At 43.6% G+C, this 200557-nt stretch carries 177 protein-coding genes, 2 pseudogenes and 1 riboswitch (1 of these 180 running past the window's edge); of the genes and pseudogenes, 38 read left to right on the top strand and 141 right to left on the bottom strand.

Annotated features, from left to right (window positions below; translation table 11 throughout):
* Positions 1-559: 559 nt before the first annotated feature.
* The 7 genes from HQN88_RS19675 to HQN88_RS19645 all read right to left on the bottom strand — a co-directional run bounded on the left by HQN88_RS19675 (position 560) and on the right by HQN88_RS19645 (position 5375).
* The gene (locus HQN88_RS19675) at positions 560-892 is read right to left on the bottom strand and encodes a hypothetical protein (protein WP_173115656.1); all 333 of its coding nucleotides are present in this window, start codon (positions 890-892) and stop codon (positions 560-562) included.
* A 238-nt stretch (positions 893-1130) separates the two neighbouring features.
* Complete coding sequence (locus HQN88_RS19670) at positions 1131-1760, bottom strand: hypothetical protein (protein WP_246320332.1); 630 nt, start codon at positions 1758-1760, stop codon at positions 1131-1133.
* A 160-nt stretch (positions 1761-1920) separates the two neighbouring features.
* Positions 1921-2349, bottom strand: a complete 429-nt coding sequence (locus tag HQN88_RS19665; protein WP_173115654.1) for a GNAT family N-acetyltransferase — start codon at positions 2347-2349, stop codon at positions 1921-1923.
* A 156-nt stretch (positions 2350-2505) separates the two neighbouring features.
* On the bottom strand, positions 2506-2829 hold the full coding sequence (locus HQN88_RS19660) for a hypothetical protein (protein ID WP_173115652.1): 324 nt from the start codon (positions 2827-2829) through the stop codon (positions 2506-2508).
* A gap of 145 nt (positions 2830-2974) precedes the next feature.
* On the bottom strand, positions 2975-3433 hold the full coding sequence (locus HQN88_RS19655) for a DUF6985 domain-containing protein (protein ID WP_420794189.1): 459 nt from the start codon (positions 3431-3433) through the stop codon (positions 2975-2977).
* Positions 3434-3786: 353 nt separating this feature from the next.
* Entirely contained in the window at positions 3787-3948 is a 162-nt protein-coding gene (locus HQN88_RS19650) for a hypothetical protein (RefSeq protein ID WP_173115648.1), read from the bottom strand.
* Positions 3949-4628: 680 nt separating this feature from the next.
* The gene (locus HQN88_RS19645) at positions 4629-5375 is read right to left on the bottom strand and encodes an AAC(3) family N-acetyltransferase (protein WP_173115646.1); all 747 of its coding nucleotides are present in this window, start codon (positions 5373-5375) and stop codon (positions 4629-4631) included.
* A 565-nt stretch (positions 5376-5940) separates the two neighbouring features.
* Between HQN88_RS19645 and HQN88_RS19640 the strand changes: the two genes are divergently transcribed.
* Positions 5941-6384: a GNAT family N-acetyltransferase gene (locus HQN88_RS19640; protein WP_173115644.1), complete on the top strand. Its 444-nt coding sequence runs from the start codon at positions 5941-5943 to the stop codon at positions 6382-6384.
* Positions 6385-6555: 171 nt separating this feature from the next.
* Here the strand turns inward: HQN88_RS19640 and HQN88_RS19635 are convergent, their stop codons facing one another.
* The 5 genes and pseudogenes from HQN88_RS19635 to HQN88_RS19615 form a co-directional block, all read right to left on the bottom strand.
* Entirely contained in the window at positions 6556-6894 is a 339-nt protein-coding gene (locus HQN88_RS19635; RefSeq protein ID WP_173115642.1) for a hypothetical protein, read from the bottom strand.
* Between the two features lie 546 nt (positions 6895-7440).
* On the bottom strand, positions 7441-7743 hold the full coding sequence (locus HQN88_RS19630) for a Dabb family protein (protein WP_173115640.1): 303 nt from the start codon (positions 7741-7743) through the stop codon (positions 7441-7443).
* Between the two features lie 141 nt (positions 7744-7884).
* Positions 7885-8370: a GyrI-like domain-containing protein gene (locus HQN88_RS19625; protein ID WP_173115638.1), complete on the bottom strand. Its 486-nt coding sequence runs from the start codon at positions 8368-8370 to the stop codon at positions 7885-7887.
* A 184-nt stretch (positions 8371-8554) separates the two neighbouring features.
* Positions 8555-8886 (bottom strand): annotated as a pseudogene (locus HQN88_RS19620) (low molecular weight protein tyrosine phosphatase family protein).
* 161 nt (positions 8887-9047) lie between these two features.
* Positions 9048-9410 carry a hypothetical protein gene (locus tag HQN88_RS19615; protein ID WP_173115636.1) on the bottom strand — a complete coding sequence of 121 codons (363 nt, stop codon included), beginning with the start codon at positions 9408-9410 and terminating at the stop codon, positions 9048-9050.
* A 368-nt stretch (positions 9411-9778) separates the two neighbouring features.
* Here HQN88_RS19615 and HQN88_RS19610 point away from each other — a divergent pair, with 368 nt between their 5' ends.
* The gene (locus tag HQN88_RS19610) at positions 9779-11146 is read left to right on the top strand and encodes a hypothetical protein (RefSeq protein WP_173115634.1); all 1368 of its coding nucleotides are present in this window, start codon (positions 9779-9781) and stop codon (positions 11144-11146) included.
* Positions 11147-11203: 57 nt separating this feature from the next.
* Here HQN88_RS19610 and HQN88_RS19605 read toward each other — a convergent pair whose 3' ends face one another.
* From HQN88_RS19605 to HQN88_RS19530, 16 genes are all read right to left on the bottom strand, one after another.
* Positions 11204-11569 carry a hypothetical protein gene (locus HQN88_RS19605; protein WP_173115632.1) on the bottom strand — a complete coding sequence of 122 codons (366 nt, stop codon included), beginning with the start codon at positions 11567-11569 and terminating at the stop codon, positions 11204-11206.
* Between the two features lie 433 nt (positions 11570-12002).
* The gene (locus tag HQN88_RS19600; RefSeq protein WP_173115630.1) at positions 12003-12269 is read right to left on the bottom strand and encodes a hypothetical protein; all 267 of its coding nucleotides are present in this window, start codon (positions 12267-12269) and stop codon (positions 12003-12005) included.
* Between the two features lie 82 nt (positions 12270-12351).
* On the bottom strand, positions 12352-13278 hold the full coding sequence (locus tag HQN88_RS19595; protein ID WP_173115628.1) for a phosphotransferase family protein: 927 nt from the start codon (positions 13276-13278) through the stop codon (positions 12352-12354).
* 205 nt (positions 13279-13483) lie between these two features.
* The gene (locus HQN88_RS19590; RefSeq protein ID WP_173115626.1) at positions 13484-14482 is read right to left on the bottom strand and encodes a phosphotransferase; all 999 of its coding nucleotides are present in this window, start codon (positions 14480-14482) and stop codon (positions 13484-13486) included.
* A gap of 32 nt (positions 14483-14514) precedes the next feature.
* Positions 14515-16767 (bottom strand): helix-turn-helix transcriptional regulator, encoded by a 2253-nt coding sequence (locus tag HQN88_RS19585; RefSeq protein WP_173115624.1) that lies wholly within the window; start codon positions 16765-16767, stop codon positions 14515-14517.
* A gap of 189 nt (positions 16768-16956) precedes the next feature.
* Positions 16957-21663 (bottom strand): Ig-like domain-containing protein, encoded by a 4707-nt coding sequence (locus tag HQN88_RS19580; protein ID WP_173115622.1) that lies wholly within the window; start codon positions 21661-21663, stop codon positions 16957-16959.
* Positions 21664-21784: 121 nt separating this feature from the next.
* Entirely contained in the window at positions 21785-23320 is a 1536-nt protein-coding gene (locus HQN88_RS19575; protein WP_173115620.1) for a type 2 periplasmic-binding domain-containing protein, read from the bottom strand.
* 53 nt (positions 23321-23373) lie between these two features.
* A complete protein-coding gene (locus tag HQN88_RS19570) occupies positions 23374-24234 on the bottom strand; it encodes a carbohydrate ABC transporter permease (RefSeq protein WP_173115618.1) in 861 nt (286 codons plus the stop codon).
* A 13-nt stretch (positions 24235-24247) separates the two neighbouring features.
* Positions 24248-25183, bottom strand: a complete 936-nt coding sequence (locus tag HQN88_RS19565; RefSeq protein ID WP_173115616.1) for an ABC transporter permease — start codon at positions 25181-25183, stop codon at positions 24248-24250.
* 344 nt (positions 25184-25527) lie between these two features.
* Positions 25528-27831: a glycoside hydrolase family 2 TIM barrel-domain containing protein gene (locus tag HQN88_RS19560; protein WP_173115614.1), complete on the bottom strand. Its 2304-nt coding sequence runs from the start codon at positions 27829-27831 to the stop codon at positions 25528-25530.
* A 26-nt stretch (positions 27832-27857) separates the two neighbouring features.
* On the bottom strand, positions 27858-28706 hold the full coding sequence (locus HQN88_RS19555; RefSeq protein ID WP_173115612.1) for a carbohydrate ABC transporter permease: 849 nt from the start codon (positions 28704-28706) through the stop codon (positions 27858-27860).
* A 1-nt stretch (position 28707) separates the two neighbouring features.
* Positions 28708-29613: a carbohydrate ABC transporter permease gene (locus tag HQN88_RS19550; RefSeq protein ID WP_173115610.1), complete on the bottom strand. Its 906-nt coding sequence runs from the start codon at positions 29611-29613 to the stop codon at positions 28708-28710.
* Between the two features lie 239 nt (positions 29614-29852).
* Positions 29853-31205, bottom strand: coding sequence for an ABC transporter substrate-binding protein (locus HQN88_RS19545; RefSeq protein ID WP_173115608.1), 1353 nt, complete (start codon positions 31203-31205; stop codon positions 29853-29855).
* Positions 31206-31395: 190 nt separating this feature from the next.
* Entirely contained in the window at positions 31396-32955 is a 1560-nt protein-coding gene (locus HQN88_RS19540; RefSeq protein ID WP_173115606.1) for a response regulator transcription factor, read from the bottom strand.
* Positions 32948-34702 carry a cache domain-containing sensor histidine kinase gene (locus tag HQN88_RS19535; RefSeq protein ID WP_173115604.1) on the bottom strand — a complete coding sequence of 585 codons (1755 nt, stop codon included), beginning with the start codon at positions 34700-34702 and terminating at the stop codon, positions 32948-32950. The genes HQN88_RS19540 and HQN88_RS19535 overlap by 8 nt, the downstream gene beginning before the upstream one ends.
* Positions 34703-34924: 222 nt before the next feature.
* A complete protein-coding gene (locus tag HQN88_RS19530; protein ID WP_246320331.1) occupies positions 34925-35824 on the bottom strand; it encodes an AraC family transcriptional regulator in 900 nt (299 codons plus the stop codon).
* Between the two features lie 139 nt (positions 35825-35963).
* Between HQN88_RS19530 and HQN88_RS19525 the strand changes: the two genes are divergently transcribed.
* A complete protein-coding gene (locus HQN88_RS19525; protein WP_173115602.1) occupies positions 35964-37541 on the top strand; it encodes a HEAT repeat domain-containing protein in 1578 nt (525 codons plus the stop codon).
* Between the two features lie 221 nt (positions 37542-37762).
* Positions 37763-38533 (top strand): ABC transporter ATP-binding protein, encoded by a 771-nt coding sequence (locus HQN88_RS19520; RefSeq protein ID WP_420794188.1) that lies wholly within the window; start codon positions 37763-37765, stop codon positions 38531-38533.
* A gap of 35 nt (positions 38534-38568) precedes the next feature.
* Here HQN88_RS19520 and HQN88_RS19515 read toward each other — a convergent pair whose 3' ends face one another.
* Positions 38569-39474, bottom strand: coding sequence for a LysR family transcriptional regulator (locus tag HQN88_RS19515; protein WP_173115598.1), 906 nt, complete (start codon positions 39472-39474; stop codon positions 38569-38571).
* Positions 39475-39594: 120 nt separating this feature from the next.
* On the opposite strand from HQN88_RS19515, the gene HQN88_RS19510 reads away from it, so the two are divergent.
* The 3 genes from HQN88_RS19510 to HQN88_RS19500 are packed head-to-tail and all read left to right on the top strand — an operon-like array spanning position 39595 to position 42475.
* The gene (locus HQN88_RS19510; RefSeq protein WP_173115596.1) at positions 39595-40641 is read left to right on the top strand and encodes an aliphatic sulfonate ABC transporter substrate-binding protein; all 1047 of its coding nucleotides are present in this window, start codon (positions 39595-39597) and stop codon (positions 40639-40641) included.
* Between the two features lie 26 nt (positions 40642-40667).
* Positions 40668-41660, top strand: a complete 993-nt coding sequence (locus HQN88_RS19505; RefSeq protein ID WP_173115594.1) for an Ldh family oxidoreductase — start codon at positions 40668-40670, stop codon at positions 41658-41660.
* Between the two features lie 29 nt (positions 41661-41689).
* Complete coding sequence (locus tag HQN88_RS19500) at positions 41690-42475, top strand: ABC transporter permease (protein WP_173115592.1); 786 nt, start codon at positions 41690-41692, stop codon at positions 42473-42475.
* A gap of 136 nt (positions 42476-42611) precedes the next feature.
* On the opposite strand, the pseudogene HQN88_RS19495 reads toward HQN88_RS19500, so the two are convergent.
* The 6 genes and pseudogenes from HQN88_RS19495 to HQN88_RS19470 form a co-directional block, all read right to left on the bottom strand.
* Positions 42612-43159, bottom strand: a pseudogene (locus tag HQN88_RS19495) (ABC transporter ATP-binding protein).
* 72 nt (positions 43160-43231) lie between these two features.
* The gene (gene sigK / locus HQN88_RS19490) at positions 43232-43759 is read right to left on the bottom strand and encodes an RNA polymerase sporulation sigma factor SigK (RefSeq protein WP_173115590.1); all 528 of its coding nucleotides are present in this window, start codon (positions 43757-43759) and stop codon (positions 43232-43234) included.
* A 149-nt stretch (positions 43760-43908) separates the two neighbouring features.
* On the bottom strand, positions 43909-44373 hold the full coding sequence (locus HQN88_RS19485; protein ID WP_173115588.1) for a hypothetical protein: 465 nt from the start codon (positions 44371-44373) through the stop codon (positions 43909-43911).
* Positions 44363-44686, bottom strand: a complete 324-nt coding sequence (locus HQN88_RS19480; RefSeq protein WP_173115586.1) for a hypothetical protein — start codon at positions 44684-44686, stop codon at positions 44363-44365. The genes HQN88_RS19485 and HQN88_RS19480 overlap by 11 nt, the downstream gene beginning before the upstream one ends.
* A gap of 92 nt (positions 44687-44778) precedes the next feature.
* On the bottom strand, positions 44779-45078 hold the full coding sequence (locus HQN88_RS19475) for a hypothetical protein (protein WP_173115584.1): 300 nt from the start codon (positions 45076-45078) through the stop codon (positions 44779-44781).
* Between the two features lie 122 nt (positions 45079-45200).
* A complete protein-coding gene (locus HQN88_RS19470) occupies positions 45201-45548 on the bottom strand; it encodes a histidine phosphatase family protein (RefSeq protein ID WP_274319718.1) in 348 nt (115 codons plus the stop codon).
* A gap of 95 nt (positions 45549-45643) precedes the next feature.
* On the opposite strand from HQN88_RS19470, the gene HQN88_RS19465 reads away from it, so the two are divergent.
* Positions 45644-45862 (top strand): hypothetical protein, encoded by a 219-nt coding sequence (locus tag HQN88_RS19465; RefSeq protein WP_173115580.1) that lies wholly within the window; start codon positions 45644-45646, stop codon positions 45860-45862.
* A gap of 406 nt (positions 45863-46268) precedes the next feature.
* Here the strand turns inward: HQN88_RS19465 and HQN88_RS38445 are convergent, their stop codons facing one another.
* The 5 genes from HQN88_RS38445 to HQN88_RS19445 all read right to left on the bottom strand — a co-directional run bounded on the left by HQN88_RS38445 (position 46269) and on the right by HQN88_RS19445 (position 49781).
* Positions 46269-46739: a DMT family transporter gene (locus HQN88_RS38445; RefSeq protein WP_337995205.1), complete on the bottom strand. Its 471-nt coding sequence runs from the start codon at positions 46737-46739 to the stop codon at positions 46269-46271.
* Positions 46740-46791: 52 nt separating this feature from the next.
* The gene (locus HQN88_RS38440) at positions 46792-47133 is read right to left on the bottom strand and encodes a DMT family transporter (protein ID WP_337995204.1); all 342 of its coding nucleotides are present in this window, start codon (positions 47131-47133) and stop codon (positions 46792-46794) included.
* Between the two features lie 153 nt (positions 47134-47286).
* Positions 47287-47829, bottom strand: coding sequence for a GNAT family N-acetyltransferase (locus HQN88_RS19455; protein ID WP_173115577.1), 543 nt, complete (start codon positions 47827-47829; stop codon positions 47287-47289).
* 249 nt (positions 47830-48078) lie between these two features.
* Entirely contained in the window at positions 48079-48429 is a 351-nt protein-coding gene (locus tag HQN88_RS19450; protein WP_173115575.1) for a hypothetical protein, read from the bottom strand.
* A 443-nt stretch (positions 48430-48872) separates the two neighbouring features.
* Positions 48873-49781: an AraC family transcriptional regulator gene (locus tag HQN88_RS19445; RefSeq protein WP_173115573.1), complete on the bottom strand. Its 909-nt coding sequence runs from the start codon at positions 49779-49781 to the stop codon at positions 48873-48875.
* A gap of 138 nt (positions 49782-49919) precedes the next feature.
* On the opposite strand from HQN88_RS19445, the gene HQN88_RS19440 reads away from it, so the two are divergent.
* Both HQN88_RS19440 and HQN88_RS19435 read left to right on the top strand, forming a co-directional pair.
* Entirely contained in the window at positions 49920-51416 is a 1497-nt protein-coding gene (locus HQN88_RS19440) for an MGH1-like glycoside hydrolase domain-containing protein (protein WP_173115571.1), read from the top strand.
* Positions 51417-51743: 327 nt separating this feature from the next.
* Complete coding sequence (locus HQN88_RS19435; protein ID WP_173115569.1) at positions 51744-53195, top strand: IS1182 family transposase; 1452 nt, start codon at positions 51744-51746, stop codon at positions 53193-53195.
* A gap of 369 nt (positions 53196-53564) precedes the next feature.
* Here the strand turns inward: HQN88_RS19435 and HQN88_RS38130 are convergent, their stop codons facing one another.
* Complete coding sequence (locus HQN88_RS38130; protein WP_274319710.1) at positions 53565-53690, bottom strand: hypothetical protein; 126 nt, start codon at positions 53688-53690, stop codon at positions 53565-53567.
* A 180-nt stretch (positions 53691-53870) separates the two neighbouring features.
* Between HQN88_RS38130 and HQN88_RS19430 the strand changes: the two genes are divergently transcribed.
* Positions 53871-54173 carry a hypothetical protein gene (locus HQN88_RS19430; RefSeq protein WP_173115567.1) on the top strand — a complete coding sequence of 101 codons (303 nt, stop codon included), beginning with the start codon at positions 53871-53873 and terminating at the stop codon, positions 54171-54173.
* Between the two features lie 496 nt (positions 54174-54669).
* Complete coding sequence (locus HQN88_RS19425; RefSeq protein ID WP_173115566.1) at positions 54670-54993, top strand: hypothetical protein; 324 nt, start codon at positions 54670-54672, stop codon at positions 54991-54993.
* Positions 54994-55012: 19 nt separating this feature from the next.
* On the opposite strand, the gene HQN88_RS19420 is transcribed toward HQN88_RS19425, so the two are convergent.
* The 8 genes from HQN88_RS19420 to sigK (HQN88_RS19385) all read right to left on the bottom strand — a co-directional run bounded on the left by HQN88_RS19420 (position 55013) and on the right by sigK (HQN88_RS19385) (position 67920).
* Positions 55013-55426, bottom strand: a complete 414-nt coding sequence (locus tag HQN88_RS19420) for a hypothetical protein (RefSeq protein ID WP_173115564.1) — start codon at positions 55424-55426, stop codon at positions 55013-55015.
* Between the two features lie 672 nt (positions 55427-56098).
* Positions 56099-56386 carry a hypothetical protein gene (locus HQN88_RS19415; protein ID WP_173115563.1) on the bottom strand — a complete coding sequence of 96 codons (288 nt, stop codon included), beginning with the start codon at positions 56384-56386 and terminating at the stop codon, positions 56099-56101.
* A gap of 636 nt (positions 56387-57022) precedes the next feature.
* Entirely contained in the window at positions 57023-57619 is a 597-nt protein-coding gene (locus tag HQN88_RS19410) for a hypothetical protein (RefSeq protein ID WP_173115561.1), read from the bottom strand.
* Positions 57620-58223: 604 nt separating this feature from the next.
* Complete coding sequence (locus HQN88_RS19405; RefSeq protein ID WP_173115559.1) at positions 58224-58898, bottom strand: ABC transporter ATP-binding protein; 675 nt, start codon at positions 58896-58898, stop codon at positions 58224-58226.
* A 95-nt stretch (positions 58899-58993) separates the two neighbouring features.
* The gene (sigK, locus tag HQN88_RS19400; RefSeq protein WP_337995203.1) at positions 58994-59560 is read right to left on the bottom strand and encodes an RNA polymerase sporulation sigma factor SigK; all 567 of its coding nucleotides are present in this window, start codon (positions 59558-59560) and stop codon (positions 58994-58996) included.
* A 205-nt stretch (positions 59561-59765) separates the two neighbouring features.
* Positions 59766-66026 (bottom strand): metallophosphoesterase, encoded by a 6261-nt coding sequence (locus HQN88_RS19395; RefSeq protein ID WP_173115557.1) that lies wholly within the window; start codon positions 66024-66026, stop codon positions 59766-59768.
* A 457-nt stretch (positions 66027-66483) separates the two neighbouring features.
* Positions 66484-67161 (bottom strand): ABC transporter ATP-binding protein, encoded by a 678-nt coding sequence (locus HQN88_RS19390; RefSeq protein ID WP_173115555.1) that lies wholly within the window; start codon positions 67159-67161, stop codon positions 66484-66486.
* Between the two features lie 57 nt (positions 67162-67218).
* On the bottom strand, positions 67219-67920 hold the full coding sequence (gene sigK / locus HQN88_RS19385) for an RNA polymerase sporulation sigma factor SigK (RefSeq protein WP_173115553.1): 702 nt from the start codon (positions 67918-67920) through the stop codon (positions 67219-67221).
* A 198-nt stretch (positions 67921-68118) separates the two neighbouring features.
* Here sigK (HQN88_RS19385) and HQN88_RS19380 point away from each other — a divergent pair, with 198 nt between their 5' ends.
* Positions 68119-70140, top strand: coding sequence for an outer membrane protein assembly factor BamB family protein (locus tag HQN88_RS19380; RefSeq protein WP_173115551.1), 2022 nt, complete (start codon positions 68119-68121; stop codon positions 70138-70140).
* A gap of 162 nt (positions 70141-70302) precedes the next feature.
* Here HQN88_RS19380 and HQN88_RS19375 read toward each other — a convergent pair whose 3' ends face one another.
* The 3 genes from HQN88_RS19375 to HQN88_RS38435 are packed head-to-tail and all read right to left on the bottom strand — an operon-like array spanning position 70303 to position 76827.
* A complete protein-coding gene (locus HQN88_RS19375; protein WP_173115549.1) occupies positions 70303-75249 on the bottom strand; it encodes an Ig-like domain-containing protein in 4947 nt (1648 codons plus the stop codon).
* Positions 75250-75289: 40 nt separating this feature from the next.
* A complete protein-coding gene (locus HQN88_RS19370) occupies positions 75290-75814 on the bottom strand; it encodes a phage tail protein (RefSeq protein ID WP_216855761.1) in 525 nt (174 codons plus the stop codon).
* Positions 75815-75825: 11 nt separating this feature from the next.
* Positions 75826-76827 (bottom strand): phage tail protein, encoded by a 1002-nt coding sequence (locus HQN88_RS38435; protein WP_216855760.1) that lies wholly within the window; start codon positions 76825-76827, stop codon positions 75826-75828.
* A 209-nt stretch (positions 76828-77036) separates the two neighbouring features.
* Here HQN88_RS38435 and HQN88_RS19360 point away from each other — a divergent pair, with 209 nt between their 5' ends.
* The 3 genes from HQN88_RS19360 (at position 77037) to HQN88_RS19350 (ending at position 80922) form a co-directional block, all read left to right on the top strand.
* Positions 77037-78671 (top strand): PhoX family protein, encoded by a 1635-nt coding sequence (locus HQN88_RS19360; RefSeq protein ID WP_173115547.1) that lies wholly within the window; start codon positions 77037-77039, stop codon positions 78669-78671.
* A 132-nt stretch (positions 78672-78803) separates the two neighbouring features.
* Positions 78804-78902: riboswitch (purine riboswitch) on the top strand.
* Positions 78903-78963: 61 nt separating this feature from the next.
* A complete protein-coding gene (locus tag HQN88_RS19355; protein ID WP_173115545.1) occupies positions 78964-80388 on the top strand; it encodes an NAD(P)/FAD-dependent oxidoreductase in 1425 nt (474 codons plus the stop codon).
* 186 nt (positions 80389-80574) lie between these two features.
* Positions 80575-80922: a LytTR family transcriptional regulator DNA-binding domain-containing protein gene (locus tag HQN88_RS19350; protein ID WP_173115543.1), complete on the top strand. Its 348-nt coding sequence runs from the start codon at positions 80575-80577 to the stop codon at positions 80920-80922.
* 72 nt (positions 80923-80994) lie between these two features.
* Here the strand turns inward: HQN88_RS19350 and HQN88_RS19345 are convergent, their stop codons facing one another.
* The 6 genes from HQN88_RS19345 to HQN88_RS19320 form a co-directional block, all read right to left on the bottom strand.
* Positions 80995-81393 carry a hypothetical protein gene (locus tag HQN88_RS19345; RefSeq protein ID WP_173115541.1) on the bottom strand — a complete coding sequence of 133 codons (399 nt, stop codon included), beginning with the start codon at positions 81391-81393 and terminating at the stop codon, positions 80995-80997.
* Between the two features lie 109 nt (positions 81394-81502).
* The gene (locus tag HQN88_RS19340; protein WP_246320330.1) at positions 81503-82768 is read right to left on the bottom strand and encodes an MFS transporter; all 1266 of its coding nucleotides are present in this window, start codon (positions 82766-82768) and stop codon (positions 81503-81505) included.
* Complete coding sequence (locus HQN88_RS19335) at positions 82765-83214, bottom strand: MarR family winged helix-turn-helix transcriptional regulator (RefSeq protein WP_173115539.1); 450 nt, start codon at positions 83212-83214, stop codon at positions 82765-82767. The genes HQN88_RS19340 and HQN88_RS19335 overlap by 4 nt, the downstream gene beginning before the upstream one ends.
* Positions 83215-83731: 517 nt before the next feature.
* Positions 83732-84874: a lactonase family protein gene (locus HQN88_RS19330; RefSeq protein ID WP_173115537.1), complete on the bottom strand. Its 1143-nt coding sequence runs from the start codon at positions 84872-84874 to the stop codon at positions 83732-83734.
* 25 nt (positions 84875-84899) lie between these two features.
* Complete coding sequence (locus HQN88_RS19325) at positions 84900-85535, bottom strand: DUF2238 domain-containing protein (protein ID WP_246320329.1); 636 nt, start codon at positions 85533-85535, stop codon at positions 84900-84902.
* 100 nt (positions 85536-85635) lie between these two features.
* Positions 85636-86481 (bottom strand): helix-turn-helix transcriptional regulator, encoded by an 846-nt coding sequence (locus tag HQN88_RS19320; protein ID WP_173115535.1) that lies wholly within the window; start codon positions 86479-86481, stop codon positions 85636-85638.
* A 133-nt stretch (positions 86482-86614) separates the two neighbouring features.
* On the opposite strand from HQN88_RS19320, the gene HQN88_RS19315 reads away from it, so the two are divergent.
* A complete protein-coding gene (locus tag HQN88_RS19315) occupies positions 86615-87610 on the top strand; it encodes a Gfo/Idh/MocA family protein (RefSeq protein ID WP_173115533.1) in 996 nt (331 codons plus the stop codon).
* Between the two features lie 30 nt (positions 87611-87640).
* Positions 87641-88579 carry an aldo/keto reductase gene (locus HQN88_RS19310; RefSeq protein WP_173115531.1) on the top strand — a complete coding sequence of 313 codons (939 nt, stop codon included), beginning with the start codon at positions 87641-87643 and terminating at the stop codon, positions 88577-88579.
* 113 nt (positions 88580-88692) lie between these two features.
* Here HQN88_RS19310 and HQN88_RS19305 read toward each other — a convergent pair whose 3' ends face one another.
* Genes HQN88_RS19305 through HQN88_RS19290 form a run of 4 tightly spaced genes read right to left on the bottom strand, consistent with a single transcriptional unit; the run spans position 88693 to position 92960 of the window.
* On the bottom strand, positions 88693-89610 hold the full coding sequence (locus HQN88_RS19305) for an aldo/keto reductase (RefSeq protein WP_173115529.1): 918 nt from the start codon (positions 89608-89610) through the stop codon (positions 88693-88695).
* A 30-nt stretch (positions 89611-89640) separates the two neighbouring features.
* Positions 89641-90237: a helix-turn-helix transcriptional regulator gene (locus HQN88_RS19300; protein WP_173115527.1), complete on the bottom strand. Its 597-nt coding sequence runs from the start codon at positions 90235-90237 to the stop codon at positions 89641-89643.
* Between the two features lie 28 nt (positions 90238-90265).
* Entirely contained in the window at positions 90266-91201 is a 936-nt protein-coding gene (locus tag HQN88_RS19295; protein ID WP_173115524.1) for a response regulator, read from the bottom strand.
* Complete coding sequence (locus tag HQN88_RS19290) at positions 91173-92960, bottom strand: sensor histidine kinase (RefSeq protein WP_173115523.1); 1788 nt, start codon at positions 92958-92960, stop codon at positions 91173-91175. Before HQN88_RS19290 ends, HQN88_RS19295 begins: the two co-directional genes overlap by 29 nt.
* A 206-nt stretch (positions 92961-93166) precedes the next feature.
* On the opposite strand from HQN88_RS19290, the gene HQN88_RS19285 reads away from it, so the two are divergent.
* The 5 genes from HQN88_RS19285 to HQN88_RS19265 all read left to right on the top strand — a co-directional run bounded on the left by HQN88_RS19285 (position 93167) and on the right by HQN88_RS19265 (position 98237).
* On the top strand, positions 93167-94594 hold the full coding sequence (locus HQN88_RS19285; RefSeq protein WP_216855758.1) for an ABC transporter substrate-binding protein: 1428 nt from the start codon (positions 93167-93169) through the stop codon (positions 94592-94594).
* 78 nt (positions 94595-94672) lie between these two features.
* Positions 94673-95614, top strand: coding sequence for a carbohydrate ABC transporter permease (locus tag HQN88_RS19280; RefSeq protein ID WP_173115521.1), 942 nt, complete (start codon positions 94673-94675; stop codon positions 95612-95614).
* 14 nt (positions 95615-95628) lie between these two features.
* Positions 95629-96471 (top strand): carbohydrate ABC transporter permease, encoded by an 843-nt coding sequence (locus HQN88_RS19275; RefSeq protein WP_173115519.1) that lies wholly within the window; start codon positions 95629-95631, stop codon positions 96469-96471.
* Between the two features lie 58 nt (positions 96472-96529).
* Positions 96530-97459, top strand: coding sequence for a dihydrodipicolinate synthase family protein (locus HQN88_RS19270; RefSeq protein ID WP_173115517.1), 930 nt, complete (start codon positions 96530-96532; stop codon positions 97457-97459).
* A 163-nt stretch (positions 97460-97622) separates the two neighbouring features.
* The gene (locus tag HQN88_RS19265) at positions 97623-98237 is read left to right on the top strand and encodes a c-type cytochrome (RefSeq protein ID WP_173115515.1); all 615 of its coding nucleotides are present in this window, start codon (positions 97623-97625) and stop codon (positions 98235-98237) included.
* A 321-nt stretch (positions 98238-98558) separates the two neighbouring features.
* On the opposite strand, the gene HQN88_RS19260 is transcribed toward HQN88_RS19265, so the two are convergent.
* The 3 genes from HQN88_RS19260 to HQN88_RS19250 all read right to left on the bottom strand — a co-directional run bounded on the left by HQN88_RS19260 (position 98559) and on the right by HQN88_RS19250 (position 101719).
* Positions 98559-99320, bottom strand: a complete 762-nt coding sequence (locus HQN88_RS19260; RefSeq protein ID WP_173115513.1) for an anti-sigma factor — start codon at positions 99318-99320, stop codon at positions 98559-98561.
* A gap of 3 nt (positions 99321-99323) precedes the next feature.
* On the bottom strand, positions 99324-99890 hold the full coding sequence (locus HQN88_RS19255; RefSeq protein WP_173115511.1) for a sigma-70 family RNA polymerase sigma factor: 567 nt from the start codon (positions 99888-99890) through the stop codon (positions 99324-99326).
* Positions 99891-100039: 149 nt separating this feature from the next.
* Positions 100040-101719, bottom strand: a complete 1680-nt coding sequence (locus HQN88_RS19250; protein ID WP_173115509.1) for a hypothetical protein — start codon at positions 101717-101719, stop codon at positions 100040-100042.
* Positions 101720-101970: 251 nt separating this feature from the next.
* Here HQN88_RS19250 and HQN88_RS19245 point away from each other — a divergent pair, with 251 nt between their 5' ends.
* On the top strand, positions 101971-102726 hold the full coding sequence (locus HQN88_RS19245; RefSeq protein ID WP_173115507.1) for a DeoR/GlpR family DNA-binding transcription regulator: 756 nt from the start codon (positions 101971-101973) through the stop codon (positions 102724-102726).
* A gap of 62 nt (positions 102727-102788) precedes the next feature.
* Here the strand turns inward: HQN88_RS19245 and HQN88_RS19240 are convergent, their stop codons facing one another.
* The 8 genes from HQN88_RS19240 to HQN88_RS19205 all read right to left on the bottom strand — a co-directional run bounded on the left by HQN88_RS19240 (position 102789) and on the right by HQN88_RS19205 (position 113100).
* Positions 102789-104048, bottom strand: coding sequence for an MFS transporter (locus HQN88_RS19240; protein ID WP_173115505.1), 1260 nt, complete (start codon positions 104046-104048; stop codon positions 102789-102791).
* A gap of 171 nt (positions 104049-104219) precedes the next feature.
* Positions 104220-105851, bottom strand: coding sequence for a beta-N-acetylhexosaminidase (gene nagZ, locus HQN88_RS19235; RefSeq protein WP_173115504.1), 1632 nt, complete (start codon positions 105849-105851; stop codon positions 104220-104222).
* Between the two features lie 27 nt (positions 105852-105878).
* Positions 105879-106697 carry a carbohydrate ABC transporter permease gene (locus HQN88_RS19230; protein WP_173115502.1) on the bottom strand — a complete coding sequence of 273 codons (819 nt, stop codon included), beginning with the start codon at positions 106695-106697 and terminating at the stop codon, positions 105879-105881.
* Positions 106691-107575: a carbohydrate ABC transporter permease gene (locus HQN88_RS19225; protein WP_173115500.1), complete on the bottom strand. Its 885-nt coding sequence runs from the start codon at positions 107573-107575 to the stop codon at positions 106691-106693. Before HQN88_RS19225 ends, HQN88_RS19230 begins: the two co-directional genes overlap by 7 nt.
* A 14-nt stretch (positions 107576-107589) precedes the next feature.
* Entirely contained in the window at positions 107590-108936 is a 1347-nt protein-coding gene (locus tag HQN88_RS19220) for an extracellular solute-binding protein (RefSeq protein ID WP_246320328.1), read from the bottom strand.
* A 278-nt stretch (positions 108937-109214) separates the two neighbouring features.
* Positions 109215-110813 (bottom strand): response regulator, encoded by a 1599-nt coding sequence (locus HQN88_RS19215; protein ID WP_173115498.1) that lies wholly within the window; start codon positions 110811-110813, stop codon positions 109215-109217.
* On the bottom strand, positions 110810-112624 hold the full coding sequence (locus tag HQN88_RS19210) for a cache domain-containing sensor histidine kinase (protein ID WP_173115496.1): 1815 nt from the start codon (positions 112622-112624) through the stop codon (positions 110810-110812). Before HQN88_RS19210 ends, HQN88_RS19215 begins: the two co-directional genes overlap by 4 nt.
* Positions 112625-112656: 32 nt before the next feature.
* Positions 112657-113100 carry an OsmC family protein gene (locus HQN88_RS19205; RefSeq protein WP_173115494.1) on the bottom strand — a complete coding sequence of 148 codons (444 nt, stop codon included), beginning with the start codon at positions 113098-113100 and terminating at the stop codon, positions 112657-112659.
* Positions 113101-113773: 673 nt separating this feature from the next.
* Between HQN88_RS19205 and HQN88_RS19200 the strand changes: the two genes are divergently transcribed.
* Positions 113774-114454: a PDDEXK family nuclease gene (locus tag HQN88_RS19200; RefSeq protein ID WP_173115492.1), complete on the top strand. Its 681-nt coding sequence runs from the start codon at positions 113774-113776 to the stop codon at positions 114452-114454.
* A 495-nt stretch (positions 114455-114949) separates the two neighbouring features.
* Here the strand turns inward: HQN88_RS19200 and HQN88_RS19195 are convergent, their stop codons facing one another.
* Entirely contained in the window at positions 114950-116716 is a 1767-nt protein-coding gene (locus HQN88_RS19195; protein ID WP_173115490.1) for a methyl-accepting chemotaxis protein, read from the bottom strand.
* A 206-nt stretch (positions 116717-116922) separates the two neighbouring features.
* Here HQN88_RS19195 and HQN88_RS19190 point away from each other — a divergent pair, with 206 nt between their 5' ends.
* A complete protein-coding gene (locus tag HQN88_RS19190; RefSeq protein WP_173115488.1) occupies positions 116923-117867 on the top strand; it encodes a diacylglycerol/lipid kinase family protein in 945 nt (314 codons plus the stop codon).
* Here HQN88_RS19190 and HQN88_RS19185 read toward each other — a convergent pair.
* From HQN88_RS19185 to pdhA, 6 genes are all read right to left on the bottom strand, one after another.
* A complete protein-coding gene (locus HQN88_RS19185) occupies positions 117864-120038 on the bottom strand; it encodes an AMP-binding protein (protein ID WP_246320327.1) in 2175 nt (724 codons plus the stop codon). The two genes, HQN88_RS19190 and HQN88_RS19185, sit on opposite strands and share 4 nt — an antisense overlap.
* 108 nt (positions 120039-120146) lie before the next feature.
* The gene (locus tag HQN88_RS19180; RefSeq protein ID WP_173115486.1) at positions 120147-120881 is read right to left on the bottom strand and encodes a glycerophosphodiester phosphodiesterase; all 735 of its coding nucleotides are present in this window, start codon (positions 120879-120881) and stop codon (positions 120147-120149) included.
* A gap of 194 nt (positions 120882-121075) precedes the next feature.
* Positions 121076-122491 (bottom strand): dihydrolipoyl dehydrogenase, encoded by a 1416-nt coding sequence (lpdA, locus tag HQN88_RS19175; protein ID WP_173115485.1) that lies wholly within the window; start codon positions 122489-122491, stop codon positions 121076-121078.
* A gap of 4 nt (positions 122492-122495) precedes the next feature.
* Positions 122496-123827, bottom strand: coding sequence for a dihydrolipoamide acetyltransferase family protein (locus HQN88_RS19170; RefSeq protein WP_173115483.1), 1332 nt, complete (start codon positions 123825-123827; stop codon positions 122496-122498).
* 34 nt (positions 123828-123861) lie between these two features.
* Entirely contained in the window at positions 123862-124842 is a 981-nt protein-coding gene (locus tag HQN88_RS19165; protein WP_057311951.1) for an alpha-ketoacid dehydrogenase subunit beta, read from the bottom strand.
* Between the two features lie 47 nt (positions 124843-124889).
* The gene (gene pdhA, locus HQN88_RS19160) at positions 124890-125972 is read right to left on the bottom strand and encodes a pyruvate dehydrogenase (acetyl-transferring) E1 component subunit alpha (RefSeq protein WP_173115481.1); all 1083 of its coding nucleotides are present in this window, start codon (positions 125970-125972) and stop codon (positions 124890-124892) included.
* 218 nt (positions 125973-126190) lie between these two features.
* Between pdhA and HQN88_RS19155 the strand changes: the two genes are divergently transcribed.
* Positions 126191-126922, top strand: a complete 732-nt coding sequence (locus HQN88_RS19155; RefSeq protein WP_173115479.1) for an alpha/beta hydrolase — start codon at positions 126191-126193, stop codon at positions 126920-126922.
* Here the strand turns inward: HQN88_RS19155 and HQN88_RS19150 are convergent.
* The 12 genes from HQN88_RS19150 to HQN88_RS19095 form a co-directional block, all read right to left on the bottom strand.
* A complete protein-coding gene (locus HQN88_RS19150; protein ID WP_246320326.1) occupies positions 126914-127735 on the bottom strand; it encodes a lipoate--protein ligase family protein in 822 nt (273 codons plus the stop codon). The genes HQN88_RS19155 and HQN88_RS19150 overlap by 9 nt on opposite strands.
* 74 nt (positions 127736-127809) lie before the next feature.
* A complete protein-coding gene (locus HQN88_RS19145; protein ID WP_173115477.1) occupies positions 127810-129630 on the bottom strand; it encodes a peptidoglycan D,D-transpeptidase FtsI family protein in 1821 nt (606 codons plus the stop codon).
* Between the two features lie 139 nt (positions 129631-129769).
* Complete coding sequence (locus HQN88_RS19140; protein WP_173115475.1) at positions 129770-131947, bottom strand: methyl-accepting chemotaxis protein; 2178 nt, start codon at positions 131945-131947, stop codon at positions 129770-129772.
* A gap of 180 nt (positions 131948-132127) precedes the next feature.
* Positions 132128-133411, bottom strand: coding sequence for a peptidase U32 family protein (locus HQN88_RS19135; RefSeq protein ID WP_173115473.1), 1284 nt, complete (start codon positions 133409-133411; stop codon positions 132128-132130).
* A 25-nt stretch (positions 133412-133436) separates the two neighbouring features.
* Entirely contained in the window at positions 133437-134363 is a 927-nt protein-coding gene (locus HQN88_RS19130; RefSeq protein WP_274319675.1) for a peptidase U32 family protein, read from the bottom strand.
* A gap of 23 nt (positions 134364-134386) precedes the next feature.
* Entirely contained in the window at positions 134387-135490 is a 1104-nt protein-coding gene (mltG, locus tag HQN88_RS19125) for an endolytic transglycosylase MltG (RefSeq protein WP_274319673.1), read from the bottom strand.
* A gap of 120 nt (positions 135491-135610) precedes the next feature.
* Entirely contained in the window at positions 135611-135910 is a 300-nt protein-coding gene (locus tag HQN88_RS19120; protein WP_173115471.1) for a DUF1292 domain-containing protein, read from the bottom strand.
* Positions 135907-136221: a DUF1292 domain-containing protein gene (locus HQN88_RS19115; RefSeq protein ID WP_082927584.1), complete on the bottom strand. Its 315-nt coding sequence runs from the start codon at positions 136219-136221 to the stop codon at positions 135907-135909. The genes HQN88_RS19120 and HQN88_RS19115 overlap by 4 nt, the downstream gene beginning before the upstream one ends.
* On the bottom strand, positions 136222-136638 hold the full coding sequence (gene ruvX, locus HQN88_RS19110) for a Holliday junction resolvase RuvX (protein WP_056610483.1): 417 nt from the start codon (positions 136636-136638) through the stop codon (positions 136222-136224).
* Between the two features lie 17 nt (positions 136639-136655).
* Positions 136656-136916 (bottom strand): IreB family regulatory phosphoprotein, encoded by a 261-nt coding sequence (locus tag HQN88_RS19105; protein ID WP_028555746.1) that lies wholly within the window; start codon positions 136914-136916, stop codon positions 136656-136658.
* A gap of 110 nt (positions 136917-137026) precedes the next feature.
* Complete coding sequence (gene alaS / locus HQN88_RS19100) at positions 137027-139654, bottom strand: alanine--tRNA ligase (RefSeq protein ID WP_173115469.1); 2628 nt, start codon at positions 139652-139654, stop codon at positions 137027-137029.
* Between the two features lie 94 nt (positions 139655-139748).
* Positions 139749-139916 carry a hypothetical protein gene (locus HQN88_RS19095; RefSeq protein ID WP_173115467.1) on the bottom strand — a complete coding sequence of 56 codons (168 nt, stop codon included), beginning with the start codon at positions 139914-139916 and terminating at the stop codon, positions 139749-139751.
* Positions 139917-140069: 153 nt separating this feature from the next.
* Between HQN88_RS19095 and HQN88_RS19090 the strand changes: the two genes are divergently transcribed.
* Complete coding sequence (locus HQN88_RS19090) at positions 140070-140291, top strand: DUF3951 domain-containing protein (RefSeq protein WP_173115465.1); 222 nt, start codon at positions 140070-140072, stop codon at positions 140289-140291.
* 388 nt (positions 140292-140679) lie between these two features.
* On the opposite strand, the gene HQN88_RS19085 is transcribed toward HQN88_RS19090, so the two are convergent.
* The 5 genes from HQN88_RS19085 to cymR all read right to left on the bottom strand — a co-directional run bounded on the left by HQN88_RS19085 (position 140680) and on the right by cymR (position 144241).
* Positions 140680-141750: an AI-2E family transporter gene (locus HQN88_RS19085; RefSeq protein WP_173115463.1), complete on the bottom strand. Its 1071-nt coding sequence runs from the start codon at positions 141748-141750 to the stop codon at positions 140680-140682.
* A 153-nt stretch (positions 141751-141903) separates the two neighbouring features.
* Entirely contained in the window at positions 141904-142107 is a 204-nt protein-coding gene (locus HQN88_RS37730) for a hypothetical protein (protein WP_028555750.1), read from the bottom strand.
* Positions 142108-142114: 7 nt separating this feature from the next.
* Positions 142115-142636, bottom strand: a complete 522-nt coding sequence (locus tag HQN88_RS19080) for a PRC-barrel domain-containing protein (RefSeq protein WP_173115461.1) — start codon at positions 142634-142636, stop codon at positions 142115-142117.
* Positions 142637-142664: 28 nt separating this feature from the next.
* A complete protein-coding gene (locus tag HQN88_RS19075; protein WP_173115459.1) occupies positions 142665-143813 on the bottom strand; it encodes a cysteine desulfurase family protein in 1149 nt (382 codons plus the stop codon).
* Positions 143814-143821: 8 nt separating this feature from the next.
* Positions 143822-144241, bottom strand: coding sequence for a cysteine metabolism transcriptional regulator CymR (cymR, locus tag HQN88_RS19070; RefSeq protein ID WP_057311968.1), 420 nt, complete (start codon positions 144239-144241; stop codon positions 143822-143824).
* Between the two features lie 418 nt (positions 144242-144659).
* On the opposite strand from cymR, the gene mnmA reads away from it, so the two are divergent.
* From mnmA to HQN88_RS19055, 3 genes are all read left to right on the top strand, one after another.
* Positions 144660-145748 carry a tRNA 2-thiouridine(34) synthase MnmA gene (gene mnmA / locus HQN88_RS19065; protein ID WP_173115457.1) on the top strand — a complete coding sequence of 363 codons (1089 nt, stop codon included), beginning with the start codon at positions 144660-144662 and terminating at the stop codon, positions 145746-145748.
* 60 nt (positions 145749-145808) lie between these two features.
* On the top strand, positions 145809-146498 hold the full coding sequence (locus tag HQN88_RS19060; protein WP_173115455.1) for an AlkZ-related protein: 690 nt from the start codon (positions 145809-145811) through the stop codon (positions 146496-146498).
* An 827-nt stretch (positions 146499-147325) separates the two neighbouring features.
* The gene (locus tag HQN88_RS19055; protein WP_173115453.1) at positions 147326-147685 is read left to right on the top strand and encodes a DUF3889 domain-containing protein; all 360 of its coding nucleotides are present in this window, start codon (positions 147326-147328) and stop codon (positions 147683-147685) included.
* On the opposite strand, the gene HQN88_RS19050 is transcribed toward HQN88_RS19055, so the two are convergent.
* From HQN88_RS19050 to HQN88_RS19020, 7 genes are all read right to left on the bottom strand, one after another.
* Positions 147680-148999 (bottom strand): replication-associated recombination protein A, encoded by a 1320-nt coding sequence (locus tag HQN88_RS19050; protein ID WP_173115451.1) that lies wholly within the window; start codon positions 148997-148999, stop codon positions 147680-147682. The two genes, HQN88_RS19055 and HQN88_RS19050, sit on opposite strands and share 6 nt — an antisense overlap.
* A gap of 127 nt (positions 149000-149126) precedes the next feature.
* A complete protein-coding gene (locus HQN88_RS19045) occupies positions 149127-150656 on the bottom strand; it encodes an MFS transporter (RefSeq protein ID WP_173115449.1) in 1530 nt (509 codons plus the stop codon).
* A gap of 14 nt (positions 150657-150670) precedes the next feature.
* Complete coding sequence (locus tag HQN88_RS19040; protein WP_173115447.1) at positions 150671-151198, bottom strand: PadR family transcriptional regulator; 528 nt, start codon at positions 151196-151198, stop codon at positions 150671-150673.
* A 149-nt stretch (positions 151199-151347) separates the two neighbouring features.
* Entirely contained in the window at positions 151348-152106 is a 759-nt protein-coding gene (locus tag HQN88_RS19035; RefSeq protein WP_173115445.1) for a tRNA threonylcarbamoyladenosine dehydratase, read from the bottom strand.
* Positions 152107-152130: 24 nt separating this feature from the next.
* Positions 152131-153912: an aspartate--tRNA ligase gene (gene aspS, locus HQN88_RS19030; RefSeq protein ID WP_173115443.1), complete on the bottom strand. Its 1782-nt coding sequence runs from the start codon at positions 153910-153912 to the stop codon at positions 152131-152133.
* A gap of 43 nt (positions 153913-153955) precedes the next feature.
* Positions 153956-155221: a histidine--tRNA ligase gene (gene hisS, locus HQN88_RS19025; protein ID WP_173115441.1), complete on the bottom strand. Its 1266-nt coding sequence runs from the start codon at positions 155219-155221 to the stop codon at positions 153956-153958.
* Positions 155222-155654: 433 nt separating this feature from the next.
* Entirely contained in the window at positions 155655-155963 is a 309-nt protein-coding gene (locus tag HQN88_RS19020; RefSeq protein WP_173115439.1) for a winged helix-turn-helix transcriptional regulator, read from the bottom strand.
* Between the two features lie 157 nt (positions 155964-156120).
* Between HQN88_RS19020 and HQN88_RS19015 the strand changes: the two genes are divergently transcribed.
* Both HQN88_RS19015 and HQN88_RS19010 read left to right on the top strand, forming a co-directional pair.
* Positions 156121-156513 (top strand): DoxX family protein, encoded by a 393-nt coding sequence (locus HQN88_RS19015; protein ID WP_173115437.1) that lies wholly within the window; start codon positions 156121-156123, stop codon positions 156511-156513.
* A gap of 300 nt (positions 156514-156813) precedes the next feature.
* Positions 156814-157131: a hypothetical protein gene (locus tag HQN88_RS19010; RefSeq protein ID WP_173115435.1), complete on the top strand. Its 318-nt coding sequence runs from the start codon at positions 156814-156816 to the stop codon at positions 157129-157131.
* Between the two features lie 98 nt (positions 157132-157229).
* Here HQN88_RS19010 and HQN88_RS19005 read toward each other — a convergent pair whose 3' ends face one another.
* The 10 genes from HQN88_RS19005 to HQN88_RS18960 form a co-directional block, all read right to left on the bottom strand.
* The gene (locus HQN88_RS19005) at positions 157230-159194 is read right to left on the bottom strand and encodes an FAD-dependent oxidoreductase (protein WP_274319655.1); all 1965 of its coding nucleotides are present in this window, start codon (positions 159192-159194) and stop codon (positions 157230-157232) included.
* Positions 159195-159329: 135 nt separating this feature from the next.
* Complete coding sequence (locus tag HQN88_RS19000) at positions 159330-159503, bottom strand: hypothetical protein (RefSeq protein WP_173115433.1); 174 nt, start codon at positions 159501-159503, stop codon at positions 159330-159332.
* An 84-nt stretch (positions 159504-159587) separates the two neighbouring features.
* Entirely contained in the window at positions 159588-160028 is a 441-nt protein-coding gene (gene dtd, locus HQN88_RS18995) for a D-aminoacyl-tRNA deacylase (protein WP_173115431.1), read from the bottom strand.
* A gap of 22 nt (positions 160029-160050) precedes the next feature.
* Entirely contained in the window at positions 160051-162237 is a 2187-nt protein-coding gene (locus HQN88_RS18990) for a RelA/SpoT family protein (RefSeq protein WP_173115428.1), read from the bottom strand.
* A gap of 184 nt (positions 162238-162421) precedes the next feature.
* Positions 162422-162934 (bottom strand): adenine phosphoribosyltransferase, encoded by a 513-nt coding sequence (locus tag HQN88_RS18985; protein ID WP_171632098.1) that lies wholly within the window; start codon positions 162932-162934, stop codon positions 162422-162424.
* A 26-nt stretch (positions 162935-162960) separates the two neighbouring features.
* Positions 162961-165378 carry a single-stranded-DNA-specific exonuclease RecJ gene (recJ, locus tag HQN88_RS18980; protein WP_173115425.1) on the bottom strand — a complete coding sequence of 806 codons (2418 nt, stop codon included), beginning with the start codon at positions 165376-165378 and terminating at the stop codon, positions 162961-162963.
* A 66-nt stretch (positions 165379-165444) separates the two neighbouring features.
* On the bottom strand, positions 165445-166395 hold the full coding sequence (locus HQN88_RS18975; protein ID WP_173115422.1) for a cation diffusion facilitator family transporter: 951 nt from the start codon (positions 166393-166395) through the stop codon (positions 165445-165447).
* A 65-nt stretch (positions 166396-166460) separates the two neighbouring features.
* Complete coding sequence (secF, locus tag HQN88_RS18970; protein ID WP_173115419.1) at positions 166461-167387, bottom strand: protein translocase subunit SecF; 927 nt, start codon at positions 167385-167387, stop codon at positions 166461-166463.
* Positions 167377-168609 carry a protein translocase subunit SecD gene (gene secD, locus HQN88_RS18965; RefSeq protein ID WP_173115670.1) on the bottom strand — a complete coding sequence of 411 codons (1233 nt, stop codon included), beginning with the start codon at positions 168607-168609 and terminating at the stop codon, positions 167377-167379. The genes secF and secD overlap by 11 nt, the downstream gene beginning before the upstream one ends.
* Before the next feature lie 101 nt (positions 168610-168710).
* On the bottom strand, positions 168711-168995 hold the full coding sequence (locus HQN88_RS18960; protein WP_246320325.1) for a post-transcriptional regulator: 285 nt from the start codon (positions 168993-168995) through the stop codon (positions 168711-168713).
* Between the two features lie 203 nt (positions 168996-169198).
* Here HQN88_RS18960 and spoVB point away from each other — a divergent pair, with 203 nt between their 5' ends.
* Positions 169199-170764, top strand: a complete 1566-nt coding sequence (gene spoVB, locus HQN88_RS18955) for a stage V sporulation protein B (protein WP_173115416.1) — start codon at positions 169199-169201, stop codon at positions 170762-170764.
* Between the two features lie 14 nt (positions 170765-170778).
* Here the strand turns inward: spoVB and HQN88_RS18950 are convergent, their stop codons facing one another.
* Together HQN88_RS18950 and HQN88_RS18945 are read right to left on the bottom strand one after the other, a co-directional pair.
* Positions 170779-171465 (bottom strand): DUF421 domain-containing protein, encoded by a 687-nt coding sequence (locus tag HQN88_RS18950; protein ID WP_173115413.1) that lies wholly within the window; start codon positions 171463-171465, stop codon positions 170779-170781.
* Positions 171466-171569: 104 nt separating this feature from the next.
* On the bottom strand, positions 171570-172898 hold the full coding sequence (locus tag HQN88_RS18945; protein ID WP_173115410.1) for an ArsB/NhaD family transporter: 1329 nt from the start codon (positions 172896-172898) through the stop codon (positions 171570-171572).
* A 181-nt stretch (positions 172899-173079) separates the two neighbouring features.
* Here HQN88_RS18945 and HQN88_RS18940 point away from each other — a divergent pair, with 181 nt between their 5' ends.
* Both HQN88_RS18940 and HQN88_RS18935 read left to right on the top strand, forming a co-directional pair.
* On the top strand, positions 173080-173460 hold the full coding sequence (locus HQN88_RS18940; protein WP_235549783.1) for a TIGR04086 family membrane protein: 381 nt from the start codon (positions 173080-173082) through the stop codon (positions 173458-173460).
* 96 nt (positions 173461-173556) lie between these two features.
* Positions 173557-174396, top strand: coding sequence for a phosphatase PAP2 family protein (locus HQN88_RS18935; RefSeq protein WP_173115407.1), 840 nt, complete (start codon positions 173557-173559; stop codon positions 174394-174396).
* Between the two features lie 61 nt (positions 174397-174457).
* Here the strand turns inward: HQN88_RS18935 and yajC are convergent, their stop codons facing one another.
* From yajC to HQN88_RS18895, 8 genes are all read right to left on the bottom strand, one after another.
* On the bottom strand, positions 174458-174766 hold the full coding sequence (yajC, locus tag HQN88_RS18930) for a preprotein translocase subunit YajC (RefSeq protein ID WP_173115404.1): 309 nt from the start codon (positions 174764-174766) through the stop codon (positions 174458-174460).
* 15 nt (positions 174767-174781) lie between these two features.
* Positions 174782-175921: a tRNA guanosine(34) transglycosylase Tgt gene (tgt, locus tag HQN88_RS18925; protein WP_173115401.1), complete on the bottom strand. Its 1140-nt coding sequence runs from the start codon at positions 175919-175921 to the stop codon at positions 174782-174784.
* A gap of 49 nt (positions 175922-175970) precedes the next feature.
* A complete protein-coding gene (queA, locus tag HQN88_RS18920; RefSeq protein ID WP_173115398.1) occupies positions 175971-177050 on the bottom strand; it encodes a tRNA preQ1(34) S-adenosylmethionine ribosyltransferase-isomerase QueA in 1080 nt (359 codons plus the stop codon).
* A 9-nt stretch (positions 177051-177059) separates the two neighbouring features.
* Positions 177060-179270: a SpoIID/LytB domain-containing protein gene (locus HQN88_RS18915; RefSeq protein ID WP_173115395.1), complete on the bottom strand. Its 2211-nt coding sequence runs from the start codon at positions 179268-179270 to the stop codon at positions 177060-177062.
* Between the two features lie 167 nt (positions 179271-179437).
* Positions 179438-180445 carry a Holliday junction branch migration DNA helicase RuvB gene (gene ruvB, locus HQN88_RS18910; RefSeq protein ID WP_057311645.1) on the bottom strand — a complete coding sequence of 336 codons (1008 nt, stop codon included), beginning with the start codon at positions 180443-180445 and terminating at the stop codon, positions 179438-179440.
* 32 nt (positions 180446-180477) lie between these two features.
* On the bottom strand, positions 180478-181107 hold the full coding sequence (gene ruvA, locus HQN88_RS18905; RefSeq protein WP_056610398.1) for a Holliday junction branch migration protein RuvA: 630 nt from the start codon (positions 181105-181107) through the stop codon (positions 180478-180480).
* On the bottom strand, positions 181104-181604 hold the full coding sequence (ruvC, locus tag HQN88_RS18900; protein ID WP_057311643.1) for a crossover junction endodeoxyribonuclease RuvC: 501 nt from the start codon (positions 181602-181604) through the stop codon (positions 181104-181106). Before ruvC ends, ruvA begins: the two co-directional genes overlap by 4 nt.
* Before the next feature lie 133 nt (positions 181605-181737).
* Positions 181738-182400, bottom strand: a complete 663-nt coding sequence (locus HQN88_RS18895) for a BofC C-terminal domain-containing protein (RefSeq protein WP_274319645.1) — start codon at positions 182398-182400, stop codon at positions 181738-181740.
* 561 nt (positions 182401-182961) lie between these two features.
* On the opposite strand from HQN88_RS18895, the gene sigW reads away from it, so the two are divergent.
* Positions 182962-183573: an RNA polymerase sigma factor SigW gene (sigW, locus tag HQN88_RS18890; protein WP_056610392.1), complete on the top strand. Its 612-nt coding sequence runs from the start codon at positions 182962-182964 to the stop codon at positions 183571-183573.
* 69 nt (positions 183574-183642) lie between these two features.
* Here the strand turns inward: sigW and HQN88_RS18885 are convergent, their stop codons facing one another.
* The 5 genes from HQN88_RS18885 to HQN88_RS18865 all read right to left on the bottom strand — a co-directional run bounded on the left by HQN88_RS18885 (position 183643) and on the right by HQN88_RS18865 (position 188892).
* Positions 183643-184914, bottom strand: coding sequence for a LysM peptidoglycan-binding domain-containing protein (locus HQN88_RS18885; RefSeq protein WP_173115392.1), 1272 nt, complete (start codon positions 184912-184914; stop codon positions 183643-183645).
* Positions 184915-185114: 200 nt separating this feature from the next.
* On the bottom strand, positions 185115-185981 hold the full coding sequence (gene pheA / locus HQN88_RS18880; RefSeq protein WP_173115390.1) for a prephenate dehydratase: 867 nt from the start codon (positions 185979-185981) through the stop codon (positions 185115-185117).
* Positions 185978-186955 carry a homoserine kinase gene (gene thrB / locus HQN88_RS18875; RefSeq protein WP_173115387.1) on the bottom strand — a complete coding sequence of 326 codons (978 nt, stop codon included), beginning with the start codon at positions 186953-186955 and terminating at the stop codon, positions 185978-185980. The genes pheA and thrB overlap by 4 nt, the downstream gene beginning before the upstream one ends.
* A 168-nt stretch (positions 186956-187123) precedes the next feature.
* Positions 187124-188410, bottom strand: a complete 1287-nt coding sequence (locus HQN88_RS18870) for a homoserine dehydrogenase (RefSeq protein WP_056610385.1) — start codon at positions 188408-188410, stop codon at positions 187124-187126.
* A gap of 29 nt (positions 188411-188439) precedes the next feature.
* Positions 188440-188892: an ACT domain-containing protein gene (locus HQN88_RS18865; protein ID WP_056610603.1), complete on the bottom strand. Its 453-nt coding sequence runs from the start codon at positions 188890-188892 to the stop codon at positions 188440-188442.
* A 197-nt stretch (positions 188893-189089) separates the two neighbouring features.
* Between HQN88_RS18865 and HQN88_RS18860 the strand changes: the two genes are divergently transcribed.
* Positions 189090-189599 carry an NUDIX domain-containing protein gene (locus HQN88_RS18860; protein WP_173115384.1) on the top strand — a complete coding sequence of 170 codons (510 nt, stop codon included), beginning with the start codon at positions 189090-189092 and terminating at the stop codon, positions 189597-189599.
* A 66-nt stretch (positions 189600-189665) separates the two neighbouring features.
* Here the strand turns inward: HQN88_RS18860 and HQN88_RS18855 are convergent, their stop codons facing one another.
* The 12 genes from HQN88_RS18855 to minD all read right to left on the bottom strand — a co-directional run.
* Positions 189666-190649, bottom strand: a complete 984-nt coding sequence (locus tag HQN88_RS18855) for a C40 family peptidase (protein ID WP_173115381.1) — start codon at positions 190647-190649, stop codon at positions 189666-189668.
* Positions 190650-190899: 250 nt separating this feature from the next.
* Positions 190900-191976, bottom strand: a complete 1077-nt coding sequence (locus HQN88_RS18850) for an anthranilate phosphoribosyltransferase (RefSeq protein WP_246320324.1) — start codon at positions 191974-191976, stop codon at positions 190900-190902.
* 164 nt (positions 191977-192140) lie between these two features.
* Positions 192141-193445: a GTPase ObgE gene (obgE, locus tag HQN88_RS18845; RefSeq protein WP_173115378.1), complete on the bottom strand. Its 1305-nt coding sequence runs from the start codon at positions 193443-193445 to the stop codon at positions 192141-192143.
* A 15-nt stretch (positions 193446-193460) separates the two neighbouring features.
* Positions 193461-194267 carry a Spo0B domain-containing protein gene (locus tag HQN88_RS18840; RefSeq protein WP_173115375.1) on the bottom strand — a complete coding sequence of 269 codons (807 nt, stop codon included), beginning with the start codon at positions 194265-194267 and terminating at the stop codon, positions 193461-193463.
* 138 nt (positions 194268-194405) lie between these two features.
* A complete protein-coding gene (gene rpmA / locus HQN88_RS18835) occupies positions 194406-194720 on the bottom strand; it encodes a 50S ribosomal protein L27 (RefSeq protein WP_036742986.1) in 315 nt (104 codons plus the stop codon).
* 4 nt (positions 194721-194724) lie between these two features.
* The gene (locus HQN88_RS18830) at positions 194725-195078 is read right to left on the bottom strand and encodes a ribosomal-processing cysteine protease Prp (RefSeq protein ID WP_173115372.1); all 354 of its coding nucleotides are present in this window, start codon (positions 195076-195078) and stop codon (positions 194725-194727) included.
* Positions 195079-195089: 11 nt separating this feature from the next.
* Positions 195090-195401 carry a 50S ribosomal protein L21 gene (gene rplU, locus HQN88_RS18825; RefSeq protein WP_028555793.1) on the bottom strand — a complete coding sequence of 104 codons (312 nt, stop codon included), beginning with the start codon at positions 195399-195401 and terminating at the stop codon, positions 195090-195092.
* Positions 195402-195558: 157 nt separating this feature from the next.
* Entirely contained in the window at positions 195559-196722 is a 1164-nt protein-coding gene (locus HQN88_RS18820; RefSeq protein ID WP_173115369.1) for an Rne/Rng family ribonuclease, read from the bottom strand.
* Between the two features lie 23 nt (positions 196723-196745).
* On the bottom strand, positions 196746-197621 hold the full coding sequence (locus HQN88_RS18815; RefSeq protein WP_246320323.1) for a M50 family metallopeptidase: 876 nt from the start codon (positions 197619-197621) through the stop codon (positions 196746-196748).
* Positions 197614-198489, bottom strand: a complete 876-nt coding sequence (locus tag HQN88_RS18810) for a M23 family metallopeptidase (RefSeq protein WP_173115366.1) — start codon at positions 198487-198489, stop codon at positions 197614-197616. Before HQN88_RS18810 ends, HQN88_RS18815 begins: the two co-directional genes overlap by 8 nt.
* A gap of 144 nt (positions 198490-198633) precedes the next feature.
* Positions 198634-199782 carry an FtsW/RodA/SpoVE family cell cycle protein gene (locus tag HQN88_RS18805; protein WP_173115363.1) on the bottom strand — a complete coding sequence of 383 codons (1149 nt, stop codon included), beginning with the start codon at positions 199780-199782 and terminating at the stop codon, positions 198634-198636.
* Positions 199783-199789: 7 nt separating this feature from the next.
* Positions 199790-200557 carry the 3' portion of a septum site-determining protein MinD gene (gene minD, locus HQN88_RS18800; protein ID WP_056610363.1) on the bottom strand. 27 nt of this gene lie beyond the right edge of the window, so 768 of the gene's 795 nt are visible here — the last part of the coding sequence; its start codon lies off the right edge, out of view — the gene reads right to left on this strand; its stop codon occupies positions 199790-199792.

Genomic DNA, 200557 nt, shown 5'->3' with positions numbered 1-200557 from the left:
TTTTAACGACACAACCAAATATATCTTGCTTTCTTTCAATCAACATTGAAATCTAAAGGATGAAATCCTGCGAATAGACGAGCTTGCGTGAGGAAATTAAATCATACCGAGGGAGTTGAATGAACCGTTATTATCTCAAACCGTATACCCAACACAGTTTCCCGTATAATCGATCAAATTCTTTCAGTAACTCACTTGAATTTTTTGAATACTCTGATGATAAAATCTTGTGCAAGCATAAAGTAAGATACCAACCAACTCTTTAGTAACTAGTTCGTCGGTGTATATCATATTTTTATAAGCATCAATATTATTGTGTAACGCTTCGATTACCTCTCTATCAATAAGTGCGTTTCCATCACGTCCGTTATCCTCGCAGTTGGAGGATCAATTCCTGACAGATATTTTTAATTTTATCCTCTAATTCTTTCCTTTCCAATATAATCACCCTCCTTTTCGCAGCCGATCGTATACCGGCTGCCTTTCGTTTTGTTATTGAGCTATCGTTATCCGATAGTTTAATAATCTAATGGCCCGATGCGTGAATATGGCCTCGAAATCATTGAATTTCAGTTATATATACTTTATATACTTCTAAAATTTTCTCGGTTGTATCTTGAATTCTTCTATTAAATGATTCTTTATATTCTTCTTTAATATCTTCTGGATCAAAACCATAATATTTATAAGAATCGATAAGTTCTGTTTTAAGTTTTTCCGTTTTATTATCTAATAGTAAGTAGAGGACATATGCAACTAAGACCTCATGTTCATTAACAGGTGCACCATTTCTTATTAAAGATACGGGATCAAATTCATTGATAACACTTCTAACTTTATAAAATAGATCAATATTCGTTTCTTTTATTGATTCAAATTCGAATTTACTCATGTATATGTTCATCCAAGCACCCTTTCGATTGAACTAATATTAATCTTTATTTTCTCTGCATTTGAGGATTTCATCTAACGTCATATTTGCGAATTTCGCAAACACCTCAATACTTTACATATTCGTGAATCGATTTAACTATTCTGTCCTTTAGGTGAGCGAAAGGCTTCCAATCGTGCCGCAGCCGCTCGTTACTGCGTATTGAACAAACGTTCGCCGTTAGCGTAATCAGTAGGTATTATTCAATTTTTACTGCCCGACCATTAATTACATCTACTTTAAAGCGTTCACCAGATAAAGGGAAATTCTTCGTTGTGTGTAAAATGTATGTGTCTGCTTCCGTAATAGGCTCCAACTTAACCCAATAGTTAACTTTCTCAACCCCTATCCCATGGATCTCATATACTGGCAGTGATAAACGGATGCGATTTTCTTCTGAAGTAGAAACGTTTTTTAGATACAGACGGGCATAGCTGTTTCTTTGAAAAATATTAATAACTTCTATTCTGTAGTTATAATGACCGTCTGTTGTCATTTGTATTGAATCTGCCATAACTCTCTCTGTTAACCAGCCACTCGTATTTACACTCTTATACAATGGAGGAGTTAACAAAAGCATACTAACAATTAAAGCAAACACCCCTAAAACTCCACCGTTTTGTGGGGACCACCTTCTAACAAGTAAAATGACTGAAATAACAATCAGTAACGTGGAAGGTATTCCAAGACCAATCATAATTACTGTAGTAATTAGATCAATTCCGCGTTGAAAGTTAGCTGTTGATCCCAGAATGAGCCAAATAACCCCAGATAAATTAACTAAAGCGGCCAATATCCACAATATTTTTATCCATTTAAGCAGATACATTCACCCTTTTGTTAGACTCTTAATTTTTGCTTCACACACGGGTTATTTTTCGCCTCGATTTTCTCTAACTGAAACATAACATACCAATATTAACGATATGCGCCACCAAGTTATCCAGCCCGTTAGCGGGGCGAAGGGCTGCTACTAGGCAGCCCTTCAATTAGAAATATTTTTTAAATCCTTTACTAACCGATCCGTCATATCCTTCTCGTTCGAAGAACTGATGAGCTCTTTCACGGCTTGAATTGCTTAAGAGCATAATCCGATGGCAATTTATTGATTTACAATAGTCCTCAACATATTTTAAAAGTTGTTGCCCAATACTCTTACTTCGATGATTCTCATGAACAATTATGTTCTCGACAATTCCATACGGTCTTGTTCCATGCAATGCTTGGATACATATATTTAGCGTCACTGTCCCTAAAATTTCACCGCCTTCATCGAAAACAAGCAGAAAGTTATTAGGGTCACTTTTGATTGTATCAATTTGTTCTTCGAGAACGTTCATTTTCTTACTATTTGGCACTAACATACGATAGAGCTCGCATAGTTGGTTTTTATCAGATCGTTCAGCTTCACGAATCAAATCAATATCAACTCCTATATATCCCTTGTCCTTACATTTTATTCCACGTTACAATTGAGCATTCCTGCTCGTTACTTAATGAAGAAAGAGAAGCAGCCGCGATGCAGTCTCCTCCATAATATGTTCCTCATTACTTCAATAAGTATAATTTCATTTTTACAATGTTCTTCCCCCGAATGAACGATGGGGATTCCTTTCAATAATCTCATAGAATGTACGTTTGTTTATTTCAAATCCACAACATGTACAAACTTCATGCATAGATTTAATTTTCATCATTTTACTTCCACAATTCACACAAAAGAATTTTCCTGTTTCACTGTTTTCAACTTTTGGTATCCGTACTTTAACATCTTTACAATTATCTATTGCTTCATTAAAAACTTTTTCCATATGCTTTGAAAAATAACTATCTCCAGCATTGCAATATAACTCTCCTTCATTAATTCTCAGTTCTTCTTTGCAATAAGGGCAATACATTTCTTAAACCTCCCTCACATTATTTTATTAATTATTTCTCGCCAGTACCTCGGAGTCTAGTTGTTAATATCGGCAGTCTGTAGTCCCTAGAGCCGATCGCTAGCCCGGCTGCCTTCTTTTGTGGTTATTGAACTAACGTTCTCCGTTAGCGTAATAAACTGTACAGGACTATATCCTGAAAACCTACTTCAGACAAATTTTCATTTTTAAATTTCACTGCTACTCCAAGTGAAGTTTCCCACCTTGAGTCAAATAATAGACCAACAATCCTTTTATTTCTTGGAAACATTCGAATTACTACATGAGTTAACGATACTAAATCTCCAAATTGAGACTTATCAGAAATTAAGGGAGCAAGAGCGTCGTCAGTCCCCTTTCCAAATCGCTCTCTGTAGTCCATACACACGCTTTGATAATAAGAATAAAGTCCATCTTCAGCCTCAGTTATAAATCTTTGCTTTTCTTTTAAAAAATTCGAATAGGCTTCTATTTGATCATTTGTGAAATCTCCTTCTTCTGACCCAGAAATACTTAAAATTACATTTTTTCTAATTCCAAAAATGCTTATTTCAAATGTTCCTAACCAAGTCAAATCGAATTCTATTTTTCCAAATACTTCATGCAGCTCACTATTTCAGATTAGGATCGTTAAAATTTGACTAAATCAAAGGAAATCGACTTCTAACGGAAATAAACATGCTAGAATTTATGTTGAATTTTTTGGGAAGCCTCAATTTTCTATTTGATATTGAAGGCTTTTTCGTATTCGTTTTGTGGCGTAGATATAAATGCAAGAACGGACATTTTGTCACCATCTTTTCACTTTACAGTAACTCATTTATTCAAGGTTGCTACCAAACTATCCTGCCCGTTACTTCAACAGAAAAAGGCAGCCGATTGTGTGCGGCCGCCTTCATATCGTGATTGAACTATAGTTCTTACGAATTAAATATGAGTTTATTTCCTTTTAAAATAAGCAAAAATCAAGATCCAAAGAATGCATCCAAGTATAATTTGAACTCCACTTTCTTGAATATGAATGCCATTCCCACTCATCAATATTCCCGTAAAAAAAACCAACATAAGACATACAAGTAGCTCAAGTAATTTGGCTGTCATAATTATGCGTTCCTCCTTTTCTATTGGAAAAGATAATGACTAAATAAATAATTATTCCATATTTCTATCACAGAGACCTATCCAATACTTTTACGGACAACAGCAGCCGATCGTGTGATGGCTGCCGTTGTGAACAATATCCCTCAATTATCTAAATCCTTTTGGTTATCAAGGATACCTGAGTTTCGATATTTTCTGTGTATTTTTATTTTCTGTTTCCTTTTTATATGATTATACAAAATCACTAAAACAACAATTAAAGAAATAGCAGCCCAATAATACCTATATTCAATAATAAAGACTACTGCTAGCGCTATTTGCCACACGAAAGCTCACCTTTGCCTTATTCTATTCTCTTCTCTAGGCGCTGTAAAAACATGCATCTCCTCTTATTTCTCTACGCAACTATTACTTCCTTTTTTTTGTAACTTTAACTGACCATTCAACATTCGAAGAGTTGCCACGCGGCATCCTTTTGAATGTTGAACTATCGTTCCTACGTTAGCTCAATAGTCTTATGTTTTAATTAGAGTCGCTGCTTAATTCGATTGATGAATGAATGATGGTTTTTTGTTTGAGGGTTTAATGTACGATCTTATCTTGGATTAGCTCCTTTACAAACGCTATTGCAGATGCACGATTGACTGTAGCAAGTAAATTTAGATATATTGCAAAGAATATTAATAGTCGGTCAGATAGTTCGGGTCCTGCTTCAGATGTTTGGCAACCATAGCCCGTAGTTGCTTCGCGCTCATTAATCTGGTCGTTGCGTTGCCGAATTTCCCGAGGGTCATGACGCCGGTACTAAGTGCTTCAGGTTCGAGTTTCGTGAATGTGTTGGATCCGACCCGTGCGCAGTGGCGAAACTGTGGCGTGTAGTGGCGGTCACCTTTGGGCCCGATCGTGTATAAGTCAGTTTTCTCGGCAGAAATCGTTCCGACTGCCCCATCCCATTCCTCGACCCCATGAATGAAAGTGTTACGACTAAAATTAACGCCGATCAGCAGGATCTGGGCACCCCGCTGCCAAAGTTTGTGATAGGTACCGCCCACTCCGCATGGGGTTTGCAGATGTTCCTCGCCCGCGATAAAGGACTCTGCATCTTTACCAAAGGCTGCCACTGAGTGGGTCGGGTGCAGAGAACGCACGACTCCTGGATGCTTGCGAAAAAGCTCGGTCAGCGCCCCGATGCATGTTGGCGTATACAGGTTGTCGCATACCGGATTGTCAGTCCCGACATTGCGCCACGTATGCGCTCCCAGCACAATCAACCCGTCCTTCATGTAGTCACTCAGCGCATCAAGCACAGTCTCCGCACCACCCTCGACCGCTCCGATTGCCTTGTACGAAATATGGATTTTCAACGTCCCGAGCGGGTCAACGCCGATATTTTGAAGATGCTCGATCAAATCTGTCTTCGTAAACATAATGTACCTCCGTTTATTCTTATAGGAGGATTTTATCACAAATAACGCCATCTACAGCCAATGTTTACGAATCTTCCGTAAACGAAAAGTATGACGTTTAACAAACGGCAAGAACTGTTGCTATTTATGGATGATACAATTGTAATAGCCATTTATTGCAACTGCTTTGTCTGTCATTTTTTGATTTGAATATATACTGCAAGCATTGGTAATTCAAAACGTCCAGGCATGGAAATTTCCTAGTATGCAGCCTCTGCTATTTGATCAGTCTTCGACCGGAGCAACCTTTAATTAGACTTCGTCCGAAATGTTATAAAGTTCTTGTCATTTCATTTTGACAAGAACTTTATAACATAAAACAAATAAGCTCAGTGAATGCTGCTTTCAATGTTACTATGTTCTTGTCACCCGACAGCAGCTTCATCCTGATTTCTTATTGAACTAACGTTCACCGTTAGCGTAACAAATAATTATAAAACAGTTTTAGAATATTGAATTTAAATTCATTTCAATGTATATTTATTCATATCTATTTTTTGGGAATCATTGAAAGAGAGGAATCCTCATGTCGATAGTAATTCGTGCTGTTGAACCAAGAGATTTAAACCAATTGACTGAATTAATGTATCAATATATTGTAGATTTTTATAAAAGACCAAAACCTACAATTGAAAAAGTACATAATTTGATTGAAACTCTTTTAGAAAAGAACAAAGGTATTCAATTCATTGCTGAAAATGAAGGCGAACTTCTCGGATTTGCAACATTGTATTTTAGTTTCAGTACAACAAAAGCTGATAAAATCACTGTAATGAACGATTTATTTGTTGTTGAAAAAGCAAGAGGTACAGGAGTATCCGAGCAACTCTTTAAGTTCTGTGAAACATTTACAAAAGAGAACGGATATGCTCATATGACCTGGGTAACTGCAACTGATAATAACCGCGCTCAACGATTTTATGAAAAAATGGGTGGCTCACTTGGTAACTGGTTGAATTATTCAAAATAATATTTGTTCGACTTGACCTCTTCTATGATGAGGTCATTATTTTTATGCACTCTTTATTTAAAACTTTTTCCCATCCTATTTCCACTCTTCTTCCTGCCATTTAGTTCAATTAAAAAGGAGCAGCTGCCGGACTTGGCATCTACTCCCTAACTGTTCAACAATCGTGTCCCGTTAGCTCAACACAATCTTTTTTACAAATTGAATATCAAATTCCATATCTATTTTCGGAAATTTTTTCTGTAACATTTCTAATGTTCTAAGGTAATTTTCAGTTCGGAATTTAAAGGCAAGATCATCATAGACCTCTCTCAACCAACCAATTTCAAACTCCGAGCATGAATTAAGAATCTCAATCATTTCTTGTTCATTGTAACCAAATGAATCAACGATCTTTGCCCAATAGTCACTTATCCTAGGATCATTCTCGTGAAGCAGTGTTCTTTCAAATATCAATCTTTTCACTTCAAGATATTCTTTAATATTACCCCACCTCATGCCCCTTGTAGCCACTTAACTAACGTTCTCTCGTTAGTTGAATGACTCAATTCACTGCATTGCAGCAACCATCCAAAAAACGCCAAAAATGACTCCCCATAAACTAAGAAACGAACTAATCAGAAAAGGTAGCCATCGAACTTTCCTAAATTTAAGGTACATCATAACCAAAAATGGATATAAAGCAAATATCTTTATTACCAAGAAGATTAACGAAAGAATTATTTCATTTTTGAGAAACAATGATAAAATACCCGTAAGGATTAATCCAGTTACTCCAACTGAAAAGCCAAAGAACTCTTCAATAAAATTTGATATGTTGGGGTTAACATCAAGCATTAGAGCAGCTATCATTGGGGGAAACAAAATAATTACATACTGTGTTATCAAATGATAAAAGAAATTCCTTCCCAACAATTTCACCCTCTCACTTTTCGTTCCTAAATTGCGATTCGTAACAACAGTTTGCTGTCTAGAAGAGCAATAATAGTTGTTTATTGGAAGTATCCTGCCTTTTAAGCGCAACGAGGCTGCCGATCTATACCGGCAGCCTCGTTGCGCTTAAACCAATGGGTAATCAACAACAATAACATTTTCCAGTATACCATCCAGCGATTTAACAAATTCCTGATGAACCGGATGCGGACCATATGAACGCAACGACGCAAGGTCTTCAAACGTTACCCGTAATCCGAGAGTATAGCCCTTAATATTTTCCGTTTCTTCAGTTACGTTGATGCCTGCACTTATATCAAATATCCCGGGGATACGATCCCGAAACGTTAACAATTGATCCAGCAATTCCTGTTGCTTGATTGGCGTGACATTAGTATTGAACTTGAATACAACGAGATGTTCGTACATCGCTAAATTGCTCCTTTTTTAAGCTTAATGTTGTGGTGCTATAGTTCTGCGTTAGCGGATTAACTAAAGATATTGAGATGTATACCAGAACGTAGAAGATCCACAAACGGTGGTTTGCAAGGGGCACTCCTCTTTCATCGACTATTTCTCTTCGATTGGCGTATAAATCTCTAGCTCACTTTCAGGTGAAGTAGGATTAAATCTTTCGTCCATCAACTCCACTACCCAACCTTTAGTATGTTTGTAGCCATTCTCATCAATCCAACAATTAAGAGACCTATAAGCATCACCTATTTTCCAAATCTCACCTTTATGCGTATAGACAGCATAAGTGCACACAGGAGTGGTCTGGCTTACCATTCCTTGTGGAATAGAACCAATCTCTGTGACTTGAGCGGTTGTAAAGTAGGTTCCAAGATTGTCGGGTGCATAATTACTTGGTTCATATAGAGCCAATTTCTCACCAGTTCGATTTTGGATTTCCTCCAAACGACTTATTAAAGAGTCAAATGATTGCGGAATTACCGTTGGATACTCTGAATACTTCGCTTCATGCCTTGTTCCAACTGCTAAGAATCCTCTTTTGACCACTCTACAAGTTTTATCTTTAACGCCTTGTTCGCTCATTTCGTTTCTCCTTTTGGTTTTTGAATCGTATAAGAAGACATAAAATAACATTTCAACTCATACCCATATTTTCCCTGCAAAAGCACATTTGATTTTAATAAAATTATTTGATTAAACTACCCGTTAATTGAATGAAAACAGGGAGCAGCTGCCTTGGCAATCTTCTCCCTGTTTTTGAGACTTACTACTCTGGGACTTCTATATATTCTGATACTCTAGCTTTAAGTATTTCAATTAGTTCTTCATCCAAATAACCATAATCGTCGGGTATATCTAGGTTCCAGATCGGCTTTTCAATAAGTGTAGATCCAAATTTATGTTTGAGTCGGCTCAAATGCTTTTTTTTTCCATTACAAATATGAGATCTGCCCAACCAATGTGTCCACTTGTTACCTTAATCCTAGCACCATCTTCTGTCCCAGCAGACCTCACATCATAACCATTGTATTTATGAAATATTTTTTCGGCTGTTGGGCTTCTCCATTTGTTTCTGCTACATATAAACAAAATTTTTATGTTTATCATCCTCTTATTAAATTCACTGATTTTTACCACTCTATGGATAATAATACACTAAAAGTGTCATCTACGTTTGTGTTCATCTGCCCATAAGTTGAGAAAACGGCAGTCATTATGTCGGCTGCCGTTTCTTCATTTTATTGAGCAATAGTTACCCGTTAGTTCAGAACTTTATTTTTTATCCAAATATTTTTGTAAAGGTCGGCAATCATAAGATTAACTATACCAACTTCTTTAATGTTATCTTCATTTGGTTCGTTCCTCAAAAAGAATGTAAAAGAAAAACAATCTCCTTCCTTATAATTCAAACCACATTGACCAGTTAGCTGAGTGTTGTATGTTTTCCCATTATATTCGGCTGTCAAAATTGTAGTTGAAGATGTAGTGAAGGAATGAATGTTGATCGTCTCATGTTGAATGGCAGAAATTAGCGTTGCACCAGATAAAGAATATTGTCCACTGGATCTAAATCCGATATCAAATCCTCCATTGGGTGTCACTTTGAGCCATGATACGTACATCCTATGCTCTCCATCATTATAGATCTCTTTTCCAATGTTACTTTCTAAATTTGACAAATCGACTTCAAGTGAATATCTTCCATTTATCTGACACACTACTTGCGGTAAGGAAATGCTTAAAATTTAGAACTTACGGCTGTTATAAGAAAATAAAGTGTTAGACTCAAGCTCTTGATGTTACGGGATTTATAAATTGAATTATCGTCTGAATAATATTAAGTATTAGACTTACCCTGAAAATAAAACAGCGGCGGGCTAGGACTAGGAAAATAAAGTCTTAGGTGCTTTATCATATATTACTAGTATTTTCTTCCAATACTTAGCATGATACAATCTAGTGAACAGTTCTATCAGGAAGGGGCGTATTAATGCAAACACACCAACAACCGGGCAAGGCTGCTCAGCAGACAACGACGACCGGCACCGCCGAATCGTTGAATATGGTTGAAAATGAAACGGCACAAGGCTTGTCCGGTGCAGCTCTTCAGCGTGCAACGAAGCTCCCGCAGGCTATGAGCCCGGCGCAGATGATGTATCTGCAGCGTACGATCGGCAACCGCTCGGTTGGCGAGCTGTTCAAGCAGCAGTCAGCGGCTAACCCCGCTGCGAGAGCCGTGGAAAAACCTGCGGAGCTGACAGCAGCCGCTGGGACGATTCAAGCCGCTTCGCCATCCCAAAGCGATATTCAGCGTAAGGTGTATATCAAGCGGGCGCTAATTGGCGGCTACAGGAACAAGACCAAAACCGGCCGCGGCAACGAAGGCGCAGGCGAGCGGAACGTAGATAATATGATCGCGGACGGGAAATCACGCTATTTCAACAGTAAGGATGAAATGTCTCAGTACGCGGCGAAGACGACAGAGAAAATCGGGTATGTCGAGAAGACGAATACGTGGATTCGCATTCCGGATGAGCTGACGGTAATCGGGGAAATCCATACGGAAACTACGTTGGAAGATGTTGTGAAAGCTGTGGGGACGGATAAGTTCATGCACGAAGCCTACACCGAACGTCCTGCTGAAGCTGCCGATAATCCTGAGCTGGAAGCGGCTATAACGAAGCGAGAGGTTGAGCGCAATGCCAAGTTCGGTGGCATCGGCACGGGTCCGGGGGCTAAATCTCACTATGCGGAAAGTTTTTATCCGAAAGTCATTCGAGGCTTGCAAGGGATTAATGTGATTTATGATTATCGGGTCATGGCGTCGGAGGCAGAGAAGAGATTATTCGGCATGGCGATTCGATTTGCGGCGGGTGCAGATGAAGAATCCGTACTCTATCAGACCTATGCGGCTCAGGAAGATCTGTGGCAGCGAACCGCTGCCAGCCTTGAAGGCGATGACCAATCGGCGGAGCCTTTAACGGAGGCCATGAAAGCTGCAAAGAGCAAGGATCTGTTTACTACGTTCGTTCGTGAAGTAACGGCTTACGCCACTACGAAGCTTCAAGAGGAGCAGGCACAGGCATCGGCTGCGGATAAGAAGGCTTTTGCCGACAATTGGCATGTGGCCAAGTCGGATTATGGTGCAGCGGATACCGAGATTATGAAAGCGGAGAAGGCCCGTGATTTCTCGATGTTCCAGCATATTAAGAAAGCGAAGAGCGAGGGGTATCTGTTGTACGGACTTGGCGATTTGCATCTTAAGCGACTTAAGGAGCTACTCACTGCCGAGGGCATCAAGTCGGTGAACATGAACAAGTTCATGGATGAACAGAAGACGACTCATCCGCAAACGTGAGGTGGTCTTCAAGGCTGCATCGAAATAAAATGGCTCCAATCCTGTAGAATCACATTATTATCCTTCAACTAATTGAAAAAATCTAATGTCCCCTCCTTCTGTTTCAGCTATTATTATGTCATTTCGCTCTTTGACACGAAAGACCTTTGTTCCAACTGCCAGTTTATTTGCTGTTCCGTTTTTAAAAGCTTTCCCATTATTACTTTGGTGGGTAATTTCAGTTTCTTGTATGTCTTTGGTTAATTCTAACTCGTCTACCCAAGGATTTCCTGCTTTATAGATGATATCTTTATACATAAAAATATTAGCATTCGGTTCCATTTTTAAAACTTCTTTTGCGGTTGGATTTCCAATTGTATTAGAGGACGTGCACCCTGTTGTTATGAAACACATTAACAATAAAATCATCATAACATTTCTCAAGCATTTCCCTCCTCCGTAAATATCCCATAAATTAGGACGCGAAATTATATACGAATGTTGCGCTAATCTGCCCTTTAGTTGACCAAAGGCTGCCTATCATGCTGGCAGCCTCATCCTTGTTCTATATGTAACTAACGTTTTGCAATAACCTAATAATATGACGATAAAATCAGTATTCCTCTTGCTCATCCCCAAGGAGCCGAGCATTTAATTTAGTGTTCATCGCTGTAATGATGAAAAGGAGCCAATATAAGACCCCTTGAATAACGGAGATATACTGTTTCTCCATTATAATTCCAGAATGCCATTCCTTCACTACTTTTTATGGATAGTACATTACCATTAGGAAGTGTTACTCCGTCCCTTTAAAGGAATCAATGAAGAGCAGCTTCAATGCAGCTCCTGCGCTATAGTTATCCGCTAGTACTCCGAACTAGTCTTCCTTTCTGAAGTACTCTATCGCTAGTACAATCAATCCTAGAATAAACAAAATAATACCCATAATAAAAGGAAAGCCCAGAAATAGACTATCTACGACTACTTCCTTGCCAAAATCATTTACTCCGAAAATGGCAAACCACAACTTTGAACCTTGCCAAGTATCGATGCTTGGTACGTAAGATGCAGCTGCAATGAAAATTGCTAATGAAATCATAGCGCCGGTTAACACGAGTACCCCACCAATTATTGTCCTTTTCATAAAAGGATCTCTACCTCCATCCTTTCATATCCTAGAATAATTCAGTTCATCATCTCATAAAATACCACTTTCATTTTTCCGTTCAGCTCTCGAGGTTAAGAAGAAAATGCCGTGTGCCTTGATAGGCGTCTTTCCATCCCATCTTTGCATAGAATCGTAGTCCGTCGAGTCCCTTGAAATAATAAGCGCCAATTAGCCGAGTTTCGAAGTTTGGTATCGTGATGCCACTTTTGGCTTGGAAATCTTGGTACGCCTTAATGACACCGCTCCACGGCATATGCCGATCGAGAATCGCAAGGTCCACGAGGGGGTCGCCGTACATACAGTTGCCGTCAATGATGCCAGTAATACACTCGCCATCCGACAAGATATTCCACTGATGAAAGTCCCCATGGATAAATCCTCTGTGCGGTTCGTTATACGATATGCAGCTCATCAAGCGGTTATAGATTTCTTCATAAACGTCTCGCTCTAAATAAGAAGTTCGATAAAGGTCGTGCCAGTTCTCCCAGAATGTCCCGGTCTGATCCTCCACGTTGCAGGAAATGACGAAGTCTTTCCAGGATGCGTAAGTTCCATTGCCATCAGGTCCGATCCACCCATATCCGTTCGTTGATTCGACGTCCACGACAGCCAGTTTGGTCAAGATGCTGATAAGCTCAGGTAAGTGAGCGGCCTGTTGCTCTACTGTGTAATCAGCTAGATTGCGACCGCCCATCCGTTCAGTGATAATATATGCCAACGGACCGGTTTTCCCTAGTGCCAAACATTTCGGAAAAGTAATGCCTTGACCCGACAGCAAGTCAGAGACAAAGCTTTCCGTCTGATAAGCGCCTTCCAAATCGCTGAATTTTACGACATAACCTTTGGCTTCATGGACAAAGGAAAAGACACTGCTCAAGTTCCCCCCGGTCAATGGCTTAATTTCGGCCGCACCAGGTCCAAAATGCTTTCGCAACACTGCCTCAATTTCACTCACGGCCAAACTTGGTTTTTCATACGCGGTCATGGTCCCAGCCCCTGTTCACATTGAATCTCTATATTCATAAGCAACGCATTCCATACAAGAGTTATATTCTACAATTACATTCAATAATTTCAATATTCTGCCCACGGTACCGTTCAATTTCGCAGCAGCCTAAAGTAAGGGTAAACATCGCTATTGTGTGCTATTTCATAATCCATCTGGACTTTCTTCTACGAAAGAAATTAAATCAAATCATGAAATTTTCAATCAGTTTCATTATTGAAGTACGATGTTTGTTCAGCCAGTCATTCCTTGATTGAAATTGACTTAGAATGTAATTAAAGTTCTGCTCGATATTTGTACCAGAATAATGCTGTCCGATGTAAATATGGAGTACAGCAATATGGTAAATTTGAGTCAAAAGTTGCAGTTGATTCATTTCTTGATATGTACATTTTCGAAACTGAGAGTAGCCTTTAATAAATGCTTCCGTCATCTCCCATGATCCGTTTGATAATTGTATGACGTGGTTAAGGGAAATAGTAAATTCCATGAACCTAGTATCAAGTGAGGTAAAATCAAAATCCAAAACGCCATGGATTTTATTCTCTTTTGAGAGTAAGTTGTAGATTAAAACATCATGATGAACTAGTTGCTTAGGCAATTCCATCAAATCAAGTTTATTTTGTTCCACGAAAGAGACGGTTTCTTTATAAAAATTAAGCGCTGTTTGAGAAATTTCAAATGGTGGGGCCTTAATAAAAGATGTCACAGCATTATAATCGGCTAATGGATGCAAACAGTAAAATTCTGTGAAGGGAACTCCTCGAAATTGACAATCTAAGGTACATTGGCTTAATGCTAAACTTACTTCACCAACAGTAGAGCCAAACTCTGCAGCTTGCTGAACACTGGATATCTCTGGAACAATCCCTTCAACAAACGTAACGATCGCACCTAATGTTCCATTGGATAAGTGTACATACAGTCCGCCAATATTCGTATTTAAAAATTGGGGCACGACAAAAGAAAGATTCTGTTTACTCAAACACGATGTTATGTGTCCCTCAAACTCAATACTCTCTACATTTTTGGTATGACGATTGTAATTTCGAATGACATATTTTTGGCCGTTCGTTATTAAAATTTTAGTTAGGTTAGTCAGACCGAATGGTACCGACTCGATAACGTAAGCTGAATCCTCAAAGTAATTACGAACTATCTCCTCGATTGTTTCTTGCATCATAATCCCCCGATCATACATAGCATGCAATTTTATTACAAATCAACTTTCACTTTACGATACTCCCCTGGTGGAACTCCGGTATGCTTTTTAAACTTGCGAATAAACGCATTTACACTGTAATAACCTACCATGGAGGCAATATCGAGCACTTTCAAATCGGTCGTTGCTAATAACTCCTGTGCTTTTCGCATACGAACGTTGTTGATGTAATCACTGAAGTTAACGCCTTTCTTACTTTTAAAATAGGTGGATAAATACGTCCCTGTAATCCCCAGCTTATCCGCTACTAATTCCAGGGTAATATCATCCCCAAGATGTGTATTAATATAGTCGGTTGCATAATCAATGATCGGATCCGCTTCCTCCACTTTCCTGCGAATTACCGCTAATTCCATCTGGAGAAACCACTCCAAATAGATTTCCAATTGCTCCAAAGTAAAGCATTCCCGTACGTTCTCGTAAGGAGCTGTTCGAGGCAAGGAACGTTCAGCGAAAATCGAAATCCCCGAGGCTTTGTTCACTTTGCGGATTACTTCTGTTGCATAATCATGCAGCTGCCGCAGCGTCGCCCCTTTTCGAACAAGATAGTGAAGGCGTCGTTTTACAATTTGAATTAATTCAATTGCGTTGCCCTTTTCAAGGTTAGCATAGAACACCCGCTCCTCTTCATGATCCGAATAAACAGGATCCTTTGGCCCAGCCTCCGTAACAATTTGCGTGTCGTCTCCCATTCGCCGTCCTTTCAATAGTAGCAGTATCTGATTATACGCATCGGAAAATTTGGAGGAGTCCTCGTACCTGTCACTAACCGAGATCGATACAAGACAGTACTCCCGGTCCAGATCGAAGACCTGCTTCCAACGCTGTAAAAACACCTCGATACGTGACCGTTGATCATCCTCCATGAATATCAGAGACAAGATAATGTCGTTTTCAATCTGAAACGTAACCGACTCCTCGAAAGCCTCCGTCAAATCGGCATTGACAAACTCCTTGAATAAATTAGCCGCTTTGTCCTGGGCAATATCCATATCTGTTTTCAGCCGTGATTTAAATAAGAGTTGAAAACCAATTAATATAAAGGGATTATCAATGTTTGGAGGGATATTAGCCTCCTTCGCATAGCCCCGAATATTTTTAAACTTATTCGTGTACGCGTAATATTTAAGCAGTGAATTTTGACGGTCCAGATCTTGATGAATGACAAGATTCGTTCGGATCAGATCATTAATTTTCTCACTAATGACATTGAACTCTTTAATTTGACTTTGTGGTGGGTTGGAGACATTGAGCTGACGAATGGATTCTAAGATTTTACGAATTGGATTATTCAGCCGCATACTGAAAAAGATAGAAGCAGCAATGCTTAACAATAGTGAAACAATGAGAATGGTAGCTAGAATGAGGTTCAATTTTGAAATTTGCGAGTCGATCGAAGCTGTAGGAATCACATTGACATAGGTAAACCCGCTTAGCGTCCCTTTTTGATAAAAGAGATACGATGCCCCCACTTTCATGTGCCCTTGCTGTTCATCCATCGGTGGAAAGGTCATTGTACCGGCATGATCTGAAGCATACAACATGTTTTTCTTTTCATTTAAAATAAACAGCTTATTCTCCGGTGAAGCGGACTTGTAAAATTCCGCAGCCATTTTTTCATTATCTAACAGCGCGATGATCGCAATACTTTTATTATCGCTGCTGAATAAGAGAGGCATAAGGCTGCCACTGTACTTTTGAATATCCATCGTTTTCAGTGCAAAATTCGAGGATGGATACATGGTAATCCCATTGTTGCCGCTTATTTCTCCTTGCCAAAAATCGTAGGTATAGGTGTCATTGGCATAAAATTTATCGAACATATCATGTAAGGAAGCGGATCCATCTTTATCAAACGCCAGATCGAGGCGATTTAACACAAAAATCATGTTGTACAAATACAGCGATGGATTCGTTAAATACCCTTGCAGTTCATTGCGAAGTTGTGTTACCGCCACATAATCGATCCCGCGCACTTTGTTCCAATTCACGATGCTGGCGTTAACTTTTAAATACTGGGTAAACGTAAAATTCTTAATTGTTCGGATTTGATCTTCATAATGTTTGACGGTCGTGTCGGTTAGCACACTGTTATTCTCTATTAATTTCTCTTCCAGATTGGTCCGAAAAAAGGCATACGAAACAAAGTTAAAGGAAACCGGCAATAGCGTGATGACGATAAAACTGATCAGTAGTTTAAAAAATAGTGAACCCGCCTTCTTTGGAAACGGTCGTATATTGGCCATACCTAGCGCCCCCCTCTAGTTGCCAAAATTATATCATGTATACCTATCAGTGTAGAACAAGCGGAGCCTAGAAGGAAATGTGCTGTTCTATTCATAGTTAGCCCATCTTCACATGATAAGTCGGTAAAAAGCCATGTTTCTCGCTAACACCTCGAGAAACATGGCTATTCCACACATGGATGCTACTGTTTAATTGACAGTTTGCTTATAGACATTCACATCTTTGATACTCGTGTAGACACCTTGATTCGTACCATGTCCAAGTATCCGTATATACTTTGCGCTGGCATTTGAGAATGTATAGCTTTCATATGCTGCCGTTGTTCCGCTGCTTGTGCCCGAATAAACATTCGTCCAAACCGTGCCGTTAGTCGATACTTCAATATCAAAGGTCGCTTGACGTTGATGGCCCAAATACCAAGCAATATCCACTTGATTCACATTCTTGACACTACCTAGATTCAGCCCAAGCCAAGGATACCCTTGCGGATTGTCGGATGTCACGAGTGTAGAATCCGATTTGCCCGACCAGATGCTCCCCATGTTGTCATCGATGCCATTGGCTGCGCCAAAATCTGTACTTACAACATTGCTGTTTCCTCCAACAACCGTAAGCAAGGAAGAATCCTCCACCGTGAGCGTATACGTGTTGGTGACCATACCGTTTGCAGATGTCACTTGAATTGTTGCTGTTCCTGTCGCGTTGCCACTCCAAGTCGTTTGCACCGTCGCATTCTTATCATGCTTGATAGCGGAAACCGTTGCCTGCGGCAATTTCGAAGACTTCGGCACGGTATAGTTAAATACGCCGGAAGTAAACCCTTGAATGAACTTACCGTTTAGAACAATCGCATCCAATGTCGCATCGTTGCCTGTTTGGCCTCCCCCTGATCCTTGCACACCTTGCACGGTATCTGTTGATAGATTCAGAGACACGGAGGCTCCTTCTGCTTCAAAGGTCCATGTATCCCCTTGCTGCGTCAATGTGACGCTCTTCGGGATCATCTCTGAATCGGACCAGGAGAATGCGGCAGCATTGGTCCAATGCGATTGTGTAGTATTTACCAAACGAAATGCCTGTCTGTCCATGTTGCTTTCTTCTGTTACATAAGGCACATAGTCCACGCTGGAAGTGATATTGGTTCCAGTCAGTTCCTTATATCTTAAATTCGCCGTCCCACCGGTGGTCAGATAGCTGCCATCTCCAAGCGATTGAATGTTTTGGCTTTCCGGGAAAAACCGGAGCTCCAGATTTTTCGGTTCATTGACTTCGATGTCATCCACGACCACGAGAATATCCGGCTTCAAGTAGATGAGATGACGTTTATACTTCTGAAGACCAAGCGTGCTGTCATAAGCTTGCGACGCTTCACCAAGCATGTAATCGTAAACAGCAGTGGATACGGTTTTTACAATGGTAGGTTCTGATTTTACACTTTGTAAAGGAAGGTTATTGAGGAATTCTTTCCCTTCTCCTAGCTGACCCGTTCCATTGATTAACAGTGTATTATGATTAGACGTCCATTTATCCGCATACCCATCGTCTCTTATTAACCATTCCCCATTGCCAAAAATCATAAAATGATTGGCATCCGGATGTGCATGATCCACGCCCCAGTTATCGAACGTTTCGGACTTGTTCATATGGAGTCCTTTATGGCCGATCGACGGACCGCTTTTGAAAGCGACAACCGATTCGTCTCCGGACCAGTCAGATCTCGCAGAGACGATGCCTAGATCATCAAAGAGATGCAAGGTAGGCAGGCTGCTTGTCGAACCTTCCGCTACCGCCGGATCATACCACAACAGATTGCCATATTTCACATTCGTAGATTCAATATTCGCACGATCGATCTCGCCTGCAAGTCCTTGTGCAAGTTCATCCCCATATTTACCTGCTAGGAGTCTTAACGACATATCAGGCCCATACCAGTTCACATTGGCATCATCCCCAAAATTAAGATGATTGACGTCGGATTTCCAACTGTTCTTAGGCAACTGCATATAAGCTGCATAAGTTGAAGCCTGCTCAAGCCACTGATTGTCTGTGTAAATATCGATGCCTAGGAATTTCTGAGCAAGCTCGCCATATTTCAATAAGTATTCAAGCCCGTATTGCCAATACGGATAACCCTCTTGGCTAGCTCCATCCTCCGACAAGGCTTGCAGTACTTTATCAAATTTACCTATCGTGTACGTCAGCCAAGGAAGCGTATTTTCGCCAGTTTCGTAGAGGGCAATGCCTGCCGCTGAAAGTCCACCTAGACTCACCCACATATGGTTCTGTAAGTAGCTTTCCGTCCAGTAGATGTTATATTTCTGACCTTCAAAAGGCTGACCACTCGCCTTCAGATACATTTCGTTTCCACGCGTTTCCAACTTTTGCTTAATGGCATTGCGCGTTGTCAAATCCAGGTCGTTATACAGCCAATCATAGACGATAGCAAGACTTAATAATTGATGTCCCGCAGCAAGATCGGTATTCTGAAGAGCACCTCTTCCCCACGTTGGGTAATTGACGGAAGCAAGCGCATGGGATTTCGCAGCATTAAAATATTTGATATCTCCGTCGATTAGATAGGCCAAGGCTAGATAGATCGTATGATCCGCCGTGTCTCTTTGCCACGATTCACCCTCATAGGAATCCACATAGTAGGCTGTAGGCGTGGTTACCACATAAGCATCGGCTTTCGCTTTAATTTCCTGCCAGATATCCGCATGGGTTCCCCCTGGCAGAATCGCCGTTTTCAGTTGATTCACTTTCGTTCCATCAAGGAAAAGACTTGGGTGCACGTTAGCGTATGGCGCTAATGCGGTCGACAAGGGCTGTATGCTGATCGTCACTGTCGCATACGTGGAGCTGCCGTTGCCGTCGGTTACCCCGATGTAAAAGCGATCGGTCGTCTGGTTCCCCGGATTCGCTTTATACGTCCAGGTACCATCGCTATGAACACGAACCGTACCGTGATCCGGCTCTCCCAGCTTTGTATACGAGAGCGAATGGTTGCTCGCATCAGTGGCAATCACCTGTCCGCCAACCGAACCGCCAAACGTTGTTGTTGCAGTGTAATCCGGTACGGTAATGTCGGTATTTCCTCCGACCTGTACAACACTTACGGCTTGGAAGCCACCGTCTTGGGAAGTCGCGGTTACACCTGCAATGCCTTGACGTATGGCCGTCACGGTACCATTGCTTACGCTAACAACACTCCCATCCGATGTTGTCCATGTCACACCCTGGTTGGTTGCACTTACCGGAGCAATCGACGCGTTCAGCACGCTGCTCTCGCCAACCTGCAAAGTCAACTCATCCGGGGTGACGCTAACACCCTCGGCATACACCCATGGAATGACACTTTCCCCGTCATACCAGGTAGTGCCCGTGCCTGTATCCGGCATGTTTTCAATCCTCATCTTCACGGCGCCTGCCGGCGCTTGAACAATCTTCTCAACAAGCTTCCAATCTTGGCTTCCTTTGATCCCACCTACAAACATCATTGAACCAATAGGCGCATTCGAGCTGTTATAAAATCCGATCCTGACCCGTGCTCCTTCGACGGACTGCACTTGGTTCGTCTTGATCCACGCTGAGAATTTATAATGATTTCCAGCAGTAATGGAAGTAATCTCTCTAGCGACACTAATTCTACCGCCACTGGAAGCGTCAATCTTGAGAGATTTTCCACCGTCCTTGACTGTCGAGCTATCCAAGCTGGCTACAGGGCCAGATGTGTAATTCGTCAGCGACCAGCCTTCGGGAAGCACATTCCCAGACGAAACCATTTCAAAGCTTCCGTTTCGAAGCAGGCTGTTACCATTAATTATCGTTGATGCAGTTAGATTGCCATCTAAGGTTGTAACTGTTATCGTTGCTGTTCCTTGCCCAACGACTTCAACGCGGCCGCTGTTATCTACTGTCGCAACGGCAGGATTGGAAGATGTCCATGCCACCCGCTGGTCGTAAGCATTTGACGGCGATACGACAGCCGACAGTCTCATCGTATCTGTAACGGCAGCGGTGACTCGATTCGTATTCACAGTGATGTGACCCACACTGACACCTGTATCCCCGACGGATACATAACATTGCGCGCTAAATTCCCCCTCGCTTGTAGCTTTAATTATGGCTGTTCCATAACCGATTGCTGTTACTGTCCCCCCGCTGTTCACTGTGGCGACACTCTCATTGGAAGAGTTCCACGTTATTTGTTGATTTGTCGCATTCACTGGTGTGAGTGAAGCATGCAAAGCTGTAGTTTGCCCAATCGAAAGATGGGCCGACGTTAGGTCCAACGTAATTCCCTGCACGGGGTAGACGGGCACCACTCTGACATCGTCGTACCAAGTTACACCTGTACCTACATCTGGCATCAGTTCAATTGCCAGTTTGACAGTTCCGACAGGTGCCTGCACCGTTTTATTCACAAGCTGCCAATTGTTGCTGCCTGTGAGACCGAATGTATACACTTGTGAGCCCGTAAGCACATTCACTGCATCATAAAAACCAATTCTTATTCGTGCTCCCTCTTGAGAAACTACATTTTCAGTTTTAATCCAAGAAGAAACATTGTAAGATTGCCCTGCTGTGATCGAGGAAATATTTTGAGCTACACTCTTTCTCCCACCCGCCGATGCATCGATCTTGATCGCATGGGTTCCCTCATGATAAACAGCCGTATTCACCGTGACAACAGGCCCTGCGGAATATTCCTTAATGGTCCAATCGGCTGGATTTCCATTCGTCAATTGCGTTTCAAAACCCGCGTTCAACACCATGTTACTAGCTTCCGCCTGTACGCTAGGATTAGCCGGAAGAAAGAGCCCAACTAGCATAGCAACTAATAAACAATGTACTGAAAGTCGAACTAACCCATGCTTTCCTCGTTTAACTCCCACGAATTCATCTCTCCTCACTTAGATAAAAGAGTAAACCCGCACCCGCTTTAAGCGAGAACCCTGCTGGTTCGCAAAGATGCAGATGCGGGAAATGATACCCAACCCACTTTGCAGGATGGAGTTATTTCTGAACTCGGTCAAACGCAGCTTGATAGACATCAATCGTCTTTTGAAGTCCCTGCTTTTTGAGCTCTTCCACATATTGATCCCATTCATCCAAGCTTCGTTGACCTACGATAAACTTGGAAATGCTTTCGGAATAGGCATCTGTTACCGCTTTTCCGGTGATGGATAATGTATCGAGCTCCGGTTGTGTGTTCTTCGGCAGAGGGCTGTACACATCCATATACTTGTCAGCCTCATCGTAAGCGGACTGCAAACTTGGGGAAATAATCGATTTGTACGCATCAAAATCAAACCAGGTATACGTGCCCAGCGTCGTTAAACCAAATTTATTGGCTAACTCGGTTGAATTGGCGAACAAGCCCGGCTTATATTGCTTTTTCCCGTTGTCCACGGTAAAAGTTTCGCCTTCTTTGCCCCAACTTGCCATCGTTTTACCTTCTTCACTGTAGAAGAAATCCATCATCTTCATAATTTCTTTGATTTTCTTCGACTTAGCCGATACCATCAATCCACCATCGACAGATTGCGTGTTAAGCAGCAACGGCTTCGCACCAGCAAAGCCCGAAGCAGGCGGCATGAAGGCTAGTGTAGAATCTGGATTTTCCTTCCGCATTGGCGTGTTGAAGAAATCAATACGCACGATATAATCATTGGTCACAAAGCCCTTATTCGTCGAAATCATATCTTGCCAACGCTTCGTATCTACGGTCAGGAAATCCTTTGGAATCAGGCCATCCACGTAAAACTTATGCAGATACTCCACCATCTTCTTATAGTTAGGCTCAATAGGACCAAACTTCACTTTATTCGTTTTCTTGTCCAGATAATAACCGCCGTTCGTATCAAAAGAAGGCGCCATATTACTAAGAATATTTAAGCCATTCCGGAAAACAAAAGGCGTGGAATCGGGATAAATTTGCTTGAGTTGCTTTATTGTTTGATAAAATTCATCAAAAGTAGCCGGCGTCTTCAGATTATTTTTCCGGAAAATATCTTGACGGTACAACCAGCTCATCCCATTGGCCTTTCCGTAACCTTCATTAGGAAAAACGTACATTTTCCCGTCTGACGCCAAGGAAGCTTTCACATAAGTCGGATATTTTTCCATCCATTTTTTAAAATTAGGCATGATATCCGTGTAGTCAAGAATATTGGCAAATACCCCTTGAATGCCATAGGTGTTGGCCATCGGCGTATAGCCGAACGTCAGATCCGGCACAGATCCGGAAGCAACATTGAGCGTCGTCGTATCTTGCAAATTTCCAGAGGGAAGCTGAACATTCCAAGTTGCTCCGGTCTTCTCCTCAATGTATTTCCAGATCGGCCAATCTTTGTTGTACGGCCAACTTGCATTCGTTTCAAGCAGTGCAGTGAACGTATTCTTCGTCACAGCTGGACTTGCGGCTGCTGTACTTCCCGGACTCCCGCTGCTGTTCGGAGACGGACTCTGTGTGGCTGTTTTTGTTGTACAACCTGCAAGAACGGTAAGGACCACGGCCATATGAAGTGCTACTAACCCAACTTTTCTCATTCACAACTTCCCCTTTTTTCATAATTGATCTGTAACTAGCGTTTTGATGATGCTTATCCTTTAATAGACCCCACCAAAACCCCTTTATCGAAATACTTCTGCAAAAAGGGATACAGTAACAAAATCGGCAGCGTTGCTACCATAAGAACCGCGTATTTCAGCGACTCCGTGACTATGGCATCGCCCTGAGCGCTGGTTGCTTCAGTTGCCATCTGTCCAGCAAGCATAATATTGCGTAATACAACAGATAGCGGAAATAAATTAACGTCCCTGAGGTATAACAGCGGAGTAAAGAAATCGTTCCACAAGCCTACAGCTGTGAATAATCCTATCGCCGTAAAAACAGCTTTTGACATTGGGAATACGATACGTATGGCGATCGCAATGTCGTTTAGGCCGTCCATTTTACCCGACTCTTCTATTTCCTTCGGTATACCTCGGAAGAATGAGGTCATCACTAACAGATTCCATGAGTTCACCGCATTCGGGAGCACCATCGCCCAGATGGTATCCATGAGACCATACGATTTGACGACAAGAAATGTCGGAATCATGCCCCCACTAAAGAATAGCGTAATGACAACCATGAGTGTAAAGCCTTTTGCAAACATCATCTCTTTTTTGGTGATGGCATAAGCCCCGAAGGCTGTTATGGTTAAGGAGATGAGTGTTCCCAGTACCGTGTATGCAAACGTATTGAGAAATCCCTTCATAATGCGAGGGTCCTTCAAAACCAGCTCATACATAGCCAAATTTAACCCTTTAGGGTACCAAGTAACGCTTCCTTTCATCACATACGTACTATCACTTAAGGAAACCGCCAACATGTAAAGAAAGGGATAGAGGGTTACCACAACCACCCCAAGCATGAGCATGAGATTAAAAATGGAAAATACCGTGATTCTTTGCTTCATAACGATGTCCCTTCTACCATAGGCTAGTTTGCGTAATTTTGCGACTCATGTAATTCGTACCTATGAGAAAAACTAAACTGATGATGGAAGCAAACAATCCAACCGCAGAAGCATAGCTGTATTGCCCTCCGATAAGCCCCATTTTATACACGTTGGTACTTAGAATGTCCGCTGTTCTCACGTTGATTGGGTTCGTAAGCAGGAACACTTTCTCAAAACCGACTTGCGTAATATTACCCACGCTCAGGATAAGTAAAGTGACAATGGCAGGCGCAATGCCCGGTAAAGTGACGTGCCACATTTTCCTCCATCGGGAAGCCCCGTCCATCTCTGCCGCTTCGTATAACGTTGGGTCAATCTCCGATAGGGCGGCAAGATAAATAATGGACCCCCAGCCAAAGCTTTGCCATACGCCGGATGTTACATAAATAGTACGAAACAATCCAGGCTCCATCATAAAATTGATCGGTTGAAAGCCTAGCGATTGGATGATATCGTTGATCAAACCACCCGAAGGCGAGAGAAACGTAACAATCATTCCTACGACAACGACATTGGATATAAAATGCGGTAAATAGCTGACGGTTTGGACAAACCGTTTGAACAGTGCATTCTTCACTTCATTGAGCAGCAATGCAAGTAGAATTGGCGGCGCAAAACCAAACAGCAAAGCATAGAATCCTAGTAAGAAGGTATTCTTAATTAACTTTAAAGAGCCGGGGTCCTGAAGAAACATCACGTAATATTTCAGTCCCACCCACTCACTTGACCAAATCCCTTTCACTAAGTTGTAGTTTTTGAAGCTTATGACGATTCCAAGCATGGGGGCGTATTGAAACAAAATATAATACACCAAACAAGGCAAAAACATCAGAAGCACATATTTCCCTTTGTTGATTCGTTTGAAAAAGCTCAGCCCACGGCCGCCATCTTTGAGTTCGTTGACCATCCTGATTTCCCCTCCTTTCTTGTCTCCGACGTGAACCCCTGATATCACGTTTTGATCATAGCAAGCTCTCACAGCGCTGAATATGACTCGTTTTTCTTAAAGTTAACCTTGCTCAAGCCCATCGTTAGATCTGCTAATCAGTTGAAGATCTGCACATCTCTTTCGCTACAAATAACGCAAAAAACCGTCCTAGATCAGGACGGTTTCATAGAAGGGGATAACGGAAGCCAGCCAAACAAATAAGTAAGAATGAGTTGCTCCCCAATGACTACCGCTGAATTAACTCTTCGGGACATAAATAAAGAGGCAGCATGAGCCTGCCTCTTTTAACATATAAAGCACTGTTACACAACATCGATAACAAGATCTGCCGCAAACATTCCTTCAGAGAACGCCGATAATACAACACGCCCCTTTTCTCCCGTTAATCGAATGATCGTACTGACACAGCCTCGGTACATATGTATCCAATGATTGTCATAAGTCTCACTTGAACATAAATCACCATTATCTACGCCAACGATTTCGGCCGGCCCGGTAATCTTGAAAGTGACTTTTGAACTTTCACGAAACACAGGATTTCCTTCCTTATCTTTGGCTCGAACGGTGAATAGTTGCTGATAACCTTCCTTGGCTTCCAATCTCAAATCATCCGTTTCAAAGGCAAGTTTTACAGTTGGCCCTGCTGTTGTTAGTGTATATTGACACGTTTCTTCCCCATCATGAAATCCCCTTACAGTAATTGTCCCAGGTAAATAAGGAAGATACCCTGTTATCATTCTATTTGGATACGCAGATGGTTTTTCCACATAAAATTGTTTCCCATTTAATTCTAAGGTCACTTCATCACAATTCGAAGCAATCATATATGGAATAACCGTTTTGTTAAACTGAGGGAAATTCCAATGGCTCGCATATCGCGGGGTATCCCAATGTTGTTTCGCTCCCTCATCCTGCAACGAATAATCCATGACGGCCAAATAGACCATCGGTTTCTCAGACCAATAACTTTCATAAAGATAAGAGAGCGGCTTACGTTCATTGTTTGTCGAAAATAAAGAGCCCGCCCATCCTTTGGCTGGATACCCCATCGATTCACCTAGATAATCAATGCCTGTCCACAGCATGCCGCCTATGACATAATCGTGGTTCTCGACGTCCATCCAAGGGACTTCATCACTAAAATTTTGCATTTGATCCGGATGACCTCTGAAAAATTGGTACGTCTCTGATCCCAAAATTAATTTATCCGGCATGGCCGCATGAATGGCAGGGTACCATTGCTCTTGATAATTGCAGCTAAGCACATCTACATGCTCGGCAATCCTTCGGATACGCTCAATACGATCTTCTAGGTTATAAATTTCGGTATCACTTACTTCATCGACAAATTGTTGAATATCCTTCACTTGAGAGAGATCGACATTACTTTCATATTTAAAATGCGGATTCATGGCATAGGATACGGGTCTAGTATCATCGAGAGTTAACAGATGTTCTTTCAACATTTTCAAAATTGCGATCATGGACGCTTGCCCTTGATTCTCCACCTCGTTCCCTACTCCCCATATAAAGATGGATGGATGGTTTCGATCCCTTTTTACCATACAGGTTAGGTCATTTTTCCATTCTGTCTCAAAATATCTTCGGTAGGAACCTCCGGTCCATTTATCGAATGGCTCTTCATAAACGAGCAGTCCTAGTTCATCACACAGATCCAAAATTTCCGATGCAGGCATGTGGTGAGCTGTACGAATGGCATTGCATCCCATCGCTTTGAATTTGACAAACCGCTCTCTCCAAATTTCTGGAGGTACAGCAATCCCGAGACAGCTTGCATCTTGGTGGATGCATAATCCCTTGATCTTAGTCAAATTGCCATTAATGAACATCCCTTTGTCGGCAATCAGTTCGATTTCGCGGACGCCTATTCGCAATTCATAAGTATCTAAGAGGCTATCCCCTTCAAATAGCGATAAATCCAACTGATACAAATGCGGCTGATCAGGGCTCCACAGCTTTACATTTGGTATTTCGACTTTAATTAGGCCATTGTCCGACTCACCTACAATGCGCGAACTTTCATCAGAAATAACCGCTTTTACTAAGGATGTGACTCCTGTCGCAATGGTCACAATGCCTACATCCCCATGAATTTCCGTCTTTACTTGGATTTCTTCCGGTTTAAGGTGATTCTCATTTAATTCAAGCACCTTAACGGTTCTGTAAATACCCGCCCCCGAATACCATCGATCTGCGGGAAACGACGTGTTATCCACTTTAACCAGAATCACATTATCTCCTTCATGGATATGGTCCGTAATATCCAGCGTAAACCTCGAATAGCCATATTTTTGTCCACCGGCTTCATTCCCGTTGACCCATACCGTACTGTTTTCATATACGCCGTCAAACTGCAGCTGGTAAACATAACCTTCCCTCAACTCTTTCAAAGCAATATGTCGTCTATACCAACCAATCCCCCAACGGTCCCTAAATCCTTGCGCTTCTCCCTGTACCATTGTTCGATTGATCGGAGCATGAATGGCCCAGTCATGAGGTAAATGAATTGGCTTAAAGTTGTGATCATTAGGCTCTTGTAATGTAAATTCCCAACCCGTCATTAAGTTTGTTTCCACGCGTGTCATGTTCTATTCTTCCTTTCATTATCAAATCAACCTTTTAGTCCTGTCGTGCTTATACCGTCCACAATATATCGTTGAAAAATAAAGAACACGATGACAGGGGGAAGCAACGATAAACTAGCCATCGCGAACATCGCTGACCAATCCGTCTGCGAACTTGGATCTGCAAACATCCGCAGCGCTACACTTACGGTGTACATCTTTGGTTTTCCTAAATAGATCATTGCCTCATAGAACTTATCCCAGGTCCAGTAAAATTCAAAGATCGCCGATGTCACAAGCGCAGGCACAATTAAGGGAACAATGATTTTGAGATATATGCCAAATCGATTGCAGCCATCCATTTTCGCCGACTCATCCAGTTCATACGGAATGGTTCTGATAAATTGCATGATCAGAAAAATAAAGAACGCGCTTCCGAAAAAGGAAGGTACAACGAGCGGAAGAATCGTGTTGATCCAATGTATTTTATAAAAAATGATATACTGAGGTATTAGAACAATTTGCGACGGCAGCAGCATCGTTACCATCACAGTTGCAAACCAGAACCCTTTCAAGCGGAATTTGATTCTGGCAAAGCCATAGGCAATTAGTGAACAAGATAACAAAGCGCCTAGAGTAGACAGTAAGACAATAACGAGCGTATTAGTGAAAAAGGTGGCGAATGAAATCCCCGCAAATCCCTTCCATCCGCGTGCATAGTTCGTGAAGTTCCAGACTTGCGGCATCAGGGAATGCGATTCTGCAAAAACTCTCGCACTTTCCTTAAAAGAGCTCGCTATCATCCATATAACGGGATACAACGAGAGTACAGCAATGAGCACGCACAAGATCTGGAAGCTTATCTTTGGCAGTAACGATTTCCAAGTTGATGTCATTTCATTCACCCTTTGATTCATAATGAACCCACGAATTTGACGTTTTAAACACGATGGCTGTCAAGATTGCCACAATCACCAGCAGAATACAAGACAAGGCTGCAGCGTAACCCATTTCAAATAATTCAAAACCTCTCCGGTATACATACAGTTGGTAGAACAACGTTTTATCCAATGGGCCTCCGCCCGTGATAATCAAGCCTTGTGTAAACGTCATAAAACCGCCAATGATTTGCATGACTAAATTAAAGAAAAGAACAGGACTGAGTAATGGCAAGGTGATACGGATAAATCTTTGCCAGCCATTTGCACCATCCACAACTGCAGCCTCATAGTACGAAGCCGGAATGTTTTTTAAGCCAGCGAGAAAAATAACCATGGGGGAACCAAATTGCCACATGCTGAGCAGTATAATGGAACCTAATGCGGTACTCGGGTCCCCCACCCAAGAAATATCAGGGCTCTTACCGGTTAGATAACCGATCAATGAGTTAACGGCACCTTCTCGAGAGAACAGCAAACGCCACATGACGGCAACAGCAACACTCCCACCGATAATAGAAGGAATATAGAACACGGTGCGATAAACCCCAATTAGGCGATGCTTTGTGTTAAGCAGCATGGCTATCCCGAGTGCTATGAGCAGACGAGCGGGAATGGCAATAAGGACATAAATAAAAGTAACTTTTAAGGACTGAATAAATTTAGGGTCATTCGTTAAAATGGCAACATAATTGTCTAAGCCCAACCACTTGGGTGAGGATAATAAGTCATATTTCGTAAACGAAAAGTAAATCAAACATAGCAAAGGAACTAGGGTAAAAGCTAAAAATCCGATAATCCACGGCAGAATAAATAGATAGCCTGCCGCGTTCTCAAAATCCGAGCGCACAGCTGTTTTTCTCACTTCTCGTCACCTCTTCTGCTACTAACTTGTCGACTAGCAATGGCTATTCCGGGCCCTAGGAATATCAATCGTCCTGATATCATCGTACCTCTGCAAGGCTTTGGGAACAATGAAATAACTCGATGACCTCTATGCAAAAAGTCGAGATATTCGGTTCTGCTCAGTACCTCAAGGAACGCTTGGCGGAACACAAAAAGAAGGGTATGATTCATCATCACACCCTCCGCACAACCCATTTATTATTTTTTATTCTTATCCAAAATTTTAAGGGATTCACTCTTCAACGTCGCATAGGCTTGCTCGGGCGTTGTTTTGTTATACAGGATTTGCTGTTCCAAATCCAGCATGAGCTTCTCAATCTCCGTTGAGCCAGCAGGAGGTTGGGGATCCATCGGAGAGCTTGCTTTGGCAACCTGATCGATGTAGGCAGCAGCTACTTTTTGCGCTGGTGTAAAACCATCTTTAATACCTTCCCTTACTTTTCCGGCTACCGGCATACCTCGCTCCGCATTAAGCACTTTATTCGCATCTACATTGTTAACGAAGTAACTGATGAATTTTGCCGCTTCTTCTTTATTGGTAGAATTGCTCGGAATTGAAAAATGATTGCCTGGGCGCAAATCCATTGCTTTTATTGCGTTAGGTCCTGGAAGAGGAATCAGTTGTAACTCCTTGCCAGCCGCCTTGGATATGCTCTCAAACTGATTGGTATAGATGACATTGATCGCTGATTTCTTCTTTGCGATATTGGATTCTTCAGGCGATTTGATCGAAAGGAATACATCAATCGGCGGAATTAAGCCGTCTTTGCTCCAATTCTTTTTCATCGTGTAAAAGTCTACATAGGTCTTCTCATCAAAACCAATCCCCGTTTTATCAGCGTATTGAACCTGTCCCATCTGCCTAGCATAATAGGGGAACATGAAGTTTTCACCAAGAAGATCGTCAGCGCCGTATGAACCTGTAACCGCCTTCAACTTGACCAAGTCCTTCCCGAGATCTTCCCATGTCGCATAGCCATTCACCGGAATCGTTAAGCCTGCTTTCTGATAAGCCTCAGGATCTACTACCATGGCCTTGGCATTTACACCAAGCGGTATGCCATACAACTTACCTCCGAGTTTACCGCTAGATAATGCACTCTCGCTGATATCACTGATATCGATAAGCTTCTTCGCCACCAGATCATCTAGGGGTGCAATTAAATTTTTGTCCATAAACTGCTGGGTATCAGCGGAGCCTACATAGTATTGCAGCACGTCGGGCATATTGTTGGTCGCAGCTTGTAGGGTAACTTTCTGCCAATAACCATCAAATCCCTGGAATTCAGGTTGAAAAGACACATTCGAATGGTCCTTCTTATACATATCAATTACTTTATTGGTTGCATCGTGTCTTGGCTGCGATCCCCACCATAACACTCGCAATGTGCTGTCTTTCGCACTTGCGGTTTGGCTTGGCGTGTTCGATGTTGCTGCTGTTGATGCTGCAGTACCTGCTGTACTTGCATCCTTCGTTCCGCTGGAGCAACCTGCAAGAGCCATCGTTACAGCTAAACTTGCCACTATCGGTGTAATCGCTTTATATTTCATCTCAATTAAACCCTCCTGTCATATACATTCCTGTGGGAAACTATGTGATCGATAACCAATGGCTATTTTCGGGCCCTGAGAATACCACTCGTCTTGCTATCATCGTACCTCTGTGAAGCTAAGGGAACAATGCAATAACTCGATGACCTCTATGCAAAAAATCGACTTTTCACACATTAAGCTACATGCGTCATCCTTCATCGAAATTCCTTTTAAATTCGGAAGGCGTGTATCCCGTATATTTTTTAAACACTTTACTAAAATATTGCGTATCTTCTCGAAAGCCGGTTAATTTGGATATTTCATATATTTTCAAGTCACCTGCTTGCTCAATTAAACGGATCGCCTGCTCCATTCTGCGTTCGAGGACGTATTGCGAAAATTTAACCCCGGTTTCTTTGGAAAAAAGTCTGCCCAAATAATCTACGTTCATATAGAGAAGTTCTTTCCCAATCCACGTTAGAGATAGCTCCGGATTGCTGAGATGTTCATCAATTATGCGAAGGACAGACGAGATCATCTGGTTCTGATTCGTAGACGACTCCTGATAATTGGATATAGCCACTTCTTCTGATACCGAATGAAGAAACTCAAACGACGCATGCAACGTATCTAATTCTTGAAATCTGACGACTTGAAACATTTTATCTGCGGAAGGAGCCATCTGTCCCTGGCGAATAACGATCATGTATAATTCCATACAGTGTGATTTAACCTCATTGATCTCCATGCGATGTTTCTCAAAAATGTCGAAGAGCGACTGAAGTCGCTGCGTGACATCCTTCACATCCCCCGCCTTTACAGACGAAGCAATAGCTTCAAAGGATGCATTGAAATCCACCTGCCAACCGACCTTTGTCGTAACCTGGACATCATCACGCGTAAGCATGCATCCTTCTGTAAAATAGAAACGATACCGAAGTACGTCATGTACCTCTTTGTACATACTGCGAATGTCCTTAAAGCCTCCGGCTCCGCTTACGCCCATAAAAAGTTCTAATCGGTAGTAGGACTTATAGATATCCCTGACTTCATTTAAAATCGTTGTCAGCTTCTCAAACGCCATATTTTGTATTAAAAGCAGTACACTGTCCTCAACAACCGTACTTAGATAAAGCTTCTCAGTGGTGAACAAATCTTCGGCAATATTTTTCAACGCGAACTTCTCCAGATAGCCACGACTCTCGCCTAATTGGACAAGAACGAGCTGAAACGACTGCGCATGGATATGAAACATGGCCATGAATTCTTCGAAATCCTGCTGGTTATAGGTGCCTGTTAGTGCAATATCTCTAAGAAACTGTTCCTTGACATGAGGCAGCACCCGATAAAAATTATTGTTCAGCTTTGTGAAGAACTCGCGTTCCTTGCTCACATTAGCAATTTCTATTTTGATTTCGTTCAAAACATCCATAATCTGCAGCTCATTACACGGTTTAAGCAGGTAATGCTTGATGCCGTAACGCATAGCTTCGCTCATATAATCGTACTCGTCATAACCAGAAAGCACGACAAACACTGTATCGCTTCTCTTTTCCTTAATCTTTCCAATGAGTTCAAGACCATTCATGACAGGCATTTTGATGTCAGTGATCACGATATCCGGCATCTCCTTATCCACCCAATCTAAGGCTTCGAACCCATTCTTGGCAGCTCCAATCAAATGTAAGCCATGTTCTTTCCAATTAATCAGAGCAGCAATACTGTCTCTGGATAACTTCTCGTCGTCGACCAATAAAACCTTATACAACTGACTCACTCTCCTTCGGAAGTTTAATCGTAACCTGAGTACCCTTCCCCGCTTTACTATTGAAATATAGTCCAGCCGATTCCCCGAACATAAGCCGCAAGCGCTCATGGATATTTTTAAGCCCAATTCCGGTTCCCTTAGATGGAATTTCGAATTTTTTCAATTGTTCCAGCGCTGTCTCGTCCATACCCGGTCCGTTATCCGTAACGGATATCTCGATCCATTCATCCCTTTCAACGGTAGCAACAGTGATCGTGCAATCTCCCAACATATTTTCCAAGCCGTGCTTAATCGCATTCTCGACAATTGGTTGTACGGACATTTTCGGAATTCGGTACCCGTTGAATCTTTCATCGATATCGAGAACAAAGTGCAGTTCACTCTCAAATCTCACCTTTTGAATACTCATATAATCTTGAAGCAGTCCGATCTCCTCACCAATGGAAATGTCTTGTACATTATTGCTGATAGCGTTCCGTAGCAGTCTGCTCAGAGCTTCTACCATACTGGATATAGCTGCTTGCCCGCTTACCCTTGCCATCCAATTAATTGAGGTCAGTGTGTTGTACAAGAAATGAGGATTAATTTGCGCTTGTAATGCCCTATATTCCGTATCCTTCAACATCAGTTGCCGAGTATAATTCTCTTCGATCAGCGCGTCGATTCTCTGAATCATAATGAAAAACCTTTTCTGCAAATAGCCGACTTCATCGGATCGGTCGAATTCCCGAGAATTGGTAACAATCAATCCAAAATCACCTTTCTCGGCGTACCTCATCTGCTGCGTCAAGAGTTCAATTGGTTTCGTGATCCCTCTTGCAAATCGGTAACTAATCGCAATGACAGTTATAAATAAGAGTATTACGACCACAAGAAGAGCAAAGCGCAAATCATTTTTCTTCTTAAATATATCGTTATAGGATAAGACACTGTAATAGGTCCATCCCGTTTCACGAGAAGTCGTATAGGCGATGAAAGAGCTCATCCCATCTATCTTTTGTATGGTAAAGCCTTGTTTGGACTCGCGAATATCGGCTGGAGGCTCAAAACCCTGATCATGCGTATAAATGGGCTGATTGTCTTTCCAGATGTAAAGCAATCCACTTTCTTTGGTGACAGTTTGATGTTGCTGCACAACAGAGTCCAAATTCACCTGAAATAATAGTGTACCTAGCGGCTCCAATAAATCTGCTCCTGTCGAACGTATCTCTCTAGCAGCTAGTAAGTACGGATGCGTGGCATCGGGTTCAACCCACACGTTGCCTCCCTTGGCATGCCTCGCTTTAATGAAAACTTCTTCTTTCTTACTTTCATCTGGCATCTGTGCACTCTGACCAACCAACAAACTATACCCGGAATCATTCATAAATTGGATGGATGAAATATGCTTTTCAGTCAACATATAGACAAATATTTTATTCTTGAATTCTGTTAATGCCAGCGCCCTGTCATATTCATTGGTCATTTCCTTTACTTTGGAAAGTTGTTCTTGAATCCGCGTATCAGCAGCGATTGTCAGTGACAGCTTTTCAATATTGCTAATTTCATTCTCGATATCACCAATCGAATTATTAATGGTTTGAGCAGATTGCCCATATAGCATTTCATCATAAGCATGAAAAATGAATTGCAGACAAGCAATGACGACAACGCAAAATATTATAATCAACAACATCATGACGCCCATCAGCTTATGTTTGATCTTCATATCCTTGAAGGATATACGGCGAAATCGGTCGTTAAACAAGGTGTCAACTCCTTCAAGGAATAGTAGAAAGAGGCACTGACCGCTTCGTCAGTGCCTCTTTCTAGATTATCCTATTCTGAGTGCCATGCCCATAAAAAAATTCGTGTTAAATTATATACTTTTCAGACTTCTTTAAATTCAAAATACAACTCAAACAAACACATGATTTCAATGAACTAACCGACCATCCCGAAACGGCCGACAACAACTTCCTTCTCTCGTTCATCCAAAATCTCTAATGGCAAGGTCTTCTATATGTTTCTCTTCTCGGTACTCTCGTGGTGATCGACCATATATCTTACGGAATAGCTTCGAAAAGTAATGGATAGATGAAAAACCATGTTTCTCCGCAATTTCAGTGATGTTCAGATTTGTATAGAGGAGATCCTCTTTCGCACGGTTAATCCTAAATTGAATGACATATTGTGTAGGTGGTACTCCGGTTACTTGTTTAAATAAGTCAAAAAAATAACCACGACTTATGCCTAATTCTCTGTAATACGTTTCTAGTGACTGCAGCTTGCCTAGTATAAGATCCTGATCCAAGCTATCAAGTAACTTGGACATGCGAAGATTAGGGATATGCTCTTCTTTCAAAGCAAAGGTTAGAAAAAACTCGATAAACTGTTGGAAATTGCTCTGAATTCTTAAATTACGGATATATGTCTTCTCGTTGGTATAGCAGTTATCTGTATAAAATTTTTCAAAAAAATCCATCCATATTTGCAGCTTTTCTACTTTCACATGCTCGGGTAAAGAATATGGAAATTGGGGACCGATCAGGGAAGGATTCAGTGTATTAACATCAAAACAAATTCTGCCCGGATCCGTGAAATCGACTCGGCGGGCAATATATGACCAATCGAAATAACAGCAAATGTGAACCATTGGTTCTTGACCGTCGGCAACCCAATGATGGAGCTGCCCAGCAGGAATGAACACGAGAGAACCTGCTACCGTTTCATAAGTGCGGCCACCTATTTGAATGACACCTCTACCTTCGCTTATCAAGTATAGTGAGGACGTATAACAAATTCGATTGTTGCTAGTCTGAGACTTTGAGAAAGGATACCTGGTTGCATAATACACATAAGGATGAAACTCGGCGAAATCCAGCACCATTAACAACACCTCCTAACAACCACATTTAAAATATTTGATATGACGATTGTACAAATATTTGACGATTATGCAAATACAAAATATTTCAAATATTGTAGTATTTCTAAGTGAAGATGATACTTTCTAGGGAGGTTTTAGAATGATAGAAACCAATTATTTGTTGACTGACGAGCAAATGTTGCACTTTATTACAAAAGGTTATCTTGTTCTACGAAACGAATTACCTAATCAGCTTCATCAAAGCATCATGAATCAGATTAATCATGTTATGCACAATGAGGGAAATCCAGGAAACAACATCCTGCCACGCGTCCCAGACATTCAACAACTGTTCGATACACCGACCGTCAAGGGAGCCTTAAGCAGTGTACTAGGTCCCGATTATTACATGCATCCTCATCGCCACTGTCATTACAATCAACCTGGAAATGAAACTCCTGGGGGCGGACAATGGCACAAAGACGGCTATTGGTCTTCTATGCGCAGCCACCGTCCGTGGTGGGCAATGATTTTCTACTACACTCACGATATTACAGAAGATTTAGGCCCTACTGCAATCATGCCAGGAACGCAATATTACGAAAAATTTATCGACGCACAAGGCGAAACTTTGTTACCCACAGGGAAAGCAGGCACTATGGTGCTCGTGCATTTTGACTTATGGCATAGAGCATCGCTTAATGTAACACAATTAGATCGATATATGCTTAAATTTCAATTCCTTAGATTGCGTGCACCTGAGTTTCCAACCTGGAATCATCAAAACAAGGAGATGATTATACCGGAAGGAACACCTGCTATCCACTTAAATTTATGGCAGGACGTTTGGGATTGGCTTCGGGGAGAACGAATAATAAAACAAGATAACAAGAGTTCCACCGAGAACCGATTGTTATCATTACAGCAAAACCTTAAGTCCGAAGACCCTACCATTCGTGGAAAATCCGCTGACGAATTGGGCCTGTTAGGAGTAGCAGCTTCTTCTTGCGCTTCTTCGCTAGGTGTTCTTTTAAATGATCCGGTCGAAACAACAGCTTTAAATGCAACCTATGCGCTTGGACACCTTGGAACACAAGGTATTAACACCCTAATCAGTCATCTCGCTAAGGGCTCAACCCTTATTGCGGAACGAGCAGCATATGGATTGCAAGCAGCAGGTGTTGAGGCAATTCCAGAGCTGCTCGGCGTTATGAAGCATGAAGATGAAAAACGTAGGGCATTAGCAGCATTCGTACTTGGGATGATTGGATCTTCCGCAGGTGAGGTTATCTCCGCGCTGATCTTAAGTTTACAAGATGAAAGCGAATGGGTTCGCCGAAATGCGGTCGAAGCACTAGGTATGATTAAAAATGCTGATGAATCCATTGTTTCAGCATTAGCAAAAGTTCTGAAGGAATCCTTAGAAAGTGAAAATGACTTCTCCTCAGATTCGAGTAATCAAGCATCAAGAACGTCTTATGTGGGTTCTCAGCGTTACATTACGAATAAGATTGGGTATACCGCTGCACTGTCACTGCTTCGTACCGGTCATGTTGGCGATGTAAGCGAAGCTGTCCATTCCTTGGAAGAAGCTCTTTATAGCAAAGACCGTTACGTCAGAGCTTATGCAGCGGAAGCGCTCACCCATCTACGAACAGCGGAAGCCGTAGATATCTTGATTCGTTATTACCGTTCTTCTCGCTGGTGTCCAGATACGAGCAAAGTTAGTACTTTCTAGACAGCCATAAGAAAGCAGAATAAACACAAGAGCAAGAATAGCATTTAGCTACTCTTGCTCTTGTGTTACCTATCTATCCCATTCATTTTTCATAAGAGCTTATGAATCCCAGTGTATTCCTCGGGCGCAAATGGAAGATTTCCCTTGACTTTCCCCAACACTTAAATTAACATTTCAACTCATATAACTCCAATTCTTTAAGCTCCTACATACGAGGTGAAATCAGCATGGCGAACGTAAAATTTAGGCATGTGAACAAAACGTTTGTTTCGAAGGAAAGCACTGTCCACGCACTGCGCAATGTGAATCTGGAATTACAACAGGATGAGTTTGTAGCCATCATTGGCCCAAGCGGCTGTGGAAAAAGCACATTGTTAAAGATTGCCGCAGGGCTAGACGTCAACTATGAAGGCTCAGTCCTTTTAGACGATCAACCAGTGACAAAGCCAAGTATTGAAAAAGGCGTCATCTTTCAAGAACACCGGTTGTTCCCTTGGTTAACCGTTGAGAAAAATATAGCTGCCAATCAATCTCTCAAAGATCCAGCAGTCCGGCAACAAGTGAAAAAAGTGATTGAATTAGTCAAGTTAACCGGCTTCGAGAAGGCTTTTCCCAAACAGCTTTCAGGCGGAATGTCCCAACGGGTGGCAATCGCGCGCGCACTTATGCATCAGCCCACACTTCTTCTACTTGATGAACCCTTTGGAGCTCTAGATGCCTTTACCCGAAATCATATGCAGAAAGCTCTGCTAGACATTTGGCGTGAGAACCGGATGACGATGCTGCTCGTCACTCACGATATTGATGAAGCCATCTTTTTGGCCGATCGCATTGTCGTCATGGAAGCTAAACCTGGCACAATTAAGGAAATTATTCCTATTGAGTTACATCATCCGCGTTCTCATGTTTCCACGACGTTCCTGGAATATCGCAGACGTGTTATGCAAGCACTAGGCGGACATGAAGAAATGGAACCCGCTTACTCCATTTAAAATACGAAAGATTCGCCATTGAGGCGGATCTTTTTTTATTTTTCGAGTGTATGAATTTCATTTAATAAATATTTCAAAAATACTTGATGCGTTCTTGGGAAATTCTGTTTCTTCGAGCGTGCACAGCCAAAAGTTACGATGTTGCTCTCGTTACTCACCAGAGGAATAGCTACAATTTCACCACTCGTTATCAATGGATCCTTTTTAATACTAAATTCAATGAAAATGCCTATGGCTGCCCCCTCGGCAATCGTCCGCTTCAGCACTTCTTGATTGTTCGATGTAAAAATAATGTTGACTGGACCATATTTCTCTTTAAATTGCGCCATGTAACGGTTTGAAAAGCTCCCGTTTATGCTAACAAACGGTTGTGCAATTAAATCTTTGCGGGTAACGCTGGTTTTGGTAGCGAGCCATGAATGCTTACTTACACAAATGACTACCCGCGATTCGAACATCTTCGTTAACCACAGTTCCTCGGTAACTTTAGGCTCATGATTCAAATAAATCAAACCCATGTCCGTTTTGTTTTGCTTTATGTCCTCGATAATATCTATGGAATCTTTCTCAATGATTTCTAATCGAACGTAAGGGTAGTAATTTTTGAAGGAAACAATGGACTTTGGTAACACCGCCATAAAATTCGGGCTCACAGATAATCGAACTTCGCCTTCGATGTGGTCATTTTGCATAAGGACGGCGTCCCTGACATCTTGAATCTTCAAGAGCGCCTCATTTGCTTTATCAATAATGATTCTCCCACGGTCAGTTGGAAGCGTCCCTATACGCGTGCGTTCAAATAGCTCAAATCCAATCTCTTTCTCCAATCTCGCCAAGGCTTTACTGATCCCTGCCTGGGAAACATGCATGATTTCAGCTGTTGTGGATATCGAACCTGTCCTTGCAATATTCACAATGTATTCTAATTGCTCAATATTCATATCCAAACCCCTTTTAGCAATAACCTGAAGTTATATCAGTATAACACATAGTTAATATACTTGTTTACTCGGATATAGTAAACTAAAACCACTTCAAGGTATAAGAGAGGGAGATTACTCATGAAATTTTCAAAAATTGCTGTCCCCGCTTTGGCGCTAAGTTTGTTACTTGTTATGTCCGCATGCGGTAGTAAGACAAGCCCTGCTGCATCGAGCAGCACTGTACCAAGCCCAAGTTCAAGCGCACCTGCTTCCCAAAAAGAAGTTGTCGTGAATATTGGTGTTCAGCACGCAGTGGCCCCGCTGGTCCTAGCCCAACAAAAGAAATGGTTTGAAGAAGAGTTTGCTAAGCATAATGCAAAAGTGAACTGGCTCGAGGTACAAGGCGGACCGCCCCAATTTGATGCCATCCTTACGAATCGCCTTGATTTGGCTGTAACGGGCAATACGCCTGTTATTACTGCGCAAATCGCAGATATTCCTTTCAAAGAAATCGCCGTTGGCAGCACAGGTTCCAAAAACAATGCCTTGCTCGTCCAAAAAGGCAGTGCAATTAAAAGTGTTGAACAATTAAAAGGTAAAAAAATCGCCGTTGCCAAAGCAACCAGCGGCTATGATATGTTGTTCCGATTGATCGATAAGGCGGGCTTGAAACCAGGAGATATTCAAACCATTCAACTTACTGCCGACGATGCGAAAGCAGCATTTATCGGTGGTTCCGTTGATGCTTGGGCCATTGGCGAGCCTTACCTGTCTACTTCTGTCGTCAATGACGGTGCGATTGTGCTAGCTGATGGTTCAAATATTAACTATATTAGCCCAGCCTTCCACGTGGCTCGTACTAAATTCGCTGAAGAACATCCTGAGCTGGTTACAGCCTACTTAAAAGTACTAGAGAAAACCTTGCAGTGGCAAAATCAGAACTTTGATGAAGCTGTGAAAATTTACTCTGAAGGGACTAAACTCAATGCAGACGTTGTGAAATCCGTCATTAAAAATGTCAGCTTCGCGACGCTGCCGGTTTCTGATGAGTTCGTAAAAGGCCAGCAAGATCTCGCCCAATTCCTCCTGAATGAAAAAGCAATTAACAAATTAGTCGATCCATCCAAAGTCGTTGACAACACTTACATGAAACAAGCATTAGAAGATATTAAAAACAATAAATAATTCACAAGGCAGGGTGATCCTACATCATGAATACAGTAACTCTTCCCATTCAGGAGCTGAGAGAGCTTGGCAGACAAGTCCTCCTTAAACATGGAGCAACGAAGCGTGAAGCAGAAATCGTAACCGAAGACTATTTGGAAGCTCACCTCAGAGGCCGCTCCTCTCATGGCATTACCTTCTTTAGAAATGCTGTCGAGTCCTTCGAGGACAAGGGAACCTATCAGGTTGGTCCTTTTGACGGATCTTACATGCATATCATAGGTAATCGAGACATTGGGCATATTGTTGCCCGTGAAGCCATTGATTTGGCTATTCCCTTTCTCACTGACCGTAAAATGATTACGATCGGCCTAACGGATATTACCCGTTTTAATTGTTCAGGTACGATTGCCAGGTATGGCGCCGAGCAGGGTGCAATCACACTTGTATTCGCTTATGGCGGTACAAGCGTTATGACTCCTCCGGGAGGAACAGTAGCTGCCGTGAACAACACCCCAATTGGTATTGCTTTTCCACATACGGAGCCATTGTTTGTTCTGGATATGGCCACTTCCGAGCGTGCATGGGGTCATGTAACTTTAGCCAAATATAATGAGGAAACCATCCCTGATACTTGGGGTGTTGATCAACAAGGATATCCAACAACCAACCCTGCTGACGTTAAATATTTGTCTCCTTTTGGCGGCTATAAAGGCTTTGGACTTGCTTTGGCATTTGAAATGCTAAGCGGAGCACTTGTTAATGTGCCGATTGGCTCCAAAGGTCCTGGAAAAGGAAGAGGCGCATTGATCCAATTAATCGATCCTACCGCCTTCGGTCATACCGTAGAGTCTTTCAAAGAACAAATCACGGGATTTTTGAGCGAAATTAACAACATTCCGACACTCGATCCAGACAAGTCCATTACTTATCCTGGCCAAGCCTCCGAACAGCGCTACCGTGAAAGTCTGGCATCTGGTGTTATTACCGTCCATGAATCTGTTATTGCGTATATGCACAAACAACTGCGAGATGAATAACATCAGACTACCACTAAAGAGGACTTTCTATGAAAACTCGCGAGAATTATAAGAAATATGTGTATGGCCTCATTTTGCCTGTCATCATTATAGCGGTTTGGCAATTGGTCGGATCGCTGCATTGGGTCGCACCCCAATTGCTTCCCACACCAATCAACATTTTCAAAGCCTTCATCAGCTTAATTAGCGATGGTATTTTATTCGATAACCTTTCTGTCAGTATATATCGCGCTGTTATCGGTTTTGCGATTGGTGGCGGTCTCGGCCTGCTATCAGGCTTGCTTGTAGGCTTTTTTCGAAAAACGGAATACACCTTGGACCCTACTCTCCAAATGATTAGAACTGTTCCTCACTTGGCTATTATGCCTTTATTCATTCTTTGGTTCGGATTCGGCGAGTTTTCTAAGGTATTGTTAATTGCAAAAGGTGCCTTTTTCCCTCTCTATCTGAACACCTTTCTAGGTATCCGAGGGATTGATTCTAAGCTGTTCGAAGTTTCTCGTGTGCTCGAGTTCAGTCGATTCAAGCAGATTACTAAGCTGATATTGCCTTCGGCGATGCCCAACATTCTACTTGGTGTTCGACTATCGATTGGCATGGCTTGGTTGAGCCTTATTGTCGCTGAATTGATGGGAGCTAATTCCGGCGTAGGCTACATGATCTCGGATGCGAGACAATTTGCCCAAACAGATGTTGTATTCGTCGGAATTGTCATATTTGCTCTAGTGGGCAAGTTTACAGATTCCTTTGTCCGCAAACTCGAAGATCGGCTTCTTCGCTGGAGAGATAATTATAACGGTGTAGATAGTAAATAGGACAAAGAGTTTCAGCCCATGAAGGTCAGCTAGTTATTACTAGTTGACCTCTTTTATTTTTTCGGGGTTTCTTCTACTCATCTTATACACGGATTAAAGCCTTACGATTTTTATCGTAAGGCCGATAGTATACATGTTAATGCACCAACCGCCCATCCCGAAAGCGCACTACCCGTTTTGCCTGCTCTGCAACCTGCCGATCATGCGTAATCACAATAATTGTCCGTCCCTGCTCATTTAGCCGCCTGAAAGTTCCGAAGGAAAGTGTTTCCTCCGGTCGAGTAGATCCACTGCTTCCAACGCCTGTAATACTAATAGCTCTCGCTGTTTCCGCGTCAGCCCGCGATAGATCAACGGTAACTCCACATTCTCATACGCATTTAATCTTGGCAGCAAGTTGAAGCTCTGAAAAACAAACCCAATCTTCCGATTCCGAATCTCAGCTAATTGTGAATCCTTCAGCGAGTGAATCTGCTTCCCATCCAGAACATACTGGCCTTCATCCGACACATCCAAACAACCGATGATGTTCATCAACGTGGACTTCCCAGATCCCGACGGCCCTATTATAGCAACATACTCACCGTGCGCGATATCTAACGAAATGTCGTCCAACGCCCGTATGGTTTCCCCACCCATATGGTAAAATTTACTCACATGCTCAATCTGAATTAAGGCTTTCATTGTCTTCGCCTCCATTATTTGATGCCAAATAAATGAAGAATACGATTCACCGACGTGTCGCCCTCACCTTGCCTACCTTACCTTCGCCTTATAAAATTCATGATATAGCTTCATTAACGCCCGCTTCTCAATACGTGACACATAGGAACAAGAAATCCCCAACTCTTTCGCGATCTCTCGCTGCGTCCTCTCTTCGCCGCCAAGCTCTAACCCAAACCGTCCAACCACAACTTCCTTCTCCCGGTCGTCCAAAATTTCCAGATTCCTGTAAATTATCGAATTCTCAATCTTTAACTGAACCGCATCCACCACATCGTCCGCCTCGCTGCCAAGTATGTCGATGAGTGTAATTTCATTCCCTTCTTTATCCGTTCCAATGGGATCATGTAGGGACACATCTTTCCGCGTTTTCTTCAAGGAGCGCAGATGCATCAAGATCTCGTTCTCGATACAACGTGCTGCAAAAGTCGCCAGCTTCGTGCCCTTATTCGGCGAGAATGACTCGATAGCTTTAATTAATCCAATCGTCCCGATGGTGATCAAGTCTTCCAAATCTTGTCCGGTGTTATCGAATTTCTTGAGGTTGTGAACACGAAGCAACGTAAAGCTTCATTACTGTAGAAGCCAGTCTGGTCCAGTTGTCATTCAAACAAGAACTTTTTCCCATTCCCGACAAAAAAACATCGTCAAAAATTCTTGACGATGTTTTTAATAATTTTAGTCGACTCAGTTACATAATACCGGAGATTCTATGGTTGTGTTATTGTGAGATCCGTACCGCCAAATTCAACATTTACATTTCCTGATTTGATTGTTGATCCGGTCCAGTTAAGCAGTGCATAATTATTTGCTTTCAGGCCATCAATGATTCGATTATCAGTTCCGCCACCTTTTCCACTTAAAAAGTACATTTTCTGCAGAACTGTACTATTAAAAGTTTCCTTCAGCGTGCTGGTAGCGTCTGTCAAATCGGCAGAAGTCCGGTTCGTTATATGATGGTTATCATAATGAGTATTCACTATGTCATTATAGCTGTTAGTAACAATCGCATACTTAGTATTAAGGGTGCTAGCGATTGAGTCCGGCATGAGACTATAATAGAAACCATGATGCGCAACCTGATAAACGCTTATATTCCCTACGATTTCTTGTATTTTCTTCCCAACTTCGTAAGAATAATTTTGATTACTACTTTCACCTACATCAGCGCCCAAGTATGTTCTGAAATTTTGTTCCCGTACTTGTTGTGCACTTTAACAGAAAAGTGGCTGCGTGCAAGTTTTCATCCAATGTTCCTGACAATTGTTCAATGATAGACTCGTGATTCCAGTCGTTTCCATTAAACCATGTCATTGTAAATATACCAAATGGAATCGTATCATATACGCCAACGGATACAACTTGTGCATTTTTAGTAAACTTTTCTATTTTTGCCTTGAATTTGTTAGCGGATAACCCTCTAAGCTCCGATAAAGACCCAACATCATTTTCAAAAGCTTCATAAGGCTTTATTTTACCGATCGACATGCTTTTAGCTTTCGCTGCAACTATGATCGTATCGGCTCTAGTGCCAATGCTAGATTCACCGGAATAAGTTGAAGACGAATCTGCTACGTCCTTTATATAGAGTATCGTGTTGGCATCCCCAAAACTAGCGATTGCAGCTTCGGCACCACCTGCATGATCCCATGCATATGGGAGAAGGCGATAAAAGACAATTTTGTCGATCCAAGTACGGAGCTTAAGTATGGCGCTACATAAGTTGTGTAATCTCCACTCGTTCCCGTGTCAACCAACCCATGGCTTGTCCTAGTACCACTAATCGTTTTTATCAAGGTCGCATTTCCTTTTTCACCAAGGTTGATAAAATAAACGCCAGCTTCAGCAGGAGCAGCTGCAAATGATGTTACATGTAACATCAGCAAACTCATACAAAATAGTACAACCACTGCAATTTACATTCGCAATTTGTTTCCATACTAATACTCTCCTCTATATTAGATTAGCTCGAAAAATTTAGCCGGATGTTTGCTTTCCCGTATTAATTCTCTGACAAGTGTCTGATACAGTCATACAACACATACTCCGACTTCTCGCCGTTATTAATGATCGTGGTGACGGACGTATTGCGCAATTCGTAACCAGTTGACTCGTCCTTCATTAACTCCTTAAAGGTTTGCCCAAGAAAATAACCATGAGTAACGACAAGCACCTTCTGCCCAGCATACCACGAAGCTATATCGCGAACAAAGTCGATTCCGCGCGCATGGATGGACTCATGGGTTTCTTGGTTCATATCGAGCTCATTCCAGTTCTCCCCCCAACGTGCAACCCGTTCCGCTTCAATCGTGTCGGCGATTTTTCCTCTATCCATTTCACGCAGCCGCACATCGAAAAAGTCAACCGGTTTGAAAGGTCAAGCGGACGAAATTGCGCGGATCGAGCTTGCGATTGAAAAAAGGCAGTTAGAGACAGTAAAAAAAAATGATTGATAAAGGCTATTCTCTACATGATATTTCTGAGTTTACGGGCTTTTCTGTAAGTAAACTTTCAAATAGAGATGTAATTATTTTCAAAACGAATATGCCTGAAAGTGAAATGAGTAAGTTACCCATTTTCCCAATTCAACATGAGTTCTACAAACAATTTAAGCAAAAAGGTTATCAGTTAGAAATCTGTTTAATTATTAAAAATGATCCTTAAAGGGTAATTCTGATATTGAACAAAATGCTCGAGGAAATATTAGGCGTATCGGTTCAAATTTTCGATGCTAGGGTTTAAAGATATGTATCCGGATGAATAAAAGACCGAAGTGGCCACAGGAGAATTCCGCAAAAATACTTCAAGATCAGTTTCCCTTTAATTGATACTTTGATTTGTTCATAGTCAACGGGACTCACACCGCACAAAAATAAATAGGAATGCAAAAGACCGAAAGAAAGCACTCAACTTTAGTCCGGTCTTTACTTCTTTTCGCCTAATAAAACCTTCCATTAGTCCATTAAGTTTAGGTTTTCTTCTAATGAGAGGTTTAAATCTGTTTGTATTGAACTAGCGTTACCCGTTAGAGCTCAATAAGCAAATTCTAGTTCTCCTGTTTGCTCAGGTTTTATTTATTTATTATATCTTTTTTATAAGGAGACCTGCTAACTAGAAAAATACCAACGCACACTAATACTGCTCCTACAGCTATTTCTTTATGCAACGGTTCGGCCAAAAATAGATATCCAAATAAAACGCCAAAAACCGGAGCAAGAAAATGGAATGCACTAGTTTTAGTAGAGTCGCCTTTAGATAGTAAGTAAAACCACAAGGCAAACCGAGCAATTGAACCAAACAATGACAAATATGTTAAAGATAAAACGGAAATAAAATTATAAGTAAACCTAATGTCTTCCATTAAAAGGTTTGCCATCGTTAACAATATACCGCCAAATAACATTCGATATGCAGTTAAAACCCAAACGCTACATGAAAGGTTAAATTTTTTAATAAGCAAAGTCGCGATTGCCCAACATAGTCCACCTATTAAACCAATAATTGTTCCACTACTCCACTGTAAAAGACCTAAAATTATCATTCCTATACAACCTGAGATTACTCCTAACCGTTGAACAGGTTTATATCTTATCCTAATAAATATTGTGCTGAGGATCACAACAAATAAGGGGATTCATAAAAGTTAGAATCGAAGATTCACCAGCAGTGTTCGTTCGAAGGCTAACGAAAATGCATCCCATAACCCCAACAGTTTGAAAGAATCCGATTACAATAATCTTTATCCAATCTACTAAGAGATGAGGGTGAGTGTATTTTCTAACAAAAATAGCCATTAAAACCCCAGCCATAAAGAATCTAAGCCCTGCTAAAAGAAGAGGTGAGATGTATGACACACCTATTTTCCCCACCACAAATGATGAACCCATTAAAGCTGTGGTAACAATTAGCAAAGATGCGAAATAAAAACGATTCACCGATTAACCTCCGAACTCATAGTACAAATATGCTTTATCATACCATATTATGGTTGAATTCCACTTCATTATTTCGTAAAACTGCCTGTTTGTTGAATAAACAAAAAGGAGCCGCGCTAAAGCAGCCCCACACTAATGTCTTCCATTATTTTACTAGATATCCCCGGACGGATTGATAAGAGCCAGAACCTGATGATCCTCCCACACCCCGTTGATCTTCACGTTGCTCCGGGAGATGCCTTCTTTGTGAAAGCCGGCATTCTCAAGCACACGGATAGATCCGGGATTCCGGGTGGAGGCTTCCCCGACGATCCGGTGAAACTTCTTCTCCTCAAAGGCATATCGTACCACCTGCTTTACTGCCTCCGTCATATATCCCTTGCCGTTATAAGCCTGGTCTAGGCTGTATCCGATCATGCAGCTTTGAAGCGGTCCCCGCACCACAAAGGACAGCCCTATGTTACCAATAATCCGGTCGTCCTCCTTGTGGCATACCACGAAGGCATATCTCCGATCCTCCAACATGTCGGCCTTGCTCTTAATAATCGTTTGGAGCTGATGCTCCTCGGTATAATACTCCTCCGGGTTGCTTGGCGAAAACTTTTCAAAGAACTCCCTATTTCGTTTGTACATTGCTGACAATTCTTCGGCGTCCGCCTCCTCAGGGAACCGGACGTACACTTGTTGCTCCGACATCTGCACCATCCCCGCAAACTAAGATATTGGATAATTATACCACAGGCTGAAATATTCAGATATTGATTTTATGAGTTACTTACCCAGATCATTTTGTATCAAAATGCATAAACAATCTCCGATTATCCGCGGTCGCAGTAATTCTGTCCGTTACTTAAGAAAAGGCTACCAATCCACCCGGGCTGGCTGCCTCTTCATGTTGCTATTGAACTCTCGTTCACCGTTAACCTAATGAATATGTCGATAAAATCAGTACTCCTCTTGCTCATCCCCAAGGAGTTGAGCATTTAATTTAGTTGGTATTGACTTTAACTTTTCGATATATTGAGGTTCATCGCTGTAATGATGAAAAGGAGCCAATATAAGCCCCCTTGAATAACGGAGATATACTGTTTCTCCGTTATAATCCCAGGATGCCATTCCTTCACCACTTTTCATTGATAGTACATTTCCATTAGGAAGTGTTACTGAAATGTCCTCTATCTGAAACTTTAAATCATCATCATTGGAAATATAGTTTTTCCATTCTTCTAAAAGTATTGGATTTTCTTTCGCTTCGAACGTATACTTAGCCCTCGTAATATTTAATTCATCCCCCACAGAATTACCCACTTTTTTCACATTGAGTTATTCAACTAGTACTTTACAACTTCCTTTTTTTTATAAATGAGGATAACTGCCCGATCGTATAGTTCAGCAACAGGTTCGATTTCTTCTTAACTAAGTAGCTATTAACGCCATATCCTCATTCATTAACCCCCTAAAAAAAACCAAAAAACCTAAAGAACATACTCTTTTGGTATATCTAAAGATGCAGCGTGTGTCGCATGGTCTACAAGGGGCTTTGTTTGTTTTGTCAGTTACAACCCTTTGTAGCATCAAATTCACGATAACAACCCATATCCATACTATTGCTAATATAGCAAGGAGGTAAAACAATAAAATATGTACGCCGCCGTGCTGCTCGCGAAATATTCTTTTGTTTCGCCGACGAAGTGCAGTCAGCCAATTCAACGAAATTCCCTCCCCCCTAATTGTAAGGATCAGTTGTAAGCCACCATCCCGTTTTTTTTTCTCCATACTCTTGGCGTAAAGCCTGTGTACTTCTTAAATGTCTTGATAAAATAGCTGACATTATCAAAGCCGATCTGGAGGGCAATATCTAGAACTGATAAATCGGTGTACTTCAACAGGTTGGAGGCCATCCGTATCCGATGGCGGTTGACGTACGTCACAGGGGATTCCCCCGATATCTGCTTGAAAAATTTATAAAAATGATCCACGCTGATCCCCGCAACCCCTGCAAGGTCTTCTATAGTAATGTGGCTGTTATATCGTTCCTGTATATACGCAATGGTTTTTTGAAACCGGTCCAGCTTTTCATTGAGCAAACATTTCTGCCCGTTATGGGTAAGAAATGCTTTGTTTGCAATGATTTCAGCCATAATGGAGAATAAACTGGATTTAATTTTCCATTCGTATCCGAAGGGCTGTTGCTGGAGCGATTCGACGATGCGAACTATTTCGGATATCACCTTCGATTGCCAACCGGGTACATTCGGAATATATGAGGGGAATTTATACTGTCCGCAAAGGAACGGATCGAGATATTTGCTTTGGCAGGCGTCGGGCTCATGACTGCACAACATGTCGAGTTTGAAAATGATTCCGAACATGCGGCAATGCTCCCCGTTCTCGCAATAACCGCTATGGATCTCTTTTCTGTTGATGATGACGGCATCTCCCGCGCAGACGCGAATGAGATTGGTATCGATCTCCATTACGATACTTCCCTCTATGACATAATTGAATTCAAATTCATCATGGTAATGGCAGTACACAAGCCGGTCCGAATCATGCATCACATTTCGGGAGTCGTTGTAGGAGATCCGCACCGGAAAATCAGGCTTTTCCGACGGTCCTTCATAAACCAGTGCTTTAGTTTTTTTCATTTTAGCCCTCTTTTAACAGAATGGTAGGATTATCGTATATTATAACGTGAGATTTAATCCATTATCAACATTATACTTACATTGCAGTTATGTTAAGATGCAGAAATATTGGATTTATTAATAGAGAGGTTGAAGATAATGAGCTATTTGGATATGTATGTGGATAACCAGTTCGTAAAGGAAAATGTCTTTTTGAAGATGGCAGCGGAAAAGAAGGATCTACCGATTTTTGAGAATGTGAAGGAGGTTTTGCCTGGACCCTTTTGGGAAGGCCATGATGTTGCCATTTCCTGCTATTGGAAGGCTTGGGAGCTGGCTTTTAAAAACCTAAAAAAACCGATGCCCGAAAATGGGTTCGTGACGAATTACATTGACACCGCCTTTAACAACTGCCTGTTTATGTGGGATTCCAGTTTTATCTTGCTCTTTGCGAGATACGGAAAGCATGCATTTGATTTTCAAAAGACCTTAGACAACCTGTATGCCAAGCAGCACAGGGACGGTTTTATCTGCCGGGAGATCAACGAGGTCGACGGCAAGGACAGGTTTCACCGATTTGACGTGGTCAGCACAGGACCGAATATCCTGCCTTTTACGGAGTGGGAATATTATTTGAATTACGGGGAAAAGGAGCGCTTGGAAAAGGTGTTTCCTGTATTGGCCGCTTATCACTTGTGGTTGAAGGAATTCAGAACCTGGAGTGACGGAAGCTATTGGTCCTCAGGTTGGGGCTGCGGCATGGACAACACCCCCAGGTTGGAAAAGAAATACCACGAATCCTTTTCCCACGGGCACATGGTCTGGGTAGATGCCTGCATCCAGCAGATTCTAAGCGCGAAACTGCTCGTTAAGATGAGCGACGTCATCGGCAGAAGACCGGAGATGCAGGAGTTCGAGGAAGAAATTGCCTTACTTTCAGATTTCGTGAACCGTAAGCTGTGGGATCCCGACAGTGCCTTTTACTACGATCTCTGGAAAAGCGGGGAGCTGAACCATGTCAAGTCCATCGGGGCCTACTGGGCTTTGCACGCCGATATCGTGCCGGATGATCAAATGGTCAGGTTCATCTCCCATCTGGGCAACGAGAACGAGTTTAATCGTCCCCATCCGATCCCAACTCTATCCGCCGATCATCCGGAGTATAAAGAGGATGGCGGCTACTGGAGAGGCGGAGTTTGGGCCCCAACCAATTATATGGTGCTGAAAGGCCTTCATAAAAACGGGGATGACGCTTTGGCTCATGAGATTGCAATAAAGCATTTAGACTATGTCTTGAAGGTTTATGAGAGCACAGGTACTCTTTGGGAGAACTATTCCCCTGAGAAAGCGGCTCCCGGAAACCCTGCCATGCCGAATTTCGTCGGATGGTCCGGGCTTCCGCCAATCGCCGTTCTTTTCGAATATGTTTTCGGCCTGAAACCGGATGTGCCCAATGATACCCTTGAATGGGATGTAAGGCTTCTAGATGCCCATGGTATTTCCAGATACCCCTACGGAAACAACGGTATCCTTCAGCTCCGCTGTGAGAAGAGAACTTCTCCGAAGGAGAAGCCGGTAATCATTGCGGAATCCAATGTTCCTGTCACCCTTGTCGTGAAATGGGACGGCGGGAAAGAAACTTTGATGCTAGGTTAGGTGTTGAATGATTTTTTCAAGAATGCTTCAGTAAAAGTGGAAAATAAAGTTCGTTAGTAATATTTACTTTTGTAAATTCACTCAATGGTTTTCGCCATTAAGTGTAAAGCAGCTACCAAATTGAAATGGCAGCCGCGCCAGGACTGATGGTACATACGTTTCCGCATGCTCTAACTGTAGACCTGTACCTTCGAAAGTTCTCAGTTCGCTTATGGAGGCCACTGAAACAGTCAAACTGAACAAAGGTGTAGTTTTCTCGCAAAAATGTGAGGAGACTGCACCTTTTTCTTGTATACTTTTATTATCATTGGAATAAGGGTGAGTCGAGTGATCCAAAAACAACAAACTTTAGTGTTAAATCCTTATGTTGCACTCTATAATTTAATTGTCCCAAAGGATAATTTGCTTCGACAAATTAATGAACTCGTGGATTTTTCATTCATATACGAAGAACTTCAGGTCAATTACTGTCTCGATAATGGTCGTAATGCCATTGATCCAATCCGAATGTTTAAATACTTGTTGTTAAAGGCTATTTTCGATTTGTCCGATGTCGACATTGTTGAGCGTTCTCGTTACGATATATCCTTCAAATATTTTCTGGGTATGGCTCCAGAAGACCCTGTTATGGATCCAAGTTCTTTGACCAAATTTCGCAAACTTCGTTTGAAAGACATGAATTTGCTGGATTTGTTCATTGAGAAAACTGTGCAACTTGCCACCGAGAAGGGAATTCTCAAGAGCACGGCTATTATTGTCGATGCCACCCACACCAAAGCCCGTTACAACCACAAGTCTCCTCAAGAAATCTTGCAGGATCGAGCACGTAAGGTGCGTAAAGCTCTCTATATGATAGACGAAAACTTAAAGGGCAAGCTCCCAACCAAAAATACCAATACTGATTTGAAAGATGAGCTCAGTTATTGCCAAAAGCTCATACATACCGTAGAAAACGAGTTAGGTATTCCTTTAGTACCCAAACTTCAGGAAACCCTAAACTTATTAAAGGAAACTGTTTTAGAGGATGTAGAGCAGCTTCGAATTTCAGAAGATGTTGACGCACGAGTTGGACATAAGAGCCCGGACTCCGCTTTCTTTGGGTACAAGACACATCTGGCGATGACTGAGGAACGTATTATTACAGCAGCCATCATAACAACAGGTGAAAAGAACGATGGTAAGCAACTACAAGAACTCATCGAAAAGAGTAAAGCCGCAGGCATGGATGTTCGCACGGTGACTGGCGACATGGCGTACTCAGAGAAGGACAATCTCATCTACAGCAAGACAAACCATATTGAATTGATAGCCAAACTGAACCCCGTGGTTACCCAGGGAAACCGAAAAAAGGAAGATGAGTTTGAATTTAACAAAGACGCAGGTTTGTATGTTTGCAAAGCAGGTCATTTGGCGACGCGTAAAGCGCGGCAAGGGAAAAAAGGCGTCAGCAAGAACCAGACGACTACCTATTATTTTGATGTGTCGAAATGTAAGCGATGTCCTCTTCGTGAAGGGTGTTACAAGGAAGGAGCCAAGTCAAAAAGCTATTCCGTCAGCATAAAGTCCGACGAGCACTCCGAGCAAATGACATTTCAAGAGAGTGAAGATTTCAAAGCGAATTCGAGGGAACGCTACAATATTGAAGCGAAAAACAGCGAGTTAAAACACAGGCACGGGTATGATGTAGCCACATCCTCGGGTGTATTAGGCATCGAGATTCAAGGAGCAATGGCGATTTTCGCGGTAAATCTAAAGCGGATTCTAAAGCTAAACGATTGAAACTGTAAGTACCGAAAAGCCTAAATACGCAAAAAGAAGACATCTTCCAGAGTGGGGGATGTCTTCTTTTTGTAAATGGCCCCCTTTAGAACTAAAAGGGCGAGTTCTTCAGTGGCCTCGCGTTAGGCAAGGGGGAATAAGTAAAATGAAGATTGAGGTGCGTAAGCCAAGCCTTAAAAAGCGAATTGCATCACGAACATGCTTGAAAAGCAAGTGCTACATCGACTGGTAATCAAGATGCTCGTGGTTATGGTTAGCTTAATAAGCCTAATAGTTTACAATAAAACTTCATTTGATATTTTCGCGCTACTTAAAAAGCTTTTTAAATAAAACTATTCTTTTGATTGCCCAAATGTTTTATGTAACTCATTAGCCAACCAATAAAGATATTGTTTTTTCTAGGTCCTCCGTAACCATCCAAGTTGGAGAAATCCATGCGTTAATAATCATATTAGCCCCGTCGATATCAAGAAGCGCTGCTGCCTGTTGAACCATTCCTAATTCCCACCCTTCTGCATCTCCATTAGATTCATCTCGTTCGATTCGAATCCTATTTATGATAATATCTTTAATTATGTATGTGGATAACCATTAATGACGACTACAAGTATCTTACCATATCGGCATTTTGTGATTTAATAATAATGGGACGTAGTGCAGACAGGGGGCTAGGATATGACTGTCATTATTAATGATAAGAGACTGAAGCTACTTCAGAAAGACCTTAAATCTTTTTCTCAAACATCAAGTGTTTTCTTGAGAGAACTGTTTAATTCAGATTTTATGAAAAAATTCACAAAATTTCGTTCGTTTGAAGAATTTGTAAAGGCAGGAGGGTTTGAAGTTCAAAACCAAATGGACTTCAGGAACCTACCACTTGATCTGTTCGATGCTCATGTAGCTCAACAGACACAATTTACCGATTGGAAAGACATGCAAACATCTGCTGTTAAAAGATACATTCAGCGTTTTCTTTAACTTTAAAACAAAAAAATTAAAGCTACGTCCCCATCTTCTCAATTAACTCGTACATCTTCTTCATCTTTTATTAGTATGCAGCCTGAATAGTCCACCTATACTGAGGTGAATCAACTATGTTAGAAGACAAAAACACACCAATCAAACATTTTTTTCTATTCCAGAAATACTTTTTAAGGAAGATATATCATGCATCTTTGAGGCTAGAAATGATACTGATAGGGAAGCAAATCTGACAAGGATCATGAAGGCACTAAATAGCGCGGGTTATCAAAATGTCGAGAACCTATTAAACGCAACTCGGACTGATTTAATGGAGGTTAGAGGTCTCGGACAAACTTGTCAGACATTACTTTTCGACTTACTTCATAGAGTATCTGACAAACCTGAAATAGTCCGTTACGTTACTGTGGAGTTAAAAAGAATAAAACTAGAGGGTATCAAGAAAAAATTACTTGAAATCGGGATGATAAATTAAATTGTTTGCTAATTCAACATGAAAAAAGCTCAAGGGACAGCTTTCCCTCTGGCTCTTTTCATCAGTTCAGGGCCGCCAATGTCTATGAGAAACTTTGATATTGATTTCTCCAACCTTAATCCAGTTCAAGGATGTGGTCAATATGTCATTCATGAAGCACCTAGTGCTTTAACACAGCAGTTTAAAATGCATAAGTATTGGATTATTCATTCCATGCCAAATCTCTATCTACAGCTTGAACTAGTTAAAACGGATATCAACAAGCAAAACGGGATGAAGCAGAGTTGTTTTCTGCCTCATCTCGTTTTGAATTACGGTTGTAGTATACAAGGCTTTATTTAGCAGCCTCTAACGAAATGGTTTAATTGAGCCAGAAGCTATAGCTTGTGCTGGATAAGGTTCCGGTGTCGGATACGATAAAGTAAGCTTTACTTCCTGGCCCAACTGTTATTTGAATAGAATCTAAACCACCGATACCGTTATCCCACGGATAAAGGAATGTGACAGAGCCGCTCGGATTGTGAACTTCTACCCAATAGTTATAATTAACGTCTGCAGGGGATTGAAGATTTGCCGTGGTCGTTACCGGTTGAGCAGTGTTATTTTTGAATACGAAAATATCAGCTTCACCGCCTTGCAGCAACGTACCGTAGCCAAAACCGGGACTGACAGTTACTGCCGTACTAACCGTATCGCCATATCCATATTGGGCATATGCAGAAGGCACTCCAAACAACATCGCACAAATGGACAGCAAAAAGATGAACTTCTTCACAAATATACACCTCTCTCATTTAGATTAAAACCGGACATATCCATATTGCAATTATTACATCGGTTTTCTTCGTATCACCTCCCCATTGACTGGATTGCTCACTCCATCATGGTCTTCGCTACTCCTTTATTTTCGCGATCGACCTGACGTCCGAAATGAATGAAGCCACATGTTGTATCGAAGTGAGACGATGGGTGACCCAAGTTATTAACTTGCAATATGTCACACAAAAGTATGGAAGATCGCGCGGTGGCCCCCCATACTTTCAATTATATTTTATACAGCAAAGCATAAAACAACCATTTAAATATTAATCAATACATGTCTTTATCATTCTCACTTCCATACATCTCTAATGATAGATTCAAGAGTTATTGATAAATAACAAAATCACCTCAAGGTCACGCAAACGTAAAAGCGAACTTACTTATACAAAAGAGCTTACTTTGTGAAGAGCCTCGCATATAGTGTGGTTTATATTAACCTGAGTATCAACTTCAGCGTGAATGGTCTCCCAATGATGTTTTTGTTTTCTCCAGGCTCTAGGCGTTACCTATCGTTCTCTCGCCCGGAAGCAATAAAACAATCCGGCACCGGCAGAACGCAGGTGTCGGATTGCCAATCAACATTATTGCCCACTCTCCGCTTAACGGAATGTGAAGGCTAGCGTCATTACTTTTTAGAACTAATGCAACCTTTCAATTTTGCAGATGCCTCTATATTGTTTTTCATTGACAAATCCTGTTCTCTTGCATTTTTTGCTTTGTCTATTGCTTTATCCAACACTTCTGTCGGCTTTTTTCCAAGTTCGTCGAACTTGGCTTTCTCCTTGCTTTTAAATAGGTCCATTAGATCTACTTCCAACGGACCGGCACCTGCCGTTAACTTCGCTTTTATTTGAATGCAAGGATTCCCTTTCACTTTTTTTCCTTCAACGCCTATATTTATGGCAGCTGGCACGTATTTAATCTTTATCGCTGCTTCAGCTCCTATGTTGGTCAGCGGGACTTCCTCGAATGGATTGATTTCAAATCCACCGCCGACGCCTAAGCCGATTTCACCGCATTATGCAATTCCGTCGGTGTCTATGCAGATTTTAGCTCCGCCTCCGATCAAATCGTAGAAGGATCCCCCGACACATGCTTGACCGCAAGGATCTCAAAGCATGATTGGATTATTGCCGACGTATGCATACATATTTGCCTGTTTGCTTGAATGAATTCAGACGACAAATTTACTTGTCTTGAACTATTAGAATAGTTGTAGATTATGCGACTGTGAGACGCTTGGACACTTCCTTGAATCCAAGTATTTGCTATGGAAAAACCCTCACCGTACTGCTCTCTGAGCATGCCTAAAAAATCTGACGTTGAATTCAAATTCAATTTATATCTCCGGTATAGATGCTCTCGATAATATGACCTTCGGCAATTTTCCTAATGTAAGGAATTAATGCCCTAGGGAAAATTCTGTAATCCTCAAGATTTGATATTGGAATCCATTCATTGGAGCTGTACCGCGAGGAGTCGCCAGACCATCAACGTGGATAAGGTGTTATATGATGCTCCCGTCATCTTCATAACTCCAACAATTTATTCAGAATCCCTTTCGTTTGAAATATGCTGACATTGCTTGCATATAATCCTTGAACATAATTGGATCATCAGAAAAGTCATATGTACGACTTATTTCACCTTCCATTGAAATAGTGTATGCACTCTTTCTTTGATGCCAAGCATTCTCAGGTATCACAATATCAGGATGAAAAAAGAAAAACCAACAACATTCACCTTCTAATATTATATCACTAAGAATTGACTCATAATGATTGATATTTATACGTAGTAAATCACTACGACCGCTTTCTTCCGCCATTTGTTTTGCTTCTTCAAAAGTAATTGTTGGAATGTAATCTTCAATCAGATCACCATACAGAAATTCATTAATTGATACATGCTGGTCGTGTAAAATAAATGATATTGTGCCTTTAATTGTTGCACCAAGTGTAGTGACATATTTATCTTTTTCAACAATCTCGTCTACTATAATGTAACCTTCATCCGATTGTGATTCAGAAAGATACAAATTGTCACCGAGATTTATATAATATAGTGCTCTTCCATTTATTCTTCGATGACTCTCATTATCTTCAGTATCTTTAGAATGAACCGCAAATATAGGTATTCGTCTCATAGATCTTATCCTTTCAGTGCCACTAAAAATAAATATCATTACGGGAGTTTCACGTAACTGATAATCTGTGAACTTCGCATAATCTGCATAGTCGAAGTATTCGTGAAGTCATGAAACTATCCTGCCCGTTCGGGGTGAAGAGCTACCATCATGCATGCATGTCGTGTGGCAACCACCACCGCTAATCAACAATTTAATTGACACCCCAGAAATAAAAATAGTGAATGTTCACAAAAGTAAACACTCACTAACGAATTCTATTTTCCACTAACGATCTTTATTTTCCTTGATCAATTGGGGTACACCACCTCCATAAAATAAGAGCATGGTATCACTCGGTTTTTCCCCGATTTCTTTGAAACATACATATTTCCATTATTGGCGTTACACTAAGTTCGTTATCAACCCACTCTCTATTCTATCTAGGTAATTCTAAGCCGACTGTCACAAATGAAGATTTCTTGTTCGAACGAAGTCATCATTTCCTTATCACCAATAAAAAAGGCCTCCATCACTGAGTAGTGAAAAATAACACCATTTTTCCCGTCATAAAAAATAGAACTCCACATATATCACATGGAGTCCCCGTATTGAGCATCTTATTCTAAACACTCTCTAACAACCGCCCATCCCGAAACCTCACAACCCGCTTCGCCTGCTGCGCTATCGCATGATCATGCGTGATCAAAATTATCGTTCTACCTTGATCATTTAACCTAGCGAATATATCCATAATCTCTATGCCTGTCTTCGAATCCAAAGCACCAGTCGGTTCATCCGCCAAAATAATCGCAGGATCTCCTGCCAGCGTTCGTGCAATAGCAACCCTCTGTTGCTGCCCGCCAGACAACTCCGAAGGCAGATGCTTCCTGCGATCCACCAAATCGACGGCTTCCAAAGCCTTCAAAACAAGTGGCTCTCGTTCTCTCCGCGTCATCCCCCGATAAATTAAAGGCAATTCCACATTCTCATATGCACTTAATCGAGGTAGTAAATTAAAGTTTTGAAACACGAATCCGATTTTCCGATTCCGTATCTCGGCTAGCTGCCAATCCTTCATCTGGTTAATCGCTTTGCCGTCAAGAACGTACGATCCCGTGTCAGACACATCTAAACATCCGATGATGTTCATCAGCGTCGACTTCCCCGAACCTGAAGGCCCCATAATCGCGACAAATTCTCCTTGTTCAATTACTAACGACACATCATCCAACGCGCGGATCGTTTCTCCACCCATCACATATTGCTTACAGACATGATCAATTTGAACTAGGCTCATATCATTCGCCTCCATTTTACGATACCAAGATCCCTAACAATGAAGAACGCGACTATACGAAACGTGTTGAAAATGGTAACACTAACCTAGCAGCATTACCGTTTGGCCTTATAAAATTCATGATATAGCTTCATTAACGCCCGCTTCTCAATACGCGATACATACGAACGCGAAATCCCCAGCTCCTTCGCAATTTCCCGTTGCGTCCGCTCCTCGCCGCCAAGCTCCAAGCCAAAACGTCCAACCACAACTTCCTTCTCCCGGTCGTCCAAAATCTCCAAATTCCTGTAAATTTTCGATTTCTCAATCTTCAACTGCACCGCATCCACTACATCGTCCGCCTCGCTGCCGAGTATGTCGATGAGTGTAATCTCGTTCCCCTCTTTGTCCGTTCCGATCGGGTCATGCAAGGACACATCTTTCCGTGTTTTCTTCAAGGAGCGCAGATGCATTAAGATCTCGTTCTCGATACAACGAGCCGCAAAAGTCGCCAACTTCGTGCCCTTATTCGGTGAGAAAGATTCGATCGCTTTGATCAATCCAATCGTCCCGATGGAGATCAAGTCTTCCAAATCTTCTCCGGTATTGTCGAATTTCTTGAGGTTGTGAACACGAAGCAACGTAAATGTATTAGGACAAACAAGCTTGAGACAACTTGACAAAAAAAAGCAGACTTGGAAGGAAACATACCCAAGAATGCCGCTTTTATTGATTGAATTTCCAATTTCTGTTAATGACTTTTTTGCTTTATTACATTGTTCTTAAATTTACACTACATTTTGAATCTGCATGTCCATTACTTGATGCTACCGACTAAAAATTAGCCATTTAATTGTCTCAAAAGGGGAAGTCGTTATTATTCACAAGTTAAAACAACCAACTTGGAATAATATAATCATCATTTGAAAGTACCTTATTAATAAATGGATAATTCACTTGATTAATTTGTATTTTATTATGTTTTTGTAACCAATAAATTATAAGTTGTCCCTCATAATCATTGAAATGTTTTGTAATTTCAATCCACCATTCAACAGCTGTAGGACATTTATCCATACTTTTAACAATTTCATTTGCTATAAACCATGCTGAATCAGCTCTTTCATTTTTCACTAGACTCAACACTAGATTTAATATTGAAGTATCACTATTCTTTTTTAACCCTTTCTCAAGTAAAGTAAATAAGTTTGGGAATTCTTTATCGCTAATATATTCATTTCTTCTGATCAAATATGCTAGGGCTGTCTCTGCCTCAAAACTCCCCTTTTCGTATGCTTTTAAGAAAATTCCTGAACACATTTCGTACTCTTTAAATTTATATGCAACAACACCTAAATTATATAAGTCATCATAATCAGCTTTTTTAACTGCTCTATCAATCAATTCTTTTCCTTTATTTACATTTTTTTGAACTTTTTTCCCTATTAAGAATCTAATACCATACTCAAACATTGCAGTCAAATGCGATGCGTCTGATGCTCTTTTTAAATAATTAATTCCATTTGAAATATGTTTTCTCAAACCGTCTCCACTAAGATATCTTTTTGCTAACAAGTATGCTGCATGATTATTCCCTTTTTGAAGTGCATGTTTAAGTAACCTTTCTCCTTTTAATCCATCCTTCTCAATATAGATGCCATCTATTAATATCTCTGCATAATCAATAACACCTGGAATGTATTCAAGTTCCACAAGTTGTTCGTATAGCATAACCGCGCGGCCAATATCCTTATTAATTATATGGCCGTGTATTAACATCGAAGCAAGAAACAGTTTTGCATTATTATAGCCATTATCATTTAACTCTTCTAAGATATTTAATCCTTTTTCTACATCTCTTTTAGTTAACTTTCCTTGTACTAAAAGTTTAGCTAATTCATATTTCCCTGAGATATTTCCTCTATCTGAAGCTTCTTTAAGTATTATTAACCCTTTATTAATATCTTCTGGAATGGACTCGCCTTCTATTAACCGAACTGCATAATTTACTTTGAGATTTTCATTTCTCCCAAATAACACCCTCTCAAATAACTCAACCGCTTTATTTATATCCTTATCTACGTAGGTACCCTCTAGGTATAAATTTGCTAAATAGTCTATAGCATATTGATCATTTTGAGAAACAGATTTTTCAAGTAATGTTAACCCTTCATTTTCTTCTAGAGGCTTTATCTTTTCTTGTACAATGAACTGTGCTAGACTCCTTCTAGCTTCTTCGTGTCCTTGTTCCATCGCTTGTCTTAATAGCTTTTCACCTCTAGCCATATTCCTAACAACACCTTCTGGACCCGCTATTAAATATTTTGCGTACTCAGTGATAGCATCTAGATTGTTCTTTTTCATCAAATCCTCTAACAGCGTTACTCCACGGCGAACATCTTTCGAGATTCCATTACCAAAGATTAATCTGTCAGACATTTCCAATACTGCGTCTTCGTAATTACTTTCTATCAAATTATTTAAAAGTACTCTCCCTTCATCAATATTTTTTTTGAGATAATATCCGTCCAAAAGTAAATTTGCTAGTTTTAAAATAGCCTTATTATCATTTTTTCGTGCTGCCAACCTGAGTAATTCTTCTCCACGCTCTTTATTTTGTATACCATATGTCCCTTGTAATAACGTACTTCCTAGTATCCTTATTGCATTTACTTCTTCATTCGCCACTGCTTCTTCAAGTAATGCATAACCCTCAGATATATTACATCCAAGAATCTCACCATTTAGAATTGCATGTCCTAAAATTGTATTTGCTAGTTCATCACCTAATAAAATTGCTTTTCTTAATAACTGTTCACCCCTAAAAAGATCTTGAGGTACATCGTTTCCATATAGCATTTTATATCCTAGTACTCTCATAGCCATGGCGTTCCCTAGCTCAATTGCATAGTTAAGATACTCTAGTCCTAAGTTAACATCCCTCTCTACTAGTTTTCCCTCAATATAGATTTCCCCTAAATAACTTTTGGCTTTTATACTTCCACATGTAACAGCGTTTTTAAGCATATCTAGACCAGTTATTTTCTCTTGTTCTGTTCTATCTTCTTTATTTATAAGTACAAAAGCGAATTGAACCTTTGAGTTTATATCACCTTTATCAATTGCTTCATTTAATAAAAACTCAGCTTTTGAAAAATCCTTAACCATACCAATTCCGTATGTATATCTCCAAGCTAACTTTCTTTTAGCAAGAATATTTCCGGATTTTTCAGCATTAATTAATAGTTCTAATCCTTTTTCTACATCTTTATCGAAATAAGCGCCATCAATTAATAAATCTCCATAATAACAAGCAGCTTCATCGTTCCCCTTATTAATTAAGTCTTCTAACATTTTTTGCGCTTTAATTTTATCTTGTTCGACATGTTTTCCTTCAATTAGAATTCTTGAGTATTCAACAGAAGCTCCTTCATCACCATCATCTATCATAGATTTAATTAAAGATAATGCTTTCTCTACATCCTTATTTACTATAAGGCCAGTCAGCAAGATTTCAGCATAGAATCTTTTGGCATCTAGAAAATTGCCTTCGACAAGTTGAGTTATCAAGTTAATACCTTCTACCAGGTTTTCCTCTGAGTTTGTGATTGTCAATAAATATTGAGCTAAATAAAAACGAGCCTTTTTGCTTCCTTTATCAATGGCTTTTCGCAAGAGACTCATTCCTGCTTCAATATCCCTATCTATACCATCGCCATAAATATACATGTTCCCTATAGTTCTCAAAGAAGGCACGTGATCTTCATTTACTAACTCAAAAAGCAACTTTTTAGCCAAAATTAAATCAGATTGAATGTCTCTTCCAATCAAATATCTAAGTGCTAAATTGAATTTAGCATCCTTACTACCTAAATTTACTGCCTCCTCAAGATATCTTTTCGCTTCATGTGTATTACGGTTTACTTCCATGCCATCAAACATAATTGAACTTAGCATTAATTTCGCTTTTATACTATTCAGTTCTGATGCTCTCTTCAAAAGAACAATTGATTTTTCAATATCTTTACTTACTTTCTCACCTTTAGCATAAATAAAACCTAAAAATGTTAATGCCTCACTATTTTCTAATTCTGATGCTCTATCTAAAAATTTCAGCGATAGCTGAATGGTAGAATCATGTTCATACTCTTTAAATAAATAGATACCAATTTCTGAGAGCCGCGAGCAACTAATAATTTCATTATTAATAAAATCATTTATATATTGACTGACATTTTCTTCAGTTAACAAATCGTACTTTTGAATTTGGAATAAAAATCGACATAAAAAATCTAAATGAACTGATGAATTATTTAATAACCAATTAAAAATAGAATTAATAAACTCTTCTATATCTTTTGTACTAAAATATCTTTTTAATATAAATACGGCGAAATTTTGATTGAGTAATTTAATTCTATTGAATCTTATATCACTCATTAAATGATTTATTTTTTTAATTTCATTTCTAATTTTAGGCATTCTATAGAGTAATTTTTGATATGATAGAAATGATTGTATATACTCCAATGAAATTGGTTGGATTTGTTCAAAAACCGCTGTTAAAAGTAAGATTTCTTCTAATATCTCATTCTTGACACAAATATCTGCATCTTTTTCAAAAATACTAATTTCATCTTCTTCAAAAATATCAAGTAAGGAAATATCAATTTTCATACCACCGTCTGGTGAACTAACCATTAACTTTTTTAATTGGTTGACATGTCCTTTTGTTTTTTCAAAAATTTTATTATTAGTCATTTCATCATCTATACCACTAATTTGTGGAATATCTTCCCTAGTAAAAGGGTTTAATATAATTTCATGTATTTTATTAGAATAATTGTCAATCCATTTGATAGTTTGATTTTCTAGACCAGTTGCCATTAATATTCGGCATCCTTCAGGTAAATCCTGAAATAAAAATGAGATTTTATCTTCTAATTTCTCGGCTAATTCCAAAGAATCAATTACTAATAGAATCTCACCACACTCATTAATAAAACGTTTTATCGCTTCAAGCAAAATTGCTTTAAGCACAATGTACTGAGAATTCAATTGAGTTTTTCCACTAACTGAAAAACTCTCATTATTAGCAAAATTATCTTTAATATATTTATCAAACAATAAAATATCAATCTTATGGATTAAATTCAAGTTTGCTTGTTCAACAATTGTTCGTACCATGTCTATTAGGTTAATTGAATGTTTGAACGAGTAAATTATTAATGACTGAGAAAATTCATTTTGGAATCTATCCTTACTATATCTATTGATAAATCTTGACAGGAGTGATGATCTCCCACTATCCCTATGCCCTTTAATTAGTATAATTTTATTCTCAGGCAATTTTTGGAAAATCTCAGATACTACTCTTTCTCTACTATTAATTAGTTGTACTCTTGGAATATAATCACTTTTAATACTATCTAATAGGTACCTTGTTTCCTCTAATTCTATCTCACCCAATTTCTTCCCAGCACTAATTTCACGAAATGTTTCCATATTAACTATTACAGGTATAGTTAAACAAAGCATAACTTCCCAAACTATACTAGTATTACTTTTTAAGAGTGCTAGTCTTGTGAGACTTCTTGATTTAATACTACTGTTTGTTTCAATTGCCGAAGAAAGAATAATCCCAACAAAATCCTCTGGAATAAGATTTAACGTTTCAATAATAAGATTAATAATTTCGCTAAGGTTACTTTCACTTACTTCTGACTTAGTATTTGAAATTGAAGATGTTTTTAATAGCCACCATTCGACCAAGGTAAACAAATACTCTATGCTTTGGTGTTTTTTCTCATTATTTTCTAAAATATTTATTATTAATATTTCCATATTGTCAATTATTCGAATAATATCTTCAGTAGGATTAATTAGAAATAACAAACGATCCATTAATAAAACAGCGTTATCAATGTTATCTTTTGTAAAGTTACATGAATAGCTTTGATTAAATACTTCTACTGCATTATTTCTTATTAGTTCAAGACATTTTGTGAATCTATAGTTCCGTGAATCATTTTCAACTTTAAAGCTTTCTAATGAATTCTCTAATGAAATTGCATAAATCGATCTATCGATATCATTCCGATTAAAATCTGTTATATGTTGATCATCAATTTTAATAAAATCGTCTGTCTTTTTGATATTCTCAGTTTTACTTTCCTTGCAATTAGTTAAAAAAAAACCAATATTTTTTTTTCTATTCCAGCTACTATCCCTTGGATCATACTCAAATGGAATCTGCACACATTCTTTCTTTTCTTTCTCAATTTGAATTATTGAGAAATTATTTCGGTATCTTACACCTGCATAAGAAGCACCACCAGTAATTACATACGCTTGATCATATGCCTTAGTTGGTCGTTCTATTGCACCATGTACGTGACCAGATAATATTATATGAGATCTTTCAGATAAATATCTATATGTATTAGGTCTATTATGATACGAGTTTTGTTCTGCATCATTTAACCAACTTTCAGGATGATGTACAATTGCAATTGTTGTATTTCCGTTAATAATATTTGATACTTCATTTATTTGTTCATTGGCATCCATAATTTCCAAAAGGGGCAATCCCAGCCACAAATTTCTTATATCCTCTTTACCTCGACAGAACCATGAAGAGTTCATTACTAAAAAATTTATTCCTAAAAGTTCTCTTTGCCCAACTAAGAAGTTCGAGTAATTATTTAATGTAACACTTGGAATGGACATTTTATTACAGAATTCAATATATTTGTTAAATGGCCCGGAAAAATGCTCTAGATTTTCGGGAATTAACCACTTATCAGCCTCATCAGACGACTGAGGAGGATTACTTCCAATAGCTTTATTTCTCTCAAGATCATGATTGCCTGGACATAGCACAAGTTCTTTTGTAGTTAAATTAAGTTGCTCTAGTAAGGATTTAATCCAAACTTCTGCTTCATCAAACCCGTTTTGTTTACCTTGCCAAGTGATATCACCAGAAATAACAACAACATCTGGTTTTGCTGTTTCTTCAATTTCTTCCAATGTACTTATTAATTTCCCTAGAGCTGTTTTTCTTAAAGCAATTGCATGGGAATTCGAAGTTGATAATTCCATACCAAAGTGTAAATCAGATAAATGAAGTATATTTATAGATTTGGACATAGGTAAATGATTTCTCCTTAAAACGGATCGAATTTTTAGGTAAAATTATGAATTAATTATATCATATTTTGTAAAACATTCCCTCCTAAAATGCATCAAAATACCTATAGCCTTTATTAAAGGGTAAAATACTAATTACTGAGCATATCAATTATTAATTTTATTTTCAAAAAATTCATGTTACCTTTACCAAAGAAGTAGAGAATGCATTATTTACTTTATGAGTATCTGATATTCGTTAAATCTTCAATTTATATAAAATTACCAATTTATTAATAATTAACCTTTTGTTGAATATAACTTAGATTATTTATAAATGTCAGGGGCTTTGTTAGTTTTATTCAAAAAATTGTTCTGTCGGGTACTAAGGATAATTACGCAAAGTGAAACTATGACTTTAACATACAAGAAAAATAACCGGAAATCCCCTTTCCCATAGGGTTCCGGTCATATACCTCTAACTACACTCCACCAACCGCCCATCCCGAAACCGCACAACCCGCTTCGCCTGCTCCGCAACCTGCCGGTCATGCGTAATCACAATAATCGTCCGCCCCTGCTCGTTCAGCCGCTTGAAAATATCCATGATTTCCACGCCCGTCTTGGAATCCAGCGCCCCTGTCGGCTCATCCGCCAAAATAATCGGCGGATCGCCAGCCAACGTCCGAGCAATCGCAACGCGTTGCTGCTGCCCACCAGACAGCTCCGACGGAAAATGCTTCCGTCGATCCAGCAGATCAACCGCTTCCAATGCCTGTAGGACCAGCGGCTCACGCTGTTTTCTCGATAACCCCCGATAAATCAACGGTAGCTCCACATTCTCATACGCATTTAACCTAGGCAATAAGTTGAAATTTTGAAAAACAAACCCGATCTTCAGATTCCGAATCTCGGCCAATTGCGAGTCTTTCAGTGAGTGAATTTGCTTCCCATCCAGCACATACAGGCCTTCGTCCGAGACGTCCAAACAGCCGATGATATTCATCAGCGTGGACTTTCCGGAGCCCGAAGGCCCCATAATAGCAACAAACTCACCTTGTGCAATGTCCAGCGAAATGTCATCCAACGCACGAATCGTTTCGCCGCCCATATAGTAAAATTTACTCACATGCTCAATCTGAATTAAGGCTGTCATTGTCTTCGCCTCCATTATTTGATGCCAAATGAATGAAGAATGCGATTCAATTCCTTTTTACCGCTTCGCCTTATAAAACTCATGATACAACTTCATCAGCGCCCGCTTCTCAATCCGCGACACATACGAACGCGAAATTCCGAGCTCCTTCGCAATCTCTCGCTGCGTCCGCTCCTCGCCGCCAAGCTCCAACCCGAACCGTCCGACGACGACTTCCTTCTCACGATCGTCCAATATCTCCAGATTGCGATAGATCTTGCTCTTCTCAATCTTCAGCTGCACCGCATCCACCACATCGTCCGCCTCGCTGCCGAGGATGTCAATCAACGTAATTTCATTCCCCTCTTTATCCGTTCCGATAGGATCATGCAAAGACACATCTTTCCGCGTTTTCTTCAAGGAGCGCAGGTGCATCAAGATCTCGTTCTCGATACAACGAGCCGCAAAAGTCGCCAACTTCGTGCCCTTATTCGGTGAGAAAGATTCGATCGCTTTGATCAATCCAATCGTCCCGATTGAAATGAGATCCTCGAGATCTTCCCCTGTGTTATCGAATTTTTTCACTATATGGGCAACTAACCTTAAATTGTGCTCAATCAGCTTATTTCTGGAGTGCTCATTACCTTCTGCCATTTGACGCAAATGTAATTCTTCTTCTGCCTCGGTAAGTGGTTGTGGAAACGCGTTGTTCTTGACGTAGGACACAAGCAATGTAAGCTGCTTAATCAATATGGCAATCGTACCAAACAATCCTGGCATTCCAGCTACCCCCTTGAGCGTATTGCGGAGCATGTTGGCTTCGGTAGCCTCCGCTGTTTAGATTAGTATTAGTCTATGTGGGTTAGAGCCTAGAAGTGCCTGTACGGAATAACTTCCTTGAATATGTTCATATTGAATAATCTTCATCGACATGAAATAATCAACTTAATATCTGTTAAATAAAGGGAGAGTGCCCAGTTGAAAAATGCGTGTATCATAGGCGGCTTACTCGTATTACTCGTTGGTTTCGGGTCGTCTGCCTTACCTGTTTCAGCTCAAATCACGATAGATCCTGTCCAGACAATTACGCCGATTACAGATCTTAATCCCAACATCAAGGACCTCACCATATTTCAGAATTCTAGCTTCGTACAATTAAAATGGAAAGCGCCGACAATTGCATTATCGTATATCGGTACCCCCACCGTCGCTGCCGACGATACTATTTATTTTTCTTTTACCATTCTAGCTGGAAACGGGATCGCGGCACATTTGCCTGACGGAACGAAAAAATGGCGAATTGCAATCAATGAACAGATCTTAACATCACCTACCATCGATAGAGATGGCAATATCTATGTCGGTACCGGCAGATCCAACAATCCAGGCAAGCTAATGGCATTTCGAGCAGATGGTTCATTGAAATGGTCTTTCACTGCAGGGGATCAAGTTGCTTCAGCGCCGATTTTTGGGGAGGACGGAACGATTTATGTCGCTTCTAAGGATGGTATCCTACATGCGCTAAATCCTGTGGACGGCACTGAAATATGGTGGCTCGATCTGGAGGTTAAAGCCCAAGCGAAGTTGCTCCTTGGCCCTGATGGCGCCATTTATGCAACTATGGGAACCAAATCACTTTACGCAATCAAGCCAAATGGGACGAAGAAATGGACATTTCCAATAGGTGGTTTAGCAACATCGACACCTACTGCCGGATTAGATGGTACCATTTATGTCGGATCTGATGATCATAAGCTTTATGCCGTTTCACCTAACGGAACGAAACAATGGGAATTCGATCAAGGTAGTATCGTATATGCACCATCTGTCGGTCAAGACGGCAGCGTTTATTTCGGATCACAAGATGGAAAACTCAACGCACTGTTACCTAATGGATCGATAAAATGGCAATTTGCTGCAGGCGGCACGATCACTCCACCTCTTATCGGGCCTAATGGACTTATTTATACCAACTCATCATCCAATAAAGCCATTTACGCGCTTAGCCCGACTGGCACCATTCAATGGCAATACAAAATTGCTACAAACGAGATTTTGCCATTATTCATTGGACATGATGGGACCCTCTACGAAGTATCCACCATATTAGCTGATCCGGATGAAATTAAGTCCGAGGGCTTATTAGACCTCTTTGTTTTGTACATGTACGCGCTCAAAGTTCCTGTAACAGCCATAACAATGAATACAACCACACTCAACCTGCAAGCTGGAGAACGCGTCTCTCTCAGCGCTGCGATTTCTCCCAGTTATGCATCCAATTTCAAAATAACATGGAAAAGCAGTAACCCAAACATTGCAACTGTGGACACCAACGGGCAAGTCAGTGCACTCATTCCTGGAACAGTAACCATTACTGCAACTTCCGGAGATGGCTTATCTACGCAGAGCAAAGTCACTGTCACAGAAGGAACAGGTCCTGCAACGACTACTACCGCAGATACAAGTCCCTTTACAGATACAAAAGGACATTGGGCAAGTCCTGAGATTAATACAGCCTACGAACGAAAAATTGCGAGCGGTTATCCAGACTTCTCATTCAAGCCGAATGCTAGCATTACACGTTCTGAATTTACGGTTATGTTAATGAATGGATTGAAGCCTAATTCAGACGGTGTACCTCTCACTTTTACGGATACGAACCAGGTAGAAGATTGGGCGGTGAAATCAGTCAAACAAGCCGTTCAGCTTGGTCTGATCAGCGGCTATCCCGATGGCACATTCCGACCGACAGCCAATATTACCCATGCAGAAATGATTTCCATGGTCGTCAAAGCCCTAGGGCTCCCCCTAATGGCAGGTATCCCAACAGGCTATGCTGATGATGCCGACATTCCAGATTGGGCTAAGCCAGCAGCTGTCATTTCTAGCAAAAACAATCTACTAGGCGGCACTACAGGAAATAACTTTGCCTCATCTAAGCTAGCTACCAGAGCGGAGGCCGTTACAGCCATAGTCCGAATGCTTAATATAAAGCCATAACGATTAAAATTTCTGCCCCCTCAAATAGGCTAAAGTGAACCCAAAGTATCCGCGGCGGCTACTTCACTGCTCCTGCCTTCAAAACCAATGAACCTCCCTGAAACTTTGCCAACGCTATGCGCAAAAAATAAGCCTCCCTTCTATTGGGAGGCTTATCTAACTCTAGTCTTTCATCGAAGGAATCAGACTCAAGATGAACGTAATATCTTCTCGATCGATTCTACCATCCAAGTTGAGATCTCGCGTTGGACTATCGGATTGAATATAAGTAATAATTTCGTCAAATTGTATTTGACCATTATGATCATGATCTAGTAAAGCAAATGTAGAACTTAGAATAACAGCAAAGCTCGTATGTGTTGAGATGATTCCATTATTAGCGATGAGTGTATACATCCCTGCTTCCGTATCAGCAGGTAAAGCAAACCTTGCATCATGGAAAGTACCATTAGCTACAGTAACATCCTGATAACTAGCCAGTACGGTCCCGTTAGGGGCCAGAATTGTAAGGGTCAAACCATTTAGATTAGTTGTCCCTTGTAACTCAACTACTTCCCCTTGAACCTTGGTTGAGATTGGGCTTAATTTAATCTGAGGCGCATCCGACGTGATTGTGATTACTTTTTTGCCAATGATACCTGATCCGTCATTCGCTCTTGCCTCAACCGTAACTGTCCCAATACCAGTTGCTGTTAACAAACCACTTTGACTAATTAATGCATTTCCTGTATTTCCGTTCCCATTCCCATAGACATACCATGTTACTGAAGAGTTAGTTACATTTAATGGTAATACGGATGCTTCCAGTTGGAGTGTTCCACCAATAACAACGGCATCTCTATTTGAAGTTTCCTTTACAGAGATACTTATCGTCATAACGGGTACTTCCGGTATCGGAGTTATTGTAATAGCTGTGCTGCCTTTTACACCAGAACCATCAGTAGCTGTCGCAGTAATCGTAACATTACCGGGTTCAATCGCATTAAGTATGCCTAAATCACTAATCGTAGCTACTCCCGGGTTGCCATATACACTCCAGGTCACTGATGGGTTCGTCGCATTTTCAGGTAGTAGATTTGCAATCATTTGCAACGTATTTCCTGCAACTACCGATGTTAAGTCCCCTGCACCTTTAACCTCAATATGACTAACAGGTATTGCAGCAATCGTAATTATTGTAATTCCTTTAGTCGCTGATCCATCTGTTGCCGTAGCAATTACCGTAACTGTACCGACTTGCGTACCCGTCAATAACCCCGTCACGCTTATCGTCGCATTTCCTGTATTTGCAACCACACTCCAGGTTACATCGGTATGTGATGCATTGTCTGGCCAAACCGCCGCCTTCATCTGCAATGAGTGTCCATTGGTTACCGTTGTGGCATCACCAGTTCCGGTTACGACGATACTTGTAACTGGTATCGCCGCTACTGAAATGATCTTACTGCCAACAACATTGGAACCATCATTGGCTGTAGCTTTCACCGTGACAGTTCCTACACCTGTTCCAGTCAATTCACCTGTCGGGCTGATTGTTGCTGTCCCTGTTCCTGCTACTACGCTCCAAGTTACAGAAGCATTCGTCGCGTTTTCAGGTAATACTGCTGCAATCATTTGCAGTGTACTTCCATTCGGAACGCTTGTTGCTTCATCCTCTCCTGTCACGACGATACTTGTGAGTGGGATCGCTTCAATCGTAATGATCTTGCTACCTACAATATTCGAACCATCTTTGGCTGTAGCTTTGACCGTGACTGTACCTACAGTTGTTCCTGTCAATAAACCAGACAGACTAATCGTTGCTGTTCCTGTGCCTGCTTCAACGCTCCATGTTACAGACGTGTTCGTTGCATTTCCTGGCAACACTTTCTCACTCATTTGGAGTGTACTTCCATTGGGAATGCTTATTATATTGTCTTCACTCGTAACATTAATGCTTGTGACAAGTATAGGCGTGATTGTGATCGTCATCGTACCAACAATTGCTGATTCATCATTGGCTGTTGCCTTGACGATTACTGTGCCTAGACTAGTTCCTCTCAACTCACCAGACGAACTAATCGTTGCTGTTCCTGTGCCTGCTTCAACGCTCCAAGTTACAGCAGCGTTCGTTGCATTTCCTGGCAACACTTTCTCACTCATTTGGAGTGTACTTCCATTGGGAACGCTAGTAATATTGTTTTCACTACTCACATCGATGCTTGTAACCAGTATTGGTAAAATGGTCACTTCCATCGTCCCATTAATATCAGGGTTATCATTCGCCGTTGCGATAACTGTGACTGTACCTACCTCTGTCCCCGTAAGTACGCCAGATGCGTCTATACTTGCATTACCTGTGCCTGGCACAATGCTCCATGCTACAGTACGATCCGTCGCATCATCCGGTGATACCACTGCAATCATTTGAAGTGTTTTTCCACTGGATACGCTCGTTAACTCTCCTTCACTCGTAACCAAAATACCTGTAACAGGTATCGCTTTAATTGTAACTTCCAACGTCCCATTAATATCCGGGTTATCATTCGCCGTTGAGATAACGGTGACTGTACCTACCTCTGTCCCCGTAAGTACGCCAGATGCGTCTATACTTGCATTACCTGTACCTGGCACAACGCTCCATGCTACAGTACGATCCGTCGCCTCATCCGGCGATACCAACGCTCTTAATTGCAACGTTTTTCCATTCCGTACGTTTGTTGTTTCGCTTTCGCTTATTACCTCTATGCCTGTAACAGGGATCTTTGTTATCTCAATGTTCATAGTACCTACGATACCTGAATCATCCGTAGCACTAGCCTTGACGACTACTTCTCCTACCCCTGTTCCTGTCAATAAGCCAGTTGATTCGTTTATCTCTGCATTACCTGTACCTGGCACAACGCTCCAGACTACGGTACGATTCGTTGCATTCTCTGGATAAACCAACGCACTCATTTGCAGTTGTTCGCCATTTTGAACACTTGATGCCTCTCCTTGACTCATTACATCTATACTTGTAACCTTTCTAGGTGCAATCGTAATACTCTTCGTCCCTACTATGCCGGAACCATCGATGGCTGTTGCCTTGACGACGACATCTCCAACCACTGTTCCTAGCAATAAACCTGTCGTCTCGTCTATCGTTGCATTCCCAGTACCTGCTTCCACACTCCAAGTTACGGATTTATTAGTTGCATTTCCTGGCGAAACATCCGTACTCATTTGCAACGAGTTCCCAATCATCACAATGGTTGCATCGTTAGCTCCCGATACAGCAATACTGCTAACGGGTATAGCACGTGACACGGTAAGCACAGTGGTTGCAGTCGTTCCATCTTCAGCTCTCACTGTAATATTAATTTCAGTGTTACCTACCTGAAGAGGTATCGCTTCGCTCCAAGCACCACTTTCGACTGCGCCCGTATTTACAGTTACGGTTGCATGCGACTCATTAACCGTTGGCATCATTTTCAAAGTGTCGTCAGCATAAGGTAGACTCACTGTGTATGCCATAGTATTAGAGTCAAAATCAGGAGTTAATGTGCCCTTAGACACGATTAGATTGTATAGCTTCGCATCCCTGTTCAAAATTGTTGTAACAAATGACCCACTATTATTGGTGGTATCGATCTCCGCTCCACCAGATACCGTTACCGAACTTGTTATAGTGCGGGCCGCATTAGCTGCAACATTCACAGTCAAATCGATAGGCGCATAAGCCGATTGGCCTTGTGGGATATCCGAACGCGTACAGGTTAACGTATTATAAGTACACGTCCATCCACTTCCACTCATTGCTGTCGCTGTCAATCCAGTTGGCAATGTTACTACCGTCGTGATTGGACCACTCACTGGCGGCGTCCCAGTATTGTAAACCGTAACCGTATAATGTGCTCCGGTTTTTCCAAGAGAGAAAATCCCATTTGACCCCGATGCTGGAGCAATAGCTACTTGCAAATCTTGTTTGTCTGGATTAATCGTAAGATCCCCGCCAACATTGTCTGCCATCACCACACCGCTCAACAAGCTAGGCAGTTTATATCCACTTACATAAACTGCGCCACCACGATTAGCCGTATTACCTGCAAAAGTGACAACATCCAATGCTACCGATCCGAAGTAATGATCAACAACAAGACCGCCGCCATCACCATCAGCGACATTTCCAGATATCGCCGTACGTGAGATACTCGCAGGTACCCCTAGATAAAGACCTCCTGCTAGCCCCTCAGATCCTGCTCCGCTAGATTTACTAGTTGCCCTATTCCCCGTGAACGAACTATCCGTAATCGTAACGATTCGCGAGGATGTAGTCTCTGGCGTTATCGCCATTCCACCACCAAGGCCATAAGAGGTATTGTTTGTAACGATAACTTTGGACAGATCCAGGTTCATATCTCCCTGAAGAAATACCCCTCCGCCTTGCGAACTATATGACGCAGAACTAGAAACTCCAGCTTTATTATTGCTAAAAACGACGTCATTTAGTTTAACTGTCCCACCTGCTGCACCCGATAAATAAGCCCCTCCGCCTAAACTATTACCGGACGTGGTGTTATCCGCAATGATCGAATTGGCAATCTCAATCGTACGGGTTCCCGCATCTCCATCGATCCCGCCACCACCGAATCCAACCGGAGCTTTCCCATAACGAAGTGTAAGCCCCTCAATCTTGACATCATATCCAGGAGTACTGACATTTGGGTTAATAGACAATACGCGATTCGTAGCAGACACAGCATCGGTTGCCGCTTGAATAATCGTATTCACTGGATCCCCTTGAATCCCAATTAAACTGACATCACTGGCAACAACTAATTGCCCGAGTGCTGCATTCAAGGTATATACATCAGGCGGTATTGAAATCATATCTGCACCGGCCAAAGCATTTGCTTCCATTAATGCTGCTCGGATCGAGCAATTGCCATTCCCATCATCACAAATCCCGTTTCCCGGATTCGTATCCTCGACGTCCAATGATGTATTTACTGTAAATGTGCTAGCAGCATTAGCTGCTCCAACAAAGCTAAACCCCAAGCCAATAATGGCAACCAACAATAGTAGAGCAACAAATATACTCGCTGTGAATTTCACAATAGTTTGCGGTTCCTTTCGAACGAACGCCACTTTCTTGCCCCCTCTCCTTATTCCTAATAACTCATGCAATTTATGGTCTTTGTGGAAAAATACCTTGTAAAGCTATACAAAAATTGAGCGTCAAATACGGTTGCATATTATTATGAGGCTGACTGTTCCCAGTTGGAGCAACGGCCCCCGCACCCATGGATCTCAAATTCGTCTTCTCCGTATACGCTGCTGCCCCACGTCTACCCTGAATATCCATTAACAAATGGCCAGTCGGTGATTCATGTGCGAAGCCAGAAGTCCCATATTGTATCGCATGAGCGTGCGCTGGTATTTCCGAAACAAGTAACGTTACTGATTTATCACCAGCTGTCTGACCTAGATCGTACATTGATAAACCTTGTCCTTGTCCTGGGTGCAAGGGAACTCTTCCTTGTAAATTGGGAAGGGCGAAATTATTATAGCCATTCCCTCCATATGTTGTGCCTAATAGCGAGAATAAAGCTGTATTCTGCGCAATAGCTAATAATTGACCATTACATTGAGCCCAACCTGTAGGTGCAAAATTAAATGGGAAAATTCGAATCTCTCCAACGAATTGATCCATAATACCTCTCCTTAATCTCTACTAGGGAAAATCCCCTGCGTTGCCATGATTGCATGTAAACATAGATAGGGTTGTCTATTCTCATGCGCTTGACCTCCACCACTAATGGAAAGCACTGCGCCGTTCGATACACTATCCACGACATACCCGTACGAACTCGTCGTAGTCTTACCAAATGTGTGATTATCCAGGGTTTTGGAATCAGCTGCGTTCATACTTGCCCTAAGTGAATGGATGTGGGCCGGCATTTCATTTGTAGTTAATGTATGGGTTTTCTCTCCGCCTGACTCGCCAATTATATGCCCCTCCCCCATATGGATGGGGATCCTATTCTGTAAATCGGGTAAAACAAATGTCGTTTGTCCATTACCACCATAAGTTGTTCCTACTAAAGCAAATAGAGCTTGATTCTGAGCAATGGAAAGTGTTTGACCGTTACATAATACCCAGCCACCTGGTGCAAAGTTAAAAGCAACCCAACGTAATTCAGTCAAAAATGGTTCTTCATACTCAGGAAAGCCCCCCTCTTGGCTAGGGTACGTTCCATTCCAACAAATAATATAATTGATAGCCAAGTATGGCTGAATATTGGAATGTGCCCCATTACCACCAGCATTTTCGAGGATGCCTGTAGTTTGCGTCGCTCCGGCAGTTTCCGTGAATTGATTAAGTGTTGATCTCGCTAAGACACTACCTTCCGGTGTGTTCGTACTTCCATATTTGGACGATACACCGAAAGCATGTGAATGTGGAGGAATCTGACTAACGTTGAGTGTCACCTCTTCCACACCACCTTGTTCACCTAATGTTGTCTCATTCCCGGCATGTATCGGCACTCTGCTCTGCAAATTAGGCAATGCAAATGTACTAATTCCATCTCCGCCATAAGTGGTTCCTAGTAAAGAAAACAAACTCTCATATTGAGAAATAGGAAGTATTTGACCATGACAGAACATCCATCCATACGGAGCAAAATTCCCCCCAAACATTCTAATCTCACCTGTATAGGCCATTATATGTTTCCTCCTAATTTCAAATAGACGCTTATATGTAAAATAAACAATTCAATTGATCGGACAAACTGCCCGCGTCTTTCATTTCTCGTAAATTTTCGACAATATCCTCTATTATTCTAGCAAAATATAGGTAATAATACATGTATATTTTAAAATTTATGGTATGTTATTACTATTAAAGGCTCATTCAAGTCGGGAGGACCATCATGGACTCGAAAAAAACATTTTCGCGGCGACATTTCTTGCAATATTTAGGCTTAAGTGCTGTTTCCATTGCTTCCACCTATACAGGTCTCGCGGCATTCACACAAAGAGCTAGCGCTTCAGAGGACAACGATGCCTACGAGCAGTTGCCGGAAATATTCAACCCAACGTTACATACAGCGACTGATGCGGATCAGCTTCTTTTAAGCAACGGATTTTCCTATGGGGTCATAGCGGCATACGGGGATACGATCAACAATAGTGGTGATACTTTTGGCTTTAATAGCAACTACACCTCTTTCTTCCCATTTCCCAATTCAAAAAATGAAGCCTTCTTATGGGTCAATCATGAATCAGGTCAGTATCCTTGGCTCATAGATCGTTCAAAACCTATCGAGTGGGGTCAACAGAAACAGCTGCTTTATGAGCAAGGTGGCTCTTTATTACATCTGAAGAAGGATGCCTTCGGGTCTTGGAAGCTCGTTGACGATTCTCCGTTAGCACGTCGAATTTCAGGTTTAACTCCCATTGAACTGACAGGTCCGGCTAGAGGCACATCAACAGTTAACGGAGGTACTCGCGTCCAAGGAACATTCGCTAACCGTGGAGGCTCCAAAACGTTATGGAACACGCAACTAACTGGCGAGAATCACTTTGAAGCCACTTGTCGTGATGCCGGTTTAGCACTGTCCCATTATGGCTGGATCGTCGAGATCGACCCTTTCAACAAACAGAAGAAACCTGTTAAGCACACGGCTCTTGGTAGATTTCATCACGGCAGTGCCTCTATGACGTTGAACGCGAGCAATCAAATTGTTGTTTATATGGGGGAAGATTCACCAAGCGGTTTTGTATACAAATACGTAAGTAAAGACACATGGCGCGATGGCCAAGATACCGAAAACCTATTAACCGAAGGCATTCTATATGCTGCGGATTTCATTCAAGGTCGTTGGGTTGAACTTTCCCTTTCGAATGTCAGGAAAATGCTACAAAGCTTCACCTATCAAGTACCTGAGTCTATGTATAAATCAAAAGAAGTCCTGCTTGTGCAGTTCACATCCCAAAGTGATGTGCTTACCTATGCGAATGAAGCAGCACAAATTATAGGCGCTACGCCATGTGATCGGCCTGCAGAGCTTACCTTGCATCCCGTAGATAAATCTGTTTATATCACCTATACGCAGAATACTAGTCGCGGCAACCTTCACGGTCAGATCATCCGACTAAAAGAAAATGGCAGCACGACCTTTGAATCCGAAACGTTCATTGCAGGTGGACGACAAAGCGGTTTTAGTTCACCCGCGAGTTTAACCTTTGATAAAAATGGTAACCTCTGGGTCGGTTCGGATCTTGCCACTGATCAATTAAATACTGGGGCTTGGTCCGAATTTAAAAATAATGGCATGTATCTCATCCACCATTCAGGTGCCGCCAATAAAACAAAACAATTTGCTTCTGCCCCAACAGAAGCTGCGCTAAGCGGTGTTTCCTTTACCGAACTGCAGGATACGATATTCCTGTCTGTCAACCATCCTGGCTCAGCAGGCGCAGGAACGGACAAACCGACAAGCCAATGGCAGCACAAGTTTGGAGACAAAAACCCACGTTCAGCCGTTGTGATGATTACTCGTTAAAATAAACAAAAAGATCGTGTGCATGAAGCACACGATCTTTTTTTGCAAGCCAATTTCCGTTTAAATTCACGAACATTCACGCATTGACAACAAATAACGTTCGTATTATGATAGTCAAGGTAACGCTTATCAGCCGCATTACTATGAATCGTTCGTATATCCCTGAGGATTGGCTTGGGGGTCTCTAGAGGAAGCCATAACTTCCTAGCTACGACGGGTGCTCTTTTTCGCATACCCGTGTGGCTAGGTTTTTTTGCGTCCAAAAATAGCTGTTCCAAAGGAGATTACTGCTATGAAAGCTTATGATTTTATCGTTGTTGGTGCAGGACCTGCTGGTATTTTTGCTTGTTATGAGATGACATTGCTTCACCCTCGTGCGAACATTTTACTCGTTGACAAAGGCCACGATATTTACAAACGCAGTTGTCCGATTCTTGAAAATAAAATCAAACTTTGCCCACCTCCAGCTGGTAAGAAGGATTTCTCTGGTTGCCTCCCTGCATGTTCGATCACCTCCGGTTTTGGCGGAGCTGGTGCGTACAGTGATGGCAAATTCAATATCACAACCGAGTTCGGAGGCTGGATGACAGATTATTTGGCCCCAAGTAAAGTCATGGAGCTGATCCGATATGTGGATCATATCAATCTTCAGCATGGGGCTACAGAAAACATTACGGACCCTACAACAGAAGCCGTAAAAGATATTGAGCAACGCTCCTATGCCGCTGGTTTGAAGCTGCTTCGTGCTCAGGTTCGTCATTTGGGTACAGAACAAAACCTCATGATTCTCAAATCCATTTATGAATATTTGAAAACCCGCATTGATATGCAGTTCAAAACAGAAGTCGATGATATCATCACAACGAAAAAAGAAGATAAACATGTTATTCAAGGCATTCGTTTAAAAGATGGTACGGAGCTCCTAAGTAATTATGTCATGCTGGCTCCAGGACGAGACGGTTCGGCTTGGCTAACACAGGTTCTCAAGAAACGCCGACTCAAAATGTCCAATAATCAAGTCGACGTCGGCGTTCGAGTTGAAACCTCTGATGTCGTCATGCGAGAAATCAACGAACATTTGTATGAAGGTAAATTTGTGTATAACACATCGGTTGGAACACGTGTTAGAACCTTCTGCAGCAACCCATCTGGACATGTTGTTGTTGAGAATCACAGCGGCATTATGGCCGCCAATGGCCATTCCTACAAGGATCCTGCGCTTGGATCCGCCAATACGAATTTTGCGTTACTTGTTTCTCATAAATTTACGGAGCCTTTCGACAAACCAAATGAATATGCTAGAGAAATATGTAAGCACGCAAATGACTTATCTAGCGGTGGCGTCATCGTTCAGAAGTTCGGTGATATTATGCGAGGACGTCGATCCACAGCTGAGCGGATACGCGAAGGATTCTTAGAACCCACACTTTCTGAAGCAGTTCCAGGGGATCTTGGACTCGTTCTTCCCTACAATACGATGAAAAGCTTAATCGAAATGATCCACGCACTTGAAAAAGTAACCCCAGGTATCGCATCCGAACATACGCTTTTCTACGGTGTTGAAGCGAAATTTTACTCTGCTCGACCTAAGCTGAGTGAAAGCTTTGAAACGGAAATCCAAGGTCTCTTCTGTGGCGGTGACGGAGCAGGTATTACACGGGGATTAGCACAAGCAGGCGCTGCTGGCGTATGGGTTGCTCGTAACATTCCTCTGTAAATTATTTCCGAGGAAATAAGAGTTCTTTCGTCAAAATCAGCAAAGAACCAACATATTCGTCCTTAAAGGGAGAATTTTGTTGGTTTTTTACTATGAAAAAAGCCTTCCCTTGCCTCACATATTATGGTAAGATAAAACCGTCTTAAGTTATGTAAGCGTTATCATTTTAAGAAGGGGGCAAATAAAATGAATGTAGCGCTCGAACTCGAAGTACAGAATACGTATGAGGATTTTATTTTAGAAAAGGATATCATGTATTTCCGCGTTGGTGAACATGGTCTAGTCTCCTTTCATGGGAAGAACTACCATATCAAGAAACGCCTTAATACAGAAGAGATCCAGAGTATAACCTCAGACAGCTGCTTTTTCAAAGTAAACACAGATAGTTATGTGAACACTCGTAAAATTCAACATATTCAGGATGGCAAAGTATTCTTCGAAGTTAGAGGATCCGAATCCAAATACACGCCGATTACGAAGCTTCGCCAACATAGGCTGAAAGAAATTGTATTACAACAAAAAGCTGAAGCATAAGCACAGTCAAATCTAAGCGTAAAAAAGGAGCTAAGCGAATTTCATCGCTAGCTCCTTTCTTGTCTTACAGCATTATGAAATTTTCGCTAGTGTCTCTTGTTGATGCTCGCGGATCAGAAAGCGTATGTAATCGACGGTTGTATCTTTCACTTTTTTGGCTTCTTCCAACGTAGCGAAGCTGTATTCAGCATAATCTGTGCTTTCATACTTGTTCAACTCTTCATTGTTCATGCCAAGCGTGGAAAAGTTATGAATGAGCTCATAGGATGTTTTTGAATCCACATTTTTCACAAAAATATCTTTCGAAAAGAAAGAGCCTTGTTTCTCAACTTTAAAGATGACTCGAAACGGCTTCTCCTTATCCGAAACAAAACATTTAATGACAACGTCGATTTCCATCGTTTTGTAATCCACAGTGTGCTTCGGTTCCTGCATTGGCTTCTGCATCCATTTCTTCCATATCCCCAGCACAAGATCCCTCCTCACACATGAACTTATCCTCATATTGTAGCGAATCCCTAGTTAATTGACAACCCAAATGCTAGAATCTTTATAATATAAATAGTCGAATGAACTCATTTTAAGCCATTTCCTGCTCCTTGAGAGATTGTGTTGATAGTGAGGATTTATACTTCCAAGTGATGAATAAGCAGAGCAACCCCGTCAGAACCCCACAAGCAACGAATGCGCCATTCGCTCCGAATCGATCCGCTATGAACCCAGAGAACAGACTGCCAATCGGTGTAGAACCCGCAAATACAAGGGCATACACACTCATAACACGAGCACGATACTCATCCTTCGCATACATTTGAAGTGCCGAATTACTATTTGTCGCGAATAAAATATTAAAGAACCCTGTGAAAGCAAGTAGTGTACCACAGACCCAAACTGAGCCGCTCAGTCCATTAAGAATTAAGCATATAGCCACCATGCAGCTTGCTGCCATACTCAACTTCAGCTTCGGCCCTCGCTTACTACGAAAAGACATAGTTAGAGCCCCGGCTAATGAACCCACGCCTAAACAAGACATCAACGTACCGTAGGTCGTCTCTCCCATGTGCAAGACATTTTTGGTAAACACAGGAATAAGAATATTAAAGTTAAAAGCGAGCGTCCCAATAACGGTTACTAACAAAACAGTTGGTGAGAGAATTGGATCTTTGGCAATATAGACGATACCATCCTTAATTTCCTTCAGAATACCTTCCTTCGCTCTCATCTTACGTACGTAGGGCGCTGCCTCAATATGAATCAGACCATATAGCACAGCTATAAAGCTGACCCCATTTAGTAGAAAGCACCATCCTGCGCCTAACCAGGCCATCATGACTGCGCCAATTGAAGGACCAACAATCCTTGCCATATTAAACGTCGTTGAATTGAGCGCTATCGCATTCATCAAATCTTCTTTCCCCACAATTTCCACATTAAAAGCCTGCCTTGTAGGCATATCCAACGTATTATTTAAGCCTAGCAGCAATGCTAAGACCAGGATATATTCATATCGAACTGTATCCGTTAGTACCAATGTGGCCAACGCGAAGGCAAGTATCATCGATACCGTCTGTGTGAGTATAAGAATCTTCTTCTTCGGAAATTTATCTACGATAATACCCGCAAACAGCGAAAACAATAGAATCGGCAGGAACTGGCACGCAGCCACAATCCCAAGTTTGAGAGACGATCCCGTCAGTGTTAAAACGAGCCAAGACTGCCCGATATTTTGCATCCATGTACCGATCAACGAAACACATTGCCCTAACCACATATAGCGATAATTCTTGTGTGTCAACGCATGGAAATGGCGATCAATGAACACAGCCCCCGCAGCCCTCATATTCATCGGCCTACCTCTTCTTCAGCAAAGTGAGCCGCATTATGACCCATTTTCTCCAAAATCGTAAGGGCCATCCCCTTCTCTTCATCCGACATCCCGAACGTCAATCGTTCTCGCCAATCGGTAAGTACTTTCCGCACATCTTCTTTAATTCCGCGAGCTTTATCCGTCAATAAAACCTCGTAGCATCGCTTATCTTTTTCACTGACAGTGCGCGTTATGTAACCTTGCTCTTCTAGCTTTTTCAGCGCTTTCGCAGTCGTGCCTTTATCTATTTTCAAATAGTCGGACAGCTCTTCTTGCGTTAAACCGTCCTCTTTATACAACGCATTGAGGAAAATATGCTGACCTCTGCCTATCTCGAATCGCTTTAAATGCTCACCGATATACATCTGTCCGTACCGGTAAATTAGCGAGACCCACCGTGGAATCGAATTTCGTGTTTCAATCATTGCAACCCCTCCTTGTTTCTGAATGTATGGCTATACTAAAACTAACTAACAACTAACTAACTAACATCTAACAACTACTTAACTAAACCTGACTAATCGATCTTCCGAATCGTTGCACTTGCCACTAATTTAGTGTACGCCGAATACGTTGCATGTGCAACTAATTTTTGGCGGATTTTTTAATCGTCGCAGCGCTTAGGGTTGGGGAGCATATTTCGTGATCGTAGTGATGTTTTTCACCGTTACAGCGCGTCGGGCTGTTGATTTTGGGTACTATTGTAGCTGTAAGCGTGTTTTTCATCACTACAGCACGAGGAACAGGTGCTTTCGGCACTTTCCACAGCTGTAAGCGTGTTTTTTACCGTTACAGCACGAGGGGCAGGTGCTTTCGGCGCTTTCCACAGCTGTAAGCGTGTTTTTCACGGTTACAGCTCACGCCACAAAAAAAAGAGGCGCAAGTCGAAACTTGCCCCTCCTTTTTTCAACAATAGCGCCTAATGCTGCACGTCAGCGAATCTTATAGAAATTTCACGCAAACCGGTCGCGATACCGCTACAGTTTGCTCCGTCTCATGCAGCATCCCTGTCTCCGCATCCCTGCGGAAAACAACGATGCTGTTCGAGTTCTGATTCGCCGCGAGCAGGAACTCGTCCTGCGGCGAAAGCGCGAAGTTCCGCGGCCACTGCCCCCGCGTCGAGTGCCAACCCACGACCGACAGCGTGCCGCTGTCTCGGTCGACCCCATAAACCGCGATACTATCGTGTCCGCGGTTCGATGCGTACAAGAAACGGCCATCCTCTGCGAGGTGGATGTCCGCGCAATAGCTGACACCGTCGAAGTCCTCCGGCAGTGTCGACAAGTTCTGGACCGCGGCCATGCGGCCCGCGTCCGCCTCATAAGACAACACGGTCACCGTGTTGTCCAGCTCATTGATCGCGTACACATGCGTGCTCTCCGCGTTAAACACCACATGCCGCGGGCCCGCGCCCGGCTTGACCGCTGCTCCGCCATGCGGCAGCAGGTCCCCGCTATCCGCGTCAATGCGGCTAACGACTAGCCGATCAATGCCTAGATCAGCCGAAACAGCAAACCGATTGTCCGGTGACGGAACAATCGAGTGCGCATGCGGCGCTTCTTGGCGATCCGCTTGCGGTCCAAGCTGGCCCTCATGCTTGATCAGCTGCGTATGTTCACCCAAACCGCCGCCAGCCTCAACGGGAAACACCGTCACATCGCCGCTTAAGTAATTCGCCACATACACCCTGCGGCCCGTAGCATCCAAGCTAATGTAGCAAGGCGCTGAGCCGTCTGCCGGTTGTTGATTGATTTTGCTCAATCTCCCCGTACCCGCTTCAATCGCATAGGCTGCTGCCGAGCCTCCGAATCTTCCTTCATATGACACCGTTTCACTTACAGCGTACAAGACGGTTTTATCCTTGTTCACCGCTAGAAACGAAGCATTCGGCAAATCGCTGTACGTTTCAACCAGCGTCAATTTACCATACTGCCTATTAAAACTATATAAAGAAATGCCCACCGGATGCTGATCATCCGTATATGAACCAACATACACATATGCCTGTGCATTTTCATTTGAGTTTGTATTTGCCTGTGCATTTTCACTTGCACCTGCATTCGCACTCTCACGCTCATTTGCCATTACCAACTCTGCCTCCCATTCTCCCCTATAAGTAATCTTCCACTTTCCTTCGTTTCCCATAAGCCGTCACACACATCGCGATAATCGCACCATATAGGGCAAGCTCCATATCATGTTGTGCATCCCAAGGATCGCCTTGCGCACCCACGAATAAAGTACCGATCTCAGGTGCTACGATCATGGCGACCCACATTTCAATAAGCTCATAGAACGCACCCATAGCCAAAACGATAACACACGTCATCACATAAATCCATCTTCTCCCAAGTGTTGTCCATGACCGCAAACCTTCAAATATGGGATAGGCACATAGCAATCCGAAACTCAAATGAACAAGCCGATCAAAGTGATCCCGCTCAGACCCGAATAAACTCCGCAACCAAGGATCGAACCACGTCCCATTGTATGAAAAATGAGCCCCTACACTATGCAACAACAGGAAAATCGCCAATAAGCCATACGTTAAATTTGAAAATGTAAATACCTTATACGTAGCAATGAATCCAAGTAATGCAGCCCATGTCAACAGATTTTCTAACACCCAGTCCCCACGACTATGCGGCGCAATCGCCAACCATCCCCACACGCCCAGCCACACCACCAGAATCACATGCAGCATCCAATTGGTTTGAAAAGGTTTCTTATTCGCTTGATTTTGCATCTGCTCAGCCCCCTTATCGTCTCTACAGACTAAGAGTACCGTGCTAGCATGCCTTCCAAAAGTACTAACTTTTACTAGTACCAAGCCCGGGATCACTGATTTAGCTGAAGGAGCCTTTCATATATAAGCTGCGGAACTCACTCGGCGTCATGCCTTCATGTTCATGAAATCGCTGATTGAAATAGCTCGCAGACGTATACCCCGCCTCACCTGCGATGTCCTTGATCGGCCAATTTTCTTTCTCAATTAATCGCTGCTTAGCGAATTGGATTCGGCAAAGTGTAATGAACGACAGCGGCGTCATCGAGGTGGCTTTTCGAAATATTTTACAAAAATAATACGTAGTGACGCCCGTTAGCTCCGCCCACTCCTCAAGATTAAATGGCTCGCAAGCTCTACGCTGCATCTCTGGAAGCAAGGCTAGAATCCGATCCACCGATTCCGTCCCTCGATTGACCGTTAACGGTGACGCATAGCTCATGAATTCGCACAAAATCATATACATCAACGTGCTCAACTGCGTAGGGCGAAGTATTTGATGGGCTTCCCCTTCTAAAAGCAGTTCATTGAAAGCTTTCTCAAGCTCAGCACTTCTTTTTAACGTCCACAAATTGCGCAGAAATCCCTTTTCCAACAGGAACTCCTTGATCTGATCCCCATAAAAATGCACCCACCGAACATCCCATGGATCATCTTTCGAACTGTAATAACGCTGCTCTTGATAGGGCGGGAATAAGAAGGCATCCCCCTTTTGCAAAGTGTATAACTGTCCCTCGATCTCCACATACCCTTTTCCTGAAATAACAAAATGCAAACTATACGTTGACCATACGCCCTCTGGCCGCTCGACTTCATGTTGGGGCTCTTCGCTATACCAGCCTACGGATTCTGGGAATATGAAATACATGGATTGCTGTAACTTTGGTAACATAACATGTCTACGCATCGAATAAGACCTCATCTCTAATGACAATATTACGATAGTCGATTCAATATATTGTTATATTCATTTTAAATAACTCATTTTATAATAGCAATATAACGTTACACATTCCGCTAGAAAAAGGAGAAATACAAGCATGACTAAACTACGTTGGGGAATTTTAGGCTGCGCGGGTATTGCCATCCGTGCCTGTATCCCGGGGATTCAGCAATCGCAAACAGGTGTTGTAAGCGCAATCGCCAGCCGCAATTTGGAAAAATCACAAGAGGTTGCCGCCAAGCTTGATATCCCGAAAGCTTATGGCAGCTATGAAGAATTGATTGCAGATCCAGAGATTGATGCGATCTATATCCCACTTCCAAACCATCTACATAAAGAATGGACGATACGCGCAGCCCAAGCAGGAAAGCATGTACTCTGTGAGAAACCTGCTGCACTGACGGCAGCTGAAACCCAGGAAATGGTTACCGCTAGTGAAGAAGCTGGTGTACTGTTCGCTGAAGCTTTCATGTACCGCCATCACCCACGTTACGAGCGTGTGAAAGAAATCATGCAATCTGGCGAAATCGGAGATATTCGCGGTATTCACGGTGCATTTACATTCAGTAATCCAAATGATAGCAAAAATGTTCGTTTCGTCCGCGAATGGGGCGGCGGCTCAGTCTATGATGTTGGCTGTTACCCGCTAAGTGCGGCTAGATATCTCCTAGACCGTGAGCCTGAGGCTGTTACCACACATGCATTCTTCTCACCTGAGCACGATAACGTCGATATGATGATGTCTGGACTTGTAGAATTCAGTGGCAATGTTGCCCTCACGTTCGATTGCGGGATGTGGGCATCGTTCCGAAATACACTTGAGATTCTAGGATCCAAGGGACGCATTGTGATTCCATCCGCATTTGTAACACCAACCGAAGAATCCGGTCATTTCCAAGTTTATGTTGGCAACGAGCAGCGCGAAGAAAAAGTTCCTTTCCTTAACCAATACGCCCTGCAGGTTGACGATATGGCCTATGCGGCTTGGGGTGAAAAAGCGCAACGTTTCCCTGCAAATGATGCCATTCTGAATTTGAAAGTTATTGACGCTTGCTTGAAATCCGCAACAGAACGCGCTCGCGTTCAGCTTTAATATTTCAAACCGAGAGGCTGGAGAACATAGATGAAGCATATTCAGATTAAAGGATTAGATAAACCGGTATCCAAGTTGGTAATGGGATCTGACTTTTTCAAACTAGACAACCCGCATGAAGTTAGTGAAATCCTCCATCATTATTTGGCTATAGGCGGGAACACGATTGATACTGCTCATATTTATTGTGGTGGGCAAAGCGAGCAAGCGATTGGTATTTGGTTGGAAGAAACGGGGAAAAGGGAAGAGATGGTGATATTCACCAAAGGTGCTCACCATGATAGTAACGGCCCTCGCGTGAATCCGGAAGCCATTCGTCAGGACTTACTGACAAGTTTAGATCGGATGCGTACGGACTACATCGATTTGTACGGTTTACATCGGGACGACCCGGCAACACCTGTTGGTGTTATTGTTGAAGCCTTGAATGAACATCTAGAAGCTGGCCGTATTCGTGCTTTCGGCGGATCTAACTGGACGCACCAGCGTTTGCAGGAAGCGAATGAATATGCCGCACAGCATGGCCTTGTCGGCTTTAGCTTCAGCTCGCCTAACCTCAGTCTCGCTAAGCCAAATGAGCCGTTCTGGGCTGGCTGCGTGTCAGCAGATAGCGAGGCCTTGCGCTGGTACGAAGAGCAGAAGTTTCCACTGCTGTCGTGGTCTTCGCAGGCGCGCGGTTTCTTCACGGGCCGGTTCTCGCCGGAAGTCCGCGATAACGCTGATCTCGTTCGCGTATTCTACAGCGACGAGAACTGGACGCGGTTGCAGCGCGCAAAGGATCTCGCGCAGGAGAAAGGCGTCAGCGCGATCCAAATCGCGCTCGCTTACGTGCTAAGCCAGCCGTTCCCGGCGTGTGCGCTGATCGGAGCGCGCAGCGAGGCCGAGATGGTCTCCTGCCGCGATGGCGCAGAGCTCGTACTGTCGCCACAGGAGCTAGCCTGGCTTGATTTGACTGAGGCTACGGTGTAGCTCAGTCGGGGTTATACTTGATTGATATAGTGTAAAACGTATATATGGTTTATGGAGAAGTTGCGGAACGTCGGTCCGCAACTTTTTTCTTATTTTTTGCTAACCTCTTCCGATCAAGGAAGTTTATTTCCAGCTGCCAAATATAATTCATACCATTCTTGTTTGCTTAGCGATATTTCACTCGCCTTTGCCATTTCGGTTAGTCGCATTGCATTGGTAGTTCCCAAAACAGGTTGCATCCGTGCCGGATGTCGGAGTACCCATGCGATTGCAACGGCTGCGCTCGTCACAGATTTCACTTCAGCTATCCGATTTAGTGTCTTGTTCAACTCCGGATACAGATCATTATTCAAGAAAGTTCCTGCAAAAAAACCGTATTGCAATGAAGACCACGTTTGAATCGTCATTTCTTTCACTCTGCAATATTCCAGAATGCTGCCGTCCCGATTTATGGAGGCATCATGATTCATATTCACATTTAACCCTGTATCGACCATACCGCTGAATGCCAAACCAAATTGCAACTGATTGACGATCAGCCTCTGATTCAAATAACGGTGTAGCAATTCAATCTGCATGGAGTTATGGTTGCTGACTCCGAAATGGCGGACCTTCCCACTATGATATAACTGATCGAAAGCTTCGGCGACTTCCTCGGGTTCCATGAGTGTATCAGGTCGATGCAGAATAAGCACATCTAGATAATCTGTATGCAACCGTTGCAGGATCCCCTCTACAGAAGATACAATATAGTCTTTTGAGAAATCGTAATAGCCTTTCCGTATCCCGCATTTGGATTGAATAACTATGTCCTCTCGAGCAATCGGCAACATACCAACAGCCTTCGCAAAGACTTCTTCTGACCTGCCATTTCCATAAATATCAGCATGATCAAACAAGTTAATACGTGCGTCGAGTGCAGCTCCGATTAATTGAGCAACCTCTGAGGATTCCATTTCCGCAATTCGCATACAGCCAAGGGATATCTCCGATGTTAATAGATCACTTTTTCCAAGAGCCAATTGTTTCACGATAGCATTCTCCATTTCATTATTAAAATGTTATATTTTCTGAGCACAACTGTTTCTGTATTGTTGTGGTGTTTCCCCTAAATATTTTTTGAAGGAATAGGAGAAATACTGAGAATTTTCATATCCCAAATCTTCAGAAATATCCATAATCTTCAATTTGGTGCTTTCTAACATCTTTTTCGCATAATTCATCTTTATGACTATGATAAATTCATTTATCGTTTGTCCTGTTTCGCGTTTGAAAACTGCACAAATATAGGTAGGAGACATAAATACTTCGCTAGCGATCTCTGTTAGAGAAATATTCTCTTTAAAATGCTGGTTTACATAGCGTTTAATTCGTTCAACTAGCGTATTATGCTTTTTGTTATACTTAGCGCTATAGTAGTCAGCAATGCAGATTAGCATTTTGCTTACATGCGGTTTGATTTCTGTAATAGACTCAACCCTCATAATCGCTTGCAAAGCAATCATATAGTTTGTATTTACTTCCTCCACCTCATCTTCGGTTTCACAAATCTCGCGGTGAGCATCAATGACCAATTCCAAAAAACGGCCTTGAATATATTCCCTAGAAAATTGATTTACTTTGGAAAGCAGTGAGTAATACTCTTCAAATAATTTCATTACTTTAGGACATTCGCCTAGCTTTATTTCAACTAATATCATTAATATGAATAATAGAATTACTGCCGGTATAAAACTTGTAGCTTATTGCACTGCAAGCGCAACTATAAGATAGATTCGCCTTTTTGACACTCACACAGTTTCCAATGCCAATAGAAAGCGATATATCTCCGAAGTTAATTAACAGATGTTCAATTCCCTCGAAAATTTGATTCATTTTTTCTTCAGAACCGTACTCTTCGCCAAAAATAATGACAAATTCATTATCTTTTGTTGAAAAGCAAATGCCTGCTTGAAAGTTATTTAATGTTTGTTCAATGATGTTTCTAATGGAAAAGTTAAAAAACTGTACGCGCTCGACGCCTTCTTTTCTCACCCGATGTTCGTACTCATCCATTTTGGCAACTGCCACCGTGATGTCTTGCGTAATTGCAAACGGCAAATTAAAATACACTAAGCGTTCTTGAAGTTCGTCGTCGCTTTCCATCCCCTCTACAATAAGATTGGTTAGAAACTTATCTCGCATCAGAGACATGTTTTCTGAAAGTTGCGAAGTGAGTCGCTGAATAACCTGTTCACGTTGAAATTCCATTTCAATGGCATCCCGTGCTTTTTTTAATACGGAAATCACTTCTTTAAGCTGAATGGGTTTAAGAATATATCCAGCTGCTTTCACATTTAACGCCAGCCTAGCGTAATCAAAATCTTGTACACCGCTTATCAGAATGATTTTCGTTGGAATGTCCTGCTCCATAAGCTCTAACGCCACTTCTAACCCATTGCAAAATGGCATCTGTATATCTGTTACCAAAATATCTGGTCGAAGGTCTAGACATAAGTCCAGTGCCTTCTTGCCATGATCGGCAATGCCAACTACTTGCATGCCCAGTTCGGCCCAAGGAATTGATTCATGTAATATCTCAGTAACCAGGCAATCATCGTCTGCTAGTACTACTGTTAACATCGTTATCCTCCGCAGTATAATTCTTAGGAATCAGAACCTCGACCGTGATCCCTTCGGTCCTATTTTTTGTGTACCTAATCCCATATGATTCTCCAAAAGTGCTTTGAAGACGCCGATGGACGTTACGAATAGCAAATGAATTTTCTTTGGGTTCCGTAGATCCCAACAACTGATTAAGCGCTTCTACGTCAGCGCCGATGCCGTTATCGGTAATGTGAATGACAATCTTGTCATCCACTTGCTTAGCGGATACCTTTATCTCCAATTGAATCGTTTCAGGATGAAAACCGTGGATGATTGAATTCTCAACTAAAGGCTGAATAATTAACTTCACGATTCTACTTCTCCGGAATTCGCGTGGTATATCGATTTCATAATGCAGCTTCGAACCGAACCACATGGATTGGATCTCTAAATAACTATGGGTATGGTTGATTTCCTCTTCAAGCGTTATGATTGAACGGCCTTTGCTCAACGAATAGCGATAGAAATTAGCTAGCGATTTAATCATATTGCTAATGACCGGCGCATTATATTTGATGGCATACATATTTATCGAATCTAACGTATTATACAAAAAATGAGGATTAATTTGAGCCTGCAGAAATCGGAGTTGCGCATCTTTAGCCATCAGTTCGGCGTTCTGTTTTTTTAAGTCGCTAATTGTTAATTTCTCTATCAAATCTTTAATCTGACCCATCATCTGTTTATACTGCCGGATCAAATAACCGAACTCGTCTTTCTTATTATATTTAAGATGGATATCAAAATTATTTCCTTTTACCGTGCGCATAGAGGCTACCAGCTTCGTAATCGGACTCGAGATATAACGTGAGAGGATGAAGGCTGCTAGAAGCGCCGTTGTCATACAAATCACGAGGATGACTACAACAATTCGGGTCAATCGAATCTGATCTGAATTAATTTCTCTTAAATTCGTAATATTCAATATTCGCCAGTTGATATTATCCATCATTTTGGAGGTTACGAGCACTTTGCCCCCATCCGAATCCATAATTTGTGATTGGCCCACGTTCAAATTTAGTTTCCGAATAAAGTTTTCTTCCATTTTGGATAACGGGTCGCTGCTCAGAATAATTTGATTGTTAGGGTCCAAAATATATATTTTACTTTCTGGTGAAGGCTTGTAGTTTGAAAGCACACTGTTGATTGATTTATTTTCCAACTCAATTTTAACCAAGGCTGCATATTCATACTTATCTGCATTCTTTAAACTGAATATCCGTCTTGCCACTATGATATGATCGTGATCAGGACGAGCATCGATGACAAAATTTTTGCTTTTGCTGTTCACATACCACGGTTCATTCTCAACCTTAGAAATATCTTGAACCTTAGAAGAAATATCATACTTGCGATATTCCGGCCTGTTGATTAAATAAATCGTAGGTACGATTGCGGAAATCGGGGAAGCATAATAATTGGACAAATAATAGCTGTCTAAGGCACGATCCAACTTAATAATTTGTTTGACATTATCGGATAGGTCCTCCGTCGGACTCTCGCCCACCACCTCTTGGATCATTGGATTTAACGAGATTAAGGTGGTCATCTCATTGATAAATTCCAGCCTTTCTTGCACAATTAACCGTGCAGAATCCAAGTTTTTCTCAATGAGTTCACTCATCTTCTTATTAATAATTCCGGTTGAACCCATGTATACGATAACCGTGATAATAACAGAAGGCACTAAGATAGATGCGAGGAAATACAACACCAAACGATTACGAATATTCATACGTGATTTCCACTGGCGCTGGCCCCTTTCCAATTAATCACCGTTCAAGTTCAGTATAACAACAATATTAAAATAGCCACAAGATAGCGCATACAACTGCATAACATTTTTAACTTTTTCCCTCAAGTTTTTATATTTTATTACGTTTATAAACTTGCTAACATAAATACGAAAGCGCTTCACAATACCACAAAGGGGGCAACAATTTGAGAACAAACTTTTCAAAATCGCAATACCGTCTTAGTCTCGCATGTCTGTGCGGTGTATTGGTTACTAGTGTTTTAGCTGGATGTACCAACAGTTCAACTAACACAAGCAGTTCACCAAACAGTAGTTCTGGAACTGCATCCGGGACAAAAATGGAAACGGTAAGAGTGTGGACGAATGACGCATCCTACAAACCCGTTATGGATCCCATTGTTGAGAACTATAACAGAGGCCAAGGCTTAAAAGATGGAATTAATATCGAATACAAAGTATATGGAAGCAACTATGACGACATCTTAAAGGTTGCACTGGCAGCCGATCAAGCTCCAGAGCTTTATAAATTTGTCGGTACAGTCAAAGAACCTTTCATAAAGTCAGGATGGATGCTCCCGATTGACGATCAGCCAGGAGGCAAAGAATTCCTGAGTACGTATAAGGACATTTTGATTAAAGGATATACAACGTTTAACGATAAATCCTACAGCGTTCCTTATAAAGTGTTGACCACGAAGTTTATGTACAACAAAGACTTGCTGAAGAAATCTGGATTTACTACCCCTCCAGCAACCTGGGATGATGTCGTTGCCTATGCAAAGAAAATTACACAAGACAATAAAGGCAGTGCTTACGGATACGGCGTACATTTGAAAGATTCTGCTTCATCAGGAAAATGGTACTTCGCTACTCAGTTTGCAAGTTCGGTTGGAAACATGGGATTCGACTTCTCTACCGGTAAATTCGCATTTACAAACTTTGCAGATAATATTAAAAAAATACTCCAAATGAAAGCTGATGGCAGCATATTCCCCGGCGGGGAAGGGATGGATAACGATTCGCTTATGGCTCAATTCGCTGCAGGAAGAATCGGGATGCTGCCAGGGGTAAATTGGGATGTCACTGCACTCGATAAGTTTTGGAAAGAAACCGGAACGAAATTCGAGCTTGGCGTCACCGATACACCCGTTCTGAACCCAGCAGATAAACATAAAAACTATGCTCAGATCGCAGATGTACTTTGTATTGGACCTAGTGCCAAAAAGATGCCTGAGAAAGCGCTGAAGGTTTATGCCTTATTCCACAGCGACGAGGTTCTGAAAGCGATTCAAAATAATGAAATCGATTTCGTCGCAAGACAAGATATCCAAGCTCAAGCACCTTCTAGCTTTAAAAAAGCAGGAACTGCTGAATTCGGGAACACATCTAATTCCTATTTCGCGCCTACTCCACCCGACGGTGTCATTACCATTGAAGGGCAGCCCTATCAAAATACAATTATCAATCTCATTGCTGGGCCGGCAAATGCAGATGTCTCTAAAGTGCTTACCGATTTAACCAATCGCTATAACACAGCACTTGATAAGGCGGTTGCAGGCGGACTCGATCTTAACTTGTATGTGAACAAAGACTGGAACACCAAGTCTAAGTGACATGAGCGTACATCAATTGAAAGTATGGTAAAGCCATAAGCCATACTTTCAATTCTCAAGAAAGGAGGCATCACACGTATGAATGGTATTTCACGTGGGAAGACAACTCGGAAATATTTCACTCCAAATCGAAAAGATACCATGCAAGCCTACTTCATGCTGGCACCGATGCTCATTGGATTTGCTTTGTTTACTATTTACCCGATGTTATGGCTTATTCAATGGTCGTGGTTTGACTACAACGGTATTTCAACACCAAAGTTCATTGGATTTGACAACTATGTTCGTGCATTTATGCGGGATAGTCACTATTGGCAATCATTGCTGAATACATCGTTTATTGTTGTGCTCAAATTCGTACTTGAAATTCCCCTTGCTTTGTTTCTAGCCGTTGTTTTGAACAGTAATAGGAAGATTAATTCCTTGTTTCGAACGATCTTCTTCTCTCCGACCATCGTGAGTACGGCCATTGTCGGTATCGTTTTCTTCTTAATGTTTGAGCCCTTTCAAGGCGCAGTTAATCAATTGCTGAAATCGGCTAACCTTATTGATTCCCCCATTAATTGGTTTGGAGATAAGTGGCTTGCTGATATCGTTATTATTGTCGCTAGTGTTTGGAAAGGTTTTGGCGTTAACATGATCTTCTTTATCATGGGTCTTCAAAACATTCCTCAAGATATTTACGAGTGTGCAGACATTGACGGGGTAACGAAATGGAAAAAATTTAAAAGCATTACCCTGCCTATGCTTGCTTCTACAGGGAAAGTCGTGATGATGCTCTTCATCGTAAATAGTATAAAAATGTCCGATCTGGTTTTAGTCCTAACCAATGGGCAGCCTGGCGGTTCAACAGAGGTCGTCATGTCCTACACCTTTAAGTTTTTCTTCTCCTATGGTGCAGCGGACATGATTAGCCAATACGGATATTCTTCAGCGCTTGCCGTCATAACAGCCCTCATATTGTCTATCGTAGTAGGTCTGTATATGACCCTTACCAGAAATGTTGGAGATCATTATTAAGGAGAATCGAAAGAATGAAAACTAGAAAAGCAATTGAAGCCATACCACTCTATTTCTTTCTGTTTCTGCTCGCCCTAGTAGTGATATTTCCGATCTTTTACGTTGTTATTAGTTCGTTGAAAAACACGGCAAGCATATTAACATCTAGCTCTTTTTTTCCTGAAACGATTACCTTTAAAAACTATGTGAAAGCTTGGAACTTATCCAATTTCAAAGTGTACATATGGAACAGCATCTACATGTGTACGTTCATCGTCATTGGGACGATCATTACTTCAATCTCTGCGGGCTATGTGTTCTCGCGCGGACATTTTATGGGGAAACGCTTATTGCTTGCTTTAATCACCTTCTCCATGTTCATCTCCGCAGGCAGCTTATATCTCTATCCACAATTGAATATTGCAAAAATGCTGCATTTGAACAACTCGCTGTGGGGCGTCATCATTATTTACATTTTCGGAATAAATGTTACGAATCTCTATCTAGCCAAAGGATTTATCGACGGAATTCCGAAAGAGATCGACGAAGCGGCCAAAGTAGACGGTTGCAGCTTTTTCAGAATTTTCTACAACATTATTTTCCCGCTGACCAAACCCCTGATTGCAACCGTTGGTTTGTTGGCCTTTATGAATTCGTGGAATGATTACCTCCTGCCTATGGTCTTTACCTTAGGAAATCCAGAAAAGCAGCCTCTCGTCGTTGGCATTGTGTCCATGAAGACCTCTGGAGAATCCGTAACCTCCTGGGATTTAATGATGGCCGGCACCGTGATGTCGGTTCTGCCAATGTTAGTTGTATTCATTGCCTTGAATAAATATTTTGTCGCTGGACTGACTAGCGGAGCGATTAAAGGCTAATTGTTCATTTGGTTTGTGACTTCCTAACCTATAACTCGATAAGAATGGAGAGATTACGATGCAAAACAAATTGATGACAGGGGTTCTCCCTGCACTGGTCACACCATTGGATCATGAAGGGAATGTGAAGACGGAGCTGGCTCCAGCTTTAATCGACATGTACGTCAACCAAGAGGCAGATGGCTTATACATGCTGGGGTGGACAGGTGAGGGCCAGTATTTAAGTGTGGAAAAAAGAAAACAATGGGCCGAAGCGGTATTAAAGGCTGCCGAGCATAAATTGCCTATTTTCGTTCATGTGGGATACAACGAGAATTTAGCAGATTCGATTGAACTCGCTGCACATGCTGCCGAGCATGGCGCATATGCCGTAGCATCTGTTGGTATTTCTGAACAAGCCACATTGCAAGATAACGTCGATTACTTTAAACGTATTTCTGCTGCCGCACCCAACACCCCCTTCTATATTTACTGGGTAGCAATGGGGAAAACGCTGACTGGAGGGCAAAGCATCGATCCTTTACTGCTCCTCGAGGCCATGGAAGAAGTTCCTACTTTTCGGGGCATTAAATTCACAGACAATAACTTTTATTTCTTAGAAAGATTTAAAAAATATCGCCCCGATCTCAACATTTTAACTGGAGCTGATGAACTGTCTGTTTGTTCACAGCTCATGGGAGCTGATGGCAATATCGGAGCTCTACAAGCCGTTACTTGTTATCACCATAAAATAATCATGGAAAAAACGAACGCAGGACTTTACGAAGAAGCAAGAGCACTTCAATATCGCGCGAATGAAGTCACAGAGGCGTATTCCAAGGCCGCAATCGGAAATTTACCAGGGATCAAATTGTTAATTGAACAAATTTTCCAAATTCCTGTTGGCTACTGCTCACCAACCGGCCCCTTTAGCGGGATCTATCATTCCGCCGATACGGCTGCTGAACTTATCGATACTTATAGGAAAAACATCCTGGTTAAAGCATAATATTGTCTTCCAAATAAACATCAAACTAGCCCCAATACCTGTGTGGTATTGGGGCTAGTTTTTGTTGCGTTCAAGGGGATCCCTTTTTCCTGTAGTTAGCTAAAACCGATTTCCCTTATACTTCGTTACCTATATGAGAGTACATATAAAGGAGTTGGATGCTTTGAACAAATGGATGTATGCAAGCATCTTTGTGATCGTCATTCTCGCTGCTACAGGGTGCAGCAAACAAGAAGCCGAACCAGCCGCCAGCTCACCCACCCCTGCGGCCGCAGCAGTCGCGAGTTCACCGACTCCGACACCGGCGCCTGCAGCTACGCCGACACCAGTGGCCGCCGCAACAGTTGCACCAGCAGCGTCGGCAAGCCCTACGCCTTCAGCTAGCGCAGCACCGCAGCCTCAAGCTACGGTGATACCTGCAACGCCTGCGCCTACAGCAACACCGGCTGTCGCGACACCTACGCCTACGCCTGCGCCAACCCCCGCGCCAGTGGCTACACCTTCACCATCGCCTACCGCTAAGCCTCAAGCTACGGTAAGCGCCGCCGACTCCAGCGAGAAAGCCCAGTTGCTGTACAAAAGCAACTGCCTGTCCTGCCATGGCGCAGGTCTTACAGGAGATTACGGACCGAATCTGACTAAGGTCGGTGCGCGCAGGACGAAGGAACAAATTACCGCGCAAATTATGAACGGGAAGATCGAGATGCCCCCTTTCAAAGACACCTTGAAAGCCGACGAAGTCGAAGCCTTAGCGAATTGGCTTTCGGGCATGAAATAGGGGTAGCTCTAAGGATTAACTGGATTTTCTACATCTATTTCCGAGGAAAACTAGCTTATTGGGAGTTTAACTGGATTTCCTGCTTCTATTTTTGCACAAAATTACCCGTTTGCCGATTTCGCTCGTAAATAACGGGAGGAAATCCAGTTAGTTTACGAAATCACGGCATTTCGCTTGAATTAGCTGCAGAAAATCCAGTTATTCAAAAGCTGTGCCATCCTTCGGGGACTTTCAACCGATCGTACGATGCGCTGCCAGGTTTACAAAAAAACGAGCATCCCTCTTTGAACCAAAGAGGGAATGCCCGTTTTTCTTCTCAGCTTATACCGATCCCAATACTTTCTTCCCTCGCGGTTGGCTGCCATTTGGATCCGGTTCCAAGGTAACACCGATGGAATCGATATTCAAACTTTTGGCATGCACATCATAAGACAATACACCTACCCCTTTATTATCCACACGCAGCGTTCCGCAGTTATACTTCTTCCCATTGTGATTCAACCAGACCTGATAGGTCCAATCACCACTCGTTTCATTCAGACCCGATAAGTTCACGACAACTTTATGAACATCACCGTACTGCACGACCCAAGCTGTTCCTGAGGCTGCTGGCATGGAAGTGTCCGCTGATGTCAATTTGAAGGTATTGACAACCTTTGAAGGCTCACTTATTTTACTTGCTGTTTCCTTGGTGTGAAATACATCATAGTTCCATATCGCACCTACAACGATACCAAGCACAACAACGGCAGTCGCACCATACAACCATACAAATGAACGCCGCTTAGGAATTGGTTTATTAGTGGTCTCTACTTTATGGATTTCTTTTTTATGAATCTCCTCTTTATCGATCGGTTCTTGACGAATAGCTTGCATCACTTGCCCCTTCAAATCCGGCGGAACTTCCACTTCTTCCATTTGGTAAGGGAGTGATTGCCAGACCGCCTGTAATTCAGGCAATTCTTCGCTGCAAGTGACACAGGTGCGCAGATGCCGTTCGAAAGCCGCACGCTCCCATTCCGTGCATTCGCCTGTTAAATAATTGATCAGATAGCTGCAATCAACAGGTTGCTGCTCTTTCATCTGTCATCCCCCCCTCACTGCTGTCAGATGCTTGCGAAGTATTTTTAAACATTGATGAAGCCTGCTTTTCACAGTTCCAACCGGTTCATTCTTTTTTGAAGCAATTTCGCTAAGCGAGTAGCCTTCCCAGTACATCATCTCTATTAATTCAATTTGATTCGTAGATAAGTGCACATACGCTTCTTGAATCTGCTCAACCACCCATTTGCTGGACACAACCGACTCTAGATCCGGTTCCCCCGAAACGAGCGATTGTTCCCACTCTTTAGGCTCAAATCGAATAATTTGGTTCTGTTTACGATTTTTGCGCACATAATCAATCGTAATATTGCGGGTGACTGTAATCATCCAGTTGACGAATCCGCCTTTACTGGCATCATAGCCTGTTTCGGTTGTCCAGAGTCGCATAAACACCAATTGCACGATTTCCCTGGCTTCCTGCTCATTCTTCATAGATTTCATGGCAAACGAATACACGAGCTTGGCATAACGATCGTAGAGCTCTTCTAAGGCAGGATGCTCTTTGGCCATAACCAGCTTCATGAGTTCCCCATCTGTTCGATTTCGCATAACGTGGCACTCCCCGAGTCGAAATAGAAGACAAATTCACTCTATCAACCATATCATATTTGTAGCTAAAATGGACAAAACACTCCAACCTTTCTGCCTAAGCAGTCGGTTGAAGTGCATTTTCATTTCTCATCTTCAATTCTTCACGCTTATCTGCTTTCCGTTTTAAGCGGATCAAGTACGAACCATACTTTCCCGACATTTTGTCCCGTCGTCTCGCCAGGGTTGGTATCCTTAATCCAGTAGTACAACGGCCAGCCTTTGTACGTATTCTGCATCTTGCCATCGCTACGTGTGAACACGCCAAAATCACTTGCGTTCAAGTCACTCGACACGGTCAGATGCTCATCATAGTAGATTGGCCAGTTGACTAGACATGACCCCACACATGCATTGACATCCCCTTTATCCTTCGTGAATAGATAGAGCGCCATGCCATTACTATCAACGAGATATGTACCGAGTACGTCGGATTTGCTAGTTTTCACCGAACTGTTAACTGCCTTCGTACCGCTGAATTTCACGGGATCGATGACGAACCAGACATTTCCTACATTTTGCCCCAACGTATCGCCCATCTTTTTATCATCTACCCAGTAATACAGAGGGAAGCCTTTATATGTCGTTTGTTTCTTCCCATCAGCGCGAACGATTGTACCGAAATCAGCCTGGTTTACTCCCGTTAGTGCAGCCACATGATCGGCATAGAACAATGGCCATTTTTCCAAACATTTACCAGAACAGTTACTTACGCCCTTCGTGTCTTTATCATAATAATACAGCGCCAGGCCATTCGTGTCTGTGAAGAAGTTACCAAGATCCGCTTTTGTCCCCAAAGCGATCCCTGCCGAAGGCTTAATTACATACCAAATCTTGCCTACCGCATCACCTAATGCATCGCCAGCCGCCAAATCACCTGCGAAATAGTATAGCGGCCAACCTTTGTATGTCAGCTGCTTCTTGCCGTCTGCACGTACGAAAGCGCCAAAATCAGCCGAGTTAAAACCAGCAGGTACGATCAATTTATCACTATAATAAATCGGCCATTTCGTCAGACAAGTATCCACGCAAGAATTCACATCTGCAGCATCCTTCGTGAAATAATAAAGCGTCATTCCTTTGGAATCGCTCAGGTAGCTTCCTAATGCCTCATTTTTCTTCAATTGCAGTGAGGTATAAGTAAGCACGTTCAGCTTATCCGCAGCGACAATTCCTTTTTCTGATAAAAGGGTTGCTAACGATTTGCCTCCATCTTTCAGCGTAGCCTGCAAGGCTTCAATCGTTGCGGTCGCTATGTTCATATTCACGACATGCTGTGCACTTGCGATTTTAGATAAACCCTTCTGCCCTGCATAATCAAGTACTTGAGCAAACTCAAAATCCGCACCTTGCTTGTAACCCAAAGCTTCCAGCAAAACCTTGTAATAAGCCTGAGCTGTAATACCAGCTGTTGGATCAAACAGATCACCGCCTGTTCCTTGCCAACCGAGCTCAGGATGCGCTTTCAAATAACCAAGTACCGCCTGACCTTCCTTGTACACGAGGCTCACATCTTTAAAATTATCCGTTCCACGATAAGCCAGAGCCTCCGCTTCCAACCCTTTTAGACGAAGATACATGATGGCCGCTTGATATCTCGTTGTCGACTTCCCCAAATATTCAGGCGTAAGCCCGCTTCCTTCACCTTGCAGAATACCGAGATCACCGGCAATATCGGTTTCCGATTTGACTTGCACTTGCTCAGCCGCATGGGTTGTCAAAGCTGTCAAACCGAAGACAACGCCTAAGAGCATACAAACTGAAAGTACGACTACTTTAAAATTTCTCATTCTGGCTATTCGCCTCCTTCAATGGGATGAAGCAATCTCATTACTGTTGAATGCTTTTCCTCTTAAGGTAACGAGCCCTGCATGTTATCGGTTTGATGCACCTTCAAAATTTTTTAGAATTGCACACTTCAAGCAAAAATAACTACAAAAACGGTCGATACAAGCATCGCCAGATGGACGAGTATCTTTGACCATGATAAAATAAAAGGAAGTAGCAAGCTTCCCAGATCGGGAGCTTTAGGGGGTACACCATGGGAAAGACCGATGTTCGCCGAGATGCCATTATGCATGCGATTAAAGATAAAGGCTCCATTGCTTTGACGGATATTGTGAAGCAATTCAATGTCTCTGAAGCAACAGCACGACGAGATTTAGAAATTCTCGAAGGAGAGAAACGTTGCATCCGCACCTTTGGCGGGGCAGTACTTGAAAGCTTGAAAGTGGAAGTCCCCTTCTTTAATAAAATGGACCTCTACACTGATGAGAAGAAAGAAATTGCGGACAAAGCCCTTCGTTACATCGAAGATGGCGATATTATCGGGCTGACAGGTGGTACGACAACGACTTTCATCGCCAAAAAGCTGAACCAATTCAAAAATCTAACCGTCATTACGAATGCCGTGAATATTGCCTACGAACTCATCGGCACGCCTGGACTGCAGCTGATACTAACCGGTGGTGTGATTCGCACACAAACCTTTGAGCTATCAGGTCCACTGGCCAATGCGACGCTCGAGAACCTTAGTATCCGCAAAACGTTCATGGGCTGCGATGGCATTTCCCTATCCCGCGGCATGATGATCTACAATGAGCTTGAAGCCGAAACGAATCGCCGGATGATGAAGCAGTCCATGGAAACGTATCTCGTGGCGGATCATTCCAAATTTAGTCGAAGCTCCTTATTTGTGATTGGCGAGGTGCAGGAAGCCGTTGGCATCATTAGCGACTCCTCCATTACGCCTGAAATGAAGCTGGCCTTCAAGGAATCAGGAACGCCATTTCTATAACAACAAAAAAGCGATATCCTTAGCCATCCGGCCAAGAGATATCGCTTTTTCGTTGTTCATTCTTACTTCAGTTCACTGCTCGGCTGTGGAATTGGAGCAGATTTCATTTTCAAAGACGGCACCATAATGATCACACCGATAACAAAAAGCAACGCCGATGTGAGATAGATCGATTCTAGGGAGAACGATGCTTTAATCGTACCCGCAAGACTCATGGTAATAACCATAGAACCCATAAAGAGCGGCGTTAGAATACCATTCACACGTCCGACGAAAGATTCCTCGGTATTCCCAAGAATTAATGTACTAATCCCGATCTGAATAGCTGGCATCACTAGTCCTGAGATAAACTGCATCAGAAGTGCCAACCACACCAAATGCGTAACACCAATCATAGCAAAGGTAACTGCGCTAACCGCCATACCGATGGCGAGCATCGCTTGTGGGGAAATTTTCTTAGCAAAGGCCATTGTTACGCCTCCGCCTACGATCATTGCGGCACCGTTCGCCACCATGAACCACTGCAAGTTCGACTTCTCTAGACCCAAGTGCTCGGTAACTAGAAAAATGCCAAGTGGACTGATCAAACCAATAGCTAGACCAGCAACGGCAAAACAACCACCGAGGATAACTAACATACGGTTCCTCAACACATAACGGAAGCCTTGACCCATTTCTGTAAAAATATGCGTAGTGCGCGGCTCTGATGTATCTTCTTTCATATCCTTAGGCAAGAACGTAAGAACCAGAGCTGATAGCAGGAAACATGTTCCCATGATCGCTACAGCCGTTTCGATTCCGAAACGATAATAGATGAATGAACCCAACATTGGCCCTAAAATCATAAAGATCGCCATCATCGATTGAAACATCGACATCCCAAGCTGCATTTGCGATGCAGGGACATGCACTTTAAATAGCTTCATGTTGGAAGGTTGGGAGAATTGAGAGAGAATCGATGATACCAACGTAGCAAAGAAAATCGCTTTCCAAGATCCCATATACAACGTGATCAAAATAACAAAGACGGATGCTGCGCTAAGTAAATCGCACCAGACCATCGTTAACTTGGGCCTCCAGCGATCGGCGAATGCCCCACCGATAAAGGAGAAGATAAATATCGGCGCGAACTCCGCTACCGAGATTAAAGAAAGCGAATATGGATCATTATTCGTCATGTCCGTCACATAGAGCAGAATCGCAAAGTTACGTACCCAAATTCCGATTTGAAGTAAAATGCCCGATAGCATAATGGTTTGAACAAATCGATTGGTAAAAAATGATCGCATAGTTGGCTCAGATTGAACATTAGCAAGACTCATGAGAAAAAAAACACCCCTTTGCAAAATAGATCGCTTGTGAAATGCGTGAAGTGCGGTGAAATGTGCGCATTGTTCCTACGTAACGGGAAAGGAAAAGTTTCACAAGCCTATCTGATTTTACAAGGAGATGCGCCAAGATGCTAGATATAAATTCTGTATATTTATTTTCCCCTAATCCTGTCTCCAGCCAATCGGATATTGCTCGGATAAACTCACAGGTAACCGTCCGACAGCTGCTTCACTACCAAGCAATACATTGGCTAATGAAACCATCGCCAGAGGTCGATTCTCGTAACAAGCATAATACGTTTTCACTTCAGGGAATTCAAGCAGGTCATATGGATTACGTCCAGCTGCTACAATCAGATGCAGTCCATCCAGTTTGGCCAAAGCTCTTACTAAAGCGGTTTGACCCACGGAGAAAGTCGCATTGTAAGTGACGATAACGACTTGCTCAGCGTCTTCACAAAGCTTAATCATCTCTGCAATATCCTCATAGCTTGGCTGGAGACCTAAGTAAATTTCACGAACCGGCTCTCCCGCTAATTCGGACAAAACGCTCCCAAGAGTTCCCTCACGATCAACAACCTCATCGATTTCCGTCCCTGATTGAACTTCTGTCCAGATCACACACGTTTTATCGTTAATTTGAAGGTTCTTACCGACATCATCTTTGACCTTCGTGATGCTCTTACGACTCAGTTCCTTTGCCAACGCCTGATGCTCAGGTGTCGAGATCGGCCCCTCCGGAATCGGCGTTTGCGTATCAAATCGAATGTCACGCTTATATTTGTACGTCATAATGCGCAGTACAGACTCATCAATGCGTGCTTCAGAAATACGACCGCTTTCCACAGCTGCAATGACTGCTTCCATAGCCGCTATCTGACGCTCCAACTCATGACTAACGAGCAAAATATCCGCTCCCGCTTCCAGTGCACGAACTGCACCTTCCGCTACGCCAACCCCCTCGGAGATCGCCTTCATCTCTAAGCAATCTGTGACGATAAGCCCTTTGAAGCCAAGCTCGCCGCGCAGCAGTTCCGTCAGTATCTTATACGATAACGTCGAAGGTACACTGCTGTCTTCCAGGGCTTCAAAGACCACATGTGCCGACATAATGGCATCTACGCCGCCTTCAATCGCTTTGATGAACGGGGCAAGCTCCAACTCCATCAATCGCTCCATGCTATGCGGCACCACAGGCAAATCATGATGCGAATCCGCTGTGGTATCCCCATGTCCAGGGAAATGCTTCACGGTTGCGATAACGCCCATGTCTTGCAAGCCTTTAACAGCGTGCGTTCCCATATCACTTACTATCGCTGCCGTTTCACCATAAGAACGGACGCCAATGACGGGATTTAACGGGTTATTATTAATGTCTAAACAAGGAGCCAAGTTCATGTTCACGCCCATTTGACGAAGCTCTTTGCCCATCACTTTCGCGCTGGCGTAGACGCCAGATGGTGCGAAAGCAGCACCTAATGCCATATTACCAGGCAGTAACGTCGCTCCTTTTTCAACCCGTGAGACCATTCCGCCTTCTTGATCCACAGAAATAAATAACGGTTGGCCGCCACTTTTGAGGGAGATGTTTTGCAAATCGGCAGACAGCTGAGCAAGCTGATGAGCGTCCTTCACATTCCGACGGAAATAAATAACGCCGCCAATCCCATACTCCTCGATTAATTGCGTAATATGAGGATTCGGTTCCAGTGCGTCAAATCCACAAGCGAAGAGTTGTCCCACCTTTTGACGTAAAGTAAGCGGCTTATAGTTCTTAGTTCCATCTGTTGACATGTATGTACACGCTCCTTGCGAGTTTAATTAGGCTTTAATATTTTCCATGATGCCTCTCTGTAGAAGGAGATACATCACAACAACCGGAATCATGCTGATCATGATTGCCGCGCATAGCGAACCGTAGTTCATATTCAATTGATCATAGAAGGCCACCATACTCACGGGGAGCGTCCTCAGCATCTCTTTGGTCAGAAATAAATTAGCCATGATGAATTCATTCCAGCTCGTCAGAAAGTTCAACATGAATACGGTAAATAGGGATGGTAGTGAAATAGGGACGATGATCCGACACAACAACCCATAAATGGAGAGCCCATCCATGATACCCGCTTCTTCCAGTTCATTCGGTATCGAGCTCAGGAAGCTGCTTACCATGAATACGGTCCAAGGCAATCCTAATGTTACATAAGGCAAAATTAATGCTAACGGTGTGTTATACAGATGCAAGTTCCTTAAGAGCATATATAAAGGAACCAGCAAGGAAGCCGCAGGTACCAGCAGAGCTAGGATCAGAATCCTTTTCAGAACGCGGCTTAGCCTTGGAAACGACATGCGAGTCAGCGCATAAGCGGTTGCAGTTCCTAGCGCTAGCGAAACGATAGCTGAAACGCTCGAATTGAACACACTATTCATAAAATAATGACCCACATGTGCGCCAGTCCATGCATTCCAATAATTCGATAACGAAAGCTCTGCAGGAAAGGACCATGGCGCTGTAATGATTTCTTTATTCGTTTTGAAGGATGAATTCAGTGTCCAGCCTAGCGGGAATAATATCACCCCGATGTAAATCAACAATACCGCATGTGGAAAAACACGGCGCAGGAGGCTTCCTCTCACCATCGTACCTCCTCCTGTTTTCTTGTGAACCATCCGAAGACGGATGTTAACATAGCCGTAAAGAGAAGGATCAGTACCGCGATGCTGTTTGCGTAGCCATACTCGCCGATCCGATACGCTTTTTTGATCATATAGGAGGCCATAACTTCCGTAATCCCATAGGGATTCCCGCCTGTCATGACAACCACAATGTCCATGGCTTTCATGCCCCCCGTAATGGATAAGAGCATCATAACCGTAATGACGGGTCTTAGCAGCGGCAGAATGACAAACCATGCTTGTCTCAGGGTGCCTGCACCATCCAATTGAGCGGCTTCCACCAGATGCTTCGGAATGGCATAGATGGCTGATACTACGAGCACCACATAGAACCCCATCCATTGCCAAGCGTTGGTGATCAATATGGCAAGCATCGCCGTCGCCCCATCTGCCAGCCAGGCATGCTGCCATCTCGATAAACCGACAACTTCTAAGACTTTGTTGAGCAGCCCCGCCTGTGGATGATAAATAAATTCCCAGAGCACTCCTACGACTGCAGTCGATAGAATCGTTGGAAGGAAAATCAATGTTTTATAAAATGCTATCCAACGCTTGAGTTTACTCACAAGCAATGCGATACCTACGATTATGGGAATTTGAATCCCCATGGAAAATCCAATAAAATACATATTATTTCGCACCGCAATCCAGAAATAAGGATCTTGAAAAGCTGCAACGAAATTGTCCAGCCCATTCAATGTTGCTGGGGAGATGCCGTTCCATTCCGTAAAACCGTAACGCAGCGACATCAGCATGGGATAGATGAAAAATATCGCAAATACGAGCAGCGTCGGCAAAGTAAAGAGCGTATATGCCCAAGCATTTCTTCCCATTCGGTTCATATGTCATCCTACTACTATTTGGCATGGGTTTCTTCTTTATTCGAAGCCTCTTGCTGCTTCTGTAATTCCGTCATCAGCGAAGCGGGATCTGTTCTTCCGCCAAGCAACTCCTGCATCCCTCTTTCAAGCTTCTCGCGAACCTTCGTTTGAATGCGGGAATCGAAGGCCGGAAAGGTTCCTTTACTATTCGCAAACACATGTAATATTTCCGTAATCAAGGGGTTCACTTGACTCGTATCTTGCAGCTTCATCGCCGGTGGCATGCCTTCTTCAACCAGCTGCCTCTTCTGCATCGATTCTGTATACATTTGCTTTATGAATTCTTTGATCGCCAACAATTGTTCGGGTGTTACCTTTTTGGAAAAGCCATAGGCATTGGACCAGCCCCCATTGATATACCCGTCTCCTGGCCCCCCCATAGAAGGGAAGTTCATGAAGCCGACATCACGAGCAATTACCGACTTCTCAGGATCAAGGAGCGGCGTATTTGCCCAACTGCCATCAAACATGAAAGCGGCGTTTCCACTGCTGAACGTATTTTGCTGTTCGGCATAGGCAAGCGCTAGACTGCCATCTTGGAAATAGTCTTTCTGAATGAGCGTTCGATACTGTTCAAAAGCTTTCAATACCTCTGGGTCCGTCCATTGCTTGCTCCCATTCAAAAAGCCCTCGATCGAATCCGCACCTGCCGTGCGCACCCACATCGTATTAATCATCATATTTATTACCCAAGAGTCTTTAGCGGCCATGGCAAAAGGGGTAATTTTGGCAGCTTTCAACTTCGCCGCTGCGGCTACCAGATCGTCCCAGGTTTCGGGCAGCTTGATTCCCTGCTGGGTCAAAATCTTTTTGTTATAGTACAGGCCTTCCACATAGCCAGCCATCGGAATCCCATAGATTTTGCCATTCACCATGAACTCTTCGAAGCTATAGAACTTATCTGTTAACCCAAGCTCTTGCAGGATGGGAGTAAGGTCCAGCAGGCGATTCGCCTTCACATAATCCTTGGTATCCGTGCCTCCGAACAGGTCGAATATTTCTGGTGGATTACCTGCAGCCATTTCTGCTCGCAGCTTTTCGAAGCGATTCACCTTATCCTCTACGCCATCTAACGTAATCGTTAAACCAGGCACCTTAGCTTCAGTCGCTTTGACAACCTCCTGCAGCATGGCGAGGCGTTTCTTCTGGGTATCCTTTACCTGTGTATGCCGGATGGTCAGCAAGATTGGCGCATTCTGGACACCTTTTCCACTAGACGCATCATGCCCTGGTTCCGATTTATCCGAAAATATACTGCACGCCGACAGCATGAACGTGAGGGCCACGGCACCTGTGCTTACAATCAGTGTTCGTTTTCTCATCCGTTTGGTTCTCCTTTAAATATGCGTTAAAAAAGTCCAGTTTTCAGCACCGAGAAGATTGAAAGAAGCTAGGAAATGAGGAGCGGAGCGTAGTGTAGGCTACGTGAGCACCGGAAGTTCCGGCTGAATTCAATATTCGATGTCGAATATGCTTCTTGGACTACTTCGTGATCAAAAGTGGACTTTTTAAACAACCTCTTTAAGCTTACCATTTAAGTATAATTGAACCCCTATGCGTGCTAAAGACAGATAAATTCCTAATCTAGGGGCAAATTCCTCTAGTTCCCTTCCTTGCGCTTATCCCGATACTCGGAAGGAATTTCGCCAGTAAACTTCTGAAATACCTTGGTAAAATAACGCCGTTCGATATAGCCTACGCATTTTCCAATATCGGTTATACTCTTGTCACTGTGAAGCAACAAGGATTTCGCTTGCTCCATCCGATGCTTCGTGACATGCTCCACAAAGGTTTCCCCAAAGTGTTGTTTAAATAACAAACTGAAATAGCTCGAGCTAATCCCTAACGAACTGGCTATATCTTCGATGCCGAAATCCGTGGAGTAATGCGCTCGAATATATTCCTTGGCGGCAGCCATAAGGAGCTCACTATTTTTCTTCTTGTTCGTACCTTCAAGCCCGTTCGATACAAGTTGTAACATAACCTGCAGCAAATGCGGGATACTTTCGCTTTTATCCAGCTCACGCCATATCTGCTCTTCTTCCTGACTATCGAGAGCATTCATTTCACGCAACTCTCGCAGCACATGCAGGATCAAATAGTGCAGCATCTGATAAGCCCGAGCGAATGATCCCTCCGACAGACCCTCCAGCAATAATTTAAGACGATCCAGCGCATCCTCGGTCTTGGGACGATTCAACTGCTTCATGCCTGTAACAATTTCTTCTACCAAAAACCAAAGCGAACTATTCGCATCTGAGGATTCTTTGGCCTCTTTATATGGCAGCACAGACTGCTGCTTATCTAAATTCAACTGCATGAATCTCTGCAGCTTTCGATACGTGTCCGCTAGCTGTTGTAATCCTACTGGACCTGGAAAGTAGCCCACGCTAATCCCCAGCTTCACAGATTGAACAACATTTCGTTGCAGCTTAGCGGCTAGCTCACACAATTTCGTTTCTACGCTAGTATGGTCAGTCTCCTCCCATGCCATGAGCAGTGACCATTCCCCTTCTCGCATCTGAAGAACGGTGTGGTTGGCTATCTCGTCCGCCAAGGAATCCTGTAGGACATTGCGTACAGCGAAGTTCCACAGCTTACGTTCTTGCTCGGTCCACAGCAGTGATTTCTGTGAATAATTGTCTACATCAATGATGGCGAATACATAGCGCAGCGTCTCTAAATCCCCTTGATCAATTGGAAGCTGCGTACTCGCCGTAATGTCCGTATAGTCCATCATGATATCCTGCAAAATCTTCTCGTAAGCCAAGCTTCTGATCTTCCCCCACTTGAGGAGTTCTTCTTGATGGTTCTGTTTCTTTGCACGAATTTCGCCGGCAAGTTTACGAATCGAATTCTCCAGCTCTTCGTAATTGATCGGCTTCAGAATATAATCACTAACCCCCACCCGCAGGAGTGAGCGCACATAGTCGAAATCCTGATAACCCGTCACCATCAGCACCGTGCAGTCCTCATTGATTTCCCGAAGCTTATGGATAAACGTAATGCCATCCATTTGCGGCATCCGAATATCACTCATCACGATGTCCGGAATATGCCCAATGCAAAGTTCCAAGGCTTCAAGCCCATTCTTGGCTGTGCCTACAATATCAATTTCGAGCTCTTCCCAAGGAATGACCGCCTGCAAATTACGTAAAATGTTAGGCTCATCATCTGCCAAAATCGCTTTTAACCTCACCCTGCATCCCTCTTCCTTTTCGGAATAATCACCTTCATCGTCGTACCTTGACCTTCTTGGGAACAAATAAACATCCCATAGAGTTCGCCATATTGAATCCGAACCCGATCCGCAACATTGCTTACACCAAGACCTCGGCGTTCTTCATTCGATTCCAAAATTTCATGAAATGGTGTCTCTAGCTCGGTTTTATAATGAAATTTCGCTAGTTTTTCGTTACTAATACCAACACCGTTATCCGTCACGTATAGCCCAATTCGATCCCCTTCATCCACAACCTTCACCGCAATCAGTCCCATATAATCAATCGGTTCAAAACCATGCTGTAAGCTATTCTCGACCAAAGGCTGTAAGGTTAGCTTTAAAATGTCCTCATGGAGCAGTTCCGGAGGCGCTTCAATCGTATATTGAAACTGATCTTCAAACCTGAATTCCTGAATTTCCAAGTAGCTGCGCAGATGCTCAAGCTCCTGCTTCAACGTTATCTCTTCCCGGTTTTCCATCCCAATTCTCAGCAAATTCCCAAGACGGATCACCATTTGACTGACTTTCTTCCCTTGATTTTGAATGGCTAGAACATTAATGGACTCGAGTGTATTAAAAAGAAAATGAGGCTTAATCTGCGCTTGCAGCAGCATGAGCTCTGCTTTGTTTTTGCGGTCCTGCTGACGCTTCACCTCTTCGAGCAAATCCTCGACCCTTACGACCAGACTATTAAATCCTCTCGCTAGCGCTGTGGTTTCATCCTTTCCGCTCACTTCCATGCGGGTAGTTAGATCACCACGCTCCACCTTTTTCATAGAGGAGAGCATGCGAAGAATCAGTTGAATAATACGTCTTACGAAGACAAGGTTATACACCAGAGCAAAGAACAAACAAATAAACGTAATCCCCGCCACCAGCTTCATAATCGTCTCGATTTCACCAGCAACATATTTCCATGACGTGATCGATACGACACTCCAGTCCTGAACACCCATCCCATTAATATTCAAATGATAGAGGGAAATGAGACTTTTTTCATTTTGAAAATCGGCCTTGAAACTGTAATTGTTGAATCCAAGATCCAATTTACCCTGGGTTAATTGAAGGACATTAGCTCCTTCTAAGCTTTGTTTATTATCGTAAAAAATAAGACCGTTTTTATTGATCAGCAGATAACGTTTGGAGTTTTGCTCGCTCGTATTAAAGGATTTAAATATCTGATCCAGCTCATTAAATTTAAATTTCAACAGCATATAACCGAGATTATCCATCGTCCAAAAATCTTTCACCATTCGCGCTTGATAGAATTCGCCGCGGTTTGAACCGAACTCCTTGAATTCGGAGGGGCCGATCCAGAGTGGACTGCCATTCAGCTCCTGGATATGCTGGAACGCCAAGCTTTGCTGAATCGTTTGCCAAGGAATCGAACTTCCGCTCGTTCGCCCAGCGCTAAAGGATTTGCCACTATTGTTGTAAATGACGACAGATTGAACAGGGGAGTAGGTCAGAATCGAGCCACGAAGCAGCGTATCAAATGTGTTCAAATCATACGAAGAGAGGGGATCCGCATTCGGTTTCGCAGCATCTATCGTTCGATAAATGCCTTGAATACTATCTTTGACCATCCAGAAATCGGAGAAATAGTTCGCTTCCTTGAACATGTAATAAATATTACGAGAGATCGCTTGCAGCGTGACTTCTGTTAAATCCCCATATTTTTTTTCGATTAGCTGCTGGGAGACCGTGTACACCGCTGACCCTAGGACGAATAAGGGGATGATGATGAAGAGTAAAAAACCGATAAATACTTTCTTGTTCAGATTCATCGCTGCGCTGCGCTCCTTCTCACTTAAGTTAACTACACATCCAAAATTCGAATCTCTGGCTCAACGCTTATATCTACATTACCTCGCAAGGCTTTGCTAATCATGCATGTCTGTTCCGCACGTAATGCAGCTTTGCTTATTTTATCCAATTGCGCTTCGGTCATATGTGGTGGTACGGAAATAAGAGGACGATGGACGATCGCATTTACTTTCATCGTTGGTCGGTTCTGGACGTAGATGTGGGAATGGAGTTCAAGGGATACGATGCGTTCTCTTGCAAGCAGCGTGCCTAACGTGATTATGTAACAGGTTGCCGCGGCACCGAGCAGCATTTCTTCGGGATTCGTTCCCACGCCGGGGCCGTCAAATTCGCTTGGTACGGAAATGGGAGCCTGGAAACCATCTGCTTGAAGATGGCCGGTCCCCTCTAGACCGCCTGTCCATGTTGCTTTAAGTTCAAATACGTGTTCTGGCATGGGAAGTGCGCCTCTTTTCTCTATGTAATATGTGCTCCGTAATAGCACCTAAGTATCGGAATAAGAGTCTGGCTATCATTGGCGAGGACCGAGCAATCCTAACAAACCTTTGGTTGATTTGATTTTATTGTAAAGGAAGAGAACAGGATTCACCAGCAAAGAACAACATAAAAAATCGTTCCCGCACCTAATCAGCACGAAAACGATTTATCTAACTTCAATTGATCTCTATGAAATTGCGTAATTCATGTGTTGGAATATCAAAACAATGAAAGCCCTACCTCTCTTTCATCCTTGCGGCTCCAATGACCGCGCCAGTGCGAATTGCGTTACAAACACTTACTGCCGAAACACTTACGTTGCCTCGGGTTTACCATAAATGAGCTGATGGACTGCGCATTGGGAGAAAAACAAACAAGGAGAGGGGGTTACTTTCTTCTCGCTAATCGTTCGTGTGGGGTAAATGAGGCTAAATATGAAGTGTTTATATGGTTTCATTTCAATCAACTTTAATATTATATAACAATTGTACATGCGTGTCAATACGTGGTGATATACGGAGTGTATGTGCTAGTATATAGAAATAGTTGGTCGTAAAGCATACGCCGCTTTTCTAATATCCGCCTAGGCAGATATAGAGAAGTGGCTTTATTTATTTCAAGGAGGCATCCACATGAAAATTGAATTTGAAGTTGCACATGACGGCTTTATTGCTTACCACTCGTCTACTCGCAAAGGTGACTCTCTTCGCAGACTGTTGGAAGGCCACAGTCATGCTGAAAAACTATTTCTTTTGCAGGTTTGGTGGCCTGCTTTTAAACATTTCAACGATCTTCATCCCGAATATGAAGTGAAAGACTTCCGAGATGGAACCCGATTCCTTGATTTTGCTTTTATCAAACATACACTCAAACTTGCCATCGAAATCGATGGTTTCACAACCCACGCCTCACAAATTAGCCGCTCCCAATTCTCGGATCACCTCATTCGTCAGAACCATCTCATCATCGACGGCTGGCGAATCCTCCGTTTCTCCTACGACGATATCAAAGACCGCCCACGTATGTGCCAACAAGTCTTACAACAATTTATGGGCCGCTATCTGGGTATGAACGACGGTTTGGCCAAAGTGATAAGCTACGTGGAGAAGGAAGTTTTGCGGTATGCGATTAACTTAGAGACGCCTCTTACAAATCAAGTTGTGTGCGGGGTTTTATCCATTAAAGAGCAGAAAGCGCGTCAGTTACTCAAGATTATGCATGATAAAAAGCTCCTTGAAAGCGTTGGAAAAGGAACTCAGCGGATAAAATATTACCGTCCTACAGATGAAGCGCTACAACAGTTGATGGGATAGCATGCGAAATGGCAGCTTGAGCTACCATATACCGGCGTGCATTCCCCTACGTTCTCACGCTGCAATCATGTTTTTCACCGTTACAGCTTCATTCGCGACTCATTCACCTACGTTCTCGCGCTGCAAGCGTGTTTTTCACCGTTACAGCTTCATTCGCCGCGCATTCCCTTACGTTCTCACGCTGTAACCGTGTTTTTCACCGTTACAGCTTCATTCGCGGCGCATTCCCCTACGTTCTCACGCTGTAACCGTGTTTTTCACCGTTACAGCTTCATTCGCGGCACATTTGCCTACGTTCTCACGCTGTAACCGTGTTTTTCACCGTTACAGCCTCCTTCGCGGCACATTCACCTATGTTCTCACGCTGTAACCGTGTTTTTCACCGTTACAGCTTCATTCGCGACTCATTCACCTACGTTCTCACGCTGTAACCGTGTTTTTCACCGTTACAACACACAAACCAAAAACCCGCGGCAAACGCCAGCGGGTCCACTTCTACACCTTAAATTTCTGCAGCGAAATTTGTAATTCTTCCGCCAGTCCTGCCAGGGACTTCGCGGAATTCTCGATTTCCTCCGTGGTCGACATTTGCTGCTGACTCGCAGCAGATGTCTCTTGGCTGACGGAAATCCCCGTCTCCGAAACGGAGCTCACAATGCGCATCACTTGTTCGATGCGCAAGTTCGCATCCACAAGCTGGTGGATGTTTCGGTTCACATCTTCTACTTTCATATTTACCTTCTCGACCGAAGTCTCGATATGTACGAACGATTCTTGAGCTGCCTCCGAAATCGTCAATCCTTCTTGCACTTTCCCTGCTCCGTTATGCATGGAGCTTACAGCTTGATTAATCTGCCTTTGAATCGTCGACACCAGCTCTGTAATATTTCGCGCCGAAGTGGCCGACTGCTCAGCAAGTTTGCGCACTTCCCCAGCAACAACTGCGAAGCCGCGCCCAGCTTCCCCCGCACGTGCTGCTTCAATCGCTGCATTCAAGGAAAGCAGATTCGTCTGTGTCGAAATCTCATTAATAACATTGACGATTTCACCAATTTTGTGTGCATTTTTACCCAAAGCTTCAATCACTACATTAACGTCACGAACCGCGTCCGAAATCTCAGACATTTGCCCCGCGATCGAAACGACTGATTGCTTACCATGCTGAGCAGCCTGTGTTGCTTGATTCACGAGCCCAGCAACCATTTGCGCCGATTCATCAATTTGCTTCGTGCTAGTCAGCATCAAGCCAACAGCCTCATTCGCTTGTGTCACACCAGCAAATTGCTTATCGAAATCTTCTGACAGCTGCTGACTAGAAGTAGCTACCTGTCTTGCCGCTAGAGAGCTTTGTTCTGAGCTGGCAAGAAGCTCTTCCGAACTCGCTGAAAGCGTTAGAGCATTATCTGAGATTTGCCTAACTAGACTGCGCAAGCTCCCCGTCATCGCATTAAAGGAACTCGTTAATTTACCAACTTCATCCTCATAGGGGTAGTCGCCTTTAACAGACAGATCTCCATCTGCTGCCTTCTCCATATTTTCTTGGAGTTTGCGGATGGGTGTAGAAATAATCATGTCCAACGTCAATGCGCCCAAAGTCATCACAACAATCGCAATAATGATCGTAAGTATAATCACCCCATGCGAGGTTGCTGAATCTGAACTACTGGATTTCTGGAATTGTTCCGCCGCTGATTCTTTAAGCGCTACGAGCTTATCTAATGCTTCTACCGTTCTATCGCCTTGCGGAGATACTTCATTATTGTAAACTTGATAAGCAACTTGATTATTTTGCGTCGCTTGTTCTATGGTTTTAGTGACGACTTCACGATATTTCAGATTCAGCTCCTCGAAGCTTTTGAATGCTCCATCCTCTTCCACACTCAGCGCAATTCCCGCGATTTTCGTAACTAATTCTTTATTGGTACCTGCGTTCTCATCCAACTTAGCTTTGAGCTTAGCCTTATACTTCACATCCGTGGATAACATCATCTCTAGCAAATTAGATTCGGTTTCATTGAAATTTGATTGGAGTTGATTAATCCATTTGACAGATAGCAGACTTTCCTCGTACATTCTAGTAGAGTTACTAGACATCTTGTCCATATAATGATAGCCCGTAATCCCTACAATTAATAAAAATAAAATAGCAATCGCATTCATGAACAGCAATTTAAAACGAAGTTTCAGATTACGAAGAGTGGATAGGTTGACGTTGAGCTTTCCCGTGTTATGCATGCTATTCAATTTCGATTCAAATTTCAAAGTTACCCATTCTCCCCCCGAGTGTAAATCATAAAACCGCTCTCCCATGGCACAAAACCTTACATCAAGATTAATTAATTAACCTATGGTTTATTTTACAAAACAGTCTCCTTTATGTAAAGAAAAATTCGTATAAACCTTACTAGAACAACTACTTCAGTTACCAAATACTACCACATCAACGATAATATAAGGGGGTATTACACATGGGAAAAATCGGAATCATTGTGAACCCGCTTTCAGGCAATGGCAGAGGAGCTCACATCTGGGGAGAAGTCCAATCCTACCTCCAAACAAATCGAATCACTTATCTAGCCAAATTAACAACCCAAGCAGGTGAAGCAACGCAACTGGCCATTACACTGATTCAAGAACATCATGTTCAACGGATTATCATCATTGGCGGAGATGGCACCGTTCATGAAGTAGCAGGTGGTGTTTGGCAGCTTCAGACTAGCAACCACTCCACTCCATTCTGTTCCCTCGCCATTATTCCAGCAGGAACAGGGAATGATTTTGCCAAAGCCTACGGTATCCCTAATCATCCACTTGAAGCTCTACATATTGCCCTTCATGCCGCCAACACCTTGCAAATTGACCTACTTTATGCCATTCAGATTAATCAAGTCGCCGTTAATAGCATTGGCGCAGGCTTTGACGGGATGGTTGCCAAGATTACGAATGAAGCCAGCTACAAAAAGTTCCTCAACCGCCTAGGACTAGGAAAGCTATCCTATTTCATTTCTATACTTCGTGTGTTCGGAACTTATCAACCTTCCACCGCTTGGATAGAAGTAGATGGCCGCGTAACGAAATTACCTAACATGTGGTTGGCTGCCGTTGCGAATATCCCTTTTTACGGGGGCGCCATTCAGATTTGCCCAACAGCAAGTCCAACAGACGGTATGGCCGATGTTGTGGTGATTCAAAGCAAGAGTCGCCTTCGCCTCCTACCCGTTCTTTTCACCGTGTACCAGGGCAAACACACCCAGCATCCTGCTGTCTCTTTTTACAAAGGAAAATCGATTTCCATTCGAACTGAAAATCCCTTGCTTGTCCAAGCCGATGGGGAGTTTGCTGGCTCCACGCCGCTGCAAATTGAACTCATCCCCGCCGCCATTACCGTCATACGTTCAAAACCCACAGCTTAAGCTGTGGGTGAACTTCCACCATCATTTGTCAGTGCCCAATGCTTCATCGTCACATAATCAATCTTCCCACTGCCCAATAGCGGCAGTTTCTCGATATAACGAAACTCTGAAGGCATATAAATCGACGGTTGCCCCGCCTGCCTCATCGACTCGCGAACCGCTTCAAGAGGACTCACCTTACTGGTGTGATAAACAATGATTCGCTCACCTTTTCTCCGATCAGGCACATGTACCGCAGCACAAACCGCAGGTGCAGCCAAACTCTTAGATACGAGCTCTTCTACCATCAGAAGCGATACTTTTTCACCACCTATTTTAGCAAAAGACTGCAAACGCGCTTGAATGAACAAGTAGCCCTGATCATCCAATGTCACGATATCCCCGGTGCTATACCACTCCGAAGCAGGAACGAAACCCCGACTATGAATCAAATAGCCTTTCATCACGTTAGGACCCTTAACGAGCAAATGACCACCTGTTGCAATCCCATCTACTGCTTCAATGACAGCTTCGATGCCAGGCAGCAATTTGCCGACAGAGCCTTTCTTCGCGTTCATCGGCGTGTTCAGTGAAATAACAGGCGTAGTTTCCGTCGTTCCATAGCCCTCCAGAATGCGAATTCCGAATTTATCCTGCCATATTTGACGGACTTCCTCTTTCAACCTTTCAGCACCAGCCACAACATATCGTAAGGAATGGGCAAAATCATAGGGATGCGCCGTTCTCGCGTAAGCTCCAAGGAACGTGGATGTGCCGAATAAAATCGTAATATTCCGGTCATATACGAGCTCTGGAATGACTTTGTAATGCAAGGGATTGGGATATAGAACCAGCTTCACTCCCGAAAGAATTGGAAGCATCGTTCCCGCTGTCAGCCCGAACGAATGAAACATCGGCATGCTGCCAAGCACGCTATCAGAACTATTAAAGGCAATTACAAGCCTCGCCTGTTGTATATTCGCACAAATATTTCGGTGCGTTAGCACGACACCCTTCGGTTTACTCTCACTGCCTGATGTGAATAGCACAGCTTCATTGAGATCAGAACCTACCGGCCCCTTCTTCCGCTGCACAAAATCCAACATACCATGGAGCTTATCTTGTAAAGTTAGCGCTTCCTTAACATCCTCTAGATAAATAAGCGTGAATAACCCGCTAGCACTCTGGATAAAATCCAATAAACCCGCCTTCTCGATAAAAACCTTAGACGTCAGCACAGTCTTCACTTCGGCCGTTTCACACGCTTCCAGCATCGCCTGCCTCCCGGCAGAGTAATTCAATATCGCTGGCGTAACGCCTAATCGGAATAGGGCAAACAACGTTACCACATGCCCTGCGGCATTGGGCAGCAGTAAGGCAACCCGCTTTTGTCCAGCCAAAAGCTTCCCCAACCGAACTGCCAATGTATAGCTGCTCAGCTGCAGTTTCCGATACGTCAAAGATGAATGACTCATCACATCTTCGCAAATGACCCGCGATTGACCATGCCGACTAGCCGCTGCCAGCAGCTCGTTGAATAAATTAACCTCGGGTTGAATCCGACTATCCAGCAAATGTTGCAACAACTTAGCGCGAATCGTCTCCGTTGCCTGCTCCTTTTGAACTTTCCTCGTGAACCGCTCATCACCTGCCGTCACTTGAAAAGCTTCACCAAACGCAATGTTCACCCTCGGCAACCAGCGCTGCTTTATTTTTCCACGTAAATAGGAGAGCTTCGAATGCTCCAAACCCTCAATAGAAATCGGCACAATGCGTGCCTGTGAACGTAGGGCAAGGTATCCGATGCCACCATATATTTTCATCATGCCACCTGTCGTCGTGATCCGTCCTTCCGGAAAAATGACAAGAGGTGTTCCACTTTGAATCGTTTTCAGCATGGTACGAACTGCATACGGGTTCGAGGTATCCACAGTGATATGTGCCCTGAAGTGGAGTATCCACGCAAATCGCTTCGCAATGTTCGTATTCACTACGAATGCCACATCTTTAGGCAAAATCAAAGCGAGCACCACCGCATCCAACAACGATACGTGGTTCGGAATAAGAACTGTTTTGCTCGTCATATCGAGTTTCTCCATGCCCGTCACTTTCACCTTAAAAGCAAGCAACACAAACAGACGCAAGCACGGAAGTAAAAGCCTTACTAGCGTAACGAACATCCATTTGAACATGGAAATTCCCCCTATTGGTATCTCGTTCGAGTCTGTCAATAGTTCATTGTATGCGGGAAAAAGAAATAAGACCTCGGCATGTGTATGCTTCGGTCTATTTATTCTTGGCTATATATTTAAAAATGCTTTCAACCTGCCCGGAAAATCTGTGATGATCCCCGTGACACCGGATTCAATCATCCGTTGGTAGTCCGTAAGTTCATTCACTGTGTAGGGGTAAACAGCTAGCCCATCTGACGCGGCCAACGCTATATCCTCTCTTTCAAAGGAATGGTGATGCGGATGCAGGGAGTAGACCTCAACCTCAAGCAGTTTCGCATATGCCGCATGGTCAATGAGATTCGCTGCATACAGCAAGCCTACCTTCAACGCGGGTTCTGCCCGTTTTAGACGTTGAATCACTTTATGGTCAAAAGAAGAAACTACGACATCTTCGTACCGATCATCAGTCTCTCGTAAAAACGCCAGAAGCGCACTCTCCATACGCCCTTCGTAGGCATGCTTCACTTCCACATTGATGAGGGTACCCTTCGGCACTATATCAAATACCTCACTTAGAAGGGGGATGCGTTCCCCTCTGAACTTCTCCGAAAACCAAGCTCCTGCGTCAAGTTTCTGTATGTCTGCCCATTGTTGATTGCAAATAAGTCCTGAACCATTCGTTGTTCGATCCAATGTTCCATCATGGCAAACGACGATCTCGCCATCCTTCGTAATATGAACATCCAATTCAATCGCCTGTGCACCTTGCGAAAGCGCTAATGCAAATGAAGCCAGCGTGTTCTCTGGAGCTTCACCCGCCGCGCCGCGATGACCAATAATGATCGGTTTCGGTGTATGCATGTGCAACGCTCCCTACGTTTTTTAGCTTACATAACTCCCTCTACAAATTATATAAGCAGCCGATTCGCAGCGTCAATAATCATCATGTTCCCGTTTTCCCATCCCACAGAAATGAAAAGAGTCCCGTAGAGCGGCTTTACAGCCAAACTCTCGGGACTTTTATCTAAAGGCATAAAATAACCGGATGAAAAAAATTATTTACCAAGTTGGTGAATCGGGTGTCCAAGTGCACCTTCAGCAGCATCCATAATCATTTCAGTCAATGTTGGATGTGCATGGATCGTAAGCGCGATATCTTCCAGGTTAGCGCCCATCTCAACAGCAAGCGCAAGCTCACCAATCAAGTTCGAAGCTTCTGGTCCTACGATTTGTCCACCAAGCAATTGGCCAGTTTCTTTGTCGCCGACAAGCTTCACGAAGCCTTGAGCCGCGTTCAAAGAGTTTGCACGTCCGTTAGCCGCGTAAGGGAATTTACCAATGGTAACATTGATACCTTGCGCTTTCGCTTCGGTTTCGCTAAGACCTACGCCAGCAATCTCCGGATCGGAGAATACAACAGCAGGCATTGCTTTGTAATCAACGATACTAGCGTGACCAGCAATCGCTTCAGCCGCCACTTTTGCCTCATAAGAAGCTTTGTGTGCCAAGGAAAGACCAGGAACGACATCACCAATTGCGAAAATGTGAGGGATGCTCGTTCTACCTTGGTTGTCGACTTCAATCAAACCGCGGTCTGTCATTTTCAAGTTAATAAGGTCTAGTCCAAGTTCGCCATCTGTGTTCGGACGACGCCCAACAGTTACTAGAACGTAATCTGCTGTTACTTGTTTCTCTTCGCCTTTAACTGTGAATGTAACCGTAACATCGTTGTCTGTTTTCGTGCAGGATTGCGCCAAGGCTTCCGTATGAACCTCTACGCCAACTTTATCAAGACTCTTAGCAACCAGCTTCGTCAATTCTTTCTCGAAGCCTGGAAGCACGTGATCAGAGCCTTCCAACACTGTAACTTTCGTACCGAATTTCGCATACGTTTGACCAAGTTCGATTCCGATATAGCCACCGCCGATAACGATCATGCTTTTCGGAATTTCAGGAAAGTTCAACGCTTCCGTCGAGGAGATGATTCTTCCGCCGTAAGGGAAAGCTTTCAACTCAATTGGACGTGATCCTGTTGCGATAATACAGTTTTTGAAGCGGTAACGCGGTGCTTCTGCATCATTGAACACACGTGCTTCGTGCTCATTGATAAACATCGCTTCACCTTGGAACGTTTGGATCTTGTTGCCTTTCAGCAAAGCGCTAACGCCGCCAGTTTGTTTGGCAACGATGCTGTTTTTCCAAGCTTGTACCTTCGCAAAGTCCACTTTCACGTTCTCTACGGAGATCCCGATGCTGTCCGCATGCTGAGCGTGCTCATACGTATGTGCTGCTGAGATCAAAGCTTTGGATGGGATACAGCCGCGGTTCAAACACACGCCTCCCCAAGCGTCTTTATCAACAATTAGAACACTTTGGCCAAGTTGAGCAGCCCGGATGGCAGCTACGTAACCGCCAGGGCCTGCACCGATAACCAACAAATCTATATCTAGAGAAGCATCTCCCACTACCATGTTGTTACACCTCCAAGACGAGAAGCTCTGGATCAGCCAGAAGCTGTTTGATGTAGTTCAAGAAGCTTTGTGCTGTCGCTCCGTCAACGATACGGTGATCGAAACTCAAGGAAAGCGCCATAACGTGTCCAACGGCAATTTCACCGTTTTTCACAACTGGTTTTTCTGTGATACGGCCTGCGCCTAGGATCGCAACTTCAGGGAAGTTGATAACCGGAGTGAAGAACATACCGCCAACGGAACCAATGTTCGTGATCGAAATGGTGCCGCCTTTCATTTCGTTCGGAGACAATTTGCCTTCACGACCGCGAACAGCCAAATCTTTTATTGAAGAAGCAATCGACCATACGTTTTTACGGTCAGCATCATGGATAACAGGAACGAGCAAGCCGTTGTCTGTATCTGTCGCGATTCCGATGTTGTAGTACTTTTTGTAGACGATTTCTTGCTTCTCTTCGTCGATCATCGCGTTCATAACCGGGAATTGACGGCAAGCTGCAACCAAAGCTTTCACGATGAAAGGAAGGTATGTCAGTTTCACGCCTTTTTTCTCAGCTAGAGGCTTCGTGCGCTCACGAAGTGCGACTAGTGCCGACACGTCGATTTCATCCATCAATGTCACGTGCGGAGCCGTGTACACGGATTTCACCATTGCGTTAGCAATGATTTTACGGATGCCTTTGAACGGAATCCGTTCTTCGACGCGATCGCCTGTTGTAACCACTTGCGCAGCTGACGCCGCAGGTGCTGCGGATTCAGCTGCTGCAGGAGCAGCTTCCGTTGCTGCCGGAGCCGCTGTTGCGCCCGCTCCTCCAAAGCCTTCCACGTCCTCGCGTGTTACGCGGCCGTGCTTCCCTGTAGGCGTCACCTCTGCGAGTGTGATGCCTTTCTCTCTTGCGAGCTTGCGCACGCTAGGCGTCGCAAGCACTTCACGCGCGCCACCCGTTGGCGCGGCTGGTGCTGGTGCAGCCGCCGCAGGTGCTGCTGGTGTTGCTACCGCTACTGCTGCTGGTGCAGCAGCAGGTGGAGTTGCTACCGCCACGGCTGGTGCCGCGTGGCTGGAACCTTGATGCATCGAAGCCGCAGGCATCTCGCCTGTCACTTCAATCGTCATCACAAGCTCGCCGATTGTGCAGACTTGTCCATCTTTGACAGCAACGCTGACGATCTTGCCTTCAACCGGACAAGGAACTTCAACGACTGCTTTATCATTCTGTACTTCCATAAGAATCGTTTCGTCAGTTACGGTGTCACCCGCTTTAACTAACATTTTCACGATCTCGCCTTCATGTATGCCTTCACCAAGCTCTGGGAACTTGTATTCAAACAATGCCACGTGTACGACCTCCTGTTACCTTCGACTGGGTGAATTAAAATTCAAGTACTTTCTTAATTCCAGCAATAACGCTTGCTGGACTTGGCAACCAAGCATCTTCGATTTGTGCAAATGGATACACGGTATCTGGTGGTGAAATACGTAGAACCGGTGCTTCCAAATGTAGAATCGCTTTCTCATTAATTTGAGCAATAACCTCTGCGGCTACTCCAGAAGTTTTTTGCGCTTCTTGAACGATAATCGCGCGGTTTGTTTTCTTAATGGAAGTAACAATGGTATCAATATCCAATGGAAGAAGTGTACGAAGGTCGATAACTTCGACTTTCACACCTTCTGTTTTTTCAATTTCTTCAGCGGCTTTCATGGATGTGTGAACCATAGCGCCGTAAGTAATGATTGTAACGTCAGAACCTTCTTTAACAACATTCGCTTTGCCAAGCTCGACAGTATATTCGCCTTCTGGTACTTCGCCGCGGAAAGCACGGTATAAGTTCAAATGCTCCATGAAGAAAACAGGGTCATTATCGCGAATCGCTGCAATTAGTAGCCCTTTCGCGTCATAAGGGTTGGAAGGAACAACGACTTTAATCCCTGGTGTTTGAACAAGTAGGCCTTCAAGTGCATCCGTATGAAGCTCAGCCGCTTTCACCCCGCCGCCAAAAGGCGTACGGAATACGATTGGAGAGTTATAACGACCACCGGAACGGTAACGCATACGAGCTGCTTGCACGCAAATTTGGTCAAGTGCTTCGTAGATGAAACCTACGAATTGGATTTCAGCGATTGGGCGGAAGCCCTGTACGCCTAAACCAACCGCAAGTCCGCCGATTGCGGACTCAGCAAGAGGCGTATCGAATACGCGCTCTTCGCCGAATTCTTTTTGTAAGCCTTCTGTTGCACGGAACACGCCACCAACGTTACCAACGTCTTCACCGAACAAAATAACATTAGGATCTCTTTCTAATTCTACGCGCATCGCGTCTTTTATCGCTTGAATCATTGTCATTTGTGCCATGACTACTCTGTGCCTCCTAAAGTTAAAACTTGTTTCGAACGTTTACTCTATTTATACAATTCTTTTTGTTCTTCCAAATGTGAAGGCGTAACTTCGAACATGGAGTCGATCAAACCAGCGACTGTCATTTTCTCTGTTTCTTCCGCTTTTTTGATGTGCTCAGCAACAGTAGCTTTCGCTTCTTCCTTCACTTTCGCTTCTTCTTCTTCGCTCCAAAGACCTTTTTTCGTCAAGAACAAACGCATACGTGTAAGCGGATCTCTTGGTTCCCAATCAGACTCTTCGTCTTTAGTACGGTATTTCGTCGTATCATCGGCCAAGGAATGTGGACGGAAACGGTATGTTAATGCTTCGATCAACGTAGCGCCTTCGCCTCTGCGTCCTCTTTCAGCAGCTTCTGTAACAGCTTGAACTACAGCTAGAACGTCCATGCCGTCTACTTGCACGCCTTTGATACCCGCAGCAACGGATTTATGTGCAACAGAAAGTGCTCCTGTTTGTTTCGAATAAGGTGTTGTAATCGCGTAACCATTGTTTTGTACAAAGTAAATGACAGGCAATTTAAATGCGCCTGCAAAGTTCATACCTTCGTAGAAATCACCTTCAGAGCTTCCGCCGTCACCTGTGTAAGTAATTGCTACACGCGGTTGGTTGCGCTTTTTGAAAGCCATCGCTACGCCTGTTGCGTGAAGAATTTGTGCGCCGATAATAATTTGTGGCATAAGTACGTGAACATCTTGCGGAATTTGTCCGCCATGTTGATGACCGCGGGAATACAAGAATGCTTGATAAAGCGGAAGACCGTGCCATACCAGTTGCGGCATATCGCGGTAACCAGGGCAAATGAAATCGTCTTTATTTAGGGCAAATTCACTACCGATCATGGATGCTTCTTGACCAGAAACCGGTGCATAGAAACCAAGACGGCCTTGACGACCAAGATTAACTGCTCTTTCATCCCATACGCGTGTAAATACCATTCTTCTCATTAATTCTTTTAATTGTTCATCGCTAAGCTTCGGCATTTTGTCGGAATTTACGACTGTGCCGTCTGGAGCAAGAACCTGCAATGGCTCAACCTTTTCTGTGGTCACTTCATAATTTGCTTGGCTGACAAGTGGCTTACTCATACCATTTCACCTCTTATATGATTTTGGTGCCTACTATCTGAACTTCTGTTATAGTATTATTATAATCCTGTTTTGGTGAATTGTACACCAGTAGTGGCGGGGTATCTCACCTTTTTTACTGTCAATGAATAGTACAGTTTAACAAAATATATAATACAGTTTATAAGGAAACAACAACTGCTATAATACACCTACCCCAATTGAGAAGGAGATCCACGATGCTAGACGACTCCCGTTTGTATAAGCGTACTATTGTCAAAGATGAAGTCACCTCGAGCCTGCTTGGAGAAAATCGTCCCCTGCGGATCTATCTCCCCCCTGGTTATAACGAACTGCTCTCTTATCCCGTTATTTACTGTCAAGATGGTGAACAGTTCTTTAATTTTGGCAGAATTGCTACAACCCTTACTCGTTTAATCTTAGATGAGGATTTAGAGCCTGCCATCGTAGTCGGTGTCGATGTGAATAATGTGAATCGGACATCCGAATATGCGCCTGAAGGAGAGCGTCATGACGCCTACTGTCAATTTTTCGCAGAGGAGCTTCTCCCTTATGTAGAAAGTCGTTATCCCGTCCGTACGGAGCGATCAGAACGCATTCTTGCAGGAGATTCACTTGGTGGAACAATTTCCTTGCATCTCGCCTTAGATTATCCTAGCCTTTTTTGCCGAGTTATATCCTTGTCAGGCGCATTTTTCGACATAACCCGTGAAAGAATTAAACAAGAGGATGACTTATCTTGGCTAGAGATTTATATGTTAATCGGCACAGAGGAAACTGATGTTACAACAGAGCGCGGTACCTTTGATTTCGTCCGGGAAAACAGACTGACTCACACGTTTTTGCAAGACAAAAATGCCACGCTTCACTATACAGAGAAACCTGGCAAACATATATGGGGCTTCTGGCAAATTGAACTACCAACAGCCCTGCATTATTTTTTAGGATGAAATGGCATAGCGATCCTTCATGAGCGTAATCATTTCATGAATCTGAGAATCGTCGGGGTAGCCGGCGATTTCCTCAGCTTGAGCAAACTGAATACCTCGATTATTCATAACCACTCGCAATTGCTCGACAAACATCTCCGCTGTTAAAGGGATGTGCAGACACTCTGCTAAGCTCGACATGCTCTCCTGCACAACAATCGGATAATCATGCTTAGTTGCTGATACTGCAGCCCTCTCATAAAACCCACGAGCTAATGCAGCCTTTTCCTCGCCGCGGCCTTCTACAATTAGAAAAGCTTGTACAGAAATCGCAAGCTGCTGTCTGCGCTGTGCAATCCCGCAAAATTTACGCCCTCCAATGCTCAGATCGAATTCCCCTGGGCAAAATGAACCGATAATTTCCCCTTGGTCAATTCGGTCCGTAATGGAAGCCATGACTTCTCGAATCAATCCGACCATCCCCTCGAAATCTTTGCGGTGCTCCATATCTCCCGCATCCTTCGGAAGCAATAAGGAAATATTAACGACTCCTTTATCTAAAGGTACTGCCGCTCCTCCAGAATTACGTACAGCGGTATCATAACCTTCACTCCGCAGCCATTCATCCGCATTCGCGGCGCCTGGTAATCTGCTATCTCTTAAGCCCATAACGAACGCGCGCGGGTGCCGCCAAATATGTAAGATGGGAGGTGTTCCCTGCCCAATAGCACGACATAGGAGCTCTTCTAAAGCAAAAGCATATAAAATTGGTTGGGATTCAGTGTCATTTGAACGATCTAGCAATCGTAAGGTTGAAGGCAGTTGGGTCGCCATAATGTTAGGTCTCCTGAGTTTAGAATGTGTCATTAGCATGGATAGCCAATTAGGCTTAACATCCATCATACCTGTTATTTGCTGTTTGACAACCCTTGACTCGCCAAAATGTCCATGATCCCCTTAAATAAAGGAATCGCCTTATTACTTTCTGTGGGGTCTGTATTTTTGATCACGACGGATACCGCATATTGGGGAGTTTCTACAGGTCCATAGCCTATGAACCATTGATTCACTTTTTCTTGCTTGCCATTTTGAATTTGTGCTGTCCCTGACTTGCCTGCCAACTTCCACTTCGCACCTTGCAGACTTTGACCTGTTCCCTCTGTGACAACCTCCCTCATCCATTTCAAAAGGGTACGACTCGTCGCCACTGATATTTTGCCATCATCCGAACTTAAGCTCTTAACCGGAAATGCTTCCATCTCACGCCCCGTTTGATACTGAATTTCTTGCACAACCCTGGGGCTAAAGCCCTTCCCGTCATTCAACAAGGTGACAACCATATTCGACGCTTGTAGCGGGGTCATTCTGACATCCCTTTGGCCAATCGCCGTTTGCATCAGGACCCCCTCATCATTCTCTGGGGTATGTGCAGCAAATAATTGCCCTCGCTCTTCGGAATCCCATTGTTCAAAAACATCTCTCGTATCTGTTTTCCCTGTCCAGCCTACCTCATTAAGAACACCTAGCTTATTGGCATATTTCTCTAATTGAGCGGCGGTTAGACGCCCCATGACGTTCGCAAATACAATATTACACGACTGTGCATACCCTTCTTCCAAAGTTAAAGGTCCGTGTCCGTCCCTCCACCAACAAGTAAAGCCATACTTCCCTAGCGCCCCTTCACAGTTAAACGTTTCCGTAGGCGTCACGACTTTCTCATCCAACGCCGCTGCGGCTACAATTGTTTTGAATATTGAACCAGGCGCCGTCGCCTTGATTGCATAATTACTCCAATTATTACTGGCTAGATCTACCTGTAAAGGATTGTAGTTCGGTCTGCTCGCCATTGCGATAACATCGCCATGTTTTGCCTCCTGCACAACTGCGGCTCCGTCGCGAATGTTCAGCTTATCCATTAGGGCTTCTATTTGCTGCTGTACACGGCTGTCTAAGGTCGTAATCAGCTTCACAGGATAGAAAGAGTTGTCCGGTGCAATCATCCGCGCGTCCAAACCCGCTAGAGGCCTCTTTCCTGCATCCGTGAAATAGGATATCGAGGTTTCACCCACACCGCGAAGCCATGCGTCGAACGATTTCTCTAGGCCTGCTCCCCCAATTTTCGAAGTCAGAGCAACACGTCCTTTTTCCAAATCCGAGCCGTAAATCTGCATCACACGATCTGGATTTTGACCGATAAAGCCAATTAACTGACGCGCTGTCATACCAGTAGGATAACGGTCTTCCATTTCAACTACCTTAATATTCGCTAACCCTAACCCATCGATCTCCTTCACTTGCTGCGAACTCAACGAGAGTGCCTTCCCCCCATCTTGTGTCCCCCACACTTGCGGTTCTTTCAAGTTAGAAGCAAATGTTACCCAACTCGCTTTATTCGTCTTCAATATACGTGTGAGTTGACTTACTTCCTGCCCATTCATCGCAAATTCACTGTTGATCGGGAAAGCAACTAACGCTTTCACAATTTTCCCAGTCAACGGCTGTAGATTCCGATCCAGAATTTCGCCTCTTCCGCTTTCTAAGACAAGTGCGCGCTGCCTTTGAATCACAGAATTTTTCACCAAATTGATTCCTCGTGATGAGTAACTTTCCGTTGCCGCGATTTGAATCCAGAACAACTTGCCGAATATACCTGCAAATCCAAGCAGAATCAAAAAGAGCATCAAAAACATACGTCTCTTCTCCATCGATGATAATTGATTCTCACTCATTCTACGATCCCCTTTTACATGTTTCAAAAGTCCTTATTGCTTCCAGTATCGGCATTCTGACTTCACATCAAACCGCTTCCACACTGCTAAAACGCAAAAAAATCCACCCTCCTAAGGGAGAGTGGACTCATCTTCGCTATTATACTTCGAATTTGGATAATGTATCGGTCAATGATTGGGACAGCTGATCCAGCTTGTCCGACAATTTCACCAAACCATCACTAATGCTGAGCTGTTCGGAACTTAGGGAAGCAACTTCCTCGGAAGTCGCCAATGATTCCTCAGCAACTGCACTGACATTCGTCATTGCATCAGACAACACGACTTGTGATTGTTCCAGCGTAGAAATGGAATCACTAACGGTACTCAACTGAACAATAAAGCCGCCCATATGATTCGTTACTTGTTTGAAAATCGTATCTGCTTCTTTAACAGCCATAATCTGCTCTTGGAAGATTGGCGTCGCTGTCGAAAGAACTTTAACGGTTTCGTCGATCTCACCTTGAATCGTTTCGGTGATTTGACCAACAACATCAATGGATTGTTTAGACTGATCAGCAAGTTTACGAATTTCATCCGCAACGACCATGAAGCCTTTGCCCGCTGTACCTGCACGTGCCGCTTCAATCGTGGCATTCAAAGACAAGATATTCGTTTGCTTCGAAATGTTATTCAAAAGATCCAAAATTTTACGGATCGAACGTGTACTTTCTTTCAGTTTATCCACCTTATCAACCATGGAACGGATCATTTCTTCCGTCAGATTCGTTTTGGCAATCAACTCGGACATGTACTTCGTTCCAAGCTCACTGGACGTTTGCACATCCGCTGCCGCAGTTCCCATCTCAAGATTGGCTTCAATAACTTGCTTCATTTGAATGCCGATATGGTGCGTAAGCTCGTTGCCCTTCTCAGACTCTGTCGCCAAACCGCCTGCGCCATTGGAAATCTCATCTGTCGCAACAGCAATTTCTCTTGCCGCCGTTGCAGTTACTTTAGAGGAGTTCGTCAATTCTTGCGCTGTTTCAAATACTGCTTGTGCAGAAGTACTCGTTTGTTGTACCAGTGTGGTGATCTGCTGCATCATGACGTCAAAGCTTGCACCCAACTGCCCAATCTCATCCTTGGACTTATAATTGGCTCGAACCGTAAGTTTACCTTTGGCACCTTGCTGCATCAGATTACGCAGATTAATGAGTGGACTACCAATCATTCTAGCTACGATGATACCGATGATGACCGCTGCGATTGCTGCAAATAAGGCGATCAGAAGCGTGTAGTTGTAAATTTTCTTCGCATCTTTCACTAGTGCGCTGACCGGAATATCACCAACCAAGTTCCAGCCCGATATAGCTGATTTGTAGAAAGCTACCAAATGATCATCTTTCGTGATAAATGAACCATGTTCTTCTACAAGCTGTTCCTTCGTAAGTTGAACGGATGATTCTTTACCAACATTCGTCATATCTTTGACTGCAATATTTTTGTTCGCTGCATTTGTAATGATGACATTACTGTCATCCCCTAAAGACATGCCGCTTAACTCTTTTGTCAAAATCTCTGTGCCTAGTTCTAAGACTAGCACAGCAGTTGCTGAGTTAGTTAACGTATTACGCATCAGACGGCTGATCGCAAACGTGTTTGAGGAGCTGCTTGAGTATCCTTTGGCTTGACTATCCAGCCAAGTTACTTTACCTGCGTTTTCTACTGTTGCTTTAAACCAATCTGTTCCAGCTGAATTCTCAGCTGATGGAGCACCGCCAGCGCCAGTAATCACGATCAACTTACCATCTGGACGATACAAATGAAGCGTTTTAATTGATTTGTTAGAGAAAGTAACTACGTTTAATTTCTCTGTTAATTGGCGAGTAACATCTAGCGCTTCATAAGACGATGCCTCTAATTTAGGAACCTTATCAAGTAAATCCTGCAATTCTTTATTCAACATAATTTGAAGCGATACATCGTCAAAAGTCTGATACAGGAAATCTAATTTCTGACCTGCTTGTGTCACAGTTTGTAAACTGGATTCAGCCACCTTATTCTTAATAACACTTTTGGAGACGGAATACGAAATCATTCCTACTACTAGAACGAAAAACAAAATACTAATAAAAAACATCAGAAATAACTTCATTCCAACTGATTTTACAGGGTTTTCGAGCTTAATGTTGCTCGGACCTTTGAAAGCGTATGTACCATTCGGTGAAGCTGATCCACCACCTGCAGTGTCAAGATTTCGACCCCTTCGAACTTGACCAGTTGCTTGAACTACTTTGTTTAAAATCGAGCGAATACCTTGGAGTTTTTTTGTCATTTCGTTCACCACCATTAGTTTCTAATTAACCTTCTTTGAATACTTACTCAAATGAAAAGGTTTACATGCATTGTTATACATAAATTTCGACATTCATTTCCAATATCCTCTATAAAACGATATAAAGTATAAAAAAAGCTTTCTCCACTATAACCTACACTGGAGAAAGCTTCCATGGTACTATTTTCCTGTTTTTTTACGCATCATATCCCATTTTTTAACAGGAAATTCCGTCTTTATCTGCACTAACTGCAGCGGATGTCTAGCAGCAGTTAATTCTTGACCCGCTTCATCTTGGATAACGCCAACCGTTTGTTTAAAATGCGTCCCTTCAGGACCGAAAAACTCAATTTCTTGCCCTGGCTTGAAATGATTCCTTTGCTGAATAAGGGCAACACCCGTTTCTGCGTTATACCCCATAACTAATCCAACGAAATCAAAGCCAACGACCTTATCTTCTGGTTCAAAAATGTGGTCCTCATGACCCGGCGCTTCATAAAAGAATCCATCGTTCAGAGGTCGATTCGCCGCTTTATGAATCTCATCCTGCCACACAGGATTCAGCTTGAAGTGCTCAGGATCCTCGAAATAAGCATCGATCGCCTGACGATAAGCATTCACAACCGTCGCCACATAGTGAATACTCTTCATTCTGCCTTCGATCTTAAAGCTATCCACACCCGATTCAATCATATCCGCGATATGATCAATCATGCTTAAATCCTTGGATCCCATGGTGAAAGCATCATCATCCTCAGCAAACATGGGGAAATCCGTTGCCAATGGGGCATCAAGCGGCTGATCTTTCGTGAATAGATCATATTTCCAGCGGCAAGATTGCGAACAGCCGCCGCGGTTCGAGTCGCGATCCGTAAAGTGATTGGAAAGCACACACCGCCCCGAGTAGGAACTGCACATAGCCCCATGAATAAAGGCTTCAATTTCGACATCCACATGCGCTTTGATTTCATCGATTTCCTGCATGCTGACTTCACGCGCCAATACGACACGTTCGATACCTTGATCTTTCCAGAACTGTACCGTTTGCCAATTCATTACCGACTGTTGCGTACTAACGTGGACTTCGAGCTTCGGAGCAACACGTCGACATGTTTCCATGATAATGGGATCTGCGGCGATAATTGCCGATATACCAACCTCCTGAAGCCCTCGCAAGTACTCATCTAAGCCTTCAATATCCTCATTATGTGCGTAGATATTCGTTGCTACGAAAACTTTGGCACCATATTGCTTCGCAAATTCGACTCCTTCACGCATCTCCTCTTTGGAGAAATTATCCGCGTTAGAGCGTAGACCATACTTCTGTCCACCGATATATACAGCATCTGCGCCATAATGAATCGCAAATTTCAGTTTTTCCAAATTACCTGCTGGAGCTAGAAGCTCCGGCTTATCAAGTCTTACACGCTTACCCCTGGCTTGTGCTTCTACGGCTGTAGTCATCTAGGAGAGCACCTTCTTTCTTCCATCAATATACCTGTTCTTTATAGAAAAATCCGAAACTGAGCTCACGCTCAGGGTCTTGAAGCTCCACAATCACATCCAGCCATTCTTGCTGGAACTCATAGCCTTCAGGATTCGCAAGATATGCATCAATCGCAGCGCGATAGCTCCTCACAACAGTTTCATTGTACTGCGATGATTTGAGCAACCCTTCGATTTTCAAACTATCCACATTTCCGTCGATAAGCTCTGGCAAATTTTCCAGCATACAAAAGTCTTCTGAACTCATAATGTGCGTGCCATTGCAATCTTCGTAAACAGGATACCGTTGGTCACGCCGTTCGTGTTCAATAAGGAATAGTCCTCGTCCTTTCGAACGATCCGCTTCCGGCGTTGTTCCTTGATGCGCCATATAATTTTTGACCAGCTCACGCTTGGAGTGATAAATATTCGTAATTCCATGTACTTGAACTTCAACAGGAATCTCTGACTTCGCTTTAAAATCAAGCACCTGCTCCATGTTCAACTCTCTAGCGAGAACAACGCGAACTGCGCCTTGCTTCCCCCAATAATTCGCGGTTGCATAATTCGTCGAAGTCATTTCCGCATTCCAATGAAGCGGCAGCGACTCAGGCAATTGACGAACAGTCATAAGGACTGCTGGATCCCCGAAAATAATGGCGTCAACACCATGCGCCTGGATGGCAGCTAAGTATTCTTTTAACCCTTCGAGTGTTTGATTATCCATAATATTGTTAACCGCGACATACACTTTCGCGTTCCGTTCGTGAGCCCATGCGACGGCTTCCCCAATCTCATTCAGCTTCACTTCACCTGGCAGCCGAAGCCCATAGCGATCTTCCCCTATAATAACGGCATCCGCACCTGCAAGTATCATTTGTTTCAAGTCAGCGATTGAACCACAGCTGATGACTAATTCTGGTTTATTCACGTGCTTACCTACCTTCTGTCAACTTAATTCGTGCCCTTCTTACTATTCGCAATATTCTTCTTGTGCTCTTCAAAGGTTTCCGCAAACAAATGACCCATGGTTCCATCCTTCTTCGTCACATAGAAAACATATTTCGTTTCCTCCGGATAGATCGCTGCCTTAATCGAGGCTAGACTAGGGCTTGCAATCGGACCGGGAGGCAATCCTGTATTTAAATACGTATTATAGGGGCTCTGGATTTGAAGATCCTTTTCCAATAAACGCTCTTTCGACTTCTCGAATAAATACTGTACCGTCGCATCGATCTGAAGGGGCATGTTCATTTTCAAACGATTCACGATGACCCCTGAAACAGTAGCACGTTCCGAATCAACAACAACCTCCCGCTCTATCAACGAAGCAATCGTCAGCATCTGATGCATCGAGAGATTACGAGCCTTTAACTTGTCCTTCCAATCAGATGGAAGCGTCGCAAGCTTCTTGTCTAGTTGATCTAATGAACGTTCGACAAACTCCTTTTCCGTCGAACCTTTCTTAAATTCGTACGTTTCTGGGAATATATATCCCTCTAGTCGATGTCTGATATTTTTAGTGTCCGGAATAGATGCTGTCGACTCATTTGTAAAGCCCGCAGGATCATCAACAAGCCCCAGAAACGTTTCTTTCTTCCAAGTGCTCTGTTCGCTCACTTTCGTGGCAATCTGCTCGATTGTATACCCCTCAGGAATCGTGATGCGAATCATTTCTTCCTTCACAACATCTCCCTTGTTGAGCTTATCAATCATTTCTTCAAATGTCATGCCTGGCTTCATCGCATATTCACCAGCTTGAAATTTAGAGCCCTGCTTTTTAAACTTTAAATAGTACGTGAAAATGGAAGAATTCTTAATGAGACCCTTTGTTTCTAATTCATCTGCGATCTGTATCGAGCTGGAGCCTTGCGGAATGGATACACGGACCTCTTGATCAACAGCATCAACGGGCTGCAGCGCACTCGCAATAAACAATCCAATGCCCCCCGCTGTGCCGAGAACAAGCAACACAACGATACTAAGGCTAAGCAAAACCCATTTCAACACACTTCGCTTAGGCTTCTGCAATTCTTCTAGCTCATCATCCCTATTCACAACAGTTCGATTCCTCCTAAGAATGTCCCTCATCAAGCCTTTGGCTGTAGCTTCCCTTACTAGCATTGACCATATGCACAACAAAACCGAGCGGATAATCTCCGCTCGGTTATCTTCTTCTCACAAGTCGTCTTGCTCGGGAAAAACCATCTCGTCATATAGCTCCGAAACCGTCTCCCATTCATCGTCATCGTCAATGGTCACTAGTTCGTATTCTCCGTCATCGTTCGAGATGACACGAAAAAGGGCAACTTCCTCATCCTTCTTCAGTGCTTCGGACTGCATAACCGCATACGTTTGGTTCTCATAGACGAATTCTTTCAGAAGTTGATACACCGTCGACTCACTTTGGTCGTCAGACAACAGAATATCATCCCCGTAAGTTTTGCGCAATACATCAGAAGGTGTTGTCAAACTCATGCTTCTTCTTCCTCATCGAACTCCGCCATTAAGGTGTTGAACGTTTCTTCCACAATGTTCCATTCTTCTTCGTCGTCGATAGTGAAGAGCTTCAAATCCTCGCCATCGTCGTCTTCTTCGTAACGAAATGCATACACTTCGTCGGATTCTTCGTCTCCGCCGTCCGTAGGCACAACCATCATATATTTCTTATCTGAACCGTCCACTTCGAATTTCATGATAACCTCGAACTCTTCTTCGTTGCCTTCATCGTCCGGGATGTAAATGATTTCTGGTTCTTCTTCACGCAATTCTTCTTTGGACACGTTCATTCACCTCTTCATATTGGCATCCATATACCCTTGGAGGATTAGCTGTGCAGCCATCTTATCAATGACTAGCTTCCGTTTCTTCCGACTTACATCCGCTTCAAGAAGCGTCCGTGTGGCGGCAACGGTTGTTAATCGCTCATCCCATAGGTGTACTGGTACACTGATCTTTTGCTCTAATTCTTGCGAAAAGGCAATCGCAATCTCGCCGCGGGGTCCAATCGTATTGTTCATATTCTTGGGCAATCCGACAACAACCTGCGATACGCCATATTCATTAACAATCTGTATAAGCCGTTCAATGTCTTCTCCCGGCTTATTGCGGCGAATCACTTCAAGCCCTTGGGCCGTCCATCCAAGCTCATCACTCAATGCGACACCAATGGTTTTATCCCCATAATCCAAGCCCATCCATCTCATGCTGGTTCTCTTTTCTTCTATTTGTGTTGACCCAGATAAGCACGAACTAATTCTTCAATCAGTTCATCCCGTTCCCGTTTACGAATGAGGCTTCTCGCATTATTGTGACGCGGAATGTAGGCAGGATCCCCCGACAGCAAGTAACCAACAATCTGGTTAATCGGATTATACCCTTTTTCCTGAAGAGCATCATACACCGCCAGCAATACATCCTTCGGCGAAGTTTCGATCTCTTCCGCCTTCACATTGAACTTCATCGTTTTGTCCATGGAACTCATCAGGAGCACCCCACTTCCTTGTGACCTTTGTAAAATACTTGAAAAAACTTGCGTTATACATGTGATATATTCTCTATGGTTTTAAAAATTCCTGTCCATTAGAAAAATAATTATACGAATTGGGAAAGTAGCCCCTCTACACTAGCTAATGCAGCTTGCAATTTGGATGCATCCTTACCGCCTGCTTGCGCCATATCTGGACGACCGCCACCGCTGCCGCCAACTGCTCCTGCGACTTCTTTAATTATCTTACCCGCATGGTAGCCCTTGGAAACCAAATCAGGTGTTACTGCAGCCACAAGATTGACTTTATCTTCTGTGGCAGCGCCGAGAACGATAACAGCTGAACCCAACTTCCCTTTCATTTCATCAACGATGTTACGAAGAGAATCCATATCAGCCGCATTGACTTGCGCAGCCAGAACGGAAACACCTGCAATTTGTTTCACTTGATCCGTCAGTGAACCTGCCTCGATACGACCAAGCTTTCCACGAAGTGACTCATTCTCACGCGCCAGTTCTTTCAATTGCTGCAAAGTAGCATCAACACGTTTCGGAACATCCGTGATGTTCGATTTCAGCAAGCCAGCTGCTTCTTTTAACAGTTGCAATTGACCATCTAAATATTCATACGCGCTGCGTCCAGAAACGGCTTCAATCCGACGTACACCGGAGCCAATCCCTGATTCACTCACAATTTTGAACAAGCCGATTTGGCCTGTATTTTGAACGTGACAACCACCACAAAGCTCTAAAGAATAGTCGCCAACTTGTACAACGCGAACGATATCGCCATACTTCTCACCGAATAATGCCATAGCGCCCATGGCTTTCGCCTCTGCAATCGCTTTGAGGGAAATATCAACGTTCGTGCTATTCCAAATTTGTTGATTCACACGTTGTTCTACGTCTTGCAGCTCTTCACTAGTGATAGAGCCGAAATGAGAGAAGTCAAACCGCAAGCGATCAGGTTCTACGAGGGACCCCGCTTGATTAACATGCGTGCCCAACACTTCCTTAAGCGCTTTATGAAGCAAGTGAGTCGCCGTATGGTTCTTAATGATATCCGTACGTGGTGCGGACGCTACAATAGCCTCTACGGAGTCACCTTTGCGAAGCACGCCAGATTCAACAATAACCTTGTGTACATGTTGCCCATGCGGCGCTTTCATCACATCAACAACCTGAAGGGTCACTTGAGCATTACGAATCGTACCGTGATCACTAACTTGACCACCGCTCTCTGCATAGAAAGGCGTACGATCTAGAACAACTTGACAAGTTTCACCAACACCTACTAGCTCCACGAGCTCATTCTCGTGCACAATCGCTTCGATATTAGCAGTAACTACCAATTCATTATATCCAACAAATTCGCTTTTAATCGTTAATTCGGACAGTGGTCCGCCTTGAACCTTCATTCCGCCTTCTTTGTTGCTAGCTGCACGAGCGCGATCACGCTGCTCTTTCATGGAAGCATCAAAGCCAGCACGATCAACAGTTAACCCTTTCTCCGATGCAAAATCCTCCGTCAAATCAAAAGGGAAGCCATACGTGTCATAGAGCTTGAATGCGTCAGGCCCGCTGATTTGATTCGTGCCCGCTTGCTGCGTTTTCTGAACCATCTCGGCAAGAATGATCAACCCGTCACTCAACGTCTCGTGGAAGCGTTCTTCTTCCGTACGGATCACCTTCTCGATAAACTCACGTTTATCGACAACCTCAGGGTAATAAACACCCATGATGTCACCAACCGTTGGTACAAGTTTGAATAGGAATGGTTTATCCAATCCTAATACTTTCCCATAACGTACGGCCCGACGCAGCAAACGGCGAATGATATAGCCGCGACCTTCATTAGAAGGAAGAACGCCATCCCCAACGGAGAAAGCTACTGTACGGATATGGTCTGCGATGACTTTAAGGGCAACATCATGCTCTTCATTCACATGGTAAACAACACCTGTGAGTTCACACGTTTTCTCAATAATCGGCAAGAATAGATCGGTATCAAAGTTGGAATCAACATCTTGCAGAATGGAAGCGAAACGCTCCAAACCTGCGCCAGTATCAATATTTTTATTAGGAAGTGGCGTGTAACTGCCATCAGAATTATGATTGAACTGTGTGAATACCAAGTTCCACACTTCTAGGAAGCGTTCATTTTCCCCACCTGGCCAGCATTCTGGATCCGACAAGTCACCATATTTATCGCCGCGATCGTAGAAAATTTCGGTACAAGGACCGCAAGGACCTTCACCAATATCCCAGAAATTATCTTCTTTAAGCTTATAAATACGCTCTTCTGGAATGCCAATTTGCTTATTCCAAATGTCAAAAGCTTCCTCATCATCTTCGTGAACAGTTACCGAGATCCGATTCGGATCAAAGCCAATCCATTGCGGATCCGTGAGAAACTCCCACGCCCAAGGAATAACTTCCTTTTTGAAATAATCGCCGATCGAGAAGTTGCCTAACATTTCAAAAAATGTATGGTGACGACGCGTTTTACCTACGTTTTCAATATCATTGGTACGGATACATTTCTGAGCATTCGTAATCCGTTGGTTCTCAGGAATTTCACGCCCCTCCAGATATGGCTTTAACGGTGCAATCCCTGCATTAATCCACAATAGCGACGGATCGTTGTGCGGGACTAGCGAGGAGCTTGGCTCAACCTTATGCCCTTTACTTGCGAAAAATTGCAACCACTTCGAACGAATTTCACTTGCTTTCATCTCTGTGAGCCTCCATATTTAGGATAATAAGTTTACAAAAAACAAAAAACGCCCCTGCAGCTAACAGGGACGAATCATCGCGGTACCACCCTGGTTATTGGTTTCGTGCTCTCTCTGCCAACGGCGTAGAGTGAATCCAATCTCCTTGTGCGGATTTGTAACGGGTCCAACCGGTGGAGTTCATCCACGCTCCGAAACGAGCTTTGGGCCATCCTAGCACCGAAAGGTTCTTCCAGCCGATCTTCGCAGCGTTCACTGCCAAGTGGAACCTCTTCTCTGACGATGAGCTATGGCTTACTAAGTTTCATCAACGCTTTAATTCACATATAGATAAGGCAAATTATAACTTTATGAGGGTTGCCTGTCAATAAGAGGGCATTATACGATAGAATATAAAACTAAGGAGGTGCTTCACTTGGACATTTCAACACTCACTTTGCTTGGACTCATCTTTCCCATTTTCGTCTTAATCATTTACATTATGGCGAAAACAGTTATTAAGAAGCAAATTCCTGACAGCCGTTACAATCCGTTTGACTACATAACGGGGCAATCGCATGTTGAGTTTCAAGAACAAAAGGAACAAAAAGAGGAAGATGACAGCCAAGGTGATGATAAAGACAAGCATCTGAAGTAGCCATTTACTTCGTTTCATTTTCATCAGAAAATCACCGTTGACAATGATTCTCAATAGAAGTATACTAAGTTTATTGATAATGATTTTCATTACCACTTAAGAAAGTATAAGTTTTCAGTTCCTGAAAACGGCTTTCTTAATGGCGATAAAATTTACCGCTAAACGCGGTCGCACATCAATGAATGACTTCGATAGAAATTTTCTCATCGAATACACAATTACAGCAAGTTCATTACTCACTTATTCCGTAGTCCATTTAATGGTTTACGTATGGGCCACAACCTTTTCTAACTCCTCAACCCTCGTGCAAAACCCTTTGAACCATGATCCCGCAAGTCATGACTCAAGGGGTTTTGTGCGTCTTCTGCCTTTCTCAGGTTTACTAAACCTAGGTTGTTGGCTTATGAACGAAGTGGATGAACACATGCTGGATAATGACTTTCAACACAGCGAAGAAGGGGACCGCCAAGATCAATCCCACAACTCCCGCTACTTCTCCACCAACCAGCAACGCGAAGATGATAAACAGCGGATGCATATGCAGCGTTTTACCTACAACCTGAGGCGAAATTACATTGCCCTCGAGTATTTGCACCGTCAAATTGACAAGTGCAACGAACAGCACCATTTTCAACGAGACGGTTGAAGCCATAATAATGGCCGGTGCCGCGCCAAAAAAAGGTCCCATATACGGGATGATATTGAAGATCGCTACAACGCTTGCAAGCAATAACGGGTACGGCATTCCGATCAGCCAGTAGCCTATATACGCTAGCACGCCAATAATCAGGCACACGAGGAGCTGTCCTCGTATATAGTTGCCAAGCGCCGTATCAATGTCCATGAGCAGGGAGACGGTTTTTTTGCGATGCTTCATCGGTACAATGGCTAGCGCGGTTTTCTCGATAATCTGAAAATCCTTCAAGATGTAGAAAGCCAGAAACGGCACGATGAAAGCTATAAACAGCATATTGATCGTTGTCCCAATTTGATTCATGTAATTCGCAACCGCCATAGAAATCTTCGTCTCCAGCTTCCCAATGGAATGATTAAAGCCATTCCGAACACTGTCAGGCAGCAGTTGATTCTGATTGAAGCCATCAACAAGGGACTGTGCTTTCATCGCCATTTGTGGCATATGTTCATTTAGTTCTGCCGCTTGCTCTACAAACATCGGTGTCATATTCATAATAATGACCGTCACTGATGTGATAAATACACTATAAATCAGCAGTACGGCAATTGTTCGCGGCATTTTGCGTTTGTTCAGAACCGTGACCACAGGATTTAATATATACGAAATGATTATCGCTATAAAAAACGGCATCACAATAGCTTTAATAAATGTGAAAAAGTGATACAAGATAGGTTTAATCAGCAAAAGCATATATAATCCGACTAAGATTAATAAGGCATATATCATCCCTACAAACCATTTATTACTCCAAAATCGTTCCATACTGCGTCCACCTTTGTCATTAGAATTCGACGTAACGTTCATACAGTATGTGTACTAGCCCTCCAAATTAATCCTGATTTGACACTCCGTAACAAAAAAGCGTTATTGTTCAAAGCGATTTCTCGCTCGACCAATAACGCTTCATAGTTAACTTTAGTTCACGTGCTCGTGGATGTGAGAAACTTCTTCCTCAAAAAACAAATCATCCAGAGAACTTAACGTACCATCTTCCTCAACTTGATATACGGACATCTTATCTCCGTTTACGCTTAGTTCGATGAAACAACCCCAGCAGTAAAATTGATGGGAACCGATCTTTCCAATATCTTTGGAATTGCAGTTTGGACAACGCATCATGCTCACCCTATTCTTCTTTGGATACGAAGAGTTCTTCTACTTCCTGAGCGCAATGTCCAGGCACGATGATCGCATCTTCCCCCAATGTTGCCGATTCTGGCATGGGAAGCCACTTTCGCCCTTCTTTTAAATCAGAAATAAACCCTTCGGACAATTCATAACCTACTATTTGTTTACCCCAATTCTGGTTTAAATAAACATCTTCTACCACGCCTAATTCGTGCCCTCCCACTGTGATGACCGGGAGTCCCTTAATCTTGTCGCTTCCCTCAAGAAAAGCATGGCACTCATTCTTCTGCCCAAATTCGCAAATGACACTATCGTTCGGTATGGTTATAGCATCCTCTCCGGCAGCCACGATTCCCTCCCATGAAATGTATCGTAAGGACGAGAACCAAGTCTTCGCTTCGAGTATAATGCCGCTTATGTTCCACGTTGGGTCAATCAATAAATCCTTTACTTCACCAACTTGCTTACCCGACTCAACGGTTACAACGGGAAGTCCTATTAATTCATGCGCTCTGCGCAAGCGTGACGCCTCCTAGAACCACCCAGTACTACTTATTACGCAACCGCTGAATAATGGTTGCAACTTTATGGGCGGCCGTTTCGATTTGTTCTTTAGAATTCCCCATTCCAAAGCTAAATCGCACAGCGGAGTGTGTCACATTTTCTGGAAGTTTCATGGCCTGTAAGACATGTGAAACTTCAAGTGAGCCAGACGTGCATGCGGAGCCGCTTGCAGCAGCTACCCCTTCTAAATCAAGGTTCATTAAGAGTGTTTCTGTTGAGACACCTGGAAAAGAAATGTTTAGAATGTGCGGGACATGCCAAGCCTTATGCCCATTAATTATAAATCCCTCACAGCCTAATTGCTGTTCAAAGATGGAAATCATGTGTTCGCGAAGCTCACTAGCCTGAGTGTAGTTGCGTTCTTGGAGCGGAAGAATGGTTTCAACTGCTTTCGCGAAGCCGGCAATGGCGGGGATATTCTCAGTTCCTGCCCTGCGCTTGCGTTCTTGTGAACCACCGAATACGTGAGGAAGCAACTTCGTATGCTTTGAAACGTAGAGGGCACCTGCGCCTTTGGGGCCGTAAATTTTGTGGGCAGACAGACTCACGAGATCGACCGGCAGTTCGGCAAGATTCAGGGCAATCTTCCCTAAAGCTTGCACCGCATCTACATGAAAGGTAATGCCGTATTGCTGTGCTAGCCTACCTACTTGCTCAATGGGTTGGATGGTTCCAACTTCATTATTCACATACATCATAGAGATGAGAGCTGTATCGGGACGAATAGCCGCTTCCACATCTTCTATTTGGATAAGTCCATCCGAACCTACCGGGACGTATGTAACTTCAAATCCAAGGCTCTCCAAGCGTTCACAAGGATGAAGCACGGCATGATGCTCGATCGCACTCGTTACGATATGCTTTCTGCCGGCTTGATCTCCTTGCATGATCCCAAAGATCGCCATGTTATTGCTTTCTGTTCCTCCGCTTGTAAAGATAAGCTCACCTGGCAAACAGCCTAAGGATTTCGCCATACCATCTCGGAAGCGATTCAGCGCAGTTCTTGCCGCACGGCCGAAGCTATGTGTGCTGGAAGGATTTCCATAATTTGTTGTATAGAAAGGCAACATTGCCTCCCATACATGGTCATGTACGGGCGTTGTTGCAGCATGATCAAGATAAATAGGTTCCATGTGTCACCTTAAATGTAAAACATGTAATTATCGTTTTTACCTTTATCCTCAAAAGAAATCAGATTCGCCAATGTTGTGGAGTCCAGCACTTCTGCAATGCTATCACGAATACGAATCCACAAGTCCCGTTTGGCGGGATCATCTTCTTCCGTAAAATCTACAGGGGAGATCGGTCCTTCAAGTACACGAATGACTTCACCAGCAGTTACCTGCTCGGCAGATTTAGAAAGGATATAACCACCGTATGCTCCGCGAATACTTTTAACTAAACCCGCATTCCGTAAAGGAGCTACTAGTTGCTCAAGATAATGTTCAGAAAGCTGATGTCTCTCAGCAATGCTTTTCAGTGAAGTCGGTCCTTCACCCACTCGGTTGGCCAATTCCATCATGATCGTTAGTCCATAACGACCTTTTGTGGAAATCTTCAAAATTAACACCTCATTCAACATGATATGCCATCAAGGAGTCTGTATATATCGCTAAAACTTGAGATGCTTACCAAAACTGCTCCCCATAGTTTTAACGCCAGGGTCGTCCCTATCTAGGTAAACAGCGTTTCCATTTTTCGCAAAAACATTCCAAAACATCCGTATATCATATCTATGTTATCACAAATCCCTTGTATTGTGGGGGAAAAACAATGACATTCTCATGAAATATTTTAAATTTGAGCAATTGGCATGTATAATAGTAGTGTTCAAAAAATACAGCTCCACCAAAGTCAAGTGAAATAAACGACTATGCCGTCCTCCAAGGACGTATCACAGTGATTATCAAAAAATAGAACCCAAGTATATGTGAAACATATGCCTGCTACTATTTCAAGATGGAAAAGAGGTTTACGCTATGCAAACAAAAAAACGTGTCATCTTAGGGATGTCTGGAGGTGTCGATTCTTCGGTTGCCGCGCTGCTGCTTAAGGAGCAAGGGTACGAAGTTATTGGCATATTCATGAAAAACTGGGACGATACTGACGAATTTGGTCATTGCACCGCAGAAGAAGACGCAGAGGATGTCAGACGGGTTTGTGACCAACTCGACATTCCTTTCTATACAGTAAATTTTGAGAAGCAGTATTACGACAAAGTTTTTGCCTACTTTTTGGACGAGTATACCAAGGGGCGCACACCGAACCCAGATGTCATGTGTAATCGTGAAATCAAATTCGGAGAATTGTTGCAAAAGGTCCTTGATCTAGGCGGCGACTATATCGCAACTGGACATTACGCGCAAGTGAAGGAACAAGACGGAGAATTCGTGTTGATGCGTGGTAATGATTCCAATAAGGATCAGACTTATTTCCTTAACGTCCTTAATCAGGGGCAGCTTGCCAAAGCGATGTTCCCTATCGGTCACCTGCCCAAGTCCAAAGTACGGGAAATCGCTGAAGCAGCAGGTCTGGCAACGGCGAAGAAGAAAGATAGCACTGGGATTTGCTTCATTGGCGAGCGCGACTTCAAAACGTTCCTTAGCCAATACCTCCCTGCACGTCCGGGCAATATGGTCGATATTCGCAATGGTGAAATCAAAGGGCGTCATGATGGGTTAATGTATTACACATTAGGCCAACGACAAGGCCTTGGGATCGGTGGATCCGGCTCTGGAGAGCCTTGGTTCGTTGTGGACAAAAATTTAGAGAAAAATGAATTGCTCGTTGTGCAAGGTGAACAGCATCCTGGACTTTACTCCAAAGGATTGACGGCAACGGATGTGAACTGGATATCTCCCGTAAAACCAGAAGGTGCCTACACCTGTACAGCGAAATTCCGCTATCGCCAAGCGGATCAAGGCGTTGTGATTACCTTGCAACCCGATGGCAGCTGCGAAGTTGTCTTCGATAAGCCGCAAAAAGCAGTTACACCAGGCCAATCTGTTGTCTTTTATGATGGAGAAGTATGTCTAGGCGGCGGTGTAATTGATAAGGTTCATAAGTAAGCGATCGGCAAGCATAAGGGCAAGAAATGAATGCAAAGATTAGTGTAGAGGAGAATGTGTATGGCTATGAATGAGGTAACGATAAAAGCTGATACGTATGAAGATGTGAAGAGGCTTGTTAAAGAAATTGCTATTCTGCCCCTCTCTTCGTTTATACCTGAGCATCCTTCTCTTGAATCCTTAACGGTGCATGAGCAATGGCATACTGGACTTGAAACAGATCCTTGGTTATGGCGTGATCGCCTTCCAGGTGATGGTCTTGCGGCTTATGGACGGTTTTTCGCCAAGAAGCCACTATTAATTTCTTCTGAGCTATTTCCATTGATCAAAAACTTGCTGGAAGATCCCTACACGGTGGACGAGCGTTATTCCGATGGCGAGCTATCCAAAGCGGCTGTAGACGTGTATCACGCCATTGCTGGGAATGAAGGCATCGATGTGAAAGCTCTACGCGCTGCGACCGATTTGAAATCAAAAGAATCCAAAAATGAATTTGATCGTGCCTTGATTGACTTGCAGAGCAAGGCCGATATCGTGATTGCGGGGATTAGTGAGCGCCTGAACGCCAATGGTACAAAAAATGGCTGGAACAGCACCTGTTATATGACCGCTTCACATTGGATGGAGCTGCATGGCATCGCGAAGAATACACTGCCAACACCTGAAGCTAAAGCTCAGCTGCGAATACTGCTACAGGAACAGTATAGTGAGGAAGCTAGTAAGTATTTGGGGAAGATTTTTAAGTTGTAATGGGGGAGGAGCACTTAGGTGCTCCTTTTTATGTTGAATATGATTATTGTATAACTTGGTGGCAGGGGTTGGAGCTGTTCGCTGAAGTGACTGCTGGGGAGGGCGATTAGGAATTTTATTGAGGTGACTGATCGGGTGATGTGACTGATGGGGGAGTGAGATTTTGCGGTAGGAAATTTGTTTAACTGGAAAAAGTACAGCTATTTCGAAGGATTTCACCTAAAAAATAGATTTAGATGGAAAATAGGTAGTTAATTGAGACTCATTTCGCAATATTGGCGCAAAAGCTCTGAATTACCTGTAGAAAATCCAGTTATTCGAATGCTGAAGGTTTTTTCTCAAGAATTACCTGTATAAAATACATGGAATCACTATTGCCGATAAGTAACTCCATGACTATCATGTGCTCCGTACTACCCCATCCTTTACACAAACAATGTGGTACAACTCACTAACCGTCATGTATGCCATCCATATGATCCACACCACGCTGACCCCTGCACTTCAAACAATGTGATACGACTCACGAACCGTCATGCGCGCCTATAACGTGCTCCGTACAACTCCCATCCTTTATTCAAACAGTGCAACACATCACACACTTCACTCACGCCATACAACGTGCACCATCCATGCAGTGATCATTAATACCTACCTTCCAGCCAAGCTGCAGACATAGTTTCGAACTATCAAGGGGCATTTTTGCTATAAGATGATGTATTTGCTGTTATTTACCGTTCACTTTGACGCATGCCTGCTCCTACTGTCGCACACGCTACAAACGAAAGGTGTGAGCGATACTGAGCAAAATCATAGCTATTTTACTCATGTTTGGCTTGAGCTGGGTTGGATCTTCACCTGCACCTGCACTTCCACTTGCAGCAGACACCCTCCAACATGGCAACAGCGGCCATACCGTAATGGCGCCCGTACATGACCCCTCTTATGCCAAGTGGAGCCGACTTGCTTTTCACGAAGCCGGTAAGGTGTATACGTTGTTGGATTACAGATACATTGGAAAGTCTAACGTAGCACCGGGTGTCGTACAACAGCAGTTCCGCTTCTGGGTCAAAAAAAATGGCGTTGAATTCCCACTCATCGTCTCCATTCGTTATGATCCCGTTACAGAAAAGGTATTTACCATTCTTATGGAGCAAGAAAATAGAGGGACTCTACGGATTCTATGAATCTGTAGGCGTCCCTCTTCTTTTGTGCTGATTCTGCTTCATTTTCTCTTCTGTACCTTGATTCGTTGCAGCGAAAATCACTTCATGCTGAATTTCATCCGGCAAGTACTGCTGACGCACATAGTGTCCCGGGTAATTATGTGGATACATATAGCCTTTATGACCGAGCTTCTCTGCACCTTTGTAGTGTGTGTCACGCAGATGCAACGGAACTTCCGCTGATTTCACCCGCTCCATCAGCTCCTGTGCGCGCATGATAGCGAGCGGGATTGAGTTGGACTTCGGACTCTCCACAGCGAATAAAATTGCCTGGGAAATGATGTACTTCGATTCCGGCCAGCCGATCTTATGGTAGGCGTCCATCGCTGTGACAGACTGGACCATTGCCTGCGGGTTGGCAAGTCCGATATCTTCGCTGCAAGCGACGATCAGACGCCGCAGGAAGGTCATAGGATCCATGCCGAGCTTCTCGACGGCATAGAGGAACCAGAACAGCGCGGCGTCGCTAGAGCCGCGCACGCTCTTGTGAAAGGCGGACAAGACGTCATACTGCGTCGACTCGTCCGCTTTCACGATCGGGCGGCGGATCGACTCCTCCGCCACCTCGCGCGTAATATGAACCGTGCCGTCCGGTTCAGGTGAAGTCGTCAGCGCTGCCAGCTCCAGCGCGTTCAGAGATCGGCGGATGTCGCCATTGGCCATCTGCCCGATGTGTTGGAGCGCCTCCTCGTCCACGTGGAGGCGCATAAAGCCGAGCCCCTTCACGGGATCGGCGATGGCTCTTCGCATGGCGATGAGCGCATGCTCCGCCGTGAGCGGCTCGAGCTGAAACAGCGTCGAGCGCGACAAGAGGGCCCCGTTCACATGGTGAAAGGGGTTCTCTGTGGTCGCCCCGATGAAGATGAGGATGCCCTGCTCTACCGCAGGAAGCAGCGCGTCCTGCCGCGAGGTGTTGAAGCGATGGACCTCATCCAAAAACAGGGTCGTTTTACGACCGTACATCGCTTTGGTGTTTTTGGCCAGTTCAATGATTTCACGGACGTCCTTCACGGAAGCATCAACCGCGTTGAGCTTCATAAATTCACCTTGGGTTCGATTAGCAATAATGTTAGCTAACGTCGTCTTCCCTGTCCCTGGAGGTCCATATAGAAGAATCGAAGTCACTTGATCAGCTTCAATCGCCCGTCGAAGCAGCTTGCCTTTGCCTACAATTTGTTCTTGGCCGATATATTCATCTAATGTCGTCGGCCGCATTCGGTCGGCGAGCAGCTTGCCCACGGGGTCTTGCGATGACGCATATGTAAACAAATCCATGATTAGTTTCCTTTACTTGGTGCTAAAAGTTGGTCTGTCCATTATACCTTGCCTGAATTGGCATGTCATGTCTAGTCTAATAAAAAAACTCCTCCAATGCGCTTCGATACGCATGGAGGAGCTATATCTAATGGGAAACAACAGGCTCTGTCTGTGCATCTTGACGAGGTGCTGGGGCTGCGAACCGCAAGGGACCCGCAATAAAGGCAGCGCCTAAGCCGACAACGCCAAAGGCAATACTAAGGATAAAACCATGATTGATCGCTGTTCCTAACGAGTCGCGCAGGAAGTTCATTGTATCAGGTGGCAGCGTCGAACCTGCACGTATCAATTGCTCGGGGTTCCCCAACGTAGCAAGTTTATCAAGCGGCATTTGATGCACAGCAGCACCCTCCTGAATGAGGCTGCTGTAGTTATTATTCACGATGGTCGCCATAATTGACGCCCCTAGCACCCCGCCAATATTTCGCCAGAACCCAACGATCGAAGAGCTGACACCGATATATTTGCGGTCTACACTTTGTGCTACGGCATTTTGAGCCACACTCATTAAGGGGCCGATCGCACCAACGCCTAGAATGACCATAAGTACAATCATATAAAACTTACTTGCATCATGACTTACTACGCTAAGTAGGTAACTTACAATAATCCCCGCTGTCATGCTGAACGCGAACACAGCACGGAAGCTGAAGTAACGTTGCAGGAATCCGAAGCCAACAGCACCAACCATTAAGGAAAACATCATAGGAGTCAGCAAACTATTCGAATTCGCATTCCCCAGAACAGCTGTTGAGAAAATAGGCAAATAAGCAATGGCCGAGAACATAATCGCACCTTGACATAGACAAGCTAAGACCGTGGCTAGAACCATCCGATTTTTGAATAAAGGTAACGGAAGAATCGGTTCATGCGCTCGGCGCTCCACTTGTATGAAGAAGAAACCAACAACAACTGCGACTGCTATCAAGCTAATGATTTGCCATGAACCCCAGGCGTAATCCTTACCACCAAACTCTAACGCCAGCATAAGTGAAACCGTTGTTACGATGAGAAACAGCGTGCCTAGATAATCGATTTTCGGACGACGATCGGAGCGAGATTCTTTTAGAGCAAAGAACAAGACAAGGAACGATAATACACCAAGCGGCAAATTCACGTAGAAACACCAGCGCCAGCCCCATGATTCAGCCAAGAGTGTACCGATTTGCGGGCCAGCAACAGAAGATAATCCAAATATCCCTGCAAAAACACCTGACAGCTTAGCCGCCTGCTTGGGGTCGGCAAATATCGTGTAAATAATCGTAAACGAAATCGGGAAGATCGCTCCAGAACCGATACCCTGAATGGCACGGAACACAATAAGCTGGTTCATATCTTGTGCCATTCCGCATAAAGCCGACCCGATTAGGAAGATCGAAATTCCAATCATATAAAACAGTTTTCTACCGAACATATCCGATAACTTTCCAAATACAAGCATTGTGCTTGTAGAGGCAAGCATATAGGCAGTGAATACCCAGCTTATTTTATCAAACCCATTAATGTCGCTAATGATGTGCGAAATCGCCGCTGATGTCACGGTGTTGTCCAGTGCAGACATGAGAAGTCCGAGTGCCATCGCCAAAATAATCAAACCTGTTTTCTTATTCGCCATTTACAAAATCCACCTCACTTCTCTTCTACATTTTTTAACCGTGTTATCCCTTGTGTCAGGGTATGGATTTTACTTTCTGAATTATTGATGCCAATCTGAATACAAATTTCCTGTGTAGGCGACATCTCGGGCTGGCAGTCCACGTACAACTGGCGTAGTCTCTCCAAATTGACCTTCGTGCGGTTAAGGAACTCTTCTAACACACCAACCATGATATGTGCTTCTACAAACTCGCCAAAAAACAACCGTGTCATCGCATCCGACTTGAACTCATCGTTTTCAATTGGACTATACATGTACTGTTTAAATTGGTTCTGCCCCTCCTCCGTGATGGAATAGAGGTTTTTATTCGGCTTGCCTTCTTGGATGACACTTTCCTTGGTAATCAAGCCCTCCTTCTCCATTTTGCTAAGCATAGGATAAATCGTGCCGAAGCTCGCGTTATTAAAGTAGGATAGAACCGTCTCCATCTTGTGCTTGATGTCATAGCCGGATAAGCTATGGTGCATTAATAAACCCAAAATCACATCTTGACTATTCATGCTGTGCAGCCTCCATTTTGGTGATAACTGTCTCGATCTACTTACAATTTATCAGATTACATATATCGAGTCAATATATACTTTATTAATATATGCTTTATCGATATATAATAAAAAAGGGACACCCATTTTACGGGTATCCCTGACTTCTATGATTTCTTCTTCGCACCAATCTCCAGCAAATCCTTCACAGCCGCGCTCACCATAATAAGACCCGCTACAGGAGGTACAAAAGAATTACTCGCAGGCGGTTGTTTCGCTTTACGTCTATCTGGCGCATCCGCAGGCACGATTTGCTCAGTCACGTCTTCTCGCGGCTTCATTGGTTCTTCCATCGAGAAAACGACCTTAACGCCTTTCTTGATGCCTTCCTTACGCAATCTTTGACGAATGACACGTGCGATCGGGTCCATACTTGTTTTGGAAATATCCGCAATTCGGAATTGCGTTGGATCCATTTTATTCGCGGCACCCATGCAAGAAATCATCGGAATTTTACGCTCGAGACATTGTTTGATCAAATGAATTTTGTACTCAATTGTATCACTCGCATCCAACACATAATCGATCGGATACGCGAATACTTGCTCATACGTTTCTTCTGTGTAGAACATCCGCAGAGAAACAACTTCACACTCGGGGTTTATTAAAAGGATACGGTCCCGCATCAGATCAGCCTTGGGCTGACCTACTGTTGTTGTAAGGGCATGGATCTGACGGTTGATATTCGTGATATCAACAACATCTTTGTCGATTAGAATCAATCGACCAATGCCTGAGCGTGCCAGTGCTTCAGCTGCTATGCCACCGACACCGCCAATACCAAGTACAACAACTGTACTATTTTTCAAAATTTCAAGACCCTCAGGTCCTATTGCTAGTTCTGTTCGCGAAAATTGGTGAAGCATAGAAACACTTCCTCTTCAAGGTTCTTAGGCTTTGGCAGCAGGCTGCTTAAGCGCTAAGCGAATCGATAGTTGTTCTAGTTGTTTATCATCAACAGTTCCCGGAGCATCCATCAACAAGTCTGTTGCGCTAGCTGTTTTCGGGAATGCAATCGTTTCTCTTAGGTTTGTACGGCCAGTAATTAACATCACCAAACGGTCAAATCCGAAGGCAAAACCACCGTGTGGAGGCGTACCGTATTCAAATGCTTCCAACAAGAAGCCGAATTGTTCATACGCTTCTTCTTTGGAGAAGCCTAGCGCTGCGAACATTTTCTCTTGTACATCACGTTGGTAAATCCGCATGGATCCGCCGCCTACTTCATAGCCGTTCAAGACTAGATCGTAGGCTTGCGCGCGAATTTGACCTGGATCTGTATCGAAGAAATGAATGTCCTCTTCGTTCGGACGAGTGAATGGGTGATGTTCTGCTACATAGCGTTTCGCGTCTTCATCGTACCCAAGAAGTGGGAAGTCTACGACCCAAGCATATTTGAATACGGAATCATCGATAAGACCTAGTTGACGACCGATTTTCAGACGAAGGTTACCTAGTACATCAGCAACGACTTTCTTTTTATCCGCAGAGAATAGAAGTAGATCTCCATCTTCCGCGCCTAAACGCTCGGTCAACGCTGCAATTTCAGCTTCGTTGAAGAATTTCACGATAGGCCCTTTGAACTCGCCGTCTTTCACTTGAATCCAAGCCAGACCTTTCGCGCCGTAACGTGCTGCAAATGGTAGAAGATCGTCAATTTCTTTACGACTCCAAGTGCCGCAGCCTTTGGCATTAAGTGCTTTAACTTGACCGCCACCGTTCACTACGCTCGCGAATACTTGAACACCAGAAGTGGACACGATATCGGATACATCTTTCAACTCAAGATCGAAACGAAGGTCCGGCTTGTCGGATCCATATTTCGCCATCGCGTCCGCATGTGTAATCCGTTGGAACGGACGAGGAATTTCAACATTTGCTGTTTCTTTCATCAGTTTCACAACAAGCTCTTCGAGAATCTCAAGAAGCTGATCCTGGGATAAGAAGGACGTCTCGATGTCGACTTGCGTGAACTCAGGTTGACGGTCTGCACGAAGATCTTCATCGCGGAAACAACGAGCGATTTGGTAGTAACGCTCAAGACCACTAACCATCAACAATTGCTTAAAGATTTGTGGGGATTGTGGAAGTGCAAAGAACTCACCAGGATGTACGCGGCTTGGTACCAAGTAGTCACGTGCGCCTTCTGGTGTGCTTTTCGTCAAAATCGGTGTTTCGACGTCAATAAACCCCTGGGAATCCAAGAAATTACGGAATATGTTGGACGCTTTGGAACGCAGCATCAAGGTACGTTGCATTTCCGGACGACGTAGGTCAAGGTAACGATATTTCAAACGAACCGCTTCGTCCACTTCCACGCCATCTTCAATGAAGAACGGAGGTGTTTTCGCTGCGTTCATGATTTCGATATCGGTTACTTGAACTTCGATTTCACCTGTTGGAATGTTTTTGTTCACTGTTTCAGCATCACGTTCTACGACTTTCCCTTTGATTGCAAGGACGTACTCATTACGCGCACGGTCAGCAATAGCCAATGCGTCGCCAGAGAAATCCGGGTTAAACACCGTTTGTATTAAACCACTGCGATCACGTAGGTCGATGAAAAGAAGGCCGCCAAAATCGCGCCTTACTTGCACCCACCCATTAAGTATTACTGTTTCGCCTACATGGGCTTTTGTTAGCTGCCCGCAATGATGTGTTTTGAGCATCATAATTGTTGTTGCCTCCTCGAAGTTTTATGAATGATGTTGCTATCTATTCGAATAGTGTCTTTGCAGCTTGTGAGGCCAGATCCACTAAACTTACCGTGATTTGATTCCCTGTTTCCATCTTCTTCAGCGTAATTTCGCCGCGTGCTAACTCATCATCACCAAGAATGGCTACATACGTTGCTTGGAAACGATCAGCGGACTTCATTTGAGCCTTCATCTTGCGGCCCTGATAGTCCTTCTCTGCTTTTAAACCTTGAACTCTCAGCTGGTGTAGAAGCTTCGTAACTTCTTTCTCCGCGGCTTCACCAAGTCCAATCAAGTACACATCAAGCGGCTCAGGCTTCGGAATTTCAACCCCTTGCGCTTGCAGTACAAGCAGAATACGCTCTAGACCGAGACCCAAGCCTACACCTGGCTGATCTGTACCATGTCCACCAATCTGTTCGACTAGACCGTTATAGCGTCCGCCCCCACCAATCGTGTCGATCGCACCGATACCCGCTGCCTTAAATTCAAACGCAGTGTGCGTGTAGTAATCAAGACCGCGCACAAGACGGGGGTTAATACGGAATGGAATCTCCATCGCGGTTAAGTGCTCTTGCACCAGTGCAAAGTGTGTACGGCACTCTTCATCCAAGAACTCAAGGATGTCAGGTGCGCCTACACCAAACTTTTGATCAATTTTGCAATCGAGAATACGCATGGGATTGCGGTCGTAGCGCGACTGACAATCCTTACACAGCTGATCCTTCACTGGCGCGAAGAAAGCCTGCAACTGCTCACGATAAGCCGTTCTAACAGCGGGTGTACCCACGGAGTTGACCTCCACGGTTACTTCTTTGAGTCCAATCTCTTTATAGAACGTGTAGCCAAGCGCGATCACTTCTGCATCAATACTTGGATCCACCGATCCGAAAGCTTCAATGCCGAACTGATGAAACTGGCGGTATCTCCCCGCTTGCGGCTGTTCATAGCGGAACATAGGGCCTACATAAAACAACTTCGTCAGATCAGGAATCCCATAAAGTTTATTTTCTACATACGCTCTAACGACTCCCGCCGTACCTTCTGGGCGAAGCGTCATGCTGCGGTCGCCTTTATCCAGAAAGGTATACATTTCTTTTTCGACGATATCTGTCGTTTCTCCAACCCCGCGCGAAAAAAGCTCAGTGCTCTCGAAAATTGGCGAACGGATTTCTTTGTAATTAAAACGTTGACACAAGTCTCTCGCTTTGGTTTCAAGGTACTGCCACTTCTCTACCTCGCCCGGAAGCAGATCTTGTGTACCTTTCGGCTTCTGAATACTCATCTAAGTAACCTCCCTTTTTCTCTACTTACGCTTACCATGCTAAAAACAAAAAATCCCCCATCCCCGACTTACGTCAGGGACGAGAGATTTGATTAACAAATTCACCCGTGGTACCACCCACATTCAGCATGCTATGTTGCTTGCTTACGCAATCAAACACATCTTGCTCTTTGCGGTTAACGCCCGCTATTCGCACAACTACTACTTAGCACATAAGCTCATGGCTGTTCCCAGTTGGTCCTCGGGGAGGTCTGTTCATTCACTCATCATGGGAAGCTTGCAGCCTAGGCTTCCTTCTCTGTACATGTGGGGGCGAATTACTGTGTCCCTTCAATGGATCACATTCGTATGGAATTACATTATGGTTATTGTAAACATTGGTAAGGGCAAAGTCAAGAGACAACCATACTTACTATGCGTCCTCAACCTATATTTAGCTAAAAGAGTCTGCCCATTTTTGTACTTCATCCATAACAGGCTGAAGTCCTTTCCCTTTAGGCGTTAATTCATACTCAATACGTACCGGCGTTTCTGGGTACACATGACGAATAATAATCTCCGCAGCTTCGAGCTCCTTGAATCTTTCCGAAAGCATGCGATCACTCATACTTGGGATTAATATAGAGATATCTTTAAACCGCTTAGGCCCAGATAGCAACACATTCACGATAAGTCCTGTCCAACGTTTTCCCAGAAGTTCGAATGCATGCTCGAATTTGGGACATAGTTGATCATTTTCCATCTTAATCATCTCCTTCGAGTTCTTGCCGATTACGGCATCAAACACTTCTGTAAGAACTATTTTATCATAGTCGCTTGACAAAAGTAAGTGCTTCGTAATAATATACTAACATAAAGTAAGTTATTAAACAAAATATATTTAAAGAGGAGATGTTAGTATGGCATTAGGACTTCTAATTATTCGTTTGGTGATCGGGTTAACGATGGCGGCACATGGTACACAGAAATTGTTTGGTTGGTTTGGCGGTTACGGGCCTAAAGGTACAGGCGGATTCTTCGAATCCATAGGTATTAAACCAGGTGTCATGATGGCGGTAGTTGCTGGTTTAATTGAATTAGGTGGCGGTCTGCTCTTTGCCGCTGGTCTATGGACAGAAGTTGGCGCAGCTCTTATTATTATTACAATGATTATGGCTATTATTAAAGTTCATGGCAAAAACGGATATTGGGTAACTTCCAATGGATTTGAATATAATCTAACCTTACTCGTCATTGCACTTGGCGTTGCTTTAATCGGTGCTGGTGACTATTCCATAGATGCACTTATGTAATCTATTTAAGATCAACCGTCCAGCTTAGGCTGAGGCGGTTTTTCTTTTTGAACACAAAGAAAATAGCCTGCAGCACGGGGCAGCAGGCTTTCGAAAGTTTATATTTTAAAGGGGGTCGACTATTAGTATATCCCTCCAAGATTAAAGGAACATGAAGCTCGTATTACAATTTGATTACACCAAAATTCCGTTTACTTTCAAGCATTTTCATTTCGTTTCATTCGTATATTCGGCCTAATTTCACATATACATGTACAACAAGGCAGATGGCCTTGAATATAACATCTGGAGGCTGTAACAATGACACTACAAAACGAGTTTCAAGAGGAACGTCAAGATCTCGTGGTGCTTTTCTCTGAAGAATCCGAAACCGAAGCCGAAACTGCTGACGATGAAGTAGCTAACGACGAAGCAGCCGAAGAAGAGGCCATTGAAGAGTCGGATACGGAAGCTGAAGCGGAAGAGGAAGCGGCTGAAGAAGAAGAAGCAGAAGCTGAGGAATCAGAGGAAGCTGAAAGCGAAGAATCCGCAGACGAGGAAGCAGAAGCGGAAGCCGAAGAAGAAGCAGAGGAATCCGCTGAAGTAGAAGCGGACGAAGAAGCTGCCGACGAAGACTGAGAAATGTAACCGCAACCATCATTTCCTTCGTAGCCACCTACAAACTAAGAGCCTTACAGCCACATCTACTGCGGCAATAAGGCTCTTTATTGATTTTGCTACGGCTTACCTGTCAAACCAATCTTAACGTCACGAATCATCATGTACGTGTCCCCATTGGTCAATTTTTGTTTATCAGCAATCCCATTAATCGTTGCAGCAGTTAGCAATTTACTCTCTATCAGCTTCGCTTGTGCTTCTGCAGCTGTACCTTTTATACCTAAGGCTTGTGTAAACGTATAGCTAGCTTGCTCAAGCGTTAGCGGAATTTTGTCGTTATTTTCTAGCTTCGAGATGGCTTGGTTCACATCTCCCGTGAATGCATCTGGCTTCATCTTCCGTGCACCACCAACCACGTTGACCATACGCTTCGGATTGGCCGCGTCGTCCAAGCGGAAGTTATTGTCATAAGCACCTGATGCTAGGCCGAGCATCATCGCCGTTTTCAAGCCTTCAAATGACTTATGCTCCATAAATGCCTGCGGCTTAATGGTCATCGGCTGAACTTCCATTCCTTGCTTATTCAGCTGAGCCTGCAGCTTCGCTATCATGTCTTTGGATGCTGAAATCTGACGGAACGTCATGTTCTCTGCTTTCGCCAAGCTCACCGCAGCTCCAGCTGCCTCACCCTCTGCCATGCCCGTAGGCATAACACGAGCACTTCCATGTGGCAGTGTATCGTAACTTGCCGCTCTGCCTACAACGAGTAAGCCATCAATCTTCTGTGGAACAATGCTGCGGAATGGAATCGCGTATTGTTTCGGCTTACATACGACATTACCTGAGTCTGTAGGCGCTATACGCTGGATATCAACGGGATAAGATCCGAAGCCGATACGATCCCATTGGTCCCCATTCGTACATACATCGACGATACTCAATCGGTATTCGCCTTGCATGTGGCGGGTCTCCCTCACGTAGAGCTCAGGCGCGGAGCCATCGAGCTCGATCGATGAGAATTCCGGGAACGTTTTCTGCATATAAGCCACAATATTCGGCAGTTCCTTCTTCCCAATATCGAATGCCTCTTGTACGGACTTCGGATCAAAGGTGTCTACACCAAAAATCTGCAAGGCATTAATAAGCACCGTATTGTTATTTTGCCTCCCCATATTGAGGCCTCTCATTTTGGCTCTATCCTTGTTAATTGCAGGATAATTGCTCATTTCACTGTATCCAAATACGCTCACATCTGTAACACCCGTACCCGAATTATCGTCCCCATTCAATCGGTTGGCCATCAATTTCCATACTTCAGGTGTGACATTCTTCAAACGAAAGGCCAACGTGACGGCCATTTTCGATTTGGGATCCCCGATATCCTCATGTCCCATTGTAAAAGGAACCCCTGCTGCCGCTGCGAAGTCACCATCTTGTGTGGCATCAATGACGGATACAGCTTTGACAACTTGCGTGCTGCCATTCTCAAGTGTGATCGTCGCGCCCTGCACCGCATTTTTACTTTGCGAAAGCAGTGGATCAATCTTCTTCGTTTTCATCAAGACATCGATATTCTTTTCATTCTTTACGGCTTCATAGAAGGCATTGGCCGCTGTATTCACATCGAATGAATCGCCTTCCGTTTTGGCATACCATTCCGAGAAATACCCTTTGTTCCACACATCATCCTTGCCTAGCAAGGTTTTGCTCGTAGAATAGTTCATATCCAAGGAATTAATCCAGCCGAGTGTCATCAATCCACCAAAAATCTCACGATCCCGGCCATCGACTAGCAGTGTGCTCAATCCATTCCGAGCTGACGAAACTGCAGCGGCTATTCCCTCTGGATCCGTACCAATTACAATGACATCATAGGCTTCTTTGGCCTTTTTTACCGATTTCACTTCTTCAAGAGCTTGTTGCTGATCACTATGACCTTTGGCATTCTTATGGTGATTATATTGATAGTACATGGCGGCCGTTGCTGCAACCAGCGTAAGTACAATCAATACTACCATTAACCATAGCCAACCTCTGGATGTGGATTTGTTGCGATTTGAATTTGCCATTACGACTTTAAGCACCCACCTTATCTCCTGCATGTCTTACAATAATTCCATAGGCTAGTTTACCACAATTTGATGGAGGAGAGAAATTCTGCCTTTGGCACAAATAAAACCACGCAAGGCTGACAAACAGCACAGACGTGGTTTTATGAATTACCGGAACGATTTCTTAGGAATACTTTTCATTTTTTCCTGATCAGAAGTGAATTCTGCACTAATTTCAACATCTGCAAAAGCATTTACTTGACTCATCCGCTCAGCCATCGAGGTATGAAACAGTTGCTGTATCGGGGCAGTCATCATCTTTTCTTTGATGGATTGACGCATCTGTAGGCTCCTAACCGCTAGTTTATACATGTATAGTATAACCACCGTTCAGACTGCCTATCCTAAATCCTTCATCCAGATAGCTTATTTACTATCGATCACCAAGGTTACAGGTCCCCAATTCGTCAGGGAAACATCCATCATTTCACCAAATGCACCCGTTTCAACTTGTAACCCCTGCTCTCTGAGCAATCTGTTAAATTCCTGATACAACGGTTCCGCTTGTTCAGGACGAGCTGCCGACATGAAATTCGGGCGCTTGCCTTTGCGGCAATCCCCATACAGGGTAAATTGTGACACAGATAGAATCGCTCCCCCTGTCTCGAGGACAGACAAATTCATTTTACCTGTTTCATCTTCAAAAATTCGAAGCCCGGCCACTTTATCTGCAAGATACTTCGCATCATGTTCGGTATCTTCATGGGTTATGCCAACCAACAGCATAAGCCCCTGCTCGATGCGACCGATCGTTTGATTATTGACCGTTACTTCTGCATTCTTACAACGTTGAACAACAACTCTCATCGTTCCTAAATCCCCTTACTAGCTAGGTCTGCATAATCCGTTGAACGGAATAAATATCTTTGACGCGTTTTATTTTCTCTACAACAGACTGCAGATGATCGATATTTTTAATCAAAATCGTCATATGAATGGTTGCCATTTTGTTCTTATCAGAACGGCCTGAAACAGCTGAAATCATCGTCTTGCTCTCAGAAACTGCTTGCAGCACTTCGTTTAAGAAGCCGCGGCGATCATGACCTGTAATCTCAATTTCCACATTGAAATTAGATTCAACAGCCTCTGCCCAATCCACTTCAATTACTCGTTCTTCCTCACCCATACTCGTCGGAATGTTCGTGCAATCCGAGCGATGGACTGAAACGCCGCGTCCCCGAGTAATATAGCCAATGATGAAATCCCCTGGAACCGGATTACAGCATCGCGCAAATCGAACCAGCAAGTTGTCTACTCCTTTAACGCGAACGCCGTTCGTAGGACGGCTTTTACGCTCCGTAGAAGCAGGGGCTTTGACCTCTTTCACTTCACTGCTCAGCTTAATAATCTGTGCTTCTTCCGCTTCCTTGCGCAGCTTCTCCGTTAGCTTGGTACATATTTGTGCTGCTGTAATACCACCAAAACCAACTGCCGAGAGCATGTCTTCAATATCGCTAAAATTAAATTTCTTCGCTGCTTCCAACATTTTATCATCGCTCATTAAGGTTGGAGGATCGATAGCTAAGCGTTTAAGCTCGCGCTCAATCATATCCTTACCTTTTTCAACGTTCTCTTCACGCTTCTCTTTCTTAAACCACTGCTTAATTTTACTGCGTGCGTGGGACGATTGCGCGATCTTGATCCAATCTTGACTAGGCCCATAGGAATGCTTAGAAGTTAGAATTTCAATAATATCGCCGGTTTTGAGCTTATGATCGAGCGGAACGATCCGCGAATTGACTTTGGCGCCAATGGTACGATTCCCAATTTCAGTATGAATGCGATAGGCAAAATCCAACGGAACCGCCCCTGCCGGAAGCTCGATGACTTCCCCTTTTGGCGTAAAGACGAAAACAAGATCAGAGAAGAAATCCATCTTCATGGATTCCATGAACTCAGACGCATCGTTCGTTTCATGCTGAAGCTCCAGAATTTCGCGGAACCAGCTCATTTTATCCTCGAAGGTACCGGATGGAACAACTGTCCCGCCTTCTTTGTAAGCCCAATGCGCGGCGATCCCGAACTCAGAGGTACGATGCATTTCCCACGTCCGAATCTGAACCTCTAGCGGCTCACCCTTCGGCCCAATAACGGTCGTGTGCAAGGATTGATACATATTCGGTTTCGGCATCGCAATATAATCCTTGAAGCGGCCAGGCATTGGTTTCCATAACGTATGAATGATACCCAAAGAAGCATAGCAATCTTTGATGCCGTCAACAATGACGCGCAAAGCCATGAGATCGTAGATCTCGTTAAATTGCTTGCCGCGGGAGCTCATTTTTTTGTAAATGCTGTAGAGATGCTTCGGTCTTCCCGAAATATCCCCTTGAATCCCCATCTCATCCAATTTCTCTTTGATGCTGTGAATGACATCTTCAATGTACTGCTCACGCTCAGTCCGTTTCTTCTGCATGAGATTCACGATTCGGTAGTATTGCTGCGGATTCAAATAACGGAGGGCAATGTCCTCCATCTCCCATTTGATCGTGGAAATACCGAGTCGATGCGCAATCGGGCAGAAAATCTCCAACGTCTCTTCTGCAATGCGGCGCTGGCTTTCTTCCGATTGATACTTAAGTGTCCGCATGTTATGCAGACGATCTGCAAGCTTAATCAGAATCACGCGAATATCCTGCGCCATCGCAACGAACATTTTGCGGTAATTCTCATTCTGCTGCTCTTCTTTGGATTTGAACTTAATGCGCTCCAGCTTCGTCAAACCATCAACGAGCATCGCACAGGTTTTCCCGAATTTATCTAGAACAGTTTCCAACGAAACTGTCGTGTCTTCAACCACATCATGCAGAAGCGCAGCAATCACCGAAGTGACATCCATCTGCATATTCACCAATATATCTGCAACAGCGAGTGGATGCAGAATATAGGGCTCACCTGATTTGCGCACTTGGCCATGATGGGCTTCATCCGCGAATTCATAGGCCTCCCGAATCCTCTGCAAATCATTCTCTTTCAGATAGGTGGCGGCCTTTTCCAGCAGCTGCTCTATACCCATGCATCTACCCATTCCCTTTAGTCGATTTTTATTCATTATGCCTGCAAGTCAGGCCCCTCGTCAACTATTCACGTACAGGCTTCGACAAAAAGCATCATAGCTGCCGCAAACACATCACATTCACTCCGTAGAATGCTATGAAAAAGAGAATCGAATAACGAACATTCGATTCTCCAACCCTGTCTTAATATTGAACAAGTGAAACGACATCAAAACCTTCGAATTTGCTGCGGCCATCCAAATACGTAAGCTCGATTAAGAAAGCAGCTCCGACGATTTCTCCACCTAGCTGTTTGATCAAATCAACGGACGTTTGAATCGTTCCGCCTGTTGCAAGTAAGTCATCCGCAATAAGTACTTTCTGTCCAGGCTTAATGGCATCCTTATGCATAGCCAGCTTATCTTTACCATACTCAAGTGCATAATCCGCTTCGATCGTTTCACCAGGTAATTTACCGCTTTTACGAATGGGAATAAAGCCCACGCCGAGTGCTGTTGCCAGTGGAGCACCAATGACAAATCCACGCGCTTCCGGACCTGCAATGACATCAATTTCTTTGTCTTGAATGAGTTGTTTTAATTGCTCGATAGCTTCTTTGTACACAGGACCATTCTGCAGCAGCGTTGTGATATCTTTGAAACGAATGCCTGGCTGCGGATAATCCGGGATAACGCGAATATAATCTTTGAAATTCATATGATTTCCTCCAATGTAAACTCTGTTTATTTTATGTTATCAGCGATCCATTGCTCCAGCTCTTTCGCTGAAGAATACATAACAATGGCTTCAACTTCTTGACGATGCAATCGATGCTGGTACAATCGTGATGTGGTTAAATCTCTTTTGGCAGGTGTGGCACTCAATGTAACCATATTATCATGTTTTACGACAAATTCTAATTCCTCAAAAACAGATAAAATAAAATGAATCATTCCGAGTGATAATCCCGAACGCTTACTGAAAGATGTCATTATCCTCGTATCTTGCAGCTGAAGTGATTTCTCCTTCTGCAAGGTACCATAGAGCATCTTGAACATATCCCTTGAAGGCAACGTATTGCCGCTGTCCTGCCCTAGTTCGGCAAATACAGGGTAGCAGCGCATCATCCCCGTCGCTTGCTGAAGTACCGATTTCAAACTATCAATACGACGAGGCAACGTGTACAGAATGACATCTTGCAGTTCGTCGAAAGCAACCCCGATCGCTGCCTCGTTAGCTGGCCTTACTTCACCGTCATCTTGCACGATCCAATACGGCACATGATGTCCGACTTGTGCAGCTACTGCTTGATACAACGCTGCATCCGCTTCATCGAAAAGCACGATTCCGGGTGAGCGCTGTGGTGCTGCCGGCCCCGCTGAGAGATTACTCGTAAGTGCTGCAAGCTTCAAGTGCAATTGTCCCGTTCCACGCCAATCAAATACCTGCGTGTGTGGGATTCGCAGATCCTGCATGATGATCTGTGGCTTTCTAACCCCATTCCACTCATTAATGGAGAGTTCCCCTAAGACATCCACCTTGGCCGAAGGGGCAATTAACGCAGCTAAACTACCTTTGCCAAAGCCCACGGCTTCTACCGTACAGCTAACTTCATCCTTAGCTTGAGAAAGTCCCAGCTTCAGGTGCTGTTTTTCTTTGCCCATGGTTCGAATATCTTCAAGTCCTAAATCCGTAAACATAAACTTAGGCGAAGGGTTGCCCATTCCGAATGGTGCCAGTAATTCTAGGCCCTCTATGCTTGCAATTGGGACATCCGCTAGGTTGCACGCATTATCTACCCGTAAGACGGGTACGTAGTCCTGCTCTGTCAACGTTGCCGCTGCAAGCTCATTTAGGCGAAGTGCGAAAGCTTCCAGATGGCCGCTATCTAAGCTCATCCCTGCCGCTGCTTGATGACCACCGTAGTGGTCCAGCAGGTCCTTACAAGCCGTCAATGCCTTATGCAAATCAAAGCCTGCAATCGAACGTGCAGAGCCTTTGGCCATGCCCTTCTGCGGGTCAATACTTAGCACAAGCGTAGGTCGATAGAATTTCTCTACAATCTTGGAGGCTACAATCCCAACGACACCCACATTCCAGTTTTCTTTCGCTACGACAATGACTTTATCCAAGCCCTTCGCTCGCTGTTCCTCAGCCATCGCAAACGCTTCTTGGACCATATCCTCAACGATTTGTTGACGCTCTTTATTCAGCATATCCAATTCGAAGGCAATTTGCTCCGCTTCTTTTTCATCTGATGTGGTCAACAGCTTGACGGCAATGTCAGCCGCTTCTAAGCGACCACTCGCATTAATTTTGGGAGCGAGCGAGAAACCGATATGGCCAGCTGTAATCTCTTTCCGTTCAATGCCAGATACACCAATCAGCGAACGAAATCCAACATAGCTGGAATCCTGCATACGTGCGAGGCCCATCTTCACAAGCAACCGATTCTCACCTGTGAGGGGCATAAGGTCGGCAACTGTTCCAAGCGCAGCGAACTCAAGAAGTTCCTCTGGAAACCGCTCCAGAAGCGCATGTGCAAGCTTAAATGCCACACCTACACCTGCTAATAGCTTGTAGGGATACGGACAGCCAGGTTTCTTAGGATTAATCACAGCTAAGGCATCAGGCAGCTCTTCTGGCGGTTCATGATGATCCGTCACTATGACATCTAAACCAATTTCATTGCAATAGGCAATTTCTTGAACGGCACTTATTCCCGTATCCACGGTGATAAGCAACTGGACACCTTGTTCCTTAGCCAAGTCCATTGCAGCACGATTCAAACCATAGCCTTCACGAATCCTATGAGGAATATAAGTATCGAAATGCGCTCCTAACCCTTTTAACAAATGCGCCATTAAGGATGTACTGCTAACCCCATCTGCATCATAATCGCCGTAAATACGAATGAATTCATTATTGAGCAGGGCTTTGCGAATACGCTCGACAGCTGGCAGCATCCCATCTAACAAATAGGGATCATGGTAATCACCCACGCCGCCTTGCATAAATTGTTGGGCCTCAGACACGCTGCGAATATCTCGAAGAACTAGAATACGGGCTACCAAGGGATCCAACTGCAGCTCACGAACAAATTCTTCAACAAGCGCCTCATCCGCGTTTCCAATGTTCCATCTTGCCTTCGGTGCTAGCACTTGGTGGCTCCTCCTTGGTGTTTTCCTATGAAAATTTCACGGTACATAATCTTCGAAAACAATGATTTAGTGCAAAACAGATGGCAACTCACTTGCTTCCACATCTGCCTGCTTATAGGGATAACCTGCATCGTAAGGATTCACATGTATGTATACATGCGTTACATGATGATATTGCTTCATCAGCTGCTGTTTAATCTTCTTAGACACCTCGTGCCCTTCCCAAACAGAGAGCCTAGGATTCACACTGATCGTCATTTCAATGACAACATAATGCCCATGTTCTCTTGCGTTCAATTCGTCAACCGTAATCACACCATGAATCTTCTGAATAGCTTTCACATAATCAGCTGCCTCTTCCTGGTGAAGAACTTTTTCTGTTGGCGTTGATATGGTTTTATTGACTAACGAGAATCCCATTTTACCTATAAAAAGTGCAACGATGAGTCCGGCAAATGTGTCTACATAAGTAAATGCGTTAAATCCGAGCGCTTGAGCCAACATCGTCGAGAGGACACCTACAATGACCACAAAAGAAGAGTATATATCGGAACGACGTCTTCGTGCATTGGCAATAAATTCCTCAGTTCCTAGCTGCATGCCCCGCTTACTTAAGAAGTAAAACATTCCTTCCTTCGCAAGCAGCGAAATAACAAGAACAGCAAAAGTCACTAAACTTGCTTCGTACTCGACCTGGTTGATCAAGGATTTAACCGATATGACGGCTAATTCAGCACCAATCAATAAGATCAAGACAATGAATAAAAGGGAACTCACTGAAATTTGTGGTTCCAATCCCCGGAAAGAAGCTCCAGCAAGCTGCACTCTCATCGTCCTTACTCTAGTAATGGCAGCAGCTACTATACAAATTCCTGCTGCCGACTGCGCCGCAGCCGCGATCAGAGAATTACTATGTGCTCTAATGCCAACTATCCCCATCGAACAAGCCAATATGGTGAGCACGAGTAGAGCTGACCACAGCGCGTATTCTGTCTTACGAAAACCCTCATCATTCACGTGGACATTCCCCCTGAACGGATACAAAGGCCGCGCAACAATCACGCGGCCGGTTATTATGGTTATTACGCTGCAACTTTCTTTTTAGAACGTGATAAGGAGTTTCTTTTGAACAAATACCACAAGGAACATGCGATGAAGACTGACGAATAAGCACCGCTCGTAAGACCAATTAACTTAGCCAAGGCGAACAACTTGATGGACTCGCTTCCGAACAGATACAAACAGCCTGCTGCGATTAAGACGACGAGTACGGTATTGATGTTACGTGCCATCGTTTGCCAGATACTGTCGTTAACGAGAGCAACGAGATCAGCATCTGTCTTCAGTTTAGCGAAACGCAGATTCTCACGAATCCGGTCAAAGATAACGATCTTGTCATTAATGGAATAACCGATCGTTGTCAATACAGCCGCAAGGAAAGGAAGGTTCACTTCAAAGCGGAAAATGGCAAACATCGCGATAACGATGAACGCATCATGCAGAATAGCGATAATTGCAGCCAATGCAAAACGCCATTCAAAACGGATACTCACATACAAGCAGATCAATACGCTTGAAATGGCAACGGCATACACGGCTTTCATCAATAACTCTTTAGCAAGCTGTGGATCAACCGTATTGATTTCCTTTGAAACTTCTGCGCTGTACGTTGTGGCAAAAGCTTTTTGGATCTTGTCGACTGTCGCATCATCGAGAACGTCATCGAAACGAATCGATACACGATCACTATTATTACCGCCGATTGTAGGATCCGCATATTTCGATTTCACATCGCCGCTCGTGTTCAAACCATGTAAAATTTCTTCAACCTTTGCGCTGTCCAACTGTTTGCCGACAACAAGGTCAATATTCGTTCCTGCTTTGAAATCGACACCGAAATTCATGCCTGAGGTTAACATAACAACTAACCCAATGATAAGAACTGCAGCCGATATGATGAAAAATTTATTGCGATTTTTTACAAAGTCAAACTTTTGTTTAGAGTCCACGGATGTCTGCCTCCTTCACACCGAAATAACTTGGCTTTTTCAGCAAATTACCCCGGATAATAAGATGTAGCAGCCATCTGGAGAACAACACGTTCGTTAAGATACTGATAATAATACTCATCATCGTAATAACTGCGAAACCGCGAATAGCACCGTTACCTACATAATACAACACGATACCCGCGATTAAATTCGTTACGTTCGCATCCATAATCGTACGGAAGGAATGCTTCGTCCCTGCTTTCAAGGAGGAAAGGATACTCTTGCCTGCACGGATTTCTTCGCGAATTCTTTCGTATGTGATAATGTTCGCATCGACGGCCATCCCTGCACCTAATACAAGGGCAGCAATACCAGGCAACGTCAACGTGGCATTCATAAAGTCGAAGATCGCGAGTAATACCCAAACATACGTAATCAAAGTGAATGCCGCTACTAGACCTGGAACACGGTAGTAAATCACCATGAACAAGAAGATTAAGATCGATGCAATTAAGCCTGCTCTTGCTGTCTCATGCAAGGAAGCTTTACCTAATGTAGCATCAACACGCTGTATGTATTTCTCTGTTAATTTGAGTGGCATAGCCCCCAAATTAATCATCTTCGCTACTTTAGTAGCTTCAGCAACGTTTGTTTGTGTAATGATCGCGGAGTCACTATCAATTGGGAAATTGACCGACGCCGTAGATTGTACAACATCATCCAAATAAATAGACAACGTGCTGCCTACCAGCTTCGTCGTTACTTCTTTGAATTTTTCTCTGCTCTTCATTTTGATCTCAACAATCGGTTGCTTCGTATTCGGATCGTAGCTTAGTTTCGCAGCGTTCTCAACGAAGTCAGTGCCGTTCATGTACACAGTGCCGTCTGGTCCTCTGAACGTCAATACAGAAGGTTTGGACATCAAGGTACGAACTTCTTCCTCGTTCTCAACACCAGCAAGACGAACACGGATACGATCTGATCCCTCTGGATATACCTCAGGCTCAGCAACACCAAGTGAATCCGCACGTTTAGCAAGGCTTTGTGCTGCTTCCGTAAGCGTTTCCTTCGTTAGAGGTTGTCCAGCCGTAAGCGGCTCTGCGGTGTATAATATTTCAAACCCGCCTTTTAAATCCAATCCAAGCTTAATACGGTCTACTAATCCAGGGCTCGTAACTCCAACTGCACCCAGAACAATGACGACCGTTAGAAAAAAGAACGAAATTCTTTTCCAATCCAGCATCTGTTGCTAGTCTCCCTTCAATACTCAATATGCCTATTATACTCAGGTCTGAAAAACGAGTCAATTTAAGTCGTTTCACGCAAAAAATAAGCCCATTCTTAGAATTGGGCTCCTCTATACATACTAATCGTCATCCAGTTCATAAACGCTGTAGATTTGAGGGACAAAATGTCATTTACGATTTGATGGAGAGAGGGCAACCCTGTTTTGCGATATTTATCGCTTACACAATCCCATATATCCTTGCCAGTAACGTGCTCGTACCCGAGCAGAATAAATTCCTCAACCTTGCTTAAACACAAGCTTTCAATGATTTCATTCAGTTCTACATCCGACATACCTGGATGCTCTTCTTCACTTCCGTTATCCTGTGCGTCATTCATGGGGGATCCTCCTAAAAGTTTTGCTGGAACAAAACTATCTACGTAAGCATAAGCTTAGGCATTCATTTTACCTGTATGTCATACAATTCGATGGCCACCTCGGAATTTCCTGCCAATTACGCACTCCTCCATAAAATCTTAGCATGAGCTTGGACAGCTCGCGCATAGTCATAGGTATGACATTATCGGAAGAGGGTATGGCAGTGACCAAGCAGTCGTTTATTAGAGGTACAATGATCCTGCTCGCCGCAGGCATTTTGAATCGCATACTTGGCTTCATACCCCGAATGACTTTACCGCGCGTGATCGGTGCTGAAGGCATTGGTATTTATCAAATGGGCTGGCCATTCCTATCCGTTATTTTAACTATTATTACCGGCGGTATTCCCGTTGCTATCGCTAAACTGATCGCAGAAGCAGAGGCAGAGCAAAATGAGACCCGGATTTGCAGCATTCTGCGCATTTCTTTAGCGATCACCTTATCGCTTAGCTTCATTTTTACATTTATCTGCCTTGTAGGAGCATCATGGATCACGTCTCATTTACTGACAGATTCCCGCGTTTACTATACTTTCCTATGTATGAGCCCCATGATTCCCATTATCGGCGTCTCTGCTGTATATCGTGGTTATTTTCAAGGCAGACAAAATATGATCCCTACCGCCACTTCGCAAATTATGGAAACGTTGATTCGTATTGTCATGGTTCTCATCTGTTCCTATATGATGATCCCTTATGGCATCGAATATGCGGCGGCAGGTGCGATGATTGGCGTTTTGGCAGGCGAAATTGGCGGACTAGCCCTATTAGCCATTCATTTCAGATGGGACAAAAAAGCTGCCTCCAAGTCGCCGCTTGCTCAAATCGGCACGAAGAAAACGACGGGGCGACTCTCCAATTTGCGCAGAATCTTACGTATCTCAATTCCGATCACAGGCAGTAAACTCATTGGTGCCAGCTCCTACTTACTGGAGTCGATCTTAATTGCTCAAAGCTTAGCGATCGCAGGCATTACCACATCACTTGCAACTGCTCAGTACGGCGCATTACAAGGTATGATCATTCCCATTATCCTTCTGCCGAGTGCGCTGACCATGTCATTATCTGTTTCTTTGATTCCCTCATTAAGTGAAGCTGCTGCTCGCAAAGACCTCAAGACCATCCACATGCGTTTGCATCAATCCTTAAAGCTCGCTTTAGTGACAGGTGCTCCGTTCTCGGTATTGATGTTCGTACTCGCTGAACCAATTTGCAAATATCTGTACAATCAGCCTGATGTTAGTGTCATGCTTAAGATGATGGCACCTATCGCGATATTCATTTATTTTCAAGCACCGCTGCAATCTGCTTTACAAGCCTTAAATAAGCCTGGAGCTGCTCTAATTAACACCTTAATTGGGGCAACGGTCAAGTTATTCTTAATCTATTGGTTGGCTAGTAAGCCTGAAATGGGCATACACGGCGCCGTATTCGCCATCAATGTGAATATCGTTTTGGTTACACTGCTGCACTGGAATAGTGTCGTTCGACTGCTCAAATTTCGTATGGAAGGCAGCAGTTTCGGGAAAATTGGCGCTGCCATGCTTCTCTCAGGTGTTGTTTGTTATTTCATCATGTACACGCCTTGGGTGTCCGCGACTTGGATACGATTCCTCTCCTCCTTATTGCTAGGGCTCTTTTCCTATATCTTTTTCATCACGGTATTCCGACTCATCTCTCTTAAAGATATCAGTCGACTCATGAATATGGGCAAAAAAATAATACGTTGAATCATAGCGCAGACTCACCTCTTACGATCAAGAAACATTCTGCCGCGATGATCAATTGAGCAATAAAAGATTTCTTTGAAATCCCGTGCTCCTTTTTCTTGGAGCTGGTTTTTCAACCAAAACCTCGTTTGACCGATTTTCTCAAGGTTATCATCTTGCACTTTACCATCCATGATAAGAGGCAGCGGCAAGCCCTCGTAACGTATCGCGTTATTTGATTTCGTTACTACCGTCTCTGTCTCTTTGTCATTTTTGTCTTTCTCAACTACACTCAACTTCCCCGAAGGTTCCAAAATCGCAAATTCCACATCCGCCACGTTCATAATTTTATTTTGTCTTAATTGCAGCATCAGATCATCCAGATTGTAACGATGCTTCTTCATTTCATTTCGATCAATCATTCCCTTATTGATGAGCACACTCGGTTTACCGTCGAAAAGCACACGAATGGTGCGGCTTTTTAACGTAATATAGGCAATGATAACTTGAATAAGCACCAGTGTCCCCATAGGTAAAATCCCAGACATAAGAGGCTTCTTCACGTCCTCAAGCACGAATACGGCAATTTCCGCAATCATGATCGAAATAACAAGATCGAAAAGCGAAAGCTTACCAATTTCACGTTTCCCCATAATACGAAGCATGAGAAAAACAACAAAATAGATAAGCACCGTACGCAAAAAAATGGTCAGAATATCCATCGCAACCTCCCTGATCTAAGCTCTAGCTTGTTCTCGGAGTTCACTGGTATTCTGACCGCGTACGCACCTCATCATGCAGATATTACGTATTCAATTGTTGGCAATTACAACAAGAATAATTTGAAGTATAACGTAGAAATCAACAGCAACAAGAAACAAATCGGCGCAGCAACCGCCACGTACTCACTTTGTTTTAACTTCACGCCATCATGATAGGTAAAAGATGCCGCGTATAAGCTCGCAATTGAGCTCACTAATGTCACACCGCTTCCTATCCCGCTTCCGACGATCAATGCCCACCACATCGGCTGAGTTGACGTCTCGATGAGCTGCTCCATCCCATCAACAATCGGAATCATCGCAGTTATGAAGGGGATATTATCCATCATCGCTGTACCAAAACTATTCAACCATAACAATAGAATGGATAGAAACGGGATGCTGCCTTGGCTTAGCTCTAGTCCACGATTTGCGATGAAACCAGAAAAACCTGCATACGTTAAGCCCCCGACCATAATGAATAGTCCCAAGAAAAAGAGCCATTGTGTTTCTCTCTGGTGATGCCATACCGCACCATAATCCTTGTTTTTAATTACCTCAAAAATATCTTTGTAATTCATGGCAAGTAAAGCAATAGCCCCCGAGGCTGCAATGTAAGCTGGGTTCCATGCTAGTACACCATGAAGGCATAAAGTGATTAAGGTTAACCCTGTAATGATGCTGCTTCCCATAACGAACGCCCGATTAGGAGATAAATAGGAGCTTGGCTTTAAGCTAAGCAGTTCACGCATGTGTGCTTCAGCCGCAACCAAGCGTTTGCGATAGAGCAACCACATAATGAGATAAACGACAGCAAGTAACAAGCAGATCAACGGAAACAACTTAATGAACATTTGCCCTGCTGTAATATGCCCTGACGCTCCAAGCATACGGCTAGGTATATTCCCCATAATCGTTGCTGCACCGCCAATATGTACGGATAATAACATCGATATTAGAAATGGAGCCGGTAGTAACCTCATTTTTCTGGACGCAATTATGATGAAAGGAACAATGACAACAACAGCCATTAAACTATCCAAGAGTGCAGAGATCAGCGCGGCTAGCAGCGAAAGACTAACGATAACTGTTAGTGCCCGCATGCGATATTTTCGAACAATTGAACTTACGATATACGATATAATGCCTGTTTTCTGAAAAAGGCCCGATAGGATGAAAAGGCTCACGAGATAGATTAGAATCGGCCAATTCGCATAGGTTGTTAGTGCTTTTTGAAGTGGCACAATGCCTAAAATCAGCATCAAACACGCCCCACCAAGCGCGGTATACATACGATCCCATTTTTCAATCAATATACAAACGTAAGCAACTGCAAAAATGATCAGCGCCGCTACTGCTTGCCACATTACGGGACCTTGAGAGAATTCAGTCATAAATAATCACACTCCTAAAAGGATTGATTAGCTCACGCATTCGAAGCGGAGTATTGCAGCAACAAAACTCGCTATCTGCAGCATACGCTTTAAATAGTTTGTACTAATTCTATGTGCTTGGCCATACAATGATGATAATGAAGCGTTCGAATATAGGAAAGGAATGATGCCTGTGAACCCTATGAAAACGGTCAGTCAGGTTCGAATAACATCGCCATTATTTTCAGGACTCGTCTATTCATTTAGTATGATGACCATTGGAACCATTGTGACCTCCTTGTTTTTGCTTTTAACCAGCACACAAGAAAGCTCCTTACACACATTAACAACCATCATCCACGCGGTCTCCTTATTTATCGGAGGATGGGTTTCAGGCAAACGGGCCGGTAACCGCGGCTGGTATCACGGAGGCATGGTCGGCGTCTTCTATTTCATTCTCATTTTCTTAGTCGGTTTTCTGGCATTCGATGCAGGATTGAATCTTCAGTCCCTACAATTACTTGGCATTTTATTCGCATCTGGGGCGCTCGGTGGCATACTTGGTGTAAATACTCAGAAATAAGTCTTTTCCGTGAAGATTGCACTTCCCCCCCGTTGAATGTGGTATAATGTCATAGTTATTGCCGCACAAAACTTCCAATATATAGGGGGATACAACTTGAGCCCTTTTCAATCTATGACGCATGCGACAGTTTATATTGTACTAACAATTTTCGCTTTTGTAATTATTGCAACGCGAAAGAGCCCATACACCATTGCCAGCAGCTTAGTTCATGAAATATTCACTTCACGCAAGTTCCTTTTTCATTTCATCGCATTGATGATGATTCTCATGTTTAACAAGATGGAGATGGCGATTGAGAAAGGCATGCAATACAAAGCCGATTTCACGAAGTCGATCTATGGCATTGAGGGTGACTTTGTAGCAACAATCCAGAACATTTTTCATAATGATATTCTTACGGTCGTATGTAGTTATTTCTATGTCATTATTTTCCCATCGATTATGATTACTTCCATTGCTATTTACACATATCAGAAGAATCATAAACTTTTCTATGCCGTCTGTTATGCGTTGATGTTCAATTATATGATCGCCATTCCGTTTTATCTCTTTTTCCCAGTGAATGAAGTTTGGTTCTTCCACCCTAAAGTAGATCTTCTAATCTTAGATGTGTTCCCAACTTTCGAGCAAGATTATAGACCCTTATCTGGACTCGACAATTGCTTCCCAAGTTTACACACATCCATATCCGTTTCAATGGCCGTCATCGCAGTAAAAAGCCGGAATATGTTTTGGAAAATTTTCGTTCCTTGCTCAGCAGCCTTTATTATTTTCACAATCTTCTATCTAGGTATCCACTGGTTATCCGATATGTGTGCTGGTGTCGTACTCGGTGTAGTAGCTGCTCGAATGGGTCTGCGCATTGCCGAAGGTCGTCTTATCCTTGGTGAGCGTGCACTCCTCAAACGCCCGGTAAAGAATAACGAATATTAATTTCAAGTATAATTGCAAATAAAAAGCGAGAGCCTATTATAGGACCTCGCTTTTTGTTAACTTATTCCTTAGTAGCAGGCGTTTGTGCAACTGCGTTAACCGCGGAACGATCAAATGTCAATTTGGTTACATCGTTGACACGAAGTACACAAATGTCATCTGTGATTTCTAAAATCGTGCCATGAAGTCCGCCAATCGTAACAACCTTATCCCCTTTTTTCAATCCTCCGAGCATTTGACTACGTGTTTTCTGTCTTTTTTGCTGTGGACGAATAAGTAAGAAGTACAGAACTACGAACATAAGCACTAAAGGTCCGTATGTATACAAATATCCTACTGCACCAGTAGTACCTTCTTCAGCTAGAAACATAGGTATCCTCCTCTCTTAGAATCCTCTTTCATTATCATTCAGCCCGTAAGCGGCAAAGAAGGTATCGCGGAAATCAAGTAATCGATCTTCCTTAATAGCTTCTCTAACTTCACGCATAAGCTGTAGTAGAAAGTGAAGGTTATGAATCGTCGTCAAGCGAATCCCGAATGTTTCATCTGCTTTGATGAGATGTCGAATATAGGCGCGACTGTAATTCGTACATGTATAACAAGAACATTTGGCATCAAGCGGGCCGAAGTCCGTTGCATATTTCGCATTTCTAATAACTAGACGACCTGAGCTTGTCATACAAGTCCCGTTTCTAGCAATCCGCGTCGGCAATACACAATCAAACATATCAATGCCTCGGATAGCGCCTTCAATCAATGCGTCCGGCGAGCCAACCCCCATCAAATAACGGGGCTTATTCGCAGGCATAAGTGGTGTCGTGTAATCTAGCACTTCATACATCAAGTGCTTAGGCTCACCTACACTCAGTCCACCAATAGCATACCCCGGGAAATCCATGGAAGTCAACTGCTCTGCGCTCAGCTTGCGTAGATCCTCATGCATACCGCCTTGGATGATGGCAAACAAGCCTTGATCCTGAGGTCTCGCATGACTTTGCAGACAGCGCTCCGCCCACCGCGTTGTACGCTCCAGGGATTTCTTCACGTATTCGTACTCCGCTGGAAACGGCGGACATTCGTCGAAGGCCATCATGATGTCAGAACCAAGTGCGTTCTGGATTTCCATCGCCTTCTCTGGAGACAGGAATAACTTATCACCATTCAAATGCGATTTGAATGTGACGCCTTCCTCTGTAATTTTACGCATATTGCTTAGGCTAAAAACTTGAAATCCACCACTGTCCGTCAGGATTGGACGATCCCAATTCATGAACTTGTGCAGCCCGCCAGCTTCTTTCACAATCTCATGGCCAGGTCGAATGAATAGATGATACGTGTTGCTTAAAATAATTTGAGCGTCCATCGTTTTCAATTCTTCTGGACTCATTGTCTTCACAGTTGCTTGTGTGCCTACAGGCATGAACGCTGGCGTTTCGATAACGCCGTGCGGCGTGTGAACGCGCCCTAAGCGAGCGCCGGATTGTTTGCAGGTTTTAATCGATTCATACGTTACTGCTGCTGTCATGATATCCACTTCCTATTCTAAGCTTGCTTTTCTTGTTCAATCGAATGATTTAATAAATCAACATGGCATCCCCGAAGCTGAAAAATCGGTACTCTTCCTTCACAGCTTCTTCGTAGGCCCGCATAATATTCGCCTTACCAGCCAGTGCACTAATGAGCATAAGCAATGTTGACTTGGGCAGGTGAAAATTCGTTAACAACACATCTACGACACCAAATGTGTAACCAGGATAAATGAAAATGGACGTCCAGCCTTGGGAGGGCTGAATGCGTAAAGGTTCGCCTTCTTGATACCCTGGTTGCTCGCGGCTGAGTCCTGCTGCTGTCTCCAACGTTCGCGCAGATGTCGTACCGACAGCAATAACACGTTTCCCCGCTGCCTTCGTCTCATTAATTAATGCAGCTGTTTCTTCGGATAAAATGTAAAATTCAGCATGCATCTGGTGATCTTCGATCTTATCTACGGATACTGGGCGGAAAGTGCCTAGACCAACGTGCAGAGTCACGAAGGCGAGCCGGACACCTTTATCCTTCAATTTCTCCAAGTATTCTGCCGTAAAGTGCAGCCCTGCCGTTGGCGCGGCAGATGATCCTTCATGCTTCGCATAGACGGTTTGATAACGTTCCCGCTCTGATAACTGCTCCTTAATATAAGGCGGAAGCGGCATCTCACCTAATCGATCCAGGATTTCATTGAAAATCCCCGTATAACGGAATTGCAGAATACGCGCACCCATGTCGCCAACTTCAACGACTTCCGCAGTTAGTAGCGGTTCGCCACCCTCGTCACCTGCCGTGCCGAATACCGCAATTGCCCCGAGCTGCATGCGTTTCCCTGGCTTAACCAGTGCTTCCCAACGATCCTCGCCGAGCGGCTTAAGCAGCAATAGTTCTACTTTTGCACCCGTGTCTTTCTTCATACCAAAGAGCCGTGCTGGAATGACTCGTGTATCATTCATCACGAGTAAATCCCCGGCTTCTACATAGGCTATCAAATCTTCAAATGTGCGATGAGCGGTTTCGCCAGTTTCTTTATTCAGTGTAAGCAATCTAGACGCCGTGCGCTCTAGCAGCGGCGTCTGGGCAATCAAGGATTCTGGTAATTCAAAATCAAATGCTTGTACTTCCATGTTAGTTATTCATTCCTTCGTTATGTTGACCCCAGTAAAGTACGTCTGAAGTATTTTTTTGTAATCGTAGCCCTTCTCTGCAAAGCCTTTTGCACCCCATTGCGACATGCCTACGCCATGGCCAAAACCTTTTCCCCGGAAAATAATTTGATTTCCCTGTAGGGCAGTTGACCCCTTAGTTGGGATGCCTGATGACCCTGTCCCCGTTATAACAGGCTTACTCAGCCCTGTGCTGCTTAGCGTCATTAAATCCGTTTTCTTCACAGCTGTTGGCTGTGTTTGTTTCCCGGCTAACACATACACACTGTCCGATTGTGAATGGCTCGAAACCACGCCTGAGCCGCTCACGATCGCAATGCTCCCACCGCTTGAAACAGGTGAGCTAGTATCAGTATAACTGCCTGCTCCTTCTATTTCAAACAGCGTGCTCGGCAAACCACCCAGTACGCCCCGAATAGCGTCAGGATTATCCACTTTGACGACAACACCGTTCGCTTTCAACTCAATCGCTCGACCTGACGGTCCTCTCTTGGAAACTTCCAGTGAAGTCAATTCACCGTTGATGGGAATCTTAGCCGCTTCAAGCTTACTCTTGATTTCACTTAAGGTATAAGGGCCTCGTATCCATGAGTAGGCATTCGATTCTCTTTCTTGGCCAAGAATGACGACTTTCTCCTTGGTTGCCAGTTTAGCTATGCCAGGATTCGCTACGTTATCCACATATGGTGCTAACCGTACGTTGACATCTGACTCTGTTGCTTCGTAGATTGCTTTACCCGACTTGTCCTTTTGCCCACTATCTTTCACATACATGCTATGTACAAAACCGACTCGGCCGTCTGTCAGTTGAATCTGATACCAGAGAGCTTTTCCCTGTTCAGCCCCTTCATCTGGGCTAGCCACACTACGTAAATAATCAACTGAGTTGCCCCAAGCCTCCGTAGAATCTGCTGTTATTCCTCCCGCATTAGAAGCAAACACGGGTGATATCAAGCCTCGCGCATTCTTAATCACTTCATCCTTCGTCGCATCAACCGCTAGGTTACCAGCTGTAAATTCTTTGTCCAAGCCATAGTACGCCTGTTCAAGCGTTGTATCTGTAACTTGCGCAATCTCATACTTGTTTCCTTGAACGATTGCATAAGTACGTGCCGCTACAGCTTGTGCTTTCAGTGCTTCTGCTGGCCATTGCGAGTTAAGCTCTGCGCCAATTACCCCATATAAATACTGATCCATCGGAAGTTCATTGACCAACGCCAGTCGATCGTGATATGTGCTTACTTCCATATCACCACGGAATTTGCGGTCCATGCGTTCTTTCACCGCGATACCCTGTTTCTTAGCATGTATCACGGTTTTCTGCTCTCCGACAGCTGTCACATAATGGGCTACAGCAACAGTAGGACTGACCGAGCTTGTTACATCTGATCTGCGAATCAAGTAGGCCGATTTCGTATTGGCTGGTTGGATAGGCGTATTAGGTGCAGCTTTCAAAGCAGCTTGCTTTACGAGCTCAAGCTTGGCATCCGTTGCTTCGCTCCCTAACCAGACACTGTAGGCCACATTGCCAGCCCCATTCTCCTGTAAAACCAGCTCAGCTTGGACACCAGCCCCCGTGTACACGGCGATTTGCTGCTGGGCTGCTGCCTCTGAGTCATACGTTCCCGCACTCAAATGGAGGGGACCGCTAGGCACAGGAGAGGCTGATTTCGTCAATGCCGCTACCGCTGGGTCCTTTAAGGCTTGCGCTGCTGCGATTTCGGCTTCACCCTTCGTAGGCAGATTCCCGTAATACACTTGGTACACCATTGTACCCAGCTTACTACGACTTAACACGAAACTTTCCTCTGGCATTATTGCCAGTTTGCCGTTCAAGGTCCTAGCCGTCGTGTAGTCTGGCGTTTCTAGCATCATCGTACTGTATTGATCTAGTGACATCCGAATCGTAGCATCTGAAATGGAAGCCCATGTCTTCGCCGCCGTGTTCGCTATACCACGTACACCAATTTCGAATCCACCTGGGGATGAGAGTGAAACTAGCGGTTCTATCTTTTTATATTTGGTCGCATTAATGACAAGGGCAACACGAATCTGATCCAAATGCTTAATCCCATCGGCATTCGCTTCGGATCCTCCATATAAACTGGCTGTAAACGTTAATGCTGCTGCCGTTATGATGGCAATACGCTTTGGGTTAACTAGCTGATGTCTTCCAAACATAAAGGTATCGTATCCTTTCTTACGCTATCATCTAGTAATGTAGACTCTAGCAAGAGACAGAAGTTTTGTTTTTCCGCTGAAAAAAGACAAAAAAAGCTCTTGCCCGCCCTTCCAGCAGCGGCAAAAGCTTACAATTGTCATTTCCTGAAGGCTGCTTTATAACTGATTTATCGTTGCTCTGGTACAGGTAATCCAAGGTGGTGGTACGCTTGCGGCGTCACAATTCGTCCTCTAGGTGTACGCTGCATAAAACCAATTTGAAGCAGATACGGCTCATAGACATCTTCAATGGTTTGGCTTTCCTCACCGATGGTTGCAGCGATCGTTTCAAGCCCGACAGGGCCTCCTTGGAAGCTCTGTATAATCGCACGCAGCATCTTATGGTCAATTTCATCCAATCCCAGATCGTCCACTTGCAGGAGTCTTAGCGACTCCTTAGCAAGCTCCATGGTGATGATCCCGTCGCCTCTCACCTGCGCAAAATCACGCACACGCTTCAGCAATCGGTTCGCAATACGCGGAGTCCCGCGCGAACGCATCCCGATCTCGCGTGCAGCATCACCAACGATGCCGACCTGTAAGATGTCGGCTGTCCGGCTGACGATGTAGCTAAGCTCGTCGACCGTGTAGAACTCCAACCGACTGACGACACCAAAACGGTCGCGCAGAGGCGCAGAGAGCAGCCCAACGCGTGTCGTGGCGCCGATTAAGGTAAATGGCGGCAAGTCGAGACGCACAGAGCGTGCGCTTGGCCCCTTGCCGATAATAATATCAAGGGCAAAATCCTCCATCGCTGGGTACAGTACCTCTTCCACCGTCCGGTGGAGTCGGTGAATCTCATCGATGAAGAGCACATCCCCCTCCTGCAAATTCGTCAGGATGGCTGCCAGATCCCCCGGCCGCTCAATAGCTGGCCCGGAGGTTGTACGAATATTCACGCCAAGTTCATTGGCGATAATGTTGGATAGTGTAGTTTTACCGAGTCCAGGCGGCCCATATAGAAGTACATGATCGAGGGCTTCTTTCCTCATTTTCGCTGCTTCAATATAGATCTTGAGGTTCTCCTTCGCCTGTTTCTGGCCGATATATTCAGCCAAAAAACGTGGACGCAGACTATACTCGACCACATTGTCTTCCATCATAAAATTAGCCGATATGATCCGATCATTGTCCATGGTGTCCCTCCTTCCTTTGCACGTTCAGTTCCTTACATGGTGAATAAAGCTTGTAAAGCAAGCTTTACCAGCACATCAACTGAATCCGATGGTCCCGCTTTTGGCTTCACTTGCAGCCATGCACGATCGACTTCTGCCTCCGTATAGCCAAGTGTCATCAAGGCTTCCTTCGCTTCGCTCCAAGGCAGCCCGCCTTCAGTTAATTGTGCCGATCCGACAACACTTAATGCGACAGCAGCCTCTGGACTTGAGAAACTCACAGAGCCTAGCTTATCTTTCAAGTCTAGAATAATTCGTTGGGCTGTTTTCTTGCCGATACCAGGAAGCTTTGTCAGAAACGCCAAATTCTCTTGGCTTATCGCAAGTATGACCGCTTCCGGTCTTCCACCTGCTGCTAGTATGCCGAGCGCTACTTTGGGACCAATACCGCTGACATCCAGCAATAAACGGAATAACGACTGTTCATCGCGCGTAATAAAGCCAAACAGAAGATGAGCATCTTCTCTTACATGATAATGAATGAACATGGTGACATCCTCATTCTCTTTATGCGAAAGCGCATAAGGATTCGGGCAAAAAACACGATAGCCCACGCCATTCACATCGAGAACCGCATAATCACTTTCACGCAGAGCAACTTTACCTCGTAAGAAATCTATCATCGTTTGACCTCGTTTATTCTAGATTGGAGTGCGGAGGAATGGGCATGACAAATAGCGATAGCCAGCGCATCAGCGACATCATCTGGTTTCGGTATTTGGGACAACTTCAACAAAATCTTAACCATTTCTTGCACTTGCCTCTTCTCGGCATTCCCATAACCTACTACAGCTTGTTTGACTTGAAGTGGTGTATATTCAGCAATTGGCAACCCAGCCTGCACGCCCGCAAGGATCATTACGCCTCGCGCTTGGCCTACAGTGAATGCCGTTGTTACATTTCGATTAAAAAATAGTTTCTCAATGGACATCACATCTGGTTTATATTTCTCTATCAATTGTACTGTAGCGTCATAGACATCCTTCAACCGGATACCTGGATCCGTGTGTGCTTCCGTTTGAATCGAACCATATTGTACCGGAACTAATTTACTGCCGATTTTATCAATAAAGCCAAAGCCTACGATCGCGATCCCTGGATCAATCCCTAGAATACGCAAAAAATTTCTCTCCCATCTATTAAAAAAAGCGAACATATGTAGTCATTTCCATTATAGCAGATAACAAAAAAAAGAGATAGACTCGGGAATTCCCGAAACTATCTCTGAGGCTTTTTCTATGGTATTGTTTGAACTAAGGACGTGACATTGCACCTTCCGTAACTTCTATGGCATAATCGCTGAACGTAGATAATACGCTATTATACTCCTCTATATCCGTAACTCGAATTCCTTCGTGGAGTTGTGCCACTGTATCTCTTGGTAAACTGCTTTCTAACTGCTGAATATTGAGTTGGAAAAAGGTGCGAATAATGTGATTGTTTGCAGGGGTCCCATTGAATAACGACAAATTGCTGCTGCCGTCTATCCCGAATACTGCTCTTTCTTTGCAGTCTGGTGATAAATCTTCAATGTTTTCCGTAAAAACAACCTCGCCTGTCTCTTGAATGCTTACCTGCCAACTAGGATGTTGTTTCTGCAGTGAAAGTAGTTCTTGTGACGTATGCGAACCCAATTGACTGCGTTCTTCTCCACAAACATAGGACTTGAGCAAATAGCTTTCTCTGCGATCCGAAATGGTTTGTAACAATTTCGTTGCTTCCTGAAGTCGTACATCTTCTTCTGGTGTTATACCAGCAATGGTCGTGCGAGTGGCAACTTTCGGATTGTAGGGGGCATCATTATCAAATACGGACCAGGAAACCATAACAACCAGAACGAATATCCCTAAGGTCAACCAACTTCGCTTCCAGCGTAGTCTTTTCTTCAATTGCTTCAAGAATCGATGTACAATCACGTTATCCCCTTCTTCTTGTTTTTTCGTATTGTTTCCATTTGCAAGAAGCACTATACATCATTTACCATAGAAGAGAAGGAAGAGAAGCAAACCAATCAAGACGGATGGTGAATTTACCATGAACGGAAGAAAACCAATTAAACGCACAACTCTCCTAATTATCGGCGTCGTTTTATTATGGGGAAGTGTGGCTTTGTGGAACGAAATTCATAAGATTGGAAATGGTCCCCCGAATACGAATACAACCTCGGTCTCCCATTCCAATCCAAGTCCTCGTAGCTAGCAGAGAGACTTTGACTTCGTCAAAGATCCCAAAGCAGAGAGACTTTGACTTCGTCAAAGATCCCTATAAATTGTCACGAAACTTACATGATTTCGGTAACAATTGGTTATAATTGTACTCTCGCACTCATTTGAATTTGACTGTAGCCACAGAAATGATATAGTCAAAGATAGATAAAAACTCTCATAGGCATACAGGAATGACGATATATATGATATAAGCAGATGAGACTGGTCTACACCTTTTTTCTAAACGACAACTCTAAGGAGGGAAACATCATGAATGTGGCAGAACTTCAATTAATTCAATTATCCAGACGAGGCGATCGCAACGCTTTCGTGGAGTTAGTCGAGCTCTATCGTAGCAAAATACAAAAGCTTGCGTTTAAGATGCTGCATAACCGTCCTGATTCTGAGGATATTGTGCAAGAAACCTTTATCCGCGTCTATTTGAATTTAAACCACTTTGATGAAAGCCAGAATTTCTCAACCTGGATTTATCGGATCGGAAAAAATGTTGCCATCGATTTGCTACGTAAAAAACGGCCTGTTCAATCTCTCGATGCGGAGCTAAATGATTTTGATGATGATTACAGCTACTACAGTAAGCTTGCCAGTCAAGATCAATCGCCGGAACATGCCGTGCTTCAAACCGAAATTCAAGAGCATATGCACGCATCCATTAACAAATTAGCAGACAAATATAAAGGTATTATTACGCTGTACTATTTAGAGGAGCTTTCTCTTCAAGAAATTAGTGAGCGTCTGAACCTGCCGATTACGACTGTGAAAACTCGTTTGCACCGGGGGCGTGAGCTTCTTCGCAAAAAGTGGGGAATGAATTTTGTTATAGGTTTAATGACCTTCTTTACACTAGGCATGATCGCTTGATTCCTTTACAACATATAAAAGCCTCAAACCACGATATAGATCGTGATTTGAGGCTTATTTTTTTGAAACTTAGAAATTAATCCATGGACCGTTCGATTTGCTAGGTTCCCGCTTCTCTAAGCCTCTTTCTTGTTGCTGTAAGAATGCACTCAACGCTGATGCTCCTGATAATTTCACTTTTCGTGTTGAGCGACTTCCATTCGTTTTCGGTTTAACTGATTTTTGCTTATCACGAATGTCAATGTCAATTTCCGCTACTGTATCCGTAACCTGCTTCAGTTCATGAGTATGAACTTGCGGCAACAAAGTTGATTCTTCATAAGGAGCATGATGACCTGCTCCCGCATAAGGAATCCCATAGGGATCATGTTGGAACGCATAATGCTGCGCCATCGGGTGATCATACGGCATCGGTGGCGGATAAAAGGCAGGCATTGCTTGCATCGTTTGCATTTCCTGTGGCGCATTGTCCCAAGGGTTCCCCATAGGCACATTCGCATAATGAGCTGGATAGTTCATCCAAGGTTGCTCATTCACAGAAGGCCCCCCGCACCCACAACCTTCATGCATCACAGTAACTGGCGCTACCATTGTAGGAAGCTGCTCACAAGGCTCTTCCTGATAAGGTGGATACGCCGGAAGCGTCATGGCCTCATGCTGCTGCTCAGGGTATGCAAAGACTTCTGTGGCTGTAATATGAAATTGTTGGAACGGATGTTCCGCTTGCCCATAGGGTTGATGGAGTCCATAATCTTCCATGACTGGAGCTGGAATAACCGGCGCCGGCTGCGTTACTTGTGGCATAGCTGGAACCGTTTCCCCCGTAGATAACGGAGGTGCTTCAACGACAGGTGGTTGCGGGCTCGCGATAATTGGCTGTTGATAATCATCAGTTGGTGGTACGGGCTGAGTTATAGGCATGGGAGCAAACGGCTCTGTGCTGAGTTTTGATGTATTGTGGTGCGTGTGATGCGCCCCATGCTGATTGCTGTGCGTATGTCCATGCTGCATTTTGGGGACAAAAACAATATCACCCGTCATAAGTACATTTGGATTCTTTAGGTGTGCATTCGCTTTAATCATCGCTTGCAATGGCACATCCCAGGCTTTTCCTAGCTTCCATAAACTATCACCTTGCTGTACAACATGCTTATAAACAAAGTCAGATGCAGGTGGATCTACCGGTTTAGGTGTAGATGGGATCTTCACTTTCATCCCAATGTCAATCTGATTCGGATTAGCTATTTGCGGATTAAGTGCAATAATCTGGTCTAGGGTGGTGTTGTATTTTTTTGCGAGCTCGTACAGGGTATCGCCTTTTTTGACAATATGGATTTTCAAAACCCTACCTCCTTAAAGTTTTCGTCAGAAAACTGGTTTCGTAAGCATCTCCTTCGCGTTTCTCTTTCAATCGCCATGTACTCGGCCGCGTCAGCATTCGCTTATTCACACTCATGATATTACAGTTTATGCACGTTCCTAGGCTTTTGCCCCTGTCGCACAAAAAAAATCCCTCGCGTCATAAACGCAAGGGATTTCTCTTAAGAACTAATATAAGGATAGCTTGGATAACAGCCCAAAATTCGAACCTGGCATCCAATAGCTTCGATCTCTTGAATAGCAGAAGGCAAAAGAACAGAGTCCATCGTTCCCGCAATATCAATATAGAAATAATAAATGCCAAGCTTCTTCTTCGTTGGCTTCGATTCAATCTTCGAAAGATTGATCCTTCGCCATGCAAAAGCCGAAAGCACTTGGTGCAAGGCACCAGGATAATCATCTGGCAGGGTAACCAGAATCGTCGTCTTCATATCTTCCGACGGCATCAACTCCGACGCTTCTTTACCAACAAGCAAGAAGCGAGTCATGTTATCCTTGTGATCTTGAATCTCGCGTCGCAGCATCGGCACATCATAGTTCGTCGAGGCAATGGCTGTCCCAATCGCAGCGACCGTCGGGTCCTTAAGCGTAGAGACGATACGTACTCCCTCAGCCGTAGAGCTCACTTGCTCAAACTCGGCCTCACGCAAATATTGCTTCATAAATTGATTGCATTGTGCAGGCACAACTTGATGGGAGAGTACCTTCCGAATGTGACGAAATGGATTCAATCCGTCAACCTCTGCATCGGGATTCGGGTAACCAATGAGATTCATATCGATTGGAAATACCCATTCTGCTCGAATCGGGAGATCGACTTCATGAACGAGCCAATCCACATGGAGATGTACAGAGCCTTCTAGCGTATTCTCAATTGGAATCACGCTTAAATCGGTTTCACCCGATGCCGTTGCATTGAAAACCTCTGAGATTAACTTATAGGAGACATACGTAAAATTCTCACCTAGAAAGTGACGTGTAGCTTCTTCCGAGAACGTACTGGGTCCAAGAATCGCAACTCGCTTCATGCCAGCACCTCATTTTCCACTAATGAAAGAAGACTCTCATCTCCGCTTTGAAGAACGCTCGTAGTCACACCATCTTGGCTCGGTTTCAACCATAGTAATTGGGCTTCTATGCCTTCCTTCGCCAACGTGCCTTGAAGAAATGCCTCTAGCTCCGTCTTCTTCTCACTGCGTGCATCTACTAGCGCTAACATCGTTGGTCCCGCACCACTTAAAGCAACACCAAGCGCGCCATGGTCTTCACATTCATTCAAGAGTGTCTTCATACCTGGGATAAGTGCCGCGCGATAGGGTTGATGCAATCTATCCTTCATTGCAAGACGTATCATCTCTAGGTTCCCCGTGCTTAAGGCAGCAACAAGTAACGAGGAGTGACTAAGATTGAACACCGCATCCTTCATACTTACATGCTGCGGCATAACCCCTCTCGCCTTTTCGGTCGATAGCTGGAAAGCTGGAATCGCCACCAACACCTCCAAATTATGATGGGGCTCAATCCGTATGGACTCTGCTCTCACTTCGTCCCAGAATGCAACGACAATGCCGCCATATAGACTAGCACCTACATTATCAGGGTGCTTCTCTAGCCGCGAAGCAATTTGAAACAGCTCATAGGTTGAGAATCGATTCCCAATAAGCGCGTTCGCACCAGCAAGTGCCCCTACAATTGCCGAAGCACTGCTTCCTAAACCACGTGTAAGTGGAATTTCACTATACATGGAAATCTCAAGTTCTGGATGCGAGACGCCAGCTTTATCAAACACCATTTGAGCTACTTTATAGATTAAATTCGATTTATCCGTAGGAATTCCACTCATCTGATCGCCGATCAATTGAATTCTTGTCTGATCAGAGATCGCCATATCAATCCAAGCATATAAGTTCAAGGCCATCCCCAAGGAGTCAAAGCCGGGACCTAAATTCGCTGTGCTTGCCGGTACTTTCACCCTTACCTTTTGTTCTGTCTTGTAGCTCATTTCGAAATTGCGCCTCTCTTCACTCAAAATAAACGGCTACGCCGTCCTTCGGGGACGGGAGCGTTTTATGGAGAAATATAGCCCGAATAATTATGTGAAACATATGAATTCCTATATTTAAAATAAACGTCTAACGCACTCCTCCTAGGACGAGTGCGTTACCGATTTCTAGCCTTCTACGCGATATACACTCTTAATCGCATGAATAACGTCCATGGATTCGAATTGATTCAATACATTTTTCATGCTAGCTTGATTAGCATCATGTGTAATAATGATGATCTCAGCTTTCGGGTTCGATTTATTCGGATGTTGGAAGACGGATTCCAAGCTAACTTCATGCTCTGCGAAAATTTGTGTAATTTGAGCAAGAACGCCGGCTTTGTCTTCAACATGGAGTAAGATGAAGTTTTTGGAAGCAATTTGTTCGTCCGTCTTAAGCTTCTTCTCTTTGTAAGGAGCTTGTACCGTACGCCCATTAATACCTAATTTCAAGTTGCGTACAACAGCCACTAAGTCAGCTACAACGGATGTTGCCGTAGGAAGTTCGCCTGCACCTGCACCGTAGAACATCGTTTCACCAACCGCTTCACCAGTCACATAAACGGCATTGAATACACCATTTACGGAAGCTAGTGGATGCGAGTTTTTGACCATCGTCGGTTGAACGCTGACGGAGATATGGCCATCATGATTCTCAGCAATACCCAGCAATTTTACTTCATACCCTAATTTTTTACCGTACTGGATATCTTCCTTCGTTACCTTGGAAATACCTTTCGCTTCCACATCGCTCAATGCGACATTGGCATGAAAACCAAGTGTCGATAAGATTGTCATTTTGCGAGCCGCATCTAAGCCCTCAACATCTGAAGTTGGGTCTGCTTCTGCATAACCTAATTCCTGTGCTTCTTTCAAAACATCAGCATATGCTGCGCCTTCTTGACTCATTTTGGTTAAAATGTAGTTCGTCGTGCCGTTCACAATCCCCATAATCTTCGTAATGCGATCGGAGGAGAATCCTTCAACAAGCGCACGAATGATTGGAATCCCGCCTGCAACACTCGCCTCATAAAAAACATCACAGTTATTTTCAGCGGCTTTAGCCAAAATTTCAGCCCCATGCATCGCCATAAGATCCTTATTCGCTGTAATGATGTGTTTGCCGTTCCCAAGTGCTGTTAGAATGTGGGCTTTCGTTGCTTCAACGCCACCCATTACTTCAACAACGATATCGATGTCACTATCGCCAATGACGTCCCAGACGTTCTCTGTAAGCTTATCTGCATCAACAGAAATGTTGCGATGTTTGGATTTATCTTGTACAAGAATCTTTGCAATTTCGATAGCTGAACCTGTTTGACGTTGCAAATCTTCTTGATGACCTTCAACAATACGTACGACACCTGTTCCTACAGTTCCTAATCCTAGTAAACCAACCTTGATGGGTTTCATTTCATTACCTCCTGAATTGTATGCTAATCTTAACTGCCTTGACCGATGACCATGGCACGCTTGACTCCGTCTTGTGCTCCTAGGCGGTCCACAATTTCCCGGATTTCCTCGCCCATGGATGAAATTTCTAAAGATATAACGACATTCGCCATACCTTGTAATGGAATCGTTTGGTGAATGGTCAATACATTGCCATCCAAATTGGCGATGAGTGCAAGTACGCGGGACAATATCCCGGACCTATGCTCCAAATCCATTGAAATTGTAATAATACGTTCGCGCTCTAGCTTGCTAAGTGGATGAATACCATCTTTATACTTATAGAAGGCGCTTCTGCTCAGCCCAACTTGTTCTACAGCGTCGTGAATCGTCTTCACTTCACCCCGTGCAAGCAACTCCTTAGCCTGCGCTGTCTTCAGAACACCTTCTGGAAGAATGTCCTCACGGACTAAGTAGTACCTCTCAGGTCCGATGTGCTTCATGGTTGGAAGAAACTCTTTGCTCTCCGGCACCTAACTACCGTCCTCTCCAAAAAGACTAATGTTTCCCTATAGAGGACATTATATCGAAACATGCCTCGTGAAGCAATAGGCAAAATGCATCCAAGCATTAGCCTTTGCAGCCCCTTCCCTTTCTATGATACGCTGAAACAGAACTAACGAAGGGAGGCGATCGCTCCATGATTACATTACGAATGATGTCTACTGCACTTTTATGGAACAAACATGACGAGCTCCTCATGATGAAACGCGCGTTAAATCGCACTCTTTCTCCCGGTTTATGGGCGGCAATAGGCGGTCATCTCGAACCGCATGAAATTAGTCAACCAAGAACGGCTTGCTTTCGTGAAGTTTGGGAAGAAACCGGCATTGAGCAAGACGAGATTCAAGATTTGCATCTCCAATACGTCTTACTTCGACTTAATGGCCAAGAAATACGCCAACAGTTTTTCTATGTCGGCAAAACAGATGTGAATCCACGAATCGTTACATCGGAAGGTGATCTGCATTGGATTCACAAAGCAGCTGTCCTAGATCGCCCGATGCCCTATATTTTCCGCTGCTTACTCGAACATTATTTCAGCGTAGGCCGGACCTCCCATCCGTGGATCGGCTCAGCAGGGATTCAATCAGGGACAGATACGCCTACAATTCATTGGAACCCCTTATTGGACCCAATGCAAGTTTAAACCAGTCTTTGACTTGGAAAAAGAGCAGACAACGATTTCTCGTTATCTGCTCTTTTTGTAGCACTCTTAAAGCGCGCTGCCTCCAAATAGAAAGCGATATTCCCAATGGCGATTCGCGATGGAATCAATTCGCACGCCGCCACTTTCTTTGGAATACGTCGAAAGTATTTGACCATTACCTAAATAAATAGCAACATGAGTAATCGTTTGGGTAGACTTATTAATTCCTGCATAGTTAGATTGTGCTGTTCCTTTATAAGACATAAAGAACATGAGATCGCCAACTTTGAGATTATGCCAGTCCGTTACATGATGTCCGAGCGACTTCACATACGCTCCTTGACCTCTCGAGTCAGATGGTAACTTCAATCCAATTCCGTCCAAGAAAGCCTGACGTACAAAATCAGAACAATCAAACGTTGAGGTGTTATCACGGCTGGACCCATATTCATATGGCGTTCCTAAGTATTTCTTGCCCGCTGCTATCACCTTTTGAATCTTTTCACTCGTTGTCCCACCACCTGTGTTCGTGTCAGGTGATGTGCTTCCACCTGATGTTGATATGTAGGTAGGACTTGTGCTTATGTATCCTTCACGACCATCAGATGCTCTGACTTTATACCAGTAAGCATTTACTTTCTGCAGGATTTGAACGGTTTCTCCTGCCTTCAGATAACGGATTCGCGTTGCATTCTCATTCGCGGCAGTGCGAAAGCTCACGCTGGCGACGATACGTCCTGTGCCGGTTGCTGGCGACGTAGATTGACTGTTTGTTTTTATGTACTTCGAACTCGTTGAGACATAACCAATTTGGCCGTTCGTCACTTGAACTCTATACCAATAGTCATTCACTTTCTCAATAATGGAGACCGGTTCACCTGCTTTTAAATAGCGAATACGTGGTGAATTCTCGTCTGGACTTTGGCGGAAGCTCACACTGCTAACAACTTCACCAGTAGTTGCAGCAGAAGCTGCTTTAGGGAATGGGACTGTGACAGCACCAAATAGTAATGATGGGATAAGGGCAAAAGCAAGTAGTTGTTTCTTCATGAAGTAGGCCTCCTAGCGTTTTGTACTTACAAATCCTATTAACACTAGTAAATGGTAACATATCCATTGATTAAGTTTTAGCTGTAACATCTACCAATTTCCCTACCCCCATAAAATAAACGGCTACTCCGTCATACTTACGCTGGTGTGTTTATCTAAAAATATAGAATAATTATTGTGTGAAACTATATATTCTATATTTCAAAAAACCTCCCATTTGCTGTCTACTCTCAGCTTTTTTGGGAGGCTTTCAACCAATTTTTGTAGAAGAATCATCGCTGTCAGCAAGATCTTGGAGTTTCAAATACTGACTCTGATCAATCCAGCGCTGCATGATTTTATGGGCTTCTTTCCGCTGTAGTAAAGCCTCGGCAAGCTGAAATCCCTCTTCGTAGCTATCTACTTTATCAAACCATTTCAGTCGTAGCCCTGTATTGAAAATAACATGATCACGCTCTCGTTTAACTTCGGTCCCATCCTCACCGGAAATAATTCGTTTCAGCATCGCAATCTGATCTTCTTTTGAGAGACTTGGTAAAGGCGTACTCGTGAAGCCAAATTTCTGTGGCTCAACACAACGGGACTCATCTCCCCATGGTGTCACGATCCGGATCGTGCTGTTCTCATAGAGAGGTAAATCCTCAGAGCCATCAATACCGCTGATAATATAAGCTTGTTGAAACCCCGAACGCATCGTAATCGGAATCAGGGATTCCATGGCTTTGCGCTGTTGCACACCGATAATTAAGTTCGTCGAAAGCACAGGATTTAATACTTTCTCTATCGTATCGATGACTGTTCGAATACCTAATTGTTCTCTGACCTGCTTCAACCGTCCAATTGGCGGACACAGCTGCTCTGTAGGTAGAAATCCAATATGCAAATGAAATAACATGGATTGCCAAGCCTTCACAGAAAGATGTAAAGAAACCCCTAAGCTTTCTACAATCTCTTTCAGTGCTGTCCCTTGGCGGGAAGGAAGCGCATCACCACCTTGCATCACCTGAGTGAACCCCACTGACGCAAGCAGCAGGCTGACCGGCAATGTAACAGGGAATCGCTTTCTCCCTTCCGTAGGCCCGATTGAATGAAGCGAGTTAGGCTGAGTATGATAATTCAGAGAATAGCCGCGATAGACATCGATAAAAGCCATCAACTCGTCATCCACTTCCCCTTTCATACATAACGCCATTAAAAATGCTGCGCATTGCGCATCTGTTGAATCTCCTTGCGCCATCTCGCCTGCAGCTTCTACAGCTTCATCGTAAGTTAAATTCCGCATTCGCGTCTGATCCGACCCCATCGCTTGAATCCATCTCTTCATCATGTTCCTCCTTTCTCAAGTTTAATTAACAATGTTATATTTACTTACATATATTATGTCTTATATCTAAAATGGTAATGCTTTTAATACATCATGTCAAGTATCATGACATTAACTGAGCCTGAAATGAAAAAAACACCTATCCCATCAGGATAAGTGCTCTTGTATTATAAATTATTCTCGTCGAACTCGAAATCAAAGTCACCAATTTGAATCGTCTGTCCATGGACTGCGCCACGTCTACGCAACTCATCATCAATCCCCATGTTACGCAAAATACGAGCAAAACGCGCGATACCATCTTGGGTCGTAAAATTCGTCCGCTTAATCAATTTCTCAATAGACGGACTCTCAATAACGAAGACATCATTATCACGACGAATCGTGAAGTCATTCTCTTCGCGTTTCTCGAAGCGATATACTTTACGCTCTTGCGTCTCAGCCACTCCCTCAACTTCAGGAGCATTCGGGATGCTTTCCACGATGTCAGAAATTTTATACAGCAGATCTTGCACGCCACCGCGTGTTAATGCAGAAATCGGATAAACCGCATAATCCTTACCATCAGCAGCTAACTGCTCTTTGAACAAGGTCAGGTTATCTTCTGACTCTGGCATGTCCATTTTGTTGGCTACTACGATTTGAGGACGTTGCTCTAACTTCGCATTATAGAGCTTAATTTCTTCATTGATTTTGACGAAATCCTCATAAGGATCACGTCCGTCCGCAGCCGACATGTCCACGACATGTACAATAACCCGCGTCCGCTCTACGTGGCGTAGAAACTCATGCCCCAGACCCACACCTTCATGAGCACCTTCGATCAAACCTGGCAAATCTGCCATCACGAAGCTTCTGCTATCCCCAACATCAACTACACCTAAATTTGGGGTTAACGTTGTGAAGTGATACGCTGCAATCTTAGGTTTCGCGGCAGAAACGACAGACAATAGGGTTGACTTACCCACACTCGGGAAACCGACAAGTCCTACGTCAGCCATCACTTTCATTTCTAAGGTAACCCAACGTTCTACGCCTTCTTCACCATTCTCGGCAATCTCAGGAGCTGTTAGGCGCGCCGTTGCAAAGCGTGCATTTCCTCTTCCGCCTCGACCACCTTTGGCAACGACAACCTCTTGCCCATGGCGTGTCAAATCAGCAATCACTTCTTGCGTATCATCATCAATGATTGTCGTCCCCGGAGGGATACGAACGATCATATGTTCCGAATTAGCTCCGTGCATCGTTTTGTTGCGGCCTTTCTCGCCGCGTTCTGCTTTAAAGTGCTTCTGATAACGGAAATCCATCAGCGTCCGCAAACCTTCATCTACGCGAAAAACAACATCTCCACCATTACCTCCGTCACCACCGGCAGGGCCGCCATCGGGTACGTACTTCTCACGACGAAAAGCAACTAAACCGTCACCACCGTCGCCGCCTTTTACAAAAATCTTCGCCTTATCAACAAACATTTCTACACCTCAACTTTATATATGAAACGGCAATCGTAGCGTGACACTTGCTTCTTCTTCATGCCAATCATCATTCTCAAGCAAATACTGTGAACCTTTCGATGAAAAATGCGTTAAAATCGATTGCTCAAGTTGTTCCCGTTTATAGGGACCTTGATATACAAAATCAAGCAGTAAGCCATCTTCTTGAACATCAAACTCCAAGCTGAGTGTGCCACTTTCCCCATCTTCGAATGCCGTATGTTCCTGGATGCATGCCACCATTTGCCGAACTAACCGCTCAATCAGTCCGTGCCCAATCGGAAGTTGTCCAAGATTAATTTCTTGCTCGACTTCCACATTCAACTCCAACGCCTTGGACTGAACACGGAATTGAAGCAAGTAAGCAATAAAAGATGGGATTCCCAGCTTGGAGAGATTGCTTTCCTGCTGCATAGTCATTTTTATTTTTTCCATATATGGCCGCAAATTATCAAATTTCTTCATTTGAATGTAACCAAATAAAATTTGGGTATCATTCATCCAATCATGCCGCAAACGATTTACAACGGCAATCAGCTTTAGATGATCCTCTTGCTCTTGCTGTTTCAGCGTAGAACGCCATTTTTCTTCCATTCTACTTACTTCTAGTCTCCAAGCCGTATACCCGCTTACGAGAATAATTAGTAGAAATGCCACTCGAATAATCCACGGTTCTGTAACCAACAAGCCAGTCAATCCTATGAGCACAAGTGCTAATATATAGACCTGCGCGCTGCCCAATTGCTTCATTATCCGCTCGCCCCGTTCTCCTGCTTTGTAACCGTTCTTCCAGTATATCATGCTGCCTGGAAAACTTCACCAAACAAACGAGAAAACCCCTAACCTCGACCATCCGAAATGAGTGATCACGGTTAGAGGTTTTTCCTTACATATTGAGAAAAAATCCCTGGATGAACTCTCGCTCACCAGGGATTCTAATTACGCTTCTAGAGCTGCAGCTACCGGAGCTACATCAACTGGGTATACGCTCACTTTTTTGCGATCGCGGCCCAAACGCTCGAATTTCACTACGCCTTGTACCAAAGCGAAAAGTGTATCATCCGAACCGATGCCTACGTTCGTTCCTGGGTGAATTTTCGTACCGCGTTGGCGGTAAAGAATGCTTCCAGCAGTAACAGTTTGACCGTCAGCACGTTTAGCGCCAAGGCGCTTCGAGTGTGAGTCACGACCGTTCTTTGTGGAACCTACCCCTTTTTTGGAAGCGAATAATTGGAGATCCAATTTCAAAAACATGGTGTTATCCTCCTTTGTGATAGATTGTTTCAATCGTTATATAGTCACCGTAAGTTTGTTCAATCGTTTGTAACATAACGACCATCGATTCTATAATTAACTGCACTTGACTCCACGTTTCAGGTATGTCACGCGCACTTTCTGGAATGGTTACATCCACAAGTCCTCGTTCCATTTCGTGAATGGGAATCACACCGGTTAGAGATACGATCGAATTAATAGTACCAACGGAAACCGCCGATACAGCAGCGCAGACCAAGTCTTTGCCAGGTACGTCATATTCGGCATGGCCTTCAACGACAAAAGAAAGGATTTGAGGTGATTCCGGTTCAAGACGTTCTATGGTCACGTAGATCATAGGCTTGTCTCTTACGCTTGAATTTTCTCAACTACTACTCTTGTGTACGGTTGACGATGACCTTGCTTTTTGTGATAGTTCTTTTTCGGTTTGTACTTATAAACGATGACTTTTGCGCCTTTGCCGTGTTTCTCCACTTTCGCGGAAACTGAAGCACCTGCAACCAATGGAGCACCTACTACTAGGCCATCCTCTTTGGAAACCAAGAACACACGATCAAAAGAAACAACCTCACCCTCAGCAGCGTTCAATTTTTCGATGTAAAGAACATCGCCCTCTTGAACTTTGTACTGTTTACCACCTGTTTCAATAATTGCGTACATTTTCACTTACCTCCTCATGTCTCAGACTCGCCTTGTGCAGGTGACGGAAAGGAATCAAATCCATTCGCGTACTTCGACCTGTTTCGTGCGGTTACAGCATGCCTAAACAACACACTCCGAGTATTATATCACAGTTATATTTTCATATGCAAACCTTTTATTTGCGTTTTCGAGTCATTTCCAACAATCCTAACTTGGTCCAACCTACAATTGTCGTCTTAGAACGATCCTTGCGTACAGCCTCCGCCATATTCGCCATGACCTTCGCACGATTGTCTTCTGCATGCATATCAATAAAATCAACAATAATAATGCCTCTAAGATTACGAAGTCGCAAAAGCCTCGGGATCTCTACAGCTGCTTCACGATTAATATCTGTAACGGTTTGCTCTAAATCAATAGAACCCGTATATCGTCCTGTGTTGACATCGATTACCGTCAGTGCCTCGGTTTGATCGATGATTAAATACCCGCCGCTAGGGAGCCAAATTTTGCGCCGAAAGCTTTGGTTCAGCTCTTCTGTCACGCCGAAATGATCGAACATAGGTGTTCTACGATCGTAGAAAGCGACGCGGCCACGCCAGCCCGGTTGCTGCTTGCGTAATAAGGTTCTCATCTCTTCAAAAACTTTGTTATTACTCATCCACACTTCTTGAACTTCATCCGATATCACATCTCGCGCTAGTTTGGGTAGTAAATCTAGGTCTTGATAAAGCTGTGCGGGAACATGCGTTTCTTCTCTTTTCGCTAGAATGGTACTCCACACATCGCGTAAATTCTGCAGATCGTCTCGAATGGCTTCTTCGCTTTGACCTATTGCACCTGTTCGTATAATAACGCCTTCACCAGGCATAAGATTACCCTCTGCAAGCTGCTTCAGTCGCTGTCGCTCTGCTTCAAGATCAATTTTACGTGATATGGCAATATAGTCCGCATCTGGCATATAAACAATCCAACGGCCCGGAATGGAAACGTGCGTAGTCACTCTTGCTCCTTTGGTCCCCTGTGGATCCTTGCTCACTTGGACCATTAGCATTTGCCCAACTTCAGCAATATCCGTAATGGAGGGCTTAATCTTAGGCTGCTTGTCCACATGAACGGGCAGGAGATCGTCTATATAAAGAAAGGCATTCTTCGCAAGTCCAATATCGACGAATGCCGCTTGCATACCAGGAAGTACATTAACGATGCGGCCCATGTAGATGCTGCCTGCCCGTTGAGATTCAAGCGGATACTGCGTATCATACTCCACAAGACGTCCATCCTCTAGCAATGCCGCTTGCGTAAGCTCTGGTGCGCAGTGAATTATCAGTTGCTTCATACATGTTCACCTCACCAGTTATTTTACATGAAAAGATCGGAAACTGCACTCCCCGGTTTTTTCCCATCTAAATAACCGCCGACAATTTGCTGTTCAGGCAGCACAGCTTGAATGCGCCCTGCTTCATTCACGACATAAATTAAGTGGTATCGTTCGCGCATAAAAAGCTTCAGCGTCTCCGCCATAGTAAGCTGCTTCGTAATAACAATGGGCTGCGCTCTTGTACCTCGGCTTAGCAACTGTCCTACACGCAATCCGCGTCCCATGAGAAAACGTAGAAAGTGATAGGGGATCTGCCGGTAGGCGTACCAATTGGAGACAAGTAGAAATAGACCTATAACTAGGATATTAATCGGCAGTTGTCCTTGTACAAGCTGAATTATCGCCATAACAATGATCGAGAAACTGATGATCATACTGATCCAAACCGAATAGACAATCGTGTTATGAAACGACATGATATAGCCTAACAAAGCTTGCATAATTTTCCCGCCATCGAGCGGCATCACCGGAATTAGATTGAATAATCCAATCATGAAATTCGCTTCTATGAAATAGTCCCACCAGTTACCACTTCCAATATCCAGTGACTTCAATATCAGTGCCAGCCCTATCATCCACACGTGTTGAAGCGGTCCCGCTATGGCGACGATCAACTCCTCACGCGTAGACGTACTCCCTAGCTCATCAACAATTAAGACACCGCCGAAGGGAAGTAGCTGTACTTCTTGTACTCTCCAACCGAACCCCTTCGCCGCGGTTAAATGCCCTAGCTCATGGATGAGCACAATGCCGAATAATGTGATTGCCTCTAGGAAATATCCCGTTATCGCACAGCCAATCATAATTAACGTAAATAGTGGATGAAATCGGTATTTCGTCCCTGCCCATTTAATCAAAGGTGATCACATCCGCCGGATTGATCGTCACGCCTTCTTTCATGACTGAGAAATACAAATTCCCCTTTGTTGGATCTTTGGCAGAAGCTTTGCCTATAGGCTCCCCTACCTTCATCCAATCGCCAACAGCTACAGTAACCTCACTGAGTCCACCATATAAAGATTCCAATCCACCAGGATGTCGAATCATAATCGTCAATCCCGTATCCGTCGTTGTACCTGCGAAAATAACCTGTCCCGTGTCCATAGCATACACTGGAGCAAACTCAGCCGTATTTAACTGGACTCCCTTGTGAGTGGTCCCATCGTACCTTATCAACAAGGTTCCTTTGGCCGGCGCGAACAACGTGCGCTTCGAAGTGCTTACAATCACTGCTTCATTGCCTGAACGGTTAAAACTTGGAATAAAGGAAGGAGCCCCTCCGAACTTATCGGTATACCAAGCAGACAAAGCCGTAAAGTCATAGGACTTCGTTAGTGCTGCCGTTATATAAAGTTTTCCTTGATTAGCCCATGGCTTGTCTATATGAAACATGCCGTAAACAGAAGCAAATAGGGCTCCACTAATGAGCAACTTTAAAGCGATTCTCCGCGCAGATGGCGGCGTAAGAAATCCTCTTTCTACGTCATCATTCGCCGTATCCATCATAAGTTTCTGTCTCCAAGCAAATTCAGGGTCCTCCATTCGCCTTCTCCAGTCAGGATCAGCATATAACGGCATTTCCTCTTTTTGTCGTGTTGGCAATAGGAAATCAACCGACGGAGAGGAGAGTGATCCACCATGCCCTAATGGTACTTGTGACGACGATTCTCGCAAATGGCGAAGTCGCTCTAGTCGGCGTTGCTTTACTTTATCTTTTATAACCATAGAATCCCCTCCTCATAGAACTTCATTAGTACAGCCTATGAGCAGATGGACAAGATTATGTGAAAAGTACAGCCTTCGTTCGGCTTGCTGCAAAAGAAAAAGCCCGCGGCCTCGATAAGGTCACGGACTTAGCATAGCTTAGCATTAAAACAATTCAGGCGCGCGCTCCTGATGCAACTTAACACTCATGACAAGACCGATCGAAAGCATATTGATCATGAGCGAAGTCCCTCCATAGCTGACGAAAGGAAGCGTAATACCTGTCAATGGCATGATACCAATTAACATACCCACATTTTCAAATATTTGAAATACAAACATCGACACGACACCAACAACAATATACGCTCCGCCGATATTAGAACTTTGTATCGAAATAAGAATCATCCGGTAAATAAGCATGAAATAAATGAGCAACAGAACCGCTGAGCCACGGAATCCGAATTCTTCCCCGACCACAACAAAGATCGAGTCCGAATACGCATAAGGTATAAAATTACTATGAACCGAAGTCCCCTGTAAAAACCCCTCTCCGTCAAGCCCACCTGATCCAATTGCTCTTACGGCATTTCGCACTTGCCAACTATCATCCTCGGAAACATCCTGTGGGTAGAGATAGGTATCAATTCTATCCATCCAATGACTAAAACCAAAGCCTTTTAGCGTATCAAACAAACTAGCATGAAAATGTTTATATAACGTAAGTGTCAGGAAACCTACACCAACCACGAGAAAAATACTTATCAACACTTGTGAGTATTTGATATTTCCAATCCATAGCATTCCTATCAAAATAATGACAAAAATAATCGCATTCCCTAGATCCGGCTGTATGAGAACAAGTACAAAGGGGAGAAAAACAGCTAACCCTACAGGAATAATATCATTCTTCACCTGAAGTAAATCCCCACCGCGTCTAGCAAGGAGAGCTGTTATGCAAATAATCAAGATTAATTTGACGAGCTCTGCTGGTTGAAATGTCAATCCTCCGGGAAGTTCAAACCAGCCGCGGGCACCATGAATCTTTTTACCAAAAAAATAGACGGCAACCAAAGACACAATTCCAATCCCATACAAATACGGAGCAATTCGTATAAGCACACGATAATCGAATAAACTACAGGCTAGAAATGCGACGAGTCCTACCGCATATAAAATCAGAATTTTCGTAATGCTGATGTTAATGGTCGGATGATCGACAGATGCGCTGTAGACCATCATTGTACTTATCACCATGAAGGCAATTAGAATGACAACAATTGGAATATCAATGTTTTTCAGTTTGGCAAACACAGAACAATCATCCTATTCCAATAAACTTTTTCATTCGTTTTACCCAACCAGTTTTGTCTTCTAGCTGCATAAGCGGTACTGTATCGCCAACAATACGCCTAGCAATATTCCGATACGCAATAGCTGCGCGTGATGAAGGGTTCATAACCGTTGGTTCACCAAGATTAGCTGCCTTAATAACGTGCTCATCATCCGGTACAATTCCTAACAAATCGATCGCAAGTACCGAGCAAATTTCATCGATATCCAGCATTTCACCTTTTTTAACCATCTGAGGGCGAATACGGTTAATCACAAGCTTTGGTGAAGATATTTTTTCATTTTCCAAAAGGCCAATAATCCGATCCGCATCACGCACAGCGGCATTCTCCGGCGTTGTCACGACAATTGCTTTGTCTGCGCCTGCAACCGCGTTCTTGAAGCCCTGCTCAATCCCCGCTGGACAGTCGATAATGACATATTCGAAATCATTTTTGAGTTCCAAAATAATGGTCCGCACCTGTTCCGGAGTTACGGCGTGCTTATCCTTCGTTTGAGCGGCTGGTAATAAATACAGCTCATCAAATCGTTTATCCTTAATTAGCGCTTGCGGCAATCGGCAACGACCTTCCGCAACGTCCACAAGATCATAAATAATCCGATTTTCCAATCCCATCACGACATCCAGATTACGTAAACCAATATCCGTATCAACCATGCATACTTTCTTCCCCAGAAGTGCAAGTGCAGTCCCCAGATTAGCGGAAGTCGTCGTTTTACCAACGCCACCTTTACC

The organism is Paenibacillus qinlingensis, assembly GCF_013204845.1.
Lineage (GTDB): Bacteria > Bacillota > Bacilli > Paenibacillales > NBRC-103111 > Paenibacillus_E > Paenibacillus_E qinlingensis.
Note: the sequence above shows the minus strand (reverse complement) of the source record. Positions and strands in the feature narration are given on the sequence as shown.

Coding starts and splice junctions, on each gene's coding strand:
- HQN88_RS19675 (WP_173115656.1), bottom strand. CDS start 892: ATGAGTAAATTCGAATTTGAATCAATAAAAGAAACGAATATTGATCTA.
- HQN88_RS19670 (WP_246320332.1), bottom strand. CDS start 1,760: ATGTATCTGCTTAAATGGATAAAAATATTGTGGATATTGGCCGCTTTA.
- HQN88_RS19660 (WP_173115652.1), bottom strand. CDS start 2,829: ATGTATTGCCCTTATTGCAAAGAAGAACTGAGAATTAATGAAGGAGAG.
- HQN88_RS19650 (WP_173115648.1), bottom strand. CDS start 3,948: ATGACAGCCAAATTACTTGAGCTACTTGTATGTCTTATGTTGGTTTTT.
- HQN88_RS19645 (WP_173115646.1), bottom strand. CDS start 5,375: ATGTTTACGAAGACAGATTTGATCGAGCATCTTCAAAATATCGGCGTT.
- HQN88_RS19640 (WP_173115644.1), top strand. CDS start 5,941: ATGTCGATAGTAATTCGTGCTGTTGAACCAAGAGATTTAAACCAATTG.
- HQN88_RS19630 (WP_173115640.1), bottom strand. CDS start 7,743: ATGTACGAACATCTCGTTGTATTCAAGTTCAATACTAATGTCACGCCA.
- HQN88_RS19625 (WP_173115638.1), bottom strand. CDS start 8,370: ATGAGCGAACAAGGCGTTAAAGATAAAACTTGTAGAGTGGTCAAAAGA.
- HQN88_RS19615 (WP_173115636.1), bottom strand. CDS start 9,410: ATGTACGTATCATGGCTCAAAGTGACACCCAATGGAGGATTTGATATC.
- HQN88_RS19610 (WP_173115634.1), top strand. CDS start 9,779: ATGCAAACACACCAACAACCGGGCAAGGCTGCTCAGCAGACAACGACG.
- HQN88_RS19600 (WP_173115630.1), bottom strand. CDS start 12,269: ATGAAAAGGACAATAATTGGTGGGGTACTCGTGTTAACCGGCGCTATG.
- HQN88_RS19595 (WP_173115628.1), bottom strand. CDS start 13,278: ATGACCGCGTATGAAAAACCAAGTTTGGCCGTGAGTGAAATTGAGGCA.
- HQN88_RS19590 (WP_173115626.1), bottom strand. CDS start 14,482: ATGATGCAAGAAACAATCGAGGAGATAGTTCGTAATTACTTTGAGGAT.
- HQN88_RS19585 (WP_173115624.1), bottom strand. CDS start 16,767: ATGGCCAATATACGACCGTTTCCAAAGAAGGCGGGTTCACTATTTTTT.
- HQN88_RS19575 (WP_173115620.1), bottom strand. CDS start 23,320: ATGAGAAAAGTTGGGTTAGTAGCACTTCATATGGCCGTGGTCCTTACC.
- HQN88_RS19570 (WP_173115618.1), bottom strand. CDS start 24,234: ATGAAGCAAAGAATCACGGTATTTTCCATTTTTAATCTCATGCTCATG.
- HQN88_RS19565 (WP_173115616.1), bottom strand. CDS start 25,183: ATGGTCAACGAACTCAAAGATGGCGGCCGTGGGCTGAGCTTTTTCAAA.
- HQN88_RS19560 (WP_173115614.1), bottom strand. CDS start 27,831: ATGACACGCGTGGAAACAAACTTAATGACGGGTTGGGAATTTACATTA.
- HQN88_RS19555 (WP_173115612.1), bottom strand. CDS start 28,706: ATGACATCAACTTGGAAATCGTTACTGCCAAAGATAAGCTTCCAGATC.
- HQN88_RS19545 (WP_173115608.1), bottom strand. CDS start 31,205: ATGAAATATAAAGCGATTACACCGATAGTGGCAAGTTTAGCTGTAACG.
- HQN88_RS19530 (WP_246320331.1), bottom strand. CDS start 35,824: ATGGTGCTGGATTTCGCCGAGTTTCATCCTTATGTGTATTATGCAACC.
- HQN88_RS19525 (WP_173115602.1), top strand. CDS start 35,964: ATGATAGAAACCAATTATTTGTTGACTGACGAGCAAATGTTGCACTTT.
- HQN88_RS19515 (WP_173115598.1), bottom strand. CDS start 39,474: ATGAATATTGAGCAATTAGAATACATTGTGAATATTGCAAGGACAGGT.
- HQN88_RS19510 (WP_173115596.1), top strand. CDS start 39,595: ATGAAATTTTCAAAAATTGCTGTCCCCGCTTTGGCGCTAAGTTTGTTA.
- HQN88_RS19505 (WP_173115594.1), top strand. CDS start 40,668: ATGAATACAGTAACTCTTCCCATTCAGGAGCTGAGAGAGCTTGGCAGA.
- HQN88_RS19500 (WP_173115592.1), top strand. CDS start 41,690: ATGAAAACTCGCGAGAATTATAAGAAATATGTGTATGGCCTCATTTTG.
- HQN88_RS19480 (WP_173115586.1), bottom strand. CDS start 44,686: ATGTCGATCGGTAAAATAAAGCCTTATGAAGCTTTTGAAAATGATGTT.
- HQN88_RS19475 (WP_173115584.1), bottom strand. CDS start 45,078: ATGTTACATGTAACATCATTTGCAGCTGCTCCTGCTGAAGCTGGCGTT.
- HQN88_RS19465 (WP_173115580.1), top strand. CDS start 45,644: ATGATTGATAAAGGCTATTCTCTACATGATATTTCTGAGTTTACGGGC.
- HQN88_RS38445 (WP_337995205.1), bottom strand. CDS start 46,739: ATGATAATTTTAGGTCTTTTACAGTGGAGTAGTGGAACAATTATTGGT.
- HQN88_RS19455 (WP_173115577.1), bottom strand. CDS start 47,829: ATGTCGGAGCAACAAGTGTACGTCCGGTTCCCTGAGGAGGCGGACGCC.
- HQN88_RS19445 (WP_173115573.1), bottom strand. CDS start 49,781: ATGAAAAAAACTAAAGCACTGGTTTATGAAGGACCGTCGGAAAAGCCT.
- HQN88_RS19440 (WP_173115571.1), top strand. CDS start 49,920: ATGAGCTATTTGGATATGTATGTGGATAACCAGTTCGTAAAGGAAAAT.
- HQN88_RS38130 (WP_274319710.1), bottom strand. CDS start 53,690: ATGGTTCAACAGGCAGCAGCGCTTCTTGATATCGACGGGGCTAATATG.
- HQN88_RS19430 (WP_173115567.1), top strand. CDS start 53,871: ATGACTGTCATTATTAATGATAAGAGACTGAAGCTACTTCAGAAAGAC.
- HQN88_RS19425 (WP_173115566.1), top strand. CDS start 54,670: ATGAAAAAAGCTCAAGGGACAGCTTTCCCTCTGGCTCTTTTCATCAGT.
- HQN88_RS19410 (WP_173115561.1), bottom strand. CDS start 57,619: ATGAGACGAATACCTATATTTGCGGTTCATTCTAAAGATACTGAAGAT.
- HQN88_RS19405 (WP_173115559.1), bottom strand. CDS start 58,898: ATGAGCCTAGTTCAAATTGATCATGTCTGTAAGCAATATGTGATGGGT.
- HQN88_RS19395 (WP_173115557.1), bottom strand. CDS start 66,026: ATGTCCAAATCTATAAATATACTTCATTTATCTGATTTACACTTTGGT.
- HQN88_RS19390 (WP_173115555.1), bottom strand. CDS start 67,161: ATGACAGCCTTAATTCAGATTGAGCATGTGAGTAAATTTTACTATATG.
- sigK (WP_173115553.1), bottom strand. CDS start 67,920: ATGCCAGGATTGTTTGGTACGATTGCCATATTGATTAAGCAGCTTACA.
- HQN88_RS19370 (WP_216855761.1), bottom strand. CDS start 75,814: ATGGATCAATTCGTTGGAGAGATTCGAATTTTCCCATTTAATTTTGCA.
- HQN88_RS38435 (WP_216855760.1), bottom strand. CDS start 76,827: ATGGCCTATACAGGTGAGATTAGAATGTTTGGGGGGAATTTTGCTCCG.
- HQN88_RS19360 (WP_173115547.1), top strand. CDS start 77,037: ATGGACTCGAAAAAAACATTTTCGCGGCGACATTTCTTGCAATATTTA.
- HQN88_RS19355 (WP_173115545.1), top strand. CDS start 78,964: ATGAAAGCTTATGATTTTATCGTTGTTGGTGCAGGACCTGCTGGTATT.
- HQN88_RS19350 (WP_173115543.1), top strand. CDS start 80,575: ATGAATGTAGCGCTCGAACTCGAAGTACAGAATACGTATGAGGATTTT.
- HQN88_RS19340 (WP_246320330.1), bottom strand. CDS start 82,768: ATGAATATGAGGGCTGCGGGGGCTGTGTTCATTGATCGCCATTTCCAT.
- HQN88_RS19335 (WP_173115539.1), bottom strand. CDS start 83,214: ATGATTGAAACACGAAATTCGATTCCACGGTGGGTCTCGCTAATTTAC.
- HQN88_RS19330 (WP_173115537.1), bottom strand. CDS start 84,874: ATGGCAAATGAGCGTGAGAGTGCGAATGCAGGTGCAAGTGAAAATGCA.
- HQN88_RS19325 (WP_246320329.1), bottom strand. CDS start 85,535: ATGCAAAATCAAGCGAATAAGAAACCTTTTCAAACCAATTGGATGCTG.
- HQN88_RS19320 (WP_173115535.1), bottom strand. CDS start 86,481: ATGCGTAGACATGTTATGTTACCAAAGTTACAGCAATCCATGTATTTC.
- HQN88_RS19315 (WP_173115533.1), top strand. CDS start 86,615: ATGACTAAACTACGTTGGGGAATTTTAGGCTGCGCGGGTATTGCCATC.
- HQN88_RS19310 (WP_173115531.1), top strand. CDS start 87,641: ATGAAGCATATTCAGATTAAAGGATTAGATAAACCGGTATCCAAGTTG.
- HQN88_RS19300 (WP_173115527.1), bottom strand. CDS start 90,237: ATGAAATTATTTGAAGAGTATTACTCACTGCTTTCCAAAGTAAATCAA.
- HQN88_RS19295 (WP_173115524.1), bottom strand. CDS start 91,201: ATGTTAACAGTAGTACTAGCAGACGATGATTGCCTGGTTACTGAGATA.
- HQN88_RS19290 (WP_173115523.1), bottom strand. CDS start 92,960: ATGAATATTCGTAATCGTTTGGTGTTGTATTTCCTCGCATCTATCTTA.
- HQN88_RS19280 (WP_173115521.1), top strand. CDS start 94,673: ATGAATGGTATTTCACGTGGGAAGACAACTCGGAAATATTTCACTCCA.
- HQN88_RS19275 (WP_173115519.1), top strand. CDS start 95,629: ATGAAAACTAGAAAAGCAATTGAAGCCATACCACTCTATTTCTTTCTG.
- HQN88_RS19270 (WP_173115517.1), top strand. CDS start 96,530: ATGCAAAACAAATTGATGACAGGGGTTCTCCCTGCACTGGTCACACCA.
- HQN88_RS19260 (WP_173115513.1), bottom strand. CDS start 99,320: ATGAAAGAGCAGCAACCTGTTGATTGCAGCTATCTGATCAATTATTTA.
- HQN88_RS19255 (WP_173115511.1), bottom strand. CDS start 99,890: ATGCGAAATCGAACAGATGGGGAACTCATGAAGCTGGTTATGGCCAAA.
- HQN88_RS19250 (WP_173115509.1), bottom strand. CDS start 101,719: ATGAGAAATTTTAAAGTAGTCGTACTTTCAGTTTGTATGCTCTTAGGC.
- HQN88_RS19245 (WP_173115507.1), top strand. CDS start 101,971: ATGGGAAAGACCGATGTTCGCCGAGATGCCATTATGCATGCGATTAAA.
- HQN88_RS19240 (WP_173115505.1), bottom strand. CDS start 104,048: ATGAGTCTTGCTAATGTTCAATCTGAGCCAACTATGCGATCATTTTTT.
- nagZ (WP_173115504.1), bottom strand. CDS start 105,851: ATGTCAACAGATGGAACTAAGAACTATAAGCCGCTTACTTTACGTCAA.
- HQN88_RS19230 (WP_173115502.1), bottom strand. CDS start 106,697: ATGGTGAGAGGAAGCCTCCTGCGCCGTGTTTTTCCACATGCGGTATTG.
- HQN88_RS19225 (WP_173115500.1), bottom strand. CDS start 107,575: ATGAACCGAATGGGAAGAAATGCTTGGGCATATACGCTCTTTACTTTG.
- HQN88_RS19220 (WP_246320328.1), bottom strand. CDS start 108,936: ATGAGAAAACGAACACTGATTGTAAGCACAGGTGCCGTGGCCCTCACG.
- HQN88_RS19210 (WP_173115496.1), bottom strand. CDS start 112,624: ATGAATCTGAACAAGAAAGTATTTATCGGTTTTTTACTCTTCATCATC.
- HQN88_RS19205 (WP_173115494.1), bottom strand. CDS start 113,100: ATGCCAGAACACGTATTTGAACTTAAAGCAACATGGACAGGCGGTCTA.
- HQN88_RS19200 (WP_173115492.1), top strand. CDS start 113,774: ATGAAAATTGAATTTGAAGTTGCACATGACGGCTTTATTGCTTACCAC.
- HQN88_RS19190 (WP_173115488.1), top strand. CDS start 116,923: ATGGGAAAAATCGGAATCATTGTGAACCCGCTTTCAGGCAATGGCAGA.
- HQN88_RS19185 (WP_246320327.1), bottom strand. CDS start 120,038: ATGTTCAAATGGATGTTCGTTACGCTAGTAAGGCTTTTACTTCCGTGC.
- HQN88_RS19180 (WP_173115486.1), bottom strand. CDS start 120,881: ATGCATACACCGAAACCGATCATTATTGGTCATCGCGGCGCGGCGGGT.
- lpdA (WP_173115485.1), bottom strand. CDS start 122,491: ATGGTAGTGGGAGATGCTTCTCTAGATATAGATTTGTTGGTTATCGGT.
- HQN88_RS19165 (WP_057311951.1), bottom strand. CDS start 124,842: ATGGCACAAATGACAATGATTCAAGCGATAAAAGACGCGATGCGCGTA.
- pdhA (WP_173115481.1), bottom strand. CDS start 125,972: ATGAGTAAGCCACTTGTCAGCCAAGCAAATTATGAAGTGACCACAGAA.
- HQN88_RS19155 (WP_173115479.1), top strand. CDS start 126,191: ATGCTAGACGACTCCCGTTTGTATAAGCGTACTATTGTCAAAGATGAA.
- HQN88_RS19150 (WP_246320326.1), bottom strand. CDS start 127,735: ATGGCGACCCAACTGCCTTCAACCTTACGATTGCTAGATCGTTCAAAT.
- HQN88_RS19145 (WP_173115477.1), bottom strand. CDS start 129,630: ATGAGTGAGAATCAATTATCATCGATGGAGAAGAGACGTATGTTTTTG.
- HQN88_RS19140 (WP_173115475.1), bottom strand. CDS start 131,947: ATGACAAAAAAACTCCAAGGTATTCGCTCGATTTTAAACAAAGTAGTT.
- HQN88_RS19135 (WP_173115473.1), bottom strand. CDS start 133,411: ATGACTACAGCCGTAGAAGCACAAGCCAGGGGTAAGCGTGTAAGACTT.
- HQN88_RS19120 (WP_173115471.1), bottom strand. CDS start 135,910: ATGAGTTTGACAACACCTTCTGATGTATTGCGCAAAACTTACGGGGAT.
- HQN88_RS19115 (WP_082927584.1), bottom strand. CDS start 136,221: ATGAACGTGTCCAAAGAAGAATTGCGTGAAGAAGAACCAGAAATCATT.
- ruvX (WP_056610483.1), bottom strand. CDS start 136,638: ATGAGATGGATGGGCTTGGATTATGGGGATAAAACCATTGGTGTCGCA.
- HQN88_RS19105 (WP_028555746.1), bottom strand. CDS start 136,916: ATGAGTTCCATGGACAAAACGATGAAGTTCAATGTGAAGGCGGAAGAG.
- alaS (WP_173115469.1), bottom strand. CDS start 139,654: ATGAAAGCAAGTGAAATTCGTTCGAAGTGGTTGCAATTTTTCGCAAGT.
- HQN88_RS19085 (WP_173115463.1), bottom strand. CDS start 141,750: ATGGAACGATTTTGGAGTAATAAATGGTTTGTAGGGATGATATATGCC.
- HQN88_RS37730 (WP_028555750.1), bottom strand. CDS start 142,107: ATGATGCGTTGTCCAAACTGCAATTCCAAAGATATTGGAAAGATCGGT.
- HQN88_RS19075 (WP_173115459.1), bottom strand. CDS start 143,813: ATGGAACCTATTTATCTTGATCATGCTGCAACAACGCCCGTACATGAC.
- mnmA (WP_173115457.1), top strand. CDS start 144,660: ATGCAAACAAAAAAACGTGTCATCTTAGGGATGTCTGGAGGTGTCGAT.
- HQN88_RS19060 (WP_173115455.1), top strand. CDS start 145,809: ATGGCTATGAATGAGGTAACGATAAAAGCTGATACGTATGAAGATGTG.
- HQN88_RS19055 (WP_173115453.1), top strand. CDS start 147,326: ATGTTTGGCTTGAGCTGGGTTGGATCTTCACCTGCACCTGCACTTCCA.
- HQN88_RS19050 (WP_173115451.1), bottom strand. CDS start 148,999: ATGGATTTGTTTACATATGCGTCATCGCAAGACCCCGTGGGCAAGCTG.
- HQN88_RS19045 (WP_173115449.1), bottom strand. CDS start 150,656: ATGGCGAATAAGAAAACAGGTTTGATTATTTTGGCGATGGCACTCGGA.
- HQN88_RS19040 (WP_173115447.1), bottom strand. CDS start 151,198: ATGAATAGTCAAGATGTGATTTTGGGTTTATTAATGCACCATAGCTTA.
- HQN88_RS19035 (WP_173115445.1), bottom strand. CDS start 152,106: ATGCTTCACCAATTTTCGCGAACAGAACTAGCAATAGGACCTGAGGGT.
- aspS (WP_173115443.1), bottom strand. CDS start 153,912: ATGATGCTCAAAACACATCATTGCGGGCAGCTAACAAAAGCCCATGTA.
- hisS (WP_173115441.1), bottom strand. CDS start 155,221: ATGAGTATTCAGAAGCCGAAAGGTACACAAGATCTGCTTCCGGGCGAG.
- HQN88_RS19020 (WP_173115439.1), bottom strand. CDS start 155,963: ATGGAAAATGATCAACTATGTCCCAAATTCGAGCATGCATTCGAACTT.
- HQN88_RS19015 (WP_173115437.1), top strand. CDS start 156,121: ATGGCATTAGGACTTCTAATTATTCGTTTGGTGATCGGGTTAACGATG.
- HQN88_RS19010 (WP_173115435.1), top strand. CDS start 156,814: ATGACACTACAAAACGAGTTTCAAGAGGAACGTCAAGATCTCGTGGTG.
- HQN88_RS19000 (WP_173115433.1), bottom strand. CDS start 159,503: ATGCGTCAATCCATCAAAGAAAAGATGATGACTGCCCCGATACAGCAA.
- dtd (WP_173115431.1), bottom strand. CDS start 160,028: ATGAGAGTTGTTGTTCAACGTTGTAAGAATGCAGAAGTAACGGTCAAT.
- HQN88_RS18990 (WP_173115428.1), bottom strand. CDS start 162,237: ATGGGTATAGAGCAGCTGCTGGAAAAGGCCGCCACCTATCTGAAAGAG.
- HQN88_RS18985 (WP_171632098.1), bottom strand. CDS start 162,934: ATGAATTTCAAAGATTATATTCGCGTTATCCCGGATTATCCGCAGCCA.
- HQN88_RS18960 (WP_246320325.1), bottom strand. CDS start 168,995: ATGAATGACGCACAGGATAACGGAAGTGAAGAAGAGCATCCAGGTATG.
- HQN88_RS18950 (WP_173115413.1), bottom strand. CDS start 171,465: ATGGATATTCTGACCATTTTTTTGCGTACGGTGCTTATCTATTTTGTT.
- HQN88_RS18945 (WP_173115410.1), bottom strand. CDS start 172,898: ATGACTGAATTCTCTCAAGGTCCCGTAATGTGGCAAGCAGTAGCGGCG.
- HQN88_RS18940 (WP_235549783.1), top strand. CDS start 173,080: ATGAAAACGGTCAGTCAGGTTCGAATAACATCGCCATTATTTTCAGGA.
- yajC (WP_173115404.1), bottom strand. CDS start 174,766: ATGTTTCTAGCTGAAGAAGGTACTACTGGTGCAGTAGGATATTTGTAT.
- tgt (WP_173115401.1), bottom strand. CDS start 175,921: ATGACAGCAGCAGTAACGTATGAATCGATTAAAACCTGCAAACAATCC.
- queA (WP_173115398.1), bottom strand. CDS start 177,050: ATGGAAGTACAAGCATTTGATTTTGAATTACCAGAATCCTTGATTGCC.
- HQN88_RS18915 (WP_173115395.1), bottom strand. CDS start 179,270: ATGTTTGGAAGACATCAGCTAGTTAACCCAAAGCGTATTGCCATCATA.
- ruvB (WP_057311645.1), bottom strand. CDS start 180,445: ATGGACAATGATCGGATCATATCGGCTAATTTTATGATGGAAGACAAT.
- ruvA (WP_056610398.1), bottom strand. CDS start 181,107: ATGATAGATTTCTTACGAGGTAAAGTTGCTCTGCGTGAAAGTGATTAT.
- sigW (WP_056610392.1), top strand. CDS start 182,962: ATGAATGTGGCAGAACTTCAATTAATTCAATTATCCAGACGAGGCGAT.
- pheA (WP_173115390.1), bottom strand. CDS start 185,981: ATGAAGCGAGTTGCGATTCTTGGACCCAGTACGTTCTCGGAAGAAGCT.
- thrB (WP_173115387.1), bottom strand. CDS start 186,955: ATGAGCTACAAGACAGAACAAAAGGTAAGGGTGAAAGTACCGGCAAGC.
- HQN88_RS18870 (WP_056610385.1), bottom strand. CDS start 188,410: ATGAAACCCATCAAGGTTGGTTTACTAGGATTAGGAACTGTAGGAACA.
- HQN88_RS18865 (WP_056610603.1), bottom strand. CDS start 188,892: ATGAAGCACATCGGACCTGAGAGGTACTACTTAGTCCGTGAGGACATT.
- HQN88_RS18860 (WP_173115384.1), top strand. CDS start 189,090: ATGATTACATTACGAATGATGTCTACTGCACTTTTATGGAACAAACAT.
- HQN88_RS18855 (WP_173115381.1), bottom strand. CDS start 190,649: ATGAAGAAACAACTACTTGCTTTTGCCCTTATCCCATCATTACTATTT.
- HQN88_RS18850 (WP_246320324.1), bottom strand. CDS start 191,976: ATGATGAAGAGATGGATTCAAGCGATGGGGTCGGATCAGACGCGAATG.
- obgE (WP_173115378.1), bottom strand. CDS start 193,445: ATGTTTGTTGATAAGGCGAAGATTTTTGTAAAAGGCGGCGACGGTGGT.
- HQN88_RS18840 (WP_173115375.1), bottom strand. CDS start 194,267: ATGATATACTGGAAGAACGGTTACAAAGCAGGAGAACGGGGCGAGCGG.
- rpmA (WP_036742986.1), bottom strand. CDS start 194,720: ATGTTTTTGAAATTGGATCTCCAATTATTCGCTTCCAAAAAAGGGGTA.
- HQN88_RS18830 (WP_173115372.1), bottom strand. CDS start 195,078: ATGATCTACGTGACCATAGAACGTCTTGAACCGGAATCACCTCAAATC.
- rplU (WP_028555793.1), bottom strand. CDS start 195,401: ATGTACGCAATTATTGAAACAGGTGGTAAACAGTACAAAGTTCAAGAG.
- HQN88_RS18820 (WP_173115369.1), bottom strand. CDS start 196,722: ATGAAGCAACTGATAATTCACTGCGCACCAGAGCTTACGCAAGCGGCA.
- HQN88_RS18810 (WP_173115366.1), bottom strand. CDS start 198,489: ATGGTTATAAAAGATAAAGTAAAGCAACGCCGACTAGAGCGACTTCGC.